The 162591-nt window shown below is 66.5% G+C and carries 141 protein-coding genes, 2 tRNA genes, 1 pseudogene and 2 riboswitches; of the genes and pseudogenes, 70 read left to right on the forward strand and 74 right to left on the reverse strand.

Annotated features, from left to right (window positions below; genetic code table 11):
• Window positions 1-616: 616 nt before the first annotated feature.
• A complete protein-coding gene (locus tag ITX31_RS15780) occupies window positions 617-1132 on the forward strand; it encodes an HNH endonuclease (protein WP_416354778.1) in 516 nt (171 codons plus the stop codon).
• A 132-nt stretch (window positions 1133-1264) separates the two neighbouring features.
• On the opposite strand, the gene ITX31_RS04375 is transcribed toward ITX31_RS15780, so the two are convergent.
• The 4 genes from ITX31_RS04375 to ITX31_RS04390 all read right to left on the reverse strand — a co-directional run bounded on the left by ITX31_RS04375 (window position 1265) and on the right by ITX31_RS04390 (window position 5157).
• Window positions 1265-2299 (reverse strand): L-idonate 5-dehydrogenase, encoded by a 1035-nt coding sequence (locus tag ITX31_RS04375; RefSeq protein WP_194782216.1) that lies wholly within the window; start codon window positions 2297-2299, stop codon window positions 1265-1267.
• 10 nt (window positions 2300-2309) lie between these two features.
• Complete coding sequence (locus ITX31_RS04380) at window positions 2310-3083, reverse strand: SDR family oxidoreductase (protein ID WP_194782217.1); 774 nt, start codon at window positions 3081-3083, stop codon at window positions 2310-2312.
• 82 nt (window positions 3084-3165) lie between these two features.
• Complete coding sequence (locus ITX31_RS04385) at window positions 3166-4569, reverse strand: GntP family permease (protein ID WP_194782218.1); 1404 nt, start codon at window positions 4567-4569, stop codon at window positions 3166-3168.
• A gap of 36 nt (window positions 4570-4605) precedes the next feature.
• A complete protein-coding gene (locus ITX31_RS04390) occupies window positions 4606-5157 on the reverse strand; it encodes a gluconokinase (RefSeq protein WP_228528948.1) in 552 nt (183 codons plus the stop codon).
• Between the two features lie 174 nt (window positions 5158-5331).
• Here ITX31_RS04390 and ITX31_RS04395 point away from each other — a divergent pair, with 174 nt between their 5' ends.
• Complete coding sequence (locus ITX31_RS04395; protein WP_194782219.1) at window positions 5332-6723, forward strand: MBL fold metallo-hydrolase; 1392 nt, start codon at window positions 5332-5334, stop codon at window positions 6721-6723.
• A gap of 55 nt (window positions 6724-6778) precedes the next feature.
• Here the strand turns inward: ITX31_RS04395 and ITX31_RS04400 are convergent, their stop codons facing one another.
• From ITX31_RS04400 to ITX31_RS04410, 3 genes are read right to left on the reverse strand one after another with little or no spacing between them, the layout of a single operon-like run.
• Entirely contained in the window at window positions 6779-8068 is a 1290-nt protein-coding gene (locus ITX31_RS04400; RefSeq protein ID WP_194782220.1) for an APC family permease, read from the reverse strand.
• Between the two features lie 29 nt (window positions 8069-8097).
• A complete protein-coding gene (locus ITX31_RS04405) occupies window positions 8098-8859 on the reverse strand; it encodes a sulfite exporter TauE/SafE family protein (protein WP_194782221.1) in 762 nt (253 codons plus the stop codon).
• Window positions 8856-9464, reverse strand: coding sequence for a rhodanese-like domain-containing protein (locus tag ITX31_RS04410; protein WP_194782222.1), 609 nt, complete (start codon window positions 9462-9464; stop codon window positions 8856-8858). The genes ITX31_RS04405 and ITX31_RS04410 overlap by 4 nt, the downstream gene beginning before the upstream one ends.
• Window positions 9465-9595: 131 nt before the next feature.
• On the opposite strand from ITX31_RS04410, the gene ITX31_RS04415 reads away from it, so the two are divergent.
• From ITX31_RS04415 to ITX31_RS04440, 6 genes are all read left to right on the forward strand, one after another.
• Window positions 9596-11203, forward strand: a complete 1608-nt coding sequence (locus tag ITX31_RS04415; RefSeq protein ID WP_228528949.1) for a sulfite exporter TauE/SafE family protein — start codon at window positions 9596-9598, stop codon at window positions 11201-11203.
• Between the two features lie 148 nt (window positions 11204-11351).
• On the forward strand, window positions 11352-14651 hold the full coding sequence (locus ITX31_RS04420; RefSeq protein WP_194782223.1) for an SNF2-related protein: 3300 nt from the start codon (window positions 11352-11354) through the stop codon (window positions 14649-14651).
• A 136-nt stretch (window positions 14652-14787) separates the two neighbouring features.
• Complete coding sequence (locus tag ITX31_RS04425; protein ID WP_194782224.1) at window positions 14788-15039, forward strand: hypothetical protein; 252 nt, start codon at window positions 14788-14790, stop codon at window positions 15037-15039.
• Window positions 15040-15081: 42 nt separating this feature from the next.
• The gene (locus ITX31_RS04430; protein ID WP_194782225.1) at window positions 15082-15534 is read left to right on the forward strand and encodes a MarR family winged helix-turn-helix transcriptional regulator; all 453 of its coding nucleotides are present in this window, start codon (window positions 15082-15084) and stop codon (window positions 15532-15534) included.
• A gap of 46 nt (window positions 15535-15580) precedes the next feature.
• The gene (locus ITX31_RS04435) at window positions 15581-16300 is read left to right on the forward strand and encodes an SRPBCC family protein (RefSeq protein ID WP_194782226.1); all 720 of its coding nucleotides are present in this window, start codon (window positions 15581-15583) and stop codon (window positions 16298-16300) included.
• Window positions 16297-17007, forward strand: coding sequence for a DUF4166 domain-containing protein (locus tag ITX31_RS04440; RefSeq protein ID WP_194782227.1), 711 nt, complete (start codon window positions 16297-16299; stop codon window positions 17005-17007). Before ITX31_RS04435 ends, ITX31_RS04440 begins: the two co-directional genes overlap by 4 nt.
• Here the strand turns inward: ITX31_RS04440 and ITX31_RS04445 are convergent.
• The gene (locus ITX31_RS04445) at window positions 16976-17962 is read right to left on the reverse strand and encodes a sugar-binding transcriptional regulator (protein ID WP_194782228.1); all 987 of its coding nucleotides are present in this window, start codon (window positions 17960-17962) and stop codon (window positions 16976-16978) included. The two genes, ITX31_RS04440 and ITX31_RS04445, sit on opposite strands and share 32 nt — an antisense overlap.
• Before the next feature lie 119 nt (window positions 17963-18081).
• Here ITX31_RS04445 and ITX31_RS04450 point away from each other — a divergent pair, with 119 nt between their 5' ends.
• The gene (locus ITX31_RS04450) at window positions 18082-19818 is read left to right on the forward strand and encodes a glycerol-3-phosphate dehydrogenase/oxidase (protein WP_194782229.1); all 1737 of its coding nucleotides are present in this window, start codon (window positions 18082-18084) and stop codon (window positions 19816-19818) included.
• A 40-nt stretch (window positions 19819-19858) separates the two neighbouring features.
• Here ITX31_RS04450 and ITX31_RS04455 read toward each other — a convergent pair whose 3' ends face one another.
• Entirely contained in the window at window positions 19859-21547 is a 1689-nt protein-coding gene (locus ITX31_RS04455; RefSeq protein WP_194782230.1) for a thiamine pyrophosphate-binding protein, read from the reverse strand.
• Window positions 21548-21712: 165 nt separating this feature from the next.
• Here ITX31_RS04455 and ITX31_RS04460 point away from each other — a divergent pair, with 165 nt between their 5' ends.
• Window positions 21713-22510 (forward strand): cyclase family protein, encoded by a 798-nt coding sequence (locus ITX31_RS04460; RefSeq protein WP_194782231.1) that lies wholly within the window; start codon window positions 21713-21715, stop codon window positions 22508-22510.
• Between the two features lie 48 nt (window positions 22511-22558).
• Here ITX31_RS04460 and ITX31_RS04465 read toward each other — a convergent pair whose 3' ends face one another.
• The gene (locus ITX31_RS04465; RefSeq protein WP_194782232.1) at window positions 22559-23188 is read right to left on the reverse strand and encodes an FMN reductase; all 630 of its coding nucleotides are present in this window, start codon (window positions 23186-23188) and stop codon (window positions 22559-22561) included.
• Between the two features lie 101 nt (window positions 23189-23289).
• Between ITX31_RS04465 and ITX31_RS04470 the strand changes: the two genes are divergently transcribed.
• Window positions 23290-23889: a GNAT family N-acetyltransferase gene (locus tag ITX31_RS04470; protein WP_194782233.1), complete on the forward strand. Its 600-nt coding sequence runs from the start codon at window positions 23290-23292 to the stop codon at window positions 23887-23889.
• A gap of 9 nt (window positions 23890-23898) precedes the next feature.
• On the opposite strand, the gene ITX31_RS04475 is transcribed toward ITX31_RS04470, so the two are convergent.
• Complete coding sequence (locus tag ITX31_RS04475) at window positions 23899-24546, reverse strand: class F sortase (protein ID WP_323745580.1); 648 nt, start codon at window positions 24544-24546, stop codon at window positions 23899-23901.
• Complete coding sequence (locus tag ITX31_RS04480) at window positions 24539-25321, reverse strand: hypothetical protein (RefSeq protein WP_194782234.1); 783 nt, start codon at window positions 25319-25321, stop codon at window positions 24539-24541. The genes ITX31_RS04475 and ITX31_RS04480 overlap by 8 nt, the downstream gene beginning before the upstream one ends.
• Window positions 25322-25560: 239 nt before the next feature.
• On the opposite strand from ITX31_RS04480, the gene ITX31_RS04485 reads away from it, so the two are divergent.
• The 3 genes from ITX31_RS04485 (at window position 25561) to ITX31_RS04495 (ending at window position 27689) form a co-directional block, all read left to right on the forward strand.
• On the forward strand, window positions 25561-26166 hold the full coding sequence (locus tag ITX31_RS04485) for a sigma-70 family RNA polymerase sigma factor (protein WP_228528950.1): 606 nt from the start codon (window positions 25561-25563) through the stop codon (window positions 26164-26166).
• Complete coding sequence (locus tag ITX31_RS04490) at window positions 26163-26954, forward strand: anti-sigma factor (protein WP_194782235.1); 792 nt, start codon at window positions 26163-26165, stop codon at window positions 26952-26954. Before ITX31_RS04485 ends, ITX31_RS04490 begins: the two co-directional genes overlap by 4 nt.
• Before the next feature lie 177 nt (window positions 26955-27131).
• Window positions 27132-27689 (forward strand): hypothetical protein, encoded by a 558-nt coding sequence (locus tag ITX31_RS04495; RefSeq protein ID WP_194782236.1) that lies wholly within the window; start codon window positions 27132-27134, stop codon window positions 27687-27689.
• A gap of 124 nt (window positions 27690-27813) precedes the next feature.
• On the opposite strand, the gene ITX31_RS04500 is transcribed toward ITX31_RS04495, so the two are convergent.
• Window positions 27814-29481, reverse strand: coding sequence for an FAD-binding dehydrogenase (locus ITX31_RS04500; RefSeq protein ID WP_194782237.1), 1668 nt, complete (start codon window positions 29479-29481; stop codon window positions 27814-27816).
• A gap of 127 nt (window positions 29482-29608) precedes the next feature.
• Between ITX31_RS04500 and ITX31_RS15960 the strand changes: the two genes are divergently transcribed.
• A complete protein-coding gene (locus ITX31_RS15960) occupies window positions 29609-29740 on the forward strand; it encodes a hypothetical protein (protein ID WP_267240582.1) in 132 nt (43 codons plus the stop codon).
• An 81-nt stretch (window positions 29741-29821) separates the two neighbouring features.
• On the opposite strand, the gene ITX31_RS04505 is transcribed toward ITX31_RS15960, so the two are convergent.
• Entirely contained in the window at window positions 29822-30058 is a 237-nt protein-coding gene (locus ITX31_RS04505) for a YegP family protein (protein ID WP_091607647.1), read from the reverse strand.
• Window positions 30059-30174: 116 nt separating this feature from the next.
• Window positions 30175-31152 (reverse strand): asparaginase, encoded by a 978-nt coding sequence (locus ITX31_RS04510; RefSeq protein WP_194782238.1) that lies wholly within the window; start codon window positions 31150-31152, stop codon window positions 30175-30177.
• A gap of 120 nt (window positions 31153-31272) precedes the next feature.
• On the opposite strand from ITX31_RS04510, the gene ITX31_RS04515 reads away from it, so the two are divergent.
• The 3 genes from ITX31_RS04515 to ITX31_RS04525 are packed head-to-tail and all read left to right on the forward strand — an operon-like array spanning window position 31273 to window position 32686.
• Window positions 31273-31794, forward strand: coding sequence for a very short patch repair endonuclease (locus ITX31_RS04515; protein WP_194782239.1), 522 nt, complete (start codon window positions 31273-31275; stop codon window positions 31792-31794).
• The gene (locus ITX31_RS04520) at window positions 31754-32443 is read left to right on the forward strand and encodes an HAD family hydrolase (RefSeq protein ID WP_194782240.1); all 690 of its coding nucleotides are present in this window, start codon (window positions 31754-31756) and stop codon (window positions 32441-32443) included. Before ITX31_RS04515 ends, ITX31_RS04520 begins: the two co-directional genes overlap by 41 nt.
• Window positions 32444-32485: 42 nt before the next feature.
• Window positions 32486-32686 carry a hypothetical protein gene (locus tag ITX31_RS04525; protein ID WP_194782241.1) on the forward strand — a complete coding sequence of 67 codons (201 nt, stop codon included), beginning with the start codon at window positions 32486-32488 and terminating at the stop codon, window positions 32684-32686.
• A 23-nt stretch (window positions 32687-32709) separates the two neighbouring features.
• Here the strand turns inward: ITX31_RS04525 and ITX31_RS04530 are convergent, their stop codons facing one another.
• Complete coding sequence (locus ITX31_RS04530; RefSeq protein WP_194782409.1) at window positions 32710-35106, reverse strand: Tex family protein; 2397 nt, start codon at window positions 35104-35106, stop codon at window positions 32710-32712.
• Window positions 35107-35344: 238 nt separating this feature from the next.
• Here ITX31_RS04530 and ITX31_RS04535 point away from each other — a divergent pair, with 238 nt between their 5' ends.
• Window positions 35345-37021, forward strand: coding sequence for a thiamine pyrophosphate-dependent enzyme (locus tag ITX31_RS04535; protein ID WP_194782242.1), 1677 nt, complete (start codon window positions 35345-35347; stop codon window positions 37019-37021).
• A gap of 44 nt (window positions 37022-37065) precedes the next feature.
• On the opposite strand, the gene ITX31_RS04540 is transcribed toward ITX31_RS04535, so the two are convergent.
• Window positions 37066-37362, reverse strand: coding sequence for a DUF503 domain-containing protein (locus ITX31_RS04540; RefSeq protein ID WP_194782243.1), 297 nt, complete (start codon window positions 37360-37362; stop codon window positions 37066-37068).
• A 157-nt stretch (window positions 37363-37519) separates the two neighbouring features.
• On the opposite strand from ITX31_RS04540, the gene ITX31_RS04545 reads away from it, so the two are divergent.
• Window positions 37520-38272 (forward strand): cytochrome c oxidase assembly protein, encoded by a 753-nt coding sequence (locus ITX31_RS04545; protein WP_194782244.1) that lies wholly within the window; start codon window positions 37520-37522, stop codon window positions 38270-38272.
• Between the two features lie 9 nt (window positions 38273-38281).
• Here ITX31_RS04545 and ITX31_RS04550 read toward each other — a convergent pair whose 3' ends face one another.
• Both ITX31_RS04550 and mmsB read right to left on the reverse strand, forming a co-directional pair.
• Window positions 38282-39766 carry a CoA-acylating methylmalonate-semialdehyde dehydrogenase gene (locus ITX31_RS04550; protein ID WP_194782245.1) on the reverse strand — a complete coding sequence of 495 codons (1485 nt, stop codon included), beginning with the start codon at window positions 39764-39766 and terminating at the stop codon, window positions 38282-38284.
• Between the two features lie 26 nt (window positions 39767-39792).
• The gene (gene mmsB / locus ITX31_RS04555) at window positions 39793-40785 is read right to left on the reverse strand and encodes a 3-hydroxyisobutyrate dehydrogenase (protein WP_194782410.1); all 993 of its coding nucleotides are present in this window, start codon (window positions 40783-40785) and stop codon (window positions 39793-39795) included.
• A gap of 76 nt (window positions 40786-40861) precedes the next feature.
• Here mmsB and ITX31_RS04560 point away from each other — a divergent pair, with 76 nt between their 5' ends.
• A complete protein-coding gene (locus ITX31_RS04560) occupies window positions 40862-41806 on the forward strand; it encodes a LysR family transcriptional regulator (RefSeq protein WP_323745581.1) in 945 nt (314 codons plus the stop codon).
• 29 nt (window positions 41807-41835) lie between these two features.
• On the opposite strand, the gene ITX31_RS04565 is transcribed toward ITX31_RS04560, so the two are convergent.
• The gene (locus ITX31_RS04565) at window positions 41836-43245 is read right to left on the reverse strand and encodes an MFS transporter (RefSeq protein ID WP_228528951.1); all 1410 of its coding nucleotides are present in this window, start codon (window positions 43243-43245) and stop codon (window positions 41836-41838) included.
• Between the two features lie 229 nt (window positions 43246-43474).
• Between ITX31_RS04565 and ITX31_RS04570 the strand changes: the two genes are divergently transcribed.
• From ITX31_RS04570 to ITX31_RS04580, 3 genes are read left to right on the forward strand one after another with little or no spacing between them, the layout of a single operon-like run.
• Window positions 43475-44665: a type III polyketide synthase gene (locus tag ITX31_RS04570; RefSeq protein ID WP_194782246.1), complete on the forward strand. Its 1191-nt coding sequence runs from the start codon at window positions 43475-43477 to the stop codon at window positions 44663-44665.
• Window positions 44666-44669: 4 nt separating this feature from the next.
• The gene (locus ITX31_RS04575; RefSeq protein WP_323745582.1) at window positions 44670-45419 is read left to right on the forward strand and encodes a class I SAM-dependent methyltransferase; all 750 of its coding nucleotides are present in this window, start codon (window positions 44670-44672) and stop codon (window positions 45417-45419) included.
• The gene (locus ITX31_RS04580) at window positions 45416-46555 is read left to right on the forward strand and encodes an FAD-dependent oxidoreductase (protein WP_194782247.1); all 1140 of its coding nucleotides are present in this window, start codon (window positions 45416-45418) and stop codon (window positions 46553-46555) included. The genes ITX31_RS04575 and ITX31_RS04580 overlap by 4 nt, the downstream gene beginning before the upstream one ends.
• Before the next feature lie 35 nt (window positions 46556-46590).
• Here ITX31_RS04580 and ITX31_RS04585 read toward each other — a convergent pair whose 3' ends face one another.
• The 3 genes from ITX31_RS04585 to speB form a co-directional block, all read right to left on the reverse strand.
• The gene (locus ITX31_RS04585) at window positions 46591-48171 is read right to left on the reverse strand and encodes a Na+/H+ antiporter (protein ID WP_194782248.1); all 1581 of its coding nucleotides are present in this window, start codon (window positions 48169-48171) and stop codon (window positions 46591-46593) included.
• A gap of 113 nt (window positions 48172-48284) precedes the next feature.
• On the reverse strand, window positions 48285-49937 hold the full coding sequence (locus ITX31_RS04590) for a thiamine pyrophosphate-binding protein (protein WP_194782249.1): 1653 nt from the start codon (window positions 49935-49937) through the stop codon (window positions 48285-48287).
• Window positions 49934-50905, reverse strand: a complete 972-nt coding sequence (gene speB, locus ITX31_RS04595) for an agmatinase (protein ID WP_194782250.1) — start codon at window positions 50903-50905, stop codon at window positions 49934-49936. Before speB ends, ITX31_RS04590 begins: the two co-directional genes overlap by 4 nt.
• A gap of 152 nt (window positions 50906-51057) precedes the next feature.
• Here speB and ITX31_RS04600 point away from each other — a divergent pair, with 152 nt between their 5' ends.
• Window positions 51058-52758, forward strand: a complete 1701-nt coding sequence (locus ITX31_RS04600) for an FAD-dependent monooxygenase (protein ID WP_228528952.1) — start codon at window positions 51058-51060, stop codon at window positions 52756-52758.
• Here ITX31_RS04600 and ITX31_RS04605 read toward each other — a convergent pair.
• The 4 genes from ITX31_RS04605 to ITX31_RS04620 all read right to left on the reverse strand — a co-directional run bounded on the left by ITX31_RS04605 (window position 52718) and on the right by ITX31_RS04620 (window position 59506).
• Window positions 52718-55717, reverse strand: coding sequence for an alpha-mannosidase (locus ITX31_RS04605; protein WP_194782251.1), 3000 nt, complete (start codon window positions 55715-55717; stop codon window positions 52718-52720). The genes ITX31_RS04600 and ITX31_RS04605 overlap by 41 nt on opposite strands.
• Before the next feature lie 41 nt (window positions 55718-55758).
• Window positions 55759-56337, reverse strand: coding sequence for a helix-turn-helix domain-containing protein (locus ITX31_RS04610; protein WP_194782252.1), 579 nt, complete (start codon window positions 56335-56337; stop codon window positions 55759-55761).
• A 243-nt stretch (window positions 56338-56580) separates the two neighbouring features.
• Window positions 56581-57741, reverse strand: a complete 1161-nt coding sequence (locus ITX31_RS04615; RefSeq protein ID WP_194782253.1) for an AI-2E family transporter — start codon at window positions 57739-57741, stop codon at window positions 56581-56583.
• Window positions 57742-57754: 13 nt separating this feature from the next.
• Window positions 57755-59506 carry a long-chain-fatty-acid--CoA ligase gene (locus ITX31_RS04620; protein WP_194782254.1) on the reverse strand — a complete coding sequence of 584 codons (1752 nt, stop codon included), beginning with the start codon at window positions 59504-59506 and terminating at the stop codon, window positions 57755-57757.
• Window positions 59507-59839: 333 nt separating this feature from the next.
• Between ITX31_RS04620 and ITX31_RS04625 the strand changes: the two genes are divergently transcribed.
• Window positions 59840-60970 carry a VIT1/CCC1 transporter family protein gene (locus ITX31_RS04625; RefSeq protein ID WP_194782255.1) on the forward strand — a complete coding sequence of 377 codons (1131 nt, stop codon included), beginning with the start codon at window positions 59840-59842 and terminating at the stop codon, window positions 60968-60970.
• A gap of 82 nt (window positions 60971-61052) precedes the next feature.
• Here the strand turns inward: ITX31_RS04625 and ITX31_RS04630 are convergent, their stop codons facing one another.
• From ITX31_RS04630 to ITX31_RS04665, 8 genes are all read right to left on the reverse strand, one after another.
• Complete coding sequence (locus tag ITX31_RS04630; protein ID WP_194782256.1) at window positions 61053-62690, reverse strand: MDR family MFS transporter; 1638 nt, start codon at window positions 62688-62690, stop codon at window positions 61053-61055.
• On the reverse strand, window positions 62687-63325 hold the full coding sequence (locus ITX31_RS04635; RefSeq protein ID WP_194782257.1) for a TetR/AcrR family transcriptional regulator: 639 nt from the start codon (window positions 63323-63325) through the stop codon (window positions 62687-62689). Before ITX31_RS04635 ends, ITX31_RS04630 begins: the two co-directional genes overlap by 4 nt.
• An 83-nt stretch (window positions 63326-63408) precedes the next feature.
• Entirely contained in the window at window positions 63409-64464 is a 1056-nt protein-coding gene (locus ITX31_RS04640) for a zinc-dependent alcohol dehydrogenase family protein (protein ID WP_194782258.1), read from the reverse strand.
• A 574-nt stretch (window positions 64465-65038) separates the two neighbouring features.
• On the reverse strand, window positions 65039-66421 hold the full coding sequence (locus tag ITX31_RS04645; RefSeq protein WP_194782259.1) for a sugar porter family MFS transporter: 1383 nt from the start codon (window positions 66419-66421) through the stop codon (window positions 65039-65041).
• Between the two features lie 83 nt (window positions 66422-66504).
• The gene (gene sucD, locus ITX31_RS04650; protein ID WP_194782260.1) at window positions 66505-67407 is read right to left on the reverse strand and encodes a succinate--CoA ligase subunit alpha; all 903 of its coding nucleotides are present in this window, start codon (window positions 67405-67407) and stop codon (window positions 66505-66507) included.
• Window positions 67408-67438: 31 nt separating this feature from the next.
• Complete coding sequence (gene sucC / locus ITX31_RS04655; RefSeq protein ID WP_194782261.1) at window positions 67439-68608, reverse strand: ADP-forming succinate--CoA ligase subunit beta; 1170 nt, start codon at window positions 68606-68608, stop codon at window positions 67439-67441.
• Between the two features lie 201 nt (window positions 68609-68809).
• Window positions 68810-71311: a DNA helicase PcrA gene (gene pcrA, locus ITX31_RS04660; protein ID WP_194782262.1), complete on the reverse strand. Its 2502-nt coding sequence runs from the start codon at window positions 71309-71311 to the stop codon at window positions 68810-68812.
• Between the two features lie 72 nt (window positions 71312-71383).
• Window positions 71384-72187 carry an inositol monophosphatase family protein gene (locus ITX31_RS04665; protein ID WP_194782263.1) on the reverse strand — a complete coding sequence of 268 codons (804 nt, stop codon included), beginning with the start codon at window positions 72185-72187 and terminating at the stop codon, window positions 71384-71386.
• A gap of 74 nt (window positions 72188-72261) precedes the next feature.
• Here ITX31_RS04665 and ITX31_RS04670 point away from each other — a divergent pair, with 74 nt between their 5' ends.
• Window positions 72262-72906, forward strand: coding sequence for a hypothetical protein (locus ITX31_RS04670; RefSeq protein WP_228528953.1), 645 nt, complete (start codon window positions 72262-72264; stop codon window positions 72904-72906).
• 18 nt (window positions 72907-72924) lie between these two features.
• On the opposite strand, the pseudogene ITX31_RS04675 reads toward ITX31_RS04670, so the two are convergent.
• Window positions 72925-74892, reverse strand: a pseudogene (locus ITX31_RS04675) (MMPL family transporter); the annotation flags it as partial.
• Window positions 74893-74996: 104 nt separating this feature from the next.
• On the opposite strand from ITX31_RS04675, the gene ITX31_RS04680 reads away from it, so the two are divergent.
• Window positions 74997-75545, forward strand: coding sequence for a MarR family winged helix-turn-helix transcriptional regulator (locus ITX31_RS04680; RefSeq protein ID WP_228529065.1), 549 nt, complete (start codon window positions 74997-74999; stop codon window positions 75543-75545).
• A 32-nt stretch (window positions 75546-75577) separates the two neighbouring features.
• A tRNA-Arg gene (locus ITX31_RS04685) sits at window positions 75578-75651 on the forward strand.
• Between the two features lie 22 nt (window positions 75652-75673).
• On the opposite strand, the gene ITX31_RS04690 is transcribed toward ITX31_RS04685, so the two are convergent.
• The 3 genes from ITX31_RS04690 to ITX31_RS04700 form a co-directional block, all read right to left on the reverse strand.
• A complete protein-coding gene (locus ITX31_RS04690) occupies window positions 75674-76591 on the reverse strand; it encodes a carbohydrate ABC transporter permease (protein WP_194782266.1) in 918 nt (305 codons plus the stop codon).
• Window position 76592: 1 nt separating this feature from the next.
• Window positions 76593-77513 carry a carbohydrate ABC transporter permease gene (locus ITX31_RS04695; RefSeq protein ID WP_194782267.1) on the reverse strand — a complete coding sequence of 307 codons (921 nt, stop codon included), beginning with the start codon at window positions 77511-77513 and terminating at the stop codon, window positions 76593-76595.
• 70 nt (window positions 77514-77583) lie between these two features.
• Window positions 77584-78816, reverse strand: a complete 1233-nt coding sequence (locus ITX31_RS04700) for an extracellular solute-binding protein (protein WP_194782268.1) — start codon at window positions 78814-78816, stop codon at window positions 77584-77586.
• Window positions 78817-79169: 353 nt separating this feature from the next.
• On the opposite strand from ITX31_RS04700, the gene ITX31_RS04705 reads away from it, so the two are divergent.
• Genes ITX31_RS04705 through ITX31_RS04725 form a run of 5 tightly spaced genes read left to right on the forward strand, consistent with a single transcriptional unit; the run spans window position 79170 to window position 83692 of the window.
• Window positions 79170-80102, forward strand: coding sequence for an SIS domain-containing protein (locus tag ITX31_RS04705; RefSeq protein ID WP_228528954.1), 933 nt, complete (start codon window positions 79170-79172; stop codon window positions 80100-80102).
• Window positions 80103-80109: 7 nt separating this feature from the next.
• Window positions 80110-81048 (forward strand): ROK family protein, encoded by a 939-nt coding sequence (locus tag ITX31_RS04710; protein ID WP_194782269.1) that lies wholly within the window; start codon window positions 80110-80112, stop codon window positions 81046-81048.
• Window positions 81045-82034, forward strand: a complete 990-nt coding sequence (locus ITX31_RS04715) for a 1-phosphofructokinase family hexose kinase (RefSeq protein ID WP_194782270.1) — start codon at window positions 81045-81047, stop codon at window positions 82032-82034. The genes ITX31_RS04710 and ITX31_RS04715 overlap by 4 nt, the downstream gene beginning before the upstream one ends.
• A complete protein-coding gene (locus ITX31_RS04720) occupies window positions 82031-82891 on the forward strand; it encodes a class II fructose-bisphosphate aldolase (RefSeq protein WP_194782271.1) in 861 nt (286 codons plus the stop codon). Before ITX31_RS04715 ends, ITX31_RS04720 begins: the two co-directional genes overlap by 4 nt.
• A gap of 6 nt (window positions 82892-82897) precedes the next feature.
• Window positions 82898-83692 (forward strand): DeoR/GlpR family DNA-binding transcription regulator, encoded by a 795-nt coding sequence (locus tag ITX31_RS04725; protein ID WP_194782272.1) that lies wholly within the window; start codon window positions 82898-82900, stop codon window positions 83690-83692.
• A gap of 5 nt (window positions 83693-83697) precedes the next feature.
• Here the strand turns inward: ITX31_RS04725 and ITX31_RS04730 are convergent, their stop codons facing one another.
• The gene (locus ITX31_RS04730; protein WP_194782273.1) at window positions 83698-85596 is read right to left on the reverse strand and encodes an ABC transporter ATP-binding protein; all 1899 of its coding nucleotides are present in this window, start codon (window positions 85594-85596) and stop codon (window positions 83698-83700) included.
• 216 nt (window positions 85597-85812) lie between these two features.
• Here ITX31_RS04730 and ITX31_RS04735 point away from each other — a divergent pair, with 216 nt between their 5' ends.
• Window positions 85813-87495: a sensor histidine kinase gene (locus ITX31_RS04735; RefSeq protein ID WP_194782274.1), complete on the forward strand. Its 1683-nt coding sequence runs from the start codon at window positions 85813-85815 to the stop codon at window positions 87493-87495.
• On the opposite strand, the gene fdhD is transcribed toward ITX31_RS04735, so the two are convergent.
• On the reverse strand, window positions 87492-88349 hold the full coding sequence (gene fdhD / locus ITX31_RS04740) for a formate dehydrogenase accessory sulfurtransferase FdhD (protein ID WP_194782275.1): 858 nt from the start codon (window positions 88347-88349) through the stop codon (window positions 87492-87494). The two genes, ITX31_RS04735 and fdhD, sit on opposite strands and share 4 nt — an antisense overlap.
• Window positions 88350-88424: 75 nt before the next feature.
• Here fdhD and ITX31_RS04745 point away from each other — a divergent pair, with 75 nt between their 5' ends.
• Complete coding sequence (locus ITX31_RS04745; protein WP_194782276.1) at window positions 88425-90776, forward strand: FdhF/YdeP family oxidoreductase; 2352 nt, start codon at window positions 88425-88427, stop codon at window positions 90774-90776.
• Here the strand turns inward: ITX31_RS04745 and ITX31_RS04750 are convergent.
• The 8 genes from ITX31_RS04750 to ITX31_RS04780 form a co-directional block, all read right to left on the reverse strand.
• Window positions 90727-92016, reverse strand: coding sequence for a molybdopterin molybdotransferase MoeA (locus ITX31_RS04750; RefSeq protein WP_194782277.1), 1290 nt, complete (start codon window positions 92014-92016; stop codon window positions 90727-90729). The genes ITX31_RS04745 and ITX31_RS04750 overlap by 50 nt on opposite strands.
• Window positions 92013-92297: a DUF6457 domain-containing protein gene (locus ITX31_RS15785; protein ID WP_228528955.1), complete on the reverse strand. Its 285-nt coding sequence runs from the start codon at window positions 92295-92297 to the stop codon at window positions 92013-92015. Before ITX31_RS15785 ends, ITX31_RS04750 begins: the two co-directional genes overlap by 4 nt.
• A 9-nt stretch (window positions 92298-92306) precedes the next feature.
• A complete protein-coding gene (gene mobA, locus ITX31_RS04755) occupies window positions 92307-92984 on the reverse strand; it encodes a molybdenum cofactor guanylyltransferase (protein WP_228528956.1) in 678 nt (225 codons plus the stop codon).
• The gene (locus ITX31_RS04760) at window positions 92981-93478 is read right to left on the reverse strand and encodes an HNH endonuclease (protein WP_194782278.1); all 498 of its coding nucleotides are present in this window, start codon (window positions 93476-93478) and stop codon (window positions 92981-92983) included. The genes mobA and ITX31_RS04760 overlap by 4 nt, the downstream gene beginning before the upstream one ends.
• 203 nt (window positions 93479-93681) lie before the next feature.
• Window positions 93682-94464: an NlpC/P60 family protein gene (locus ITX31_RS04765; protein WP_194782279.1), complete on the reverse strand. Its 783-nt coding sequence runs from the start codon at window positions 94462-94464 to the stop codon at window positions 93682-93684.
• A gap of 30 nt (window positions 94465-94494) precedes the next feature.
• Window positions 94495-95313 carry an NlpC/P60 family protein gene (locus tag ITX31_RS04770; RefSeq protein WP_194782280.1) on the reverse strand — a complete coding sequence of 273 codons (819 nt, stop codon included), beginning with the start codon at window positions 95311-95313 and terminating at the stop codon, window positions 94495-94497.
• A 3-nt stretch (window positions 95314-95316) separates the two neighbouring features.
• Window positions 95317-95504, reverse strand: a riboswitch (cyclic di-AMP (ydaO/yuaA leader).
• Between the two features lie 94 nt (window positions 95505-95598).
• On the reverse strand, window positions 95599-96363 hold the full coding sequence (locus ITX31_RS04775) for a M23 family metallopeptidase (protein WP_194782281.1): 765 nt from the start codon (window positions 96361-96363) through the stop codon (window positions 95599-95601).
• Between the two features lie 3 nt (window positions 96364-96366).
• A riboswitch (cyclic di-AMP (ydaO/yuaA leader) is annotated at window positions 96367-96576 on the reverse strand.
• An 83-nt stretch (window positions 96577-96659) separates the two neighbouring features.
• Window positions 96660-97361, reverse strand: a complete 702-nt coding sequence (locus tag ITX31_RS04780) for a metal-dependent transcriptional regulator (protein WP_194782282.1) — start codon at window positions 97359-97361, stop codon at window positions 96660-96662.
• 225 nt (window positions 97362-97586) lie between these two features.
• Here ITX31_RS04780 and serC point away from each other — a divergent pair, with 225 nt between their 5' ends.
• Window positions 97587-98711: a phosphoserine transaminase gene (gene serC, locus ITX31_RS04785; protein WP_194782283.1), complete on the forward strand. Its 1125-nt coding sequence runs from the start codon at window positions 97587-97589 to the stop codon at window positions 98709-98711.
• 49 nt (window positions 98712-98760) lie between these two features.
• On the opposite strand, the gene ITX31_RS04790 is transcribed toward serC, so the two are convergent.
• Genes ITX31_RS04790 through ITX31_RS04800 form a run of 3 tightly spaced genes read right to left on the reverse strand, consistent with a single transcriptional unit; the run spans window position 98761 to window position 100980 of the window.
• On the reverse strand, window positions 98761-100056 hold the full coding sequence (locus tag ITX31_RS04790; protein WP_194782284.1) for an MFS transporter: 1296 nt from the start codon (window positions 100054-100056) through the stop codon (window positions 98761-98763).
• 54 nt (window positions 100057-100110) lie between these two features.
• Window positions 100111-100581, reverse strand: coding sequence for a DUF3027 domain-containing protein (locus tag ITX31_RS16050; protein ID WP_194782285.1), 471 nt, complete (start codon window positions 100579-100581; stop codon window positions 100111-100113).
• 15 nt (window positions 100582-100596) lie between these two features.
• Window positions 100597-100980, reverse strand: coding sequence for a cold-shock protein (locus ITX31_RS04800; protein WP_194782286.1), 384 nt, complete (start codon window positions 100978-100980; stop codon window positions 100597-100599).
• A 231-nt stretch (window positions 100981-101211) separates the two neighbouring features.
• Between ITX31_RS04800 and ITX31_RS04805 the strand changes: the two genes are divergently transcribed.
• The 8 genes from ITX31_RS04805 to ITX31_RS04845 all read left to right on the forward strand — a co-directional run bounded on the left by ITX31_RS04805 (window position 101212) and on the right by ITX31_RS04845 (window position 112074).
• Window positions 101212-101496 (forward strand): hypothetical protein, encoded by a 285-nt coding sequence (locus ITX31_RS04805; RefSeq protein WP_194782287.1) that lies wholly within the window; start codon window positions 101212-101214, stop codon window positions 101494-101496.
• A gap of 40 nt (window positions 101497-101536) precedes the next feature.
• Window positions 101537-103972, forward strand: a complete 2436-nt coding sequence (locus ITX31_RS04810; protein WP_194782288.1) for a helicase-associated domain-containing protein — start codon at window positions 101537-101539, stop codon at window positions 103970-103972.
• Entirely contained in the window at window positions 103965-105611 is a 1647-nt protein-coding gene (locus ITX31_RS04815) for a DNA repair helicase XPB (RefSeq protein WP_194782289.1), read from the forward strand. Before ITX31_RS04810 ends, ITX31_RS04815 begins: the two co-directional genes overlap by 8 nt.
• Before the next feature lie 46 nt (window positions 105612-105657).
• Window positions 105658-105993: a hypothetical protein gene (locus ITX31_RS04820; RefSeq protein ID WP_194782290.1), complete on the forward strand. Its 336-nt coding sequence runs from the start codon at window positions 105658-105660 to the stop codon at window positions 105991-105993.
• Window positions 105994-106244: 251 nt separating this feature from the next.
• Complete coding sequence (locus ITX31_RS04825) at window positions 106245-108833, forward strand: LuxR C-terminal-related transcriptional regulator (RefSeq protein WP_194782291.1); 2589 nt, start codon at window positions 106245-106247, stop codon at window positions 108831-108833.
• A 570-nt stretch (window positions 108834-109403) separates the two neighbouring features.
• Window positions 109404-110114, forward strand: a complete 711-nt coding sequence (locus tag ITX31_RS04835; protein ID WP_194782293.1) for a response regulator transcription factor — start codon at window positions 109404-109406, stop codon at window positions 110112-110114.
• 3 nt (window positions 110115-110117) lie between these two features.
• Complete coding sequence (locus ITX31_RS04840; protein ID WP_323745583.1) at window positions 110118-111599, forward strand: HAMP domain-containing sensor histidine kinase; 1482 nt, start codon at window positions 110118-110120, stop codon at window positions 111597-111599.
• A gap of 184 nt (window positions 111600-111783) precedes the next feature.
• Window positions 111784-112074, forward strand: a complete 291-nt coding sequence (locus ITX31_RS04845; protein WP_194782294.1) for a WXG100 family type VII secretion target — start codon at window positions 111784-111786, stop codon at window positions 112072-112074.
• 168 nt (window positions 112075-112242) lie between these two features.
• On the opposite strand, the gene groL is transcribed toward ITX31_RS04845, so the two are convergent.
• Window positions 112243-113880 carry a chaperonin GroEL gene (gene groL / locus ITX31_RS04850; protein WP_091607823.1) on the reverse strand — a complete coding sequence of 546 codons (1638 nt, stop codon included), beginning with the start codon at window positions 113878-113880 and terminating at the stop codon, window positions 112243-112245.
• Window positions 113881-114244: 364 nt separating this feature from the next.
• Here groL and ITX31_RS04855 point away from each other — a divergent pair, with 364 nt between their 5' ends.
• Window positions 114245-114886, forward strand: coding sequence for a TM2 domain-containing protein (locus ITX31_RS04855; RefSeq protein ID WP_228528957.1), 642 nt, complete (start codon window positions 114245-114247; stop codon window positions 114884-114886).
• A gap of 101 nt (window positions 114887-114987) precedes the next feature.
• On the opposite strand, the gene ITX31_RS04860 is transcribed toward ITX31_RS04855, so the two are convergent.
• From ITX31_RS04860 to ITX31_RS04870, 3 genes are all read right to left on the reverse strand, one after another.
• Entirely contained in the window at window positions 114988-115191 is a 204-nt protein-coding gene (locus ITX31_RS04860) for a cold-shock protein (protein WP_066301805.1), read from the reverse strand.
• A 186-nt stretch (window positions 115192-115377) separates the two neighbouring features.
• Window positions 115378-115980: a LytR C-terminal domain-containing protein gene (locus ITX31_RS04865; protein ID WP_194782295.1), complete on the reverse strand. Its 603-nt coding sequence runs from the start codon at window positions 115978-115980 to the stop codon at window positions 115378-115380.
• 35 nt (window positions 115981-116015) lie between these two features.
• The gene (locus ITX31_RS04870; RefSeq protein WP_194782296.1) at window positions 116016-116324 is read right to left on the reverse strand and encodes a DUF3263 domain-containing protein; all 309 of its coding nucleotides are present in this window, start codon (window positions 116322-116324) and stop codon (window positions 116016-116018) included.
• A gap of 166 nt (window positions 116325-116490) precedes the next feature.
• On the opposite strand from ITX31_RS04870, the gene ITX31_RS04875 reads away from it, so the two are divergent.
• Complete coding sequence (locus ITX31_RS04875; protein WP_194782297.1) at window positions 116491-117273, forward strand: uracil-DNA glycosylase; 783 nt, start codon at window positions 116491-116493, stop codon at window positions 117271-117273.
• 32 nt (window positions 117274-117305) lie between these two features.
• A complete protein-coding gene (locus tag ITX31_RS04880; RefSeq protein WP_194782298.1) occupies window positions 117306-118151 on the forward strand; it encodes a siderophore-interacting protein in 846 nt (281 codons plus the stop codon).
• 15 nt (window positions 118152-118166) lie between these two features.
• On the opposite strand, the gene ITX31_RS04885 is transcribed toward ITX31_RS04880, so the two are convergent.
• Window positions 118167-119741: a threonine/serine ThrE exporter family protein gene (locus tag ITX31_RS04885; RefSeq protein WP_194782418.1), complete on the reverse strand. Its 1575-nt coding sequence runs from the start codon at window positions 119739-119741 to the stop codon at window positions 118167-118169.
• A 278-nt stretch (window positions 119742-120019) separates the two neighbouring features.
• Window positions 120020-121096: a lipid II:glycine glycyltransferase FemX gene (locus tag ITX31_RS04890; RefSeq protein ID WP_194782299.1), complete on the reverse strand. Its 1077-nt coding sequence runs from the start codon at window positions 121094-121096 to the stop codon at window positions 120020-120022.
• A 229-nt stretch (window positions 121097-121325) separates the two neighbouring features.
• On the opposite strand from ITX31_RS04890, the gene ITX31_RS04895 reads away from it, so the two are divergent.
• Entirely contained in the window at window positions 121326-122378 is a 1053-nt protein-coding gene (locus tag ITX31_RS04895) for an LLM class flavin-dependent oxidoreductase (RefSeq protein WP_194782300.1), read from the forward strand.
• Here ITX31_RS04895 and ITX31_RS04900 read toward each other — a convergent pair.
• Window positions 122375-123820, reverse strand: a complete 1446-nt coding sequence (locus tag ITX31_RS04900) for an MFS transporter (RefSeq protein ID WP_194782301.1) — start codon at window positions 123818-123820, stop codon at window positions 122375-122377. The two genes, ITX31_RS04895 and ITX31_RS04900, sit on opposite strands and share 4 nt — an antisense overlap.
• 218 nt (window positions 123821-124038) lie before the next feature.
• Window positions 124039-124953 carry a CHAD domain-containing protein gene (locus ITX31_RS04905; RefSeq protein WP_194782302.1) on the reverse strand — a complete coding sequence of 305 codons (915 nt, stop codon included), beginning with the start codon at window positions 124951-124953 and terminating at the stop codon, window positions 124039-124041.
• Between the two features lie 141 nt (window positions 124954-125094).
• Here ITX31_RS04905 and ITX31_RS04910 point away from each other — a divergent pair, with 141 nt between their 5' ends.
• The gene (locus ITX31_RS04910; RefSeq protein WP_194782419.1) at window positions 125095-126072 is read left to right on the forward strand and encodes an aldo/keto reductase; all 978 of its coding nucleotides are present in this window, start codon (window positions 125095-125097) and stop codon (window positions 126070-126072) included.
• 7 nt (window positions 126073-126079) lie between these two features.
• On the opposite strand, the gene ITX31_RS04915 is transcribed toward ITX31_RS04910, so the two are convergent.
• The 3 genes from ITX31_RS04915 to ITX31_RS04925 form a co-directional block, all read right to left on the reverse strand.
• Complete coding sequence (locus tag ITX31_RS04915; protein ID WP_194782303.1) at window positions 126080-127021, reverse strand: sugar ABC transporter permease; 942 nt, start codon at window positions 127019-127021, stop codon at window positions 126080-126082.
• Entirely contained in the window at window positions 127018-128625 is a 1608-nt protein-coding gene (locus tag ITX31_RS04920; protein ID WP_194782304.1) for an ABC transporter permease subunit, read from the reverse strand. Before ITX31_RS04920 ends, ITX31_RS04915 begins: the two co-directional genes overlap by 4 nt.
• A gap of 80 nt (window positions 128626-128705) precedes the next feature.
• Window positions 128706-129998 (reverse strand): sugar ABC transporter substrate-binding protein, encoded by a 1293-nt coding sequence (locus ITX31_RS04925; RefSeq protein ID WP_194782305.1) that lies wholly within the window; start codon window positions 129996-129998, stop codon window positions 128706-128708.
• A gap of 266 nt (window positions 129999-130264) precedes the next feature.
• Between ITX31_RS04925 and ITX31_RS04930 the strand changes: the two genes are divergently transcribed.
• The 4 genes from ITX31_RS04930 to ITX31_RS04945 all read left to right on the forward strand — a co-directional run bounded on the left by ITX31_RS04930 (window position 130265) and on the right by ITX31_RS04945 (window position 134434).
• Window positions 130265-131989 (forward strand): alpha-amylase family glycosyl hydrolase, encoded by a 1725-nt coding sequence (locus tag ITX31_RS04930; protein WP_194782306.1) that lies wholly within the window; start codon window positions 130265-130267, stop codon window positions 131987-131989.
• Window positions 131990-131993: 4 nt separating this feature from the next.
• A complete protein-coding gene (locus ITX31_RS04935) occupies window positions 131994-133049 on the forward strand; it encodes a LacI family DNA-binding transcriptional regulator (RefSeq protein WP_323745585.1) in 1056 nt (351 codons plus the stop codon).
• A 78-nt stretch (window positions 133050-133127) separates the two neighbouring features.
• The gene (locus ITX31_RS04940) at window positions 133128-133499 is read left to right on the forward strand and encodes a DoxX family protein (RefSeq protein WP_194782308.1); all 372 of its coding nucleotides are present in this window, start codon (window positions 133128-133130) and stop codon (window positions 133497-133499) included.
• Complete coding sequence (locus ITX31_RS04945) at window positions 133496-134434, forward strand: hypothetical protein (RefSeq protein ID WP_194782309.1); 939 nt, start codon at window positions 133496-133498, stop codon at window positions 134432-134434. Before ITX31_RS04940 ends, ITX31_RS04945 begins: the two co-directional genes overlap by 4 nt.
• A gap of 32 nt (window positions 134435-134466) precedes the next feature.
• On the opposite strand, the gene zapE is transcribed toward ITX31_RS04945, so the two are convergent.
• Window positions 134467-135519: a cell division protein ZapE gene (zapE, locus tag ITX31_RS04950; RefSeq protein ID WP_194782310.1), complete on the reverse strand. Its 1053-nt coding sequence runs from the start codon at window positions 135517-135519 to the stop codon at window positions 134467-134469.
• Window positions 135520-135631: 112 nt separating this feature from the next.
• Here zapE and ITX31_RS04955 point away from each other — a divergent pair, with 112 nt between their 5' ends.
• The 4 genes from ITX31_RS04955 (at window position 135632) to ITX31_RS04970 (ending at window position 138222) form a co-directional block, all read left to right on the forward strand.
• A complete protein-coding gene (locus ITX31_RS04955; RefSeq protein ID WP_194782311.1) occupies window positions 135632-136489 on the forward strand; it encodes a hypothetical protein in 858 nt (285 codons plus the stop codon).
• A gap of 122 nt (window positions 136490-136611) precedes the next feature.
• Window positions 136612-136902: a DUF1540 domain-containing protein gene (locus ITX31_RS04960; protein WP_194782312.1), complete on the forward strand. Its 291-nt coding sequence runs from the start codon at window positions 136612-136614 to the stop codon at window positions 136900-136902.
• Between the two features lie 22 nt (window positions 136903-136924).
• Entirely contained in the window at window positions 136925-137824 is a 900-nt protein-coding gene (locus tag ITX31_RS04965) for an HNH endonuclease (RefSeq protein WP_194782313.1), read from the forward strand.
• A gap of 14 nt (window positions 137825-137838) precedes the next feature.
• Window positions 137839-138222 (forward strand): RNA-binding S4 domain-containing protein, encoded by a 384-nt coding sequence (locus ITX31_RS04970; RefSeq protein ID WP_194782314.1) that lies wholly within the window; start codon window positions 137839-137841, stop codon window positions 138220-138222.
• Between the two features lie 27 nt (window positions 138223-138249).
• Here the strand turns inward: ITX31_RS04970 and ITX31_RS04975 are convergent, their stop codons facing one another.
• Window positions 138250-138552: a hypothetical protein gene (locus ITX31_RS04975; RefSeq protein ID WP_194782315.1), complete on the reverse strand. Its 303-nt coding sequence runs from the start codon at window positions 138550-138552 to the stop codon at window positions 138250-138252.
• A gap of 176 nt (window positions 138553-138728) precedes the next feature.
• Between ITX31_RS04975 and ITX31_RS04980 the strand changes: the two genes are divergently transcribed.
• Together ITX31_RS04980 and ITX31_RS04985 are read left to right on the forward strand one after the other, a co-directional pair.
• Window positions 138729-139481, forward strand: coding sequence for a hypothetical protein (locus tag ITX31_RS04980; RefSeq protein ID WP_194782316.1), 753 nt, complete (start codon window positions 138729-138731; stop codon window positions 139479-139481).
• Window positions 139482-139556: 75 nt separating this feature from the next.
• Window positions 139557-139979, forward strand: a complete 423-nt coding sequence (locus ITX31_RS04985; RefSeq protein ID WP_194782317.1) for a hypothetical protein — start codon at window positions 139557-139559, stop codon at window positions 139977-139979.
• On the opposite strand, the gene ITX31_RS04990 is transcribed toward ITX31_RS04985, so the two are convergent.
• Window positions 139976-140629 carry a peptidyl-tRNA hydrolase gene (locus tag ITX31_RS04990; protein WP_194782318.1) on the reverse strand — a complete coding sequence of 218 codons (654 nt, stop codon included), beginning with the start codon at window positions 140627-140629 and terminating at the stop codon, window positions 139976-139978. The genes ITX31_RS04985 and ITX31_RS04990 overlap by 4 nt on opposite strands.
• Before the next feature lie 70 nt (window positions 140630-140699).
• Between ITX31_RS04990 and ITX31_RS04995 the strand changes: the two genes are divergently transcribed.
• Together ITX31_RS04995 and ITX31_RS05000 are read left to right on the forward strand one after the other, a co-directional pair.
• Window positions 140700-140999: a LysE family transporter gene (locus ITX31_RS04995; RefSeq protein ID WP_194782319.1), complete on the forward strand. Its 300-nt coding sequence runs from the start codon at window positions 140700-140702 to the stop codon at window positions 140997-140999.
• Between the two features lie 82 nt (window positions 141000-141081).
• Window positions 141082-141903 (forward strand): transporter substrate-binding domain-containing protein, encoded by an 822-nt coding sequence (locus tag ITX31_RS05000; RefSeq protein WP_194782320.1) that lies wholly within the window; start codon window positions 141082-141084, stop codon window positions 141901-141903.
• Here the strand turns inward: ITX31_RS05000 and ITX31_RS05005 are convergent.
• The 3 genes from ITX31_RS05005 to ITX31_RS05015 are packed head-to-tail and all read right to left on the reverse strand — an operon-like array spanning window position 141900 to window position 146460.
• On the reverse strand, window positions 141900-142511 hold the full coding sequence (locus tag ITX31_RS05005) for an isochorismatase family protein (protein WP_194782321.1): 612 nt from the start codon (window positions 142509-142511) through the stop codon (window positions 141900-141902). The two genes, ITX31_RS05000 and ITX31_RS05005, sit on opposite strands and share 4 nt — an antisense overlap.
• Window positions 142508-144382, reverse strand: a complete 1875-nt coding sequence (locus ITX31_RS05010) for a hydantoinase B/oxoprolinase family protein (protein WP_194782322.1) — start codon at window positions 144380-144382, stop codon at window positions 142508-142510. The genes ITX31_RS05005 and ITX31_RS05010 overlap by 4 nt, the downstream gene beginning before the upstream one ends.
• A gap of 5 nt (window positions 144383-144387) precedes the next feature.
• Window positions 144388-146460: a hydantoinase/oxoprolinase family protein gene (locus ITX31_RS05015; protein WP_194782323.1), complete on the reverse strand. Its 2073-nt coding sequence runs from the start codon at window positions 146458-146460 to the stop codon at window positions 144388-144390.
• Window positions 146461-146706: 246 nt separating this feature from the next.
• Here ITX31_RS05015 and ITX31_RS05020 point away from each other — a divergent pair, with 246 nt between their 5' ends.
• The 3 genes from ITX31_RS05020 to ITX31_RS05030 are packed head-to-tail and all read left to right on the forward strand — an operon-like array spanning window position 146707 to window position 149541.
• Window positions 146707-147915: a CaiB/BaiF CoA transferase family protein gene (locus ITX31_RS05020; protein ID WP_194782324.1), complete on the forward strand. Its 1209-nt coding sequence runs from the start codon at window positions 146707-146709 to the stop codon at window positions 147913-147915.
• Entirely contained in the window at window positions 147912-148880 is a 969-nt protein-coding gene (locus tag ITX31_RS05025) for a hydroxymethylglutaryl-CoA lyase (RefSeq protein WP_194782325.1), read from the forward strand. Before ITX31_RS05020 ends, ITX31_RS05025 begins: the two co-directional genes overlap by 4 nt.
• 10 nt (window positions 148881-148890) lie before the next feature.
• Window positions 148891-149541, forward strand: coding sequence for a GntR family transcriptional regulator (locus ITX31_RS05030; protein WP_194782326.1), 651 nt, complete (start codon window positions 148891-148893; stop codon window positions 149539-149541).
• A 365-nt stretch (window positions 149542-149906) separates the two neighbouring features.
• Here the strand turns inward: ITX31_RS05030 and ITX31_RS05035 are convergent.
• A tRNA-Thr gene (locus ITX31_RS05035) sits at window positions 149907-149980 on the reverse strand.
• Between the two features lie 128 nt (window positions 149981-150108).
• A complete protein-coding gene (locus ITX31_RS05040) occupies window positions 150109-150987 on the reverse strand; it encodes a DsbA family protein (protein ID WP_194782327.1) in 879 nt (292 codons plus the stop codon).
• Window positions 150988-151151: 164 nt separating this feature from the next.
• Here ITX31_RS05040 and ITX31_RS05045 point away from each other — a divergent pair, with 164 nt between their 5' ends.
• From ITX31_RS05045 to ITX31_RS05060, 4 genes are all read left to right on the forward strand, one after another.
• Window positions 151152-152618, forward strand: a complete 1467-nt coding sequence (locus tag ITX31_RS05045) for an alpha,alpha-trehalose-phosphate synthase (UDP-forming) (RefSeq protein ID WP_194782328.1) — start codon at window positions 151152-151154, stop codon at window positions 152616-152618.
• A 5-nt stretch (window positions 152619-152623) separates the two neighbouring features.
• Window positions 152624-153391 carry a trehalose-phosphatase gene (gene otsB / locus ITX31_RS05050; RefSeq protein ID WP_194782329.1) on the forward strand — a complete coding sequence of 256 codons (768 nt, stop codon included), beginning with the start codon at window positions 152624-152626 and terminating at the stop codon, window positions 153389-153391.
• A 160-nt stretch (window positions 153392-153551) separates the two neighbouring features.
• Window positions 153552-154640: an ABC transporter ATP-binding protein gene (locus ITX31_RS05055; RefSeq protein WP_194782330.1), complete on the forward strand. Its 1089-nt coding sequence runs from the start codon at window positions 153552-153554 to the stop codon at window positions 154638-154640.
• Window positions 154641-154753: 113 nt separating this feature from the next.
• Window positions 154754-156109 (forward strand): DUF4032 domain-containing protein, encoded by a 1356-nt coding sequence (locus ITX31_RS05060; RefSeq protein ID WP_194782331.1) that lies wholly within the window; start codon window positions 154754-154756, stop codon window positions 156107-156109.
• Between the two features lie 84 nt (window positions 156110-156193).
• Here ITX31_RS05060 and ITX31_RS05065 read toward each other — a convergent pair whose 3' ends face one another.
• Complete coding sequence (locus ITX31_RS05065; protein ID WP_194782332.1) at window positions 156194-156781, reverse strand: DUF4190 domain-containing protein; 588 nt, start codon at window positions 156779-156781, stop codon at window positions 156194-156196.
• Window positions 156782-156985: 204 nt separating this feature from the next.
• Here ITX31_RS05065 and ITX31_RS05070 point away from each other — a divergent pair, with 204 nt between their 5' ends.
• The gene (locus ITX31_RS05070; RefSeq protein ID WP_194782333.1) at window positions 156986-158713 is read left to right on the forward strand and encodes a glycoside hydrolase family 13 protein; all 1728 of its coding nucleotides are present in this window, start codon (window positions 156986-156988) and stop codon (window positions 158711-158713) included.
• A 15-nt stretch (window positions 158714-158728) separates the two neighbouring features.
• Here ITX31_RS05070 and ITX31_RS05075 read toward each other — a convergent pair whose 3' ends face one another.
• Window positions 158729-160102 (reverse strand): FAD-binding oxidoreductase, encoded by a 1374-nt coding sequence (locus ITX31_RS05075; RefSeq protein WP_194782334.1) that lies wholly within the window; start codon window positions 160100-160102, stop codon window positions 158729-158731.
• A gap of 9 nt (window positions 160103-160111) precedes the next feature.
• The gene (locus ITX31_RS05080; protein WP_194782335.1) at window positions 160112-160582 is read right to left on the reverse strand and encodes an SRPBCC domain-containing protein; all 471 of its coding nucleotides are present in this window, start codon (window positions 160580-160582) and stop codon (window positions 160112-160114) included.
• Window positions 160583-162591: the final 2009 nt, after the last annotated feature.

Below are 162591 nucleotides of genomic sequence, written 5' to 3' on the forward strand. Positions count from 1 at the left end.
GCTGGTCATCAGCGACCGGACCCTGTTCACCGATCTCCTGCACCCGGATCCCGAGGCTGGAGAAGACACCTCGGCCGGACACGCCGTAGCGGCAGGACAGGAAGCGCGGGCAGGACACGACGCAGCGGCAGGACAGGAAGCGCAGGCCGGACAGGGCGTGGTGAGAGTGCCGGCAATGGGCGGACCGGGATCAACAGGGACCGGCGTGCCCGCTAATGCACCGGCGTACTTCCCCGGGTACGGGATCGTCCCCGGTGCGTGGGGTCGGGACCTGATCCGCTCGGCATTGGGCACACTCAGGTACCGGGAGGCATCGCCTGGCAGGGAAAGTTCCGGTCAAGCAGCGGCGGTACTGCCTGAAACGGAGCCGGCGGCAGGACTAAAGCCGGTGCCGGTGCCTAAGCCCCCGCCCTCGCAGGAGTCGAAGCCCGGGCCGGGACCAAAACCCGTGCGGTCCACACCGGCGGAAGGGTCGACGTCCGGGCCAGGGTCCACCCCGGGGAGGGACTCGAGATTGGCGGACGGGTCCAGATCCATGCCAGGGACGATGGCCGCGCCGGTATCGACCTCCGGAACGGGGAGGATGCCCGGAACAGCAATGGAACATGGTTCTGCAGTGAGCCTGCGCCGTCTCTACCTTGACCCTGTCTCCGGGGACCTGACAGCGATGGAAGCCAAAGCCCGGGCCTTCCCGGCGGGCCTGGCACGAATGATCCGCACCCGGGACCAAACCTGCCGCACACCCTGGTGTGATGCGCCTATCCGGCACATCGACCACATCCGTCCCCACGCAGAAGGCGGACCGACCAGCTACTCCAACGGACAGGGACTGTGCGAAGCCTGCAACCAGGCCAAGGAAGCACCCGGCTGGAGTGCCAGTGCCGATGCCAGTGCCGCCCGGACAGAAACGTCGGGTGCAGCGAGCCGGAGCGTGCCGGGAAGATCTGCACATATGCTCCGGCCATCGATCTCCACGCCGGCGCCCTCCACCTCGTCGCACCGGCACTCCGTCAGGATCACCACGCCTACCGGCCACCTCTACGCTTCGACGGCTCCGCCGCTCCCGGGCGTCCCGACTCAGCTGCGAGGCAACCAGACTATGGATGCGGACCATTCCGGTGCGCACCCGTAGGGGCCACCGGCCCGAGCAGACCGAGCCGATCCACCTCAGCGCGAGCTGGCAAGCTTCGTCCGGCTCGGCCCGGGCCAGCCAGGCCACCCGGGCCAGCCCTGCCTCGCCCAGCCCAGCCCAGCCTCAGTCCGCTCAGTTCCCGAAGCGCAGCAGAACCTTGCTGCTAACCGAGGCGTCCCTGGCAACTTCGAACGCCTCCAGCGCATCCTCCACGGCAAATTCGTGGGTGATCACCGGATCGGCCTGCAGGCTTCCGTCGGCGAGGGCAGCGATAACCTCATCAATCTCGTCGTTGAACCGGAAGGAGCCCACCAGTTCCAGCTCGCGCGTGATCGCCAGCGAAATCAGTGCCGGCTGCTCGCCGGACGGCAGCAGTCCCACCATCACAACCCGTCCGCCGCGGGTCGCACCCTGAACAGCAGACATCAGGCCGCGGTAACTGCCCGAGGACTCGAAACAGATGTCGGCATCCACCGCAGCAATACCGTCGGCATCAGTCGCCAGGAGGCTGCGGTCGGCACCGACGGCACGCGCGGTTTCCATCGGGAACTCGTGCATGTCCGTCGTGATGATCTCCCCCGCACCGCGTGCCCGAAGCACCGCCGTGATCAGCGCACCAATCGGGCCCGAGCCGGTGACCAGCACCCGCTTGCCCCGCACATCGCCGGCACGCGAAACTGCGTGCCAGGCAACGGCGGCGGGCTCAACAAGCGCAGCGCGCCGCAGCGGCAGGTTCTCCGGCAGCACCCGGAGCATCCGCGCCGGCAGGTTCACGAACCGGGCAAAGGCACCCTCGGTATGCGGGAACCGGGCAGCACTGCCCAGATACGTGCAGCCCGGTGACAGGTTGGGCCGGTCCTCGGGGTACCGGGACCCGTCTCCGGGACCGGGCGTCGCCGGATGAACGGCCACGGCGGTCCCCTCCGCCGGTCCGGTACCGTCGGCCGCAGCCCGCGCAACCCGCCCCACAACTTCATGGCCCAGCAGCATCGGTGCCTTCAGGATCGACTCGCCCGCAGCACCGTGCTGCCAGTAATGCAGGTCCGATCCGCACACCCCGCCGTAGACGATCTCAACAACAGCCTCATCGGCCGCCGGTACGCCAGGCTCAACGGGTTCAACCCGCAGGTCACCGGCACCGTGAGCTACTACCCCAAGAGTTTCCATGGTTTCCTCCTCAGACCACAGTGGTCATGCCGCCGTCAATGAAGACGACCTGACCGTTGACGAAATTGGACGCATCGGACGCCAGCCAGATTGCCGGGCCCACAATGTCTTCCACGCTGCCCCACCGGTGCGCCGGAGTGCGGCCCAGGATCCAGGAGTTGAACGCCTCATCATCGACCAGGTTCTGGGTCATCTCGGTGTGGATGTAGCCGGGCGCAATCGCATTGATCTGCAGTCCCTCGGCGGCCCACTCGGCCGTCATGGCACGGGTCAGGTTCCGGATTCCGCCCTTGGACGCGGTGTACGGCGCGATCGTCGGCCGCGCCAGGTCTGTCTGCACGGAGGCAATGTTGATGATCTTGCCCCGTCCGCGCGGAATCATGTGCCGGGCAGCCTCCCGCCCCACCAGGAACGCACTGGTCAGGTTGGTGCGCAGCACGCGTTCCCAGTCCGCGACGTCGAGCTCCAGCATCGGCACGCGGTGCTGCACTCCGGCGTTGTTGACCAGGATCTCGAGCGGACCGACTTCGCGCTCCACCCAGGCAACGCCGTCGGCCGCTTCAGCGGCGTCCGTGACATCGAAGCGGCGGGCGAAAATCCGGTCCTCGCCGAACTCCGCGGCCAGCGCGGACCGCGCAGCTTCCAGCCGGCGGGCATCCAGGCCGTTCAGGACGACGACGGCGCCCGCACCTGCCAGCCCGCGGGCAATCGCGTTGCCAATTCCCCGGCTGGAACCGGTCACCAGGGCAACCCGCCCGGAAATATCAAACATGTCTGCAGCCATCGCTGCCGCTCCTCTCCGGAACCCGGGGAATCCGGGTACCAAAACGGCCGGGAGCAAGGCTGCTCCCGGCCGGATGGATGTACTAGAACCCTGAGGCGACCAGGTAGATCGCCAGGGCCAGGATGAAGCCGATGACGCCGATCAGCGCCTGGCCAACGGTCCAGGTCTTCAGCGTGGTCTTGGTGTCCATCTGGAAGAACCGGCTGACCAGCCAGAAGCCGGAGTCGTTGACATGGCCGGCGAACACCGAGCCGGCGGCCAGCGCCAGCACGATTGCCACGGTCTGCACCGCGTTGAAGTCCGGGTTGTCCAGGACCACGGGCTGCACCAGGGCGGCTGCGGTCGTCAGGGCAACGGTGGCCGAGCCCTGCGCAACACGCACGATCGCGGCGATCACGAAGCCGGCCACGATGACGGGCAGACCGATCGCGTCCAGAGAGTCCGCGATCGCGTTGCCGATGCCGCTGGCACGCAGCACGCCGCCGAACATGCCGCCGGCACCGGTGATGAGGATGATCGAGCAGACCGGGCCGAGGGCGGAGTCCACAACGGTCTCGATCAGGGAGCCCTTCTTGCCCTGGCGGCGGCCGAGCAGCCACATTGCGAGGAAGACGGTGATCAGCAGGGCTACCGGCGTTTCGCCGAGCGTGCGCAGGACCTGCACCCAGGTGTCCTCCAGGGAGACCAGCTCAGCGGTGGCAGCCATATTCAGGCCGGTGTTCAGGAAGATCAGGACGAACGGGAGCAGCAGAAGGGTGATGATGCTGCCCAGGCTGGGGGAGGAACGAAACTCGGACTCAACCGATCCCCTGGGGGCGTCGAGGAGGGTGGGTACCGGGATGTTGAACTTGCGGCCCAGGAAGTGGCCGAACAGGTAACCGGCGAGGTACCAGGTGGGGATCGCGACGATGAGGCCGAAGATCAGGACCAGTCCGACGTCGGCGCCCAGCAGGCCGGTGGCGGCCACGGGGCCGGGATGCGGCGGCACGAAGATGTGCATCGCTGAGAAGGCTGCAGCTGCGGGGAAGGCGTAGGTCAGCAGCGATCCGCCCATGCGGCGGGCAACGGTGAAGATGATCGGCAGCATGACCACGAGGCCGGCGTCGAAGAAGATCGGGAAACCGAACAGCAGCGAAGCCACAGAGAGCGCCAGGGAGGCGCGCTTCTGGCCAAACTTGTTGATCAGCGCGTTGGTGAGCACTTCAGCTCCTCCGGAGACCTCCAGCATGCGGCCAAGCATGGCGCCCAGACCGACCAGCAGCGCCACACTGCCCAGGGTGGAGCTGAAGCCGCTCAGCAGCGTCGGCACAATGTCCCCGGCCTGGACGCCGGTCGCAACCGCGGTCAGGAGGCTGACCACGATCAGCGCCAGGAAGGCGTGGATACGGAATTTCATGATCATCACGAGCAGCAGGGCAATTGCTGCAACGGCGATCAGCAGGAGGCCGGGAGTTCCCAGCGTCCAGTTGAGCTCAAGATCGGTCATCGTCGTCCTATCAGGATGGGGGGTGTGTTGCCGGGGTCAGGACCCGGCAGGGGTGAACGCAGCTGCAGCGGCCGCCGCGATTTCATCTAGGGTCAGCGTGATGCTCAGCCGGATTCCGGCCTCATCCTCGCCGAGGGGTTCAAGGGTGGCAAACTGCGAGTCCAGCAGGGTCGGCGGCATGTACTCGTGGTCCCGCCGGCTCAGCCGCTCTGCGATCAGCTCGCGGGAGCCCTCCATGTGGATGAACTGCGTGCCCGGCGCGAAGGAGCGGATCAGATCACGGTACTGGCGCTTCAGCGCCGAACACGCAACCACGGTGGCGGTTCCGTTTTCGAGCCCGGCCGCAAGCTCACGGCCGATTGCGCGCAGCCATGGCTCGCGGTCCTCGTCCGTCAGCGGATGCCCGGAGGCCATCTTTGCCTTGTTGCTGGCCGGATGCAGGTCGTCACCGTCCAGGAACGGCAGTTCCAGCCGGGCCGCCACGGCCTGTCCGGCGGTGGACTTGCCGCAGCCCTGTACTCCCATCACCACAAGCGGGGGATATTGCTCGTTCGCCAACAGCATGGCAAAACTCCTCAGACGCGTCATTACATCTGATTTGCTCGTGGCTGGGCCAGTAATAAATCAGATTTATCAGGACCAAGATAGCACCCACAACGACGGCGGCAAACACGCAGCGATCACGCATACCCCCATAGGTATTTTGATTTATACCCCTGGGGGTATTACGGTTGTAGTACCCCGATCCCCAAAGGAGTACCCATGCTCATCGAACGCATCTACGACGAGGACCTGGCACAGGCCAGCTACTTCATCGGCTGCCAGCGCCTGGGCGAGGCGATCGTCGTCGACGCCCGCCGCGACGTCGCCCCCTACCTTGAACTTGCCGCTGCGAAAGGCATGAAGATCACCGCGGTGACCGAGACCCACATCCACGCCGACTACCTTTCCGGCACCCGTGAACTCGCCGCAGCCACCGGCGCGCAGATCTACATCTCCGGTGAAGGCGGAGCCGACTGGCAGTACGGCTTCGAAGGCACCCGGATGTACGACGGCGATGCCATCACCATCGGCAACCTCACCATCAAGGCCCTCCACACCCCGGGCCACACCCCCGAGCACCTCTCCTACCTGGTGACCGACGGCGCGTTCACCGACCAGGCCGGCTACCTGCTCTCCGGGGACTTCGTGTTCGCCGGTGACCTCGGCCGCCCGGACCTGCTCGACGAAGCAGCCGGCGGCGTCGACACCCGCTTCGAAGGCGCCAAGCAGATGTTCGCCAGCCTGCGGGACAAGTTCCTCACGCTGCCCGACTACGTCCAGGTGCACCCGGGCCACGGCGCAGGCAGCGCCTGCGGCAAGGCGCTGGGCGCCATCCCCTCCTCCACGGTGGGCTACGAGCGCCTGTACGCCTGGTGGGGCAAGTACCTCGCCGCGAATGACGAGCAGGGCTTCATTCACGAACTCCTCGACGGGCAGCCCGAGGCCCACGCCTACTTTGCCCGCATGAAGAAGCAGAACAAGCAGGGCCCGGCAGTCATGGGCCCGCGCGAACCGCTGGCGGAAATCCCTGCGGCCGACGTCGTGTCCCGCCTGGAAACCCGCGAAGCAACCTTCGTGGACACGCGCAGCGTCCCCGAGCTCCACCAGGGCACCGTCCCCGGCGCCCTGCACATCCCCGCCGGCGGCAAGACCGCCAGCTTCGGTGCCTGGGCCGTGGACCCCGAATCAGAGAGCACCCGTCCGCTGATCCTGCTCACCGCGAACCAGGACCAGGCCCACGCCGTCCGCGATTCACTGGCACGCGTTGGCATTGACGACGTCGCCGGCTTCGTCACCAGCCTGGAAGGACTCCCCCAGTCCGCACCGGCAACCATCTCCGCCACGGAGCTGGACTCCTTCGACGCCGCTATGGTCCTGGACGTCCGTGCCCGCATAGAGCACGCGGCCGGCAACATCCCCGGCTCGCACCAGCTGCACGGCGGACGTGCGCTGTGGAACCTGGATCAGCTGCCGTCCGACGGCAAGATCGTTGCCTACTGCGCCAGCGGCATGCGCAGCTCGATCGTCGGCAACGCCCTGCGCAACGCAGGGTACGACGTCGTCGAGCTCGAAGGCGCCTACCCTGCCTGGGCTGCCGCCCACGCTTCGTAACAGCAGCGAAAAATCCCCGGTCCGCGCGGACCGGGGTTTTTCGCTGCCCCCGTAACTACCTCCGCTGAGCCCGCAGGCGCACCAGCCGCAGCACAACGCCCACGGCGAAGACCGCCACCCCGCCCAGCACCGAGGCCAGGGGCAGGGTAAGTGCCAGCACGGCGCAGGACACAGCCCCCAGGACCTGGAGTGCCCGGGGATAGCGGCGGTCCGCCGACGGCTGCGTCAGGGCGGCCAGGTTGGCCACGAGGTAGTAGACCAGCACACCGAAGGACGAAAAGCCGATAGCTCCGCGCAGGTCGGCTACCAGAAGTACGCAGCAGATCACGACGGCGATCGCCACCTCGGCACGGTGCGGCACCTGGTATGTCGGATGGACCGCTGCAAGCCAGGCGGGCAGGTCTCCGCCGCGGGACATGGCCAGGGCGGTCCGGCCGAGCCCGGCGATCAGCGCCAGCAGGGCTCCCAGGGAGGCGGCTGCGGCACCAATCCGCACCACCGGACCAGCCCAGGCCAGCGGGCCCGCTTCGACGGCGGCGGCCAGGGGCGCAGGGGCGGCGGCAACGCCGTCGGGCCCCAGCGACGCCAGCAGCGTTACGGCAACCACCGCGTAAACCGCCAGGGCTAAGCCCAGGGCCAGCGTAATGGCGCGGGGAATGGTGCGCCAGGGGTCGCGGACCTCTTCTGCCATGGTGGCGATCCGGGCATAGCCGGCGAAAGCGAAAAAGAGCAGTCCGGCGGACTGCAGGATCCCGTACCACCCGCCGGCCAGCAGCCCCTCAGAGAGGAAACTGCTGGCGTTTGGGTCCGTGCCGGCCCAGGCGGCAACCATGCCCAGGGCCAGTGCAGCGAACACCACGGCAACAATGATCCGGGTCAGCAGGGCGGTGCGGGTAATGCCGCGGTAGTTGACGGCAGCAAGGAGCACAACGGCGGCCACCGCCGCTGGCCGCTCCCAGCCGGCCGGTGCCGCATAGGCTGCGAAGGTCATGGCCATGGCGGCCGCACTGGCGGTCTTGCCGATGACGAAGCCCCAGCCGGCCAGGAAACCGGCCCAGGGGCCCAGGCGTTTCCGCCCGTAAACGTACGTCCCGCCGGACGCGGGATAGACCGCTGCCAGCTGGGCGGAGGAGGTGGCGTTGCAGAAGGCCACCAGCCCGGCAACGGCGAGTCCGACCAGCAGTCCTGAACCCGCGGCGGCCGCCGCAGGAGTGAAAGCCGCAAAAACCCCGGCTCCAACCATGGAGCCGAGGCCGATGAGGGTGGCGTCTGCGGTGCCGAGCCGGCGGGCCAGGACCGGCGCACCTGAAGATCCGGGAGCCGGCGGCCGGGGTTCGTTGCCCATACGGCAAGTATGCCCCGGCCGCGGCTGTGTTACATGCCCAGGATTTCCTGGACCAGCACGAAGCCGCCCATGGCCAGCACGAACCAGCCAAAGGCCTTCCGGAGGGCAGCCTCGGGAATCCGGCCGACCAGCTTGGCGCCGATGAGCGAGCCGACAATGGCCATCGCGGTAACCGCCAGGGTCATGCTCCAGTTGATCTGCACCGTAGTCAGATATCCGGCAAGTCCGGCGAAGGACTTCATGGCAATCACCACCAGTGAGGTGCCCACCGCCATGGCCATCGGCATGCCGCCAAGCAGTGCCAGGGCCGGAACCACCAGGAATCCGCCGCCGGCACCGACCAGGCCGGTCACCAGGCCAACCACCGCGCCGTCCGCCAGGATGCGCAGGATCGGCAGGTCAGAATACGCCTTGTCCGGATCGACCTTGCGCCGGCCGCGGAGCATGGCAACCGACGTCGCGATCATCATGAGCGCAAACGCGATCATCAGCACCACGGAAGGAATCCGGCTGCCCAGCAGGCCGCCGCCAAACGCGCCGGCCATACCGGCGGCGCCGAAGATGAGTCCGGTCTTCCAGCGCACGCGGCCGTTGCGTGCGTGGCCGATCACGCTCACCGCCGAGGTAACGCCCACGACGAACAGTGAGGAGGCGATGGCCTCCTTGGCGCCGAACCCGGCCACGTAGACCAGGATCGGCACCGTCAGAATCGAACCACCGCCGCCCAGCAGGCCAAGCGACAGACCGATCAGCAGGGACAGGCTGAGCACCAGCACCAGCGTGGAAGTCATGAGGCTACGGGTCCGCCCTGCTTGGGCAGCGACTGGATGGCGGACTCGCGCGTGGGCTCGGAAGCGGTCTTGTTCCACGGCATCCTGGCCAGGGCCGCACCCATGGCGCAGGAGTTGGTTGCCGCGGAGAAGGTCAGCCCGGCACCAATGCCGCCGGCAAGCATCCGCAGCTTCGGGGAAACAAAGCGGCCGCCGGCCAGCCCCAGGACGACGGCGGAGCCGGCCACCATGCGGACCTGGCGTTCCAGGTCCCACCGCTTCTGCCCGCGGACAACGTCGCCGCCTGCAGCAGCGAAGGCGGGAACGCCGCCGGTCAGCACGTGGGCGGATCCGATGCCTGCGCCGCCAAGGCGGGTGCGGGCCTGCTCGGCGCGGGTGCCGGACTGGCACACGAGGACAACGCGCTTGCCCAGCCGCTCGGCCAGCTCATCGGTGTGCTCGGAGAGCAGCGGAAGCGGCACGTTGTAGGAACCGCGGATGTGCATGGCTTCGAACTCGGCCGCGAAACGGACGTCGATGACGATCAGGTCATCAGGATCCTTCATCCAGGTGCGCAGTGTCTCGGCATCGACGGAGGTTACGGCCGCGGTGGTGTTCGCAGTCATGGGGGTCCTTTCGGAGGAAGTGGGGGAACCTCTACGTTCCCACATACCCGTGGGGGTATGCAAAACACCCCCGGGGGTATCCGAGCTCGCTACCCCTTTCCCACGCCGACCGAATCTGGGACTGTTGCTCCATGGAGACGGTGCTGCTCGGCCTGGCAGTGGGACTGGCCGTCGGCGCCGTCGTGGGACTCGTTGGCGCCGGCGGCGCAATCATTGCCGTGCCGGCCCTGGTTTACGTGGTGGGGCTGGACCCGGAGGAGGCCGTACCCACGTCCCTGATCGTCGTCGGGCTGGCATCGGTGGCCGGCGCACTGCCGAGGCTCCGCCGGGACGTGAGCTGGCCGCTGGTGCTCCTGGTCGCCGTGCCGGGGATCCCCGCGTCCTGGGCCGGGACCGCGGTAGGAGAACTGCTGGACCCTAACTGGCTGATGCTGTGCTTTGCCCTGGTCATGATTCTCGCCGGAGTGCGGATGCTGGCCGGCGCCAGGAAGACGAATCCCGCTGCGCGGTCCGCTGAGCTGGACGGCTGGGGCGGACTGGCACTGCGCGGCATTCCCGTGGGACTGCTCGTCGGCTTCCTCACCGGGATGCTCGGGGTGGGCGGCGGCTTCCTCATCATTCCCGCACTGACCCTGCTGCTGGGCGTGCCGGTGCCCCGCGCCATTGGCACCTCGCTGGTGATCATCGCCGTCAATTCAGCCTCCGGTTTCGCAGCGCACCTGGACGGCCTAGTCATCGACTGGCCGCTGGCCCTGAGCTTCGCCGCCGTGGCGATTGCCTCGTCGCTGGCTGCTGCGCGGCTGGCCCACCGCCTTGACGAGGCACTGGTGAGCCGGATCTTCGCGGCGGTGATCTTTACTGTCGCCCTGGGTGTGCTGGTGCAGACGGTGCCGAAGCTGCTGCCCGGCGCTGCCGCCGGGCCGCCGGCAGATCCGCCCGCGGCCAGTGCCAGCCTGGCGTCGAGCCGGCTGAGCTTCGGCGAACGGAGCCTGAATGTACTGGTGGAGAACCACACTGCGGAGGACCTGGTGATCAGCGCCGCCCAGCTGGAGAGCGCCGCCTACTCCGGACCCGCGCCGTGGACTCCGGCCGACGGCGATGCCGCCACCCTGCGCCCGGGCGGCAGGGTGGCGCTTCCGGTGGAACTACCCGCAGCGGCCTGCGGCAACAACGGTGAAGGCTTCGAGGCCGATGTCCGGCTGGAGCTTGGCGCTGCGGGCGCGGGCGCCGGCTCTGGCGCCGGCAGTGGCGCTGACACCGGCACTGAGAAGGAACTCGTCCTGCCGGCGGCAGACCCCTACCGGACGGTCGCCCAGGCCCACGGCCAGGATTGCCTGCGGCAGGAGGTCGACTCCGTTGCATCCTTTACCCTGGCGCCGGACCTCGAGGTCGCTGCGGACGGGCAGTCCGCCGTCGTTCGCATTCGGGTGGCTCCGAGCGGAGGGTCCGGCGGGCTCAGGGTACGAATCGGTTCGACGACGCTGCTCACCGAAGCGCCGGGCCACCCCTGGCCGCGGGAGATCGGGGTGGATGCAGCTGACGGGCCGTCGGTGATTGAGCTGCACGCCGTTCCCGCCCGCTGCGACGAGCACGGGTTGGCCGAGGACAAGGCTGGAACAAGGTTTCCACTGGAGGTGGAAAGTGCCGCCGCGCGCAACGGCCAACTGAGGCTGGAACCGCCGGTTGAATTCACGGCTGCGGCGTACGGCTTCGTCCGCTCCGCCTGCTCCCTGCAGTAGGGAACGCAGATCACGCCTTTGTGACCTGCGTTACAGGTGATGCTATCAAGCGGCTGCAGCAAAAGGCCAAACGGCGGCGCCTCCCAGCTGCGACCTGCAACGACGTCCGCGCGTGGGGAGTGTCGGCAGTGCGTGCGACGATAAAACCATGCCCGCCACCATGCCCCTGATCGATGTCACCGACATCATCCGCGTGGTCGGCGGCTCCGCGTTCCAGCGCGGGCAGGGCTATGCCAAGGGCGGGGCGGTTGACTCCCTGGACTGGGACGCCGCAGGCGGCGTGCTGCGCGCCCGCGTGCACGGCCACGCCAACACGCCGTACAGCACGATGCTGGTTTTGGAAGCCAAACGGCAGGGCGACTACCGACTGGTGGACAACCACTGCAGCTGCCCGGTGGGCTTTGACTGCAAACATGTTGCCGCCGTGGCCCTGCACAGCAACACGGAACACCTCATTGGCCGGCAAAAACTGCGCAGCGCCTCCTCCGCACCGGCAGTGCCGGCCTGGCAGGCTTCGCTCCAGGATCTGCTGGCGGGCTCGGCGGACAGCGGTCCCGTCAAGGTCACACCGCTGGGCCTGCAGTTCGAGCTGCGCCGGCGCGACGGCGGTGCCTCCGGTGTGTGGGGGCCGCCGCCGGCTGCCCGCCCGAGCGTCCGGGCACCGGCCTGGCGGCTCGGTGTCCGCCCGGTGGTCCGCAATGCCCGCGGCGCGTGGGTGAAGAACAACCTCGCCTGGACCAACCTTGCCTACCAGACCTACGGCCTGAAACTGGACGCGGAACAACACCGCTGGTTCTCCCAGTTCCCGGCCCTGCACCGCTCCAACGGCGTCAGCTATTTCGGCCAGAATGACTCCTGGCTCTATCTGGACGACTTCGCCAATCCCCTGCTGTGGCAGCTGCTGGCCGAAGCCCGGCGGCTGGGTGTTGAATTCGTGGGGACCAAGAAGGATATCAGCGTGCAGGTGGGCTCCGAGGCCGTCCTGGCGCTGGACGTGCGCTCAGCCCAAACCGAAGCAGCGGCACCGCTGCAGCTGCTTCCCAGCCTGGAAATTGACGGGCAGTCCTATCCGCTGGACACCGCCGGGATCATTGGCAGCCATGGATTGTACGTGCAGTCGGCCGGCGGCCTGATCCTGCTGGCGCCCAGCCCGCGGACGCTCACGGAACAGGACCGCACCCTCCTGGCTGGAAACGCACCCGTCACCATCCCGGAGTCGGACACCGCACTGTTCCTGGAAAAGTTCTACCCCAAGCTCCGGCAGGTCATTCCGGTGACCAGCAGTGACGAGTCGGTCCGGTTCCCCGAGGTCGAGCCGCCCGTCCTGGTGCTCACCGCAGGGTTCCAGCCGGAGGATGAGCTGGCGCTGGAATGGGAATTCGAATACCGGCAGGGCACCTCTTCCACCCGGATACCGCTGGACAGCAGGCCCTCCCCCGCGGATCCGGCCGCACGGGACGTCGGAGCTGAAACGGAACTGCTGGACTCGGCCCGCCAGGTGCTGGGCAGGACTCCGCACAACACCGTGCTGCACGAGATCGAGACCGCCGAGTTCAGTGAGTACACGCTGCCTAAACTGCAGAAGGCAGACGGCATCCGGGTAGACATCCTCGGAGAGCGGCCGGATTACCGTGAGCTGACCTCCGCACCGCAGCTGAAGATCACCACCGTTGAAACCGAACGCCGGGACTGGTTCGACCTCGCTGTGATGATCACGGTGGAAGGCCGCCAGGTAGCCTTCGCCGACGTCTTCAAGGCCATTGCCAAGGGCAAGACCAAGATCAAGCTGGTGGACAACACCTACCTCTCCCTGGACCGCCCCGAATTCGAACGGCTGCATGCCCTGATCGAGGAAGCCCAGGCGCTGCAGGAATGGGACACCGGCGAGCTGGGCATCAGCCGGTACCAGGCCGGGCTCTGGGCAGAACTGGAGGAACTGGCCGAGGAAACCGAACAGGCCGCAGCATGGCGCAGCGCAGTCGGCGGGCTGCTGGAACTTGAATCCGTGGAGCCCGTCCCGCTCCCGTCCGGACTGAACGCCGAGCTGCGCCCCTACCAGCTGGAGGGCTACAACTGGCTGGCCTTCCTCTGGGAACACGGCCTGGGCGGGGTCCTGGCCGACGATATGGGACTGGGCAAAACCCTGCAGACCCTGGCGCTGATCGCCCGCGCCCGCGAGCAGCAGGCCCCCGGCACCGGCGGGAAAGCCGTCCGCCCGTTCCTCGTCGTGGCTCCGACGTCGGTGGTCCCCAACTGGATTTCCGAAGCCGCGCGGTTCACGCCGGGCCTGCGGACAGTCTCCATCCCGGACACCAGTGCCAAATCCCGGCGCAAGCTGGGGGACCTCATCTCCGGTGCGGACATCGTGGTGACGTCCTATGCCGTGTTCCGCCTGGACTTCGCGGCCTACCGGGTGCAGGACTGGGACGGGCTGATCCTGGACGAGGCGCAGTTCGTGAAGAACCGCACTACGCGCGCCAACCAGTGTGCCCGGGAGCTTCCGGCGCCGTTCAAACTGGCCATCACCGGCACGCCCATGGAAAACAACCTGATGGAACTCTGGTCCATGTTCGCCATTGTGGCTCCGGGACTATTCCCCTCCCCCCGGCGCTTCGCCGAGGAATACCAGCGGCGGATCGAAAAATCCCAGGACATGGCCCAGCTGGGCAAGCTGCGCCGCCGCATCAAGCCCCTGATGCTGCGCCGCACCAAGGAAGCCGTCGCCTCGGACCTGCCCGCCAAGCAGGAGCAGGTGCTGGAAGTGGACCTCACCCCCAAGCACCGCAAGATCTACGAGACCCATCTGCAGCGCGAACGGCAGAAACTGATGGGCCTGATCCAGGACATGGACCGCAACCGGATGATCGTGTTCCGGTCATTGACCCTGCTGCGCATGCTGAGCCTTGATGCGTCCCTGGTGGATCCGGAGAACTCCGGAGTGCCGTCCGCGAAACTCGATGCACTGCTGGAGCAGCTGGAAGACGTGACAGCCGAGGGACACCGAGCACTGGTCTTCAGCCAGTTCACGTCTTTCCTGAAGCTCGCGGCCCAGCGGATGGACGACGCCGGAATTGCCTACGCTTACCTGGACGGGTCAACACGCAACCGTGCCGAAGTGATTTCAGCGTTCAAGGACGGCCAGGCTCCGGTCTTCCTGATCAGCCTGAAGGCCGGCGGGTTCGGCCTCAACCTAACCGAGGCCGACTACGTGTTCCTGCTGGACCCTTGGTGGAACCCGGCAACGGAAGCGCAGGCGGTGGACCGCACGCACCGGATTGGGCAGAAGCGTTCAGTGATGGTCTACCGGATGGTGGCCCGGGGAACGATCGAGGAAAAGGTCATGGCCCTCAAGGAGCAGAAGGCTGCCCTGTTCTCCTCGGTGATGGACGACGACGCGGTGTTCAGCTCCGCACTCACCGCAGAGGACATTCGGGAACTGCTGCAGTAAGGCCCAGGCACGCCGCCTGCGCCACAGCCTCCCATGAATTCAGGCACAGCTATCTGTCCCGAATCCGCATGGTCACGCGCCTGTCACGCCGGCGCACCAAGTTCTACAATATGTAGAACTCGGTAAGTTGGATTCCATGAGCTTGAAGGAAGCCGTCCGCCCCGTCGAGGCACCACCGGCGGACAGTGATGAACTGGTGCATGTCTTCTGCACGCCCTGCAAGCGGCGGGCCATGCAGCGTGCCCGCAAGCCCCGCCCGTACTGCGGCAAGGAGATGCCCAACCGGCCGCTCCGCAGCGACAACGCACATCTGCCCATCTGCGTGGTCTGCGTTGAACTGGCGCGCTCCGGACCCTGCCCTTCCTGCGGAACGCAGGCCCGCCTCTAAGCTGCCATTCCCAGCGCCGGTCCCGGTTTGTACAGTGGGTGGATGGCTACCCAGGAACGTCCCATAGGCTTTTGGCTCAAACTGCTGGACCAGCTGGTCGATGAGCAGTTCGGCGCGAGTTTTGAAGAACACGGTGTCACCCGGCGGCAGTGGCAGATGATGAACCTGCTCACCAACGGACCGGCAAGCGAAAAGGAACTCTCCGACCAGCTCAAACCTTTCTTTCCCGCTGTGGAAGCCGGCACGTCCGGAGAACTCATCGAGGAGCTGGCCGAAAGCGGCTGGGTTGCGGTGCGCGAGGGCCAGTACTCGCTGACCGATCTCGGGGCGCGCAGCCTGGAGAACCTCCGCGGCGCCGTCGAGCGCATCCGGGACCAGCTGACGCAAGATGTTTCGGAGGAAGAGTACACCGCTCTGGTTTCCGTGATGCAGCGGATGGCCGCCAACCTGGGCTGGAAGGACGGCCCGGACACCCAGGACACGCCCGGCATGTGACTGCCTGTCCCGGAGACGGCACCGCGTGGACGGGTAGTCTCCTGACATGGGGAAACAGGTCTATGTCGAAATACCGGTCCGGGCACCGCTGGAGCGGCTGTGGGAACTCACCCAGGACCCGTCCAGCCATCCCCGATGGGACCTGAGGTTTACCGCGATCATTCCTGCTCCCGGCACGGTGCCGCAGCAATTCAGGTACGAGTTCAAGCTTCCCGTTCACACCATCCACGGAACCGGAACTTCCCTCGGCACGCGGACCGGAGACCAGGGCCAGGCGACCTCCGTCCTGAAGTTCACCACCCGGGACGTGCTCTCCCCGATTGGACCGGGCGCTGGATACTGGCGGTACATCCCCGGGCCGGACGGCATCCGGTTCATCACCGGCTACGACTACTCCCCCGGCTGGGGACGGCTGGGCCGCTGGCTGGACGGGCCGCTCATCCGCCCCGCACTTGGGTGGGCAACGGCGTGGAGTTTCGACCGGCTGCGGCTCTGGGCGGAAGATGGAATCCTGCCCGAACGGGCCCGCCGTGCCTGGCTGGTGGACGCAGGACTCCGCGCCGCGGCCGCGGCGGGCGCACTGTACCTGCTGTTTCGGTACCCTCGTGCCGGAACAGCGTTCGCGGCCGTCGCCGCGGTGGCCTGCGCCGGGATGTTGCCGGCGGGCAGCAGTGTCCCCCGGGCAGCGCACTGCCGCAGGCAGCCGCCGGACAGGCATTCCTCCCGCCCACCGGCTTCCCTTGCTGCATTGCCGGAGCCGGCATGAGCAGGCTCCCGGAACGTCCAACCGGACAGTCGATGTTCGCCCGGGCCCTCGGCGCCGATTTCGACAGGCTGCATCCCATGCTCCAGCGGCGTTTCGGCGTGGATCCGGCCGCAGGCTATGCCTGTGTGGGCAACGGCGTTTTCTCCGAAGTCCGCCGCGGATCATGGTGGACCGTGCCCTTCCTGAAGTTCGGTGCTTTCCGTAACATCCTCTTTCCGGAGCACGGCAGCAACGTGCCGTTCAGCATCGAGAACTTTCCATACGTGGACGGATTCGGCCGCCCAACCGTGACGTTCACCCGCACCCTGGAAGTCCGGCCGGGCCGGCCGCGGCGCTTCGACGCCAGCATGGTCTACAGCAGTACCCGGGGAACTGTGGTGGATTACCTCGGCACGCATCAGCATCTGGCCACGGAGCTGGACCTGTCCGTCCGCGAAGACGGCTCACTGCACCTGCGCACCGGAGCACTGCGGTTCCATGAGGGGCCGGTGAGTTTCACTATTCCCCGGTTCCTGACCGGCGCGGCAGATCTTCATGAAGCGTACGACGACGAGCGGCAGGCCTACACGATCCAGCTGCAGGTGCGGAACCCGGTTTTCGGATTCATCTTCGGCTACCGCGGCGAGTTTACCTGCACCTTTCCACCCGTCACCGGAACGGCGGTACCGGCCCGGCTCAAACCCGTCCGGGAGGAACTCCGGGACTAATGCTCCGGGACAGCTGGCGCGTCAGCGTGCGGGCCGTGCCGTCGTCGAGCACCAGGTCCGTGATCACGCCGGCGCGCAGGGCTGCGATCAGCCCGGGCACTTTGTGGTCCCCGGAGACCACGCAGAGCCGGCGGGGAATCCGCTTTAGCTCCTGCGGGGTGGGCCCGGAGGCCCGGCGGTTCAGGCCGATGTCCGCGTAGCTGCCGTCCTCGCGAAGGAACACCGTGCACACGTCGCCCACCACCCGGTGCGCCGCGAACTCCCGGAACGCGTCCTCGGTGAGGTAGCCGCCGCTGTATACCTCCGACGGCGAGGGGCCCTCGAACGCACCCACGCTGAACACCGCCAAGTCAGCCTCGGAACGTACCGCCAGCACCCGCCGCACCGTGGATTCCTGCCACATCAGTTCCCTCGTGCGCTCATGGTCGAAGAAGGCAGGGGCAGGAAACTGGATCAGCGCGGCATCAAAGGAAGCCGCCATCCGCGGCAGCAGTCCGGGAGAGGCATTCAACTGCGCGGACCGGGCACTGACCGCGCCGTTCATCTGCACCACGGTCGCGTCCCGGGTCAGCTTCGGCTGGAGCGCGGCAGCAACCGCCGACGTCGTGGTTCCCCAGGCCACAGCCATGGTCATCCCGTCGGAGAACCAGTCATGGATCAGCACCGCGGCGTGCCTCGCTGCGGAGTCCAGCCGCTTGGCGTCGGAGGCGGTAGCCGGAGCCGCAGCCAGATAGGCGGTCACTCCGAAGGACTTCTGCAGGATCCGCACCAGTTCACTGCGGGTGTCCACCGGCGCGGTCAGGGTGATGCGGACGATCCCCCGCTCCCGGGCCGCCTGCAGCATGCGAGAGACGGTAGAGCGGGAGACATTGAACCGTTCCGCGACCGCATCCATGGTCGCGCCCTGGACGTAGTACAGCTCCGCTGCCCGGTACAGCTCGGCATCTTCGTGCATGGCTTTCCCTTCGAGTGTGCACATCCGTTCATCTACGTTGATCGTACTCCCAGCCGAGGCCTATGGTTCGACGAAGACTCCGGGCCAACGGTCCGGCCCGAAAGCGAAAGGCCACCCCCATGTCACCTCGCCTGCCCTCAGCTGGAAACCGCGACGCCGTCCTGGACGAGCTCGCCGACGGTCCCGAACTTGACGTCCTCGTGGTCGGAGGCGGGGTGACCGGCGCCGGTATCGCCCTGGACGCCGTCTCCCGCGGTCTGCGCACTGCCATTGTCGAAGCCCAGGACTGGGCCGGCGGAACCTCCCAGTGGTCCTCCAAACTGGTCCACGGCGGCCTGCGCTACCTGCAGCAGCTGGACTTCAAGCTGGTAGCCGAGGCCCTGCGCGAGCGCGAACTGCTGCTCGATTCGCTGGCACCGCACCTGGTCAAGCCCGTGCCGTTCCTCTACCCCATCACCCACCGCGCCTGGGAACGCCCCTACGTCGCCGCCGGCATCGGCCTCTACGACACCCTCGCGCACGTCGGCGCCAAGAACGCCACCATGCCGATCCAGCGCCACCTCGGCATGAAGGGCGTCAAGGAGGCCTTCCCCGACGTCAAGGACGGCAGCATGGTCGGTGCCATCAAGTACTGGGACGGCAAGGTCGACGACGCCCGCCTGGTCCTGACCCTGGTCCGCACCGCCGCGCGCCTGGGCGCCACGGCCGTTACCCGGGCCAAAGCCGTCTCCTTCCCGCAGGACGCCTCCGGCCGGGTGTCCGGTGCCGTGATCCGCGACCAGGAGACCGGCCGCGAGCGCACCGTCCGCGCCAAGTCCGTGATCACCGCCACCGGCGTGTGGACCGAGAAAACCCAGGACCTCGCCGGCGCCGACGGCGGACTGAAGGTACTTGCCTCCAAGGGCATCCACATCATCGTCCCGCGCGAGCGGATCTCCGGCGAGTCCGGCCTGATCCTGCAGACCGAAAAGTCCGTGCTGTTCGTAATTCCCTGGGAGCGCTACTGGATCATTGGCACTACCGACACTCCGTACCATCAGGAACTGTCGACGCCCGTGGCCACGAGCGCGGACATCGACTACGTCATTGAGCACGCCAACGTGGTGCTGGACAAGCCGCTGACCCGCGACGACGTGATCGGCACCTATGCCGGCCTGCGCCCGCTGCTGCAACCGGGCACCAAGGGGGACGAGCAGTCCACCAAGATCTCCCGCGAACACACGGTGACCGAGGTGCTGCCCGGCCTGATCGCGATCGCCGGCGGCAAGCTCACGACGTACCGGGTCATGGCCGAGGACGCCGTGGACCTGGCGCTCGGTGACCGCGCTAGGGAACTGCCCTCGGTGACCGCCAAGACTCCGCTGCTGGGCGCCGACGGCTACCTGCCGCTGACCCGCCAGGCCGCCGCGCTGGGCGCAAAGTACGGCTGGACCGGGCAGCAGGTCATCCGGATGCTGGACCGCTACGGCTCCGCCATCACGGAGATCACCGAACTCGTGGACGGGCAGCCCGAACTGGCCGCCCCGCTGCGGGGAGCCCCTGCCTACCTGCGTGCTGAAATCGTGCATGGCTGCACCCATGAGGGCGCACTGCACCTGGAAGACCTGTTCGACGTTCGTACCCGCCTGACCTGGGAAGCTCCCAATCACGGCCTGGATGCCGTCGAGGAGATCGCCGACCTGGCCGCCGAAGCCCTGGGCTGGGACCAGGCCCGCCGGGACGCCGAGGTACGGGCCTACCGTGCTCGCAGCGAGGCCCAGGACGCCGCCGCTGCGATCGCGGACGAGCACACGGCTGCGACCGTGCGCTCCGAGGTGCCGGGGGTTATCGAGGCCGTGGCGCACGGCGTGAACTAGCGCCGTGAACTAAGCGATCGGCCGGATCCTGCTGATCCGGCTAGTGTCCCTTGAAGGCCTCGGCCAGCCACCAGGCGCCGCCGTCGGACGCAATCTTGGCGTCGATCACCAGCGGTGCGGTGCGCGGGCCGTCCAGCCAGCCGGTTACGGCGGCGAGGTCCGCGCGGGTGCGGACGGTAATGCCGTCCGCACCGTAGCCGCGGGCGAGAGCTGCAATGTCGGTATCCGGGAAGGTCACGGTTGCCAGGTCCGCCGCTGCTCCGTCGTTCATGGCGCCGTCGCCGGCAGCACCAAAGTGGTGCACCTCTGCCCCGTAGGCGGCGTCGTTGTAGACGATCACCACGAGCGGCAGGTTCAGGCGTACGGCGGTCTCGAGTTCCGAGATGCCCATGAGGAATCCGCCGTCCCCGGTGCCCAGGACGGGGAGCCGGTCCGGGCGGGCCAGCGCAGCACCGATGGTGGTGCCCAAACCCAGGCCGACCGACTGGAAGGCCTGGGTGAAGCAGAAACCAAACTCATCCGGAACTGACAGGTGGGTGGAGGGGTAGCCCATGAAGTTGCCCGAATCCACGGAGACGAGGCGCTCGGCGGGCAGCAGCGCATCCAGGTCCAGGGTCAGTACCCGCGGGTCGATCCGCTCGGATGTGGAAAGGTCCTCCACCGGCACGTCCTGCCAGCGCGCACCTGCGGCGATGCGGGCTGCGGTCTCGGCCGTGCGGTATTTCGCTGCCGGCACGGGCACGGTGGCCTGCAGCTCGGCCAGGACGTCCGCGGCGGTGGCAGCACAGTCACCGATCACGCCGAGGTGGATTTCCCGGTTGGCGCCGAGCGCCGAATCTTCCAGGTCCACCTGCACCACTACCGCGTCCGGGCTGATCAGCGTGCCGTGGCGCATGGTCCACATGTTCAGGGTGCAGCCCCAGCCGATGAGCGCATCCGCGTCACGGATCAGGGCCGCCGTCTCCGGAGTGGAGAATCCGCCGGAGATGCCCAGGTTGAACTCTTCGCCTGCAAACAGACCGTTCGCCACGGCCGAGGTGGCCAGCAGGGCGCCGGACTGGGCGGCAAGGGCCTTGAGCTCGTCGGCGGCGTGCCGGGCACCGCGGCCGGCGACGAAAACCGGCCGTTTCGCGGTGCTGAGCACGTCCGCAAGCCCGCGCACCAGGATGGGAGCGGGCCTGCCCGCCCCGGTGGGCGCCACCGGCGGCACCCGGCCGGGCGTACCGGCGGGAACGGGCTGCGCCTGGACGTCCAGGGGAACGCTGAGCACTACGGTGCGGCGTTCATTCTGCGCGGTCCGGAACGCGCGGACTGTGTCCGCGACGGCGCTCCGGGCTGAGTGCACACGCTCCGGCACCGCCCCCAGGCTGCGGGCCAGCCCGTCCTGGTCGATCCGGAAGTTTGACCGCACGGCTGAACCGGCGGCGTCGGCGGTCAGGACAATCATTGGTGTCCGGGACTTGGCGGCCTCCCCGATGCCGGTGGCCGCGTTGGTGAGGCCGCAGCCCTGGTGTGTGGTCAGGATCGAAACCAGCCCTGACATGCGCGAATAGGCATCGGCCATCGTTGCCGCGCCGCCCTCGTGCCGCGCGGCGGTGAACGGCACGCCGTGCTCCCGCAGCGCGTTGGTCAGGTGGAAGTTGCCGCTGCCCACCACTCCAAAGGCTTGGGCGGCGCCAAGCTGGGCCAGCGTGCGGCCTATGAGCCCGGCAATGTTCGTCTGGTCCAACGTCTGACTCCTGGGATTGCGCGGGCGAGGTCTACCAGAATCCTAGGACCGCCCAGCCGCCCCGGCCCAAACGGTCCTGCGTCATGTTGCGACCCAGTCGGGCCGCACGGCGGGGTTCCCCGGTATTCTCAGGCAAACGTTTTCACCCTTGGACAGGAACCGAACATGTCTCTTCCCAGCACTGAACCCGGGTTGCTCCAGAGCCTGATTGGGGCGCTCGACGGCGGCGCCCTGGAGGTCGTGGACCTCACCGCACCGCTTTCCGCAGGAATTCCCACGCTGAAGCTGCCGGACCCGTTCGTGAACCTGATCGATTTCAGCCTGGAGCAGGTCAGCGCCTTCGACGAGCCGGGCCCGTTCTGGAAGCACAACAACATCCACACCGGCGAGCACATTGGCACCCACGTGGACGCGCCGTCGCACTGGATCACCGGGCGGGACGGGGACGACGTCTCCCAGATCCCCGTGCGCCGGCTGGTGGGCCCCGCCGTCGTGCTGGATTTCAGTGCCGAGGCAGCCGCGGATCCGGACTTCCTGGTGGAGCCGGAGCACATCCAGGCCTGGGAAGCGGAACACGGCTCATTGCCCGGCGGCGCGTGGCTGCTGCTGCGCACCGGCTGGGACAAGTTCATTGACGACGCCGATGCGTTCCTGAACTTCGACGACTCCGGATCCCACACCCCCGGCATTTCCGCCGCCTGCGCGAAGTGGCTGGCGGAGGAGACCCCGATTGCCGGCCTGGGTGTGGAGACCGTGGGGATCGACGCCGGTAACGCCGGTGCCTTCGATCCGCCGTTTCCGGCGCACTACTACCTGCTGGGCAACAACAAGTACGGCGTGACGCTGCTGCAGAACCTCGCGAAGCTGCCGGCTACGGGCGCCATGGTGGTTGTCTCGCCGCTGAAGATCGTGGGCGGTACCGCCAGCCCGGCCCGGGTTCTGGCAATCGTTGAGCGGAGATAACTCCGTGGAGCGGGAGAAACCCGGGCATCGGGCCGGGGCCGCCTCCGGCTAACCGCGGGGCTGGATCTGGGCCAGCAGCTGCTCGAAGGGCAGCGACTCGTTCGCGTCACGCCGGGGCCGGGAAGCCGGGGCGTCCCCGAGCAGGGTTACCAGTTCCGCCGCGGCACGGCGGACCCGGTCGTCAAGGGCGGAAACGCCGTCGCTGCCGGCACCCCAGTCATCCGGGGCTGCATAGACGGCGGTGGGCGCCACCCGCGCCCGCAGGTAGCCAAAGAGCGGACGCAGCGCGAAGTCCAGCACCATGGAGTGCCGGGCACTTCCGCCGGTGGCTGCGGCCAGGACCGGCTTTCCATCTAGGGCGTCCTTATCCATGACGTCGAAGAAGGACTTGAAGAGGCCGCTCATGGAAGCACTGAAGACGGGGGAAACCGCAATCAGCGCATCGGCGTCGGCCACGTCGTTGAGCAGGGATTCAAGCTTGGGCGCCGCGTAGCCCGACACCATCGCGTTGGCGATATCCACGGCAAACTCGCGCAGTTCGTAGGTGGTGACAACGACTTCGTGCCCCAGCTCTTCGAGGCGGCCCGTGGCCGCCGCACCCAGCTGGTCTGCCAGCATTCGACTGGAAGAGGGCACACCCAGTCCGGCGGTTACTGCGACAATCCTGCGTTCGGCCACAACGGCACCTTCCTTACGTCCAATAGATGCATGCTATTGCATCTATCTCGGCAACGGTGCGTACCCCGCAATAATTCCCTCCCCTGCCTAGGATGAATCCCATGCATGCGAATCCGTTCTCCACACCCGCAGTGCTCGAGGGCGGCGCCGTCCGGCTGGAGCCTCTGTCTTTCGAGCACGTCCCGGAGCTGGCTGACGCCGTGAAAGACGGAGAACTCTGGAACCTCTGGTACACCCGCATTCCCACCCCGGACGGCATGGCGGCGGAGGTGGAATCCCGGCTGCGGCAGCAGGCCGCGGGGAGCATGGCACCGTGGGCGGTCCGGCGCCTGGACACAGGTGCACTGTGCGGCATGACCACCTATATGAACATCAAGGCCGAGCACCGCCGGGTAGAGATCGGCTCCACCTGGCTGGCGGCGGGCGCCCAGCGGACATCCGTCAACGCAGAGGCAAAGTACCTGCTCCTCTCCCGTGCGTTTGAGGACCTGGACTGCATCGCCGTCGAATTCCGAACCCACTGGCACAACCATGCATCCCGGGCGGCGATCGCCCGCCTCGGCGCCAAGCAGGACGGGGTGCTGCGGTCGAACGAACTGTGGCTGGACGGCTCCCGCCGTGACGTGGTGGTGTTCTCTATCCTGGACAGCGAATGGTCATCGGTCCGGCTGGGACTGAGGCACCGGCTCGGGCTCCGCTAGCGAAGGCTGTTACCCGCGCATCGCGGCGTACACAACGTAGTTGTCATCGAACGTTCCCGTCGCGGGGTCGAAACCGTCGCAGGTGATCAGCCGCAGCTCCGCGCCGGCGGTATTTCCGTAAACCTCCAGGGTAGGAAAACTGTCCTTGCCGTACTGTTCGGCCCGTTCAACCGTGAACTGCACGGTGGTTCCGTCCTGCCGTCCCACCTCCACGACGTCCCCGGGCACCAGGGAGCGCAGGTCCGCGAAGACGCCCGGGCCACCGCCGGTAGCGTTCACATGCCCCAGGAGTACCGCCGGGCCGGGCTGGCCCGGGGCCGGCGAGCCCGAATACCAGCTGGCCGGAGCTCCCGGGCCTTCCGGCGGAACTTCCAGGGAGCCGTCCTCGCGGAGTCCCAGATGCAGCAGGTCGCCCTGCGTTCCAGTGGCCGGAATCGCAAGGCTCAGCGGAAGTGGAACCGGTTCGGGAGTTACCGCCCCGGTGCCGGACGGTGCCGGCGCGGGAACAGCTGCCGCGGACGACGGCGCAGCGGAGGACGCTGAATCCGGTGCCGGGGCCGGGGCCGCCGAGCAGCCACCCAGCACCAGCAACAGGGACACCGCGCAGGAGATGAGTCCTGCGCGGTGTCCGCTGTGGATTGCCTGGTGCTTAGCCACGGGCGCGGCGGCGGGCCAACATGGCTCCGGCCAGGGCCAGCACTCCGGCACCTGCGCCTGCTGCTGCCAGGGTGGTTCCGTCTACCGCGCCGGCGCCGGTGGCGGTTTCGACGCCGGTGTCAGCACCGCCCTCAGGCATGGCACCCATCTGGGAGACCGCAACGGTGCCGCAAGCTGCCGGGAGGGTGGCTGCGGCAGGCAGGGACGGGTCCAGGTCTGACATCTTGGCCGCTGCTGCCTCCGGCATCTTCGAGGGATCCACGCCGTGGACCACAACTACTGCCGTACCGTTCTCGAGCGACTCGGCGGTCTCCGGGTTCACTTCGAAGGTCCGCTCGTAGTTGTACGCAGATCCGCCCGGGAAACGCTCTACGGCCAGGCCTGAGTCAGCGCTGGTGTCCCCTTCCGTGGTGAGCGAGGTACCGATGTGTCCGTAGAACGGGTGCCCCTCGGTGGTGTTGACGACGCCGTCGCCGTCGGTATCCGCGTCCATGCCGGGGCAGACGCCCTGCGCGGCAATGTGGATGTGCTGGGCGTGGGGGAAGGGTCCGTCCATGAAGGTCTCTGCCGCGCCGGTAACGTTGACCGTCACTTTGGCTTCGGTCCCGTGCACCTCCACCATTGCCTGACCGGTGGTGCCCGAATTGTTCAAGCTGTTCAGGGTTGCCTGGCCGGACCATGAATCCGGTCCGTGGGCAAGCGCCGGAGTTGTCGAGAGTGCCAGGGCGCCAAGGGCAAGGGTGGGAACGGCGAGGAGCCGCAGCTTTGTATTCATGATCGGTTTCCTTCGTCTGATGAGTCTGCAAATCGGTGTGAATGCAAAGGGAGTTCGGAGCCGCGCAGCATCCGGATGGGTCCGTTTCAGAAAAACTTTTGCCGGCCGGGTGCGTAGCGGAACCGGCTGGCACAGCGGCCTCCCGATATGGCAGAGTTCAGGTCCTGAGCGCGTCTGCTGACCCCGTAGCGGATGCCGCCGCCGATAGGGCCGTCGAAAGGGATGGGCAGTGCAAGCCGATGACTGAGCCGGGTACAGCGCCGGGCGACCAGTACGGCGTCCCCCTCATGGGCCGGACCGCTGTGGATCTGGCCGGCCTGGTGAGCCGCAGCGCGGGCGGAGACGAAACCGCCTTTGCGGACCTGTACGACGCCACGTCCGCCAGGGTCTACGGTTTAGCAGTACGGATAACCCGTTCTCCTGAAATCGCCGCCGAGGTGGTACAGGAGGTCTACCTGATGGCCTGGGAACAGTCGGCGCGTTTCGCCCCGTCCCGGGGATCGGTCATGGGCTGGCTCTGCACCATGGCCCATCGGAGGGCGGTGGACCGGGTTCGCCAGGTTGCCAGTGAACGGACCCGGGACCAGACGTATCAGGATCAGCGCCCAACGACGGCGGCGGACCAAACCTGGGAGGAGGTGGAGCAGTCCATGGCTGCCCAGGAAGTGCGGAACGGGCTGGGAACGCTCAGCCCGCTCCAGCGCGAGGCGGTTGCCCTGGCGTATTACGGCGGGTGCACCCACCAGGAGGTTGCCAGGGCGCTGGATATCCCGCTGGGGACCGCGAAAGCCCGGATTCGGGACGGATTGAACAGCCTGAGATCGGCTCTGGGGGGACGGCGATGAACGATCAGTATCCCGGCAGCGGGGTTCACGAACTGGCTCCGCTTTCTGCCATTGATGCCCTGGATCCGGCCGAGCGGTCGGCCTTCGAAGAACACCTTGCCGGCTGCGCCCGCTGCCGCTCCGAGGTCGCGGACTTCGCTGAGGTGTCGGCGCATCTTGCCGCCGGAGCCGAGCAGGAGCCTCCCGCGGAGCTGCGCTCTTCAGTGCTCGCGTCCATTCACGGCACCCGTCCGGCTCCCGGCCCCCGCAAGCAGCCGGCTGACCACACCCGGCCCCTCGATGTCAGCGGCAGGGACCATGCAGCGCCGGCGGATGCGCCCATCCCCCTCCATCGCCGACGTCGCCGGGTGCTGCTGGCCGCCGCAGCGGCAGCCCTGCTGCTGCCGGCCGCAGGCCTGGCCGGGTGGGCCCTGGGCATACAGTCGGAGCAGGGCCAGCAGCAGCAGGCGCAGCAGCAGTCGCGCGAAGACCGCCTCCTTGCCGCTGCGGACCTCTCGGTTCAGCGCCTGGACGTGAACGGGCAGCAGTCGACCCTCCTCGTCTCGGAACAGGAGGACGCTGCCCTGTTCCTGGCCGGGGACCTCCCCGATCCCGGTGCGGACCGCGAGTACCAGCTGTGGCTGCTGGAAGACGACACCCCCGTCCCCGACGTGCACTTTGGCGGCGGGGCAGTCCGGGTGTGGCTCAGCGGTGACGTCTCGCGTGCCGGAACAGTGGCACTGACCATTGAACCGGCCGGCGGCTCGACGACGCCCACCTTTCCCGTGGTGGCCGCAGCGGAAATTTAGTGTCAGGCATGCGCCGTAGTCCTTGCGGCGCAGTTCCTCCCGGAAACAATGCCGAAGATTTCAGCCTTAGTGGGGAGGACTGAACGGCATCCTGCGGCTAGGCTGGCTTGGTCATGCGCCGTCGGATCCTGCAGCCGCCGGCACTCAACCGCATCGCAGACACTTATGAGGGGAATTATGTCCGAGCAGCAGCCTCCGGCAAACAACTACAGCTACAACGCCTATGCCGGCAATCAGCCTGCGGCAGCGCCGCCGGCACCGGTGCGTCCCAAGCAGGTTGACCTGGGCTTCTGGCTGCTGATTGCAGCGGCCGTCGTCTCAGCAATCAGCATCCCGGTGACGATTTCCTGGATGAACTCCGACGGCTTCCGGAACTCGATCGCCGAGACCGGCACCGTGGCCATCAGCCCCTCGGAAATGGACGGGATCATCGCGATCTCCGTTGCAACTACGGTGTTCTTCTCGGTCGTCAGCCTGGCCATCGCCCTGCTGGTTGCCCTGTTCATCCGCAAGGGCTACAACTGGGCCCGCATCGTAGCCACCGTCTTCGCCGTCCTGGGCCTGTTTGGGCTGGTCAACCTGACCACGGCCGGCTCCCTCATGGCGGTCCTGTCGGTCCTCGGCGTGCTGCTGCCCGTCGCCGCGGTGATCATGCTCTGGATGAAGCCTTCCACCGAATACTTCAACGGCTCCAAGGCCTACCGCCAGTTCAAGAAGTACAACCCGGGAGCCTAGCTTCCTCGGGCGGTATGCGTTGGGCCGGTACCGCAGCTGCGGTACCGGCCCAACGTCTTGATCCGTCCCCGGGCCCCTGGAGTTCTCGCCAGGCAGGTTCTCGGGGCGGCGTCAGCGGGCCGCGTCAGCGGGCGGCGGCCCGTCCGGCGGCTCGGCCGCTGAAGAGGCAGCCTCCCAGGAAGGTTCCCTCCAGCGACCGGTACCCGTGCATCCCGCCGCCGCCGAACCCGGCGGCTTCCCCGGCCGCAAACAGTCCGGGCACCGGTGTCCCGTCCGTGCCAAGCACCCGCGAGTCCAGGTCGGTTTCAAGCCCACCGAGGGTTTTGCGGGTCAGCACGGACAGCCGCACGGCAATCAAAGGCCCGTCCCTAGGCTCAAGGATGGGCCGCGGCGCAGCGGTACGGATCAGCCGGTCCCCCAGATAAGTCCGGGCCCCGCGAATGGCCGTGATCTGCGCATCCTTGCTGAACGGGTTGGCGATCTCCCGGTCCCGGGCCTGCAGCTCGGCTAGCACGGACTCCGCAGAAAGCACCGGCGCCTCACCGTCCGTCGAGGACTTGGCCAGCTCGTTCATGGCCGCCACCAGTTCCGGAACGCTGCCGGCCGTCAGGAAGTCCTCCCCGTGTTCCAGGAACTTCTGCACCGGCCCGGGGACATCGGCGGTGGCGCGGCTAAGAACCCCGCGAAGGGATTTACCGGTCAGGTCCGGATTCTGCTCCGATCCTGACAGCGCGAATTCCTTGCGGATAATGGCCTTGTTCAGCACAAACCAGCTATAGTCATACCCCGTGCCGCGCAGGTGCCCGAGCGTCCCGAGCGTGTCGAATCCGGGAAAGAGCGGGCCCGGCAGGCGCTTCCCCGTGGCATCAAGCCACAGCGATGACGGCCCCGGAAGGATCCGTATGCCGTGGTTGTGCCACACCGGATTCCAGTTCCGGATCCCCTCCATGTAATGCCACATCCGGTCCGGGTTGATCACCCGGCCTCCGGCGCCCTGCGCAGCGATGATCCCGCGGCCGTCCACATGTCCTGGAACCCCGCTCAGCATCGTCTTGGGCGGCGAGCCAAGCCGCTGCGGCCAGGCAGCACGCACCAGGTCATGGTCGCCGCCAATACCGCCCGTCGTCACGACGACGGCGCCGGCGGAAAATTCGAACCCGCCCGCCGCGGTGCGCTCCGCGGTCCGGCCGCGCGGCGTCGTCGTCCGCTCCAGCACTGTCCCGCGGACCCCGGTGACGGTGCCTGCGGTGCTGACCAGCGAATCCATCCGGTGGTTGCAGGCCAGCCGCACCAGTCCACTCTCGACGCCGGCGCGCACCTTGGCCACAAACGGTGCGGTGATGCCGGGCCCGGTTCCCCAGGTGATGTGGAACCGCGGGACGGAATTCCCGGGTCCGCTGGCACCGTAGCCGCCGCGTTCTGCCCAGCCGACAACGGGGAAGACGCGATGTCCCAGCTGATGCAGCCAGGCCCGCTTCTCCCCGGCCGCGAAATTGACGTATGCCTCGGCCCAGCGGCGCGGCCAGTAATCTTCCTTGCGGTCAAAGCCGGCTGTCCCCTGCCAGTCCTGCCAGGCAAGTTCCACTGAATCCTTGACCCGCAGGCGGCGCTGTTCCGGGGAGTCCACGAAGAAGAGGCCGCCGAAGGACCACCAGGCCTGGCCGCCCAGTCCCTGCTCGCCTTCCTGCTCCAGCAGGATCACCGACCGTCCGGCGTCAACCAGCTCGGCTGCGGCTACCAGGCCGGCAAGCCCGGCACCCACCACAATGACATCCGCGTCTCTTGGCTGCATCCGCCAAACGCTACCGGCAGATGGATCGCCTGCCTAGGGATGTCCTCGCGGCGTCAACCCTGTTGGGAGCACAGGCAGGTTCCTAGACTGGAAAGGCAGTTGCCGGATACCAGCTACGGAGGCACTCATGAGTACCACCCCGAATGACGAAGACCGGACCCACAATGAGGAACCGTCAGAGGGCGGGGAATCGACCCAGCCAGACTCCTTGAGGGATCACGCACAGAACGCCGCGGAAGGCGACGAGGGCCAGTCGTAGAAAAAGGCCTTTCGTTCCCGATGCCCCCAGGGGAGCCGGGATCGAAAGGCCTTTCCAGTAAGACTACGGGGCAGGGCCAGGTCAGGATGCTTTGGCCCTGCCGGTATTGCGTTTGGCGTCCGCCACGACGTCGGCGTCCTTGCTGTGGTCCACCACCGGCCCGGTACCGGCGATTTCCCTCAGCTGCTCAATACCTGCGGCCGCAGCTTCCTTGGTGGGGAACATCGCGGACACTGCCATCAGTGCTCCATCTCCGGAAATGAGCTTGATCCGGAATGCGCCGTCATGGGCGTCAACCAGTTTAAAGTAGCCCGACATCTCTTACCTCCTTGTAAGGGGTACCTTCAGTGCCATTAATACTAAGCCGACTTAGTGATTTTGGGACCCCTTCCGCAGCAACTCCGGGCTGCCGATACAGGATCGAGACCCCGGGGCTAGCGGCTCCGTGACGTCCCGGTAGTGAGGGCCTGGAGGATTTCCTCCTGGGTGGCGGGCAGGGAGGTCAGCAGGGCGGCCAGCATCCTGGCCTGGACTGGAGCAAGGTCCCCGCCGGGGATGGCACCGGCGCGGACCAGGTCCACGCCACCGCCGGCACCGTACGCAGGAACCACCGGACCGGCAGGCACCCGGGTGCACAGGACCACCGGGCAGCCTCCGTGCACCGCGTCCTGCACGGCCTCTGCAAAACCTGCCCCCGCGTTCCCCATCCCGGTTCCGGCCAGGACAATCGCGTTGGCACCGGCACGCACGGCATGGCTGAAAAGCTCCGGGTCTGTTCCGAGGGCGCAAACGATGATTTCCACGCGGGCGTTATCGAAGTCCTCACCCGGCATCGGCAGGGGTGCCGGGCGGACGGGAATCGCCGTAACGTGCAGGGTGCCTGCCACAAAATGTGCCACCTCCACTCCGCCGGCGAACGGATTGGCGGCGACGGTGTGGACTTTCCTGGCTCCGCGCGCTGACTGGACCTGGCCGGCGAAGGAAATCAGCACGCCGGCGCCGCGCAGTCCTGCCGCCGCCGCGGCCACCACGGCTTCTTCCAGGTTGGCCGGTCCGTCAGCAACGGGGCTGTCCGCCGGGCGCTGCGCACCGGTGAAGACCACCGGTTTCGGAGATTCATGCACCAGGTCAAGCGCGAACGCAGTCTCCTCCATGGTGTCGGTGCCGTGAGTGACTACCACGCCGTCCACGCCTTCATCCGCGACGGCGGCGCGGACAGCCTCCGCGATGATCCGCACGTCCGCCAAACGCAGTTGGAAACTGTTGGCATTGGTAATGTCCTGGACGGAGTAGCTGTGCCGTCCGGACAGCGAGGCCGTGAGGTCTTCGGCTCGTCCAGCCGATGCTGCACCGTCCCTGCCGGTGCGCGACGCAATAGTCCCCCCGGTCGCCAGGATTTTGATGTGGGCCATGGAACAACAGTCCTCTCGCCGGTCACCACAACATATGCCTGCCTCGCACCCGTTGGCTAGGACGTCCCGGCTTCCGGCGGCACCACCGGGCAAACCAGTCCAGGGACCTAGACTGGCCGCATGGCAGATACGGTTTCCGCAGAACAGCGCAGCCGCAATATGTCCCGCATCCGGTCCAAGAACACCAAGCCGGAGCTGACGGTCCGCCGGCTCCTGCATCGCTCCGGCTACCGTTTCCGCCTGCACGGGGCGGCTGCCGGAAGCTCCCTTCCCGGCAAGCCGGACCTGGTGTTCGCCGCACGGCGCAAGGTCATCTTCGTCAACGGCTGTTTCTGGCACACGCACAGCTGCCCGGCAGGTTCCCATGCGCCGGCTACCAACCCCGAGTTCTGGGCTGCCAAGCGTGCACGTACCGTTGCGCGGGATGCTGCAGCGCTGAAGGAACTTGAGTCCGCCGGCTGGGAGGCCCTGGTGGTGTGGGAGTGCGAACTCCGCGACCCGTCAGCCCTGGAAACGGAGCTGGCCGCTTTCCTCGGACCGCCTGGACGAGCTGCCTCGGTAGACTCATCAGACACACTGCACCCAACCCGAGGGATATCTGATGACCAAGAACTCCCGGCCGCTGCGCGGCGCCCTCTTTGACGTGGACGGCACCCTGGTGGATTCAAACTATCTGCATACCGTTGCGTGGTGGCAGGCGTTCCGCCGCCTGGACTATGACATTCCCATGGCCAACATCCACCGGGCGATCGGCATGGGCGGAGACAAGCTCATTGGCCATTTGCTGGGCGGTGATCCTGAACCCGAGGTCGAGGAAAAGCTCGATTCAAGCCACGGAGCAATCTTCTCCACCTCCTGGCCTGCGCTGCGGGCGTTCGACGGCGCCGCTGACCTGCTGCGTGCCTGCGCATCCCGGGACCTCGCCGTCGTGCTCGCTTCTTCTGCCTCGGAGCCGGAACTGCAGGCCCTGCGCCGGGCGATCGACGCCGATGATGCGATAACCAGCGCGACCAGTTCCTCCGATGCGGCGGAGAGCAAGCCTGCTCCGGACATCCTTCAGGCGGCTCTGGATTCCGCCGGGCTGGAGGCCGACGCCACCGTCTTCGTAGGCGATTCAGTGTGGGACGTGTTGTCCGCCGCTGCCCTGGGAATCCCCACCATCGGCCTGACCTGCGGTGGCACCAGCGAAGCCGAACTGCGCGATGCCGGAGCCGAACAGGTCTATGAATCACCCCGTGACCTGCTAGAGAACCTGCAGGGCAGCCTGCTCGGCTCCGATCAGGCAGCCTAGGACCCAGGTCCCGCTTCCAGCCCACGACGAAAGGACCCCGCCATGACTACAGAACCCACCGGACCGGCAAACGACGCCGAGGACCCCCTGGGTCCGAGTGCACCGCAGCCGGAGCCCACCGGCTCGCCCCGGACCCCGGGCAGCGCCGGCACGTCTGCCGGAAACATCCGTGAGGAACAGGGCACCCATGCTGCCGGCACCGTGCCTCCTTCCGGCGACGAAGACATTCCTTCCGCGGACTGAACCGGCTGCTGGCCCCGGGGGGGCTAGGCCAGGCCGGCCCGGCGCAGCGCGTCTGCCATGGCGCTGTCCGGTGCTGCCTGCGGCCGGCGCTGCGTGTTGCCGTCTGTGCTGCCCCGGGGCTTCGCGCCGTCCTGCGCCTTCCGCCCGCTGCCTTTGCCGTTTGACTGCGGCCGCTTGCCCTGCGGCCGGGAAGCGCGGGGGCTGCTCTTTGCTGAGGCGGCGCCCGGTGCCGGAGCGTCATCCTGCAGTCGGAGGCTGAGCGAGATCCGCTTCCGTTCCGGATCGGCCTCCAGCACCTTGACCTTGACCACCTGGCCCGACTTCACGACGTCATGCGGGTCGGAAACAAAGGATGAGGACATCGCGGAGATGTGGACCAGGCCGTCCTGGTGGACTCCGATGTCCACGAACGCACCGAAGGCCGCCACATTGGTAACCACGCCGTCGAGCACCATGCCCGGCCGCAGGTCCGCGATCTTCTCGATGCCTTCGGAGAAGGTGGCGGTCTTGAACGCCGGCCGCGGGTCACGTCCCGGCTTGCGCAGCTCGGAGAGGATGTCCAGGACGGTGGGCAGGCCGGTGGACTCATCCACGAATTCGGCCGGGTCCAGGCCCGTGAGCTCCGCACCGGAAGGCGTCATCTCGGCTTTGGCCGCGGCCAGGATCCGGCGGGCGATTCCATAGGATTCAGGGTGCACGCTGGACGCGTCCAGCGGCTCGCTGCCCCCGGTGATCCGCAGGAAGCCGGCGCACTGCTCGAAGGCCTTGGCCCCCAGCCGCGGCACCTTCAGGAGGTCCTTACGGCGGGCGAACGGCCCGTTGGCGTTGCGGTGGGCCACAATATTTTCGCTCAGCAGCGGCCCGACGCCGGCAACGCGGCTCAGCAGGGCCGGCGACGCGGTGTTCAGGTCAACGCCCACGGCGTTGACGCAGTCCTCCACCACTGCGTCCAGGGACCGGTCCAGCTTCGCCGCGGTCACATCATGCTGGTACTGGCCCACGCCAATGGACTTGGGATCAATCTTTACCAGTTCGGCCAGCGGATCCTGGAGCCTGCGGGCAATCGAAACCGCGCCGCGCAGGGACACGTCCATGCCTGGCAGCTCCGCAGCCGCCAGAGCCGACGCGGAGTAAACCGACGCACCGGCTTCGGAAACCACCAGCTTCTCCAGCCTGGCGTCCGGCAGCAGGCGGATCAGTTCGATGGCCAGCTTGTCAGTCTCCCGGGAGGCGGTGCCGTTGCCGATGGCCAGCAGCTCAACCCGGTGCTTTTTCACGAGGTCCGCCAGGCGCACAAGGGCCTCGTCCCATTTGCGGGCCGGCGCATGCGGATAGACGGTGTCCGTAGCGATGACCTTTCCGGTCCCGTCCACCACGGCCACCTTGACCCCGGTGCGCAGGCCCGGGTCCAGGCCGAGGGTGGCCCGGTTGCCGGCGGGGGCGGCCAGGAGCACATCGCGCAGGTTCGCCGCAAACACGCGGACGGCCTCAGCTTCGGCGTCCTGGAACAGGCGGACCCGCAGGTCCACGGAAAGCTTGGCGAGGACACGGCGCCACGCCAGCTGGACCGTCTGCTGTAGCCACGCGCCGGCAGCTCCACCGGCAGCGGCAGCACCCAGCCGGAAAGCTACGGAATTCTCGAAACGCCGGCGGGCAGCAGCCAAGGCCTCGGCATCCGCCGGATCCGCCTCGGCCAGTCCCAGTTCCAGGATGCCTTCCTTCTCGGCGCGGAGCAGTGCCAGCACCCGGTGGGACGGCATACCGGACGGCGCCTGGGCGAAGTCGAAGTAGTCCGAGTACTTCTGCCCTTCCGCTTCTTTTCCGGCCCTGACCTGCGAGCGCAGCCGGCCCTGCTTCCAGAGCTTCTCGCGGGCCTCGGTCAGCAGATCGGCGTCCTGCCCGGCACGTTCAACCAGGATGGCGCGGGCACCGGCCAGGGCTTCTGCCGCGTCCGGAACCGCCTGGTTCACATACCGGGAGGCTTCGGTTTCAGGATCTAGCCCCGGGTTGGCCAGCAGCGCATCGGCCAGGGGTTCCAGGCCGGCTTCGCGGGCTGTCTGCGCCTTGGTGCGCCGCTTGGTCTTGTACGGCAGGTAGATGTCCTCCAGCCGGGATTTAGTTTCCGCGGCTTCGACGGCAGCACGCAGCTCATCGGTGAGCTTGCCCTGCGCTTCGATGGCTTCCAGGACGGCGCCGCGGCGTTCAGAGAGTTCGCGCAGGTAGCGCAGGCGCTCATCGAGTTCACGCAGCTGCGTGTCATCCAGGGTGCCGGTTGCTTCCTTGCGGTACCGGGCAATAAACGGAACCGTGGAACCGCTGTCCAGGAGCTCGACGGCGGCACGCACCTGCCACGGTGCCACCCCCAGTTCGGCGGCGATCTGGGCGTAGATCCGGGCTGCGGCATCGACACCGGCGGGCATGGCGTTGGACTGGCGGGCGGGCTGCGGGGCGTTGGCGGAACTCACCTGCCCAATTGTTCCCCATGACCGGACCACGCAGCCAACACCGAACGCGGGCGGTGTGCCCGGCGGAAGGACCTTGCGCTGACACATTGGCACATGATCTGCGGAACGGGAGCACCCATGGGGTAGAACATAGGGATGCCGGACGCCCAGGGGGCGGACGGCAGTTCAACGTTTCAATGACGAAAGGTCGAAGATGACGCAGCCTGCACCGCCCTCCCCTCCCGCTGTCCCAGGCCCGGAGGTGAAGAGCGCCGGCCATGTCATTGTCGATTCCCTCATTGCCCACGGCGTGAAGCGCACGTATGTGGTGCCCGGAGAGAGCTTCCTCGACGTCCTGGACGGCCTGCACAACAGCCCCGTCGAAACCGTGGTCTGCCGCCACGAAGGCGGGGCCGCCTACATGGCCGAAGCGGACGGCAAGATGAACCAGCTTCCCGGCGTCGCGATGGTGACCCGCGGACCGGGTGCGGCGAACGCGCACGTCGGGCTGCACACTGCCTGGCAGGATTCGACGCCCATGGTGCTCTTCGTGGGGCTGATTCCCTTCGAGCACCGGGACCGGGAGGCGTTCCAGGAGTTCGACATCAAGGCCTGGTTCAACACCGGAGCCAAGCGCGTGATGGTGCTGGACCACCCCGAGCGTGCGTCCGAGATCGTGGCCGAAGCCTTCTTCGCCGCCATGAGCGGCCGTCCCGGCCCCGTCGTCGTCGGGCTGCCTGAAGACATCATCCGCAAGGAAGTCTCCGCTTCCCTCCATCCGCCGATTCCGGTGGCGCCCGGCGGCATGACCGTCACCGACTGGAAAGCGCTGCAGGCCGCCCTCAAGGCAGCGGACAAGCCGCTGTTCGTCATCGGCGGCAACGACTGGACGCAGGAGGGAGCCGATACCCTCACCCGCTGGCTGGAAGAGCACCACCTGCCCGCCGCGGCTGAATGGCGCTGCGAAGGCACCATTTCCTTCGACTCCCCGTCCTACGTGGGTCCCATCGGCTACGGGCGGCCCAAGCCCACCTATGACCTGCTGGAGGAAACCGACCTGCTGGTCTTCGTCGGCACTGTTCCCGGCGACGTGATCACGGACGGTTTCGTGGTGCGCCAGAACTGGGAGAAGAAGAACTTCCTGGTCACGATCGATCCTTCGCTGCGCGGACGTTCCGGCCCGGTCTCGTACCAGATCGTCGCCAAGCCGGATGTCTTCGTGCGGGACCTGGTGATGATGGACCTCCCGGTAAAGGAAGAGTGGAAGGCCTGGACGTCCCGGATGCGCGGGGAGCAGGAGAAGTTCGCGGCGCTTCCGTCCGCCGACCCGTCCTCCGGCCAGGCCCGGATGGACACCCTGATGGCCAACCTGGTGCCAACCCTGCCGGAGGACGCCATGATCACCCTCGGCGCCGGTGAGCACACCAACTGGGCGCACCGCTACTTCCCCACCCGCCGCTACGCCTCGATGCTCAGCGCCCGCAACGGCTCCATGGGATACTCGGTGCCCTCCGCCATCGCAGCGTCCCTGGCACATCCCGGACGGCGGGTGGTCACCATCGCCGGCGACGGCGAGTTCATGATGAACGGCCAGGAGCTCGCCACCGCGGCCCAGTACGGCGCCACCCCGCTGGTGGTGGTGATGGACAACCAGGAATACGGCACCATCCGCACCCACCAGGAACGGCACTATCCGGAGCGGATCTCCGGCACCCAGCTGAAAAACCCGGACTTCGCGCTGATGGCGCAGGCGTTTGGCGGGTTCGGTGTGCGGGTGGAGAACGACGCCGATGTGCCTGCCGCCGTCGACGCCGCCCTGAGGGCTATCGACGAGGAGGGCAAGTTCGCGCTGATCCACCTGATCGTGGAGCAGCGGATCAAGGCCTACTAGGCGGGTCCCCCTCAAGTCCATAGTTCGCCTCACGCCCGCTCAAGCTACTCGTCATCGCTGCTCAGCACCCGTCTGCGGGTGCTGAGCAGCTGCACCTCGGGCCGGTAGGCAACCAGCCGCTCTGCGCTGTCCAGGACCTCGACCACGTGCGCACGGTCCGCAGAGACAATCCCAATGCCAATCTCCGCACGGCGATGCAGGTCCAGCTGGCCCGTCTCGGCGGCCGACACGGCGAACCTGCGCTGCAGCTCAGCCACCAACGGCCGCACCAGTGAGCGCTTTTGCTTCAGCGAATGGACATCATCCAGCAGCAGGTCGAACTCAAGGGTTCCCGTCCACATGCTCCCCATCCTCGCCGCGGATTCGGATCTGTCAACGCAGGCGCATGGACCCGAGGGTTCAACCGGAACCGGCGCGGTGTTACGTTCGAAAGCATGACGCGGGCCTCGACAGTGCGTTCCCTTCCTGTCCCCTCACCGACTCGCCCGGCAGCACCGCATGCATAACCACGGTGATTTCCCGGCCGAGTCCCTCTTCCTCATCCCGGCAGTCGCTGCGGTTGCTGCCTACTGGGCCGGAGTGCGCTCCCCCGGAGCGGGTAGCTGGCCATACCGGCGGCTCGTGTCCTTCCTGGCCGGGGTGCTTACCGTCCTGCTGACAGTGCTGGAGCCGCTGGCGGGTTGGGCACACACCAATTTCGGAGCGCTGGCCGTTTCGCATGTCCTGGCCGGGATGGCCGGGCCCTTGCTGCTGGTCCTCGCCCACCCCGTGGAGCTGGCGCTGCGGACACTCGACACCGTTCCGGCAGCGCGGCTGCGCCGAAGCGCCCATTCTCCGGCCGCCCGTTTCCTGACCCACCCTGCCACCGCCACGGTGCTGGTAGCTGCCGGCATGTGGGCAATGTTCCACACCCCGGCGTTGACTGCCATGCAGCAGTCCATGCCGGTGCACTGGCTGGTCACCGCGTACCTCACGGCCACCGGATGCCTGTTCACCGCTGCCGTCCTCAACTGCGGTCCGTCGCCGCACGGAATCCGTCCGCGGGCCGGGGTGCTCGCGGCCGCCGCAGCCCTGCACGCGGGTTCGGCAGCCTGGCTGCTGGTCTTCCCGCCTGCGGGCACCGGAAGCACTTCCGTCGGTGCACTGGTTCTGCTCGTGTCCGGGCTGGCGGTGCAGGCCGTCCTGGCGCTGCTCCTGCTGGGGCAGCAGCGGGGCACCGCCCGGCTGCTGCCCCAGGTACGCGGCACCTGAGTGCCCTGCCTAAAGAACCTGCGGGAATCCCAGGTCGATTTCCGACGTCGCCGGGTCCGGCCAGCGGGTGGTGACCACCTTGCCGCGGGTATAGAAACGGATCGAATCCGGGCCGTACATGTGCGTATCGCCGAAGAGCGAATCCTTCCAGCCGCCGAAGGAGAAGGATCCCACCGGCACCGGAATGGGCACGTTGACGCCCACCATGCCGGCCTCGACGTCGAACTCGAATGCCCGGGCGGCCCCGCCGTCGCGCGTGAAGATCGCCGTACCGTTGCCGTACTGGTTCTCGTTGACGAGCTGCACTGCGTCTGCGTAGGTTGCCACCCGGACCACGGAGAGGACGGGCCCGAAGATCTCATCGTCGTAGGCCTTCATGCCTGGTTTGACGTGGTCCAGGAGGCTGACGCCCAGGAAGAACCCGTCGCCGTCGAACGCCGTCTGACGGCCGTCCACCACAACGGTGGCTCCCTCCTCCGCAGCACCGGCTACGTAGGAGGCCACCTTGTCCCGGTGCTCGGCAGTAATCAGCGGGCCCATTTGGGAGGACGGATCAGTGCCGGGTCCGATCTTGAGGTCCGTCATTCGCGAGCGCACGGCCTCAACAAGATCATCGGCGATTCCGCCCACGGCCACCAGCACGCTGACGGCCATGCACCGCTCCCCCGCGGACCCGTAGGCCGCAGAAACCGCGGCGTCGGCAGCCATGTCCAGGTCAGCGTCCGGCAGCACCACCATGTGGTTCTTGGCCCCGCCCAGGGCCTGGACCCGTTTGCCGTGTTCGGCAGCCCGGCTGTAGATGGTGCGGGCAATCGGCGTGGATCCCACAAAACTGACGGCCTTCACAACGGGATGTTCCAGCAGCACGTCAACGGCTTCCTTATCCCCGTGCACCACGTTCAGCACGCCGTCCGGAAGTCCGGCTTCGGCGAACAGCTCCGCGATGAACACTGCTGCGGACGGGTCCTTTTCGCTGGGCTTCAGCAGCACGGTGTTGCCGCAGGCCAGGGCGCTGCCGATCATCCAGAGGGGCACCATGGCCGGGAAGTTGAATGGGGTGATGCACGCCACCACGCCCACCGGCTGGCGAATTGAATGGACGTCGACGCCGGAAGCGACCTGCTCTGACCGCTCTCCCTTCAGTTCCAGGGCGAGCGCGGAGGCGAATTCGATGTTCTCCAGCCCGCGGGTAATCTCCCCCTCGGCGTCGGAAAGCACCTTGCCGTGTTCACTCGTGAGGATCGCGGCAAGCTCTGCCTTGCGTTCGGTCAGCAGCTCGCGGACCTTGAAGAAGATCGCCGTACGGCGTGCCAGCGAGGTGGCCCGCCAGCCCGGAAGAGCCTCCCGGGCGGCCTGGATTGCCTCTTCCACGCGGGCAGCGGACGCCAGCGCCACTTCTTTTTCCTGGGCTCCGGTCGCGGGGTTGAAGACCGGCCCGTACCGCTCGGCGTCGGGAACCTGCCTGCCGTTGATGATGTGGGGAATGCGCTGCATGAAAAGCTCTCTTCGGTAGGGCGCCGCTACGGCGCTGGGACCTGGTCGGGGGTGGCGGCGAGTGAGCCGTCCACCAGTTTCACGATCATGGAGCAGTCCTTCCCGGACTGCCCGGCGTCGATCAGCCGGGCGAACAGCTGCTGGACGTGTTCGCCGATTTCAAGCGGCGTGCCTGTATCCCTCGCGGCCGCGATGGCCAGGTTGATGTCCTTGTTCGCCAGCTCGGTGGTGAAAGTAGGTTCGAAGTCATTGTTCGACGCCGCCGTGGAGACGACGCCGGGGACCGGATACCAGGTGCGCAGCGCCCAGCTGTCCCCGGAGGAAACGGAGGCGATGTTCCAGAACACCTGTTTGTCCAGCCCCAGTCTCTCGGCCAGCACGGCGCCCTCCGCGGTGGCTGCCAGGTTGATGAAGAGCATCAGGTTGTTGCAGATCTTTGCGGCCTGGCCAGTGGTGGCCGCGCCGGTGGGAATCACGTTCCCTGCCATCGGCTCTATGAAGCCGGAGGCATCGGCCACCGCGTCCGGGGCGCCGCCCACCATGAAAGTGAGGGTTCCGGCCTGTGCTCCGCTCATTCCGCCGGAGACCGGGGCGTCCACGAAGCGGAAGCCGGCGGCAGCTGCGGCGTCGTGCAGCGCCTGCGCCGATTCGACGTCGATGGTGGAGGAATCGACCAGCAGCGTCTGGGTGGACGCATGGGCCAGGACGCCGTCCGGCTCCAGGTACACCGCTCGGGAGTGCTCGCCCTTGGGGAGCATCGTGAACACCACGTCTGCTCCGGCTACCGCCTCCGCGATGCTGCCCGCCGCATGGACTCCTGCTGCCTCGGCGGTGGCCACGGCCCGGGGGCTGAGGTCGAACCCGCGTACGTTGTGACCGGCCTTCACCAGGTTCCCCGCCATGGGTGCCCCCATGTTTCCCAGTCCGATCCATCCAACTTCCGCCATGGCTAAGCTCCTTTGCCTAGTTGTGCTGCCTGAGTTGTGCTGAGTGTGCGCCGCCCGGTTGGTGCTGCCCAGCTGCCGCGCGTCCGCCGCGGAACCAGCGTGGCACCTGCGCTAGAGTGCGTTCAAGACCAGAATCCACAGACCCCCTGTGCACCCGTGCACATCGTGGAGAGGAGGATCGGCCCTGGATACCACCAGCCGGCTGCCGAGTCCGGATGACCTGCTGATCCTGCTCACCGTGGCCCGGCTGGGACGTTTTACCGCCGTCGCCGAGACCCTGGGAACCACCCACACCACCATTTCCCGGCGGATCATCGCGCTGGAAAAACAGCTTGGGGGCCGGACGCTGTCCCGGACGCCGCGCGGCTGGGAACTGACAGCGCTGGGAGCGCAGGCGGTCCGGGCAGCCGAATCCATTGAAGAGAGCCTTGGCGCCCTCCGCTGTGCGCTGGCGGACGACGCCGATCCCCTGGCCGGCGTGGTGCGAATCAGCACCGTAGACGGCTTCGGTTCCGAATTCGTCACCCCTGCACTGGTGAAGCTGCAGGCTTCCCACCCAAACATCAGCGTTGAAATGTTCTCCGCCACGCGCAAGGTCAGCCAGAACCGGTCCGGGGTGGACCTGGAGGTGGTGGTGGGGCACACGGATGTCCGCACCGCCCATGCGATCCTGCTGGGCCACTACGTGCTGCGGCTCTATGCGGCCGAAGGGTACTTGCGCTGCCACGGCACTCCGCAGGTTCCGGCTGACCTGGCCAGGCACTGCTTCGTCTCCTACGTGGAGTCCGCGCTGCTGGTCGAGGAACTGGGCCACCGGTCCACCGGACTGCCGGATCCGAGGTCCAGCTTCCAGGCCACCAGCATCTTCGCGCAGGTGGAGGCGGTGCGCCGGGAGGCCGGAGTGGGGCTGCTGCCCAACTTCATGGTCGCCGGACGGGACGGCTTCGTGCCGGTGCTGGCGGACTCCTTCGAAAGGCGACTGCCCATTTGGGCGGTGGCCCGCCCGGAAGCCCTGCGCTCGGCGCGGGTCCAGGCCGTCATCGAGGCCATCCAAGCCGAAGCCGCTGCCCGCCGGGAGCACCTGGACTTCTGACCGGCAGCGGCGTTCGGCAATACGCGGGTTCAGTCCGCGGCGGCGGCGGTCTTCTCTCCGGCTGCCTTGGACGCGGCCAGCAGGTCCGCGGTGCCCTGCGCGTCGGCGGCATCCACATCATGCAGTGAAATGCCGTTGGTTTCCCGCAGCAGCAGTACAGAGATGGCAGTGATGACGCAGGCGCCCAGCAGGTACAGGGCCACCGGCGTGGATGAATCGAACTCGGCCAGCAGTGACGTGGCTATGATCGGGGCCAGTGAGCCGGCCACGATCGACGTCACCTGGTAGCCCAGGGAGACACCGGAGTACCGCATCCGGGTGGGGAACATTTCGGCCATGATGGACGGCTGGCCCGCGTACATCAGGGCGTGGAACAGCAGGCCGATCGTCACCGCGGCCAGGATCATCAGGTCATTGGCCGTGTCCATCATCGGGAAGGCGAAGAAGCCCCAGGTGGCCCCCAGTACTGCCCCTGCCAGGTACACGGGCCGCCTGCCCAGGGAGTCGGACAGCTTTCCGGCGAGCGGAACCGCACAGAAGTGGAGAAAGTGCGCGATGAGCAGCAGCAGCAGGATCCGCGAGGTATCGGTGTCCACCACGATGCGCAGGTAGGTGATGGAGAACGTCACCACCAGGTAGTACAGGATGTTCTCCGCGAAGCGCAGGCCCATGGCGGTGAAGACGCCGCGCGGGTACCGGCGGAACACTTCGAGCACCCCGTAGCCCTTGGCCTCCTGCTCCACTTCCTTCTGCGCTTCCAGGAAAATGGGGGCGTCCGAGACCTTGGTGCGGATGTAGTAGCCCACCAGCACGATCACTGCCGAGAGCCAGAACGCCACCCGCCAGCCCCAGCCCAGGAACGCCGCTTCACTGAGCATCGCGGAGAGGACGAACAGGACGCCGGTCGCCAGCAGGTTGCCCATCGGAACGGCGGACTGCGGCCAGCTGGACCAGAATCCGCGGGACTTGTCCGGGCTGTGCTCGGCCACCAGCAGGACGGCGCCGCCCCATTCCCCGCCCACGGCGAAGCCCTGGATGAAGCGCAGGGCCACCAGCATTGCCGGAGCCCAATAGCCGATTGAATCGAAGCCGGGCAGACAGCCCATCAGGAAGGTGGATACACCCACCAGGATGATGCTCAGCTGCAGCAGCTTCTTGCGGCCAAACTTGTCCCCGAAATGCCCAAAGACAATTCCGCCCACCGGCCGGGCCACGAAGCCGACGGCGTAGGTCACGAAGGCTGCGATGATCCCGTCCAGCTCGGTGTTGGCGTTGGGAAAGAACAGACGGCTGAAGACCAGGGTCGACGCCGCGGCGTAGAGGAAGAATTCGTACCACTCCACGACCGTCCCGGCCATGGACGCCACAACAACCTTGCGCAGGCCTTCCGGCACCGGTGCCTTCTGCTGCCTGCTCCGCTTGGGAATATCAGTGCTCATCCGCTCTCTCCTTTGGTGTCTTCGTTGACACTGCAGCACCCCGCAGGGCGCGGGGCGCCCCGAGCGGAGTAAGCAAGAGTATGGTGCGGTGCGGGCCGCCCGCTCAACCGCCAAAACCGCATGGCGTATCTGCACAAATGCACAGGCCCTTCAGGTACAGCAGCCGGGCGCGCCGGGTCCGCCGCGCCGCGCCATTGTGCCCCGAAGGTAGTTCACCTAACAATGGAGGATGACAGTTACGCTCAGATCACTCGAAACTGCTGTCCCTTCTACCGTCCTGGTGCAGGACCAGGTCCGCGACGTTTTCGCTGCCCAGCCCGGGCTCACACGCCTGGGGACCCGCCTTGTGAACACCTGCTTCAATGGTGCGGACATCGACACGCGCCGCACCGCCCTCGAGGAGCTGACCCTCTCCTCCACGGTTGAAAACCCACAGTTCTTCGATCCGCAGACCGGCCTGCTGCTGATGCCGTCCACCAAGACCCGCAATGACATTTTTGCCACCGAGGCCACCAAGCTCTTCATCGAAGCCGGCCGGAAGGCCGTGGAAAACTGTCCCGGAATAGGACCCGAAGACGTCACGCACGTCATCACGGTCTCCTGCACCGGGTTCTTCAACCCCGGCCCGGACTACAAGCTCGTGCGGGCCCTGGGCCTGAACCCGTCGGTGCAGCGCTACCATCTGGGTTTCATGGGCTGCTACGCCGCCTTCCCGGCGATGCGCGCCGCTAAGTCCTTCTGCGACGCAGACCTGGACGCCGTGGTGCTGGTAGTCAGCGCCGAGCTCTGCTCGCTGCATGTCCGCTCCTCCAACGACCCGGACATCATCATGGGCTCCTCGCTCTTCGCGGACGGCGCCGCAGCGGCCGTCATAACTTCACGGGACCTTCCCGGGGACAGCCCCGCGATCGTGCTGGACCACTTCGAGACAACGCTCACCCCGGTGGGCGAGGAATCGATGGCCTGGAACATCGGCGACCACGGATTCGAGATGGTGCTGGGCACCTACGTACCGCACATCATTGACGACCACATTGTGGGCGCCCTTGAACCGCTGCTGGCCAAGGATCCGTCCCTCGCACCGCTGGCCTACAACGAGATTGGGCACTGGGCCATCCATCCCGGCGGCCGCAGCATCCTGGACAAGGTGGAAGCGAAGCTGGAGCTTTCGGAGGAACAGCTGGTTCCGGCCCGGGAAACCCTGCGCAACTTCGGCAACATGAGCTCGGCCACCGTGATGTTCGTGCTGAAGCACATCCTGGACCAGCCCTTCACCGGCGGCAACGAGCGGATCTGCTCCATGGCGTTCGGGCCGGGGCTGACCGTTGAGACCGGCCTGTTCACCCGGGTTCCCGGAAGCCGGGCCGCAGCAGCTGCGGACGCACTGGCGGCGGAGCCGGTTGCTGCCGCCGTCGGATAGTGCGGTGAGCCTGCTGGAGTCGAATCCGCCCCCGTTCCTGCCGCCGGACCTCAGCCGGCGCGCGGCGGATGCGGTGGAAGAGATGGACCGCCCGGACTGCGATCCTGTCCGACTGGAGCGGACCTACGCACAGTTCCCGCTGATCAACGCGGTGGTGTCCGGCTGGCGGCGGAACTACCGCCGCTACGTGCGGCCCGTGCTGGCGGCCCGGGGCGGAGGTACGGTGCTGGACATCGGAGCCGGGGGCGGCGACCTGGCCCGTGCGCTGGCCCGCTGGGCCCGGCGCGACGGCCTGGCCGTGCAGGTCACCGGCATCGATCCCGATCCGCGGGCCCATGCCTATGCTTCCGGCCGCCCGGCTCCCGAGGGGTGCAGTTTCCGCGCGGCGCTGAGCTCGGACCTGGTGGCCGAAGGAGCGGTGTTCGACGTCGTGGTCTCCAACCATGTGCTGCACCACCTGGACGATGCCGCATTCCATGGCATCCTCGCCGACTCGGAACAGCTGGCCGGCTCACTGGCCCTGCACAGCGACATTGAACGGAGCCCGTGGGCTTACGGCCTGTTTTCCGCAGGAACCCTGCCCTTCTTCCACGGCTCCTTCATCCGCCGGGACGGACTGACCTCGATCCGGCGCAGCTACACGGCCGAAGAGTTCCGGGCCGCTGCCCCGTCCGGGTGGGAGGCCCTGCAGGCACGTCCGTGGCAAAACCTGCTGCTGTACCAGGCAACCGGGCGCGCCGGGGGCGGGCAGTGAACCGTCCGGAAGTCGACGTCGTTATTGTGGGCGGCGGCCCGGTGGGCCTGTTCCTGGGCATCCTGGCCCTGCAGGACGGCCTGCGGGTCAGGATCTACGAGGCACGGACCACCCGAAGCTCCCACTCCCGCGCCATCGGTATCCATCCGCCGGGGATGGCAGCCCTGGAGGCGGCCGGCGTCAGTGCGCAGCTCGCGGCCGAAGGCGTGCAGATCCGGACGGGGCAGGCCCGTACGCGGGACACCACACTGGTCTCCCTCAGCTTCGAGAAGACCTCCACCGCCTACCCGTATGTGCTGGCGATTCCGCAGGAACGCACCGAATCCGTGCTGCAGGCGCGCCTTGAGGAACTCGATCCACATGCCCTCCGGCGCGGGCACCGGGTCACCTCGCTGCACGACGACGGCTCCGGCGTATCCGTTGCCGGCACCAGCGCCGGCGGGGGCTTCACCGTGCGTGCCTCCCGGGTGGTGGCGGCCGACGGCGCCCGGTCTTCCGTGCGCGGTCTGCTCGGGATCCCGGCGGCCGGAAAGCTGCTGCGCGATTCATACCTGATGGGCGATTTTCCGGACAACACGGCAGACGGGCCCGTGGGGGTGCTGTACCTGGAACCGGAAGGCATCGTGGAGTCCTTCCCGCTGCCCGGCGGCAAACGCCGCTGGGTGGCGCATACCAAAACCCTGCAGTCCGACGCCGACGCCAAGGACCTGGCGCGGATCGTGGCAGCGCGCACCGGCCGGCCGCTTGATGCGGCGGCCAGCACCATGTTCAGTGCCTTCCCGGTCCGCACCACGGCCCTGAAGCAGCTGGTCCATGGGCGCACCGTGCTGATCGGCGACGCCGCACACGAGGTCAGTCCGATCGGCGGACAGGGAATGACGCTGGGCTGGATCGATGCCGCGGAGCTGGCCCCGCTGCTGGCCGCAGCGGTGCGCGGCGCTGACGTTGGGCTCGCCGCCTTCGACCGGCGCCGCCGCCGCGCCGCTGCTGTTGCCTCTGCCCAGGCGCGGCTGAACATGGCGCTGGGGCGCCCGCTGCCGGCACCGGTCATGCGGGTGCGGAACAGGGTACTGGCGGGGATTTTCCGCTCCCGTACGCTCAGTGACGCCGTGGCCCGCCGGTTCACCATGCAGTAGTGCTCCAGTCCCCCAGCGGCCTTCTGCCCCAGTGCCTAGTGCCCGCCGCGGTCCAGCGTCACTGTGCGCAGGTCCAGGCGGCGCAGCACCCTGTCCACCGCTTCCGGATCCATGCCGGACTGCCGGCGTGCGGCCAGGACTTCCTTCCGCGCCGCGGCCAGTGCCTCCCGCTGGACCGTGTCCATGACTTCCAGAGTGGCCTTCATCTGCAGCATCTTCTGCGGATCGGATTCCGAGTCCCGCTCAAGGATCGAGTGCAGGGAGGACATCCGCCGGGCCAGGGCCGCCCGGCGTTCCTGCGGCAGCTTGTCCGCGGCCCGGGAGCGTTTCATGGTTTCCAGGGCAACACGCTCGGCACGCCGGGCCAGTTCGCGTTCCTGCTTGGCGACGGCGCCGTGGTCGCTGGGCAGCTTGAGCCGGCGCATCAGCCAGGGCAGGGTCAGCCCGGGCAGCACCAGAGTAACCAGCAGGACTGCTCCTGCACACACGATCATGAAGTTCCTGCCGGGGAGCGGTTCTCCCGCCAGCGTGGTGGCGGGCATGGCGAGGGCTAGCGCCAGGGTGGCGAGGCCGCGCATGCCGCACCAGGTCAGGACCAGGACTTCCTTAAGGGAACCGGGCACCCGGTTGAGCCGCGCGGTGCCGCCGAACCGGTACAGCCCGTACATCCAGGCGAAGCGCACCAGGACCACGGCGGCGCAGACCGCGGCAACACCGGGAATGAATCCGAAGATCTCCCGGCCTTCGTCCTCAATGACATACCGCATTTCGATTCCGACCAGACCAAAGGCTACGCCGGTGGTCAGGAGTTCCACGACGTCCCAGAACGCGGTGCGGGTGAGGCGTTCCTCGGAGTCCTGCGGCCGTGCGCGGCGCCCAAGCTCCAGTGCGGTCACTACGACGGCGATAACACCGGAGAAGTGAACCTCCTCCGCGAGGACGTACACCGCGTAGGGCGCCACCAGGGTGACCGCAGAGCGGGCCACGAGGTTTGGGACGAAGCGGTTAAGGGCGCCCACCAGCCAGCCCATGGCCAGGCCCAGCACCACGGCGCCGGCGGCACCGATCAGGAAACTCGGAACGATTGACCAGCCCACCTCCCCGCCGCTGATGGAGGCTGTTACGGCGGCCTGGAAGATCACGATGGCAATGGCGTCGTTGAACAGTCCTTCGGTCTGCAGGACCGTGATGAGCCGGCGCGGCATGCTCACCTTGCCGGCCACGGCCTCCACCGCCACGGGATCGGGAGGTGCCACTATCGCTCCCAGGGCGATGGCCGCAGGCACCCCCAGGGCGGGAACTATTGCCCACGCCACACCGGCAACGGCTCCCACCGTCACGGCAACCAGTGCAACCGCAAGCAGCACCAGGGAGCGCCACCGCAGGCGGAACACCGACCACGAGCTGCGCTGGGCAGCAGCGTAAAGCAGCGGCGGCAGGAAGAGCGGCAGGATCAGCTCGGGATCAATGTGGATTTCCGGAATCATCGGCAGGAAAGCGAACAGCGCTGAGAAAACCAGCATCAGCACCGGGTACGGAAGCCGTACCCGTTCACCTATCCCCACCACCAGCACCGTGCCGAACAGCAGGCCAATGAGCAGGATCAGGAAGTCCATTCGGCGCGCCCCGTTCCCGCGGCACCGCTGCGTTCGTTTGCCGTGAGCACCATCAACCTCCTCTAGTTGCCTGAGGTAACTTTACCGCCGGCAACTGAAAGGTTTCCGGATGCCTAGCCGCCCAGGTGCGTGGGAGCGAAAAGCCTCAGCAGGGTTTGAACCACCACCACGTTCGGCCCCTGCTGAGCAAAGGATTCCTCCAGCGCCTGGCGGACACCGGCGGGATCCGTGCGGCGCGCCGGAACTCCGAAGGATTCTGCGAGCTTTACGAAGTCCGGGCCTGCCAGTTCAGTGGCCGTTGCCTTGCCGAAAGCGTCCACCATGTATTCCCGCAGGACGCCGTAGCCACCATCGTCCACGATGAGCCAGGTAACCGGAAGATCATGCTGGCGGGCTGTTGCGAGTTCGGCGATGGAGTACATGGCAGATCCGTCACCGGAGACCGCCAGCACACGCTCGCGGGTTCCCACCGCTCCGCCGAGCGCACCGGGGTAGCCGTAGCCCAGCCCGCCGGCACCCTGCGCGGAGTGGAACTGGCCCGACTTGGCATCCCAGCAGCTCCACGCCCAGTAGGCGGCGATGGTCATGTCCCAGTAGGTCTGCATCGCATCCGGAACCGCGGCACGGATGTCCGCCATGAACTTCCGTTCAAGGCCGAGGTCCTGGGCATCGAGCCGCGCACCGATCCTGGCGAGGGTGTCTGCAGTGACTTCCTCCGCCGTCCTGCCGTGCCAGTCCGGGGCAGTGTCCGGAACCTGCAGTGCGGCGTCGAGCGCGGCCATGGCCTGCCCTGCGTCGGCGCGGATGCCCAGTGCGGGACCATTGGATTCAAGGACCCGCGGTTCGGCGTCGATCTGGATGATTCGTCCGCGCGGAGCGAAGGTGAAGTAGTTGGACGTGACTTCGCCCAGTGAGGAACCGATGACCAGCAGGACGTCGGCGTCCTCCAGCAGGTCCGTGGCATGGCGGTCTTCCACCCACGACTGCAGGGACAGCGGGTGGTTCCAGGGAAAGGCGCCGTTGCCGCCGGGCGTGCAGATCACGGGGGCATGGAGCTTTTCGGCCAGGGAGAGCAGCGACTTTTCGGCGCGGCCGCGGCGGGTGCCGCCGCCGGCGATGACGGCCGGCCGTTTCGCGGCGGACAGCCACTTCACCGCTTCGGTGACGAGTTCGCTGCGCGGCGGGTTGTCGAACGGCTCTGCGAGGGCGTCTTCGACGGCGGGAACCATCACGGGGGCCAGCAGCACGTTCTGCGGGACTTCCACCCACACCGGGCCCATGGGCGCGGAGATCGCTTCGGTCCAGGCGTCCTGGATGGCGGACGGAATTCCGGAGGCATGCTGGATCAGGCGCTGGCTCTTGGTGACGTTTGCCGCGGATGCCTTCTGGTCATCGAGCTGGTGCAGCATGCCGCGGCGCCGGGCACCAAGGCCCTCGATGGGGATCTGGCTGGCGACCACCACCATGGGCACGCCGGTGGCGTAGGCCTCCTGCAGCCCGGCCAGGGAGGTGAGGGCGCCGGGGCCGGTGGAGAGGAACAGGACGCCAACCTGGCCGGTGGCACGGCTGAAACCGTCAGCGGCGAAGGCGGCGTTGTTTTCGACCCGGGAAGAGACGAACTCCAGCGTGGAGCGGGAGAGCGCATCGAACAGGCCCAGGGCATGCTGGCCCGGAATGCCGAAGACCGTGGTTGCGCCGAGCGCTTCCAGGGTTTCGACCACCAGGTCCCCGCCGTTGCGCACCTCGGCTCCGGGTTCAGTGCTCATGATTCGAGGCTCATGAGCGTGATGAGGTCGTAGGCAACGTGTGAGGCGGCTACGGCAGTGATGTCCGCATGGTCGTAGGCCGGGGCAACTTCCACGACGTCGGCGCCAATGAGGTTCATCCCCCGCATGCCGCGCAGGATCTCCAGCAGCTCCCGGCTGGTGATGCCGCCCGCTTCCGGGGTGCCGGTGCCGGGGGCGTGGGCAGGGTCCAGGACGTCAATGTCCACCGAGATGTAGAGCGGCCGGTTCCCGATCCGGTCACGCAGCTTCGCGACAACCTCATCGACGCCCTGCCGGAACACATCCGAGCTGGTCACGATGCCGAATCCGAAGCGGCGGTCTTCGTCAAGGTCCTTCTTGCCGTACAGCGGTCCGCGGGTGCCCACATGGGAGATCGCCTCGGTGTCCAGGATCCCTTCCTCCACCGCACGGCGGAACGGGGTGCCGTGGGTGTACTCGGCACCGAAGTAGGTGTCCCAGGTGTCCAGGTGGGCGTCAAAGTGAAGCATGGCTACCGGCTGGCCGGCGCGTTCCGCTGCTGCACGCAGCAGCGGAAGGGCGATGGTGTGGTCACCGCCCAGGGTCAGCAGCCGGGTGCCGCCCTCGGTCAGGTCCAGGGCCCCGGCCTGGATGGTTTCGATGGCTTCGTTGATATTGAACGGGTTAACCGCCAGGTCACCGGCATCAGCGACCTGCAGGTTCGCGAACGGGGAGGTGTCCTGCGCCGGGTTGTAGGGACGCAGCAGGCGGGAGGCCTCACGGATGTGGTTGCCGCCAAAGCGGGCGCCGGGGCGGTAGGAGACACCGGTGTCGAACGGGACACCCACAACAGCGACGTCGGCGTGCCCCACTTCGTCCAGGCGCGGGAGACGCGCGTACGTCCCGGCGCCCGCATAACGCGGAACCTGGGCTGCGTCGATGGGGCCTACCTTGCCGTTGGAGTTGATGCGCGGCTGGTTCTGGGACATGTCCACTGTTGTGTTTCTCCGGTTTCGCTAAGGGTCTGGCGCCTGGATTCCGAGCCTACCCGGCGGGGCGGCCAAAGTTATCAAATAGGCATCAAATGTTTATCGGAAGGCTAAAGTGGAACAGCCGTCGGCGTCAAGACTAGGCTGTGACTATGGCGGACCGGGTTTCCTATGCGAACAATGATGGAATGAACTACGACGTCGATGTCCTGATCGTGGGTGCCGGGCCCACCGGGCTCGCCCTCGCGGCGCAACTCGCCGGTTATGGAACGAGCTTCAGGATCATCGACCGCAGGCAGGGTCCCTCGACCCAGTCCCGGGCGCTGGCCGTGCAGCCGCGCACCCTGGAGGCGCTGCGGCCCTTCGGGATCAGCACGGAGATGGCGCGAGCCGGAACCCCGGCACATCAACTTCACCTCCACCTTCCGGACGAAACGGTCCAGATTGGCCTCTTCGACATCGGAATCGAAGACTCGGCCCACCAGCAGCTGCTCTTCCTGCCCCAGTCTGAAACCGAGCGGATCTTCCTGAACTACCTGGGCGCCCGCGGAATCCGCGTTGAGCGCGGAGCCGAGCTCCTGGAACTCGAACGCCTGGACCCCGAGGACCCCTTCGCGGGCATGGAAGCCCGGGTCCAGCGGCAGGACCGCGGCATCGACCGGATCCGGGCGCGCTACGTGGTGGGGGCCGACGGCGCGGAGAGCACCGTCCGCCGCCGCGCAGGCATGGACTTCCGCGGATCCGGCTACGCAGACACGTTTGTCCTGGCGGACCTGGAAGTTGACGGCGTGGCCCCCGGCGCCGTGCACGCCTACCCCACCGGTGACGGCTTCATGGTGCTTTTCCCGCTGGGAAACCCGGCGTCCTGGCGAATGATCAGCCTCAGGGAGCGCGGAGACACCAGCGCCGTCACCCTCGAGTACCTGCAGGGCATCGCGGACAAGTTCTCCGGCGGCGGACTCACCCTGCATGACCCGAAGTGGATCAGCTCCTTCCGGCTGTCCCACCAGATGGCGGAGTTCTTCCAGTCCGGTTCAGTGTTCCTTGCCGGCGACGCCGCGCACGTCCACTCCCCCGTGGGCGGGCAGGGCATGAACACCGGAATCCAGGACGCGCTGAACCTCGGCTGGAAACTTGCCCTCGGCGCCCGCGGCCTGGCCTCCGACGAGCTGATCGACAGCTATGACGCCGAACGCCGGCCCGTGGCGCGCGGAATCGTCAGCTTCACTGACCGCCTCTTCAAGCTCGCAACCAGCCGCAGCGCCCTGGCAAAGCTGCCCCGCACCAAGCTGCTGCCCGCATTGGCCCCGTCCCTGGCATCCAGCGAGCGCCTTCGCGCCCGTGCGTTCCGCACCATGTCCCAGCTAGGCATCCATTACCGCGGCAGCACCATGACCGCCGCCGGCACCAACCGCCTGCCGGCCGCACTCGCCTCGGGACCGCGGCCGGGAGACCGGCTGCCGGACGCCGTCGTGCACTACCAGCAGAAAGAACGGCGACTGCAGGACCTGGTCTCCGCTCCGGGCTTCAACATCCTCCTCACCGGGCCGGGCTGGCCGGAGGACGCTCCCCACCAGCTGCACGCCGCATTGACCGGCCTCGGCCCGCTGCTGAACGTGCAGCGCCTGGTGGTGGGCAGCACGCTCACGGCCTCGGGCCCCGGCATCATCGAAGACGTCAGTGGGCTGGCGTTTGAGCGCCTTGGCCTGTCCGCCCGGCGGCCCGAGGTACTGGTGATCCGGCCGGACGGGTACATCGGGTACCGGTCCAACGGAACGGACGTCAACGGCGCGGTGGCCTATCTTGAACGGCTTACCGGTGCAGGCGCACGGTCTTCACTTCAAACGGCCTGAACTCAAGCTCCCACCGGCCGTCCTTCCGCCTGGGCAGCTGCGCGTCCGCTGCCTCCGGGCGTTCCAGCAGGTCCGTCAGGACGGCGGCGCGGGCCGGGAACCCGGCAGAAAGTACGGCGCTGGTGTGCCCTCCGAGTGACTCGTAGAGCCGCAGCACCACGTCCCCGGAGCGGTCATCCGCGAGCTTGACCGTCTCCACCAGCACACTCCCGGGCGCCAGGACAGCCAGCGGAGCCACGCTTCCGGCACCGGCATCGTGGACCGTGCGCGGGGGAAGGTTCAGCCGGTACCCTTCCAGCACCGCTTCGGCCACCGTGGCGTCCGGGCGCAGCGAAAACCGGAGGCGGTGCACTCCCTTGTCCGCCCCCGGATCCGGAAACAGCGGCGCCCGCAGCAGTGAGGCCCGCAGCAGGGTCCCGGTGCCCGCGTCCCTGGAACCGGTCCGGGTGATGTCGTAGCCGTACGTTGAATCATTGGCCAGGGCCACTCCCCTGCCGTGCTCCCCGGCGTGCACCCAGCGGTGGGCCGGAACCTCGAAGCGCGCGTGGTCCCAGGACGTATTCTGGTGGGTGGGGCGCTGGATGTGCCCAAACTGGATTTCAGCCGTGGCCCGGTCCGCAAGCACGGCCACCGGAAAGCCGAGCTTCAGCAGCTTCTGCCGCTCCTGCCAGTCCACCTCAATGTCCAGGTCAAGGGCGCGCCCGTCGGGGCTCAGCGAAATCCGTTCCCGCAGCGACGAACTGCCGAACCTGCAGTCCAGCACCAGGCTGTCCCCGTCCGGGGTAAGGGCGCCGCGAAGCGTGAGGGCTCCGGCACGGTCCGCGGCGTCGATGTCCCACGCATCCCACTGGTTCGGAGTATCGCGGAAGAGCTGGAACCGGTTCGCATCCTCCCCGGGGACCACGAGTTCCCGGCCGCTCCCTCCGCGCAGCGAGCAAAGGGCACCTGTTGGACCAAAGCGGGCGGTAAGCCGGTCGGAGGAGAGTTCCCAGCCGCCGTCGTACGCCTGGATCTGAACCGCGGCAGGCGCCGCAGGTTCGGCTGCGGCTCCCATGGCCGGAATACCCCGCAGCGCCACGGGCGCCGCGTTGAAGACCAGCGCGCCGGTACCCTCCCGCGCCAGAGCCCGCAGGGACCGGCGGATAATCAGTTCCAGCTGCTCCGCGGTTTCCGCATAGGCACGCTCGGCGTCCCGGTAGACCCAGGCGATGGACGAGCCGGGCAGGATGTCGTGGAACTGTCCCAGCAGCACGGTTTTCCACGCCGCTTCAAGTTCCTGGTAGGGGTAGGCCGTGCCGCAGCGGACCGCAGCGGCGGCCGCCCACAGCTCGGCTTCCTTAAGCAGTGCCTCGCTGCGCCGGTTGCCGCGCTTGGTCCGGGCCTGGGAGGTATAGGTCCCGCGGTGGAACTGCAGGTACATTTCTCCGGACCACACGGGCGGGTCCGCATAGTCTTCCTCGGCCTGTGTGAAGAATGCCTGAGGGCTGGAGAGCTGCACCTGCGGGGAACCTTCCAGCGATGCCGTGCGGCGGGCGGCGGCCAGCATTTCGCGGGTGGGCCCTCCGCCGCCGTCGCCCCATCCGAAGGGCACCAGGGAGAGGTTCGTTGCTCCCTTCTCGCGGAACTGCCGCTGTGCCCGGGCCAGTTCCTGGCCGGTCAGCGCCGAGTTGTACGTATCAACGGGCGGGAAATGGGTGAAGACCCGGGTTCCGTCGATCCCTTCCCACAGGAACGTGTGGTGCGGCATGGCGTCGGATTCGTTCCAACTCAGCTTCTGCGTGAGGAACCACCGCGAGCCGGCAGCGCGGATCAGCTGCGGGAGCGCCCCGGAGTAGCCGAATGAGTCGGGCAGCCACACGTCCAGCGGCTCGACGCCGAATGCGTCCAGGAAGAAGCGCTTGCCGAACGTGAACTGGCGCACCAGCGATTCGCCGGAAGGCAGGTTGGTGTCTGCCTCCACCCACATTCCGCCTGCCGGGACAAACCGTCCTTCAGCGACCCGGGCGGCAACGCGGGCAAACAGGGCCGGGTGGTCCTCCTGCAGCCAGGCGTACTGCTGGGCCGAGGACGCCGTGAAGACAAATTCCGGGTCCTTGTCCATCAGCGCCAGCACATTGGCGAAGGTGCGTGCCACCTTGCGGCGGGTCTCGCGCACCGGCCACAGCCAGGCGCTGTCAATGTGGGCGTGCCCGACGGCGTGAACCCGGTGCGCGCTGGCCGCTGCCGGAGCGCTGAGCACGGGTTCCAGCACGTCCCGGGCTGTTCCGGCGGTTCCGGACACATCCTGCGGGTCCACGGCGGCAGCAGCGCGTTCCATGGCCCGCAGCAGTTCATGCCGTCGCGGAGAGTCCATCGGCAGTTCATGCATCAGGCCCCAGAGCACGGAGAAGTCCTGGACAAGGTTCCAGACCTGGACATCCAGCAGGACGGTATCTGCCCGGCGCAGGACGTACAGCGGCTCAGTGCCGGCCGTGTCCGGGTCGCCCAGCGGCGTGGGCAGGAAGCTGAAGTCTCCAATCACGTTCGGGGTGGCCGCCGCCTCCACCCAGAGCAGGATGCTGCTGCCGGACTCCTGTTCCAGCGGGACCGTCATGCTGGTCGATTCGAGCGCCTTGAGCACGTCCCCTTCGGCGTTGTAGACCAGCCCCTCGGCCTGAAAGCCGGGCATGTCGGTGCTGAACCCCAAATCGATCAGTGCCTCCGGAAGGAAGCCGGGCGCTGCCGCCGGAACCGTCCCGGTGAGGCGGAACCAGGTGCTTCCCCACGGCCTGCCCCAGCGGGTGCCGGGGGTTACGGGCCGGTAGTCCTGCCCTGCGGCATCGGCGAAGGACACCGGTTCTGCCGGGGCATCCCAGGCCGCGGCCTGAAGCGGCTCCGGCGCGGTCCACAGATGCGGCGGCAACCGCTGGGCAAGGAAACGGGCAAGGCGGCGTTCGGTCAGTTCGCGGTCCGGATGCATGCGCCCACTCTGCGCGACGCGCCGCCCGGTTGGGAAGGGACCTAGGCGGAGCCGGGGCTGACCAGCGTCCAGATCACGACGGCGGAGGCATCGGGATCCGGGTTGCGCCAGGAGTGCGGCTCCTTGCCGGGGAATGTCACGGTGTCCCCGGCCGTGAGGTTCATGGTCTCAGCGGTGAAGATCAGTTCCAGCCGCCCGGCGGCGACATGCAGTACCTCCACGTCACAGTCCACAGAGTACAGGTCGGCCTCGCCGGTGCCGCCGGGAACAATCTCGGAGCGGATGACCTGCACGCGGCGTTCAGTACGCGGAGTGACCAGACGCTCGTTGATGCCGTTGCCGCCCAGGTTGACGCCCGGCGCCTCGGGCCAGCGGACCAGCGTGGTCTGCGGCGGCAGGAACAGGTCCCCGATGGAGATTGAAAGCACCTGGCAGAGCGTAACCAGCGAAGCCACTGACGGCGAGGTGAGGTCCCGTTCAACCCGGCTGAGGAACCCCTTGGTAAGTCCGGTGGAGTCAGCTACCTGTTCAATGGTCAGGTGGCGTGCCTGCCGTGCGGCGCGGATCCGGGAACCGATGGCAATCGGCGCGTTGCTTGGTTCGACCGAGAGAGCCTTCATCCGGGCAGCCGTCCTTTCGTTCCCGTATCAGTTCCTGCCATCCGGTCCCGCCGGGAGATCCGGAAGGCGTTGCCTGCGCCGCGGAGTTGGCGTGCTTTACGTTTCACCCTAATTGACCCGCGCCTCAGGCGACCACTAGCGTGGGTAAACAATAGTTTCGTGACCTACAACGCCGGATAAACCGGCCCCCAGTACCGCACCGGGTCCGGACGGTTCATCCCCTGCCCGTCCGGCCCCGGTGCTTCAACTCTCCGCCGGGTGGTCTGCTGAATCCGCATCCTGCGCCGGGGAAGCAACCTCTGCCACTTCGTGGGGATCGCCCGTGTCTTCGCCGATCCAGACCTTGATTACTGCCCAGCCAACGGCGGCCAGCGGAACCGAGAGGATCGCGCCAATGATTCCGGCGAGGATCGTGCCGGCGGTCAGCGCCAGCAGGATGACCAGAGCGTGGATGCTCAAGGTCCGCCCCATGACCACCGGCTGCAGGAAGTTTCCCTCGAGCTGGTTCACGGCGATGATCACGATGACGACGATCAGGGCCACGACCGGCCCGTTTGCCACGAGGGCGATCAGCGCAGCGAGGGTACCGGCCGCCGTCGCACCGACCAGCGGGATGAAGGATCCAACGAAGACGATCACGGACAGCGGCAGCGCCAGCGGCACGCCGAGAATGAACAGTGCGGCACCGATGCAGATGGCATCCACGGCGGCAACGATCGCTGTGCCGCGGACATAACCGCCCAGCACCTCCATGCTGCGGACTCCGGCAAGGGCTGCCTTCTCCCGCCGCTCCCCGCGGAACCAGCGCAGGATGAACGCCCAGATCTTGTCCCCGTCCTTGAGGAAGAAGAACAGCACCACGGCCATCAGGACGAACCCCGTGGCGAAGGACCCTGCTGCGGAGAGCCCGGCGATCGCGCCGCTTCCCGCGGTGGAGGAGGTCGCGAAGTCCAGGACGGCGTCCCGGGCATCGGAGATGGCCGAGTCGTCGAGGGCCAGGGGACTGTCCTGGACCATCGAGTACAGCTCGTCGAACCCGGCAGCTGCCTGGTCCACGAGCGAGGACCACTCGCTGCGCACCGCAAAGACGATTCCCGTGATAAGCCCGCCGAACACGGCCAGCAGCAGCAGGAAGGATGTGCCGGTGGCCAGCGCCCCCGGCCAGCCCCGGCGGCGCAGCCAATTGACGAAGGGCGCTATTGCAGCGGCCAGGATCAGGGCAAGCAGCAGCGGGATGACCACCAGGGTCACCCGCGTCAGGCCGTAAACGGCCACTCCGACCAGCAGCAGGACCAGAAGCAGCTGGGCTGAGCGCACAGCTGCATGGCCGAGGCCGTCGTTCCAGTATCCGGCCAGCCGCTTCGGCTCGGACTCGTTCGGACTTGAGCCGGGCTGGCTGTCCATGGATTTCCCCTGTCTAGGTTGTGGGTCCGGCCTCGTGGCCGGTTCCCTTGTGCTGCAGAGACTCTTTGACGTGGCGCCGGAGCACCTTGCCGATCAGGGACCTGGGCAGGTCCGGGATCTGCACGATGCGGCGGGGCACCTTGTAGGCCGCCAGTTCCGCCCGCACAAAGGAACGCAGTTCATCAGCGTCGAATTCCATGTCCGGACGGGCGACGACGGCGGCTACCACGTCTTCTCCGCCTCCGGTGCGGGTCAGGCCCACGACGGCGGCCTCGGCAACCGCAGGGTGGCGTTTCAGCGCTTCCTCAACCTCGGAAGGTGAGACGTTGAACCCTCCGGTAATGATCAGTTCCTTGATCCGGTCCCGGATGGTCACGAAGTCGTCGTCGTCCACCGAGACGATGTCTCCGGTACGGAACCAACCGCCGTCGAGCAGTGCTGCCCGCGTTTCGGCCGGCTTGTTCCAGTAGCCCTGGAAGACCTGCGGTCCGCGGATCAGCAGCTCGCCGGCTTCGCCGCGGTGGCGTTCCCTGGTGGGATCTTCCGGGTCCACCACCTTGATGTCCGTCAGCGGGAAGGGAACACCCACGGTGCCGGCCTTGCGGGTTGGCCCCATGGGGTTGCCCAGTGCCACCGGCGAGGTTTCCGTCAGGCCGTATCCTTCGATCAGGTAGCCTCCGGTGGCCTTTTCCCAGGCGTCCACCGTCGCGGCGGGGAGGTTCATGGCGCCGGAAATTGCAAAGCGGACGCCCTTGAGGGATAGGCCCTGCTCCTGCGCACCGGCAACAATGCGGTCGTAGATTGGCGGCACAGCCGGGAGGAAGGTGGGCGGAGTCTTCTTCGCCGCCTTCAGGACCAGGTCCACGTCGAACTTCGGGAACAGGACCAGCTTGGCACCAATGCTCATCGCGAAGGTGAGGCTTAGGGTCAGGCCGTAGGCATGGAACATGGGCAGCACGCCGTAGACGGTTTCCTTGCCCATCCGGATCCCGGGAATCCAGGCCCGGCCCTGCGCGGCGTTGGCCATGAGGTTGGCGTGGCTGAGCATTGCGCCCTTGGGCGCTGCCGTGGTTCCGGACGTGTACTGGATGGCGGCGAGGTCCTCCGCCGTGGGGTGCGGAAAGCGGCGCGGCAGCGGCCGGTTATCCAGCAGTTCCTTCCATTCAAGGACCCGCCGGCCGGCACTGCGGGGCTTCTTGTCCGGGGCCAGGGCGCTGCGGCTGCGGCGGGCAGCGGGAAGGGGAAGCTTCAGGAGCAGCCGGGTGGTGCGCGGCATGGCGCTGATCAGGTCGACGGACACGATGGTCCGGACCGGAATGTCTGCGGGCAGGGACTGGATCCTGTCCGCCACCTTGTCCCAGACGATGGCCACGGTTGCTCCGTGGTCCTCGAACTGGTGGCGCAGTTCGCGGTCGGTGTAGAGCGGATTGTGCTCCACTACCACCGCGCCCAGGCGCAGGACGGCGTAGAAGGCAACCACGTGCTGCGGCGCGTTGGGCAGGACCAGGGCAACACGGTCTCCGGGCCCTACGCCGAGGCGCTTCAGGCCCGCTGCGGCGCGCCTGATCTGCTCCCCCATGTTGCGGTAGCTGGTGGTGGCGCCAAAGAACTGCAGGGCGGGCTTGGATCCGTACCTGCTGACGGATTCTTCCACCATGTCCACCAGCGACCCCTTGGGCAGCTTGAGGTCCTGCGGCACGCCTTCGGCATAGTGGCGTGTCCACGGCCGGTGGATGTCAGGAAATCCCTTGGAAGCTCTACTCACGGTTTGAACTCTATCCCTTGCTGGACGGGAGCAATGCACCCGGATGGAACGGGGACCAGCCGCATTTGGGTTCCCCTCCGAAGCGGAATCGCTGCTGGCCTGGGCTACACTTGAAGGCTGAAGGGGAGTAGCTCCGGTACACCTCCAATCTTAGTTTCGGCTCCGGCCGCATCGAAATTGGAATTCGAACCGAGGCCTGTCGACATACTGGCTGCGCATGCAGCCCGGCAGTCCACCCGCGGTGCACGCCACCGGGGCGAGCGAGACCTTCGGCCAGACGTAGAAGCTGGCCGGAGCCCTCCCTGTTTGCTCCGGCCATGACCAGGAGCGCGTGTGAAAAACCCACCAACCCAGGGGCAGCCGCCCCCTGAGCACCCCAAGCCGAGCCCGGCCGACCGCCGCCGCTGGAGGCAGTACCTTGCCGACGAGCAGGCCGAGGCAGCCACCTACCGCTATCTCGCCGAACGCCGTGAGGGAGAAGAGCGGGACATCCTGCTGGCCCTGGCCGAGGCAGAAGGCCGGCATGAGGAGCATTGGCGCCAGCTGCTCGGCCCGGAAGCAGACAAGCCCATGCGCCCGTCCCTGCGGAACCGCATGCTTGGTCTGCTGGCGCGCCGGTTCGGGTCAGTGTTCGTGCTGGCCCTCGCGCAGCGCGCGGAAGGACGCTCCCCCTACAGCGATGATCCCAACGCCACCAGCGCCATGGCCGCCGATGAGCAGATCCATGAAGAGGTGGTGCGCGGCCTGGCAACCCGCGGCCGCACCCGGCTCTCCGGCAACTTCCGGGCAGCAGTGTTTGGCGCCAATGACGGGCTGGTCTCCAACTTGGCCCTGGTCATGGGCATTGGCGCGACCGGCGTTTCCAGTACCTTCGTGCTCTTCAGCGGTATTGCCGGCCTGCTTTCCGGAGCCTTGTCCATGGGCGCCGGCGAGTATGTTTCCGTCCGGTCCCAGCGGGAGCTGCTGGAGGCCTCCAAGCCCACCCAGGTGACGCTGTCTGCCGCCAAGTCCCTGGACATCGATGCCAATGAGCTGGTCCTGGTTTACCGGGCCCGCGGCATGTCCCGGGAAGCCGCCGAACACCGGGCGGCGGAGCGTATGGGGCTGTACACGTGCGACTGCGACCCGTCCTTGTCCCTGCAGCCGGAAAAGATGGAGGCAGCCGGCACCGATGAGCATGAGACGGTCGGCACCGGCCTCGGCGCCGCCGTTTCGAGCTTCTGCTTCTTCGCCTCCGGCGCCGTCATCCCCGTTATTCCCTACCTGTTTGGAATGGGCGGACTCGCCGCCGTCGTGCTTTCCTGCACCCTGGTGGGAATCGCGCTGGTGCTGACCGGCAGCGTCGTGGGCCTGCTCTCCGGAGCTTCCCCGCTCAAGCGCGGCCTGCGCCAGCTGGGCATCGGCCTCGGGGCCGCCGCCGTGACCTACGTTCTGGGGATGATCTTCGGAACCACGGTGGCTTAGCCCGCACCCCATCGAGATGACAGAAACTGCCCGTATGAGCGTTCATACGGGCAGTTTCTGTCATCTCGATGTTCGGGGGGGGTCAGCGGGACGTCGGTGCGCTGACCTGCCGCAGCTCGGTGGTGCTTGGACCGTTGCCCGCGTCATCGGCACTGATCAGCACGTTGCCTTCCCCAATTGCTTCAGGCATGACCTCAGGTTCAAGGCGGGTGGCCAGCGGCTTCTCCTTGATGAACAGGCACAGGATCGTCGCCACCACGGCCATGGGAACCATGAACAGGAACAACGGGATGAGCGCCTCGTTGTAGGACCGGATAATGATGTCCTGGATTGCTTCCGGAAGCTCGTGGACAAGCTTTGGGGTCAGCGAGTTGCCGCCGCCGGTCGCCGAGGCTGCGCTGGCCGGGAGCCGCTCCGCCAGCAGGTCCGAAAGCCGGTGTGCGAACAGGCTGCCGACGACGGCGGAGCCCAGCGTGGCGCCGATCTGGCGGAAGTAGTTGTTCGCCGCGGTGGCGGTTCCAACCTGCCGCATCGGGAAGGAGTTCTGCACCACCAGGACCAGGATCTGCATGTTCAGCCCCAGGCCCAGGCCCAGGACGCCGATGTAGACGCACAGCTGCCAGACCGGGGAGTCGGCCGCGATGGAACCCATCAGCACCAGCGCCAGGATCATGATCGCCGAGCCGGCGATGGGCATCCACTTGTAGCGTCCGGTCTTGGAAACCAGCGATCCGGACAGTACCGAGCTGAACAGCAGGGCACCCATCATGGGGATCATCAGCATGCCGGCCTCGGTGGCACTGGCACCGGTGGCCATCTGGAGGTAGGTCGGCAGGTATCCGATCGCACCGAACATGGCCACGGACGTGAGCAGGCCGGAGGCTGTGGCCAGGTTGAAGTTGCGGTCACGGAAGAGCTCCATGGGGATGATGGGCTCAGCCGTCCGGCGTTCAACCATGACAAAAACGACGGCGGCGAGGATCGTGCCGCCAATCAGGCCCAGGATCACCGGGTCGCTCCACGCGTAGGTGCTGCCGCCCCAGCTGCTGACCAGCACCAGCCCGGTGGTGGCCAGGGCAATGAAGACCATCCCCCACAGGTCGATCCTGGGCCGGGAAGTGACCGCACGGGGCTTCAGGAAGAACAGGGCGCCAAGCAGTGCCAGCACGCCCACGGGAATGTTGAACCAGAACGTCCAGCGCCAGCCCGGCCCCTCAGTGAGCCAGCCGCCGATCAGCGGCCCCACCACCGAGGAGAAGGCGAACACGCCGCCCATCCAGCCCATGTACTTGCCGCGCTCACGTGCCGGCACGACGTCGGCGATGATGGCCTGGGACAGGATCATCAGTCCACCAGCGCCGATGCCCTGGATTACCCTTGCGATAATCAGCCAGGCCATGTCCGGTGCCAGGGCACCAACCACGGAACCGGCCAGGAAGATGACGATCGCAGCGACCAGCAGGTACTTCCGCCCAATCAGGTCGCCCAGTTTGCCGTAGATGGGCATCATCACCGTGGAGGCAAGGATGAAGGCGGTGATGACCCAAAGCATGAGGTTGGCGCCGTTGAGCTCACCCACGATGGTGGGAAGGGCGGTGCCAAGGATGGTCTGGTTCAGCGCCGACAGGAGCATGGCCAGGACCAGGGCGGTGAAGACAAGCACGAGGCTGGGTTTTTTCCCGTGGCTTGCGGGCGCTGCGGCGGCAGCTGAATTCGTCATAGGAGTTCCTTGAAGACGTCTCGGAGAAGGTCAAGGCCCTGATCGAGGGCCTTGAACTGGGCGGTGGCGGTCGGGTTGGACCAGGTTTTCTGCATCACGTGGCGCATGCGGGTGCTGGCGGTGAGGACGATGGTGAAGGCGACGTCGTCGACGTCGTGCCCCTGCCAGGCCGAGCCGGCCGGCTGTTCGCGCCAGCGCCGGGACTCGGCGAGCTGACCGCGAACCGTCTCAAGGACAAGCTGCTCGACCTTGAGGATGTACTGGTAGCGCCGGTGGCGCAGGTGGGGATAGGCCTCATAGATCCGTCCGCGGAGCTCGGCTGAGTCGTCCCCGCCCTGAATGGTGCGGGCGACGGCGAGCATCAGGCGGCTGACTTCCGCGAGGAGGTCCCCTTCAATGTTGAACGCCGACAGCATCTCAGGCTCTATGGAGGGTTCCTGGAGCCCCAGGACGGCGTCTTCCTTGCACGGGAAGTAGTTGAAGAAGGTCCGGGCGGAAACGCCTGCCTCCTCAGCGACTACTTCGACGTTGACGCCTTCCAGCCCCTCGCCCAGGGCGCGTGTTGCCGCAGCCGCATGCAGCGCTGCCCAGGTTTCGGCGCGCTTTCGATCGCGGAGGGAAAGTAGTTGACTCACCGAACTACTTTGTCATCAGTAACATTTTTTCACAACTGCAAAATTGCAGATGTGTAAGGAATCACAGCATGCTGCCGGTCCTGCTAGGGCTTGAGCATCACCTTTACCGACTGCCGCTGGTCCATGGCAGCGTAAGCCCGGGGTGCATCCTCCAGGGGAAGCACTGAATCGAAGACCTTTCCGGGGTGGATCCTGCCGGCCAGGACGTCTTCCAGCAGCTCGGGAAGGTACGTGCGCACCGGCGCCATGCCGCCGCCCACAGTGATGTTCTTGGCAAACAGCACCCCGATGGGCAGTTCCGCACCGCCGGCGGGGACACCAACAAACCCAACCCGTCCGCCCGGACGGGTGCAGCGCAGGGCCTGGTCCATCGATTCCGCCGTTCCGACGCATTCCAGCACGGCGTCCGCCGGCACTCCCCCGAGGAGCTCGCGCACCCGCGCCGCCCCTTCCTTGCCGCGTTCAGCCACGACGTCGGTGGCTCCGAATCCGCGGGCAAGCGCTGCCCTGTCCTCATGGCGGGACATGGCGATGATTCGACCGGCACCGAGGCGCGAGGCAGCCAGCACGGCACACAGCCCGACGGCGCCGTCACCCACCACCACCACGGTCGATCCCGGGGCGACGCCCGCGCTGACCGCGGCGTGGTGTCCGGTGCCCATCACGTCGGAGAGGGTCAGCAGGTCCGCGAGCAGGGAGTCGTCGGGATTCGACACGCCGGGAACCTTCACCAGGGTCGCCTCGGCGTTGGGGACCCGGACCGCCTCGCCCTGGGCGCCCTGGACAAAATCGCCGTGGGTGTCCTTGCTGCCCCATCCCACCAGTTCCTCACAGGCGACCGTCACGCCGGAACGGCAGGGCGCGCACTTGCCGCAGTTGCCCGTAAAGGGGGCAACGACGAAGTCGCCGGGTGCCAGCGAGGTGACATCGCTGCCCACGCTTTCAACTACGCCTACAAACTCGTGGCCGATGGCACGGGGCTCGGGGGTCTCCCGGATGCCGCGGTACGGCCAGAGATCCGATCCGCAGACACACGCGGCGCCGACCCGCACTACCGCGTCTGAGCTGCGGAGGACCGCAGGGTACTCGCGGTCCTCGACTCGGATGTCGCCGGGGCCGTGAATGATGGTGGCGCGCATGGCTGCCTTCCTGTTTACGGGCTGAGGTTCCATACCAGCCTAGCTCCGGAAGGGAAAGCCGGGTGCATGGGTAGTTCTCCCCATGTCCAGTTCGTGGGATCCGGTTTAGCGTGTTGACGGGGCAGAACAGGAAACTGACGGACAACGTCGCGAGAAGCCAAAGGACAGGTGGAACATGCTGAGGCACTGCAAAGGATTGCCGGTCCGGCTGGCTCCGCGTGAGCGGATGCCGCGCACCTTGTGCCGCCGCAACTGGAACCGCATTCCCCGCTGCGTACGTGCGGCCTAGTTCCCCGCCCCCGATAGATTTCTTCTCACCGGCATAGCGGCCGCAGCTGAGAAGGCCAGATCCACGCTCCTCGTGCGTCGTAGCCGCCGGGATCGTGCTGGCAGCAGAACCGGCACCCCCTGCCGCCTGCTGCCCCCGCCGCCGGTCCCCCAGCCGGCGGCGACGAACGTATGCCGCCGCTGAGACCGGCGTAGCGTTGCAGGCCGTGGCTGGAGCGGGAGGACGGACCCGCTCCAGCCACCGCCGGGCTGTCCAATCCGACCGGCAACCCAATGGACTCCCGGGCTACTTGGTGCCCAGCTTCAGTTCGAGTTCTTCCAGGGACAGGCCCCGGGTCTCCGGCATGAACCGGCGGACGAACAGCACGGCGCAGATCCCCAAGCCCACAAAGATGAAGAACGTGTTGGAGATTCCCAGCGCGGCCATCAGCATGGGGAAGGAGAACCCGACGGCGAAGTTGGCCATCCACTGCACGAACACGGACAGGCCGATGCCAAGGCCCCGCACCCGCAGCGGGAAGATCTCGGCCAGCATTAGCCACGTCACCGGAGACACCGCACCCTGCTGGAAGGCAAGGAACAGGACGGTCAGAGACAGGACAGTGAAGCCGCGGGCGGTGCCTTCGGGCATCAGGATCGAGGCGGTGCCGATGAGTGCCAGCGTGATGGTGGTTCCGAGCAGCCCGGTGATCAGCATGGGCCGGCGGGCCACCCTGCCCAGCAGCCAGATGCCGAGCAGCGCCGCTGCGACGGAGACGACGCCGTTGGCGATGTTGGCGGTCAGCGCGGCTTCCGTCCCGAATCCGGCGTCGGCAAGGATCTGGGTGCCGTAATAGATGATCGCGTTCACGCCGGTGATCTGCTGGACGATCGACAGGCCCATGCCGATCAGCAGAACGCGCAGCAGCCACGGCTCGGCGAAGTCCTTCAGCCGGCCGGTCCTTGCAGAGCCGGCCAGCCCCTTAATCTCTTCGTACTCCGCCTGGGCATCCTCGGCGCTGCGGATTTGCTGCAGGGCGGTGAGCATCTGCGCGTAGCGGCCCTTCGACCCCAGCCAGCGCGGGCTTTCCGGCACGAAGTGCATGCCGATCCACAGCGCGATGGCCGGGAGCGTGGCGACCAGGAGCATCCAGCGCCAGACGTGCCCTTCCTCGCCCCAGAGATTGCCGATGACGGCATTGCAGACGAAGGCGGCAAGCTGACCGCTGACGATCATCAGCTGGTCCCTGGTTACCAGCTGTCCGCGGCGCGCCGCTGGAGCCAGCTCGGCCAGGAACATGGGCACGACGGCGGAGGCACCGCCCACGGCGAGGCCCAGGACCACGCGGGCCAGCACCATGAAACCTACCCCGGGAGCTGCGGCGGTGCCGGCGGCACCGAGCATGAACACGACGGCGAGGATCAGCAGCAGCCGGCGCCGGCCCAGCCGGTCGGCGAGCTGTCCGGCGCCGACGGCACCGAAGGCAGCACCGAAGAGCAGGCTGGAGGTGATGAGGCCTTCGGCGAAGGGGGTCAGCCCCAGGTCATCCTGCATGTAGGGCAGCGCCCCGTTGATCACGCCGGTGTCGTACCCGAAGAGGAAGCCGCCCAGGGTGGCGATCCAGGTGGCGCGGCGCAGTGCACGCCGGTGATCGCCCGGAATGGTCGGGGAAGCTGGCTTGGAACTCATGTAGTTGTTATGTCTTCCTGGAGGTGGACGCACAAAACCCCCGTGCACCGGAAAACCGGGAACGGGGGTATGCGCTGGTGGAGCTAGAGCGAAGCGTAAACTTCGCGCAGCAGCTCGGCGGTCTCGGACGGCGTCTTGCCGACCTTCACGCCTGCTGCTTCGAGTGCTTCCTTCTTGGCCTGTGCGGTCCCCGCGGAACCGGAGACGATGGCGCCGGCGTGGCCCATGGTCTTGCCTTCGGGAGCGGTGAAGCCTGCCACGTAGCCGACAACCGGCTTTGTGACGTTGGCCTTGATGAAGTCCGCTGCGCGCTCTTCGGCGTCGCCGCCGATTTCACCGATCATCACGATCGCCTTGGTCTCGGGATCAGCTTCGAAGGCTGCGAGGGCGTCGATGTGGGTGGTGCCGATGACCGGGTCGCCGCCAATGCCGATGGCGGTGGAGAATCCGAGATCGCGCAGTTCGTACATCATCTGGTAGGTCAGGGTGCCGGACTTCGAAACGAGGCCGATCGGGCCCTTGCCCGTGATGTTGTTCGGGGTGATGCCAACCAGTGCTTCGCCCGGGGTGATGATGCCGGGGCAGTTCGGGCCGATGATGCGGGTGACCTGGTTGCCGTCGGCGTCCACCTTGGACTGGGCGTGGGCCCAGAACTCGGCGGAATCCTGGACCGGAACACCTTCGGTGATGACCACAACGAGGCCGATGCCGGCGTCGATTGCTTCCATCACGGCGTCCTTGGTGAAGGCCGGCGGAACGAAGACGATCGAGACGTCAGCCTCGGTCTTTTCCATGGCCTCGGCCACGGTGCCGAAAACGGGAAGCTCAACATCGCCGTGAGTCACGGTGGTGCCGGCCTTGCGGGCGTTGACGCCGCCAACAACCTGGGTCCCGGCCTTGAGCATCAGGGCGGTGTGCTTGGTGCCTTCGCCGCCGGTGATGCCCTGAACGATGACCTTGGAGTCCTTGTTCAAGAAGATAGACATGTGTGAATTCTCTTTCTGGGGATCGGCTCGGTCAGCGAGCTGCGTTGGCGAGCTCGGCAGCCTTGTCGGCGCCGTTGTCCATGGTGGTTGCGAGGGTAACCAGCGGGTGGTTGGCCTCGGCCAGGATGCGGCGGCCTTCCTCCACGTTGTTGCCGTCCAGACGGACGACCAGCGGCTTGTTGGCCTCGTCGCCGAGGATCTCCAGGGCCTTGACGATGCCGTTGGCAACGGCGTCACAGGCGGTGATTCCACCGAAGACGTTCACGAAGACGGACTTGACCTGCTCATCGTTGAGGATGACGTCCAGGCCTGCGGCCATGACGGATGCGGAGGCTCCGCCGCCGATGTCCAGGAAGTTGGCGGGCTTCACGTTGCCGTGCTTTTCGCCTGCGTAGGCAACGACGTCGAGCGTGGACATGACCAGACCGGCACCGTTGCCGATGATTCCAACTTGGCCGTCGAGCTTGACGTAGTTGAGGTCATTGGCCTTGGCCTTGGCTTCCAGCGGGTCCGCTGCGTCCTTGTCTTCCAGCTCGGCGTGGCCGGGCTGGCGGAAGTCAGCGTTCTCGTCGAGGGAGACCTTGCCGTCCAGGGCAACGATGTCCCCTGCGCCGGTCTTGACCAGCGGGTTGACCTCCACGAGGGTGGCGTCTTCCTTGGTGAAGACGTCCCAGAGCTTCAGGATGGCGTTCACGACGCCTTCGCGCAGTTCCGGAGCGAAGCCGGCTGCGTCAACGATTTCTTCGGCCTTGGCCTGATCGATGCCGACTGCCGGATCGACGGCGACGCGGGCGAGGGCGTCGGGGCGCTCCACGGCGAGCTGCTCGATTTCCATGCCGCCTTCAACCGAGCACATGGCCAGGTAGTTGCGGTTGGCGCGGTCCAGCAGGACCGAGAAGTAGAACTCTTCGGCGATGTCCGCACCCTGGGCGATCATGACCTTCTTGACCGTGTGGCCCTTGATGTCCATCCCGAGGATGTTGCTGGCGTGCTCGAAAGCCTCATCAGCGGTCTTAGCCACCTTGACGCCGCCGGCCTTGCCGCGGCCGCCAACCTTTACCTGGGCCTTCACGACGACGACGCCGCCAATCTTTTCGGCTGCGGCTTTGGCTTCTTCAGGAGTGTGCGCCACGATTCCGGCGAGCACGGGTACTCCGTGCGCCTCAAACAGATCGCGCGCCTGATATTCAAACAGGTCCACGGGCTAGTGTCCTTCTACGTCGAAGTAGGTTTACATATTGATCAGCTGATCAAGAAGCAGATGCATCGAGCCGGGCTGCCCCAATGGCACTTTAGTCCCTTGGCGCCGGGGGCCCACCACAGACTACCGCTTTAGTGACAAAGGGCACAGTTCGACGGCTTGTAGAAGAACCGGCCTTTCCGCTATGGGGCTGAGGCTGTGTTATGACTCCTTGGTCAGCGGCGCGTAACGCAGCAGCAGCCGCTTCTCACCGACGTCGAACTTCACCTTCGCCACGGTCTTGTCCCCGGAACCTTCCACGGCCAGCACCTGGCCGTGGCCGAAGGACGTGTGGTTGACCTTGTCCCCCACAGCAACCGAAATGACTTCCTTCTGCGGCTGGACGCGGCCCATGGCCTTGGAGACGGGGGCAGCGGCGATGCTTCCGCCGGTGGAGGAGGCTGACCCCGCACCCCAGTGCGAGCCGCTGTAACGGCTGGAGGTGATGCTTCCGCCCCCGCCCCAGGCAGGCCGGTCCATGCCCTCGCGCTTCCATTCGATAAGTTCCGAGGGCACCTCCCCCACGAACTGGCTGGCGGGGTTGTACTGGCTCTGGCCCCACATGCTGCGAACCTCGGAGCGGGTGAGGTAGAGCCGCTGGCGGGCGCGGGTCAGGCCAACGTAGGCCAGGCGGCGTTCCTCTGCCAGTTCAGCCGGGTCCGTAGCCGAACGCTGGTGCGGGAAGATCCCCTGTTCCATGCCGGTCAGGAACACGACCGGGAATTCGAGGCCCTTGGCGGTGTGCAGGGTCATGAGGGTCACCACGCCCTGGCGGCGGGATTCCTCGACGGCGGCGGCCACTTCTTCGGCGGAGCCCTCCGGTGCGTCCGGAATCTGGTCCGCGTCCGCCACCAGGGAGACCTGCTCCAAGAACTGTTCCAGGGTTCCTTCCGGATTGTCGCGCTCGAATTCACGGACGACGGCCACCAGTTCGGCCAGGTTCTCCACCCGGGATTCGTCCTGCGGGTCGGTGCTGGAGCGCAGCTGCGCCAGGTAGCCGGTCTGTTCCAGCACCGCTTCCAGGGCCGCTGAGGCACCGGAGCCGGAGGCCACTTCGGCCAGGTCATCGATGAGTTTCACGAATCCGTTGACCGCGTTCAGTGAGCGGGTGGCCAGGCCGGGGGCGTCTTCGGCCCGGCGCAGCGCAGCCATGAAGCTCATCCGCTCGCGTTCCGCGAGCGCCGCCACGGAGTACTCGGCCCGGTCGCCGATGCCCCGCTTGGGTTCGTTCAGGATCCGCCGCAGGTTCACGACGTCGTCCTGGTTCACCAGCACGCGCAGGTACGCCAGGGCATCCTTGATTTCCTTGCGCTCGTAGAACCGGGTGCCGCCAACCACCTTGTACGGCAGGCCCACGCGCACCAGCACGTCCTCGAGCGAGCGGGACTGGGCGTTGGTGCGGTAGAAGATGGCGACGTCGCCGGGCCGCAGGTCCTCTTCGTCCTGCAGCCGGTCGATTTCCTCGGCGATGAAGCGTGCTTCCTCGTGTTCGTTCTCCCCGACGTAGCCGACGATCTTCGCGCCGTCGCCCTCCGCCGTCCAGAGTTTTTTCTCCGGCCGGTTGGGGTTGCGTGAAATCACCGCATTGGCTGCGGAGAGGATGGTCTGCGTGGACCGGTAGTTCTGTTCCAGCAGGATGGTGCGCGCGGACGGATAGTCCTTCTCGAAGTCCACGATGTTGCGGACGTCCGCGCCGCGGAAGGCATAGATGGACTGGTCGGAGTCGCCCACCACTGTCAGTTCGGCGGGCGGAATATCCAGGTGGCCTTCGCCTTCGACGCCCACGAGCTCGCGGACCAGGGCGTACTGGGCGTGGTTGGTGTCCTGGTACTCGTCCACGAGGATGTGCCGGAACCGGCGCCGGTAATATTCGGCCACACCCGGGAAGGCGCGGAACATGAAGACCGTCTGGGCAATGAGGTCATCGAAGTCCAGGGCGTTGGCCTGGCGCATCCGCTGGGTGTACCCGGTGTAGACCTGGGCCACGGCCTGCTCGAACGGATCCGAATAGTTGGCACTGGAGGCGTAGGACTCATCGTCGATGAGTTCGTTCTTCAGGCCTGAAATCTTGTTGGCAATGGCCTTGGGTGCAAACCGCTTGGGATCAAGGTCCAACCCCTTGGCCACCAGCGTGATCAGGCGCAGGGTGTCCGCTGAGTCATAGATGGAGAAGTTCGAATTCATCCCCACCGCCTTGGCTTCCCGGCGCAGGATCCGCACGCAGGAGGAGTGGAAGGTGGAGATCCACATGGTCTTGGCTACCCCGCCTACGAGGGACTCGATGCGTTCCCGCATCTCCGCAGCTGCCTTGTTGGTAAAGGTGATGGCCAGGATCTGCCCGGGGTTGGAGCGGCCCGTGGCCAGCAGGTACGCAATCCGGTGGCTAAGCACGCGGGTCTTGCCCGAGCCGGCGCCGGCGACGATCAGCAGCGGGGATCCGGCGTGCTTGACTGCCTCTTCCTGCTGCGGGTTCAATCCGCGCAGCAGGTCCGCCGCGCGGGCTTCATCCACGCGCCCGGAACCGCCGCGGTGCTGCCCGGCAGCCGCTGGGGTGTCCGCGCCCGGCTTCCGCGCGGAGTCTTCCGCGGCCGTGGCAGCATCCGCGTCAGCGGAGGCCTTGGTCTTGGCGGGCGTGGAAAAGTACGGATCAAAGAGATAGTCCATGGTGGTTTTAAGTCTAGGTGCTGGCCCCGACATTTGCCCGGACGCCGTTTCCGTCCCGGACGCCCGGGCCCGCTAGCTCGTTGAGAGCCGGTGCTGGATCTCCTTCACCGCCGCCGCGGGACCGGCAATGTGCCAGCGGAATCCGTTGACTTCCAGGACCGCCGTCGTTCCTCCGGCCGCTTCAACGATTGCTTTGCCCGGCAGCCAGTCCCACTCCGGGCAGCTGTGCTGGAACCAGGCACCCAGCCGGCCGGAGGCAACCGAGCCAAGGTCACAGGAACCGCTCCCCAGCATCCGCAGGGTTGCCGTGCCGGCGGCCGCCCTGGTCCAGGGTCCGGCAACGTCATCGCGCCGCAGCCAGGTGGGGTGCAGGTACGTGCCGGCGCTCAGCCGGTCCAGGGCAGCGTCTTCCAGCGGCGCCAGTGCCTCGCCGTTCAGCGTGGCTGGATGTCCGGGGCCGCCGAGCCACAGCTGGTCCTCCTGCGGCTGGAAGACGGCACCAAGCAGCACCGCGGGGTCCTGGCCGACCGTTTCCGGGGACGGCTCGGTGCGCAGCGCCAGGGCGGAGCACCAGTAGGTGGAACCGGAGAGGAAGTTGTACGTGCCGTCCACCGGGTCGATCACCCAGGTGCGGCCGGAGGTTCCCTCGTGACTGGCGCCTTCTTCACCCAGGATCCCGTCCTCGGGGCGAAGCCTGCGGAGGGTTTCAAGGACCAGCTTTTCCGCCGCGTGGTCCGCTGCGGTCACGACGTCGGAGACAGAGGTTTTTTGTTTGCCCGTCAGCCCTTCGCTGCGCATGGCCAGGGCCAGGGCGCCGGCCTCCCGGACCAGGGACCCGGCTAGGGCCAAATCTTCTGCAGTGGCATTCGCGCTCATGCGCCTTAGCCTAAACCGTTCCTCCCCCGCCGTCCTCCGCGGATGCCGGCGGCGCCCTCCGCCATACTGGAGGCATGGCTAAAACTCCCGCACAGCGCGCCGCCAAGCACGGCGGCAGGGCACAGCTCCCGGCAGGGCAGCAGGTCCCCGCCAATCCAACAACGCAGCGGACGCCGCAGCAGGCCAAGACCAACGCCAATTTGGTCGTGATTGCCGCGGCGGCCACCGCACTGTTCATGTTTTGGTACTACCACTTGCTTGTCCTGAACCAGATGACCCAGCTTTCGGGCGGACTGGCCATGCCGGACTCGCTGATCGGCGGGTACAGCATGCAGTACCTGGCCGCCCTGCGCTCGGCAATGGATGCCGATGCGCTGGGCCAGCTCAGCTACGTCCACAAGACGGCAGGTACCCTTTTTCCCCTGATTTTCGGATTCGCATGGCTGCTGATCATTGGGCTCAACACCCGGCGCCGTTCGCTGCGCTGGATATTGTGGGCCGCGCCGATCCTCTTTGTCATTGCGGATCTCTGGGAAAACGTCGTCATTGACGGCGTTCTGGGGTCTGCTGAGCTGGCGTCAGGAGACGCTGCCCTGGCCAGCGTCCTGACGGTCGCTCGCTGGGTCCTCCTCGGTCTCAGCCTGGTGGCGTCCGTGCTTGCCGTCTTTAGTTCCCGGACGGCTCGGCCACCAGAACTTGTCGCCGAGGACAAAGACTAGGGCCGGCACGATCACGGTCCGGACAATTAGGGTGTCGAACAGGACACCGATTGCCACGGTGAGGCCCACCTGGGCCAGCGTGACCAGCGGCAGGACGCCAAGGACCACGAACACTGCAGCCAACAGGATGCCGGCGCTGGTGATGACGCCGCCGGTGGACCGGAGCGCGGCCAGCATGCCCTTCCTGGTTCCCATAGTGGCGGCGTTCTCCCTGGCCCGGGTGACCAGGAAGATGTTGTAGTCGACGCCCAACGCCACCAGGAACAGGAAGCTGTACAGCAGGGTCAGCGTGTCAAGGGCCGGGAAGCCCAGGACGTTGACGAAGAGCAGCCAGCTGATGCCGCTGGCGGCGAAGAAGGTCAGCAGCACCGAGGCCACCAGCAAGACCGGTGCAATCAGGGACCGCAGCAGGGCGACGAGCACGAGGAACACCAGCAGGATCACCAGGGAGACCACCAGCGTCACGTCGTGCGTGTTCGCGTCCAGCTGGTCAACCCGCTCTGCCGCCTCGCCGCCTACCAGGGCGCCGTAGTCCGGGTTTTCGGCGAGGTCCGAGCGGAGGTCACGGATGAAGGTGTTGGCCTCGTCGGTCCCGGCTTCGAAGGTTGTGATCAGGTCAATCCGGGTCAAGCCGTCATGCTCGCTGCCGACGGTGGCGTTGTCCACGCCGTCCACGCTGCCCAGCTCCTCGACTGCAGCTTCCGCTTCATCCGAGTTCACCAGCACGATCACAGGGAAGGTGGAACCGGCCGCGAAGCCCTCTTCGAGGGTCTCTGCAGCAGTTACGGCTTCCGGCTTATCCGTGAACTGCTCGTTTTCGCTCAGCCCGATCTTGGCGGTGAAGAGGGCACTGGCCATCAGCAGGAGAACGACGACGGCGATGCCCGCGATCGTCTTCGGCTTGCGGGCGGTCGCGTCGCCCAGCCTGCCCCAGAACTTACCTTCGCGTGCCGGGTCCCCAACCTTGGGGACGAAGGGCCAGAAGAGCTTGCGGCCCAGCAGCACCAGCGCCACGGGGAGCAGGAAAAGTGCGCTGAGGATGGCAAACACAATGCCTAGTGCGGCAGAGAAGCCCAGCCCGCGGTAGCTCATGGTGTCGGTAAAGAGCAGGGTCAGCAGTGCCAGGATGACGGTGCCTCCGGAGGCGATGATCGCTTCCCGGGTGCGGCTCAGCGCCTTGCCCATGGCTGCGTAGACGCTCTCATGGATGCGAAGCTCTTCGCGGTAGCGGGCAATCAGGAGCAACGCGTAGTTCGTTGCGGCACCGAACACCAGGACACTTGTGATGCCGACCGCGGAGGGGTCAACCTCGATCCCCACGATTGGCGCGATCACGTCCACCATGCGCAGGGAGAGCTGTTCGATGGTTCCCACAATCGCCAGGGGGACAATCCACAGCCACGGAGAGCGGTAGGTAATGATCAGCAGCAGCGCCACCACTGAAGCGGTAACTGCAAGAAGTGTGAAATTCGCGCCGGCGAACACCCCGGCAAGGTCGGCGGTGAATGCAGCGCCGCCGGTCAGCTCTGCCTTGGTGCCTGCGGGTGCTGCATTACTGACTGCCTCACGCAGGGCTGCGACTTCCTCGCCAACGGCGTCGCCGTCGTCACTCGCTGCCTGCAGCGTGACCGGAATGAGGGCTACGACGCCGTTCTCGGACACCAGCGGCGGGGCCTGGGCAGGCGGAGCCTCGACGCCGGCGTCCGTCGCCGCCGCACTGATGTCCGCAATGCCGGCAATGTCAGCTTCACTCAGCTCGGAGCCGTCTTCCCGGGAAATGACAATCAGGGCAGTGGACTGCTGGGCATCGGGAAATTCCTTGAGCAGTTCCTGCACCTGGGTGACCTGGTACTTGTCACTGAGCTGCCCCACGGTCGAGGATTCGTTCTCGGGGACGGGTATGGCGAACAGCCCCACGATCACTACCAGGCCAAGGAACAGCGTGACCAGCGCCGCCTTGGCCGATTTAACTATCTTCGCGCTCATGGGGGGAGACTCCAGGGTTGTAGGTATTGTGATCAAGTAACTAGGGAACAAAGTATCTCTTATTTAGAGATACTTCAACGTGAAGCTACTATGTGGGAGTGGAGATGAACGCGCTGCGACGGCAGATCGTAGAGTCTGTCCGGGGAATGGGACTCGACGGGCAGCTGGTTGCCGACGCCTTCGCCCAGAAGCACGGCCTGAATCCCACCGACATGCGTGCACTCACCCTGGTCATGGAGGCTGAAACGCGTGGCGTGCCGCTTACCGCGGGCCAGCTGAGCACATTATTGGGGACCTCCACCGGGGCCACCACCGCCGTCATTGACCGGCTTGAGCAGATTGGCCATATTCACCGCGCACGCTCCGAAGCGGACCGCCGCAAAGTCACCCTGCACTTTGAGCCCCTCGCCCGCGAGCTGGCCGGCGCCTACTTCGGGCCGCTGGGTGCGCTGACCACGGAGGTCATGGACCAGTACACGGAAGCTGAGCTCGAAACCGTCCACGGCTTCCTGGCCGGAATGCGCCAGGCCTACAACATCTACCTGCAGCGGCTGGAGGAACCTGCCGAACAGCAGACCTCCCCGGCGCCGGAGGCAAAGCCGCAGCAGCGCGTCCCCGCAGGCCGCGCGGCACCAGCGGCCGAAAACGGGTAAGCTGTTTATCGCTGCCGGACGCCGGCGGCGACGCCTCCGTAGCTCAGTAGGATAGAGCGGCCCTCTCCTAAAGGGCAGGTCGTCGGTTCGATTCCGGCCGGGGGCACTTTTTTGTATCCGGGCAGCGGCTATTTGACGGCGCCGGCAGTCAGCCCACCGATGAGCCGCTTCTCAATTACGGCGAACAGGATGATTACCGGAACAATCGCGACGATCGAGATCCCGAAGACGTACTGCCAGCTCGTGGAGTACTGCCCAATGAACTTTGTCAGCGCCACTGAAAGCGGCTGGTTTTCCGCCGTGGACATGATGACCAGGCTGGCAGCGAATTCGTTCCAGGCGGAGACGAAGGTAAAGATCACTGCGGTGACAATGCCCGGCCAAACCAGCGGCAGATTCACAGTGAACAGCACACGCAGCCGGCCGGCGCCGTCAATCTGGGCGGCCTCATCGATTTCCCTGGGGATGCCGGCGAAGAAACTGTGCATGATCCACAGCGCAAAGGACAGGTTGAAGGCAGCGTTGATCAGGATCATGGCGAGCCACGTGTCGTTCAGGTCCAGCCAGAGCATCTGGCGGAACAGGCCCGCGGTCAGGACCGCAGGCTGCAGCATCTGCGTGACGATTACAAGGAAGAGGAAGATCATTCGTCCCGGGAACCGGAAGCGGGCCGTGTAGTACGCCGCGGGTGTGGCAACCAGGAGCACAAGGACCGTTGAACACACCGCAATGATGACCGTTGACATCAGGTTGAAGGGCAGCGGTGTTTCCGGCGTGTCCCACATGGTGGCGTAGTTGCCGAACTGCAGGCCGTCCTGCGGCAGGTAGGCCGGCGGAACAGCCAGGATCTCGGACCGGGTTTTCAGCGATCCCACGGCCATGATCAGGTACGGGGTGAGAAAAGTCAGGGCAATGACGGCTCCCACGGCCGAACGTATTGCCATCCTGCGGCTGCTGGACCCGTCGGACCGCCGCTTCGCAGCACGTCCTCCGGGCAGCTGCAGCGGAGCCGGGACCTTGACCGGGGCGGGGGCGGTTGCGGCCATCTCAGACTTCCTTCATGGGCTTGACGATTTTGACGTAGGCAGCGACGATCACCAGCACCACGGCGAAGTTAACCACGCTGAGGGCGCTGGCAATTTCCAGCCGCCGCTCGAACTGGAGCACCTTGAAGATGTAGGTCATCAGGGTGTCTGCGTTGTAGCCCGGTATGGAACCCGTCATGATCCGCAGGATCGGCAGGTTGTTGAAGACATTGATGATGTTGATGAGCACGGAAACAGCCAGGGCGCCGCGCAACTGGGGAAGGACGACGCCGAAGAAGGTGCGGACCGGCCCGGCGCCGTCCATCTTGGCGGCTTCGAGCGTGTCCCCGGGGATGGCCTGGAATCCGGCGAGCAATGTGTAGGTGGTGAAAGGCAGGGATACAAAAACACCAATGAGGATCGCTGCCGCCAGCGCCGAAGCCACGTTCTTGGTGAAGCCGTACGGGGAGTCCATCAGTCCGACGTCCACCATGAACTTGTTGATGATGCCGTAGTCCCGATCCAGTCCGTAGTAGAAAACGGTGGTGGTCATGACAACGCTGGCGGCCCACGGCACAACCACCGCCATCCGCACCAGCGTGCGTCCCGGGAAGGGCTTGTTCAGGAAGTTTGCGAGCGCCAGGGAGAGCAGCACTGTCAGGGTCACCACCACAACCACCCAGACGAGCGTGTTCAGCAGGATCCGGGGCAGGTTGGGGTCCGCGAACACCGTCGCGAAGTTCGCAAGGCCAACACCTTCGACGTTGGTTCCGGCCTGGCTGATCCGCCGGGTGGAGCTATAGACCATGTAGCCGGCGGGGAAAATCACAACGCCGAAGATCAAAAGGAGCACCGGCCCAATCCAGGGCAGGGCGGCCAGGGTCTCACGTGCCTTGCGTGGTTTCTTGAAGGTGGCCGTCCGCGGCCGGGTCAGTGTAGTCATGTGCTGGTCCCGTTCTTGGGCTGAGGGGCCGGCTCCCTGCGCAGGAAGCCGGCCCCGGGTGAGGCTGCTTCTAGGAGGCGTCAGCCTTGGACTGGATCTGTCCAAGCACCCCTGCTGCGTCCTGGTCCTCCAGCTGGCCCATCAGTGACTTGAACGCGCCGTCCGTAGCGTTCCATGCCGGGTTGGTGGTCGGATAGAAGTTGGCGCTGGGCAGCATCTCAAGGAAGGGCTTGAGCGTCTCGTCGGAGCCCATGGATTCGGAGCCGCTCTTCGTGGTGGGCAGGAACCCTTCGGTCTGGACCCAGTTGACGTACTGGTCTTCGGCGAAGAAGAAGTCCATGAACTTGGTAACGGCTTCGGCCTTGTCGCCGTCGTTCTTGAAGGCCATGAGGCGGTCCGCCACGCCCAGGGTGGAGGGTTCACCGGTGTTCGTGGGAACGGCTGCCACACCGTAGTTCAGCTCCGGGTTGGCTTCCTCGATCTGGCCGACGGTCTGCGGCAGGGCGTAGACCATGCCGATCTGGCCCTGGGCAAAGACGTTGAGCATCGGAGTGCGCTGAGTTGCACCGGGGTCAGGCTGGGTGAGTCCATCGGTGATCATCTTCTTCATGAACTCCGCGGCCTCGACGTTTTCGGGGCTGTCCACCGTAATGGTGGACTCGTCGCCAAACCCTCCGCCGTTTCCGGCGAACCAGATGAGGCTCTCGCCCTGGGCTTCCTCGGAGCCGAGCGGCATGCCATAGCCGGGGGTTCCGGTTGCGGAGATCTTCTTGGCGGCGTCGTAGAGCTCGTCCCAGGTTTCCGGCGGCGCCTGGACGCCAGCTTCGTCAAAGAGGTCCTGGTTGTAGAACAGAGCACGCACCGACGCGATCAGCGGAAGCCCGTACTGGGTTCCGTCGAGGGCCTCGTTCTGGGCAAAGGATTCCTGGAAGTCGCCTATGGTCGCTTCCGAGGCAACTTCCTCCGCCGGGTACAGCAGTCCCTCTTCGGCGAACGCGGAGAAGGCGCCGCCGTTGTAGATATCGGGAGCCTCGCCGGCCTGGATCTTCGTCTGCAGGACGGACTCGATGTTCTCCCACGACTCCACCTGGAGAACGACGTCGATATCTTCGTTCGCTGCTTCGAAGTCTTTTATGACTCCTTCCCACAGCGCCTTGGTGCCGTCTGAGTAGGTGGGAACGAGCATATTCAGGGTCGTGGCGCCGTCTTGGCCGCCGCCGCCCCCGCCAAAGCCGCAGGAGGAGACCGCCAGGGAGCCGGCGGCTGCCACGGCGATCAAGCCCAGTGGGAGTTTTCGCTTCATTGAGTCCTCTTTCAAGTGATGGAACCGGCAGCGCACCCGGGTCGCCGCTGCGTGCGGGACCTTGGTTACCGTCGCGGATGATGCATTATGACAATTTTTGGCTGCTCCCAATCACAACTGAGCAGACGATTTCCACATAGTTTCCTGCGAAATGCGCGCAGTCAAGACCTATCGAAAAGATTCACAGGGCCGAAACATTGCGGCAGGCCGGCGACGGCGATCATCGCAAACCCGTTGCAGTGAGTCCGAGAATGTGATTATTTGTGATTGCTAAAGTCCTAAAAAGATCATTGATCACCATGAAGCATCCATACGTCCCTGCGTTGGGCGTATCTCAAGAGGAGCGCACCCGCATGTCTGAAACTGCACCCGTACCAACACCTGCCTCCGCCCTGCCCGGCCAGTGGATGCGCGAAGAGCTCGAGTCCCAGCCAGTCGTTTGGGAGCAGGCGGTCCGCCAGGCTGAATCCGAACAGCTGCTGCCGCGGTCCGGCGCCAGGGTAGCCGTTGTGGGCTGCGGCACCTCATGGTTCATGGCCCAGGCCTATGCCGCGGCACGCGAATCCGCGGGGCAGGGAAGAACGGATGCCTTTGCCGCGTCCGAAGCAGAAGCCGTTCTGCGGCGCGGATATGACGCGGTTATCGCGATAACCCGCTCGGGAACCACCAGCGAGATCATCGACCTGCTCACCAGGCTGCGGGAAACCGGAACTGACACGGTGCTCCTGCTCGGCGCGGAGGATACTCCCGCTGCCGGACTGGCGGATGCCGTCGCTGCTCTTCCCTACGCTGACGAAACCTCGGTAGTCCAGACGCGATTCGCCACGGCGGCGCTGTGCTACCTCTTGACTTCGCTCGGCGTGGACCTCTCCGGGGCAGTCGCTGACGCCCGCGAAGTGCTGGCGGAAACCGTTCCGGACGAACTGCTTGCTGCCGAGCAGTTCACGTTCCTTGGCCGCGGCTGGACCATTGGGCTGGCCCACGAGGCTGCGCTGAAGATGCGTGAAGCTGCCCAGGAATGGACCGAGTCTTACCCCGCAATGGAGTACCGCCATGGGCCCATCGCGATTGCGGCCGCCGGCCGGGTCACATGGCTGCTTGGCGATGAGCCCGCCGGGCTGAGCCAGGATGTGCACGCAGCCGGAGCCCGGTTCGAGGCATCCGGCCGCCACCCGCTGGCCGAGCTGGTACGGGTCCACCGCCTGGCGTTGGAACGCGCGCTGGCAGCCGGCCTTGATCCGGACAGCCCGCGCAACCTCACCCGTTCCGTGATCCTCGCTGGCTAGTTCCGCCGTGCACAGCGCAGCGCCGCCGGATGGGGAGGGACTCGTCCTGGCACTCGACGTCGGGGGAACTGACATCAAGGCGGCACTCCAGGATTCCGCCGGCACTTTCCACGGGCTGCGCCGGCTGCCGACGCCGCGGGACCGTAAACGGCCCGGGGATGCGATCGTCCAGGAGACGGCCCGCCTCCTGGGCGAATACCAGGCCCTGGCTGCCGGTGCCCCCATCCGCTCGATTGGCCTGGTTGTTCCCGGGCTGGTCGACGAAACGGCCGGTGTCGGCATTCTCTCGGCAAACCTTGGATGGCGGGATTATCCGTTCGTCGCGGAAGTCCGGAGCGCCACCAGGCTCCCTGTGGCCTTCGGCCACGATGTTGGCCTGGCCGGGGAAGCCGAAATGCGTCTCGGAGCCGGTCAGGGGCTGCATGATGCCGTGGTCATGATCATCGGCACCGGAATTGCCGGGGCCTTATTCAGCGACGGGCGCAGGGTTCGCGGCGGAGGATTCGCCGGCGAAATAGGGCATGCGCCCGTCCCCGGAGGACTTCCCTGCTCCTGCGGCGCCGTCGGCTGCCTGGAGACCGTAGCGTCAGCCGGTGCCATCGGCCGGCGCTGGGCCAGCCACACCGGGGCCGGCAGCGCCGGCGCCCGGGAGGTCCTTGCAGCTGCAGCCTCGGGAGACGCGGCCGCACGGCAAATCTGGGATGAGGCGGTCGAGGCCCTGGGCACAGTGATCAGCCAGGTGACCGCAGTCCTGGGAAGTGAGGCAGTGATCCTTGGCGGAGGCCTGTCCCAGGCCGGACCGGCGTTGCTGGACCCGCTCGCCGGGATTGTGGACAGCCGGCTCTCCTTCCATCGCCGGCCGAGGCTGCTCGTTTCCGCTTTGGGGCAGGACGCCGGACTCGCCGGTGCTGGAATGGCAGCCCGTGACATCCTGGCAGCGGCATGAACCGGTTGTCCGAGCGGAACCCCGGCACCGTGCTGACCGTGACGCCCAACCCAGCGCTGGATGAGACCTACCAGCTGCGCAAGCTGACTCCGGGAAGCACCCACCGTGTGCCGCCGCCACTGACCCGGGCTGGCGGGAAAGGGCTGAACAGTGCGCGGGTAGTGCACCAGGTGGGCTTTCCGGCCTTGGCGATTGCACCGTTGGGCGGCCCCGCCGGGGACTCCTGCCGAACCGAACTCGCTTCCGCCGGCGTCCCACACCGGCTGGTGGACGTCTCGGCTCCCACCCGGCGAAGCATGGCTTTTGTCGATGAAGAAAGCGGCCTGACCAGCATCTTCAATGAAACGGGCGTCCCGCTGCTCCCCGAAGAATGGGTGGACCTGCTCCGGGTCATTGAGCATGAGGTTCCGCAGGCAGCCTGCGTTGTGGGCACCGGAAGCCTGCCGCCGGACGCACCTGCCGATTTCTTCGCCGGGCTGGTACGTCTCAGCAGCGATGCCGGCCTGCCCTGCATCGTCGACACGTCCGGTCCTGCCTTGCTGGAGGCCGCCGCAGCCGGGGCCTTCCTGCTCAAGCCCAACCGGGAGGAACTGAGGGAGGCGACGCAGTGCGCGGATACGGCAACCGGGGCGGAGCTGCTCCTGGCCGCAGGTGCCCAGAACGTCCTTGTCAGCAGCGGTGCCGATGGCATGTGCCTCTTCAGTGCCGGTACTCCGGGCAGCTGCCTGGCCGCGACGCTGGGCCGTTCACTGCCGGGCAACCCAACCGGTGCCGGAGATGCCGCCGTCGCCGCTCTTGCCGTGCTGCTGGCCTCCGGTGAACGCGCTCCGGAGGAGCTGCTGCGCGCCGCCACTGCGTGGTCCGCGGCAGCCGTCCTGATGCCTGCGGCAGGTGAAATCTCGCCGCGTTACGCCGAGTTCGCCGCGCAGGTGCAGATCAATCACATCACCCGCGAAAAAACCCGCTTCCAGAAGGAAACCAGATGAGTCTCACTCCTACCCGCGCGCTGGTCCAGTCCGCTGCTGCGGCCGGCACCGGAATCGGCGCCTTCAACGTCCTTCACCTGGAGACAGCCGAGGCTATTGTCCAGGGCGCCGAGGCGGCCGGGCTCCCCGTCATCCTGCAGGTCTCCGAAAACTGCGCCGCGTATCACGGCGCCCTTGAACCCTTGGCCCGTGCCTGCCTCTCCGTCGCTGCCGGCGCCGCTGTCCCGGTTGCCCTTCATCTGGACCATGCAGAGGACGAGGACCTGGCGTACCAGGCCGTGGACCTGGGATTCGGGTCGGTCATGTTCGACGGCTCACGGCTGCCGTATGCCGAGAACGTTGCCGCCACGGCCCGCGTGGTCAAGCATGCCGAAGCCGCGGGAGTCTTCGTCGAGGCCGAGCTCGGTGAGATCGGCGGCAAGGACGGGGCGCACGCGCCGGGGGTGCGTACGGACCCGTTCGAAGCCGTGGACTTCGTCCTGGCAACCGGGGTCGGAGCCCTCGCCGTCGCCGTCGGATCCTCCCACGCCATGACCGAGCGCAGCGCTGCCCTGGACCTTGAACTGGTGGCTGAGCTGCGCCGCTCACTGGACGTTCCCCTCGTCCTGCACGGCTCCTCCGGAGTGAGCGACGAGATGCTGGTGCGCGCCATTCGGGCCGGAATGACTAAGATCAATGTTTCCACGCATTTGAACACCTTTTTTACCCATGCCGTCCGGCGGGCGCTCGAAGACAACCCCTCCCTCGTGGATTCACGGAAGTACATCCACGCCGGCAGGCAGGCGCTGTCCCCCGAAGCGGCGCGGCTGCTGGCACTTTTCGCGCTCCGCGGGGACTCCCCCGCCGGGGAAGACTAGGAACACATGGAAAAATCAGAGCGGCTCAACGCGATCCTCGATCTGCTCGCCGAACACGGGCACGTGCAGGTCGAGGACATTGTCTCCGGACTGCAGGTTTCCCCGGCCACGGCCCGGCGCGACCTTGATGCCCTCGCGTCCCGGAGGCTGCTCACCCGGACCCGCGGCGGAGCCACCATGGAAGCGGTAGCCTACGACCTGCCCGCGCGCTATACCCGGGATGACCAGGCTGCCGAGAAACAGGCGATCGCCCAGGCTGCGAGCGCCCTGGTGCCCCGTGGCGCAGTGATCGGACTGTGCGGCGGAACCACCAGTACCGCCATCGCCCACGAGCTGGGGATGCGCAGGGACCTCATGGAGCCCTCCAGCAAACCCACGCTCACCGTGGTCACCAACGCCATCAACATTGCGTCCCAGCTGGTAGTCCGGCCCAACATCCGCGTCATGGTGACCGGCGGCGTGGTCAATCCTCGTTCCTACGAACTGGTGGGACCGTATACGGACACTATCCTGCAGCGGGTGGCACTGGATTTCGCCTTTGTGGGTGTCAATGGGCTGGATCCGGAGGTTGGGCCCACCATCAACGATGAAGCCGAAGCCGCGGTGAACGCCCTGATGTCCCGGCGTGCGTCGGAAACCTATGTGGTCGCCGACTCTTCCAAGATCGGCAGCCGCAGTTTCGCTACGCTCAGCGGATTCGTTTTCAGCAACCTGATCACGGACAGCGGAATCACCGACGAGGCAAAGGCGGCCTTCGAATCCTCCGGCACCAGGGTGATCGTCGCAGCGTCCAGGAAGTAGTCCCGCTACTGCACCGGCGACTGCCCGCTGAGCGCTTCGGGCTCGGATGCTGCGAACTGGGTGTTGTAGAGCTCGGCGTACCGTCCGTCCCTGGCCAGCAGCTCCGTGTGGGTTCCCTGTTCGGCAATCCGCCCATCCTCGATCACCAGGATCCGGTCCGCATTGCGGATCGTGGAAAGCCGGTGGGCAATCACGACGGCGGTGCGGCCTTCCAGCGCCTCCGTGAGGGCTGCCTGGACCGCGGCTTCCGACGTCGAGTCCAGTGCCGCCGTCGCCTCGTCCAGGACCACGATGCGCGGCTGGGCGAGCAGCAGGCGGGCGATGGTCATGCGCTGGCGTTCACCGCCGGAGAGACGGTAGCCGCGCTCCCCCACCATTGTTTCCAGACCGTCCGGCAGCGAGCTGATCAGGCCCTGCAGCCGGGCCCGGCGCAGTGCGTCCCAGATCTGCTCGTCAGAGGCTTCCGGGTTGGCCAGCAGCAGGTTGGACCGGATGGTCTCGTGGAACAGGTGCCCGTCCTGGGTCACCATGCCCAGGGCGCCGCGCATATCTTCAAAGCTCACGTCCCGCACGTCCGTGCCGGAGAAGCGCACTGCGCCCGCATCGACGTCGTACAGGCGTGAAAGCAGCTGCGCGATCGTTGACTTTCCGGCACCCGAGCTGCCCACCAGCGCCACGGTCTGGCCGGGCTCTACCCTGAAAGACACGCCATGCAGCACGTCCTCGCCGCCGCGGCTGTCCAGCACCGCCACGTCCTCAAGGGAAGCCAGCGAAACCTTGTCCGCCGTCGGGTAGGCGAAGGTGACGTCGTCGAACTCCACACCCAGGGGTCCGTCCGGCACCGGGGCCGGATTCTCCTTCTCCTGGATCAGCGGCTTGAGGTCCAGGATCTCGAAGACCCGCTCAAAGCTGACCACGGCGCTCATGATCTCCACCCGGGCGTTGGCCAGGGACGTGAGCGGGGCGTAAAGGCGGGTCAGCAGCAGTGCCAGCGTGACGACGTCGCCCGCGTTGAGGGTTCCGGTCATGGCGAACCAGCCGCCGAGCCCGTACACCAGGGCCAGGGCCAGGGCGGACACGAGGGTCAGGGCCGTTACGAAGACGGACTGCATCATGGCCGTCTTGACGCCAATGTCGCGGACCCTCGCGGCACGCACGGCGAACTCCGTGGATTCCTGGTCCGGACGGCCGAACAGCTTCACCAGCGTGGCTCCCGGAGCGGAGAACCGCTCGGTCATCTGGGTGCCCATCGACGCGTTGTGGTTCGCGGCCTCGCGCCGCAGGGCGGCGAGGCGGCTCCCCATCCGCCGTGCGGGCAGGAGGAAGACCGGCAGGAGCAGCATGGCAAGGATGGTGACCTGCCAGGAAGTTGTCAGCATGACGATCAGGGTGAGGATCAGGGCTACGAGGTTGCTCACCACTCCGGAGAGCGTTCCGCTGAAGGCCTGCTGGGCCCCAATGACGTCATTGTTCAGCCGGCTCACCAGCGCTCCGGTGCGGGTGCGGGTGAAGAAGGCGATGGGCATGCGCTGGACGTGGTCGAAAACCTTCGTCCGGAGGTCCAGGATCACCTGTTCGCCGATGCGCGAGGAGAACCAGCGGGTGGCCAGGGAAACCGCGGCATCCGCGATGGCGACTACGGCGATCAGGACCGCCAGCCACACCACGGTTTCAACGGAAGTTCCGGCCACGATCGCGTTGACCACCTCACCTGCCAGGACCGGCGTCGCAACCGCGAGGAACGCTCCGACCGTTGAGAGGACCAGGAACCCGAAAAGCTGCCGCCGGTACGGGGACGCGAACGCCAGGATCCGCCTAAGGGTTTCCCGGGAGATCTTGTTGTCTGTGCCCTTGGCCGTGGAGATCTTGTAGAGCGAACTCCACGCCGCACTTTCCATGCTCATACTGTTTTCTTCTTTCACGTAGCCCGGTACCCAGCTTAGGCGCGGGGCAGGCGTTCCCGAGTTCCATAACTGCCGAACAGGACACGGAATTCCCGCAGTTGGCACCACCGGAGCGACACAGTAGCGCAGCCCGCTTCACCACGAGTAACAGGGGCCACACTGCGGTACACTGCAAATCGGTCCGACCTGTCCGGGCCCCCCAAACGAAAGGCCGCTATGCCGACGGCGCCGACTTCCGAGGGCCTGTCCACGGACTCCCTCAGCGGGGACCTGCCGGCTCTCGTAGCCGTCAGCGATCCTCAGCTGCGACGCGAGGTGGACGAGGCACTGGGGCTGGCCGGGCTGCGACCTGTGCAGCACGGGGCTCCGCCGGAGACCGAGCTGCCCGTGCTGGCCGTCGTGGACACCGCTGCCCTCCAGCAGGCAGGCACCGACCTGCGCCGCTGGCTCCTGCCGGCCGCTGACGGCTCCGGACCTCCCGTCATCCTTGTCACCCCCGGGGACCTGCCCGACGTCGAAGACATGGTCCGCCGGGGCATCACCGACTTTGTGCTCAGCCCCGTCTCCGGCAGCGACCTGTCCTACCGGGCAGCCCTGATCCGCGCGGAGACCCTCGCGGTCCGCCGCCGCCGAGAGGTGAATGCCGTCCTGCGCGGGAAAGCGCGGGTCATTTCCGCAGCCGTCCGGGCCACCAATGATCCCCACGTCATGTCCGAGGCCGTGGTGTCCGGACTGGGAGATGCCTTCCGGGCAGACCATGTAGCCCTCACGACGTTCCCGGACGAACGGGTTCCGGAGCTGCTCACCTCCTGGAGCCGGCCGGGAACCGCGCATGCCATCCCCGCGCCGGACCCGCGGCTTGCCGCTGATGTGGCCGACATGCTCTGGAACTCCGGAAAGATGCTTGCCGCACGCGACCACCAGGACCCCGAGCCGGATGTCCATCCAATCCTCCACCCGGCACCCCGGGACGCCGGACTGCGGACATCCGTCATTGTTCCCCTGGGCCACGGCGACCGCCCGTTTGGCTTGATTTGGCTGGCCGGGGAGAACGCCGCCCGCACCTGGACACCCACCGAGCTCGCCCTGATCCAGCATGTCAGCGGAAACCTTGCCCACGGCCTGGTGCAGGGGCATCTCATCACGGCCCAGCGGACGGTCCTGACCAGGCAGCGCGAACTGGACCGCGAGAAAACAGACTTCGTCGCCACGATCAACCACGAGCTGCGCACTCCGCTGACCTCGATCACCGGCTACCTGGACCTGATCCTGGACGGCTCGGGCGGCGGCATCTCACCCGAAATTGCCCAGATGCTGGAAATCGTGGGGCGCAACGCCACCCGGCTGAACCACCTGATCGGGGACCTGCTCACCATTTCCAGGGCGGACGCGGATGAGATCCGGATGGACGTCGAAGAGCTTGTGCTGCAGGACCTGCTGGACCAGGTCATCGCTTCCCTGACGCCTGCGGCAAACAGCCGGAACATCAATCTGACGTTTGACGAGCAGAACCCCGAACTCCGCCAGGACCTGCGCCTGGACGGAGACCGGGAGCAGCTGGAACGGGTCTTCATGAACCTGATTTCCAACGCGGTGAAGTTCACCCCGCCCAACGGCTCGGTGCGCCTCACCGCAGGGCTGCACGATCCCGGGGACGGAACCGCCCCCATGATCCGCGTCTGTGTGCAGGACACGGGTATCGGCATCCCGAAAGAAGACCTTCCCAAGCTCTTCAGCCGCTTCTACCGCGCCTCCAACGCCACCGCCGCTGCCATCCCCGGCACCGGCCTGGGCCTGTCCATCGTGCAGGACATCGTGAATCAGCACGGCGGCAGGCTTTCCATCTCCTCCACCATTGGAGAAGGCACCTGTGCTGAAGTGATGCTTCCCGCGACCTAGCTTCCCGCCGCTGCCCGTGCCGGCACCTGCGCCTGGATCCGCTCCGGGAAGCAGTAGCAGTTCAGTGAGTGGCCGCGGCTGAAGCCCACCAGGGTCATGCCGGCGTCGCGCGCCAGGTCAACGGAGAGGGCCGACGGCGCTGAGACCGCCGCAAGAACCGGAATCCCGGCCAGCTGGGCTTTTTGAACGAGTTCAAAAGAGGCCCTCCCTGATACCTGCAGCACCGTGCCGCGCAGCGGCAGCATTCCTGCACGCAGCGCCCAGCCCACCACCTTGTCCACGGCATTGTGCCGTCCCACGTCTTCCCGCAGGCACAGCAGGTCGCCGTCAGCCGTGAACAGTCCGGCCGCGTGGACGCCGCCGGTCTTCTCGAACAGGGCCTGGCTTTCGCGCAGCCGGTCAGGCAGGGACGCCAGGACCTCCAGCGGCACCCGCACGCCGTCGCCCGCGACGTCGAAATGGGATGACTTACGCACCGCTTCGATCGACGCCGTGCCGCAGATGCCGCAGGAGCTGGAAGTGTAGACGTGCCGCTCCATACCGGTGTCCGGCAGCGCCGTTCCGGGGCGCAGCTGCACATCGACCACGTTGAAGGTCTGCTGTCCCTCTTCATCGACGCCGGCACAGTAGCGCAGGGAGATGAGCTGTCCGGCCTCCCAGATAACCCCCTCCGAGACCAGGAAACCGGCTACCAGGTCAAAGTCGTCACCGGGGGTGCGCATGGTCACGGTAAAGGATTTGCCCTGGAAACGGATCTCCAGCGGTTCCTCTCCGGCCAGCACGTCATCGCGCCGGCTTACCGCCCCGTCAGTGCGGAACCTCGTAATTCGGGCACGCCGTGAAACCCGTCCCATCCCATCGCTCCTCAATAAGTCTTAGACTGGCCTCACTTCAGATTAGGGGATTTCCTACACAAGGACGTGGTGGCTGTGCCAAGCAAGGCTCCGAAAGATGGAATCAACGAATCAGAGCTGCGGGTAGGTGATCCGAAAACCCACGCCGTCGGGCTGCCGGCAGTGATCAACTCGCTGCGCATTTCCTTCGACCAGATGGGTCCGCTGCGCAGCGCCAAGACACTGCTGAACGTCAACCAGAAGAAGGGCTTCGACTGCCCGGGCTGCGCCTGGCCGGAGGGCGATAAACGCCATGCCGCTGAGTTCTGCGAAAACGGCGCCAAGGCTGTGGCAGAGGAAGCGACCAAACGGAAGGTGCCGCCGGAGTTCTTCGCCGAACACTCCGTGGCGGACATGCTCGAGAAGGACGACTACTGGCTGGGCCAGCAGGGCCGCCTGACCCACCCCATGGTCCTTGAAGCCGGAGACACGCATTACCGGCCGATCAGCTGGGACGGCGCCTACAACATGATTGTCGAAGAGCTGGCCGCGATGGACAGCCCGGACCAGGCGGTTTTCTACACCTCCGGCCGAACCTCCAATGAGGCAGCTTTCCTCTACCAGCTGATGGTGCGCGGGCTGGGCACCAATAACCTGCCGGATTGTTCCAACATGTGCCACGAGTCCTCCGGATCCGCCCTGACCGAAACTCTCGGCGTGGGCAAGGGGACCGTCAGCCTCGATGACGTCCAGGGCTCGGACCTGATCATCGTGGCCGGACAGAATCCGGGCACCAACCATCCACGCATGCTGACTGCCCTTGAGCGGGCCAAGAAGAACGGCGCCACCATCGTGGCCGTCAATCCCCTGCCGGAAGCGGGCCTGCTCCGCTTCGACAACCCGCAGACGGCCTCCGGCCTGCTGGGCACCAAGTTCGGAGGCGGCACGCAGCTGGCCGACGATTTCCTGCAGATCCGCCTGGGCGGGGACCAGGCACTGTTCCAGGGGCTGGGCAAGTATCTGCTGGAACAGGAAGAGGAGCACGGGAACGTTTTCGACCACGCCTTCATTCGGGACTACACGGACGGGCTCGATTCATATCTTGCGGAGATCCGGAACGCCTCCTGGGACGAGATTTGCCTTGCCACCGGGCTGACCCGCGCACAGATCGAAACCACGGGCGCCCGGCTGACCGCCGCGAAGTCCACTGTGGTGTGCTGGGCCATGGGCCTCACACAGCACAAGCACTCCGTGGCAATGCTGCGCGACGTCGTCAACGTGCTCCTGCTGCAGGGCAACGTTGGCCGCCCCGGTGCCGGCGTCTGCCCGGTCCGCGGGCACTCCAACGTCCAGGGTGACCGCACTATGGGCATCTTCGAGCGCATGCCCGATTCGTTCCATGACAAGCTCGACGCCGAATTCGGCTTTGCCTCTCCGCGGCGCCACGGATTCGACACAGTCAACGCCATCCGCGCCATGCGGGATTCAAAGGTCCGGGTCTTCATGGCAATGGGCGGCAACTTCATCCGCGCCACCCCGGACTCCGCCGTCACGGAGGATGCGCTGCGCAACACGGCGCTCACGGTCCAGGTGTCCACCAAGCTGAATAAGTCCCATTTGGTCCACGGCCGCCGGGCGCTGATCCTCCCCGCCCTGGGACGTACGGACCGGGACACCCAGGCCAGCGGAGACCAGCGGGTCACTGTAGAGGACTCAATGAGTGCGGTACATGCCTCGCAGGGGCGGCTCGACCCTCCGGGTCCCGAAGTCCGGTCGGAAGTGGCGATCGTGTGCGAGCTGGCCGAGCGCCTCTTCGCCGGGGAGAAGGCACCGTTCCAGGCGAACGCCCCGCAGCTGGACTGGATAGCCTGCCGGGCCGACTACTCGCTTATCCGCCGGCACATCGAGAACGTCATTCCCGGTTTTGAGGGCTTCGAGTCCAAGATCAAGTTTGGGGGCGGCGGATTCGTCCTTCCCAACGGGCCCCGTGACGGCCGCAGGTTCGCAACGGCAACCGGCAAGGCACGCTTCACCGCCAATGAACTGGACTATCCGAAGGTGCCCGAGGGACGGCTGATCCTGCAGACCCTGCGCGCCCATGACCAGTACAACACCACGGTCTATGCCAAGGACGACCGCTACCGCGGCATCTACGGCGGCCGCCGGGTGGTGTTCGTGAATGAAAAGGACCTTGCTGCAGCCGGTCTCAAGGACGGAGACCTCGTGGACATGGTCTCCGAATACGAGGACGGCGTTGAACGGCGCGCCGAGTCCTTCCGGGCGGTTGCCTACAACACTCCCGTGGGCTGCGCTGCCGCGTACTACCCGGAGGCGAACGTGCTGGTGCCGCTGGACTCCGTGGCCAAAGTCAGCGGCACCCCCACGTCCAAGTCGGTGATTATTCGGCTGGAGGCTGCTTCACCGGCCAAGGCAGCGGCAGCGCACTGACAGCCTGGTCCATGGCGCAGCCCTCTTCGGGCAGCACCATGACCGCGTCCGCCTCGGCCAGTCCCCGGAGCATGCCGGAGCGGAAGTACTGTGAAGGAAAGGCGCGCCCGACCTGGATACGGCACGGGACCAGGCGGGTGCGTCCCGGCAGCGGTGCCACGTCGACGCCGGCCAGCACGTGGTAGTCCTTCCCCGCCGGAGCCCCGCGGAGTCCCTCCAGCAGCGGCTCAAGCACCGTGAAAACAGCCATCATGGCCGCCAGCGGGTTGCCGGGCAGCGCTACGACGAACCGGCCGTCCTGCAGCCGCGCCATCAGCGTGGGATGGCCGGGGCGCATGGCGATGCCGTCGATCAGGAGTTCGGCATCTACGGCTTCCAGTGCCCTGCGCAAGTGGTCGGCGTCGGAAATTCCCGTTCCTCCGGTGGTCACCAGCACGTCGCCTGAAGACATGGCAAGGGAATGTTCATCAACTGCGTCGGTGCTCAGCGCGGCAATCACGTCATCCAGGCGGTCCGGCAGCCTGCGCACCACATCCACGCGCCCGCCCAGCATCTCCACCAGCTGCGGAAGCTGCGGGCCAAAGGTGTCACGGACCTGGCCGGAGTCCGGAAGCCCGGACTCAATAACTTCGTCGCCGGTGAAGAGCATGGAGACGCGCGGAGCCCGCAAAACGGGCAGCGTGTCGTGGCCGCACACTGCAGCCAGCGCAATGTGGGCGGGGTTCAGGACCGTGCCGGCCGCAATCGTGGTCTCTCCCGCAGCGGCTTCTTCGCCGGCCGGCCGGATGTGCTCCCCGAGCCGCGGTTCGTCTTCCCGTGCGGTAGCTGCACGGCGCAGCACGGCAGGATCTCCCGGGGACAGCTCCCCGTTCTCCGTCCGCAGCACCGCCTCGGCACCCGCGGGGACGAGACCGCCCGTGAGGATGGATACGGCTTCACCCGGCTGCAGCGGGCGCCTGCCGGATTCCTTATGGATCTGCCAGGGTTCCGGTTCCGGCTCAGGCACCACGATCGTCCACGGTTCCGGCCCGGCCACCGCCCATCCGTCCATGGCAGAGGAGGCATAGTGCGGCACCTGCAGCAGGGCGACCGCGTCGGAGGCGAGTGTTTGGCCCAGCGCCTCGGCGAGGGGCACCGTTTCAAGCGGAAGCGGGCGCGCGGCAGCGTGCGCTGCTTTCCTTGCCTCCTTCCAGGAGGTGTTGGGCTGCAGGGGCAGGATTACGGGTGCGGGGCCGTTCACTTGGCGTCCCTCCGATCTGCTTCAGCATCGCATTCGCGCTGGGCCGCCCGGATGGCCGCCCGCATGGCGACGGATTCGTCCGCCTGTCCGCTTCCGGCGGCGAGGCCGGCGGCGAGCCCGGCAACGAACGTCGTGAGGGGCGCAGCCGGGCGGACCACGTTGTGGGCGGCGGCTGCCGCGAGGTCCAATACGGCGTCGATGTCCACCTGTGTTCCGTCAAGCTCAAAGGCCTGCAGCAAACGCTGCGTCCACGCCTCGAGTTCCTGCTGCTGGGTTCCCATGCTGGCTCCTTACTCCTTGGCTGCAGCTGCGGGTCCGGATGAAGGAGCGGCGCGTGCCCGAGGCATGATGCCCCATTTGCGGGCATCGTCCCAGGTGTCCACGTCCGCAGTGCTTCCTTCCGGAACAGCAACCTCTCTCCACTGCACCCTAGCAAGCATGCTGAACATAGAGAGATTTACTAGTGACTCCGGGCCGCCCGCCACGGCCTGCAGCAGCGCATCGGTGCGGTAGAGGCCCGCAAGCGGCTGCGTTTTGCCGGCACCGTCCCGGGCCAGCACGGAACGGCCGGGATCCTGGTCCGCCGCGGCCAGCAGCACCGGAACGGCAGACCGGGCCTCAGGCATGTCGCAGGCGAGGACCAGCGTCCACGGCCGGCGGGTAGCAGCGCTGCCGTCCGATCGCCTGCCGATGGCAGCTATCCCGGCTCCCATTGCTGCGGCCGGGCCGGAGAACGGCGGCTCCTCCCTGACCAGGACAGGAGCTGGGACTGAGCGGGAAAGCGCCCCCGCAAGTGAGGGCGGACCCACCACAGCCGCGCAGGCGGCGTCCCTCACCGCGTGCAGGGTGCGCAGCAACAGCGTCTCGCCTTCAACGACAAGTTCTGCCTTCGGCTCACCGCCTAGTCGGGATGAGCGCCCGCCGGCCAGGATGACGGCGTCGTAACCTGTCAGTCCCGGGCCGCTCATGCAGCGGTGTCTCCCAGGAACGGGCTCCACTGGGCGGCAGGCTGCTCCAGTTCACGGATCTGCCAGCGGGTCCCGTGCGGTGCCCCCGGAGTGAATCGCAGTTTCCACCCAAGCTGGTTCAGCGTCCTGTCCCCCTTCTTGTTGTTGCAGCGGAGGCAGCATGCCACCAGGTTCTCCCAGCTGTCCTGCCCACCGCGTGATTTGGGTACCACATGGTCCACGGTTGCTGCCGCCTTGCCGCAGTATGCGCAGCAGTGGCTGTCCCGTCGGAGCACGCCCCTGCGGGTCGCGACACTTGAGTCCCGGTAGGGAATGTTCACGTACCGGTTAAGCAGAATCACGGAGGGGCGTCCAAAAACATCGCCGGGACCTACCACCGGGTCGCCGCTCTCCGCCAGGACACTGGCCTTTCCGGTAAGGACGAGTACCAGCGCGCGCCGGAAAGTGACCACAGCCAGCGGTTCATAGCCCGCATTCAGAACCAGGGTTCGCATGCACGTTCCTCTTCGCCTGCCCGCCGCCGGAAAAGAAACAACGTCCACCGGCCTCGCGGTACTTCGAATGTTCACTGCAAGGGTAAGCCGCGAAGGCCAATCCCGCCATTTAAACGGGTCCAAGCGCACATCCGCAGGTGCCGGGAACGGCAAAAGGGCCCCGCCGTTCCCGGCGGGGCCCTTCTCTGTGTCATTCGTGCGTCTTAGCCGCCCACGCGGATGTAAACTCCGCCGGAACCGAGCTCAGCCGGGGCAACCACGGTCTGGTTTCCGAAGAAACCGCCGTGGACAGCCTGGCCGTTGCCCACGTAGACAGCGATGTGGGCCATGCCCATGCCGCCGTCGGCGTAGTAGATCAGGTCACCGGGAATCGCTTCCGCAGCGCTGACGGTCCGACCCAGGGAAAGGTAACCGGCGGGCCAGCCGTGGTAGTTGATGCCAGCTGCTGCCAGCGCGTTGGTGGCGAGCATCGTGCAGTCCTGCATGACGCCCAGCTGAGCGTAGGCAGCTGCGGCGATGGTTGCTGCCACACCGGAGGAGGACGCGGGGGGTGCAGCCGGCGCTGCCTGTGCTGCGGCCGGAGCTGCGGCAGTGTTGCCGGCGGCGGTGTTGCCTTCAGCGGTGTTGCCGGCCGCAGTTTCCTGCACGGCCGGGGCGTTAACTTCCTGGGACTGGACGGTGACCTCGGGGGCCACCGTGACGCCCGGAACGGGAGTGAGCGTCAGGTTCGGTCCAATCGCATCGGCCGGGACCTGGAGCGGGATGGAGGACAGATCCAGCTTGCTGGTCTGCACATCACGGGACAGCTCGGGTCCGGCGGCGTTTGCAGCCACACCGGTGCTCAGGACGAGGCCGGAAGCAGCGGCGATGACTGCTGCCTGGCGGCCTACGGTACCTGCGCTGCTCACGGCATCCGCCAGGGCGGTCAGGGACGCATTGCGCTGCACGGGCGCACGGTGGCGCGCACGCTCAGTTGACGTGGTCATTTTTCTCCGTTGTTTCTGGAAACTGAGCGATTAGCTGACGCGGACGAAGCTTGCGCCGGGCAGGTCGGACAGGGAGTGCAGGCCGGTGTTCATGCCGTTCAGGCCACCGCTGATGACCTGGCCGTTGCCGACGTAGATTGCAACGTGGCCGCCGGTGATGACGAGGTCGCCGGCCTGGGGGCTGCCCACAACGGAGCCGTAGGCGAAGAACTGGCCGGGAGCCAGGTCGCCAACGGACTTGCCGACCGAGCGCAGTGCCTTCTCGACCATCGCGGTGCAGTCCTGCGCAACGCCGATCTGGGCGTAAGCGGATGCAACGAGGCCGGCGGCAACGCCGCTGGCGGCTACCGGTGCGGAGGATGCGGTGGTGACTTCACCGGCAGCCTGTGCTGCCGGGGCTGCGGCCGGAGCAGCCTGTGCGGCCTGTGCGGGAGCTGCGGCCTGCTGGGCGGCGGCGGCCTGCTGCTGCTGTGCAGCTGCAGCGACGGCTGCGGCTTCTTCAGCGGCGGCCTGCTCGGCGGCGGCGATCTGGGCGCGGGTTTCGGCTCCGGAAACGGAACCGGCCAGCGGCTGGACCGGGAGTTCGAACGGTGCCTGCTCGGAAACCGTGACGGTTCCGTTGGAGGTCACAACGTTGAGGGGGGTGGATTCAAGGGCCTGGCGGTCGGTCGGGACCGGGGCTGCCTGGGCCGGCATGCCTGCGGCCAGGACGAGGCCGGAAGCAGCGACGACGACGGCGGCCTGGCGACCAACGGAGCCTGCATTGGCGGTAACAGCTTTGGACAGCGCGGTAAACGGAGTTACCGGCGCGGTGGCAGCACGACGGCGGCCGGAATTGACTGATGACACAGTTTTGCCTCTCCCAGTGCCTACGAGGTGAGCTGTCGGATTCGGATGGGAGTCACCCGGTTGCTGGACTGCTAGGTCCTGCAACTTAACCCCAAGGGCTTCTTACGAAACCCGAATGTGGTTCCCCCGCCTCTGCCATGCGATTTTGCGAACGGATCTCGGACAGTGGCAGAGCTCGGCAATCTGTTCGAGAGTGTCTGATCTTTGGCGAATCAGGCACGGTGACGAGAATATAACAACATCACTGGAATGTCACGCTCAGGTCACGAAAGCGTGTTGGAGCGGTCACAGCCAGCCCAAGGGGTCGACTGGAGTGCCGTTTACGAGTACCTCGAAGTGCAGGTGGCAGCCCGTCGAGGCTCCCGTGGTGCCGCTGGCGCCGACGAGGTGTCCGCGCTCCACAGTGTCCCCGACGGAGACACTGATGGCGGAGAGATGGTTGTACGTGGTTTCGACGCCGTTGCCGTGGTCCACCACGACGCGGTTGCCGCCGCCCAGCGCGTGCCAGCCGGCAGATTTCACCGTCCCGGCAGCTGCCGCGGTTACTTCGGTGCCGCACGCTGCGGCGAAGTCCTGGCCCGTGTGCAGTTCGCCTGCGGAACCGGTGATGGGACTGACCCGGTAGCCGAAGGACGACGTCTGAACGAGGTCCGACGTCAGCGGAGTTGCCAGCGTTCCCTTTGCCGCCGCAGGGATGACGTCCGTTCCGGCTACGCTCAGGCTGCGGAGCTTGGCGTCCGGATCGAATTTGGAGCTCAGAGCGGTCCGCTCGAAATCCAGGACCGCATTTGCGTCTGCGGAGACCGGATCGGCAGCGACCGGCTGGGGCTCAACGGCCGGGTCGGTGGCTGCCGCCGTCGTCGGGACCGCTACCGTCAGCACCAGCCCGGAGGCGGCGGCGGCAATGGCGAACTTTTGGGCGGCTCCGCCCACGGGGCGGTGTGCGGGTTCAGCGCGGCGCCTTCCGGCAGTCCGTGCAGCGGTGCGTGGGCGCAGTTCTGCGGCCGGAGCTGCAGCCCTGCGCCTGCCCGAAGCAGCGTGCTTCGACAAGTGTTTCCCTCTCTAACAAGCCTGCGAAGTTAGCTGTCGGATTCGAGTAGAGAAACTCGGCCCACGACGCACGTGCTGATCCGGTGTGGATTGTGCCGTGCTGCTCGAAGGCTTCACCCCAAGGCAGTAATACTGCCGCTTGGTGGGTCCTCCGCCCCTGCCCGCGAACGGTTACACCTGCGGTCCAGTGGCAGGGTTAGGCTGTTGGACCGGTGAACGGTGATGTTGCTGTAGTCAGATGCCACTATAGGGGAAAAGGTCCAAAAGATACCATTCCGTTATCTGGCGGTGGCAGGTCACGAAGCGGGAGCGGAGACAAAGACGTGCGAGGCCACCTCTGCGGGCAGCTCAAGGGCACCTTCGATCCCGGGCACCCGTACGGAGATGTACCCGCCCACCACCTCGGCGGTGATGCTGGCGCCTGGCCGCAGGCCTGCATCATCGAGCTGGGTCAGGAGCTCCGGATCCACCTGGATCGGTTCGGCGAGCCGCTCGAGGAGCATCGGCTGCCCGGCACTGTCCTGCGACACGGCGGAGAGCAGGTCCCGGTAAGGGGTGGGCGGCTGCAGCACCGCTTCACCACCGAGGGCTTCCAGCCCTGGAATCGGATTGCCGTACGGCGATTCGGTCGGCTTGCCCAGCAGGTCATAAAGCCGGCGCTCCACCCGCTCGCTCATTACGTGCTCCCAGCGGCAGGCCTCGTCATGGACGTAGGCCCAGTCCAGGCCGATGACGTCTGCCAGCAGACGCTCCGCCAGGCGGTGCTTGCGCATGACTTCGGTGGCGCGCCTCCTGCCCAGGTCTGTCAGTTCAAGCTGCCGGGTCCCCGACACCACCACGAGCCCGTCCCGTTCCATTCGCCCGATGGTCTGGGAAACGGTGGGGCCGGAGTGGCGCAACCGCTCGGCAATACGGGCCCGCAAAGCCACGATGTTCTCTTCCTCGAGCTCAAGGATCGTCCGAAGATACATCTCAGTTGTGTCGATGAGGTCCGTCATGACCAGCCGCTCCTAGCAATCGTGCAAAAGAGAATCACCACAGCGGCGCAGAACGCGCCGACAGTTTTGTTCCCACGTTAGCCCATCGCCGCAAACCCGGGTGAATTCCGGTGTCCGTCCCCTGCCGAGGCCGCCGGCCGGTCATAAATAGGACCGGCACGTGCGCGGGGTGTTGAATGGAAGAGTACGTGAAGCACCCTGCCAACCCGCTTGGAGCATACAGAAATGGGCGATACCGCCGTTACGATTCCCGCTGAACTTCTCCCCAAGGACGGGCGCTTCGGAGCCGGTCCTTCCAAGGTCCGTCCGGAGCAGATCCAGGCACTGTCTGATGCAGGAGCCAAGCTGCTGGGCACCTCCCACCGGCAGGCACCGGTCCGGAACCTTGTGGGAAGCGTCCGCGAGGGCCTCTCCTCGCTCTTTTCCGCACCTGAGGGATACGAAGTAGTCCTCGGCGTCGGCGGCTCCACGGCATTCTGGGACATCGCGTCCTTCGGCCTCGTGGAGAACAAGGCCCAGCACCTTTCCTTCGGTGAATTCGGCTCCAAGTTCGCCGCAGCCACCAACAAGGCACCGTTCCTAGCTGCGTCCAGCATCATTAGGGCCGAGCCGGGCACGCGGCCGGAGGCCGCTGCCGAAGAGGGCGTGGATGTCTATGCCTGGCCCCAGAACGAAACATCCACCGGCGTGGCTGCTCCCGTGCGACGCGTCGCCGGAGCCGATGAAGGTTCCCTCGTCCTCATCGACGCGACTTCCGCTGCCGGAGGCCTGGACGTGGACCTTGCGGAGGCGGACGTCTACTACTTCGCCCCGCAGAAGAACTTCGCGTCCGACGGCGGACTGTGGCTGGGCATGTTCTCCCCGGCGGCCCTGGAACGCGCCGCCCGGATCAATTCCTCCGACCGCTGGATCCCGGATTTCCTGAACCTGCAGACGGCGGTGGACAACTCACGGCTGAACCAGACGTACAACACACCCTCACTCTCCACGCTGGTGACCCTTGAAGCGCAGATCAAGTGGCTGAACTCCAATGGCGGGCTGGGCTTCGCCGCGGCCCGCACCGCGGACTCGGCCGGGCGGATCTACTCCTGGGCGGAGAAGTCCAGTGCGGCTTCGCCGTTCGTCAGCCGCCCGGAGGACCGGTCCAACGTCATTGCCACCATCGACTTCGACGATTCGATCGACGCCGCGGCCATCGCGAAGACACTGCGCGCCAACGGAATCGTGGATGTTGAACCGTACCGGAAACTGGGCCGCAACCAGCTGCGGATCGCTACGTTCGTTGCGATCGACCCCGAGGACGTCAGCGCACTGCTTGAGTGCATCGACTACGTGATCGAGCACTCCTAGCCGATCCGCCCGGGCCTGCGTGACGGCCCGCAGGAGGACTCCGATCCCGCTAGCGCGGGCCGGGGTCCTCCTGCGTCAGGTCCCCCGCATTCTCATTGGCGCTGCTTGTCAGGTAAAGGCGCCGGCGCACGGACCGGTCATAATGCAGGCGCAGATGGTGTGAACGCCAGGCCCAGACAAGGCCGATCACCGCAGTGACCAGCCCGGACGCCGCGGCGACACCCAGGCTCCAGCGGGGACCGAAGGAATTGGAGACCCATCCCACGATCGGGGCTCCCAGCGGGGTGCCGCCGAGGAAAATGGCGAAGTAGAGTGCCATGACCCGGCCCCGCATCACGGGCGTGGTTGTGGTTTGGACGTAGGCGTTGGCGCTGGTCATCAGGGTCAGGGCGAACAGGCCCACCGGAATCAGGGACAGCGCAAAGATCCACAGGTTCGGCGACAGCGCGGCGATGAGGCAGGCGGCACCAAAGGCTCCGGCAGCACCGAAGATGAACCTGAGCCGCGGCTTGTCCCGGCGGGCGGAAAGCAGCGCACCGGCAACCGATCCAATGGCCATGATGGAGTTCAGCAGGCCAAAGATTCCGGCGTCCTGGCCGAACTCGGTGCGCGCCATCGCCGCGATATACACCGCGAAGTTCAGCCCGAAAGTGCCAACGATAAAAATGGCCAGCAGGACCATGATGAGGTCCGGCCGGTACCTCACGTACTTCAGGCCTGCCCGGATCCGGCCCTTGCCAGGCGGGGCTTTGGGCAGCACGCGCAGCTCCGACGACCGCATCTTCAACAGCGCCAGGACCATGGCCGCGAAGGTCACGGTGTTAATCAGGAAGACCCATCCCGGCCCGACGGCGACGGTCAGCAGGCCCGCAGCCGCCGGGCCAACCATGCGTGCCCCGTTGAAGGAGGCACTGTTAAGCGCGACGGCGTTGGGAAGGTTCTCCTCGCTGACCACCTCGGAGACGAAGCTCTGGCGGGCCGGAGCATCAATCGCGGAGACCACTCCCAGCGCCAGCGCGAAGGCGTATACGTGCCAGAGTTCCGCGTGGCCGGAGAGCACCAGCAAACCAAGTCCTGCACCAAGTGCGGCCATAGCCACCTGGGTTGCGAGCAGGACCTTCCGCCGGTCATAGGTATCCGCGACGAGCCCCGCCCACGGGGCAAGCAGCAGCTGGGGACCCAACTGGAGCGCCATCACAATACCCATGGCGGCGGCATCCTGGTTGGTCAGGATGTCATAGACCAGCCAGTCCTGCGCCGTGCGCTGCATCCAGGTTCCAATGTTGGAAACCAGTGCTCCCAGGAACCAAATGCGGTAATTGAAGATGCGAAGGGAACGGAACATCTGGGTTCACTTCTCCCTTCCGGGATTGTGAACCGCGTTCCGCGCACTCACTGCTTAGTCGTCCTCCGATGCGGCAGGCGTGCCTGCGGCTTCTTCCTCTGCCGCAGGCACCGCAGTGCCCTGTTCCTTCTCTGCTTCCTGCGCAGCCACGTCCTCCGGCCGGATACGCATGGACCACGGCACCCATTCCGGAGCCAGGACGGCCTCAGCCGAGGGCAGCAGGCCCACTTCGCAGACCGTGGCGGCCTTGCCCCGGGGAACCCGTGCCACGGTGGCGAACCATTCCCAGCCGCGGTAGCCGGGCCGGTTGGCCCGGAAGCGGTGGGTTACCAGCCGGTCCGCCTCGGGAACAGCACTCAGCCACTCCCCAACCTGCTCCTCGGGCACGACTTCAAGCAGGCCCGCACGGGCCGTTTCCCAGGCAGCTGCAAGCACTGCGTCCGGTTTTGACGGCTTGCGCGCAGGTTTCCGTGCGGCAGCAGGCTTAGGTGTTTCCTGGGTCTCGCTGACTTCGGTGTTTTTCACTCGGTGGTTCTGTCCCTACGCATCAAGGTCGTCTGCAACAGCCCGCAGCACCGCGGCTACCTTGGCTGCATGCTTCTTCTCGGGGTACCTGCCCCGGCGCAGTCCGTTGGAGATGCCATCCAACAGTTTAATGAGGTCTTCGGTGATGACGGCCATGTCGTCCGCCGGTTTGCGCGTGGCCTTGGCTACCGACGGCGGAGCCTCCAGGATGCGGGCAGAGAGCGCCTGCGGTCCACGGCGTCCGTCAGCCACGCCGAACTCCATCCGGGTCCCGGGCTTCACCTCGCTGACACCAGCGGGAAGCGCAGAAGCATGCAGGAAGACTTCCTGGCCGTCGTCAGTGGCCAGGAAGCCGAATCCCTTGCCAGTGTCGAACCACTTGACCTTGCCGATGGGCACTTCGCTTACCTCGTTCTTAGGTATCGGGTGCGGGCTTTCGACCGCATCTGGTGATGAAAGGGGTGTTACGTCCGCGCGTATCTGTCTTCCGGAGTCCAAACGGTCCGGCGGCGGATGCCTGTTGAGATACTACGGGGAAGAGTCTTCCCTTTAGAATATCCCGCGCCCCCAAATGCTGGGCCCGTGCCGCTTTGGGTGCGCGGGATATTCTAGCTGTTAGCGTTAAAGACCATGGAACACCTGGGCCCAACTCCCGCAGACAATGCAGCCGCCGGCACCCCCGTGCAGGGGGCGGCGAGCGGAAGACGCTCTCCCTTCCGCACGCTGGCAACAACACTGGCCGCGGTACTTGCCGTGGCCGGCGTCGGGAGCCTTGCCGCCCTGCTGCTGGAAGCACTTCGCGGAGAAGCCGTCTGGCCCGGTTTCGCTGCCGGCGCGTTCTATTGCCTGCCCCTGGCGTTCCTCATGATGGCCGGGCTGGTAATTGACTCAATCGTGCGGCGGCGCCGGGGCTAACCCGTTTGTTTTCGGTGCCACTCGGGTAACCTGTTTGACGATGTCCGCGATCCGAGCCCTGGCTGAAGACCTTGCAGCGCGCAGTGACGAACAACTGCGTGAACTCCTGCTCGCCCGGCCGGACCTGGCCCTTCCTCCGGTGCCGGATTTCCAGGCGCTGGCGGCCCGGGCGTCAACCCGCATCAGCGTTCAGCGCGCGCTCGAAAAACTCACGGCTCCCCAGCTGCAGGTGCTTGAAGCGCTGGATTTGACCACCAATGAAGACTCGCACCTGAGCACCACCGCGTCCTGGCTCAAATCATCCATCTCCGGGTCCACCATCAAGTCGCTGGACGCGATCCTGGGCTACCTGCACAGCCTCGCCCTGCTGCGCCGGGCCACCCCCCATCCGGGGGCTCCGAAAGCCGACGCCGGGCGCCGGTTCTACCTCCCGGTCTCGGTCCTGGGTGAAGCCCTGGGCGCCTACCCGGCCGGTCTGGGCCGGCCCTATTCCACGCTGGCCGCCCAGCAGCCGGAATTCGGGCAGCGTCTGGTGGGCATTGTCGAGAGGCTGCGCCAGCGTGGTCTTCCCGTCGAGAAGGCAGACACGCCGTCGACGGCGGCCCACTCGCTGCACCATCTGGTCTCGGATCCGGCCGGCTGGGAAGCCCTGCTGGCCGGGGCTCCCCCTCAGACCAATGATCTCCTCCGGCGGTTCAAGTACTCGCCGGTGGGAACCGTCCCGCGCAAGGCCGCCATGAGCCGGGCAGTCCTGGACAATCCCTCCCCCACGCCCGTTGAGTGGCTGGTTGCGCACGGTCTCCTGGTGCCGCTGGATGCCCTGCATGTTGAATTGCCCAGGCCGGTGGGGCAGGCTTCCCGCGGCCATGTGATCGTTTCCGATTTCCAGCTCGAACCTGTTCCCCCAACGCCCCGTCCGGTGCCGCACGCCCTGCGGGACAACGCGGCCTTCGGCGCCGTGGCGGAAACACTGCGGCTCGTCACTGAGCTGCTGACGCTTGCTGCCCAAGCCCCGATCGGCACGCTGCGGTCCGGCGGCGTCGGGGTGCGGGAGGTCCGGCGGGTGTCGGAGGCCCTGCGGCTGGACGGAGCGGCCACCGCCTGGCTCCTTGAGCTTGCCGCGCTGTCAGGGCTCCTGGTCCTGGACGCGGCAACGTCCCGCTGGGGCACCGCGGAGAGCGAATGGCACACCATGGACCGGGAACTGCAGTGGCAGCACCTGGTGAGCGCCTGGCTCGAGGCAGAGCGGGCGCCGTCGCTCGTCGGCGGACCGTTGCCGGGCGGTGGATCCGTAAACGCCCTGGCCGCCGAGCTGTCCCGCCCTGACGCGCCGCTGGTCCGCCGGCGAATGCTGGAGATGCTCGCCGCCCTCGCCGCAGAGGAAGCCGTCGAAGACGGCCATTCCGGCGCCTATGACGCAGAAGACCTGATCAGCGCGCTGACCTGGTACCAGCCGCGGCTGCAGCGCCGCTTCGCCCGGCTTGTTCCCGGCATCCTGAAGGAAGCCGCGCAGCTGGGACTCCTTGGTTCCGGAGCCATGACGGAACTGGGCCTCGCCGTTGCCGGGGCAGACATGGACCGTGCCGTGGCCCGGCTTCGGGCAGCGCTGCCCGAGCCGCTGAGTTCCTTCCTGCTGCAGGCAGACCTCACTGCGGTTGCTCCGGGGTACCTGGACCCCAAGGTCGCCCAGCAGCTGGCCCTGCTGGCGGACGCCGAAGGGCAGGGGCCGGCGACGATCTACCGTTTCTCCGCGAACTCGGTGCGCCGCGCGCTGGACGCGGACATGGACGCGGCGGCGATCCTTCAGTTCCTGGCGCGCTACTCGGCTACCGAAGTTCCGCAGCCCCTGCGCTACCTGGTGGAGGATACCGCCGCCCGGCACGGACGGCTGCGCATCGGCGCCGCGTGGTCCTACCTGCGCAGCGACGACGAAGCGGGGCTGAACGCCCTGATGGCGGATCCCCGGGCAGCCGTCCTGGGCCTGACCCGCCTCGCGCCCACCGTGATCGCCTCTGCAGCGACGCCGCAGGAGCTCGCTCTGGCGATCCGCAGCCTGGGCTACGCGCCGGTCATGGAGGGGCGCGCACGTGAAGCGTCAGGTTCCCATGCCAGGCCGCCCGTACCGGCGCCGTCGTCATCCGCCACGCGCGTAAACCAGTGGGAACTCACCGAGGAAGACCTCGAGGCGCAGCTCGCTGCGCTGCGCGGGCGGGGACCTGCCGCAGCGGCCAAGCCGGATGAGTCGGTTCCGCTGGTGGGACTGGAGACCCTTCGCAAGGCCATCCGCACCAAGAGCTCCGTCCGGATGGGGGTGGTGGACGGCCAGGGGAATGAACGCCAGGAGATCTTCGTTCCCCTATCCGTAAGCGACGGACGGGTGCGGGTCTTCGATCCCCGCCGGGACGTAGAACGCGTAGTGTCGATACATCGGATAATGGATGTGGAAATAGTGGAGGGCAGCCCAGCACATGGTTGACGGACCTTTGATCGTCCAAAGCGACAAGACCATCCTGCTGGAAGTGGACCATCCATCGGCCGTAGAGGCCCGGCACGCGATAGCAGCATTCGCTGAACTCGAGCGGGCTCCCGAGCACATCCACAGCTACCGGCTCACGCCGCTGGGGCTCTGGAACGCGCGGGCCGCCGGGCTGGATGCCGAGCAGGTGCTCAATACCCTGCTCACCTACTCCCGCTTTCCGGTACCGCACACCCTCCTGGTGGACATTGAGGAAACCATGTCCCGCTACGGGCGGCTGCGGCTGGAGAAGGATCCCCAGCACGGGCTGGTGCTGCGCACCAATGACTACCCCGTCCTTGAGGAAGTGCTTCACGCCAAGAAGATCCAGCCGCTGCTGGGCCCGCGGATCGACGGTGAAACGGTAGTAGTCCAGTCTGCGATGCGCGGCCAGCTCAAACAGCTCCTGCTGAAGCTGGGCTGGCCGGCGGAAGACCTGGCCGGGTACGTGGACGGCACACCGCACCCGATCCTGCTGGATGAGGACGGCTGGGCGCTGCGTCCCTACCAGAAGCTGGCTACTGAGAACTTCTGGGCCGGAGGGTCCGGCGTAGTGGTGCTTCCCTGCGGTGCCGGAAAGACGCTCGTCGGTGCTGCCGCCATGGCCACCAGCTCCACTACGACCCTGATCCTGGTCACCAACACTGTCTCGGCCCGCCAGTGGAAGGACGAGCTGCTCAAGCGGACCTCGCTGACCGAGGACGAGATCGGTGAGTACTCCGGCGCGGTCAAGGAAGTCCGCCCGGTCACCATCGCCACGTACCAGGTGCTCACGCTCAAGCGCGGCGGACTGTATCCGCACCTCGAACTGCTGGACGCCAATGACTGGGGCCTGATCATTTACGACGAGGTCCATCTGCTTCCGGCACCGATCTTCCGCATGACGGCGGACCTGCAGGCCCGGCGCCGGCTGGGCCTGACTGCCACGCTGGTGCGCGAAGACGGCCGCGAGGGCGAAGTGTTTTCGCTGATTGGCCCCAAGCGGTACGACGCGCCCTGGAAAGATATCGAGGCGCAGGGCTACATCGCGCCGGCGGAGTGCATTGAAGTCCGGGTGGACCTGCCGCGGGACGAGCGGGTTGCCTATGCCATGGCCGAGGACGGCGACAAGTACCGCCTGTGTTCCACCTCGGAGACGAAGTCCAAGGTGGTGGAGGATCTGGTACGCCGGCATGAAGGCGACCAGATCCTGGTGATCGGGCAGTACATCGACCAGCTGGATGAGCTGGCTGAGCGGCTGGATGCCCCGGTCATCAAGGGCAGCACCGCGGTCAAGGAACGCCAGCGGCTCTTCAATGATTTCCGCGAAGGCAAGCTCAAGACGCTCGTTGTGTCCAAGGTGGCCAACTTCTCCATCGACCTGCCCGAAGCATCGGTGGCCATCCAGGTCTCCGGTTCCTTCGGCTCCCGCCAGGAGGAGGCCCAGCGGCTGGGCCGTCTGCTGCGTCCAAAATCGGACGGCCGGGCCGCCCACTTCTACACCGTGGTCGCGCGGGACACCCTCGACCAGGACTTCGCGGCCAAGCGGCAGCGTTTCCTGGCAGAGCAGGGCTACGCCTACTCCATTCAGGACGCCGCGGATATCGAAAAGCCCGCCTAGCGTCTTTCAATTCCCCCCTTTTCAGGGAACAGCACGGGTTATCCCCATGGACAGTTCTCCACATAGCCCCCTTTTCTGTCCTGCGCGCACGGAACTCGACGCCGACCGCATCGACCGCTATGAGTCCCTGGTCCAGCTGGATTTCGTTAGTCTCCCCGATCTGGCCCGCCTGGTAGCCTCATGGCTGGGTCTGGGTCCGGCCTGGACCCTCACGACGGGGAGCCTCGATCTCCCGACCGAGGTCTTCGACCGCCGGATTGCATCCGCAGACGAGGCGCCGCCCACGGACGATCCAGCGTGGATCCGGATGTGGAACGAACCTTGGGTTATCTGGCGGGTCCAGGTGCAAACCGCCGACGGCGCGGCCCCTGAATGGGGCTAGGTGGACGCGGGCCGTGCGGGGCAGCATCTGCCTACGGTCGATGAGGAGCGCGCCACCCTGGAGCCGGTGACTACCGCCATGGCCTACCGCGATCTCGTTTCCGCTTTCACCGGTTCCCGACGCACCTCATGAGTCCCGGCGGCGTCACACAATAGCGCCCCGGAGTTGGCAGCGGTTATCTTGAACATGCTTCCGGGCGCGCTTCCGCGCGGCTTCGGGCATCCACGTCCCGCCGAGCCGGATCCAGCCACATGCCGCATTTCGCCGTAGTCCCGGGCCCCCCGCGCCCGAATCCGCTCGTCCTCTCCCGCGCCAGGCTGCTCCGCGCGCTCGACGACGACGCCGCCCCGCTGACGCTCGTGCGCGGCCCGGACGGAGCTGGAAAAACCACCCTCCTGCAGGACTGGGCCGCCGCACGGGACCGGCCGGCTGCCTGGATTTCGGCCCGCAGGAGCGCCATCGCACCCGCCGGGCAGCCCGGCGCAGCAGCGCGGTTCCTTTCGGCGTTGCTGGCCGGGGCCTTCGAATCGGGGAACGCGGATGAGGCAGCACTCCTGGAGCAGGTTGCCCAAGCGGCCGCGGACGGCGCTGACCTTGAAACGCTGCTGCCCCGCCTCGCCCGGCTCCCGGCACGGGACCTGCTGATCCTCGACGATCTTCATCTGGCCACCGGCTTCCCGGCCGAGGAGCTGTTGCTTGGCCTGCTCCGGGCCATGCCGGGGCTGCGGATAGTAGCCAGCACTGCGTCGCTGGGAGACATCGAGCTGCGAAGAGCTCTCCTGGAGCTGGACGTAGCGGTGGTAGGCCCGGAGGAACTGGCATTCACCGTGAACGAATGCGCCGGGGCGCTGGCAGGAACGGGCCTGGATGAGCACGCGGAAGAAGTCCGGCACCTGACCGGCGGTTTGCCCCGCTGGGTCCGTTTCCTGGTGCTTAGCGCGGCAGTACCTACGCGGTCCCGGCGCGGACAGCTGCTTCCAGCCGTGCTGGATTCAGCTGCAGGCGACCTCGCCGGACTGCTCTCCCCGCCTCGGGTCACAGCCGCATTCGCGGATTTCATGCTGGCAGCCGCGGTACCCGAGGTCCTGCCCGCTGCCCTGGCAGCCACGCTCTGCGGTGACGGGAACACCGAAGAACTGATGCGCAGCTCCGAGCAGAAAGGGTTCATCTCCCGGACGCCCGACGGCGGCGCCGCCGTCGTTCCCCTGCTGCGCGGCGCCCTGCTGTCCCAGGCACGCAAAACGCGCAGTGCGCGCCTTTCCGCCCTGGAAGAAGCGTGTGCACGGTACTTCCTGGCGGAAGGGCTGGCGTTGGAAGCCCTCCGCCACGCGATGGGTGCGGACAGCCTGGATCTTGCCACCGACGTCATTCGCAACTGTGCCTTGGAGCTGTTCACGTTCCACGAAACGGAGACCAGAAAACTCCTTGAAGGAGTGTCGCTGCTCCGGCTGGCACGGCAGCCTGCCCCTGCCCTGGCCCTAGCCGTCCTCTACAACTCGTCAGCGTTCCGGCGCATTCGGGGTGCGGAACTGGCAGCCCTGGCGTTGTCCGGCGCCCGCATGATTTTCCGTTCGATGCCCGCGGCTGAGCGGTTGTTGCTCATCCTGGTTGAGGCAGTCACCCTTCGTGGAAGCGGCCAGACAGATAGGTCAGCGGCACGCGCAAGGACCGGGCTGCAGATATACGCGGAAATGCCGCTGGCCGAACGCGAGAGGATCGGACCGCTCGAATCCGTCGCCGTAGCGCACCTGGGAATCTCGCTCTGGCGGCACGGAGCCACAGAGGAAGCCGAAGACGCGTTCACGCGGGCCGCTTCCTTGGCAGCGGCGCAGCACCAGCCGGATTACGAAGGCTACTACCACTCTCTCAGCGCCTGCATCCTGGCCGGCCGCGGTGACCTGACCGGCGCTGCCCGGTTCCTGCAGCGCTGCAGCGACCTAGGTTGGGGCAGCACGGAACTGCACCACTATTCGGTGACCCCCCTCCGGCTGGCCCAGGCGATGGCCGCACTGGAGACCGGGGACGCCGCTGCCGCCAAAGCAGCGCTGGCCGGCGTCCTGGGCCAGGCGGACACCATGGAACTGTGGCCGCGGGTCAGATACCTGGACGCCGTCTCAGACCTGATTGCAGGCAACCCTGAACCGGCCGCCGCGCGGCTGGAAGACGTGATCGCAAATAGGTCCGGGCTTCCGCCCATCAGCGGGCCAGAGCACGCGCTGCTGGTTCGGGTACAGTCGCTCCTGATGCTGGCGGGTGGGTTCCCGGGCCGCGCCTTGGCCGCAGCCGAAAGCCTGCCCAGGTTTGAACGGGACTTGGTGACGGCACGTATCCACCTCGCAACCGGGCACGCCGGCAAGACCCTTAGCGCAGTCATCCGGCTTGGCGCCGGTGGTTCCCTTCGAGAGCAGGCAGAGGTGGCCGGCCTGTCGGTCGCTGCCCGCCTGCAGCTGGAATCCGCGCTGGCGCCAGGGGTGAAACTGGAGCTCGCCCGGTTGTCGGTCCTGTACCAGGAGCATGGACTCAGGCTGTCCACGGCGCTGCTGCCCGCAGCAGACCTTGAACGCGTCCGGAACGCCGCCGCGGAAACCGGGCACGACGTCGGACTGGGCCCGTTCCCGGAGAGCATCATAGGAAGCACGGCGGGGATGCCTGACCTGACACCGCGCGAACTGGCCATCCTGAACTCGCTGACCCAATCGGGTTCTCTCGCCGAGATAGCAGGGATTCACTTCGTTTCAGTGAACACAGTCAAGTCCCAGCTCCGGGCGCTGTACCGCAAGCTCGGAGTCACCGGCCGGGCCGAGGCCCTGAACGAGGCACTGCGCAGGGGCCTGCTCTAGCCGGGAATCCAGGCTCCGCCAAAGAAGCCTGGATTCCCGGGAGGCGGCTCACAGGTGTTGGGGCACCAGGTTGCCGCCGTGGGCCGGGGCTGCCGGGTTGGGTGGCCGGCCTCGCTCCGGCGGTCTTGGGTCAGGAAAAACCGCTGGTTTCATCTGGGGTCAGCGGAACCTCCGGTTGCCGGTAGAAGCTCACCGGCCAGTATCCCGCGATGACGGCGCCGACGGGGACAGATCCCAGTGTCCCGGCCGCTGCGGGGACACCCTTCCGGGCCGCCGGGCTTTCTGCGGACTTACCGGTCACGGCCAGACTCTCTCCGATGCCGTATTCAGCCTTTGGGTCCGTGCGGCGCCTGGACCCAGGCACAGTTCCGAGCATCTGCCTTCCGCTTTCTCTAGTTCATGCGCTGTCAGTCAATACTCTCCTCCGGCAGGAACGGGGTGCCGAGATCACAGCGGGTTTCATCCCGCACTTCACCCTCGCCCGGTCAGCCACCAGTTCACGCTATTTATCCAGCAGACGCTGAGTTAGCATTCAGGAAACGATCAGCCAAATGCTAGAAACTAGGACTTGTGACTAAATCTGCTCCTGAGGCCAGGCTCCTTGTTGTCGATGACGAACCCAACATCCGTGAGCTTCTGTCGACGTCGCTGCGTTTCGCCGGCTTCGACGTCGTCGCTGCAGGCAACGGCCGGGAAGCCCTTGCCGCGGTTGACGAGCACAGCCCTGACCTGGCCGTACTGGACGTAATGCTTCCGGACATGGACGGGTTCACCCTTACCCGCCGCCTGCGTGCCGCCGGCCGCCATTTCCCAGTGGTATTCCTGACAGCCCGGGACGATACCGAAGACAAGGTCACCGGCCTGACCGTAGGCGGGGACGACTATGTCACCAAGCCATTCAGCCTCGACGAGGTGGTCGCCCGGATCCGCGCCGTCCTGCGCCGCACCCAGCCCCTCGATGACGACGACGCCGTGATCCGGGTGGAGGACCTGGAGCTCGACGACGATGCGCATGAGGTGCGGCGCGGCGGAGTCACGATTGACCTGTCCCCCACCGAGTTCAAGCTGCTCCGTTACCTGATGCTGAATCCAAACCGGGTTCTGTCCAAGGCACAGATCCTCGACCACGTGTGGGAGTACGACTTCAACGGTGATGCATCGATCGTGGAGTCCTACATCTCCTACCTGCGCCGCAAGATCGACGGCCGCCCGGATGCGCCGGCACTGATTCAGACCAAGCGCGGTGTGGGTTACCTGCTGCGCACGACGGAGAAACGCTAAGCCTTGCTCCGCCGCTGGAAGTCCGCCTCGCTGCGTTCGCAGCTGGTGGTCATCATGGCCGTACTGATGGTGGTCACCGTAACCATCACGGGACTCGCCACCATCTATGTCCTGCGCCAGATCCTGATCAGCCGCCTGGATACCGATATCCAGGACAACGCAGGTGCGATCTCCCGGTACCTGGTGTCCGGCAGCCCCACCACAGATGCCTCACTTTTCCGTTTCTACGGGCTCTACCTGGATGAAGACGGAACCCACGGCCCCGAAACCCATTCCGAGCCGACCTTCGACATCCCCGTCATTGGCAACTTGACCTCGGCGGACGTTGACGCCAAGGGCGGCCGGGGTTTCGACGTACCGGGCACAGCACCCAGCAGCAAGGGCTGGCGCGTGATGGTATTCCACATCGCGAATTTCCCGGGGTCTATCGCCGTCGCAGTGCCGCTGGATTCGGTTGCCGAAACCGTCGATGAGGCGGCCTCCCTTGTCTTTTCAGTGGGGCTGCTGGGAACGCTGGGAGCCACCGGCATTGCCTACTGGGCCGTCACCCGCCAGTTCAGGCCACTGAGCCAGGTCGAGAAGACAGCTGCGGCCATTGCCGCCGGCGATCTCTCCCGCCGCGTTGAAGTAGGCAATCCCGCAACCGAGATCGGCCGGCTCTCCCGCTCCCTTAACGCCATGCTGGCACACATTGAAACTGCGTTCGCCGCCCGGACCGCTTCCGAGCAGAAAATGCGCCGGTTTGTCCAGGACGCCTCCCATGAGCTGCGCACTCCGCTGGTGACAATCCGCGGCTTCTCCGAGCTCTACCGGCACGGCGCCCTGCAGGAACCCGAGGACGTCAGCGCTGCCATGGGGCGCATCGAGAGCGAGGCCAAGCGGATGGGCCAGCTCGTGGAGGACCTGCTGACACTGGCACGCGTGGATGAACAGCGCCCGCTTGAATACGGTCCGGTGGATCTGATGATCCTGGGCAACGACGCCGCCCTGGATGCTCGTGCCAGCGCGCCGGACCGGGAGATCCGCGTCATCGGCCTGGATGGCAACTCACCGCGGAGCGCGCCCACCATGGGCGACGAGGCAAGGCTGCGCCAGGTCGTGGCCAACCTGATGACCAACGCCCTTCGGTACACTCCGGCAGGCAGCCCCATCGAGGTGGCGGTGGGTGTTGCGCCGGTGATCCATGACCGGATGGACGCTGTCCTGGAAGTTCGGGATCACGGTCCGGGTATCTCCGAAGAGGATGCGGCCCGGGTCTTCGAACGTTTCTACCGGGCGGACTCCTCCAGGTACCGGGAAACAGGCGGTACCGGACTGGGACTGGCGATCGTCGCAGCGCTTGTGGCGCAGCACGACGGCACCGTCCGGCTGACGGAAACCGAGGGTGGCGGCGCCACCATGTCCATTCGCCTTCCATTCAGGTCCCCCGATGGCTCACCGGAGCAGGAACCGGCCGAAGACGGGGGCAACCTCGAGAAGGAATAGCACCCAGTTTCAGCTCCCGGACTGGCGGACGCATATGGGCCTCCCCTGCACAGGCTGCGGTGCCCTGCCCAGCCGGACTGCGCTGTGGACGGACTGGACGGGGTGCTGGCCGCCGGCTGCGGCCGGCACATAACCTTCTTTGCCAGGAACCGCACCGGGCGGTCCCCTGGAACGGGAGGCGATCATGGCGGGTTTTTTCGTAGACAGCGACATACTGGCGGCTCGGAGTGCCGAAGTCCGAGGCACCATCGAACGGCTCCAGGCAGACGTCAACACCATGCAGGCGGGCCTGGTCTCGCTGGGTGATTCATGGCAGGGCCAGGCAGCGGCGAACTTCCAGCTGCTGATTACGGATTGGAGAGCCACCCAGGCCCGGGTTGAGGAGTCCCTGGCAAGCATCAACCAGGCGCTTGCCTACGCCTCGGCACAGTACGCCGATACCGAGGCCGCGAATACGGCACTCTTTATGCGGTAGCGCGGCGCTGTCGCGCTGGCCGGGTCGAAGGCCGGGCGGGTACAGGGGCAGGCACTAAGGCCGGCCATGTACGCTGCCTGAACCCGTAAACAACGCAGGAGCGCGGCACCCGAAGGTACCGCGCTCCTGTGTAGGCATTCGGCCGGGCGAACCGGCCGGGCATGGGGGCTAGAAGCCGCCCATACCGCCCATGCCGCCCATGTCGTCTCCGCCGCCCATAGCCGGAGCAGCCTTTTCGGGCTTGTCCGCAACGACTGCTTCGGTGGTGAGGAACAGACCGGCGATGGAGGCCGCGTTCTGCAGGGCAGAACGCGTCACCTTGACCGGGTCATTGACGCCGGCAGCCAGCAGGTCTTCGTACTCACCGGTAGCGGCGTTCAGGCCGAAGCCTTCTGCCAGGCCGCGGACCTTGTCCGCAACAACACCGGGCTCGAGGCCTGCGTTGAAGGCGATCTGCTTCAGCGGAGCGTCGATGGCAACCTTGACGATGTTCGCGCCGGTCGCCTCGTCGCCTTCGAGGACCAGGTTGGCGAATGCCTTCTGGCCGGCCTGGATCAGGGCGACGCCGCCGCCGGCGACGATGCCTTCTTCAACAGCAGCCTTGGCGTTGCGCACGGCATCTTCGATGCGGTGCTTGCGTTCCTTGAGCTCGACCTCGGTGGCGGCACCGGCCTTGATGACCGCAACACCGCCGGCCAGCTTGGCCAGACGCTCCTGCAGCTTCTCGCGGTCGTAGTCCGAGTCCGAGTTCTCGATTTCGGCACGGATTTGGTTGACGCGGCCGGCGATCTCTTCGGGGTCGCCCGCACCTTCGACGATGGTGGTCTCGTCCTTGGTGACAACAACCTTGCGTGCCTTGCCGAGGAGGTCCAGCGTGGCGTTCTCCAGCTTGAGGCCAACTTCTTCGGCGATGACCTGGCCACCGGTGAGGATGGCGATGTCAGCCAGCTGGGCCTTCCGGCGGTCGCCGAAGCCCGGAGCCTTGACGGCAACGGACTTGAAGGTACCGCGGATCTTGTTGACAACCAGGGTTGCCAGCGCTTCGCCCTCGACGTCTTCGGCGATGATCAGCAGTGGCTTGCCGGACTGCATGACCTTCTCCAGGACCGCAACGAGGTCCTTGACCGAGGAGATCTTGGAGTTGACGATCAGGATGTACGGGTCTTCGAGGACCGTTTCCTGGCGCTCTGCGTCGGTGACGAAGTAGCCGGAGATGTAGCCCTTGTCGAAGCGCATGCCTTCGGTGAGCTCGAGCTCCAGGCCGAAGGTGTTGGATTCCTCGACGGTGATGACGCCTTCCTTGCCCACCTTGTCCAGTGCTTCGGCGATCAGGTCGCCGATCTGCTGGTCACCGGCGGAGATGGAGGCCGTAGCCGCGATCTGTTCCTTGGTCTCGATTTCCTTGGCGGAGGAGAGCAGTTCGGCCGTGACGGCGTCGACTGCCTTCTCGATGCCGCGCTTCAGGCCCAGCGGATCAGCGCCGGCAGCAACGTTGCGCAGGCCTTCCTTCACGAGGGCCTGGGCGAGGACGGTTGCCGTGGTGGTGCCGTCGCCAGCGACGTCATCAGTCTTCTTGGCAACTTCCTTGACCAGCTCAGCGCCGATCTTCTCGTACGGATCGTCGAGCTCGATCTCCTTGGCGATGGAAACGCCATCGTTGGTGATCGTGGGGGCGCCCCACTTCTTCTCGAGTACGACGTTGCGGCCACGCGGGCCGAGGGTGACCTTGACGGCGTCGGCGAGGGTGTTCAGTCCCCGCTCGAGGCCGCGGCGTGCCTCTTCGTCAAATGCAATGATCTTGGCCATAACGGCTATCGTCCTTCCGGAACAGTCATGCTTGGATGTTGCATTCCTGGCTGGAGTGCCCGCGACGGACGGGACTGGGCACACGATCTCTTTACGTGCTTCCCGGCCCCTCACTCCAGTGGCTTGCTGGTTCACTCAACGCCGCTGACTTAGCAGTCAGCCTGCAAGAGTGCTAAGTCAATAATTAGCACTCCCAACCTTTGAGTGCAAGCAGTCACGGTCCCCTGTGACCGCCGCCTTGCCCCGTTTTCACCCCCGGCGCAGAAACCCCGGGCGAATCGCCGGAACTGCACGTCGCACGGGCGCGCATCGGCGTAGATTTAGGATCAGCACGTCCCGGCCACTACACGGCACGGCACGGTGCTTGCCAATCGACGATGCCAACGATGCCAAGGAGCAGGCCATGGCGCCCAACCAGCCCCCGAACGATTTCTCTCCTCCCGCTAACGAGGGAGACGGAACGCACGCGCCCGAGGCCCACGGGTCCAGCGCGGCTCCTGCGCCCTACGGCACACCGCCGGGCGAGTATGCAGCCGGCACCGGAACAGATTCAGCTTCCCGGCCTGGCCATGAGCCCGGGTACGCGCAGGACGGTTACCAGCAGGGCGGCACACAGCCCACGCACGGCGGTTACCAGCAGGGCGGCACACAGCCCACGCACGGCGGTTACCAGCAGGGACCTCCTCCCGGCAACTACCAGCCCGGTTATCCCCAGGGCTACCAGCAGGGCTATCCCCAGGGCTACCCGCCGGGCGCGCCGTCCCCATACGGCGTATGGCCCGAGCCGAAGTCGCGGCTGGCAGCGGGCCTGCTGGGCATTTTCCTCGGGGGACTCGGCATTCACCGGTTCTACCTCGGATACACCACACTGGGAATCGTGCAGCTCCTGGTCACCCTTTTCACATTCGGCTTCGGAGCCATCTGGGGCTTCGTCGAAGGGATCATGATCCTCGCCGGAGCGCAGTCGTTCCGGACCGACGCCCGCGGAGTGCCGCTGCGGGAATGAACCCGCGCGGACCGGAGAAAAGCGCCCGAACCGAGAAGTGAGCCGGTGCCCGTCCGGCACCGGCTCACTTCTTTGTCTACCCGGTCTGTCCGGGCTGCTGCCTAGACGGTGCGAACGTCCTCGGCCTGCGGCCCCTTCTGTCCTTCACCAATTTCAAACTCGACCCGCTGGCCCTCTTCCAGCGTCCGGTACCCAGCGGACTGGATCGCGGACCAGTGGACGAAAACATCAGTTTGGGCTTCGTCAACGGTGATGAAGCCGTAGCCCTTTTCCCCGTTGAACCATTTGACGATCCCCTGCGCCATATTCATTCTCCCCTTTTAGGTTCCGCTGCCGCGATGGTGTTCCACGGCAGCAGCCAGACAGGAACAGCAGGTGGTTGCCTGCCCATCCCTTTCGGCTGGCCCTTACTTTAGCCACCGGCTGCGGCTTCACCCACGCGGTGCGGGGATAGTTATCGAGTCTTAACTAAACCTGCGTGGCCACAGGTTTTACTGGAATCCGGGACCAGCCACGACGGTGACCATGGTGAACTCGGGAGACTCGGTAACGGTCGCGATTCCCAGCAGCTCAGCGAGTTCCTCGGCGTTGGCCCGCTGGGCTTCACCGTTGTAGAAGATCACCGATGTCTGCATCGGCATGCCGGCCCAGTTGCCAACCTGCGCCGTCGTCCAGCCGTCCGCTCCGATCCGGGTTGAGATTCCAGCACCCAGCCCGGAGACGCCGCTTGCGTTGAGCACCACCACGGGCTGTGTCCGGTCGGCCGCCGGAGCCTCCGGCGTCGGCTCCGGGGTGGGGGTCGGCGACGGCGTCGCTGAGGGGGTGGGAGAGGCGCTGAGACTTGGGGACTGCGACGGTTCGGCTGCAGGTGCACTCGATTCCGAGATGGCGGGGCTGGCGCTGCTGCCGGCGCCGATGCCCAGCCGCGGGAGCACAAAATACGCTGCCAGGCCCACCAGGAGGGCAAGGACACCCACCGTGATGATCAGGCCGATTCCGCTGGAGCGCGCCGGAATAAGCCGCTCACGGTGAACGCCTTGGCGGGTCGAGGTCTCCGGGACCTTGTCGAACTCATCCCTGGGGTACTGGCTCATGGCTGCGTTGTCTGTCCTTGTGTATGGGGAATGCCCTAGGCGTCGGTGCCCATGCGGCGGGCCGTACGCGCGCGCTGGCGTGTAGTACGCAGTCTACGCAGCCGCTTTACCAGCATGGGATCGTGTGCGAGGGCTTCCTCGGTGTCAATCAGTGCGTTGAGGACCTGGTAGTAGCTTGTGGCTGACATGCCAAAGAGATCGCGGATCGCTTGTTCCTTGGCCCCGGAGTACTTCCACCACGAGCGTTCGAGGGCGAGCATCTGCTGGTCGCGCTCGCTGAGGGGACTCTGGGGATCCACCGCACCGTCGAGTGAAAACGCCTCGGCTCCGGCTGATCCTGCCAAAATGTTGTCCCCGTTTCCCGGTGCGCCCGGCCCCGGGCACACGAGGGCACGGTCCAGGCAAGAGTTTGCTTCCTCAAGCAATCCTAAACCGGAACAACATGGTTGTCATTCAGGCGGCACTGCCCGTCGGCTGGGATCCTGCCCCGGCTTCCCGGACACTTGAAGTGTGAACAGCAGCCATGAACCGGCCCTTTTTGACCTCCGCAGCAGCGCCACCGCCCTGCCGGGTGAACCCGTCCCTTTCACGTCCGGCAGCCCGCTGTCCGGCAGCATGGCCGGGGACTGGGCGGATCTCCTGGCGCCGGAGGCAGGCCGGATCCACCGCATCGGCGACGAACTCCAGCGCCGGATCGACGCCGGGGAGCACATCCTGCCCCCGCCTGGACGAATCCTCCGGGCATTTACCCAGCCCGCGGAGCAGGTGAAGGTGCTGATCATCGGACAGGACCCGTACCCCACGCCGGGCCACGCCGTCGGGCTGAGTTTCTCCGTAGATCCCGCGGTGCGTCCGCTGCCGCGTTCACTTGTCAACATCTACAAGGAGCTCCAGGCTGACCTCGGTATTGAACCGGCACTGCACGGGGATCTCAGCGCCTGGACGACGCAGGGCGTGCTGCTCCTGAACCGCGCCCTGAGCGTCACCGCCGGCCAGGCGAACTCGCACCGAAAACTTGGCTGGGAACCAGTCACCGAACTTGCCGTACGTGCCCTGGCCGCGCGCCGGCGCCCAGACGGTTCCCCGGCCCCGCTCGTGGCGATCCTCTGGGGGCGCCAGGCGCAGTCCCTTGCACCCCTTCTCGGAGAGCTGCCGCGGATTGAATCGGCACATCCCAGCCCGCTTTCGGCGTCCCGCGGCTTCTTCGGCTCCCGCCCGTTCAGCCGGGCCAACGAGCTCCTCGTGCAACAGGGAGCAACACCCGTCGACTGGAGATTGCCCGGGGTACGGTAGAACAACTACCGCATCCTAGGAGAGAAACCGCAATGCCCGATGCCCCCGCAACCCGGACGCCGGCACCTGCCCGGCGCGCGCGCCCCATGCACACCATGACCGTGCTGCGCCGGGAGCAGCTCTCCCCCCACATGGTGCGGATCGTGGCGGGCGGCCCCGGCTTCGACACCTTCGCCCCGAGCAGCAGCACCGATGCGTACTGCAAGATCTGGTTTGGCCGCGACGGCAGGCCGCTGGACGGCACCGCGTCCTTGGAGGAAATCCGGGAGCGAACCCCGCGGGAAGACTGGCCCGTTTCACGGACCTACACCGTCCGGTGGGTTGACGTGGAACGCCGTGAACTTGCCATGGACTTCGTCGTTCATGGCGACGAGGGCCTTGCCGGCCCGTGGGCCAGTTCGGCCCGGCCCGGGGACGTCCTCACGTTCGGCGGACCCGGCGGCGGGTACGCCCCCGATCCCGACGCTGACTGGTATCTCTTTGCCGCCGACGAGTCCGCGATCCCGGCAACCGCTGCTGCGCTGGAGGCGTTGGCGGACGACGCCGTGGGCCACGCCTTCGTCGAGGTGCGGGGACCGCAGGACGTACTTCCGTTGAAGTCCCCCCGCGGTGTTGTGGTGACGTGGCTCTACCGTGGAGAGGACGAGCCTGCGGGCCGGCTGCTGGTTGCCGCCGTTGACGCGCTGCCCTTCCACGCCGGCGTCGTCCAGGTCTTTGCCCATGGTGAGCGCGAGGCCATGAAGGGCCTGCGAGAAATATTCTTTACCCGGCATAAACTCGAACGCAGTGCCGTCTCGCTGTCCGGGTACTGGGCCGCGGGACGGACCGAGGACGCTTTCCAGGCGGAGAAGCGCACCCCGATCGGCAAGATCCTCTAGTCCGCACCCACGCAGTCAGCGGCGGCGGTTGCGCCGGTCGTTGCCGTTCAGGTTCCGGGTCAGCGGCCGTGCAAGGTTGTCGCCGAAGACCACGCCGCCGGCGATCGCCAGGATAACGGTCAGCGCGTTGAACAGGCCGATCACGCCCGCAGAAATATCATCCAGCCCTATGCTCAGCCCGTACATCGACCGGAAGATGCTCAGCCCCGGGAAGAGGAACAGGATCGCGGGAACTGCGATGACCAGCTGAGGCGCACCCATCCGCAGGGCGACGATCCGCGAGGCCATGCCGATGACGATCGCGGCGACAGCCGGTGTCAGCCGCGGCCCGACTCCCGCAGCCTCCGAGGCCACCGAAACCAGGAATCCGGCGACCCCGATGAGCACGGTGGGCAGGACCAGGTTTGCCGGTGACTGCTCGGTGATGCTGATGGTGGCCAGCGCCACGGCCAGCACCAGCACCGTCACGGCAAAGGGATACGGCGAGGATGCGCCCGCGGTCACCTCCAGCCGGGGCATTCCCACCAGGGCTCCGGCAACGAGGGCGACGGCGATGCCTGCCACGATCGCGCCGAACGTCAGGAAGGCAGAGAGGAAGCGGCCGGCGGCTGTTACCGGGAAGCCGTTGATCGCATCCTGCACCGCAGAGACCAAGCGGCCGGTAGGCAGCAGCAGCAGGATCCCGCCGGCAACAACGATCCCCGGTGCTATCTCCAGTTCGGCAACATCCGTAGAATCCAGCCACCAGAACAGCATGGCCAGCGCCGTGACCAGGAATCCGCTGGCAGCGGTGGTGAAGAAGTCCGGGACGCGCCAGCGTCCAAGGACCCGCTGCAGCAGGCTGACCAGGATGGTGCTAGCGAATCCGACGGCGGATCCAAGCGGGCTGCCCCCGATGAACGCCACGATCGCGGCCGCGAAGAGTCCCGCCGAAAAGGTTACGGCCCAGCGGGGAAAGGGTTTGGGCTGATGCACGATTGCATTGAGCTGCTGGGAGGCCTCGGCACGGGAAACATTGCCGTCCACGATGTCCGTCACCAGCCGGTGCACCAGTGCCAGGCCCGCATAGTTGTTGGTCCAGGACCGGACCACCCGCATAACGGTGATGGGAGTCTGGTCCTTGGGAGAATAATTGAGCAGGACGGACTGGTTGGTGATGTCCACCTCGATGTTCTCGAGACCGTACGCAGCGGTGACGGCGATCATCGCCGTTTCCACCTCCAGGGCGCCGGCACCGTACCGGAACATGGTCTCGGCCATGCCCAAAGCCAGGTCGAGGGTCTTGCGGGCGCTGGCGTCCGGCCCGCCGGAACGGACCCTGGGATTGGCGTACGGACTCCCGGCCAGGCGTTCGACGATGGACATGGCCTGGGTAGGCGGCGTCTCGCCCTGTACCAGCCGTTTGAGCACGCGCCGCGCTGCGGCGGAGGATGAATCCGCCCGCGGGGCGGATGAGGGACTGTGCTGGCGCGGAGCCGTCTTCCGCGCACGCGGTTTGCCCGGCCGCGGAGCGGTTCCCGGAGCCGGCCGTCCGGGCTGGCCGGCAGCAGCGGCTTTGCGGGCAGCGGCTGCCTTGCTGCCCCGGGGCATGCGCGGCACCGAGGAGGTGGCCGGCGGCGGCTTCGGCTTTGTGCTCCGCAGGCCGCCCGGCCCGGGAACTGCCGGCAGGGCGTCAGCCGGAGTCTCGATTCCGGCTGCTTCCTGGACCGGTGCCGGACCGGAACGCGGATGCCCCTCATCGTCCGGGCGTCCGGGCACCCTGATGATGGGAATCAGGCCGGCCACGGGCTCCGGTGTGGGCGCAGGCCCGCGGCGGTCGTCGTCGTTATCCACGGTGTCCACCCCTGCTTCGCTGCTGGTGAGTCGGTTCAGTAGAACGGCTGGTGGTGGCGCCGCCAGTAAACCTGGCGCGTCACGCGTTCTCCAATGGTGTTCCAGATCCGGTAGCGGAGCGGATCCAGCACCACATCCCAGCAGCCGGTGAAGTCGGTGACGGTCTTGGAGAAGCTGGTCTTGAACAGGCCCAGCCCGTGGTGCGGGTGTTCCTTGTTCTTCAGTTCGCTGCTGGGCGGAGTTCCGCAGAAATCGTATTCCTCGATTCCGAAGTCTTCCTTAAGCTCCGTGAGTGCGGTCCACTGCACCAGATGGGAGTCCCCGTACTGGTTGCGGCGCGGTTTGGAGCCGCCGTCCTTGTACGTTCCCTTTTTCCCGTAGGCGATCACGAATGCGCCCACGTTGGGTTCGCCGTCCTCGTCGAAGGCAAAGTAGAACCGGCCCTGGCCGGCGTCGACGAAGTTGGACCAGAAGCGGCGGTAGTACTCGTAGGACCGCATCCGGGCATCCGAGCGGTCTTCAATGTGGCTCATGAGCTTGTACATAGTCCGCATGTTTTCTTCGGTGGGCTCCACGCGGCGCACGTCGGCGCCTTCGCGGATGGCCCGCCGGACGGCGTTGCGGGCGCGGGAGGAGATGCTCTTCAGGATCTGCTCCGTGTCCGGGGTGGTGTCCAGCAGCGCGGTTGAGTCGTTGGGCTGCAGGTTGAACGTCTTGACGAACCCGGCAGAGGTGAACAGGTCCCGGACGTCATCCCCGTCCACGATGTCCGGTTCGACCTTCAGAGCGAAGACGCGGCGGCCCGTTTCCTTCGTGAACCGGCCCAGTGCCCGCGCCATTGCCGGCACGTCCTCCGGGGCGGCGGCGTCGGGCCCCTTGATGAGGTACCAGAGGCTGCCGAGCAGCGGAACCTGCTTCTCGATCACCAGATTGTAGGAGGTGTATTCCGGGCAGCTGAAGACCACGTGGACCGGGTTCCAGCCGTGATGGGACTTGACCTCGGCGTAGGCAGCGGACTGCAGTACGTTGCCGCCGTTGGGATTGGACTGGACCAGCTTGTCCCAGTCCGCAACCTCGTCAGCGGTGGCCAGGCGTGCACTAAAGTCTCGCAAAATTCCTCAACTAGTCCTCGTTGGTGGATCATTCTTCCGCCCCCGCACGGAGCACCGGCTCCGGGCCGTTTCCAAGTCTATCCGCCGGGTGCCCGCACCCTGAACGGGCCCCGCCCGGCGTGCCGGGTGAACGCTTGGCGCGCGCGGCAGGGGAATAGTCGGCGGGAAGCCGGGGTTGTGCGCAACAATAGATGCATACGCATATTTACGACGACGAAGGCGGGCGGCAGTGGCACAGCACATCGAACTGGGACTGGACACGTTTGGAGACGTGACGCTGAGCGGGGACGGAACCATCCTGCCCATGCCCGAGGTCATCCGCAACGTGGTGGCTGAGGCCGTGCTGGCAGATTCGGTGGGCCTGGACTTCATCGGCATCGGCGAGCACCACCGTGACGACTACGCGGTGTCCTCACCGGAAACCGTGCTGGCGGCAGTTGCCGGCCAGACCAGCCGCATCCGCCTGGGCTCCGCTGTGACGGTTCTCTCCTCCGACGATCCCATTCGGGTGTTCGAACGCTTCGCCACCCTGGACGCCGTTTCGAGCGGCCGGGCAGAGGTTATCCTGGGCCGGGGTTCCTTCACCGAGTCCTTCCCGCTGTTCGGCTTCGACCTCTCCGACTACGAAGTGCTCTTTGAGGAGAAGCTGGACCTGTTCACCAGGCTGCTGCGCGAGGACCCTGTCTCCTGGGAGGGCAGCATCCGCCCGCCGATGCGCAACGTCCAGGTCTACCCGCCCACGCAGGGCGGACGGATTCCCACCTGGATCGCCGTCGGCGGCACCCCGCAGTCGGTGGTGCGGGCCGCGCACTATGAACTGCCGCTGATGCTGGCGATCATCGGCGGCGAACCGGCACGGTTCACCCCGTTCGTTTCGCTGTACAAGCGTGCCTTGAAGGAATTCGGCAAGCCGGCACTGCCCGTCGGCGCGCACTCCCCCGGCTATGTTGCCGCGACGGATGAGCAGGCACTTGACGAAGCCTGGCCGCACTACGCCCGGATGCAGAACCGCATCGGCCGCGAGCGCGGCTGGCCGCCCGTTACCCGCGCCGAGTACGAAGCCGGCGCCGGCCCCGAGGGCGCCCTCTTTATCGGGTCCCCGAAAACGGTCGCGGACAAGATCATCCGGACCGCACGGACCCTGGACCTGTCCCGCTTCGACCTGAAGTACAGCCTGGGCACACTCCCGCACGAGAACCTGATGAAGTGCATCGAGCTCTACGGCACCCAGGTGGCGCCGGCTGTCCGCGCCGCGCTGGCCGCAGACACCCAACAGGACTAGGCATCGGCCGGGAGGAACCAGCGAGTGAGCGGTTCCTCCCGGGCGAGCCCTGCGGCGCGCGCAATATTGCTCCGGTCAGCACCGGTGAGCCGCTGGTGCTCCTGGCGCAGGTACTCACGCCAGGTGGGAACGTCGTATATCTCCCGGAACTGGCTGGAGTCCGTGACCGAGTGAACCAGCTCCCAGGTCGTCGCCCCGGTGCGCAGCCGGGAGAGCTCCACTTCACGCATGGCTTCCACGAATTCGGGGGCCTCGTCCGGGGCCAGCTCGTAGGCAACCAGGATAGTCACGGGTCCGGATCCCGGGTTTGGTTCGGATTCAACCTCCAGTCCCAGCTCCGGTTCGGGAACACTGCGGTCCAGCTTTCCGGTACCGGGCAGCAGCGGCAGCGGCACCACGCTGGCGGCAACCAGCAGGAGAACGACGGCGGCACCCGCCAGCACCGGTGCGTAGCCGAACGCTGTGGCCAGGGCTCCCCACAGCACCGACCCAAGCGCCTGGGTTCCGGTGAGCACCATCAGGTATACGGCGAGTCCGCGGGCGCGAACCCATTCCGGCAGGGTCAGCTGCATGGCGCTGTTCAGGGTGGAGAGGGTGTTGATCCAGGCCATGCCGGCCAGCACCAGGAGAACTGCCAGCGGAACAGGCGGCAGGTATCCGGCGGAAAACACTGCCACCCCGAAGACAGCGGCGGATGCACCCAGCAGCGCCGTGTCACCGAGCAGCTTGCGGGTCCTCACCAGCAGGACCACGCCGAGGATGGCCCCGCTGCCCAGCGCTCCGAGCAGCAGCCCGTACCCGGAGGATCCCATCCCCAGATGCCCGTTCACGGCAACAGGGAGCAGTGCGTAGAGGGCGCTGGCCGGAACCAGGAACAGGATGCAGCGCAGCAGGATGCGGCGGATCCGCGGTGCCGCCCGAATGTACCGCCTTCCGGCAGCGAGCGCTTCGCCCAGGTGTTCGCGGTCCTGGGGACTCTGCGGCGCGCTGCGCCAGAGGAAGACCGCCAGGGCTGTTCCGAGAAAAGACAGGGCGTTGAGGCCGAAGACGAAGGCGGGACCGATGGCGGAGACCAGCACGCCGCCCAGCGCCGGGCCCACGGCAAGTGCTGCGTTGACCGCCACGGACCCGAGTGCTGACGCGGACCGGATCTGCCCGCGCGGTACCAGCGATGGGGTCACCGCCTGCCAGGCCGGGGCACTCAGGGCGACTCCGCAGCCGATCAGGAATGTGTAGAGGAGCAGCGAATCCGGCCCCAGCAGGAGCGCGGGAGCCAGTGACGCCGACTGCACCAGGGAGACCAGCACCGGGCTCGCCCCGCTCTCCACGAGGTACCACTGCGCGCCGACTGTCTGCATCCAGCTGCCGATGTTGGATCCCAGCTGCGCCAGCCACAGGATCAGGAACCACCGGTTGCGCAGCGGCGCCCAGGGAGATTCCATCGGATTCCTCCCTCTGTGGCGGCGCTCCCGGCCGGGAAGGGAATTACGGACCTGAGCGCGTCACTGGCAGGGTAGGTCCGCGGGATACAGGGAGTCCAGAGCACGCCTCCCTCAGGAGTATGGCTGACGCCTTGTCGTCAAAAACCTGGGCAGTGCTGCACCGTCATCAAGGACGCGGCTGCCAGGCCGCAGCCTGGCAGTTTGTGTGGAGGCGCCGCTCACCAGCCGTGCGCCGCTGCGAACCCTTGCCAGAGGCGGCGGAAATCCTGCTCTGCCGCGCGGCCCTGCTGTTCCTCCACAGCGTGGAGCCGCCCGTAGGTGAAGCCGCTGCCGCCACGGCCGGGGTGGGCCCCGAGCCACACCAGCAGTTCCCGGGTGACGACGCTGTCCTGATGCTCGCCGAGCGCTTTCTGGACCGTTTCTGCTGCTTCCACCATGGCTGTGGCGCGCTCTCCGCCCACGGGAACGTAGGCCTCCGCGGCATAACGCAGCCGTTTGGCATCCTTGCGGGCCTCGTGGAAGATTTTGGCCCGCCGCGCGTCGTCGTTCTCCTCGCGGGCTTTGCGAACCCGGCGGCGGAGCCGGCGAAGGTCGCGGCGGATGAGCCGTCTGCCAACCTTCCGCGCGGACCGGCTCGCTGTGCCGGTGAGCTGCGGGTCCTCCAGCAGCTCCCCCAGTTCACGGACCAGGGCTGCGTAGCGCTTCGCGCCTAGTTCGCGGTGGACCGTTTGAGCAGCCTCGGCATAGCGTGCCGTCAGTTCCGCGTCGATCCGGGCCGAGACAGGGCCCTTTACGAGGTCATCCTGCTGTGAAGCCACCAGCTCCAGCAGCCGGTGGCGCATCACCTGGGCGTCGCGCGCCGCACCCAGGACCTGGGCCAGCCATTTGAGCTCGGCACGAATCTGTTTGGCGGGCTGCTCGGGAAGCAGCTTGCGGTAGCTGGCCAGCACGGACCGCAGCCGACGGGTACTGACCCGCATCTTGTGGATGGCATCGGCCTCGCCGGTGCGCAGCCGCCCCTCCTGCCGCAGCATTTCCGCGTACTGCTCCGCGACGTAGCGCAGCAGTGCGTCTCCGGCCGTGCCGTCCGGTCCTGCCACAGGGGCGGCTGGCAGGTCAGTCGCGGAAGCCATGGCTCAGTATAGGCAGGCGCGCCCCGTGCCGGGCAGGTCCCCTGTACCCGGAGACGGACACGGCCGTAGCATCGGCTGTACCCGGCCGCACACCGGGTACAGCTGCCGCCGAGCCCTCTGGAGGCAAGGTCCATGAACTCGATGCGCTACGTGAAGCTTGGCCGTTCCGGGGCAACCGTTTCGGCCGTCGGCCTGGGTTGCCTGAGCTTCGGGGACCCTTCCCGGGGGACCCATTCCTGGACACTGAGGGAGGACGATTCGAGGGCTCTGATCCGCAGGGCGCTGGAACTGGGCATTAACCTCTTCGACACTGCGAACGTGTATTCGGCCGGTGACAGCGAACGGATCCTGGGGGTTGCGCTGCGGGAATACGCCCGCCGGGAGGAAGTCGTCATTGCCACCAAGGTGCATGGGGAGATGTCACCGGGCCCCAACGGCTGGGGACTGTCCCGCAAGCACATCCTTTGGCAGGTGGAGGAATCGCTGCGCCGGCTGGGCACTGACTACATCGACCTGTACCAGATCCACCGCTGGGACAGCTCAACGCCGCTGGAGGAGACCCTGGCCGCCCTGGACCAGCTGGTGAGGGACGGGAAGGTCCGCTACGTGGGTGCTTCCACTACGTTCGCCTGGCAGTTCGCCAAAGCCCTGGGCCTGCAGCGGGAGAACCGGTGGTCGCCGTTCGTCACCATGCAGGACCATTACAACCTGATCTACCGCGAGGAGGAACGGGAGATGTACCCGCTCTGCCTCGAAGAAGGCATCGGGGTGCTGGCGTACTGTCCGCTGGCACGCGGCCGCCTGGCCCGGCCCTGGCACGGGGAAAGCCGCCGGCGGGGGCACGATGCCCTGGCGGATGCCATGTACGGAGCGCACCGGGAAACCGACCTGATGGTCTCGGATGCGCTCGGAACCGTAGCCCAGGCGCACGGGGTGTCCCGGGCCCGGGCGGCCCTCGCCTGGGTCCTGGGCCACCCGGTGGTCACCGCACCTCTGGTGGGCGTCACCTCACTGGCGCAGCTTGATGACGACGTCGCCGCCCTGGACCTGGAGCTGACCGCCGAGGACCAGGCACTGTTGTCAGAGCACTACGTTCCGCACGGCGTCGCAGGTTTTTGACCCTCCCCTAACCCTTGACCGCACCCGCCACGAGCCCGGAGGCGATATAACGCTGCAGGAACAGGAACAGTGCCATCACCGGCAGCGCCGCAAGCACTGCCCCTGCCGAGAACACGCCCCAGGTACGGGACTGGTTATCCCCCACGAAGGAATACAGGCCGACGGCGAGGGTCTGGCTGTCCGGATCATTAAGCACAATCGAAGCGATCATGAACTCGCCGGTGGTGGTGATGAAGGTCAGCAGGCCCACGATCGCCAGGATGGGTGTCACCAGGCGCAGGATGATGGTGAAGAAGATCTGGAAGTGGCCCGCACCGTCGATCCTCGCGGCCTCGTCCAGGGTCTTGGGAACCGTGTTGAAGAACCCGTACATGAGGTAGGTATTCACTCCCAGTGCCCCGCCCAGGTAGACCATGATCAGGCCCAGCTGGCTGCCCAGTCCCAGCCACGGAACAATTTCGGAGATCTCGGAAAGCAGCAGGAAGATTGCCACCACGCCCAGCATCTGCGGGAACATCTGCAGCAGCAGGAGGCTCAGCAGGCCCATGCGCCGGCCGGTGAAGCGCATCCTGGAGAAACTGTAGGCGGCCAGCGCTCCGAGGAACACGGTGGAGGCGCTGGTAATCAGTCCAATGACCACGGTATTCAGGAACCAGCGGGCGAAAGGTTTCTGCGGGTCCGTAAACAGGGCCTGGAAGTTGTCGAACCCAATGTCGCGGAACAGACCGCTGGAGGCCACAAGCGTTCCGCTTGGACTCAGCGCGGCCGAGAGCACGTAGGCCAGCGGCAGCAGGGCGAAGGCCGTCATGACCAGGCCAACCAGGTGCCGCCAGCCGGTGTCCTTGAACCAGGAGCCGAAACTGCGGCGCCGTACCGGTTGTCCCGGGGTGCCGGCGGTCCCGGCAGATCCGGCAGCGGGACGGGGAGGAAGGGCGGTGGAGGTGCTCATGAATTCACTTCTTCCAGCGACTTGGTCTGCCTGAAGCTGACGGCGGAGATGACGGCCACGATGATGAAGATCAGGATTGCCAGGGCACTGGCCAGCCCGTAGTCGCGTCCGGTGCCCTGGCCAAAGGCGACCTTGTAAACCACGGTGATGAGCAGGTCGGTGGCGCCGATGTCCTGGCTCGTTCCCGGGAAGCGCGGACCGCCCCCGGTGAGCATGAAGATCACGTTGAAGTTGTTGAAGTTGAACGCGAACGTGGAAATCAGCAGCGGTGCAGTGGAGACAAGCAGCAGCGGCAGCTTGATGGAGCGGAAGATCCGCCAGGCACCGGCACCGTCCATCCTGGCTGCTTCGTTGACCTCCTCCGGAAGGGACTGCAGTGCCCCGGTGCAGACCAGGAACATGTACGGAAAACCAAGCCAGGTGTTGACCAGCAGCACACTGGCCTTGGCCAGCCATGGGTCGTTGAGCCAGGGAATTGAAGCTCCCCCGAAGAACGTGCCGTTGATGAACCCAAACTCCTGGTTGAGCATCCCGGACCAGACGAGACCCGCCAGGAAGGCCGGGAAGGCGTACGGCATGATCATCAGCACGCGGTAGATCTTCTTGCCGCGGAGAGTCGGGTGGTTGAAGGTGATGGCCAGGAAAAGTCCCAGCCCAAAGCACAGTGCCACGGAAGCGACGGCGAAGGTGAAGGTCCAGCCGATCACGCTCAGGAGCGGGCCCCGCAGGTCCGGATCGGTGACGGCGCGCTGGAAGTTTTCGAAGCCGACGTTGATCTTCCATCCCGTGGCCAGCCGTTCCCCGTCCTCTGAGACGAAGGACCCCTCGCCGCCGTCCCGGTACACCGTGCCGGTTTCGGAGTTGGTGAACGTGTCGGCAGCTTCGTCGTAGACCAGTACCGGTTTGTAGACATAGGCATTGGACCCGTCTGCGGTGGCAAGCGTGCCGTCATCAAGGTCTTCCGAGAAGGGAACCTTGAGCGCCAGTATTTCGCCCTGGCGGTTGAGCAGGTCGTTGAAGGCCAGGGTTTCATAACCCTCGACTCCGGTTGCTGTGCCGGTGCTGTCCGTCTGGGCGTCCCTGACCTCTTCCAGCGGCATGTCCGCACCGCCCAGCCGGACCTCCCCGTCAGGGTCCGTGACCAGCAGGAACAGCTCGCTGTCCTGCTCCAGCACGGAAACTGCGTAGGCCGGGGAATCAGGCACCCGCTGCTGCGCGGTGAGGGAGATGGCCGCGACGGCGTCTTCCTTGGTGCTGTTGTGCCCGTCGCCGTAGTTGGTGAAGGCCACGTAGCCGCTGTAGACGACCACAAACACCTGGAAGATGAGCAGGAACAGCACACCGGGGGCCAGATACTTTGCGGGCAGGCCCCCGCGGCGCAGGTAGATCCAGTTAACGGTCAGCGTGACCGCCGCGGCGACGGCGAACACCACCCACTCCTCGTTGAGGAAGAGTGCCATCAGCACATAGACGGCAAAGGCGTCCACGAGTCCGAGCAGCACGATCTTCGCCAGGGTTCCGGCCAGTGAATCGGGGGTACGCCGCGCGGCCTTGGCGGGTGCGGGTCCTACGGGGCGGACGGGGGCGTCCGTTGAAACGGCCATGATGTTCTCCTACGAGTGGCCCGAACGGAGCCTCAACTCCGCTCGGGCCACTTTCTCGCCTGGTGGCTGTGTTGGTCCCGCTACTTGCTGATCTTGGCCTCGATGTTGGAGACCATCGCGGGCCAGGCCGCAGCCGGGTCCGCCTCTCCCTTGATCAGGGACAGCTGCGTGCCTCCCCAGTCAGCCCAGACGGCTTCCATCTCCGGAATGGCCGGCATCGGAACGCCGTTGGCGCCGATTTCACCGAACGCTGCAACGATCGGGTCCGCGGCGGCCTTGTCGAAGGAGGCGGTCAGGGCCGGCGGGCGCCCGCCGGCGTCGAACATTGAATCCTGGACTGCCTCGGTGGTGAGGTAGTTCAGGGCAAACTCGTTGGCCGCGAGGGCATTCTGGCTCTTGGCGCTGACGAAGAAGCCATTGACGCCGACGAACGGCTGGGCCGGGGCATCGCCCGCAGTGGGCAGCGGATCGACGGCCAGGTTGATGCCGGCCGCAACGGCATCGGGGACGTTCCAGGGCCCGGTCAGCCAGTACGGGGACTCGCCCGCATAGAATTTTTCCTTGGCAATGTCCGGAGTGATGCTGGAGTTGAAGATCCGTTCGCCGGAATCTCCCCAGGCCACCAGCTTCTCGGCGAACTCGACGCCGCCGGGGCTGCCCAGTTCCAGCTTGGAAGCGTCGTAGCTGCCGGCTTCATCGGTGCCGAACACTGCCACTCCCATGGAGGTCTGCAGCGGGTACAGGTGGTATGGGTCGCCCTGCTTCGGGTCCATCTGGACCAGGAACGGGAACTCGGCCTTGCCTTCGGCCACGGCTGCCTTGCCGTTGGCAATCACTTCGTCCATGGTGGCTGCCGGCTCGGAAACGATGTCCGTGTTCCGCAGCAGCCCGATGTTTTCGATCGAGTAGGGCACACCGTAGGTGTTGCCCTCGTAGGTCATGGCCTGGACGGCGCTGTCCTGGAACTGGGCGGCCTTGTCTCCGAGCTCGATCGGGGCCACAACGCCGTTCTGGACAAACTTGCCCAGCCAGTCGTGCGGTCCGACGATCAGGTCCGGGCCCTTGCCGGTGGGAACCTGCGTAATGAAGTCGTCCGAGACCTGCTGGAAGTCCTTGGTGACCAGCCGGACTTCAATGCCGGTGTCTTCCTTGAAGCGCTCAGTAACCGGCGCAAGAGCGGGAGCGCGCTCGGAGTCCACCCACATCGTCAGCGTGGTTGCACCGGCGGAGGCGAGGTCGCTCGATTCGGCTTCCTCGCCGGTATCGGAACCGCCGCCGCACGCGGTGAGGACAAGGGCAGCGGTGACCGAGACGGCACCGAGAGTAAAGGTACGGCGGCCAAAGCCCGCCGTACCCGTTGTGCGCACCTTCATTGGTGTACCTCTTCTGTTTTCAGGCCCCGGTGTACCGGGGAGGTATTGGTGCCCGCCCGTGACCCGGACCATGGCATGCAGGCAAGTGTAAGCGTGTGCGCAGTGTGCGTCCAGTCACATGCTGCATCATTTTTCCGCGCGCCTTCGGCTCGCGCCAGACCGAGTGTCAGGGCAGGTCACCCCGATCCGTGGAGCACCAGGAAACGTTGAGTTATATTGTGGAAGCGTTTGCAATCACCTTGGGTGGGTCCTCTAGGATGCTAGGCATGCTCAGCACTATCGCAGCCCCGTCCGTCCAGCTCCCCGGCGCCGGCCTGGTTCCGGTCCATGAAGCCTCCACCGGGCGTGAGAGGCAGTGGTGGCGCTCCTCGGTGATCTACCAGATCTACCCCCGCTCCTTCCGCGACCTGCGCGGCGACGGCATCGGCGACCTGCCCGGCATCACCGCCGAAATCCCCGCCCTCGCAGAACTGGACATCGACGCGATCTGGCTCTCCCCCTTCTACGTCTCCCCGCAGAAAGACGCCGGCTACGACGTCGCCGACTACTGCGACGTCGACCCGCTCTTCGGCACCCTGGACGACTTCGATGCCCTCGTCACCGCCGCCAAAAACCACGGCATCCGCGTCATCGTGGACCTGGTCCCCAACCACTGCTCCGAGGCGCACGCCCTCTTCCAGGCAGCCCTGGCCGCACCGGAGAACTCCCCCGCCCGGGACATGTTCATCTTCCGCGACGGCACCGGAGAACACGGCGAAAACCCGCCAAACAACTGGCAGTCCCACTTCGGCGGACCCGCCTGGACCCGCGTCCACAACCCCGACGGCACCCCCGGCCAGTGGTACCTGCACCTCTTCGACTCCTCCCAGCCGGACTTCAACTGGGACAACCCGGCCGTGCACGACGAATTCGAACGCGTCCTGCGCTTCTGGCTCGACCGCGGCGTCGGCGGCTTCCGCGTCGACGTCGCCCACGCCCTGATCAAGAAAAGCGGGCTCCCGGACTGGGGCGGCCGCGCCGACGGCGCCTCCTCCGACGGCTTCCCCGGCGAGGCAGCCCCCATGTTCGGCCAAGCCGGCATCCACGACATCTACCGCTCCTGGCGCCGGATCCTTGACGAATACGACGGCGACCGCGTGCTCTGCGCCGAAGCGACCATCGACCCGCTGGACCGGCTCACCGACTGGGTCCGCTCCGACGAAATGCACCAGACCTTCAACTTCGCCTACCTCCACCACCCCTGGGACGCGGAGGAGCTGCGCCGCATCATCACCACCAGCCTCGAAGCCTTCGACAAGGTCGGCGCCCCCACCACCTGGGTGCTCTCCAACCACGACGTCGTCCGCCACGTCACCCGCTTTGGGCAGGCTCCCGGGCACGCCCGGCTCGGCGACGGCCTGGGCCCGGAAGATGCTCAGCCGGATCATGAACTGGGGCGGCGCCGGGCCCGGGCAGCGACGCTGCTGATGCTGGCCCTCCCCGGCGGCGTCTACCTCTACCAGGGTGAAGAACTCGGCATGCCGGACCACACCACGCTCGAACACGTCCACCGCCAGGACCCCACGTTCCACCGCACCGGCGGCCAGCGACTGGGCCGGGACGGTTGCCGGGTGCCGCTGCCCTGGCGGGCCGATGCGCCGTCGTACGGGTTCAGTTCCACCGGCGAGTCCTGGCTGCCGCAGCCGGAGCAGTGGCGTGAACTCTCCCGGGACCTGCAGCAGCAGGATCCGAACTCGACCCTCAATGTCTACCGGGATGCCCTCGCGCTGCGGCGGGAACTGAACCTGGGCCACGGGTCCCTGGCCTGGTGGCCCGAACACGACGCCGAGGGGCTGGTGGCCCTGGTCAACGGCAATGTCCTGGCCGTGATGAACATGGGATCCGAGCCCGTGGAACTGCCCGCCGGCGAGATCCTGGTGCGCAGCATTCCGGATGCGGGCGGCAACGGTGTCCTGGTACCGGACGCCGCCGTCTGGATTCGGCTACCCTGAGCCAGTGGAACGCAGCGCCCGCGGGGCAGGTATTCGGGAAGTCGCCGCCAGGGCAGGAGTCTCGGCGGCGACGGTTTCGCGGGCGCTGAGCGGCAACGGCAGGGTTTCGGAGCAGACCCGGCGAAGGGTCCAGGCCGCGGCGGAGGAACTCGGGTTCGTCATCTCCTACAACGCCTCCTCGCTTGCATCGGGCCGGAGCCGGAACATCGGAATCGTCATACCCACGGTTGGACGCTGGTACTTCTCCCAGGTCCTCGAGGGAGCCGCTTCCGCTCTCATCGAGGCCGGGTATGACCTCACCCTGTACAACACGTCCGACGGGCCGGGCCACCGCGAAAGCGTGCTCAAGGAAATGCTGCAGCGCAAAAGGCTCGACGCCGTCATCACCGTGGCCCTGAGGCTCACCGAGGAAGAGCTGGCACAACTGCGTGAGGTCGGCAAGCCGATCGTTGCCATCGGCGGCCCGCTGCCGGATACCCCGACGGTCCGCGTGGATGAGTTCAGCATTTCCGCCCTGGCTACCCGGCACCTGATCTCGCTTGGCCATACCCGGATCGGCCACATAGGCGGCGGCGAGGAACTCGAACGCGACTTCCGGATGGGAAGCACCCGGCAGGACGGTTACCGCTCTGCCATGGCCGAAGCCGGACTCACTCCCCGGCCGCAGTGGCTGCGCAGGTCCGAATTCAGCGTTGCCGGTGGATTCACCGCAGCCAAGGCACTGCTGGCTGATCCGTCGGCCAATGTCACCGCAATCTTCTGCGCCGCCGACGAGATCGCGGTGGGTGCGATCCTTGCTGCCCGGGAGCTGGGCCTGCGGGTGCCGGAAGACCTCTCCGTGATCGGCATCGACGGACACGAGCTCTCGGCAGTGTTTGGCCTCACCACCATTCGCCAGGACCCGGCAGGACAGGGGGCTGCCGCCGTCGGTGCTGTGCTGTCCCTGCTGCGCAAGGAACCGGTAGCCGGCGATCTGCTGCACGGCACCTACCCCACCGAGTTCGTTGTCCGGTCCAGCACTGCGGTGCCGCCCGGATTCCAAGGCCGGACCGCACCGTAACTGTGCCTGGGCGGAACGGCTGGATAGGATGACAGAGCCGGGCCTGACCGGAACGGAACGGGGGATTGAGGAACATCCATGCTGGTGTTTTTGTGGGTAGCGGAAATCGTGCTTGCCCTGCTGTACTTCGGCCTCGGAGCCATGCGCCTGATCCAGCCCTATGCCAAGCTGGTCCGGGTCCTGCGATGGCCCGCTGACTTCCCTGCCTGGGGAGTCAAGCTGATCGGCGTGGCTGAGATCCTCGGCGCCCTTGGCCTGATCCTTCCGGCCGCCACCGATGTTGCCCCCACTCTCACTCCCATCGCCGCCTGCGCCCTGGCAGCGATGATGGCCGGCGCGGTGGCGGTGCACCTGAAGCGCAATGAACGCCAGCGCGTCGCGCTTCCCGCGATCCTGCTGGCGGTGAACGTCTTCGTGGCCATAGGCCGGTTTGGTCCCTACCCGGGATGAGTCCATCCCGGCGTTCAGAGGCCGCAGAACCGGCGGAAGCAGTCACCCGGCTCTACGGGCTGCTTCCGAGCGAGTTCACTGCCTCGCGGAACGCCGAAGCGGCGGCAGCCAGCCGCGACGGTCAGCCCGAGCTCGGTAAACGGTTGAAAGCCCTGCCTAAACCATCCGCCGCGGCCTGGCTGGCCAACATGCTCATCCGCGAACAAGGGCAGTCGATCGTCGGCATGCTGGCCCTTGGCGCATCCCTGCAGGAGGCCCAGGCAGACCTGGACCGGGAAGAGATGCGCAGGTTGAACTCCGAACGCCACCGCATGCTCAGGAGCCTTGCCCGGGACGCGCGCGGGCTGGCGGAAAGACTCGGCAATCCGGTCAGCACCGCAGTGGCTGCCGAAGTGGAGCAGACTCTCTGGGCCGCGATGACGGACCCCTATGCGGCCGCAGCCCTGGCCTCCGGGCGGCTCGTCCGCGGGCTGGAAGCGAACGGCTGGGAGCCTGTGGACCTCGACGGCGCCGTCGCGGATCCCGAGTCTGCCTTCCCCCTGGTGGCTGCGGGCTCCCGGACGAAACAAGCCCCCAGTGTAGATGCCGGCAAGGCTCCGGACAGGGGAACCTCCCGCCAGCAGCAGGCAGCCCGTGCACGGGCCCGAAAGGAAGCCGAGCAGGAATTGGCGAAAGCCCGGGAAAACGCAGAGCAGGCCGAACAGAAGCTCGCGGAAGTCCAGTCCGAGGTTGCCGGCCAGGCCTCATTCCGCGACGGACTGACTGATGAGATCGATGACCTGCGCGAGAGGATCCGTGAACTTGAGCGGGAGATCAGTGACCTGGACCGGCGACGCGGAGCACTGGAGCGCACCCGGGACAAGGTGCGGCGTGAGGCAAGGGCTGCCCGCCGCGCCGTGGAGAAGGCAGAGACGAAACTGGACTCGCTGCGCTAGCCGGCGTCCTGCCGGGGCGGTATCACCGGCACCTAAACCGGGACGGGAGAGGTCAGCATCCCGAACCTGCTGCTGATCCTGGCCAGGTCGACCCCGTGGGCAGTACCCGGGAACGTGCCCGCGTAGTTCCTGAAGCCCAGCACGTCCAGACGGCAGCCGGCGTCGTACAGCACGTCCACCAGGTTGCCGAACCGCTGCCAGGTAAACGGGTCTTCATGGGTGGTGTCCGGAACTCCGGACACCACCCAGTGTCGGTATTCACCGGCAAGCGCCAAATAGTCCGACGCCGCAGACCGGGCCCCGCACAGGTCCGCAAAGCTGAACCAGAGCTGCCCGTCCGCAGCCCGGGACGCTTTCAGGGGCACGGTTCCGGGGGACAGTACTGTTGCTTCGTCCGGTCCCGGCGGCCGCAGCCCTGCCGCCGCCAGGCTGGCCGTGTCCGGCTCGCGGAGATGGTGCCCTGAGGCGAACCCGGACGCCCCGCGGGGGCGGGCAGCGCGGTAGTCCAGGGGGCCGTCCAGTGCCGCAACCTGCAGCTGCGTAGTGATCAGTTCGATTCCGGGCTCAAAGAGGTGATGGAACATCGGGTCCGGAAGCAGCTCGTCCGGTGCGTAGTTCGACGTCGCCACCAGGACGATCCCGCGCTCCGCCACCTGACGCAGCAGCCGCGTCACGAAGGCTGCATCGGCGGGTCCGTTGACGTGGAACTCGTCGAAACAGAGCAGGCGGGCGTCCCCCAGCAGGGCGTCCAGCCCGGCGGCGAACGCAGACTGCCGGGCGGCCCCCTTCCGCCCATACCCTTCGAACGTCCGGGCATGCAGCTCACGGAAGAAGTCATGGAAGTGCAGGCGGCGTTTTTCACAAAGGGGAACGGCTTCGAAGAACGCGTCCAGCAGCCAGGTTTTTCCCCGGCCGGGAGGGCCCCACAAATAGACGGAATTGCCGGTCTCACCGGAGACGGCCGCAGTCCCGGCCCGGGCAAGCAGCGGAAGCACCGCCAGCTGGGCGGCGTCAAGCTCCAGGCCTTCCGCATCGGCCGCCTGCCGTACCGCTGAGGCAATGGATTCAACGTGCACGGAGGTCATACACCGGTTATACCGAGTCGCATCAGCGCCTCCAAATGCTCCGCTGTGGCAAGATTTCAGCGGCAGCACAGATGGCTGCCGTCATATGTCAGGACAGCAGGCAAGGAACAAAGTGCGGCAGTTGTGGGCGGGCCTGGATTTTTGGACTATCAGCCAGACAACGGCACTGATCTCAGCGGTTTTCGGCCTCTTCATCGTGGCGCGGGCGTGCTGGGACAACACGGTCCTGCCGGCCTTGACCGACCGCACCCTTGAACTCGTCTGCCAGCGCGCAGCCGAACTGCGCCAGACGGCTGAACAGCCGGACCGGTCCGCGGCGGCGCTGGGCCGGCGCATGGTTCGGACCCTGACCGACCCGCGGCTCATGCTTCCCTCCCCGGACGAGGCCGCTTGGGTGCGGAAACAGGAGCAGCGCCGGAAGGCAAGGCCCTCCCCCGCACAGCGCCGCCAGAGCGCCGTGGCATTGGCAGCGCTCCTGCGCCGGCCGCACCTGGTCACCGAACAGCAGACGCTCCTTGCCGAGGCGGTGACCGGGCTCTCGCCGGCGCTGGGCTCCGCCGCGGACTGGAACGAACTCCGTGCTGCCCCACGGGAGCACTCCAGGGCAGCGGCGTCCCTGCTGCGCAGGGACGCCGCCCGGCGCTTCGTATCAGTCTTCCTTCCGGCAATGGGACGCTACCTGGACTTCGTGGGTCGCGGCAGCGCACTCGGGCTCGCCGTGGGCGTCCTGGCATCGGGAGGCTTCAGCGGCGACAGCACGCTGGTGGGCGTGCTCACCACCGTCTGCGGAATCGGTGGAGCCATTGTCTTCACGGCGACTGTCATCCGCTGCGATGCCCGTTCCTGGCCCGCGCCGCGGGGGCGGGTGCCCGCGACGCTCCGCCGGATCTACCCTGAAGCCTCGTTCCTGCTCCGGCTCCTGCTCACGGTTGCTGCCGTCCTGGTAGGTGTTTCGATCCTTCGGCAATAGCTCCGGCGCGCTCCCCGCCCGGCGAATTACGGCCAAAAAATTCGTGCTAATTATTCGCCGCTAACGGTGGTACTTTCGGAACTCGGGCACGATCCAATCCGGCACCAAGCACGGGAGGAACCATGACTGACCACGTAGCACCCGTATCAGACTGTTCGGTCCGCAACTGCGATTTCAACCACGACGGCTGCACTGCGTACGCCATCACCGTGGGAGGCTCCCAGGACCACGCCAGCTGCGCCACCTTCATCGACACCTCCGCCACGGGCGGCCTTCCAAAGGTCCTTGCCACGGTTGGCGCCTGCCAGCGGGAAGAATGCCGCTACAACAACCACCTAATGTGCGACGCCCATGATGTGCGGGTGGGTCCCGGCGCGGAGCTGGCCGACTGCCTCACCTACCAGCCGCGTTGACCACAGCAGGCCGGAACGGCACATGACCGCGCTCCTGCTCGTCTGGGATCCGGTCTGGCCAGAGGCATGGCAGCCCGACTACCTGGAGGCTGCCGCCATAGCTGCCGACGCCGGTTTGTTCCGTGCGGTCTGGAATGTCACCTCAGCGGGGAGAGGGCTGGAGCCGGGTGCGGATGCCTGGTTCGTGGTCCCCGGCGAGCGCGCCGGACTGGCCGGCCACGGCCTGGTGGTTTCCTCCATGTACGGCATCGCGGACCCGCAGGGAGCGCCGGACCCCCGGGCCCGGCTTGCGGATATCGATATTGACGTCCTGCTGCCGCTGGACGAATTGATCGCCCTGTCGGATCTGCCGGAGGAGATCATCGACGCCCGCCCCGAACCCGGCGGGGCCGTCCTCCTCACCCAGTTCGCCGGGGAGGAACTGCGCCGCACGTGGTCCCGGCACGGTGCTGTGGAATCCTGTGCAGGCCTGCTCCCTGGATCCTTGCCCCAGCACGCCGTCCGCTGGTCCCTCACCAACCGGTGGGAGAACGACGCCGATGCCCGGCGCGTCTGCCTCGCCCACCATGGTCCGTCCTGTTCAGCCTGCGGATTTGACCCGGAAGCGGTGTTCGGCCCTGACGGTGCCGGCGTCCTGCAGGTGCACCACATTGTTCCGCCCAGCCTTCTCCAGCAAACCTACGCACTGGACCCGGTAACGGATCTGGTACCCCTTTGCCCTACCTGCCACGCTGTGTCCCACCGCGGATTTCCGGATCCGTTCACCCCTGCTGAGCTGAGGCGGCTGCTGGCATCCCGGCGCGCACCCCTGCACGACGCAGTCCTCCAGGGCTCCCTTCCGTCTGCGGACCAGCTGCGTGCCCAGGACGATGCCCGCAAACTGCTCGGCTTTCAGAGCAGGCAGGGCGACTCGGCAGACTAAACTCGGGAATCACCATGAGCATTCCGAACAGCAGCTCCCGGCCGGTGCGCATCGACGCCTGGCTTTGGGCTATCCGTGCCTACAAGACCCGGTCCGCGGCAACGGCTGCCTGCCGGGCGGGTCACGTGAAGCTCAACGGCAACGCGGCGAAGGCCGCTGCTCCGGTTCAGGCGGGAGACACCATCCGTGTGCGGCAGCCCGGTTTTGACCGCATCCTGGAGGTCCGCGGACTGATCGCCAAGCGTGTGGGAGCCGAAGCGGCGTCCCATTTCTTCACCGACCACACCCCGGAACGCCCTGCCGTCCCGGCCCTGGGCATTCCGCAGCGCGACCGCGGCACCGGGCGGCCAACCAAGAAGGACCGCCGGGAGCTGGAACGGCTCCGGGGCGCACGCTAGCAGCTGTCCGCCCCGGCCCGCCGGAATTCAGCGGTGCCGGGCCTCCTCCAGACAGGAACGGCACAGGCGGCGCTTACCTGCCGCCTCCCGGCCGCAGACCTGCAGGGCAGGCCGGTTGAACTCCCAGGTCCGCTGGACAACCTGACACCAGGTGGAATGGAAAACGGTACCCCGGCGGGTGACATAGACCTGCTCCGGTTCCAGCGTCGGAGGAGCCGGGACGTCCGGGGACCGGCTGGCCAGGATCCACCGGCCGGCTGCCGCGCCGGATACGGGATTCAGCACATCGTTTACGGGCTTCGTTCGTGTGAGCGTGTTGTAAGTCCCCATGCAGGAACTCTAGGAACCCGACATTCTGCATCCGCGAAAGATCCCCTCATTTTTTGCTCAAGTTCCAGCGCGCCGCCCACTAAACACCGCGCTGCACCTCTATGGTGCAGCTCCCCTGGCGGTGTGCGCAGCCGCGTTCCCTGCCGTATTCAAGCTTCGGAAGCTATCCTGTGGGCATGCTGAAGAGGATAGCCCGAAGGATCGCCGCGGCCGCACTGGTTGTTTTCGCGCTCGCCTCCGGATTGGTGGTACTGGGCGTCTATTCGCTCCTTTCCTTTGCGTCCTGGGCGATCTTTGGCGCCGTGCCGCCGGCATACACCTTTGCCCTGGCCTTCATCGTTCCACCCGCCGGCATCGCGGTGCTGACCGGCCTGGGCCTGGCAACCGGAAGATCCGCGCGCGTCTTCAAGGCACGGCAGAGCCGGCGGTCCCGGGCAGCTGCGGCGGAGACTTCCTGGCAGCATGCCCACAGCCGGAGGGACGCAGCACTGGTCGCCTGGTCCCGGTACGAAACAGATGTTTCGCTCCTCATCGAGTACCCGGTGATGACCGACTACAGCGACCCGGTGGTCAGGGAGGTCATCGTGGCCATGCAGGGCATTCGCGAGGCGGAACGCGCAACGGACCCGGACAAGCTGCACAGCGCCGTCGACCGTTTCGAGGTGGCGCTGCGCACAGCGGAGAACTATGCCCGCCGCTGCGGACAGTCCCGGCTCACTGACTCGGAGCGGCGGAAGCTGGCAACAGCCCGGTCCGCCCTGAATCTCCTGCTCGACGGCGGCGCATCACCAACCGAGGTCGAGGGCGCCTACCGGAGCCTGCGCCGCTCCCTGAAGGGAATTATCGACCTGCCTGCCCAGGCCGCCGCAGATCTGGATGCACGGGCCAGGGACGCCCGTCGGTTGGGCGCGCTGCGGGTGGCAGGCTAGCAAATACGGCGGTCGAGCCATCCCGGAACCGGGCAGGTCTCCCCGAAAGCCCTGCCGGGGAGTAATTTGTCACCCATGACGCCACAGCCAGCAGCCCGCCCCGGAAGCAAAGGCGCCAAGGGTGCGCCCGGCCCGGGTCTCCGGGACCAGGTCCGGCGCGAGTTCGGGCTGTACACGGCCGGTGAACTGGCTGCGCGGCTGGATTTCGGCGGCCCGGCAAATCCGCGGGCGCGAAACCTCACCGGCAAAGCCCCGGTGCTGGCACTAGTGGAAGAGGGTGTGCTCTATCCCGGTTTCCAATTCGACGAGAAACGAAACCGGGTACTGCCCGCGGTTAAGGACATAGTCCGAATGGCACGCCTTGCCGGATGGCGGGACGAGGATCTGGTCACTTGGTTCTTCCGGCCCAACCCCCTGCTCTCCGGCAAGCGTCCGGTGGACTTCCGCGAAGACGAGGAACGGCTGCTGCCAGCTGCGGAAAAGGACTTTGACCGTTAGCGGCGTGGCGCGGGAACTTCTGCCGCAGCGACGAACGCCGTCGCCGAGCCGGGGTCGATTTCGGTAAGGCCGGCGTCAACAATCAGCGGTCCCGCGCCTGGGCCTGAGCTCAGTTCCCGGAAGCGTGCTGCCGGAACTTCGGCGGCTGCGGCATCCGGGTTCGCCGCGAATGCTGCGGCTTCCTCCGGACCAAGCTCGAGGTACCAGGCCAGAAGCGCGTGGGCAGCCTGGGCTGCTGCCTTGCCGGTGGACATCTCGAGATCCCTGTTGAGGACTATGAGCGGACTGCCGGGCTGGGCCGGCGCCGGGTTCCCGGCGGGAAGCTGGGTCCCGGAGACCTGCAGGGAACGCAGCACCCGCGGCATGTCTTCGTAGCGCTGCGGTTCGAACGCCGCAGCCTCTGCCTTGCCAATCACTACCGTTCCGGACGGCGCGTCCGCGGTGAGCATTGCAAAGGGCCGGGGACCGGCACGGCGTACGGTCTTGGTGAAGCGTCCGGCAACCCAGTCCGCCCACGATTCGTCACTCGTCCTGCGGGCAAACGCCAGGACGCAGGCCACGGCGGCCGCAGCTACGGCATCGGTGTGTGCCGCCGGATCCTCCTTGTCCACGCGCAGCAGGATGGGCTGAACCGTATCGCTGAGTTCCACTCCTCCACTTTCCCATGGGTGCCGGTGTCATGCTGACAGGGGGTTCGTTCCGCAGGGATGCGGTGAGCCGGTGAGTGTTGAGCAAGCCCGTCTTGGCTTCGCCGCCGTCGCCGTCCTGCTGACCATCCTTCCGGGCCTGGATTCGGCTATGGCGCTGCGCTCGGCCATCAGCCAGGGCCCCCGCCATGCCGTCGCCACCGGTCTGGGCATCAACACCGGTGCGTTCGCCTGGGGCGCGGCCGCCGCCGTCGGGATCTCCGCGCTGCTGACGGCGTCCGAGACCGCGGAGGTCTCTCCCCTGCTCATGGGCCTGGCCCTGCCGCCCCGGGGTAACAAATCGGCAACGCATACCGCATGTGCCTCTGACTAGGGCAGACGCCACGTGCCTGCTCCTGCTAGGTCTGGGAGGACGGAGTGAAGACGCTCCGTCCCCACACCATGAGGAGCACTACATGAAGTACCGCCTGCTGCCCGTTTTCGCCGCCGCCGCACTCCTGGCCACCGGATGCTCTGCCTCTGCGGACGAGCCGCCGGCTGCCGCGGAAGATTCCGGCACCGAGTCCCGGCTCGCGGCGGTCACGGAGCGCGGTTCCCTGAAGGTCTGCACCACGGGCGACTACCGCCCCTTCACCTACAAGGATCCGGACACCGGCGAGTGGACCGGAATCGACATTTCGATGGCCAGGGACCTCGCCGCCAGGCTGGACGTCGACGTCGAGTTCGTGCAGACAACCTGGAAGGACCTGATGCCCGATTTCCTGGCCAGCTGTGACATCGCCGTGGGCGGCGTATCGATTTCGCTGGCCCGTGCCGAGCAGGCGTTCTACACCGATCCAGTCCTGGACGACGGCAAGACGCCGATCGCGCTCTGCGGCAAGGAGGAGCTGTATGACACCGTGGAGGAGATCAACAGCCCAGAAGTCCGCTCCATTACCCCGATCGGCGGCACGAACGAGATCTTTGCGGACACGAACTACCCCAATGGCGAGATCATCCGCTTCGAGGACAACAACACCATCTTCGATGAGATCGTCGCCGGCCGGGCGGACGTGATGACCACCGATGCCGCGGAGGTGAAGTGGGTGGCCAACGAATACCCCGAACTCTGCGCGGTGGACCCGGACAACCCGTTCAACTTCTCGCAGAAGGCCTACCTGCTGCCGCTCGGGGACACCGTATTTCAAGAGTACGTCAACCAGTGGCTGAACCTCGCGGAGAATGACGGCACGTACGACGCCGCCAAGGAACCCTGGTGGGGCGAGGCTGAGGGTTAGGCCCCGGACGCGCTGAAGTACTCCAGCACCGCGGGGCTTTGCCAGATCTCCGCGTACTTTGCCTGCAGGTCGTAGAGCGAACCGCCGTGCACGGTTTCGTCCCGGTCCCCGACGGCGTCGGCAACCACGATCGGGATGAAACCGTGCTGCACCGCATCCACGGCGCTGGCGCGGATGCAGCCGCTGGTGCTGGTTCCCACGATCACCACGGTGTCCACGCCCCAGGTGTGCAGCAGCGAGGCCAGATCCGTGCCGAAGAACGCGCTGGCGTACTGCTTCACCAGCACGGTTTCCCCGTCCACGGGCGCCACCTCCGGCATGATCTGTCCCAGTTCACTGTCCCCGATCAGCAGCCGCAGCGCGGGGATCTTGCGGATGAAGACCCCGCCGTCCGCGCCTTCCGGGCCGTAGCTCACCCGGGTGTGCAGCACCGGAACACCGTTGGCGCGGGCGGATTCAAGAACCTGGGCTGCGGTGTCCAGGAACTGCTTGTCCGGCAGGCACAGCGGGCTCTGCGGTTCGAAATAGGCGCGCATCAGGTCCACGGACACCACGGCCGGGGCGCCCCCCGGTGCCAGGGTGCCGTCGAAACCGTCCGCAAACGTCATGGCATCACCACCGGAGCGGATGGTGCCTTGAGCCCGGTTTCGGCTTCCGCGTTGGCGAGCAGGTCCTCAAGGTTCCCGCCGCGGTTGAACAGCGGCAGTTCTTCCGGGCGGCCCTCGCCCAGCTCCATGCGCAGCGCAGCGGTCGCATCGGCGTCGAGCTCTCCGTCTTCGGAACAGACCACGCCGTAGGCCCGGGCGCCTTCAGGAGTCACCAGCCCGCGGCGGACCTCCCTGCACACCAGCTCGGGGTCCCGCTGCAGCGGGTCCCCCCAGCCGCCGCCGCCCCAAGTGACGAAGTGCAGGACGTCTCCCGGCGACACGGACACGTCGTGGACTTTGGAGGGCAGGACAACGGTGGAGCCGTCCGCCTTGTCGATCCATTTCCGGCCGCGGGCGCCGGGTTCTCCGCCGCGCACGCCCCAGGGATAGGTGAGCCAGCGGTCGTCGTGGATGGCTATGGTGCCCGGTTCCAGGAAGCGGTACGCGACGTCGACGCCGTTGCCTCCGCGGTGCAGGCCGGCGCCTCCGGTGTCCGGAATGGTTTCCCAGCGATCGATAACCAGCGGGTAGTAGGACTCCAGGTACTCGCACGGGATATTGGTGAAGGAGGGCCAGAGCGAGTGTCCGTCCGGTCCGTCGCCAACCGGGCGTCCCGGGATTCCGCCGAAACCGATCGAGTAGAGCTGGAACCATTCCCCGCTGCGATCCCCGGAGCTGTAGTTTCCGGAGTACATGAAGTGCGGCGAGGAGGAGAACCCTGCCCCGTTGAGCAGGTCCGGGTTGGCCTGGCCCAGCAGCCCGCCGAAGAGGTCGAAGAGCCGGCCGATGCCGTGGTTGCGGCCGTTCAGGGCCGCCGGGTAGCGGGGTTTCCAGAAGGTATCCTCGGGGATTTCAACGTCCACCAGCGGGTAGAAGCCGTCATTCCAGAGGATCTGCGGGTCCGCCACCGTGATCATGTAGATGCCGAAGAACATCCGGATCAGGTTTTCGTTGATGTAGTAGTTGATCGGGCCCTGGGCCTGCGGGCTGCTGCCGGTCAGGTCGATCAGCACCTTGTCCCCGGTGCGGGTGATGGTCATCTTCAGTTCGTACGGACCAAAGCCGCGGCCGTCGTCGTCGATGTAGTCGGTGAAGGAGAGCGGTTTGCCTTCCTCGAAGACCATTGAGAGCAGGGTTTTCATGGCGCGGTAGTTACGGTCCAGCAAGGCATTCAGTGCGGAGGTGTAGGTGTCCACGCCGAAGCGGGCGCACATTTCCTGCACCCGCCGGGAGGCGGTGCGGCAGGCGGCGACCAGCCCGTTCAGGTCTGCCCGGTTCCAGTCCGGCTTGCGGACCTGGTTCAGGATGATGCCGAGCGCCGTGTCATCCCGTTCTCCGCGCCGGTAGAGCTTGAACGGCGGGATCACCACTCCTTCCTCGAAGATGGTGCGCGCGTCGGTGGGCATGGAAGCCGGCGTCTTGCCGCCGACGTCGGTCATGTGGCCGAACTGCGAGGCCCATCCGACGATCCGGCCCTCGTAGAAGATGGGCATGACCACCAGCCAGTCATTGGCGTGGCTGATCGCTGCACCGCAGGAGTACGGGTCCGAGGTCATCAGGACGTCGCCCTCTTCGATCGTCCCGTGGAAGTTCTCCAGGAAGTCCGGAATGGAGAGACCGAACTGGCCCACGATCATCTTGCCGCCGGGGTCCGCGATCAGCGGGAACTCGTCGTGCTGCTCCCGGATGCCGGGGCTGAGGGCGGTACGGAACAGGGTTTCATCCATCTCATAGCGCGCGCTGCGCAGCGCGTTCTCGATCAGGTCAAGGGTGACGACGTCCACGTCCACCGCGCGCAGCGGCTCGGTGGCGGTTTCCACTAGCTGTGCCATGGGGGCTACTCCTTCGAATCTGCGGGACGGATGAGCAGGCTGCCGTGCTCATGGACGGCAGCAGTGTGTCCGGGGAGGACCAGGGTGGTGGAGTCCATCTCGGCGATGATGGCCGGTCCGGGCACGACGTTTCCGGCCAGCAGGCGGTTCCGGTCGTACACCACCGCCTCAACGGTTTCCCCGTCCACAAACAGGCTGGTCCGGGTACGTTCCGCAGCGGACGGGTCTTTTCCGCCGGACTCCAGGGTGATCGAGGCGACCTCAGGATGCGGGCCGTTGACCGTGGCCCGGACCGTGACGAGTTCGTGCTCGTTGTCCAGCAGGAAGGAGAAGAGCCGTAAGTGCTCGGCATCGAAAGCTGAACGCAGGCCCGTGAACCCGGCGCCCTCCCCCGCGGCGAAGGCCGCGTAGTCCAGGGGTACCGGGATCTCGAAGCCCTGGCCGTGATAGCGGACGTCCGCCGAGTAGCCGACCGTGAGGTCCTCTTCCCCCAGTCCCGCGGTGAGCAGGGATTCGCGGGCGGTGGCGGCAAGCTCATCGAGCAGGCCGGCCAGTTCGGAGTCGGTGAAGTCGCTGAACGGGCGCACCAAAGTGCGGGCCGCCTCATCCCGCAGGCTGGTTGTCGCATCGCCGTAGGCGGAGAGCACCCCGGGGGACGGCGGAATGATCACCGGCCAGGCGCCGGTGAGCTTGCCAAGCGCGTTGGCGTGCAGCGGCCCGGCGCCTCCAAACGCAACCAGTGCAAAGTCCCTGGGATCAAAACCTTGCTGGGTGGACACCAGTTTCAGCGCACCAAACATGTTCTCGTTCACGATGTGGACGATTCCTTCGGCGGCCCGCTGGACATCGTTCAGCCCGGTGGCATCGGCGATCGTCTTCACCGCTGCAGCCGCGGCCTCGGTGTCCAGGCCAATCTCGCCGCCGGCCAGCTCGGCAGGCAGGTAGCCCAGCACCACGTTCGCGTCGGTCACCGTTGGCTCAGTGCCACCGCGCCCATACGACGCCGGCCCGGGGGCGGCTCCGGCGGACTGCGGACCGACGCGCAGGGCCTGGGTCAGCGGCGGCACGTGGGCGATCGATCCACCGCCTGCACCCACCGTGCGTACGTCCACGGAGGTGGCACGGACGGTGAGGTCACCCACCGTGGTTTCGCGGCCGATCCGCGGCTGCAGGTTCTGCAACAGTGCCACATCCGTGGAGGTTCCGCCCATGTCGAAGGTCAGGAAATCGGTGTACCCGGCCTGTTCGGCGGCCCAGGCTGCGCCGGTGACGCCGCCGGCCGGCCCGGAAAGCAGCAGGGAGACAGGGTTGTCGGCCGCAACAGCGCCGGAGACGAGTCCGCCGTCGCTGCGCAGGATCGAGAGCTGGGCGTCCATTCCGGCGCCGGTGAGCTGCTCATCCAGGCTGCGGACGTACCCGGAGACCTGGCCCTGCACGTACGCGTTGGCAACCGTAGTGATGGCGCGTTCATATTCGCGCAGCTCGGGCAGCACCACGGAGGACCGGGAGACCGGAACGCCGGGCAGTTCTTCTGCCGCTATCTCAGCGATGCGTGCCTCGTGGTCGCCGTTGGCGTAGGCATTGATCAGGCAGATACTCAGGGCTTCAACGCCGTTGTTCCGCAGTTTGGCGAGCTGGCGGCGCACGTCGTCTTCGTCCAATGTGGTCAGCACTTCCCCGGTGGTCGAGACACGCTCCGTTACCTCAACCGTGTCCTCCAGGTCTGCCAGCGGTTCCGGCTTGGGCCAGATGATCCAGCCGGCCAAGCCGCCGGGAACAAAGGACCGGGCAATCTGAAGCACCTGTCGAAAGCCCCGGGTGGTTACCAGGCCTACCCGGGCACCCTTCTGCTCCAGGATCGCGTTGGTGGCAACCGTGGTCCCGTGCAGTACGTCTTTGACCTCGGCAGGTTCAATACCGGCCGCAGCGCACACCTGCTGGATCCCGTAGAGGACACCCACTGACTGGTCCTGAGGAGTGGAGGACGTCTTGTAACGGTGGGTCTGGCCGGTGTCTTCGTTCACCAGCAGTATGTCCGTGAAGGTACCGCCCACATCAACGCCTAGCCGAAACGCCATCAGTTCTCCTTGGGGATGGTGCCGGGTCCCTCTCGGGAAGGACACGGCGGAGGGAATCCGAGCCGGGGAATGCGCCGCTGTTAGCTGGGTCACATTCGTGGGATCAGGCTAGGTGCGCAGTCAGGGACTGTCAAGGGATTGCATACAACACAGCCCGGCTGTTCGAACTTGGCCTTGACACCCGGAGAGCTGACTGACAAGTTGTATGCAGATTGGCCATGTCCCGCAGTGACGAAGGAGTACTCCATGGCAGCAGAGACGGAACCCGGCGGTCCGCTGACGGGTATTCGCGTCGTCGAAATGGGACAGCTGCTGGCAGGCCCCTTCTGCGGGCAGCTCCTCGGAGACCTGGGCGCGGACGTGGTGAAAATCGAAGATCCGGAACGCGGGGATCCGATGCGGCAATGGGGCCGCCAGCTGCCGCAGGGCGTTTCGCTGTGGTTTTCCGTGGTGGGCCGGAACAAACGTTCGGTGACGCTGAACCTCCGGGAAAAGGAGGGCCAGGACCTCGCCCGGAAGCTGATTTCAGAAGCCGACGTCGTCATCGAGAACTTCCGGCCCGGCACCATGGAACGTTGGGGACTGGGGTTCGAGGACCTGCGGCGGGAGAACCCTGGACTGATCATGGTTCGGGTGTCCGGCTTCGGGCAGGACGGGCCCTATTCCCAGCGTGCCGGCTACGGCGCGATCGGCGAGGCCATGGGCGGGCTGCGCTACGTCGTCGGCGACCCCTCGACGCCCCCGTCCCGGGTAGGCATCTCCATCGGCGACACCCTCGCTGCAATGTTTGCCACCATCGGTGCGCTGGCCGCCCTGCAGGAGAGGAATTCCTCCGGCCAGGGGCAGATCGTGGATTCGGCCATCTACGAGGCAGTCCTGGGAGTGATGGAATCCCTGGTTCCCGAATGGCAGGTCACCGGCTACCAGCGCGAACGCACCGGCGCGGTCTTGCCCAACGTGGCTCCGAGCAACGTTTACCCCACCCGGGACGGACAGTGGCTGCTGATCGCCGCCAACCAGGACACCGTGTTCTCCCGCCTCGCCAAGGCCATGGGCGCTCCGCACCTGGCCGATGACCCCCGGTACGCAACCCACGGCGCCCGTGGTGACCGGCAAAGCGAGCTCGATGACCTCATCGCGGGATTCACCTCGGGCCTCGATGCAGCGGACCTTGAGCCGCTGCTCGAGGAACACGGAGTGCCGTCCGGGCGGATCTTCCGGCCCGTGGACATGTTTTCTGATCCGCAGTTCGCTGCCCGCGGGTCCATAACCGAGGTGGAGCACCCGTCACTTGGCCCGGTGTCCATGCAGAACGTATTTCCGCGGCTGAGCCGCACCCGCGGAACCGTTCGCTGGCCCGGCCCGGAGCTGGGAGCCCACACGGAGGAAGTGCTTGCCGCCATCGGCGTCAGTGGAGACCGGCTGCAGGACCTCCGTGCCCGGGGTGTGGCGTGAGCCTGCCGGGCCTCCCGGCGTCCGTCCGGCTGGTGGAGGTTGGGCTTCGGGACGGGCTGCAGTCGGTACCGGAGCCGCTGCCAACCGCAGCAAAGGTTGAGCTGGTGCAGCTGCTCATCGATGCCGGGGTCCGGGAGATCGAGGCGGTCTCCTTCGCCCACCCGAAAGTGCTGCCCCAGCTTGCCGACGCCGCTGAGGTCATGGCGGCAGTTCCCCGGGTTCCCGGCGTCCGCTACCGCGGCCTGGCCCCGAATTACCGGGGGGCCGAACGGGCAGTGGACTGCGGACTGGATGAACTGGTGGTAGTGGTTTCGGCTGACGAGGAGGTCAGCCTGCGCAACCAGCACCTTTCCGTGAACGAAGCACTCGATGGACTCACGCGCATCGGAAAACTGACCCGGGCCGCCGGCCTCCGCCTGGTTACAGCCGTCGCCTGCTCCTTTTTCGCGCCGGCACGCGGACCGGTGTCCCGCGAGGAACGCCTGCGGGTGGTGGACGCTGCGGTGTCCGCGGGATCGTCCGGAATCTATCTGGCCGGCACCTCCGGACAGGAGGGCCCGGGTGAGTTTTATGACGGAATCCGGGAAGTCCGTGAGCTGCATCCGGGTCTGGAGGTGGGCGTCCATCTGCATAACCGCAACGGCTTTGCCCCGGCGAACGCGCTGGCGGCGCTGCAGGCGGGGACGGACTGGATCGAAGCTTCCTTCGCCGGACTGGGCGGAGACCTGTGGTTCCCCGGCGACCCGTCGGTGCTGGGCAACGCACCTTTTGAGGATCTGGTCCACCTCTGCGACGGACTGGGCGTTCACACCGGGGTGGACCTTGAACGCTACCTGCTGGCAGCCAACCGGGTCGTGGAGCTCACCGGCCGCGCATCGGCGTCGTTCGTGTCCCGCGGCGGCACGCGCGCCCAGCTGGCCGGGGCCCGCTGGCCGGCGGAGGAACCTGCCTCCGGCAAGGGATAACGTAGACCGCATGGACCCTTCCCCCGCCGCGGATCCGGACAGCCCTTACGCCCGGCTGCGTGCCCTCATTGCCTCCGGCGAGGTTGCGCCGGGTTCGTGGCTCCGCGAAGCGGCACTGGCCGAGCGGCTCGGTGTGTCCCGGACCCCGGTCCGCGAGGCACTGAACCGGCTTGCGGCGGAGGGAATCGTTGAGATCAGCCGGAACAAGGGCGCCCAGGTAGTCTCCTTCACGCCCGAGGATGTGGCGGGCCTGTACGACGTGCGGGCCGGCTTTGAACCGCATGCCGCGCTGCTCGCCGTCCCGCGGCTCTCGGATGACGACGTCGACCGGCTGGCAGAGCTGAGCACGGCGATGGAGACGGCGGCGGCGGAAGGCGACATGAAGACGCTGGGCACGCTCAACAGTGAATTCCATGGCCTGTTCGTTGAACGCTGCGGCAACCGGCACTTCGCGGTGGCGCTGCAGACCCTGATGCGTCCGGCGGTGGTGGCGCACACCTTCGGGAAGTACAGTCCAGAAGCGCTGCGCCGCAGCATGCTTCACCACGCGGAGCTCGTGGCTGCGGCCCGGGCGCGCGACGGCGAGTGGGCGGAGGCTGTGATGCGGACCCACATCCTCGCAGCCCGCAACGCAGCGGGGGCCCGCCCGGCGGCCGGCTAGCAGCTTGCCTAAAAACAGGTGCCGGCCCGGAGCCGGTGATTCCACCCCCATGGAAATCACCGGCTTCGGCCCGGCGCTTGCGTCTGTACGTTGTCCTCAATGAGGATAGCGAAGATCGGGATCGGCCTTCGCCGCTTTTGGACACGAATAGATATCAAACAGGTCAGCCGGCCTGTTTTCCTGCTGTAGACCCCGGGGAGACTAGGGCGATGCCGAAGTTTCCCAGCGTTCCGCTCCACGACGGCTGACAGTTTTCAGCTTAAGTTTCAGCGAAAGCGTGTCGTAAACGTGTAGCGGGCTCGTTTCGTCCCATAAGAAAACCCCTCCTGATCGGGCGTTTTACCTGATCAGAAGGGGTTTCACGGAGCCCCCTGCCGGATTCGAACCGGCGACCCCCTGTTTACAAGACAGGTGCTCTGGCCAACTGAGCTAAGGAGGCGCGGGCCGTTGCCGGCCCGCGGCGTCGTACTCGCAGTACAACAGCGCTAGACAAGATTAGCCCAGCATGCCCGCCGGAACGAAACCAGGGATGGTTTCCTTCCGGCGGCCAGCCGGACCGGGGTGGAACTAGGAGGAAGCCTCAGCCTTGTTGCCGTCGATGGCTGCCTGGACCGTGTCCACGAAGGAGTTCAGGTCCGCTTCGGCGCCGTTGACGTAGACGGTCGGGGTGCCGCCTACCTCGGCTGCGCGGGCCAGGGCGTCGGAGTACTTCACGTACGTGCGGAAACCGTCATTCTGGATGCAGTCCGCGGCGTCCGAAGCACCAACAGACTCCGCCATGTCTGCGAGCGCGGCGTTGTTGATTTCACCGGAGGCATGCTGGGCGAAGATCGCCTTCATGAAGTCCCAGTAGGACTCCGGGTTGGTGTCAGCGACACATGCGGCAGCGTTGGCGCCGCGGGAGGAATAGTTGGTCGGGGAGCCGCTGTCCAGGAATGCCACCGTGCGGTACTCGAGGGTCACCTCACCTGCGTCAAGCCAGGTCTTGACCTGGTCCGAGTAGGTGGAGGAGAAGTCGGCACAGTGGACACAGTTGATGTCCACGTATTCAACGATCTGCACCGGCTCGCCGGGAGCGGCAGCTTCAACGCCTGCGGGAACGGTGTCACCGGCCTCATTCGTGGTGGTCGCTTCCGGAAGGTTGTTCACGTCCACCTCACCTGTGTCCGCCGGTTCCAGCGAGGTTGTGGAGGTCAGCGTGAACCCGCCATTGACATTGCCGGTGGCCGGAGCCGGTCCCGCGTCGGGGATCCCGCCGCGGACACTGTTGACGACAATCACAGCAACGACCACCAGAACGGCGACGATTCCGGCAACGATTCCCCAGCGGGTCAGCAGTTTGTTGCGGCGCTCCTTCTTCAGCTGTGCCTCACGCAGGGCCCGTGCCTTCTCGCGGGCCGCGGCCTGGCGCTCGGCCTTGGTGACCTTGGGATTCCGGTCGGTCATAGTTCCTTCTGTCTCTTAAACGGCCACCGTCGGGCGGCATCAGGTACACGGTCTTCAGGGACAACGATAATCCCTGCACCTCCCCGTCAACGCCCGGAGTGGGTACAAAGGTTCCCCTGTTGGATAGAGTGGCGAACAAAGAAGTCAACTGAGGAGTGCAAAAAGTGAACGCTGTTGCCGCTGAATCGAAAACTGAGATTTCAACGGACGGGTACGGCGATTACGACTTCATAGTGGTCTCCAACCGCCTGCCTGTGGACAGGGTGGCGGACAACGGTTCTGAGGGCGGGGACAAATGGCGCCGCTCCCCCGGCGGGCTGGTGACGGCACTGGCGCCGGTCATGGCAAAGGCCGACGGCGCTTGGGTGGGCTGGCACGGCGCCCCGGACGAAACGCTGGAACCGTTCGACCACGGCAATATGCACCTGCGCCCGGTGCCGCTGAGCTCCTCCGAGGTGGAGCTTTACTACGAGGGCTTCTCCAACGCCACGCTCTGGCCGCTGTACCACGACGTCATTGCACCGCCGGAGTTCCACCGAACCTGGTGGGACTCCTACCGCACCGTCAACAGGCGCTTCGCTGAAGCCGCTGCGGAGGTTGCCGCCGAGGGCGCCACCGTGTGGGTGCAGGACTACCAGCTGCAGCTTGTCCCGCAGATGCTGCGCAAGGCCCGCCCGGACCTGAAGATTGGCTTCTTCAACCACATTCCCTTCCCTCCGCTGGAAATTTTCGCCCAGCTGCCGTGGCGGCGGGACATCATTGCGGGCCTGCTGGGCGCAGACCTGATCGGTTTCCAGCGGCCCAGCGACACCGCCAACTTCCTGCGCTGCGTGCGCCGCTTCGCCGGGCACTCCGTACGCCAGCAGCAGGTCCACATCACTGACGAGGAAGGCAACACCTACGTCTCCCGGGCCGAGGCCTTCCCGATCTCCATTGACGTGGACCAGATCACCGAACTGGCCCAGCGCGAGGACATCATTGAGCGGTCCAAGCAGATCCGCCGCGAACTCGGCAACCCGAAGGTCATCCTGCTCGGCGTCGACCGCCTGGACTACACGAAGGGAATCAGCCACCGTCTGAAGGCCTACGGCGAGCTCCTGGAGGACGGGCGGATCAGCGTGGAGGATGCGGCACTGATCCAGGTGGCCAGCCCCAGCCGCGAGCGGGTGGAACAGTACCGCCTGCTGCGCGAAGAGGTGGAAGGCACCGTCGGCCGCATCAACGGCACCTACGACACCATGTCCAACACTGCCATCCGCTATCTGCACCATTCATACCCAGTCGAGGAAATGGTTGCCCTCTACCTGGCATCGGATGTCATGCTCGTGACCGCACTGCGCGACGGCATGAACCTGGTGGCGAAGGAGTATGTGGCAGCTCGGACGGAGAACACCGGTGCCCTGGTGCTCAGCGAGTTCGCCGGTGCTGCGGACCAGCTCCGCCAGGCCGTGCTGGTCAACCCGCATGACATCGACCGGCTGAAGGACGCCATCGTCTCCGCCATCCAGATGCAGCCGCGCGAAGCCCAGCGCCGCATGCGCCTAATGCGCCGCCAGGTGCTGCAGAACGACGTCGAGCGCTGGTCACAGAACTTCCTCAACGCCCTGCGCCTGGAAGGTGAGCAACAGTGATACCCATGGACCTGCGCTCGGCCCTTGCTACGCTCGCGGCCACAGACCACCTGTTGGTCGCCGTCGACTTCGACGGCACCCTGGCACCCCTGGTGGAACGGGCCGAGGACGCCCGTCCGCTCCCCGCCGCGGCGGCGGCGCTGCGGTCCCTGGCCGGTGTGCCCCAGACCGCGACGGCGCTGATTTCCGGGCGCGCCCTGGACAGCCTGCGGGAAGTGGCACGCCCCGAGCCGGAGACCCTGCTGGTCGGCAGCCACGGTGCCGAGACCTGGACAGGCCCCAACGCGGCGCCCCTGCAGCTCACCCCGGAGCAGGCAGACCTGCTGGCCCGGGCCCGTGCCGCCGTCGAGGAGGTGGCCCGGTCATGGGACGGCTGCAGGCTTGAAGACAAGCCGGCTGGCGTAGTCCTGCATACGCGCAGCGCTTCCGACGACGACGCCGCCGCCGCGGTGGACGCTGCCCGCTCACGGCTCCAGGAGCTGGACGGAGTGCAGGTCACGGACGGCAAGCGTGTCCTGGAGGCCTCCGTAGTGCACGCGAACAAGGGCGAGGGCATCGCCGCGCTTCGCGAGCTGACAGGTGCCACGGGGGTGCTGTTTGCCGGAGACGATGTCACCGATGAGCGGGGCTTCGCCGTGCTGCAGGACGGCGACGTCAGCATCAAGGTGGGAGCGGGCGATACCGCCGCGCAGTTCCGGGTTGAGTCCCCCGGGGAGTTCGCCGAAGTTCTGGAACACCTGCACGAACTGCGCCTCGCCGCCGTCGGGAATTAACCTCCCGGCTGCCTGTTTTGCTTCGCGCCGCTTGACGGACGTGGCATACTTGCCAGCAGCGGACGCTTTCCGTGGCGCCCGTCACTGCTGTTTCACAACTGAACATCCACCCATTCACAACGGATCGTCGGGCACGTACCTGCCCGTGAAGGGAAATATCATGGCAACGGTAACGTTTGACCAAGCTACGCGTCTGTACCCGGGCACCGATCGCCCCGCAGTCGATAACCTCAGCCTCGAAATCGCCGACGGCGAATTCCTCGTGCTCGTTGGCCCCTCGGGCTGCGGCAAGTCCACCTCACTGCGCATGCTCGCAGGCCTGGAAGACGTGAATTCCGGGCGCATCCTCATCGGCGATCGTGACGTCACCGATGTTCCGCCAAAGGACCGCGACATTGCCATGGTGTTCCAGAACTACGCCCTGTACCCGCACATGTCCGTGGCGGACAACATGGGCTTTGCGCTGAAGATCGCCGGTGTTCCGAAGGAGGAGCGCCTGGAGCGTGTCCGCGAGGCGGCCAAGCTGCTGGACCTCGAGGACTACCTGGACCGCAAGCCCAAGGCACTCTCCGGCGGCCAGCGCCAGCGTGTTGCCATGGGACGTGCCATCGTGCGGAACCCGCAGGTCTTCCTCATGGATGAGCCGCTCTCCAACCTCGATGCCAAGCTGCGCGTGCAGACCCGCACCCAGATCGCGTCCCTGACCCGGCGCCTGGGAGTTACCACCGTGTACGTCACCCACGACCAGGTTGAGGCTATGACCATGGGCGACCGCGTTGCCGTGCTGAAGGACGGCGTGCTGCAGCAGGTTGACACTCCCCGGAACCTCTACGACAAGCCGATGAACGTCTTCGTGGCCGGCTTTATGGGCTCCCCGGCGATGAACCTGCTCGAGCTGCCGGTGACCGAGGGCGGCGTAACGTTCGGCGGCACGGTGTACCCGGTCCCCCGCAGTATCCTCGACGCCGCTGCCGGCAACACCGTGACCTTCGGCGTCCGCCCGGAAGACATGGATGTGGCACCCGACGGCGAGGGCCTGAAGGTCGAAGTGGATGTGGTCGAGGAGCTCGGTGCAGACGCGTTCGTCTACGGACACACCTTCCTGGACGGCCAGGAGCACGAGATCACGGCCCGCGTGGATGCCCGCAGGCCCCCGGCCAAAGGCGACACCCTGTTCGTGACGCCGAAGGCCGGTCATGTTCACCTCTTTGACACCAGCACCGGCAAGCGACTTGCTGACGAAGCGTAGCCTTTAGCAACAGTGTGCGCGTGCGGTGGCCGATCCCCTGATCTAGACTTCAGGAGAAGGCCACCGCACTGGTTTAACCCCCATCCCAGCGCCGATAGAAGGCATCAAGGTCCATGACAGAAGCACCGCGCGCCAACTGGCGTGATGAACCAACGAACTGGGAGCAGCACGGCAAGCTCCCCCGCAGCCACAGCGAAGCGACACAGGAACCGCTCGGTTCGCTGAACATCACCGCCGCTTCCATGGATCCGGCGCTCCTGGACCTGCCGTGGTCAATCCCGCTGGAGGACTGGCCCAAGGAGAACCTCGCCGCCCTGCCCCGCGGCATCTCGAGGCACGTCGTCCGCTTTGCCCGCATGGGCGATTCGCTTATTGCCATCAAGGAGACCAGCGAGCACGTGGCCCGGCAGGAGTACCACATGCTGCGCAAGCTGCGGCGGCTGAATGTTCCCAGTGTTGCGCCGGTGGCGGTCATAACCGGACGCCAGGATGCCGAGGGCAATGAGCTGGCACCCGTGCTGGTGACGCGCCACCTGCGCTTTTCCCTGCCCTACCGCGCAGTGTTTTCCCAGACCCTCCGTGAAGTGACGCTGACCCGCCTCATCGACGCTCAGGCGCTGCTGCTGGTACGGCTGCACCTGGCGGGCTTCTACTGGGGCGATGTTTCGCTCTCGAATACGCTGTTCCGCCGTGACGCCGGTGCCTTCGCCGCCTACCTGGTGGATGCCGAAACGGGTGAACTGTACCCGGAGCTCTCCCGGGGGCAGCGCGAGTATGACCTGGAGATCGCCCGTGTGAACATCGCCGGAGAGCTAATGGACCTGGCTGAGGGCGGCCTGGTCGAGGAGAGCATCGACCCGCTGGCCACCAGTGAACGCATCATGGACAGCTACCGAAATCTCTGGGCTGAACTCACCGAGCAGGAGTCCTTCGAACTCGGTGAACGCTGGCGCGTCAACGTACGCATCCGACGCCTCAATGAGCTGGGGTTCGACGTCGACGAACTCACCATCCGCACCACGCCGGACGGCTCCCAGGTGCAGCTCCAGCCCAAGGTGGTCGACGCCGGCCACCACCAGCGGCGGCTGCTGCGCCTCACCGGGCTGGATGCGCAGGAGAACCAGGCCCGGAGGCTGCTGAACGATCTTGACTCCTACCGGGCGGACAACAACCCGCAGATGGACGAGGAACTGAGCGCCCATCTATGGGTCACGCAGGTCTTCGAACCGATCGTGAAATCCGTGCCGCGGGAGCTTGGCAGCAAGCTGGAGCAGGCCGAACTGGTGCACGAGGTGCTGGAGCATCGGTGGTACATGTCGGAGAAGGAGAACCGCAACGTCCCCATGGCAGAAGCGGTCCAGTCCTATCTGGACAACGAGCTGCGCCACCGCAGGGATGAGGCGGCGATTCTGCTCAATCCGGATACCACCACCATGCGGATCCTTGAAAGCGGCGCCTCACCGGGATAGCGGCACAGCTCTCCAACGACGGCAGGCCGGGACCTCACGGTCCCGGCCTGCCGTCAATGGCGGAGTTGTACGTCCATGGCTTAGCTAGAGGGACTGCTGGAAACCGTCAACGCCGCACTCGTAGATTTCGCCGTCCACGACGTGGGTTCCGGGACCGAGGTCGTCGCAGACCTCGATGAGCGTACCCACCTGGTCCATTGCGAAGACAAAGATCGCAATGGTGGCAATGACGGTCAGCACAAAGACAACCCCGCCGATGATGATGCCGGCAAGGGCAGGCCCATTGCTCATCTTGGCTTTCCGTGACTGGACAAGTCCCACGATGCTGAGGATCACGCCCACCAGGGAAGCGAACGGGATGAAGAACAGGCAGGAAAGGATCAGGCCCACAATGCCCATGGTCTTGCCCGGCTGCTGCGCGGGCGCCTGGTAGTTCCCGGGGTAGCCGTAGGGCGACGGCGGAACACCGTAACCCGCGCCGTAGTTCGGCTGGTTGCCGCTGGCTGCTTGGCCAACGGCCGGCTGGTTTGGCTGCGGCGGCCGGTTTGGCTGTGCCGGCTCGTTCGGCTGGCTTGGCTGGGCCGGCCCGTTCGGCTGGCTCGGCTGGGTCCAGCGCTGATCCTGCTTTTCCCCGGCGGGATCGCCCGGGACGTCGTTGCGGTTCTCTGACATGCTTCTCCCGAAAAGTGGTGTTGTGTGGGGGTTCGAAAGCCAGCCTATCGTGTTGCACCGCCAGCAAACATTGGCGGATTCCAGCCTGACGTGCGGCGATGAGCTGTGCGGCTTCTCACGGGCGCAATTCGGCACAAGCTGGCGGACAACCTCGTTTAAGGTGGTGTACCAATACCGCACGAGACAAGAGGGATGATTCTGTTCATGGACAATGCTCCCGGCGTACCTGTCACGCGAAACGGAGAACTCCGCCTGGTTCCGGTCCATGAAGCCTCCACCGGGCGTGAGAGGCAGTGGTGGCGCTCCTCGGTGATCTACCAGATCTACCCCCGCTCCTTCCGCGACCTGCGCGGCGACGGCATCGGCGACCTGCCCGGCATCACCGCCGAAATCCCCGCCCTCGCAGAACTGGACATCGACGCGATCTGGCTCTCCCCCTTCTACGTCTCCCCGCAGAAAGACGCCGGCTACGACGTCGCCGACTACTGCGACGTCGACCCGCTCTTCGGCACCCTGGACGACTTCGATGCCCTCGTCACCGCCGCCAAAAACCACGGCATCCGCGTCATCGTGGACCTGGTCCCCAACCACTGCTCCGAGGCGCACGCCCTCTTCCAGGCAGCCCTGGCCGCACCGGAGAACTCCCCCGCCCGGGACATGTTCATCTTCCGCGACGGCACCGGAGAACACGGCGAAAACCCGCCAAACAACTGGCAGTCCCACTTCGGCGGACCCGCCTGGACCCGCGTCCACAACCCCGACGGCACCCCCGGCCAGTGGTACCTGCACCTCTTCGACTCCTCCCAGCCGGACTTCAACTGGGACAACCCGGCCGTGCACGACGAATTCGAACGCGTCCTGCGCTTCTGGCTCGACCGCGGCGTCGGCGGCTTCCGCGTCGACGTCGCCCACGCCCTGATCAAGAAAAGCGGGCTCCCGGACTGGGGCGGCCGCGCCGACGGCGCCTCCTCCGACGGCTTCCCCGGCGAGGCAGCCCCCATGTTCGGCCAGGCCGGCATCCACGACATCTACCGCTCCTGGCGGCGGATCCTTGACGAATACGACGGCGACCGCGTGCTCTGCGCCGAGGCGAATGTTGATCCGCTGGACCGGCTCACCGATTGGGTCCGTTCCGACGAAATGCACCAGACCTTCAACTTCGCCTACCTCAGCCATCCGTGGGACGCGGAGGAGCTGCGCCGCATCATCACCACCAGCCTCGAAGCCTTTGACAAGGTCGGCGCCCCCACCACCTGGGTGCTCTCCAACCACGACGTCGTCCGCCACGTCACCCGCTTTGGCCTCAAGGGGAATGAACTTCGGCTCGGAGACGGCATCGGTCCGGATGACTTCCAGCCGGATCATGAACTGGGGCTGCGACGGGCCCGGGCAGCGACGCTGCTGATGCTGGCACTCCCCGGCGGCGTCTACCTCTACCAGGGTGAAGAACTCGGCCTGCCGGACCACACGTTGATCCAGGAAGAGTTCCGCCAGGACCCCACGTTCCACCGGTCCGCCGGGGTGCGGGTTGGCCGCGACGGTTCCCGGGTGCCCCTGCCCTGGCGGGCCAACGCGCCGTCGTACGGGTTCAGCTCCACCGGCAAGTCCTGGCTGCCCCAGCCCGACCTGTGGGGAGCCAACTCCCGCGATGTCCAAAAACGCAATCCGGACTCGACGCTGAACTTCTACCGGGATGCCCTCGCGCTGCGGCGGGAACTGAACCTGGGCCACGGGTCCCTGGCCTGGTGGCCCGAACACGACGCCGAGGGGCTGGTCGCGTTCGTCAACGGGAACGTCCTGGCCGTAATGAACATGGGAACAGAATCCGTGGAACTACCGGAGCTCGAGGTTCTCTGTGAAAGCTCCCCCAGCGCCATGGAGCTAACAAGGCTGCGTCCCAACCGTGCCGTCTGGATGCGCGTCCCATCCTAGGAACTGCGTGCCCGCCTAAACCGCAGGAATCGCTTTCCCTGGATTGAGGATTCCCATTGGATCGAAAACGGCTTTGATCTGCTGCTGAAGCGCCAGCACTTCGGCCTGCTGCTCCTGCGGCAGCCAGCGCAGCTTGAACTGCCCAACACCGTGCTCGCCGGTAATCGTGCCGCCCATGCGCAGGGCAACTGTGATGGATTCGTCCAGGGCGGCATTGAGCCGTTCGACGCCGTCGGCGCCCTCCTCTGAAGCGATCCAGAAGGTGGGGTGCAGGTTGCCGTCACCGGCATGTGCCACCACCTTGAGCTGCACCCGGTGGTCCGAGGCCATCCGCTCCAGTTCGGCAACGTAGTGCACCAGCTGTGACCGCGGCACGGCGACGTCCTCGCCTACGCGGATCTCATGCTCGACGTCGTCCCCCCGACTGTGCCTTCGCAGGTCCAGGAGCCGCTCGGCTTCCTCCGACCCCTCGCTGCTGACGGTACCGCCGAGTTCGGTGAGGACTGCCCGGACTGCGGCTGCCTCGGCTTCGGCGCCGAATCCATCCGTCTGGATCAGGAGCAGCGCGCCGCCGCGCGCACCCAGGTCAGAGCCGTGGGCGCCGTCGAGCGCCGCCATGGTGGCGCCGTCGAGCAGTTCCATGATGGACGGCTGGACCCGTGCGGCGCCGACGGCCAGCACTCCTGCTGCGGCGGTGCGGAAGTTGGGAAAGAATGCCGCGACGGTCCGTACGTCGCTGGGCAGGTACCGAAGCCGTACTGTCACGCCCACCACAATGCCCAGCGTGCCTTCGGATCCGGTAAAGAGTCCGGTCAGGTCGTAACCGGCCACGCCCTTGAAACTCTGGTGTCCGGTGTGGATCAAGGTGCCGTCGGCCAGCACCACGTCCAGCGCAAGCACTGAATCCCTGGTTACGCCATACTTCGCGCAGCGCAGGCCTCCGGCATTGGTGGCGACGTTGCCTCCGATGGTGGAGATCTTGTAGCTGGCCGGGTCCGGCGCATACATCAGGCCATGCGGCTTCACCGCTTCGTTGAGGTCGGCATTGACCACCCCCGCTTCTACGACGGCCAGTTCGTCACCGGGGCGGATAGCAAGGATGCGGTCCATTTTCTCAAGACTCAGGATGATGCAGTTGCGGGTGGCGTGCGCTCCGCCCGATACCCCGGTTCCGGCGCCGCGGGGAACGACGGCGGTGCCGGTGCGCGAAGCCCAGCGTAGGGTTTCCTGCACATCGGCTACCGATTCCGCCCAGACGACCGCGAGGGGATCGATGAGTTCCTGCACCGGGCCCTGGTCCCGGGCATACATTCTCAGTGTCTCCGGGTCCGTATCGATGCGGATGCCGGGGATGGACACTTCCAGGTCATGCAGGGCAGGCGAGCTCATGGAAGAAGGCTACCGGCCGCCCATGAAACGGCCATAACGTTGCAGAACGTTGCGCCACAGGGCTTCTGCTTCCTCGCGCTGACCTGCGCCGTCTAGGACAGCATCAAACCCGGTGTGTGTGATCGTCACTGCCGTACCCGCCCCTTCAGCGGAGAAGCTAATGGTTACCGTGGCGGAGCCGGTACCCGGGTTCCAATCCAGCTCAAGCAGTTCGCCCGGCCGGATCTCCCGGACCTCAGCATGCGTAACCGTCTCCTCTTCCTCACTGGTTTCCACCAGGGCACCGCCTTCGAACTCCACGTGCGTGCCTTCGCCGAACGCCGTGAAATCCGCAGGCCACCACAGGTGCGGGTACTCGTGGAACCCCCGGAAGGCCTCATCGGTTTCACGGGGAACCAGGCAGGTCTCCACTACGTCAGCTCTCGGCTCACGGAAGTTGGCCGGCTCAGGTTCCGGGGCATGGGAGAAAAGCGATGTCATCTTCCCAGCCTACGCAGTCTCGCTGGCGGCGCTCCACCGGGTTCGGCTTTGGTTCCCAGCTGGCGTGATGGGTGATGCCCGTGTGACCGCCGCCCGTCGTGGTTCTTCAGCCGCTGCGGAGGTATTTGTGTGGAAGACTCACCGCCGACGGTGGTTCCCAACCGTCGTGGCGGCTGGGCCCATGGGATTCTCCGGTATCCGTGGTTCCCAGTCGTCGTGGCGGTTGATGCCTAAGGGACTCTGCAGCATCCGTGGTTCCCTGTCTTCCTGGCTGCTGATGCCCATGGGACTCTCCGCCAACCGTGGTTCCCAGCCGTCGTGGCGGAGGTGGCCCGTGAGGTTTTCCGGCTCCCGCGCTTCCCTACCGTCGTGGCGGATGTTGCCTAGTGTGGTCCAGGGGGTGAACGGATGTCACAGAGGGTGGGAGCCCGGCCGGGCGGCTGCCTCTGGGCGGGGTGCGGCGGCCGGGAACGAGTCCTCGTGGCGGGGGCGGCGACAGAGCTTCCCAGCCGTCGTGTCGGCTGATGCCCAGGGGACTTTGTGCGCACCGTGGTTCCCGGCCGTCGTGACGGTTGTGGTCCGTGAGGCACTCCCCTGCGATGGTTCCCAACCGTGGTGACAGGTGTTGCCGCATGTGGCCCCGCTAGCACCAAGTTCCACAAAGGATGGGAAGCGCGGGCGTGCCGGACTAGGGGAGGAAGGAGAAAGGATCCGGGACGGTTGCCGGGCCGGGCCGCCGCCCTCGACGGGGCGCGGTGGCTGGAACGAGGCCTCGTGGCGGGGACACCTACCGTGCTTCCCAACCGTCGTGGCGTCTGATGCCCATGGGACTCTCCGCCAACCGTGGTTCCCAGCCGTCGTGGCGGAGGTGGCCCGTGAGGTTTTCCTGCTCCCGTGCTTCCCTACCGTCGTGGCGGATGTTGCCTAGTGTGGTCCAGGGGGTGAACGGATGTCACAGAGGGTGGGAGCCCGGGGCGGGAGACGTCCTCCGTGCGGGGGGCGGCGGCCGGGAACAGGTCCTCGTGGCCGGGCCGGCGACAGTGCTTCCCAGCCGTCGTTGCGGTTGATGCGCATGGGACTCTCCTCCATCCGTGGTTCCCAGCCGTCGTGGCGGCTGATGCCCATAGGACTACGCACCATCCATGGCTCCCAGCCGTCGTGACGGTTGTGGTCCATGAGGCACTCCTCTGCGAAGGTTCCCACCCGTGGTAACAGGTGTTGCCGCATGTGGCCCCGCTAGCAGCAAGTTCCACAAAGGATGGGAAGCGCGGGCGTGCCGGGCTTAGGGAGGCAGGAGAAAGGACACCGGGACGGTTGCCGGTCCGGGCCGCCGCCCTGGGCGGGGCGCGGTGGCTGGAACGAGGCCTCATATCGGGGACACCTACCGTGCTTCCCAGCCTTCGTGGCTTTGACACCTGTAAGGCACTGCACCATCCGCGCTTCCCATCCGTTGTGATGGAGGTGGCCCGTGAGGCATTCCCCGGGGGATGGTTCCCTGCCGTCGTGACGGTTGTTGTCTGGTGTGGTCCCGGGGGTGAACAGAAGTCACAAGGGGTGGGTGTAAGGTCCGGGCCGCCGCCCTCGACGGGGCGCGGTGGCTGGAACGAGTCCTCATATCGGGGAGACCTACCGTGCTTCCCAACCGTCGTGGCGTCTGATGCCCATGGGACTCTCCGCCAACCGTGCTTCCCGGTCGTCGTGGCGGAGGTGGCCCGTGAGGCACTCCCGTGCGATGGTTCCCGCCCGTCGTGACGGTTGTTCCCTGCTGTGGTCCCGGGGGTGAACGGATGCCTCAGGGGGTGGGAGCCCGGGTCCAGGCCGCCGGCCGTGGACGGCAGCCCCGGGCAGAAACCACAGCCGGGCAGAAACCACACCCGGGCAGAAGCCGCAGCCGGGCAGGACCGGCGCGGGCAAGGCATCAGCCGCGGGTTCCCGGTCCAGGGCCACAGGCCATGGTCCAGGGTGAGCGCACGGCAGCCAGACAAGACGAGAAGCCAGAGAAGGCAGGC

The sequence above is a fragment of the Arthrobacter gandavensis genome, from assembly GCF_015355785.1.
GTDB classification, from domain to species: domain Bacteria; phylum Actinomycetota; class Actinomycetes; order Actinomycetales; family Micrococcaceae; genus Arthrobacter_B; species Arthrobacter_B gandavensis_A.

Bases quoted from the DNA above. Each gene is read 5' to 3' on its own strand.
- ITX31_RS04640 (WP_194782258.1), bottom strand. From the start codon at position 64,464: ATGCGCGCCACCATCATTCACGGCCCCGGCGACATCCGAGTCGAGGAC.
- ITX31_RS04470 (WP_194782233.1), top strand. From the start codon at position 23,290: ATGCATGCGAATCCGTTCTCCACACCCGCAGTGCTCGAGGGCGGCGCC.
- ITX31_RS04615 (WP_194782253.1), bottom strand. From the start codon at position 57,741: ATGGACAGCCAGCCCGGCTCAAGTCCGAACGAGTCCGAGCCGAAGCGG.
- ITX31_RS05000 (WP_194782320.1), top strand. From the start codon at position 141,082: ATGAAGTACCGCCTGCTGCCCGTTTTCGCCGCCGCCGCACTCCTGGCC.
- fdhD (WP_194782275.1), bottom strand. From the start codon at position 88,349: ATGGGACGGGTTTCACGGCGTGCCCGAATTACGAGGTTCCGCACTGAC.
- ITX31_RS04450 (WP_194782229.1), top strand. From the start codon at position 18,082: ATGTCACCTCGCCTGCCCTCAGCTGGAAACCGCGACGCCGTCCTGGAC.
- ITX31_RS04690 (WP_194782266.1), bottom strand. From the start codon at position 76,591: ATGGCCGCAACCGCCCCCGCCCCGGTCAAGGTCCCGGCTCCGCTGCAG.
- ITX31_RS04590 (WP_194782249.1), bottom strand. From the start codon at position 49,937: ATGAGCACTGAACCCGGAGCCGAGGTGCGCAACGGCGGGGACCTGGTG.
- ITX31_RS04410 (WP_194782222.1), bottom strand. From the start codon at position 9,464: ATGACTGCGAACACCACCGCGGCCGTAACCTCCGTCGATGCCGAGACA.
- ITX31_RS04505 (WP_091607647.1), bottom strand. From the start codon at position 30,058: ATGTCGGGCTACTTTAAACTGGTTGACGCCCATGACGGCGCATTCCGG.
- ITX31_RS04900 (WP_194782301.1), bottom strand. From the start codon at position 123,820: ATGGAATCTCCCTGGGCGCCGCTGCGCAACCGGTGGTTCCTGATCCTG.
- sucD (WP_194782260.1), bottom strand. From the start codon at position 67,407: ATGTCTATCTTCTTGAACAAGGACTCCAAGGTCATCGTTCAGGGCATC.
- ITX31_RS04550 (WP_194782245.1), bottom strand. From the start codon at position 39,766: ATGCAGCGCATTCCCCACATCATCAACGGCAGGCAGGTTCCCGACGCC.
- ITX31_RS04630 (WP_194782256.1), bottom strand. From the start codon at position 62,690: ATGACGAATTCAGCTGCCGCCGCAGCGCCCGCAAGCCACGGGAAAAAA.
- ITX31_RS04960 (WP_194782312.1), top strand. From the start codon at position 136,612: ATGACTGACCACGTAGCACCCGTATCAGACTGTTCGGTCCGCAACTGC.
- ITX31_RS04780 (WP_194782282.1), bottom strand. From the start codon at position 97,361: ATGACGGACCTCATCGACACAACTGAGATGTATCTTCGGACGATCCTT.
- ITX31_RS04760 (WP_194782278.1), bottom strand. From the start codon at position 93,478: ATGCGAACCCTGGTTCTGAATGCGGGCTATGAACCGCTGGCTGTGGTC.
- ITX31_RS05005 (WP_194782321.1), bottom strand. From the start codon at position 142,511: ATGACGTTTGCGGACGGTTTCGACGGCACCCTGGCACCGGGGGGCGCC.
- ITX31_RS04520 (WP_194782240.1), top strand. From the start codon at position 31,754: ATGACCAAGAACTCCCGGCCGCTGCGCGGCGCCCTCTTTGACGTGGAC.
- ITX31_RS04390 (WP_228528948.1), bottom strand. From the start codon at position 5,157: ATGACGCGTCTGAGGAGTTTTGCCATGCTGTTGGCGAACGAGCAATAT.
- ITX31_RS04380 (WP_194782217.1), bottom strand. From the start codon at position 3,083: ATGGCTGCAGACATGTTTGATATTTCCGGGCGGGTTGCCCTGGTGACC.
- ITX31_RS04670 (WP_228528953.1), top strand. From the start codon at position 72,262: ATGGCTAAAACTCCCGCACAGCGCGCCGCCAAGCACGGCGGCAGGGCA.
- ITX31_RS04485 (WP_228528950.1), top strand. From the start codon at position 25,561: ATGACTGAGCCGGGTACAGCGCCGGGCGACCAGTACGGCGTCCCCCTC.
- ITX31_RS04915 (WP_194782303.1), bottom strand. From the start codon at position 127,021: ATGAGCACCTCCACCGCCCTTCCTCCCCGTCCCGCTGCCGGATCTGCC.
- ITX31_RS05060 (WP_194782331.1), top strand. From the start codon at position 154,754: ATGACAGAAGCACCGCGCGCCAACTGGCGTGATGAACCAACGAACTGG.
- ITX31_RS04600 (WP_228528952.1), top strand. From the start codon at position 51,058: ATGGCGGACCGGGTTTCCTATGCGAACAATGATGGAATGAACTACGAC.
- ITX31_RS04525 (WP_194782241.1), top strand. From the start codon at position 32,486: ATGACTACAGAACCCACCGGACCGGCAAACGACGCCGAGGACCCCCTG.
- ITX31_RS04645 (WP_194782259.1), bottom strand. From the start codon at position 66,421: ATGAGTTCCAAGCCAGCTTCCCCGACCATTCCGGGCGATCACCGGCGT.
- ITX31_RS04865 (WP_194782295.1), bottom strand. From the start codon at position 115,980: ATGAGCCAGTACCCCAGGGATGAGTTCGACAAGGTCCCGGAGACCTCG.
- ITX31_RS04480 (WP_194782234.1), bottom strand. From the start codon at position 25,321: ATGAATACAAAGCTGCGGCTCCTCGCCGTTCCCACCCTTGCCCTTGGC.
- ITX31_RS04495 (WP_194782236.1), top strand. From the start codon at position 27,132: ATGTCCGAGCAGCAGCCTCCGGCAAACAACTACAGCTACAACGCCTAT.
- ITX31_RS04565 (WP_228528951.1), bottom strand. From the start codon at position 43,245: ATGAGCACTGATATTCCCAAGCGGAGCAGGCAGCAGAAGGCACCGGTG.
- ITX31_RS15960 (WP_267240582.1), top strand. From the start codon at position 29,609: ATGAGTACCACCCCGAATGACGAAGACCGGACCCACAATGAGGAACCG.
- ITX31_RS04820 (WP_194782290.1), top strand. From the start codon at position 105,658: ATGGACAGTTCTCCACATAGCCCCCTTTTCTGTCCTGCGCGCACGGAA.
- ITX31_RS05080 (WP_194782335.1), bottom strand. From the start codon at position 160,582: ATGACATCGCTTTTCTCCCATGCCCCGGAACCTGAGCCGGCCAACTTC.
- ITX31_RS04945 (WP_194782309.1), top strand. From the start codon at position 133,496: ATGAGTCCATCCCGGCGTTCAGAGGCCGCAGAACCGGCGGAAGCAGTC.
- ITX31_RS04445 (WP_194782228.1), bottom strand. From the start codon at position 17,962: ATGCACGAAGATGCCGAGCTGTACCGGGCAGCGGAGCTGTACTACGTC.
- ITX31_RS04765 (WP_194782279.1), bottom strand. From the start codon at position 94,464: ATGACCACGTCAACTGAGCGTGCGCGCCACCGTGCGCCCGTGCAGCGC.
- ITX31_RS04930 (WP_194782306.1), top strand. From the start codon at position 130,265: ATGCTCAGCACTATCGCAGCCCCGTCCGTCCAGCTCCCCGGCGCCGGC.
- ITX31_RS04605 (WP_194782251.1), bottom strand. From the start codon at position 55,717: ATGCATCCGGACCGCGAACTGACCGAACGCCGCCTTGCCCGTTTCCTT.
- ITX31_RS04940 (WP_194782308.1), top strand. From the start codon at position 133,128: ATGCTGGTGTTTTTGTGGGTAGCGGAAATCGTGCTTGCCCTGCTGTAC.
- ITX31_RS05075 (WP_194782334.1), bottom strand. From the start codon at position 160,102: ATGAGCTCGCCTGCCCTGCATGACCTGGAAGTGTCCATCCCCGGCATC.
- ITX31_RS04825 (WP_194782291.1), top strand. From the start codon at position 106,245: ATGCCGCATTTCGCCGTAGTCCCGGGCCCCCCGCGCCCGAATCCGCTC.
- ITX31_RS04790 (WP_194782284.1), bottom strand. From the start codon at position 100,056: ATGTTCCGTTCCCTTCGCATCTTCAATTACCGCATTTGGTTCCTGGGA.
- ITX31_RS04375 (WP_194782216.1), bottom strand. From the start codon at position 2,299: ATGGAAACTCTTGGGGTAGTAGCTCACGGTGCCGGTGACCTGCGGGTT.
- ITX31_RS04405 (WP_194782221.1), bottom strand. From the start codon at position 8,859: ATGACTTCCACGCTGGTGCTGGTGCTCAGCCTGTCCCTGCTGATCGGT.
- ITX31_RS04985 (WP_194782317.1), top strand. From the start codon at position 139,557: ATGACGCCACAGCCAGCAGCCCGCCCCGGAAGCAAAGGCGCCAAGGGT.
- ITX31_RS04440 (WP_194782227.1), top strand. From the start codon at position 16,297: ATGAGCAGGCTCCCGGAACGTCCAACCGGACAGTCGATGTTCGCCCGG.
- speB (WP_194782250.1), bottom strand. From the start codon at position 50,905: ATGTCCCAGAACCAGCCGCGCATCAACTCCAACGGCAAGGTAGGCCCC.
- ITX31_RS04720 (WP_194782271.1), top strand. From the start codon at position 82,031: ATGAGTCTCACTCCTACCCGCGCGCTGGTCCAGTCCGCTGCTGCGGCC.
- ITX31_RS04845 (WP_194782294.1), top strand. From the start codon at position 111,784: ATGGCGGGTTTTTTCGTAGACAGCGACATACTGGCGGCTCGGAGTGCC.
- ITX31_RS04880 (WP_194782298.1), top strand. From the start codon at position 117,306: ATGCCCGATGCCCCCGCAACCCGGACGCCGGCACCTGCCCGGCGCGCG.
- ITX31_RS04400 (WP_194782220.1), bottom strand. From the start codon at position 8,068: ATGGGCAACGAACCCCGGCCGCCGGCTCCCGGATCTTCAGGTGCGCCG.
- otsB (WP_194782329.1), top strand. From the start codon at position 152,624: ATGGACCTGCGCTCGGCCCTTGCTACGCTCGCGGCCACAGACCACCTG.
- ITX31_RS04610 (WP_194782252.1), bottom strand. From the start codon at position 56,337: ATGAAGGCTCTCTCGGTCGAACCAAGCAACGCGCCGATTGCCATCGGT.
- ITX31_RS04385 (WP_194782218.1), bottom strand. From the start codon at position 4,569: ATGACCGATCTTGAGCTCAACTGGACGCTGGGAACTCCCGGCCTCCTG.
- ITX31_RS04500 (WP_194782237.1), bottom strand. From the start codon at position 29,481: ATGCAGCCAAGAGACGCGGATGTCATTGTGGTGGGTGCCGGGCTTGCC.
- ITX31_RS04905 (WP_194782302.1), bottom strand. From the start codon at position 124,953: ATGGCTTCCGCGACTGACCTGCCAGCCGCCCCTGTGGCAGGACCGGAC.
- ITX31_RS04805 (WP_194782287.1), top strand. From the start codon at position 101,212: ATGGAACACCTGGGCCCAACTCCCGCAGACAATGCAGCCGCCGGCACC.
- ITX31_RS04735 (WP_194782274.1), top strand. From the start codon at position 85,813: ATGCCGACGGCGCCGACTTCCGAGGGCCTGTCCACGGACTCCCTCAGC.
- mobA (WP_228528956.1), bottom strand. From the start codon at position 92,984: ATGAGCGGCCCGGGACTGACAGGTTACGACGCCGTCATCCTGGCCGGC.
- ITX31_RS04530 (WP_194782409.1), bottom strand. From the start codon at position 35,106: ATGCCCGCCGGTGTCGATGCCGCAGCCCGGATCTACGCCCAGATCGCC.
- ITX31_RS04515 (WP_194782239.1), top strand. From the start codon at position 31,273: ATGGCAGATACGGTTTCCGCAGAACAGCGCAGCCGCAATATGTCCCGC.
- ITX31_RS04435 (WP_194782226.1), top strand. From the start codon at position 15,581: ATGGGGAAACAGGTCTATGTCGAAATACCGGTCCGGGCACCGCTGGAG.
- ITX31_RS04860 (WP_066301805.1), bottom strand. From the start codon at position 115,191: ATGGCGCAGGGGATCGTCAAATGGTTCAACGGGGAAAAGGGCTACGGC.
- ITX31_RS04975 (WP_194782315.1), bottom strand. From the start codon at position 138,552: ATGGGGACTTACAACACGCTCACACGAACGAAGCCCGTAAACGATGTG.
- ITX31_RS04570 (WP_194782246.1), top strand. From the start codon at position 43,475: ATGACAGTTACGCTCAGATCACTCGAAACTGCTGTCCCTTCTACCGTC.
- ITX31_RS04980 (WP_194782316.1), top strand. From the start codon at position 138,729: ATGCTGAAGAGGATAGCCCGAAGGATCGCCGCGGCCGCACTGGTTGTT.
- ITX31_RS05030 (WP_194782326.1), top strand. From the start codon at position 148,891: ATGGACCCTTCCCCCGCCGCGGATCCGGACAGCCCTTACGCCCGGCTG.
- ITX31_RS04425 (WP_194782224.1), top strand. From the start codon at position 14,788: ATGAGCTTGAAGGAAGCCGTCCGCCCCGTCGAGGCACCACCGGCGGAC.
- ITX31_RS04885 (WP_194782418.1), bottom strand. From the start codon at position 119,741: ATGCCCCGGGGCAGCAAGGCAGCCGCTGCCCGCAAAGCCGCTGCTGCC.
- ITX31_RS04920 (WP_194782304.1), bottom strand. From the start codon at position 128,625: ATGGCCGTTTCAACGGACGCCCCCGTCCGCCCCGTAGGACCCGCACCC.
- ITX31_RS05010 (WP_194782322.1), bottom strand. From the start codon at position 144,382: ATGGCACAGCTAGTGGAAACCGCCACCGAGCCGCTGCGCGCGGTGGAC.
- ITX31_RS04510 (WP_194782238.1), bottom strand. From the start codon at position 31,152: ATGGCCCACATCAAAATCCTGGCGACCGGGGGGACTATTGCGTCGCGC.
- ITX31_RS04715 (WP_194782270.1), top strand. From the start codon at position 81,045: ATGAACCGGTTGTCCGAGCGGAACCCCGGCACCGTGCTGACCGTGACG.
- ITX31_RS15785 (WP_228528955.1), bottom strand. From the start codon at position 92,297: ATGGGAACCCAGCAGCAGGAACTCGAGGCGTGGACGCAGCGTTTGCTG.
- ITX31_RS04545 (WP_194782244.1), top strand. From the start codon at position 37,520: ATGCATAACCACGGTGATTTCCCGGCCGAGTCCCTCTTCCTCATCCCG.
- groL (WP_091607823.1), bottom strand. From the start codon at position 113,880: ATGGCCAAGATCATTGCATTTGACGAAGAGGCACGCCGCGGCCTCGAG.
- ITX31_RS04965 (WP_194782313.1), top strand. From the start codon at position 136,925: ATGACCGCGCTCCTGCTCGTCTGGGATCCGGTCTGGCCAGAGGCATGG.
- ITX31_RS04535 (WP_194782242.1), top strand. From the start codon at position 35,345: ATGACGCAGCCTGCACCGCCCTCCCCTCCCGCTGTCCCAGGCCCGGAG.
- ITX31_RS04910 (WP_194782419.1), top strand. From the start codon at position 125,095: ATGCGCTACGTGAAGCTTGGCCGTTCCGGGGCAACCGTTTCGGCCGTC.
- ITX31_RS04490 (WP_194782235.1), top strand. From the start codon at position 26,163: ATGAACGATCAGTATCCCGGCAGCGGGGTTCACGAACTGGCTCCGCTT.
- zapE (WP_194782310.1), bottom strand. From the start codon at position 135,519: ATGACCTCCGTGCACGTTGAATCCATTGCCTCAGCGGTACGGCAGGCG.
- ITX31_RS05015 (WP_194782323.1), bottom strand. From the start codon at position 146,460: ATGGCGTTTCGGCTAGGCGTTGATGTGGGCGGTACCTTCACGGACATA.
- ITX31_RS04585 (WP_194782248.1), bottom strand. From the start codon at position 48,171: ATGGACTTCCTGATCCTGCTCATTGGCCTGCTGTTCGGCACGGTGCTG.
- ITX31_RS04810 (WP_194782288.1), top strand. From the start codon at position 101,537: ATGTCCGCGATCCGAGCCCTGGCTGAAGACCTTGCAGCGCGCAGTGAC.
- ITX31_RS04460 (WP_194782231.1), top strand. From the start codon at position 21,713: ATGTCTCTTCCCAGCACTGAACCCGGGTTGCTCCAGAGCCTGATTGGG.
- ITX31_RS05065 (WP_194782332.1), bottom strand. From the start codon at position 156,781: ATGTCAGAGAACCGCAACGACGTCCCGGGCGATCCCGCCGGGGAAAAG.
- ITX31_RS04700 (WP_194782268.1), bottom strand. From the start codon at position 78,816: ATGAAGCGAAAACTCCCACTGGGCTTGATCGCCGTGGCAGCCGCCGGC.
- ITX31_RS04680 (WP_228529065.1), top strand. From the start codon at position 74,997: ATGAACGCGCTGCGACGGCAGATCGTAGAGTCTGTCCGGGGAATGGGA.
- ITX31_RS04415 (WP_228528949.1), top strand. From the start codon at position 9,596: ATGGAGACGGTGCTGCTCGGCCTGGCAGTGGGACTGGCCGTCGGCGCC.
- ITX31_RS04395 (WP_194782219.1), top strand. From the start codon at position 5,332: ATGCTCATCGAACGCATCTACGACGAGGACCTGGCACAGGCCAGCTAC.
- ITX31_RS04540 (WP_194782243.1), bottom strand. From the start codon at position 37,362: ATGTGGACGGGAACCCTTGAGTTCGACCTGCTGCTGGATGATGTCCAT.
- ITX31_RS04815 (WP_194782289.1), top strand. From the start codon at position 103,965: ATGGTTGACGGACCTTTGATCGTCCAAAGCGACAAGACCATCCTGCTG.
- ITX31_RS04970 (WP_194782314.1), top strand. From the start codon at position 137,839: ATGAGCATTCCGAACAGCAGCTCCCGGCCGGTGCGCATCGACGCCTGG.
- ITX31_RS05055 (WP_194782330.1), top strand. From the start codon at position 153,552: ATGGCAACGGTAACGTTTGACCAAGCTACGCGTCTGTACCCGGGCACC.
- ITX31_RS04695 (WP_194782267.1), bottom strand. From the start codon at position 77,513: ATGACTACACTGACCCGGCCGCGGACGGCCACCTTCAAGAAACCACGC.
- ITX31_RS05040 (WP_194782327.1), bottom strand. From the start codon at position 150,987: ATGACCGACCGGAATCCCAAGGTCACCAAGGCCGAGCGCCAGGCCGCG.
- ITX31_RS04925 (WP_194782305.1), bottom strand. From the start codon at position 129,998: ATGAAGGTGCGCACAACGGGTACGGCGGGCTTTGGCCGCCGTACCTTT.
- ITX31_RS04730 (WP_194782273.1), bottom strand. From the start codon at position 85,596: ATGAGCATGGAAAGTGCGGCGTGGAGTTCGCTCTACAAGATCTCCACG.
- ITX31_RS04725 (WP_194782272.1), top strand. From the start codon at position 82,898: ATGGAAAAATCAGAGCGGCTCAACGCGATCCTCGATCTGCTCGCCGAA.
- pcrA (WP_194782262.1), bottom strand. From the start codon at position 71,311: ATGGACTATCTCTTTGATCCGTACTTTTCCACGCCCGCCAAGACCAAG.
- ITX31_RS05020 (WP_194782324.1), top strand. From the start codon at position 146,707: ATGGCAGCAGAGACGGAACCCGGCGGTCCGCTGACGGGTATTCGCGTC.
- ITX31_RS04665 (WP_194782263.1), bottom strand. From the start codon at position 72,187: ATGAGCGCGAATGCCACTGCAGAAGATTTGGCCCTAGCCGGGTCCCTG.
- ITX31_RS05070 (WP_194782333.1), top strand. From the start codon at position 156,986: ATGGACAATGCTCCCGGCGTACCTGTCACGCGAAACGGAGAACTCCGC.
- ITX31_RS04705 (WP_228528954.1), top strand. From the start codon at position 79,170: ATGTCTGAAACTGCACCCGTACCAACACCTGCCTCCGCCCTGCCCGGC.
- serC (WP_194782283.1), top strand. From the start codon at position 97,587: ATGGGCGATACCGCCGTTACGATTCCCGCTGAACTTCTCCCCAAGGAC.
- ITX31_RS04430 (WP_194782225.1), top strand. From the start codon at position 15,082: ATGGCTACCCAGGAACGTCCCATAGGCTTTTGGCTCAAACTGCTGGAC.
- ITX31_RS04420 (WP_194782223.1), top strand. From the start codon at position 11,352: ATGCCCGCCACCATGCCCCTGATCGATGTCACCGACATCATCCGCGTG.